The sequence below is a fragment of the Gynurincola endophyticus genome (genome assembly GCF_003991195.1).
Lineage (GTDB): Bacteria > Bacteroidota > Bacteroidia > Chitinophagales > Chitinophagaceae > Gynurincola > Gynurincola endophyticus.
This window is the reverse complement of sequence record NZ_RCWL01000002.1, coordinates 230,687-461,372: the sequence shown is the minus strand read 5'-3', so window position 1 is coordinate 461,372 and position 230,686 is coordinate 230,687. Positions and strand designations below refer to the sequence as shown.

Annotated in this window: 206 protein-coding genes, 3 tRNA genes, 1 pseudogene and 1 riboswitch (2 of these 211 cut by a window edge); of the genes and pseudogenes, 123 read left to right on the top strand and 87 right to left on the bottom strand. The window is 38.4% G+C overall.

Annotated elements, in window-relative coordinates:
• The 12 genes from trpD to D9O48_RS05925 form a co-directional block, all read left to right on the top strand.
• Positions 1-179: the final stretch of an anthranilate phosphoribosyltransferase gene (gene trpD, locus D9O48_RS05980; RefSeq protein WP_126971613.1), read on the top strand. 820 nt of this gene lie to the left of the window's left edge; only the last 179 of its 999 coding nucleotides appear in the window; the start codon falls outside the window, past its left edge; the stop codon is at positions 177-179.
• Positions 176-982 carry an indole-3-glycerol phosphate synthase TrpC gene (gene trpC / locus D9O48_RS05975; protein ID WP_126971611.1) on the top strand — a complete coding sequence of 269 codons (807 nt, stop codon included), beginning with the start codon at positions 176-178 and terminating at the stop codon, positions 980-982. Before trpD ends, trpC begins: the two co-directional genes overlap by 4 nt.
• A 25-nt stretch (positions 983-1,007) precedes the next feature.
• Entirely contained in the window at positions 1,008-1,634 is a 627-nt protein-coding gene (locus tag D9O48_RS05970) for a phosphoribosylanthranilate isomerase (RefSeq protein WP_126971609.1), read from the top strand.
• A 17-nt stretch (positions 1,635-1,651) separates the two neighbouring features.
• Positions 1,652-2,863, top strand: a complete 1,212-nt coding sequence (gene trpB / locus D9O48_RS05965; RefSeq protein WP_126971607.1) for a tryptophan synthase subunit beta — start codon at positions 1,652-1,654, stop codon at positions 2,861-2,863.
• 10 nt (positions 2,864-2,873) lie between these two features.
• Positions 2,874-3,653: a tryptophan synthase subunit alpha gene (trpA, locus tag D9O48_RS05960; RefSeq protein WP_126971605.1), complete on the top strand. Its 780-nt coding sequence runs from the start codon at positions 2,874-2,876 to the stop codon at positions 3,651-3,653.
• A 61-nt stretch (positions 3,654-3,714) separates the two neighbouring features.
• Positions 3,715-4,317 (top strand): imidazole glycerol phosphate synthase subunit HisH, encoded by a 603-nt coding sequence (gene hisH, locus D9O48_RS05955; RefSeq protein WP_126971603.1) that lies wholly within the window; start codon positions 3,715-3,717, stop codon positions 4,315-4,317.
• Entirely contained in the window at positions 4,317-4,730 is a 414-nt protein-coding gene (locus D9O48_RS05950) for a GNAT family N-acetyltransferase (RefSeq protein WP_126971601.1), read from the top strand. The genes hisH and D9O48_RS05950 overlap by 1 nt, the downstream gene beginning before the upstream one ends.
• 2 nt (positions 4,731-4,732) lie before the next feature.
• The gene (gene hisA, locus D9O48_RS05945; RefSeq protein ID WP_126971599.1) at positions 4,733-5,461 is read left to right on the top strand and encodes a 1-(5-phosphoribosyl)-5-[(5-phosphoribosylamino)methylideneamino]imidazole-4-carboxamide isomerase; all 729 of its coding nucleotides are present in this window, start codon (positions 4,733-4,735) and stop codon (positions 5,459-5,461) included.
• Positions 5,462-5,464: 3 nt separating this feature from the next.
• On the top strand, positions 5,465-6,223 hold the full coding sequence (gene hisF / locus D9O48_RS05940) for an imidazole glycerol phosphate synthase subunit HisF (RefSeq protein ID WP_126971597.1): 759 nt from the start codon (positions 5,465-5,467) through the stop codon (positions 6,221-6,223).
• Between the two features lie 52 nt (positions 6,224-6,275).
• The gene (gene hisIE / locus D9O48_RS05935; protein ID WP_126971595.1) at positions 6,276-6,872 is read left to right on the top strand and encodes a bifunctional phosphoribosyl-AMP cyclohydrolase/phosphoribosyl-ATP diphosphatase HisIE; all 597 of its coding nucleotides are present in this window, start codon (positions 6,276-6,278) and stop codon (positions 6,870-6,872) included.
• The gene (locus D9O48_RS05930) at positions 6,862-7,941 is read left to right on the top strand and encodes a peroxiredoxin family protein (RefSeq protein ID WP_126971593.1); all 1,080 of its coding nucleotides are present in this window, start codon (positions 6,862-6,864) and stop codon (positions 7,939-7,941) included. The genes hisIE and D9O48_RS05930 overlap by 11 nt, the downstream gene beginning before the upstream one ends.
• A gap of 250 nt (positions 7,942-8,191) precedes the next feature.
• Positions 8,192-8,536, top strand: coding sequence for a hypothetical protein (locus D9O48_RS05925; RefSeq protein ID WP_126971591.1), 345 nt, complete (start codon positions 8,192-8,194; stop codon positions 8,534-8,536).
• A 77-nt stretch (positions 8,537-8,613) separates the two neighbouring features.
• Here the strand turns inward: D9O48_RS05925 and D9O48_RS05920 are convergent, their stop codons facing one another.
• Together D9O48_RS05920 and porW are read right to left on the bottom strand one after the other, a co-directional pair.
• Entirely contained in the window at positions 8,614-11,025 is a 2,412-nt protein-coding gene (locus D9O48_RS05920; protein WP_126971589.1) for a transglycosylase domain-containing protein, read from the bottom strand.
• A 92-nt stretch (positions 11,026-11,117) separates the two neighbouring features.
• A complete protein-coding gene (gene porW / locus D9O48_RS05915) occupies positions 11,118-14,840 on the bottom strand; it encodes a type IX secretion system periplasmic lipoprotein PorW/SprE (RefSeq protein WP_126971587.1) in 3,723 nt (1,240 codons plus the stop codon).
• 211 nt (positions 14,841-15,051) lie between these two features.
• Between porW and D9O48_RS05910 the strand changes: the two genes are divergently transcribed.
• The 5 genes from D9O48_RS05910 to D9O48_RS05890 all read left to right on the top strand — a co-directional run bounded on the left by D9O48_RS05910 (position 15,052) and on the right by D9O48_RS05890 (position 17,756).
• Positions 15,052-15,435: a hypothetical protein gene (locus D9O48_RS05910; RefSeq protein WP_126971585.1), complete on the top strand. Its 384-nt coding sequence runs from the start codon at positions 15,052-15,054 to the stop codon at positions 15,433-15,435.
• Between the two features lie 11 nt (positions 15,436-15,446).
• On the top strand, positions 15,447-15,863 hold the full coding sequence (locus D9O48_RS05905) for a bactofilin family protein (RefSeq protein ID WP_126971583.1): 417 nt from the start codon (positions 15,447-15,449) through the stop codon (positions 15,861-15,863).
• Between the two features lie 100 nt (positions 15,864-15,963).
• A complete protein-coding gene (locus tag D9O48_RS05900; protein ID WP_126971581.1) occupies positions 15,964-16,371 on the top strand; it encodes a hypothetical protein in 408 nt (135 codons plus the stop codon).
• Positions 16,364-16,984 carry a SprT-like domain-containing protein gene (locus D9O48_RS05895; RefSeq protein WP_126971579.1) on the top strand — a complete coding sequence of 207 codons (621 nt, stop codon included), beginning with the start codon at positions 16,364-16,366 and terminating at the stop codon, positions 16,982-16,984. The genes D9O48_RS05900 and D9O48_RS05895 overlap by 8 nt, the downstream gene beginning before the upstream one ends.
• Before the next feature lie 247 nt (positions 16,985-17,231).
• Positions 17,232-17,756: an outer membrane beta-barrel protein gene (locus D9O48_RS05890; protein ID WP_126971577.1), complete on the top strand. Its 525-nt coding sequence runs from the start codon at positions 17,232-17,234 to the stop codon at positions 17,754-17,756.
• A 116-nt stretch (positions 17,757-17,872) separates the two neighbouring features.
• Here D9O48_RS05890 and D9O48_RS05885 read toward each other — a convergent pair whose 3' ends face one another.
• The 8 genes from D9O48_RS05885 to sucC all read right to left on the bottom strand — a co-directional run bounded on the left by D9O48_RS05885 (position 17,873) and on the right by sucC (position 25,349).
• The gene (locus D9O48_RS05885; RefSeq protein WP_126971575.1) at positions 17,873-18,268 is read right to left on the bottom strand and encodes a hypothetical protein; all 396 of its coding nucleotides are present in this window, start codon (positions 18,266-18,268) and stop codon (positions 17,873-17,875) included.
• The gene (locus tag D9O48_RS05880) at positions 18,265-18,927 is read right to left on the bottom strand and encodes a class I SAM-dependent methyltransferase (protein WP_158624829.1); all 663 of its coding nucleotides are present in this window, start codon (positions 18,925-18,927) and stop codon (positions 18,265-18,267) included. The genes D9O48_RS05885 and D9O48_RS05880 overlap by 4 nt, the downstream gene beginning before the upstream one ends.
• A gap of 61 nt (positions 18,928-18,988) precedes the next feature.
• Positions 18,989-19,729 (bottom strand): DUF2071 domain-containing protein, encoded by a 741-nt coding sequence (locus D9O48_RS05875; RefSeq protein WP_126971571.1) that lies wholly within the window; start codon positions 19,727-19,729, stop codon positions 18,989-18,991.
• A complete protein-coding gene (locus D9O48_RS05870) occupies positions 19,692-20,021 on the bottom strand; it encodes a DoxX-like family protein (protein ID WP_262707377.1) in 330 nt (109 codons plus the stop codon). Before D9O48_RS05870 ends, D9O48_RS05875 begins: the two co-directional genes overlap by 38 nt.
• A gap of 201 nt (positions 20,022-20,222) precedes the next feature.
• The gene (locus tag D9O48_RS05865; RefSeq protein ID WP_126971567.1) at positions 20,223-20,609 is read right to left on the bottom strand and encodes an acyl-CoA thioesterase; all 387 of its coding nucleotides are present in this window, start codon (positions 20,607-20,609) and stop codon (positions 20,223-20,225) included.
• Between the two features lie 39 nt (positions 20,610-20,648).
• Positions 20,649-22,979 carry a 5-methyltetrahydropteroyltriglutamate--homocysteine S-methyltransferase gene (gene metE, locus D9O48_RS05860; protein WP_126971565.1) on the bottom strand — a complete coding sequence of 777 codons (2,331 nt, stop codon included), beginning with the start codon at positions 22,977-22,979 and terminating at the stop codon, positions 20,649-20,651.
• A gap of 175 nt (positions 22,980-23,154) precedes the next feature.
• Positions 23,155-23,342, bottom strand: a riboswitch (cobalamin riboswitch).
• A 96-nt stretch (positions 23,343-23,438) separates the two neighbouring features.
• The gene (locus D9O48_RS05855; RefSeq protein ID WP_126971563.1) at positions 23,439-23,921 is read right to left on the bottom strand and encodes a GNAT family N-acetyltransferase; all 483 of its coding nucleotides are present in this window, start codon (positions 23,919-23,921) and stop codon (positions 23,439-23,441) included.
• A 216-nt stretch (positions 23,922-24,137) separates the two neighbouring features.
• A complete protein-coding gene (gene sucC, locus D9O48_RS05850) occupies positions 24,138-25,349 on the bottom strand; it encodes an ADP-forming succinate--CoA ligase subunit beta (RefSeq protein ID WP_126971561.1) in 1,212 nt (403 codons plus the stop codon).
• A gap of 221 nt (positions 25,350-25,570) precedes the next feature.
• Between sucC and D9O48_RS05845 the strand changes: the two genes are divergently transcribed.
• The 7 genes from D9O48_RS05845 (at position 25,571) to D9O48_RS05815 (ending at position 31,589) form a co-directional block, all read left to right on the top strand.
• Positions 25,571-26,395 carry a purine-nucleoside phosphorylase gene (locus D9O48_RS05845; RefSeq protein WP_126971559.1) on the top strand — a complete coding sequence of 275 codons (825 nt, stop codon included), beginning with the start codon at positions 25,571-25,573 and terminating at the stop codon, positions 26,393-26,395.
• A gap of 21 nt (positions 26,396-26,416) precedes the next feature.
• A complete protein-coding gene (locus tag D9O48_RS05840) occupies positions 26,417-28,456 on the top strand; it encodes a putative porin (protein ID WP_126971557.1) in 2,040 nt (679 codons plus the stop codon).
• A gap of 65 nt (positions 28,457-28,521) precedes the next feature.
• Complete coding sequence (locus D9O48_RS05835; RefSeq protein WP_126971555.1) at positions 28,522-28,917, top strand: HYC_CC_PP family protein; 396 nt, start codon at positions 28,522-28,524, stop codon at positions 28,915-28,917.
• A 167-nt stretch (positions 28,918-29,084) separates the two neighbouring features.
• A complete protein-coding gene (locus D9O48_RS05830) occupies positions 29,085-29,588 on the top strand; it encodes a heavy-metal-associated domain-containing protein (RefSeq protein ID WP_233589189.1) in 504 nt (167 codons plus the stop codon).
• A 150-nt stretch (positions 29,589-29,738) separates the two neighbouring features.
• Positions 29,739-30,281 (top strand): heavy-metal-associated domain-containing protein, encoded by a 543-nt coding sequence (locus D9O48_RS05825; protein WP_126971553.1) that lies wholly within the window; start codon positions 29,739-29,741, stop codon positions 30,279-30,281.
• Between the two features lie 11 nt (positions 30,282-30,292).
• Positions 30,293-30,769: a TlpA family protein disulfide reductase gene (locus D9O48_RS05820; protein ID WP_126971551.1), complete on the top strand. Its 477-nt coding sequence runs from the start codon at positions 30,293-30,295 to the stop codon at positions 30,767-30,769.
• Positions 30,770-30,773: 4 nt separating this feature from the next.
• Complete coding sequence (locus D9O48_RS05815; protein WP_126971549.1) at positions 30,774-31,589, top strand: hypothetical protein; 816 nt, start codon at positions 30,774-30,776, stop codon at positions 31,587-31,589.
• Positions 31,590-31,656: 67 nt separating this feature from the next.
• On the opposite strand, the gene D9O48_RS05810 is transcribed toward D9O48_RS05815, so the two are convergent.
• On the bottom strand, positions 31,657-32,160 hold the full coding sequence (locus D9O48_RS05810; RefSeq protein WP_126971547.1) for a transposase: 504 nt from the start codon (positions 32,158-32,160) through the stop codon (positions 31,657-31,659).
• Between the two features lie 10 nt (positions 32,161-32,170).
• The gene (locus D9O48_RS05805; protein WP_126971545.1) at positions 32,171-32,638 is read right to left on the bottom strand and encodes a MarR family winged helix-turn-helix transcriptional regulator; all 468 of its coding nucleotides are present in this window, start codon (positions 32,636-32,638) and stop codon (positions 32,171-32,173) included.
• A gap of 182 nt (positions 32,639-32,820) precedes the next feature.
• On the opposite strand from D9O48_RS05805, the gene D9O48_RS05800 reads away from it, so the two are divergent.
• Positions 32,821-33,885, top strand: a complete 1,065-nt coding sequence (locus D9O48_RS05800; RefSeq protein WP_126971543.1) for an NAD(P)H-dependent flavin oxidoreductase — start codon at positions 32,821-32,823, stop codon at positions 33,883-33,885.
• Positions 33,886-33,894: 9 nt separating this feature from the next.
• On the opposite strand, the gene D9O48_RS05795 is transcribed toward D9O48_RS05800, so the two are convergent.
• The 4 genes from D9O48_RS05795 to D9O48_RS05780 all read right to left on the bottom strand — a co-directional run bounded on the left by D9O48_RS05795 (position 33,895) and on the right by D9O48_RS05780 (position 36,747).
• Positions 33,895-34,179 carry a CPCC family cysteine-rich protein gene (locus D9O48_RS05795; RefSeq protein ID WP_126971541.1) on the bottom strand — a complete coding sequence of 95 codons (285 nt, stop codon included), beginning with the start codon at positions 34,177-34,179 and terminating at the stop codon, positions 33,895-33,897.
• Positions 34,180-34,334: 155 nt separating this feature from the next.
• Positions 34,335-34,958, bottom strand: coding sequence for a hypothetical protein (locus D9O48_RS05790; RefSeq protein ID WP_126971539.1), 624 nt, complete (start codon positions 34,956-34,958; stop codon positions 34,335-34,337).
• Between the two features lie 410 nt (positions 34,959-35,368).
• Positions 35,369-36,106 (bottom strand): SDR family oxidoreductase, encoded by a 738-nt coding sequence (locus D9O48_RS05785; protein WP_126971537.1) that lies wholly within the window; start codon positions 36,104-36,106, stop codon positions 35,369-35,371.
• Between the two features lie 74 nt (positions 36,107-36,180).
• Positions 36,181-36,747 carry a Crp/Fnr family transcriptional regulator gene (locus D9O48_RS05780; RefSeq protein WP_126971535.1) on the bottom strand — a complete coding sequence of 189 codons (567 nt, stop codon included), beginning with the start codon at positions 36,745-36,747 and terminating at the stop codon, positions 36,181-36,183.
• Between the two features lie 535 nt (positions 36,748-37,282).
• On the opposite strand from D9O48_RS05780, the gene D9O48_RS05775 reads away from it, so the two are divergent.
• Together D9O48_RS05775 and D9O48_RS05770 are read left to right on the top strand one after the other, a co-directional pair.
• The gene (locus D9O48_RS05775; RefSeq protein ID WP_126971533.1) at positions 37,283-38,092 is read left to right on the top strand and encodes a siderophore-interacting protein; all 810 of its coding nucleotides are present in this window, start codon (positions 37,283-37,285) and stop codon (positions 38,090-38,092) included.
• A 117-nt stretch (positions 38,093-38,209) separates the two neighbouring features.
• Positions 38,210-38,842 (top strand): hypothetical protein, encoded by a 633-nt coding sequence (locus D9O48_RS05770; RefSeq protein WP_126971531.1) that lies wholly within the window; start codon positions 38,210-38,212, stop codon positions 38,840-38,842.
• 73 nt (positions 38,843-38,915) lie between these two features.
• Here D9O48_RS05770 and D9O48_RS05765 read toward each other — a convergent pair whose 3' ends face one another.
• The 6 genes from D9O48_RS05765 to D9O48_RS05740 all read right to left on the bottom strand — a co-directional run bounded on the left by D9O48_RS05765 (position 38,916) and on the right by D9O48_RS05740 (position 44,257).
• The gene (locus tag D9O48_RS05765; RefSeq protein ID WP_126971529.1) at positions 38,916-39,431 is read right to left on the bottom strand and encodes a hypothetical protein; all 516 of its coding nucleotides are present in this window, start codon (positions 39,429-39,431) and stop codon (positions 38,916-38,918) included.
• Positions 39,432-39,592: 161 nt separating this feature from the next.
• Positions 39,593-40,009 (bottom strand): EamA family transporter, encoded by a 417-nt coding sequence (locus D9O48_RS05760; protein ID WP_126971527.1) that lies wholly within the window; start codon positions 40,007-40,009, stop codon positions 39,593-39,595.
• Positions 40,010-40,026: 17 nt separating this feature from the next.
• On the bottom strand, positions 40,027-41,436 hold the full coding sequence (gene omp85, locus D9O48_RS05755; RefSeq protein WP_199750509.1) for an Omp85 family outer membrane protein: 1,410 nt from the start codon (positions 41,434-41,436) through the stop codon (positions 40,027-40,029).
• 57 nt (positions 41,437-41,493) lie between these two features.
• A complete protein-coding gene (locus tag D9O48_RS05750) occupies positions 41,494-42,252 on the bottom strand; it encodes a methyltransferase family protein (RefSeq protein WP_126971525.1) in 759 nt (252 codons plus the stop codon).
• Between the two features lie 53 nt (positions 42,253-42,305).
• The gene (locus D9O48_RS05745; RefSeq protein ID WP_126971523.1) at positions 42,306-43,586 is read right to left on the bottom strand and encodes a sensor histidine kinase; all 1,281 of its coding nucleotides are present in this window, start codon (positions 43,584-43,586) and stop codon (positions 42,306-42,308) included.
• Positions 43,583-44,257 carry a response regulator transcription factor gene (locus tag D9O48_RS05740; RefSeq protein WP_126971521.1) on the bottom strand — a complete coding sequence of 225 codons (675 nt, stop codon included), beginning with the start codon at positions 44,255-44,257 and terminating at the stop codon, positions 43,583-43,585. Before D9O48_RS05740 ends, D9O48_RS05745 begins: the two co-directional genes overlap by 4 nt.
• A 1,288-nt stretch (positions 44,258-45,545) precedes the next feature.
• On the opposite strand from D9O48_RS05740, the gene D9O48_RS05735 reads away from it, so the two are divergent.
• From D9O48_RS05735 to D9O48_RS05715, 5 genes are all read left to right on the top strand, one after another.
• Positions 45,546-45,908 carry a hypothetical protein gene (locus D9O48_RS05735; protein WP_126971519.1) on the top strand — a complete coding sequence of 121 codons (363 nt, stop codon included), beginning with the start codon at positions 45,546-45,548 and terminating at the stop codon, positions 45,906-45,908.
• A 1,609-nt stretch (positions 45,909-47,517) separates the two neighbouring features.
• Positions 47,518-48,141, top strand: coding sequence for a hypothetical protein (locus tag D9O48_RS05730; RefSeq protein ID WP_126971517.1), 624 nt, complete (start codon positions 47,518-47,520; stop codon positions 48,139-48,141).
• A gap of 722 nt (positions 48,142-48,863) precedes the next feature.
• On the top strand, positions 48,864-49,544 hold the full coding sequence (locus tag D9O48_RS05725) for a hypothetical protein (RefSeq protein WP_126971515.1): 681 nt from the start codon (positions 48,864-48,866) through the stop codon (positions 49,542-49,544).
• Positions 49,545-49,699: 155 nt separating this feature from the next.
• Complete coding sequence (locus D9O48_RS05720) at positions 49,700-49,954, top strand: hypothetical protein (protein WP_126971513.1); 255 nt, start codon at positions 49,700-49,702, stop codon at positions 49,952-49,954.
• A gap of 95 nt (positions 49,955-50,049) precedes the next feature.
• Positions 50,050-50,721 (top strand): hypothetical protein, encoded by a 672-nt coding sequence (locus D9O48_RS05715; RefSeq protein ID WP_126971511.1) that lies wholly within the window; start codon positions 50,050-50,052, stop codon positions 50,719-50,721.
• 194 nt (positions 50,722-50,915) lie between these two features.
• Here the strand turns inward: D9O48_RS05715 and D9O48_RS05710 are convergent, their stop codons facing one another.
• Both D9O48_RS05710 and D9O48_RS05705 read right to left on the bottom strand, forming a co-directional pair.
• On the bottom strand, positions 50,916-52,109 hold the full coding sequence (locus D9O48_RS05710) for a PepSY-associated TM helix domain-containing protein (RefSeq protein WP_126971509.1): 1,194 nt from the start codon (positions 52,107-52,109) through the stop codon (positions 50,916-50,918).
• Positions 52,109-54,433, bottom strand: coding sequence for a TonB-dependent receptor (locus D9O48_RS05705; RefSeq protein ID WP_126971507.1), 2,325 nt, complete (start codon positions 54,431-54,433; stop codon positions 52,109-52,111). The genes D9O48_RS05710 and D9O48_RS05705 overlap by 1 nt, the downstream gene beginning before the upstream one ends.
• Positions 54,434-54,705: 272 nt before the next feature.
• Between D9O48_RS05705 and D9O48_RS05700 the strand changes: the two genes are divergently transcribed.
• On the top strand, positions 54,706-55,482 hold the full coding sequence (locus tag D9O48_RS05700) for a CPBP family intramembrane glutamic endopeptidase (RefSeq protein ID WP_126971506.1): 777 nt from the start codon (positions 54,706-54,708) through the stop codon (positions 55,480-55,482).
• 95 nt (positions 55,483-55,577) lie between these two features.
• Positions 55,578-55,661: transfer RNA gene (locus tag D9O48_RS05695), tRNA-Leu, on the top strand.
• A 345-nt stretch (positions 55,662-56,006) separates the two neighbouring features.
• Here D9O48_RS05695 and D9O48_RS05690 read toward each other — a convergent pair.
• The 6 genes from D9O48_RS05690 to D9O48_RS05665 form a co-directional block, all read right to left on the bottom strand.
• A complete protein-coding gene (locus tag D9O48_RS05690) occupies positions 56,007-57,200 on the bottom strand; it encodes a hypothetical protein (RefSeq protein ID WP_126971504.1) in 1,194 nt (397 codons plus the stop codon).
• A 50-nt stretch (positions 57,201-57,250) separates the two neighbouring features.
• Positions 57,251-58,099: a type 1 glutamine amidotransferase gene (locus D9O48_RS05685; protein WP_126971502.1), complete on the bottom strand. Its 849-nt coding sequence runs from the start codon at positions 58,097-58,099 to the stop codon at positions 57,251-57,253.
• 359 nt (positions 58,100-58,458) lie between these two features.
• A complete protein-coding gene (locus D9O48_RS05680; RefSeq protein ID WP_126971500.1) occupies positions 58,459-59,127 on the bottom strand; it encodes an SGNH/GDSL hydrolase family protein in 669 nt (222 codons plus the stop codon).
• 5 nt (positions 59,128-59,132) lie between these two features.
• Complete coding sequence (locus D9O48_RS05675) at positions 59,133-60,773, bottom strand: amidohydrolase (RefSeq protein ID WP_126971498.1); 1,641 nt, start codon at positions 60,771-60,773, stop codon at positions 59,133-59,135.
• 22 nt (positions 60,774-60,795) lie between these two features.
• Positions 60,796-61,908 (bottom strand): carboxylate-amine ligase, encoded by a 1,113-nt coding sequence (locus D9O48_RS05670; RefSeq protein WP_126971496.1) that lies wholly within the window; start codon positions 61,906-61,908, stop codon positions 60,796-60,798.
• A gap of 57 nt (positions 61,909-61,965) precedes the next feature.
• Positions 61,966-62,919 carry an ATP-grasp domain-containing protein gene (locus D9O48_RS05665; RefSeq protein ID WP_126971494.1) on the bottom strand — a complete coding sequence of 318 codons (954 nt, stop codon included), beginning with the start codon at positions 62,917-62,919 and terminating at the stop codon, positions 61,966-61,968.
• Positions 62,920-63,035: 116 nt separating this feature from the next.
• On the opposite strand from D9O48_RS05665, the gene D9O48_RS05660 reads away from it, so the two are divergent.
• A complete protein-coding gene (locus D9O48_RS05660) occupies positions 63,036-63,839 on the top strand; it encodes an alpha/beta hydrolase (RefSeq protein ID WP_126971493.1) in 804 nt (267 codons plus the stop codon).
• Between the two features lie 155 nt (positions 63,840-63,994).
• Here D9O48_RS05660 and D9O48_RS05655 read toward each other — a convergent pair whose 3' ends face one another.
• Entirely contained in the window at positions 63,995-67,126 is a 3,132-nt protein-coding gene (locus D9O48_RS05655) for a TonB-dependent receptor (protein ID WP_126971492.1), read from the bottom strand.
• 604 nt (positions 67,127-67,730) lie between these two features.
• Here D9O48_RS05655 and D9O48_RS05650 point away from each other — a divergent pair.
• The gene (locus D9O48_RS05650) at positions 67,731-68,945 is read left to right on the top strand and encodes a bifunctional 3,4-dihydroxy-2-butanone-4-phosphate synthase/GTP cyclohydrolase II (RefSeq protein WP_126971491.1); all 1,215 of its coding nucleotides are present in this window, start codon (positions 67,731-67,733) and stop codon (positions 68,943-68,945) included.
• Positions 68,946-69,123: 178 nt separating this feature from the next.
• Here D9O48_RS05650 and D9O48_RS05645 read toward each other — a convergent pair whose 3' ends face one another.
• The 3 genes from D9O48_RS05645 to ggt form a co-directional block, all read right to left on the bottom strand.
• Positions 69,124-73,824 (bottom strand): translocation/assembly module TamB domain-containing protein, encoded by a 4,701-nt coding sequence (locus D9O48_RS05645; protein ID WP_126971489.1) that lies wholly within the window; start codon positions 73,822-73,824, stop codon positions 69,124-69,126.
• A 144-nt stretch (positions 73,825-73,968) separates the two neighbouring features.
• Positions 73,969-74,535, bottom strand: a complete 567-nt coding sequence (locus D9O48_RS05640) for a DUF1572 family protein (RefSeq protein WP_126971487.1) — start codon at positions 74,533-74,535, stop codon at positions 73,969-73,971.
• 82 nt (positions 74,536-74,617) lie between these two features.
• Positions 74,618-76,333, bottom strand: coding sequence for a gamma-glutamyltransferase (gene ggt / locus D9O48_RS05635; RefSeq protein ID WP_126971485.1), 1,716 nt, complete (start codon positions 76,331-76,333; stop codon positions 74,618-74,620).
• A 203-nt stretch (positions 76,334-76,536) separates the two neighbouring features.
• On the opposite strand from ggt, the gene D9O48_RS05630 reads away from it, so the two are divergent.
• The 4 genes from D9O48_RS05630 (at position 76,537) to D9O48_RS05620 (ending at position 83,612) form a co-directional block, all read left to right on the top strand.
• Positions 76,537-79,035: a M14 family zinc carboxypeptidase gene (locus tag D9O48_RS05630; protein ID WP_126971483.1), complete on the top strand. Its 2,499-nt coding sequence runs from the start codon at positions 76,537-76,539 to the stop codon at positions 79,033-79,035.
• Positions 79,036-79,186: 151 nt separating this feature from the next.
• Positions 79,187-81,643 (top strand): PIG-L family deacetylase, encoded by a 2,457-nt coding sequence (locus D9O48_RS05625; RefSeq protein ID WP_158624828.1) that lies wholly within the window; start codon positions 79,187-79,189, stop codon positions 81,641-81,643.
• 10 nt (positions 81,644-81,653) lie between these two features.
• The gene (locus tag D9O48_RS18940) at positions 81,654-81,815 is read left to right on the top strand and encodes a hypothetical protein (RefSeq protein ID WP_199750508.1); all 162 of its coding nucleotides are present in this window, start codon (positions 81,654-81,656) and stop codon (positions 81,813-81,815) included.
• Positions 81,816-81,917: 102 nt separating this feature from the next.
• Positions 81,918-83,612: a sodium:solute symporter gene (locus tag D9O48_RS05620; RefSeq protein WP_126971479.1), complete on the top strand. Its 1,695-nt coding sequence runs from the start codon at positions 81,918-81,920 to the stop codon at positions 83,610-83,612.
• A gap of 110 nt (positions 83,613-83,722) precedes the next feature.
• Here D9O48_RS05620 and D9O48_RS05615 read toward each other — a convergent pair whose 3' ends face one another.
• The 4 genes from D9O48_RS05615 to xerD are packed head-to-tail and all read right to left on the bottom strand — an operon-like array spanning position 83,723 to position 87,009.
• Positions 83,723-84,562: a DUF2911 domain-containing protein gene (locus D9O48_RS05615; RefSeq protein WP_126971477.1), complete on the bottom strand. Its 840-nt coding sequence runs from the start codon at positions 84,560-84,562 to the stop codon at positions 83,723-83,725.
• Between the two features lie 27 nt (positions 84,563-84,589).
• Positions 84,590-85,513, bottom strand: a complete 924-nt coding sequence (locus D9O48_RS05610) for a hypothetical protein (RefSeq protein ID WP_126971475.1) — start codon at positions 85,511-85,513, stop codon at positions 84,590-84,592.
• A gap of 8 nt (positions 85,514-85,521) precedes the next feature.
• Positions 85,522-86,079 (bottom strand): RNA polymerase sigma factor, encoded by a 558-nt coding sequence (locus D9O48_RS05605; protein ID WP_158624827.1) that lies wholly within the window; start codon positions 86,077-86,079, stop codon positions 85,522-85,524.
• A gap of 33 nt (positions 86,080-86,112) precedes the next feature.
• Positions 86,113-87,009: a site-specific tyrosine recombinase XerD gene (gene xerD / locus D9O48_RS05600; RefSeq protein WP_126971471.1), complete on the bottom strand. Its 897-nt coding sequence runs from the start codon at positions 87,007-87,009 to the stop codon at positions 86,113-86,115.
• A 75-nt stretch (positions 87,010-87,084) separates the two neighbouring features.
• Here xerD and D9O48_RS05595 point away from each other — a divergent pair, with 75 nt between their 5' ends.
• Positions 87,085-87,591 carry a YkgJ family cysteine cluster protein gene (locus tag D9O48_RS05595; RefSeq protein ID WP_158624826.1) on the top strand — a complete coding sequence of 169 codons (507 nt, stop codon included), beginning with the start codon at positions 87,085-87,087 and terminating at the stop codon, positions 87,589-87,591.
• Positions 87,592-87,602: 11 nt separating this feature from the next.
• On the opposite strand, the gene D9O48_RS19130 is transcribed toward D9O48_RS05595, so the two are convergent.
• Complete coding sequence (locus D9O48_RS19130; RefSeq protein WP_394343557.1) at positions 87,603-87,809, bottom strand: YraN family protein; 207 nt, start codon at positions 87,807-87,809, stop codon at positions 87,603-87,605.
• A gap of 185 nt (positions 87,810-87,994) precedes the next feature.
• Between D9O48_RS19130 and manA the strand changes: the two genes are divergently transcribed.
• Together manA and D9O48_RS05580 are read left to right on the top strand one after the other, a co-directional pair.
• Positions 87,995-89,185: a mannose-6-phosphate isomerase, class I gene (gene manA / locus D9O48_RS05585; protein ID WP_233589188.1), complete on the top strand. Its 1,191-nt coding sequence runs from the start codon at positions 87,995-87,997 to the stop codon at positions 89,183-89,185.
• 46 nt (positions 89,186-89,231) lie between these two features.
• Positions 89,232-89,789 carry a DUF6580 family putative transport protein gene (locus D9O48_RS05580; RefSeq protein WP_126971465.1) on the top strand — a complete coding sequence of 186 codons (558 nt, stop codon included), beginning with the start codon at positions 89,232-89,234 and terminating at the stop codon, positions 89,787-89,789.
• A gap of 187 nt (positions 89,790-89,976) precedes the next feature.
• On the opposite strand, the gene rnhA is transcribed toward D9O48_RS05580, so the two are convergent.
• Complete coding sequence (rnhA, locus tag D9O48_RS05575) at positions 89,977-90,450, bottom strand: ribonuclease HI (protein ID WP_126971463.1); 474 nt, start codon at positions 90,448-90,450, stop codon at positions 89,977-89,979.
• A gap of 24 nt (positions 90,451-90,474) precedes the next feature.
• Entirely contained in the window at positions 90,475-92,097 is a 1,623-nt protein-coding gene (locus tag D9O48_RS05570) for an acyl-CoA carboxylase subunit beta (RefSeq protein WP_199750507.1), read from the bottom strand.
• A 75-nt stretch (positions 92,098-92,172) separates the two neighbouring features.
• Between D9O48_RS05570 and D9O48_RS05565 the strand changes: the two genes are divergently transcribed.
• Together D9O48_RS05565 and D9O48_RS05560 are read left to right on the top strand one after the other, a co-directional pair.
• The gene (locus D9O48_RS05565; RefSeq protein WP_126971461.1) at positions 92,173-93,216 is read left to right on the top strand and encodes a DUF3810 domain-containing protein; all 1,044 of its coding nucleotides are present in this window, start codon (positions 92,173-92,175) and stop codon (positions 93,214-93,216) included.
• 176 nt (positions 93,217-93,392) lie between these two features.
• The gene (locus D9O48_RS05560) at positions 93,393-93,866 is read left to right on the top strand and encodes a TspO/MBR family protein (RefSeq protein ID WP_126971459.1); all 474 of its coding nucleotides are present in this window, start codon (positions 93,393-93,395) and stop codon (positions 93,864-93,866) included.
• A gap of 37 nt (positions 93,867-93,903) precedes the next feature.
• Here the strand turns inward: D9O48_RS05560 and D9O48_RS05555 are convergent, their stop codons facing one another.
• Positions 93,904-95,028 carry a TlpA disulfide reductase family protein gene (locus D9O48_RS05555; protein ID WP_126971457.1) on the bottom strand — a complete coding sequence of 375 codons (1,125 nt, stop codon included), beginning with the start codon at positions 95,026-95,028 and terminating at the stop codon, positions 93,904-93,906.
• 135 nt (positions 95,029-95,163) lie between these two features.
• Positions 95,164-95,700, bottom strand: coding sequence for a dCTP deaminase (gene dcd / locus D9O48_RS05550; protein ID WP_126971455.1), 537 nt, complete (start codon positions 95,698-95,700; stop codon positions 95,164-95,166).
• 65 nt (positions 95,701-95,765) lie between these two features.
• Here dcd and D9O48_RS05545 point away from each other — a divergent pair, with 65 nt between their 5' ends.
• On the top strand, positions 95,766-96,407 hold the full coding sequence (locus D9O48_RS05545; RefSeq protein WP_126971453.1) for a 4'-phosphopantetheinyl transferase family protein: 642 nt from the start codon (positions 95,766-95,768) through the stop codon (positions 96,405-96,407).
• Here the strand turns inward: D9O48_RS05545 and D9O48_RS19125 are convergent.
• From D9O48_RS19125 to D9O48_RS05530, 3 genes are all read right to left on the bottom strand, one after another.
• The gene (locus D9O48_RS19125) at positions 96,404-97,102 is read right to left on the bottom strand and encodes a DUF2130 domain-containing protein (protein ID WP_394343556.1); all 699 of its coding nucleotides are present in this window, start codon (positions 97,100-97,102) and stop codon (positions 96,404-96,406) included. The two genes, D9O48_RS05545 and D9O48_RS19125, sit on opposite strands and share 4 nt — an antisense overlap.
• A 601-nt stretch (positions 97,103-97,703) precedes the next feature.
• On the bottom strand, positions 97,704-99,152 hold the full coding sequence (locus D9O48_RS05535) for an ATP-binding cassette domain-containing protein (RefSeq protein ID WP_126971449.1): 1,449 nt from the start codon (positions 99,150-99,152) through the stop codon (positions 97,704-97,706).
• 26 nt (positions 99,153-99,178) lie between these two features.
• The gene (locus D9O48_RS05530) at positions 99,179-99,487 is read right to left on the bottom strand and encodes a carboxypeptidase-like regulatory domain-containing protein (protein WP_126971447.1); all 309 of its coding nucleotides are present in this window, start codon (positions 99,485-99,487) and stop codon (positions 99,179-99,181) included.
• Positions 99,488-99,639: 152 nt separating this feature from the next.
• Between D9O48_RS05530 and D9O48_RS05525 the strand changes: the two genes are divergently transcribed.
• The 11 genes from D9O48_RS05525 (at position 99,640) to D9O48_RS05475 (ending at position 113,691) form a co-directional block, all read left to right on the top strand.
• Positions 99,640-101,709: a M43 family zinc metalloprotease gene (locus D9O48_RS05525; protein ID WP_158624825.1), complete on the top strand. Its 2,070-nt coding sequence runs from the start codon at positions 99,640-99,642 to the stop codon at positions 101,707-101,709.
• A gap of 262 nt (positions 101,710-101,971) precedes the next feature.
• Positions 101,972-103,855, top strand: a complete 1,884-nt coding sequence (locus tag D9O48_RS05520) for a DNA topoisomerase IV subunit B (RefSeq protein WP_126971443.1) — start codon at positions 101,972-101,974, stop codon at positions 103,853-103,855.
• A gap of 9 nt (positions 103,856-103,864) precedes the next feature.
• Complete coding sequence (locus tag D9O48_RS05515; RefSeq protein WP_126971441.1) at positions 103,865-104,659, top strand: class I SAM-dependent methyltransferase; 795 nt, start codon at positions 103,865-103,867, stop codon at positions 104,657-104,659.
• Between the two features lie 8 nt (positions 104,660-104,667).
• Positions 104,668-105,498, top strand: a complete 831-nt coding sequence (locus D9O48_RS05510) for a DUF1835 domain-containing protein (protein ID WP_126971439.1) — start codon at positions 104,668-104,670, stop codon at positions 105,496-105,498.
• Between the two features lies 1 nt (position 105,499).
• Positions 105,500-105,859 (top strand): DUF4260 domain-containing protein, encoded by a 360-nt coding sequence (locus D9O48_RS05505; RefSeq protein ID WP_126971437.1) that lies wholly within the window; start codon positions 105,500-105,502, stop codon positions 105,857-105,859.
• Between the two features lie 9 nt (positions 105,860-105,868).
• Positions 105,869-108,397 (top strand): DNA gyrase/topoisomerase IV subunit A, encoded by a 2,529-nt coding sequence (locus D9O48_RS05500; RefSeq protein ID WP_126971435.1) that lies wholly within the window; start codon positions 105,869-105,871, stop codon positions 108,395-108,397.
• Between the two features lie 267 nt (positions 108,398-108,664).
• Positions 108,665-110,086, top strand: coding sequence for a hypothetical protein (locus tag D9O48_RS05495; RefSeq protein WP_126971433.1), 1,422 nt, complete (start codon positions 108,665-108,667; stop codon positions 110,084-110,086).
• A gap of 252 nt (positions 110,087-110,338) precedes the next feature.
• A complete protein-coding gene (locus D9O48_RS05490; protein WP_126971431.1) occupies positions 110,339-111,307 on the top strand; it encodes a glycoside hydrolase family 5 protein in 969 nt (322 codons plus the stop codon).
• 86 nt (positions 111,308-111,393) lie between these two features.
• A complete protein-coding gene (locus D9O48_RS05485; RefSeq protein ID WP_199750506.1) occupies positions 111,394-111,747 on the top strand; it encodes a YciI family protein in 354 nt (117 codons plus the stop codon).
• Positions 111,728-113,002: an RNA polymerase sigma factor gene (locus tag D9O48_RS05480; RefSeq protein ID WP_126971429.1), complete on the top strand. Its 1,275-nt coding sequence runs from the start codon at positions 111,728-111,730 to the stop codon at positions 113,000-113,002. Before D9O48_RS05485 ends, D9O48_RS05480 begins: the two co-directional genes overlap by 20 nt.
• A 146-nt stretch (positions 113,003-113,148) precedes the next feature.
• Positions 113,149-113,691, top strand: a complete 543-nt coding sequence (locus D9O48_RS05475; protein ID WP_126971427.1) for a GNAT family N-acetyltransferase — start codon at positions 113,149-113,151, stop codon at positions 113,689-113,691.
• Here the strand turns inward: D9O48_RS05475 and D9O48_RS05470 are convergent, their stop codons facing one another.
• The 4 genes from D9O48_RS05470 to accD all read right to left on the bottom strand — a co-directional run bounded on the left by D9O48_RS05470 (position 113,692) and on the right by accD (position 117,193).
• A complete protein-coding gene (locus tag D9O48_RS05470) occupies positions 113,692-114,525 on the bottom strand; it encodes a DUF695 domain-containing protein (RefSeq protein ID WP_126971425.1) in 834 nt (277 codons plus the stop codon).
• Between the two features lie 225 nt (positions 114,526-114,750).
• Positions 114,751-115,746: a hypothetical protein gene (locus D9O48_RS05465; RefSeq protein WP_126971423.1), complete on the bottom strand. Its 996-nt coding sequence runs from the start codon at positions 115,744-115,746 to the stop codon at positions 114,751-114,753.
• 20 nt (positions 115,747-115,766) lie between these two features.
• The gene (gene smpB / locus D9O48_RS05460) at positions 115,767-116,204 is read right to left on the bottom strand and encodes an SsrA-binding protein SmpB (protein WP_126971421.1); all 438 of its coding nucleotides are present in this window, start codon (positions 116,202-116,204) and stop codon (positions 115,767-115,769) included.
• Positions 116,205-116,284: 80 nt separating this feature from the next.
• Entirely contained in the window at positions 116,285-117,193 is a 909-nt protein-coding gene (gene accD / locus D9O48_RS05455; RefSeq protein ID WP_126971419.1) for an acetyl-CoA carboxylase, carboxyltransferase subunit beta, read from the bottom strand.
• 390 nt (positions 117,194-117,583) lie between these two features.
• Between accD and D9O48_RS05450 the strand changes: the two genes are divergently transcribed.
• The 7 genes from D9O48_RS05450 (at position 117,584) to D9O48_RS05420 (ending at position 129,898) form a co-directional block, all read left to right on the top strand.
• On the top strand, positions 117,584-118,270 hold the full coding sequence (locus tag D9O48_RS05450) for a succinate dehydrogenase cytochrome b subunit (protein ID WP_126971417.1): 687 nt from the start codon (positions 117,584-117,586) through the stop codon (positions 118,268-118,270).
• 155 nt (positions 118,271-118,425) lie between these two features.
• Positions 118,426-120,399 (top strand): fumarate reductase/succinate dehydrogenase flavoprotein subunit, encoded by a 1,974-nt coding sequence (locus tag D9O48_RS05445; protein ID WP_126971415.1) that lies wholly within the window; start codon positions 118,426-118,428, stop codon positions 120,397-120,399.
• Positions 120,400-120,507: 108 nt separating this feature from the next.
• The gene (locus tag D9O48_RS05440; RefSeq protein WP_126971413.1) at positions 120,508-121,269 is read left to right on the top strand and encodes a succinate dehydrogenase/fumarate reductase iron-sulfur subunit; all 762 of its coding nucleotides are present in this window, start codon (positions 120,508-120,510) and stop codon (positions 121,267-121,269) included.
• A 632-nt stretch (positions 121,270-121,901) separates the two neighbouring features.
• Positions 121,902-122,387 (top strand): VOC family protein, encoded by a 486-nt coding sequence (locus tag D9O48_RS05435; protein WP_126971411.1) that lies wholly within the window; start codon positions 121,902-121,904, stop codon positions 122,385-122,387.
• Positions 122,388-122,469: 82 nt separating this feature from the next.
• The gene (locus D9O48_RS05430; RefSeq protein WP_126971409.1) at positions 122,470-124,617 is read left to right on the top strand and encodes a S9 family peptidase; all 2,148 of its coding nucleotides are present in this window, start codon (positions 122,470-122,472) and stop codon (positions 124,615-124,617) included.
• A 109-nt stretch (positions 124,618-124,726) separates the two neighbouring features.
• Positions 124,727-126,337 carry an ABC-F family ATP-binding cassette domain-containing protein gene (locus D9O48_RS05425; protein ID WP_126971407.1) on the top strand — a complete coding sequence of 537 codons (1,611 nt, stop codon included), beginning with the start codon at positions 124,727-124,729 and terminating at the stop codon, positions 126,335-126,337.
• 210 nt (positions 126,338-126,547) lie between these two features.
• Complete coding sequence (locus D9O48_RS05420; protein ID WP_233589187.1) at positions 126,548-129,898, top strand: hypothetical protein; 3,351 nt, start codon at positions 126,548-126,550, stop codon at positions 129,896-129,898.
• A 422-nt stretch (positions 129,899-130,320) separates the two neighbouring features.
• Here D9O48_RS05420 and D9O48_RS05415 read toward each other — a convergent pair whose 3' ends face one another.
• Positions 130,321-131,295 carry a hypothetical protein gene (locus tag D9O48_RS05415; protein ID WP_126971405.1) on the bottom strand — a complete coding sequence of 325 codons (975 nt, stop codon included), beginning with the start codon at positions 131,293-131,295 and terminating at the stop codon, positions 130,321-130,323.
• 210 nt (positions 131,296-131,505) lie between these two features.
• Between D9O48_RS05415 and holA the strand changes: the two genes are divergently transcribed.
• A complete protein-coding gene (gene holA / locus D9O48_RS05410) occupies positions 131,506-132,513 on the top strand; it encodes a DNA polymerase III subunit delta (protein ID WP_126971403.1) in 1,008 nt (335 codons plus the stop codon).
• Here the strand turns inward: holA and D9O48_RS05405 are convergent.
• Positions 132,510-133,442: a bifunctional riboflavin kinase/FAD synthetase gene (locus D9O48_RS05405; protein WP_126971401.1), complete on the bottom strand. Its 933-nt coding sequence runs from the start codon at positions 133,440-133,442 to the stop codon at positions 132,510-132,512. The genes holA and D9O48_RS05405 overlap by 4 nt on opposite strands.
• 116 nt (positions 133,443-133,558) lie before the next feature.
• Here D9O48_RS05405 and D9O48_RS05400 point away from each other — a divergent pair, with 116 nt between their 5' ends.
• From D9O48_RS05400 to D9O48_RS05385, 4 genes are all read left to right on the top strand, one after another.
• Positions 133,559-134,731: an AIR synthase related protein gene (locus D9O48_RS05400; protein WP_126971399.1), complete on the top strand. Its 1,173-nt coding sequence runs from the start codon at positions 133,559-133,561 to the stop codon at positions 134,729-134,731.
• Positions 134,732-135,357: 626 nt separating this feature from the next.
• On the top strand, positions 135,358-136,215 hold the full coding sequence (locus tag D9O48_RS05395) for a sigma-70 family RNA polymerase sigma factor (RefSeq protein ID WP_126971397.1): 858 nt from the start codon (positions 135,358-135,360) through the stop codon (positions 136,213-136,215).
• 194 nt (positions 136,216-136,409) lie between these two features.
• Positions 136,410-137,348 (top strand): thioredoxin-disulfide reductase, encoded by a 939-nt coding sequence (gene trxB / locus D9O48_RS05390; protein ID WP_126971874.1) that lies wholly within the window; start codon positions 136,410-136,412, stop codon positions 137,346-137,348.
• A 207-nt stretch (positions 137,349-137,555) separates the two neighbouring features.
• Positions 137,556-137,915, top strand: coding sequence for a dihydroneopterin aldolase (locus D9O48_RS05385; protein WP_126971395.1), 360 nt, complete (start codon positions 137,556-137,558; stop codon positions 137,913-137,915).
• Here D9O48_RS05385 and D9O48_RS05380 read toward each other — a convergent pair.
• Positions 137,908-139,275, bottom strand: a complete 1,368-nt coding sequence (locus D9O48_RS05380; RefSeq protein WP_126971393.1) for an MATE family efflux transporter — start codon at positions 139,273-139,275, stop codon at positions 137,908-137,910. The two genes, D9O48_RS05385 and D9O48_RS05380, sit on opposite strands and share 8 nt — an antisense overlap.
• Positions 139,276-139,411: 136 nt before the next feature.
• Here D9O48_RS05380 and D9O48_RS05375 point away from each other — a divergent pair, with 136 nt between their 5' ends.
• The 8 genes from D9O48_RS05375 (at position 139,412) to D9O48_RS05340 (ending at position 147,957) form a co-directional block, all read left to right on the top strand.
• A complete protein-coding gene (locus D9O48_RS05375; protein ID WP_126971391.1) occupies positions 139,412-140,260 on the top strand; it encodes a DUF3822 family protein in 849 nt (282 codons plus the stop codon).
• The gene (locus D9O48_RS05370; protein ID WP_126971389.1) at positions 140,251-140,799 is read left to right on the top strand and encodes an RsmD family RNA methyltransferase; all 549 of its coding nucleotides are present in this window, start codon (positions 140,251-140,253) and stop codon (positions 140,797-140,799) included. The genes D9O48_RS05375 and D9O48_RS05370 overlap by 10 nt, the downstream gene beginning before the upstream one ends.
• 126 nt (positions 140,800-140,925) lie before the next feature.
• Positions 140,926-141,510, top strand: coding sequence for a 5-formyltetrahydrofolate cyclo-ligase (locus tag D9O48_RS05365; protein ID WP_158624823.1), 585 nt, complete (start codon positions 140,926-140,928; stop codon positions 141,508-141,510).
• Positions 141,500-142,564, top strand: coding sequence for a tetraacyldisaccharide 4'-kinase (lpxK, locus tag D9O48_RS05360; RefSeq protein WP_126971385.1), 1,065 nt, complete (start codon positions 141,500-141,502; stop codon positions 142,562-142,564). Before D9O48_RS05365 ends, lpxK begins: the two co-directional genes overlap by 11 nt.
• Positions 142,565-142,570: 6 nt before the next feature.
• Complete coding sequence (gene rnr / locus D9O48_RS05355; RefSeq protein ID WP_126971383.1) at positions 142,571-144,709, top strand: ribonuclease R; 2,139 nt, start codon at positions 142,571-142,573, stop codon at positions 144,707-144,709.
• A 37-nt stretch (positions 144,710-144,746) separates the two neighbouring features.
• A complete protein-coding gene (locus D9O48_RS05350; protein WP_126971381.1) occupies positions 144,747-145,712 on the top strand; it encodes a polyprenyl synthetase family protein in 966 nt (321 codons plus the stop codon).
• Positions 145,713-145,775: 63 nt separating this feature from the next.
• Positions 145,776-147,419 (top strand): amino acid permease, encoded by a 1,644-nt coding sequence (locus tag D9O48_RS05345; protein WP_126971379.1) that lies wholly within the window; start codon positions 145,776-145,778, stop codon positions 147,417-147,419.
• Between the two features lie 145 nt (positions 147,420-147,564).
• The gene (locus D9O48_RS05340; protein WP_126971377.1) at positions 147,565-147,957 is read left to right on the top strand and encodes a hypothetical protein; all 393 of its coding nucleotides are present in this window, start codon (positions 147,565-147,567) and stop codon (positions 147,955-147,957) included.
• Positions 147,958-148,036: 79 nt separating this feature from the next.
• Here the strand turns inward: D9O48_RS05340 and D9O48_RS05335 are convergent, their stop codons facing one another.
• The gene (locus D9O48_RS05335; protein WP_126971375.1) at positions 148,037-149,578 is read right to left on the bottom strand and encodes a M61 family metallopeptidase; all 1,542 of its coding nucleotides are present in this window, start codon (positions 149,576-149,578) and stop codon (positions 148,037-148,039) included.
• A 307-nt stretch (positions 149,579-149,885) separates the two neighbouring features.
• On the opposite strand from D9O48_RS05335, the gene D9O48_RS05330 reads away from it, so the two are divergent.
• Both D9O48_RS05330 and D9O48_RS05325 read left to right on the top strand, forming a co-directional pair.
• A complete protein-coding gene (locus D9O48_RS05330) occupies positions 149,886-150,257 on the top strand; it encodes a DoxX family protein (RefSeq protein WP_126971373.1) in 372 nt (123 codons plus the stop codon).
• 87 nt (positions 150,258-150,344) lie between these two features.
• A complete protein-coding gene (locus D9O48_RS05325) occupies positions 150,345-150,731 on the top strand; it encodes a hypothetical protein (protein WP_126971371.1) in 387 nt (128 codons plus the stop codon).
• 55 nt (positions 150,732-150,786) lie between these two features.
• Here D9O48_RS05325 and D9O48_RS05320 read toward each other — a convergent pair whose 3' ends face one another.
• The 4 genes from D9O48_RS05320 to D9O48_RS05305 form a co-directional block, all read right to left on the bottom strand.
• Entirely contained in the window at positions 150,787-151,761 is a 975-nt protein-coding gene (locus D9O48_RS05320; protein ID WP_126971369.1) for an NAD-dependent epimerase/dehydratase family protein, read from the bottom strand.
• Entirely contained in the window at positions 151,758-152,543 is a 786-nt protein-coding gene (locus D9O48_RS05315) for an SDR family NAD(P)-dependent oxidoreductase (protein ID WP_126971367.1), read from the bottom strand. The genes D9O48_RS05320 and D9O48_RS05315 overlap by 4 nt, the downstream gene beginning before the upstream one ends.
• Positions 152,544-152,671: 128 nt before the next feature.
• The gene (locus tag D9O48_RS05310; RefSeq protein WP_126971365.1) at positions 152,672-153,760 is read right to left on the bottom strand and encodes a helix-turn-helix domain-containing protein; all 1,089 of its coding nucleotides are present in this window, start codon (positions 153,758-153,760) and stop codon (positions 152,672-152,674) included.
• Between the two features lie 130 nt (positions 153,761-153,890).
• Positions 153,891-154,241 (bottom strand): winged helix-turn-helix transcriptional regulator, encoded by a 351-nt coding sequence (locus tag D9O48_RS05305; protein ID WP_126971363.1) that lies wholly within the window; start codon positions 154,239-154,241, stop codon positions 153,891-153,893.
• Between the two features lie 110 nt (positions 154,242-154,351).
• Between D9O48_RS05305 and D9O48_RS05300 the strand changes: the two genes are divergently transcribed.
• From D9O48_RS05300 to D9O48_RS05255, 10 genes are all read left to right on the top strand, one after another.
• Entirely contained in the window at positions 154,352-154,729 is a 378-nt protein-coding gene (locus tag D9O48_RS05300) for a DoxX family protein (protein WP_126971361.1), read from the top strand.
• Between the two features lie 206 nt (positions 154,730-154,935).
• Positions 154,936-155,484, top strand: coding sequence for a DUF2975 domain-containing protein (locus tag D9O48_RS05295; protein ID WP_126971359.1), 549 nt, complete (start codon positions 154,936-154,938; stop codon positions 155,482-155,484).
• Positions 155,485-155,487: 3 nt separating this feature from the next.
• Positions 155,488-155,694, top strand: a complete 207-nt coding sequence (locus tag D9O48_RS05290; RefSeq protein WP_126971357.1) for a helix-turn-helix domain-containing protein — start codon at positions 155,488-155,490, stop codon at positions 155,692-155,694.
• A gap of 39 nt (positions 155,695-155,733) precedes the next feature.
• Complete coding sequence (locus D9O48_RS05285) at positions 155,734-156,312, top strand: ankyrin repeat domain-containing protein (protein WP_126971355.1); 579 nt, start codon at positions 155,734-155,736, stop codon at positions 156,310-156,312.
• A 20-nt stretch (positions 156,313-156,332) separates the two neighbouring features.
• Complete coding sequence (locus D9O48_RS05280) at positions 156,333-157,391, top strand: acyltransferase family protein (protein WP_126971353.1); 1,059 nt, start codon at positions 156,333-156,335, stop codon at positions 157,389-157,391.
• Positions 157,392-157,544: 153 nt separating this feature from the next.
• Positions 157,545-158,708, top strand: a complete 1,164-nt coding sequence (locus D9O48_RS05275) for a metallophosphoesterase (protein WP_126971351.1) — start codon at positions 157,545-157,547, stop codon at positions 158,706-158,708.
• 166 nt (positions 158,709-158,874) lie between these two features.
• Entirely contained in the window at positions 158,875-159,711 is an 837-nt protein-coding gene (locus D9O48_RS05270; protein ID WP_126971349.1) for an SDR family NAD(P)-dependent oxidoreductase, read from the top strand.
• A gap of 59 nt (positions 159,712-159,770) precedes the next feature.
• Positions 159,771-160,025, top strand: a complete 255-nt coding sequence (locus D9O48_RS05265; protein ID WP_199750505.1) for an Atu4866 domain-containing protein — start codon at positions 159,771-159,773, stop codon at positions 160,023-160,025.
• 17 nt (positions 160,026-160,042) lie between these two features.
• A complete protein-coding gene (locus tag D9O48_RS05260; protein ID WP_126971345.1) occupies positions 160,043-160,957 on the top strand; it encodes a helix-turn-helix domain-containing protein in 915 nt (304 codons plus the stop codon).
• Positions 160,958-161,063: 106 nt separating this feature from the next.
• Complete coding sequence (locus D9O48_RS05255; RefSeq protein ID WP_126971343.1) at positions 161,064-161,840, top strand: DUF3050 domain-containing protein; 777 nt, start codon at positions 161,064-161,066, stop codon at positions 161,838-161,840.
• 60 nt (positions 161,841-161,900) lie between these two features.
• Here D9O48_RS05255 and D9O48_RS05250 read toward each other — a convergent pair whose 3' ends face one another.
• From D9O48_RS05250 to D9O48_RS05235, 4 genes are all read right to left on the bottom strand, one after another.
• Positions 161,901-162,635: a YggS family pyridoxal phosphate-dependent enzyme gene (locus tag D9O48_RS05250; RefSeq protein ID WP_126971341.1), complete on the bottom strand. Its 735-nt coding sequence runs from the start codon at positions 162,633-162,635 to the stop codon at positions 161,901-161,903.
• Positions 162,636-162,668: 33 nt separating this feature from the next.
• On the bottom strand, positions 162,669-163,502 hold the full coding sequence (gene pdxY, locus D9O48_RS05245) for a pyridoxal kinase (RefSeq protein WP_126971339.1): 834 nt from the start codon (positions 163,500-163,502) through the stop codon (positions 162,669-162,671).
• Between the two features lie 15 nt (positions 163,503-163,517).
• A tRNA-Cys gene (locus D9O48_RS05240) sits at positions 163,518-163,588 on the bottom strand.
• A gap of 43 nt (positions 163,589-163,631) precedes the next feature.
• Entirely contained in the window at positions 163,632-164,078 is a 447-nt protein-coding gene (locus D9O48_RS05235; RefSeq protein WP_126971337.1) for a GNAT family N-acetyltransferase, read from the bottom strand.
• 127 nt (positions 164,079-164,205) lie between these two features.
• On the opposite strand from D9O48_RS05235, the gene pdxR reads away from it, so the two are divergent.
• The 3 genes from pdxR (at position 164,206) to D9O48_RS19095 (ending at position 166,958) form a co-directional block, all read left to right on the top strand.
• Complete coding sequence (gene pdxR / locus D9O48_RS05230) at positions 164,206-165,642, top strand: MocR-like pyridoxine biosynthesis transcription factor PdxR (protein ID WP_233589186.1); 1,437 nt, start codon at positions 164,206-164,208, stop codon at positions 165,640-165,642.
• 71 nt (positions 165,643-165,713) lie between these two features.
• The gene (locus D9O48_RS05225) at positions 165,714-166,721 is read left to right on the top strand and encodes a S41 family peptidase (RefSeq protein WP_126971335.1); all 1,008 of its coding nucleotides are present in this window, start codon (positions 165,714-165,716) and stop codon (positions 166,719-166,721) included.
• 27 nt (positions 166,722-166,748) lie between these two features.
• Positions 166,749-166,958: a GDCCVxC domain-containing (seleno)protein gene (locus D9O48_RS19095; protein WP_126971333.1), complete on the top strand. Its 210-nt coding sequence runs from the start codon at positions 166,749-166,751 to the stop codon at positions 166,956-166,958.
• A gap of 87 nt (positions 166,959-167,045) precedes the next feature.
• On the opposite strand, the gene D9O48_RS05215 is transcribed toward D9O48_RS19095, so the two are convergent.
• A complete protein-coding gene (locus tag D9O48_RS05215; RefSeq protein WP_126971331.1) occupies positions 167,046-168,347 on the bottom strand; it encodes a hypothetical protein in 1,302 nt (433 codons plus the stop codon).
• A gap of 217 nt (positions 168,348-168,564) precedes the next feature.
• On the opposite strand from D9O48_RS05215, the gene D9O48_RS05210 reads away from it, so the two are divergent.
• Together D9O48_RS05210 and D9O48_RS05205 are read left to right on the top strand one after the other, a co-directional pair.
• Positions 168,565-169,140 carry a Crp/Fnr family transcriptional regulator gene (locus tag D9O48_RS05210; protein WP_126971329.1) on the top strand — a complete coding sequence of 192 codons (576 nt, stop codon included), beginning with the start codon at positions 168,565-168,567 and terminating at the stop codon, positions 169,138-169,140.
• A gap of 64 nt (positions 169,141-169,204) precedes the next feature.
• Positions 169,205-170,218 carry an NAD-dependent epimerase/dehydratase family protein gene (locus D9O48_RS05205; RefSeq protein ID WP_126971327.1) on the top strand — a complete coding sequence of 338 codons (1,014 nt, stop codon included), beginning with the start codon at positions 169,205-169,207 and terminating at the stop codon, positions 170,216-170,218.
• A 117-nt stretch (positions 170,219-170,335) separates the two neighbouring features.
• Here D9O48_RS05205 and D9O48_RS05200 read toward each other — a convergent pair.
• Positions 170,336-170,420 (bottom strand) — tRNA-Ser (locus D9O48_RS05200).
• Between the two features lie 202 nt (positions 170,421-170,622).
• Between D9O48_RS05200 and D9O48_RS05195 the strand changes: the two genes are divergently transcribed.
• Both D9O48_RS05195 and D9O48_RS05190 read left to right on the top strand, forming a co-directional pair.
• Positions 170,623-172,476 carry an ABC transporter ATP-binding protein gene (locus tag D9O48_RS05195; RefSeq protein ID WP_126971325.1) on the top strand — a complete coding sequence of 618 codons (1,854 nt, stop codon included), beginning with the start codon at positions 170,623-170,625 and terminating at the stop codon, positions 172,474-172,476.
• A gap of 129 nt (positions 172,477-172,605) precedes the next feature.
• The gene (locus D9O48_RS05190; protein ID WP_126971323.1) at positions 172,606-173,031 is read left to right on the top strand and encodes a DUF3276 family protein; all 426 of its coding nucleotides are present in this window, start codon (positions 172,606-172,608) and stop codon (positions 173,029-173,031) included.
• A 99-nt stretch (positions 173,032-173,130) separates the two neighbouring features.
• Here D9O48_RS05190 and pgi read toward each other — a convergent pair whose 3' ends face one another.
• From pgi to D9O48_RS18935, 4 genes are all read right to left on the bottom strand, one after another.
• The gene (gene pgi, locus D9O48_RS05185) at positions 173,131-174,774 is read right to left on the bottom strand and encodes a glucose-6-phosphate isomerase (RefSeq protein WP_126971321.1); all 1,644 of its coding nucleotides are present in this window, start codon (positions 174,772-174,774) and stop codon (positions 173,131-173,133) included.
• Positions 174,775-174,973: 199 nt separating this feature from the next.
• Positions 174,974-176,035 carry a low-specificity L-threonine aldolase gene (ltaE, locus tag D9O48_RS05180; RefSeq protein ID WP_394343555.1) on the bottom strand — a complete coding sequence of 354 codons (1,062 nt, stop codon included), beginning with the start codon at positions 176,033-176,035 and terminating at the stop codon, positions 174,974-174,976.
• 79 nt (positions 176,036-176,114) lie between these two features.
• Positions 176,115-176,525, bottom strand: coding sequence for an META domain-containing protein (locus tag D9O48_RS05175; RefSeq protein WP_126971317.1), 411 nt, complete (start codon positions 176,523-176,525; stop codon positions 176,115-176,117).
• A 112-nt stretch (positions 176,526-176,637) separates the two neighbouring features.
• The gene (locus tag D9O48_RS18935) at positions 176,638-177,048 is read right to left on the bottom strand and encodes a YqaE/Pmp3 family membrane protein (RefSeq protein WP_199750504.1); all 411 of its coding nucleotides are present in this window, start codon (positions 177,046-177,048) and stop codon (positions 176,638-176,640) included.
• Between the two features lie 148 nt (positions 177,049-177,196).
• Here D9O48_RS18935 and prfB point away from each other — a divergent pair.
• The 10 genes from prfB to D9O48_RS05120 all read left to right on the top strand — a co-directional run bounded on the left by prfB (position 177,197) and on the right by D9O48_RS05120 (position 188,963).
• Positions 177,197-178,283, top strand: a protein-coding gene (prfB, locus tag D9O48_RS05165) for a peptide chain release factor 2 (RefSeq protein ID WP_199750503.1) whose coding sequence is annotated in 2 segments (ribosomal slippage) — positions 177,197-177,256 and positions 177,258-178,283 — 1,086 coding nt in all. Because the reading frame shifts where the segments join, the coding sequence is not laid out codon by codon here.
• 29 nt (positions 178,284-178,312) lie between these two features.
• The gene (gene pruA / locus D9O48_RS05160; protein ID WP_126971313.1) at positions 178,313-179,944 is read left to right on the top strand and encodes an L-glutamate gamma-semialdehyde dehydrogenase; all 1,632 of its coding nucleotides are present in this window, start codon (positions 178,313-178,315) and stop codon (positions 179,942-179,944) included.
• 181 nt (positions 179,945-180,125) lie between these two features.
• Positions 180,126-180,647 carry a bifunctional pyr operon transcriptional regulator/uracil phosphoribosyltransferase PyrR gene (gene pyrR / locus D9O48_RS05155; protein ID WP_126971311.1) on the top strand — a complete coding sequence of 174 codons (522 nt, stop codon included), beginning with the start codon at positions 180,126-180,128 and terminating at the stop codon, positions 180,645-180,647.
• A 100-nt stretch (positions 180,648-180,747) separates the two neighbouring features.
• Positions 180,748-181,683: an aspartate carbamoyltransferase catalytic subunit gene (locus D9O48_RS05150; RefSeq protein WP_126971309.1), complete on the top strand. Its 936-nt coding sequence runs from the start codon at positions 180,748-180,750 to the stop codon at positions 181,681-181,683.
• Between the two features lie 9 nt (positions 181,684-181,692).
• The gene (gene coaD, locus D9O48_RS05145) at positions 181,693-182,169 is read left to right on the top strand and encodes a pantetheine-phosphate adenylyltransferase (protein ID WP_126971307.1); all 477 of its coding nucleotides are present in this window, start codon (positions 181,693-181,695) and stop codon (positions 182,167-182,169) included.
• 3 nt (positions 182,170-182,172) lie between these two features.
• Complete coding sequence (locus D9O48_RS05140) at positions 182,173-182,595, top strand: hotdog fold thioesterase (RefSeq protein WP_126971305.1); 423 nt, start codon at positions 182,173-182,175, stop codon at positions 182,593-182,595.
• Positions 182,596-182,718: 123 nt separating this feature from the next.
• Positions 182,719-183,285 carry a Crp/Fnr family transcriptional regulator gene (locus D9O48_RS05135; protein WP_126971302.1) on the top strand — a complete coding sequence of 189 codons (567 nt, stop codon included), beginning with the start codon at positions 182,719-182,721 and terminating at the stop codon, positions 183,283-183,285.
• Positions 183,286-183,504: 219 nt separating this feature from the next.
• Complete coding sequence (locus tag D9O48_RS05130) at positions 183,505-184,524, top strand: efflux RND transporter periplasmic adaptor subunit (RefSeq protein WP_158624822.1); 1,020 nt, start codon at positions 183,505-183,507, stop codon at positions 184,522-184,524.
• Positions 184,525-184,532: 8 nt separating this feature from the next.
• Positions 184,533-187,607 (top strand): efflux RND transporter permease subunit, encoded by a 3,075-nt coding sequence (locus D9O48_RS05125; RefSeq protein WP_126971298.1) that lies wholly within the window; start codon positions 184,533-184,535, stop codon positions 187,605-187,607.
• Between the two features lie 3 nt (positions 187,608-187,610).
• Positions 187,611-188,963, top strand: a complete 1,353-nt coding sequence (locus tag D9O48_RS05120) for a TolC family protein (RefSeq protein ID WP_126971296.1) — start codon at positions 187,611-187,613, stop codon at positions 188,961-188,963.
• A gap of 137 nt (positions 188,964-189,100) precedes the next feature.
• On the opposite strand, the gene D9O48_RS05115 is transcribed toward D9O48_RS05120, so the two are convergent.
• Positions 189,101-189,730 (bottom strand): NUDIX hydrolase, encoded by a 630-nt coding sequence (locus D9O48_RS05115; protein WP_126971294.1) that lies wholly within the window; start codon positions 189,728-189,730, stop codon positions 189,101-189,103.
• Between the two features lie 47 nt (positions 189,731-189,777).
• Here D9O48_RS05115 and pyrE point away from each other — a divergent pair, with 47 nt between their 5' ends.
• Positions 189,778-190,410, top strand: a complete 633-nt coding sequence (gene pyrE / locus D9O48_RS05110) for an orotate phosphoribosyltransferase (protein ID WP_126971292.1) — start codon at positions 189,778-189,780, stop codon at positions 190,408-190,410.
• A 132-nt stretch (positions 190,411-190,542) separates the two neighbouring features.
• Here pyrE and D9O48_RS05105 read toward each other — a convergent pair whose 3' ends face one another.
• Complete coding sequence (locus D9O48_RS05105) at positions 190,543-192,051, bottom strand: serine hydrolase (protein WP_126971290.1); 1,509 nt, start codon at positions 192,049-192,051, stop codon at positions 190,543-190,545.
• A 323-nt stretch (positions 192,052-192,374) separates the two neighbouring features.
• On the opposite strand from D9O48_RS05105, the gene D9O48_RS05100 reads away from it, so the two are divergent.
• The gene (locus D9O48_RS05100) at positions 192,375-192,713 is read left to right on the top strand and encodes a heavy-metal-associated domain-containing protein (protein ID WP_126971288.1); all 339 of its coding nucleotides are present in this window, start codon (positions 192,375-192,377) and stop codon (positions 192,711-192,713) included.
• Between the two features lie 99 nt (positions 192,714-192,812).
• Here the strand turns inward: D9O48_RS05100 and D9O48_RS05095 are convergent, their stop codons facing one another.
• Both D9O48_RS05095 and D9O48_RS05090 read right to left on the bottom strand, forming a co-directional pair.
• On the bottom strand, positions 192,813-193,529 hold the full coding sequence (locus D9O48_RS05095; protein WP_126971286.1) for a LytR/AlgR family response regulator transcription factor: 717 nt from the start codon (positions 193,527-193,529) through the stop codon (positions 192,813-192,815).
• Positions 193,526-194,545 (bottom strand): sensor histidine kinase, encoded by a 1,020-nt coding sequence (locus tag D9O48_RS05090; RefSeq protein WP_126971284.1) that lies wholly within the window; start codon positions 194,543-194,545, stop codon positions 193,526-193,528. Before D9O48_RS05090 ends, D9O48_RS05095 begins: the two co-directional genes overlap by 4 nt.
• Positions 194,546-194,678: 133 nt before the next feature.
• On the opposite strand from D9O48_RS05090, the gene D9O48_RS05085 reads away from it, so the two are divergent.
• Positions 194,679-195,500: a DUF5694 domain-containing protein gene (locus D9O48_RS05085; protein WP_126971282.1), complete on the top strand. Its 822-nt coding sequence runs from the start codon at positions 194,679-194,681 to the stop codon at positions 195,498-195,500.
• 604 nt (positions 195,501-196,104) lie between these two features.
• Here the strand turns inward: D9O48_RS05085 and D9O48_RS05080 are convergent.
• Positions 196,105-196,551 (bottom strand): LEA type 2 family protein, encoded by a 447-nt coding sequence (locus D9O48_RS05080; RefSeq protein ID WP_158624821.1) that lies wholly within the window; start codon positions 196,549-196,551, stop codon positions 196,105-196,107.
• 398 nt (positions 196,552-196,949) lie between these two features.
• Between D9O48_RS05080 and D9O48_RS05075 the strand changes: the two genes are divergently transcribed.
• Entirely contained in the window at positions 196,950-197,567 is a 618-nt protein-coding gene (locus tag D9O48_RS05075) for a WbqC family protein (RefSeq protein WP_158624820.1), read from the top strand.
• Positions 197,568-198,630: 1,063 nt separating this feature from the next.
• Here the strand turns inward: D9O48_RS05075 and D9O48_RS05070 are convergent.
• Both D9O48_RS05070 and D9O48_RS05065 read right to left on the bottom strand, forming a co-directional pair.
• Positions 198,631-199,392 (bottom strand): carboxylesterase family protein, encoded by a 762-nt coding sequence (locus D9O48_RS05070; protein ID WP_126971276.1) that lies wholly within the window; start codon positions 199,390-199,392, stop codon positions 198,631-198,633.
• A 408-nt stretch (positions 199,393-199,800) separates the two neighbouring features.
• Positions 199,801-200,409: a hypothetical protein gene (locus D9O48_RS05065; protein WP_126971275.1), complete on the bottom strand. Its 609-nt coding sequence runs from the start codon at positions 200,407-200,409 to the stop codon at positions 199,801-199,803.
• A gap of 297 nt (positions 200,410-200,706) precedes the next feature.
• Between D9O48_RS05065 and D9O48_RS05060 the strand changes: the two genes are divergently transcribed.
• Both D9O48_RS05060 and D9O48_RS05055 read left to right on the top strand, forming a co-directional pair.
• A complete protein-coding gene (locus D9O48_RS05060; RefSeq protein ID WP_126971273.1) occupies positions 200,707-201,663 on the top strand; it encodes an AraC family transcriptional regulator in 957 nt (318 codons plus the stop codon).
• 70 nt (positions 201,664-201,733) lie between these two features.
• Positions 201,734-202,084: a hypothetical protein gene (locus tag D9O48_RS05055; RefSeq protein WP_126971271.1), complete on the top strand. Its 351-nt coding sequence runs from the start codon at positions 201,734-201,736 to the stop codon at positions 202,082-202,084.
• Positions 202,085-202,163: 79 nt separating this feature from the next.
• Here the strand turns inward: D9O48_RS05055 and D9O48_RS05050 are convergent, their stop codons facing one another.
• On the bottom strand, positions 202,164-203,066 hold the full coding sequence (locus tag D9O48_RS05050) for a tetratricopeptide repeat protein (protein WP_126971269.1): 903 nt from the start codon (positions 203,064-203,066) through the stop codon (positions 202,164-202,166).
• 185 nt (positions 203,067-203,251) lie between these two features.
• Positions 203,252-204,136, bottom strand: a complete 885-nt coding sequence (locus D9O48_RS05045) for an AraC family transcriptional regulator (RefSeq protein ID WP_126971267.1) — start codon at positions 204,134-204,136, stop codon at positions 203,252-203,254.
• A gap of 206 nt (positions 204,137-204,342) precedes the next feature.
• On the opposite strand from D9O48_RS05045, the gene D9O48_RS05040 reads away from it, so the two are divergent.
• From D9O48_RS05040 to D9O48_RS05025, 4 genes are all read left to right on the top strand, one after another.
• Positions 204,343-207,468: a SusC/RagA family TonB-linked outer membrane protein gene (locus tag D9O48_RS05040; protein ID WP_126971265.1), complete on the top strand. Its 3,126-nt coding sequence runs from the start codon at positions 204,343-204,345 to the stop codon at positions 207,466-207,468.
• Positions 207,469-207,493: 25 nt separating this feature from the next.
• Entirely contained in the window at positions 207,494-209,065 is a 1,572-nt protein-coding gene (locus D9O48_RS05035) for a RagB/SusD family nutrient uptake outer membrane protein (RefSeq protein ID WP_126971263.1), read from the top strand.
• A gap of 19 nt (positions 209,066-209,084) precedes the next feature.
• Positions 209,085-210,101, top strand: coding sequence for an IPT/TIG domain-containing protein (locus D9O48_RS05030; RefSeq protein WP_158624819.1), 1,017 nt, complete (start codon positions 209,085-209,087; stop codon positions 210,099-210,101).
• An 87-nt stretch (positions 210,102-210,188) separates the two neighbouring features.
• The gene (locus tag D9O48_RS05025) at positions 210,189-211,385 is read left to right on the top strand and encodes a glycoside hydrolase family 26 protein (protein ID WP_199750502.1); all 1,197 of its coding nucleotides are present in this window, start codon (positions 210,189-210,191) and stop codon (positions 211,383-211,385) included.
• A 131-nt stretch (positions 211,386-211,516) separates the two neighbouring features.
• Here D9O48_RS05025 and D9O48_RS05020 read toward each other — a convergent pair whose 3' ends face one another.
• Positions 211,517-213,052, bottom strand: coding sequence for an NAD(P)H-hydrate dehydratase (locus tag D9O48_RS05020; RefSeq protein WP_158624818.1), 1,536 nt, complete (start codon positions 213,050-213,052; stop codon positions 211,517-211,519).
• The gene (locus tag D9O48_RS05015; protein WP_158624817.1) at positions 212,991-214,157 is read right to left on the bottom strand and encodes a serine hydrolase domain-containing protein; all 1,167 of its coding nucleotides are present in this window, start codon (positions 214,155-214,157) and stop codon (positions 212,991-212,993) included. Before D9O48_RS05015 ends, D9O48_RS05020 begins: the two co-directional genes overlap by 62 nt.
• 181 nt (positions 214,158-214,338) lie before the next feature.
• Between D9O48_RS05015 and serA the strand changes: the two genes are divergently transcribed.
• Together serA and D9O48_RS05005 are read left to right on the top strand one after the other, a co-directional pair.
• Positions 214,339-215,577, top strand: a complete 1,239-nt coding sequence (gene serA, locus D9O48_RS05010; RefSeq protein WP_126971255.1) for a phosphoglycerate dehydrogenase — start codon at positions 214,339-214,341, stop codon at positions 215,575-215,577.
• 130 nt (positions 215,578-215,707) lie between these two features.
• Positions 215,708-217,024, top strand: a complete 1,317-nt coding sequence (locus D9O48_RS05005; RefSeq protein WP_126971253.1) for an NAD(P)/FAD-dependent oxidoreductase — start codon at positions 215,708-215,710, stop codon at positions 217,022-217,024.
• Between the two features lie 264 nt (positions 217,025-217,288).
• Here the strand turns inward: D9O48_RS05005 and D9O48_RS05000 are convergent, their stop codons facing one another.
• From D9O48_RS05000 to D9O48_RS04980, 5 genes are all read right to left on the bottom strand, one after another.
• The gene (locus D9O48_RS05000) at positions 217,289-219,004 is read right to left on the bottom strand and encodes a S8 family peptidase (protein WP_199750501.1); all 1,716 of its coding nucleotides are present in this window, start codon (positions 219,002-219,004) and stop codon (positions 217,289-217,291) included.
• A gap of 289 nt (positions 219,005-219,293) precedes the next feature.
• Positions 219,294-220,784 (bottom strand): OmpA family protein, encoded by a 1,491-nt coding sequence (locus D9O48_RS04995; RefSeq protein WP_158624816.1) that lies wholly within the window; start codon positions 220,782-220,784, stop codon positions 219,294-219,296.
• A gap of 98 nt (positions 220,785-220,882) precedes the next feature.
• Positions 220,883-222,406 (bottom strand): L-piperidine-6-carboxylate dehydrogenase, encoded by a 1,524-nt coding sequence (gene amaB / locus D9O48_RS04990; RefSeq protein ID WP_126971249.1) that lies wholly within the window; start codon positions 222,404-222,406, stop codon positions 220,883-220,885.
• Positions 222,407-222,476: 70 nt separating this feature from the next.
• Positions 222,477-223,058, bottom strand: coding sequence for a DJ-1/PfpI family protein (locus D9O48_RS04985; protein ID WP_126971247.1), 582 nt, complete (start codon positions 223,056-223,058; stop codon positions 222,477-222,479).
• Positions 223,059-223,140: 82 nt separating this feature from the next.
• A complete protein-coding gene (locus D9O48_RS04980) occupies positions 223,141-223,479 on the bottom strand; it encodes a single-stranded DNA-binding protein (protein ID WP_126971245.1) in 339 nt (112 codons plus the stop codon).
• A gap of 81 nt (positions 223,480-223,560) precedes the next feature.
• On the opposite strand from D9O48_RS04980, the gene D9O48_RS04975 reads away from it, so the two are divergent.
• On the top strand, positions 223,561-223,863 hold the full coding sequence (locus tag D9O48_RS04975) for a hypothetical protein (protein WP_126971243.1): 303 nt from the start codon (positions 223,561-223,563) through the stop codon (positions 223,861-223,863).
• Positions 223,864-224,080: 217 nt separating this feature from the next.
• Positions 224,081-225,241 (top strand): annotated as a pseudogene (locus D9O48_RS19020) (DUF2851 family protein); the annotation flags it as partial.
• Between the two features lie 45 nt (positions 225,242-225,286).
• On the opposite strand, the gene D9O48_RS04950 reads toward D9O48_RS19020, so the two are convergent.
• Positions 225,287-225,691 carry an OsmC family protein gene (locus D9O48_RS04950; RefSeq protein ID WP_126971237.1) on the bottom strand — a complete coding sequence of 135 codons (405 nt, stop codon included), beginning with the start codon at positions 225,689-225,691 and terminating at the stop codon, positions 225,287-225,289.
• 49 nt (positions 225,692-225,740) lie between these two features.
• Here D9O48_RS04950 and D9O48_RS04945 point away from each other — a divergent pair, with 49 nt between their 5' ends.
• From D9O48_RS04945 to D9O48_RS04935, 3 genes are read left to right on the top strand one after another with little or no spacing between them, the layout of a single operon-like run.
• Positions 225,741-226,538, top strand: a complete 798-nt coding sequence (locus D9O48_RS04945) for a hypothetical protein (RefSeq protein ID WP_126971235.1) — start codon at positions 225,741-225,743, stop codon at positions 226,536-226,538.
• Positions 226,539-226,583: 45 nt separating this feature from the next.
• Positions 226,584-227,525 carry a lipoyl synthase gene (gene lipA, locus D9O48_RS04940; RefSeq protein WP_126971233.1) on the top strand — a complete coding sequence of 314 codons (942 nt, stop codon included), beginning with the start codon at positions 226,584-226,586 and terminating at the stop codon, positions 227,523-227,525.
• Between the two features lie 2 nt (positions 227,526-227,527).
• Positions 227,528-228,475 carry a phosphodiester glycosidase family protein gene (locus tag D9O48_RS04935; RefSeq protein WP_126971231.1) on the top strand — a complete coding sequence of 316 codons (948 nt, stop codon included), beginning with the start codon at positions 227,528-227,530 and terminating at the stop codon, positions 228,473-228,475.
• 160 nt (positions 228,476-228,635) lie between these two features.
• On the opposite strand, the gene D9O48_RS04930 is transcribed toward D9O48_RS04935, so the two are convergent.
• Both D9O48_RS04930 and D9O48_RS04925 read right to left on the bottom strand, forming a co-directional pair.
• Entirely contained in the window at positions 228,636-229,745 is a 1,110-nt protein-coding gene (locus D9O48_RS04930; protein ID WP_126971229.1) for an FG-GAP repeat domain-containing protein, read from the bottom strand.
• 119 nt (positions 229,746-229,864) lie between these two features.
• A protein-coding gene (locus tag D9O48_RS04925) for an ROK family protein (RefSeq protein WP_126971227.1) crosses the window boundary here: on the bottom strand, positions 229,865-230,686 show its 3' portion. The gene runs 156 nt beyond the window's last position; the window shows 822 of its 978 coding nt (coding positions 157-978); the start codon falls outside the window, past its right edge; the stop codon is at positions 229,865-229,867.

The window sequence follows — 230,686 nt, the reverse complement described above, 5'->3', positions numbered from 1 at the left end:
TGCAGGGAAATGGCTCCTGGGCCCAAAATGCTGTGGTGCTCGCAAATGCTGCAGTAGCGTTGAATGCTACCGGTAAATATAATAATTATGATGCAGCTTACAAAGCCGCTGTTCAATCACTTGAGTCCGGAAATGCAGCAAACTGTTTATCTAAACTCATTCAATTGCAAAACTCATGACCACCATACTTGATCAGATCGTAGCCCGGAAAAAACAAGTGGTTGCAGCACGAAAAGCTATACAAAGCATCACAGAACTGGAGAAAAATCCGAATCTTCAACGACAAGGATTTTCTTTAAAAAGTACATTGCTCAACCCTTTAAAAACCGGCATTATAGCGGAATATAAGCGAAAGTCACCCTCAAAGGGAATTATAAATAAGGTAGCTTCAGTTGAATCAGTAACTGCAGCTTACAGCAACTTTGGCGCAAGCGGATTGAGTGTGTTAACTGATGAAGATTATTTCGGCGGATCTGATCTGGACCTTCAGAAAGCCAGGGTAAACCCCGTGCCTTTATTGAGGAAAGATTTTATAGTAGATGAGTATCAGATTATTGAAGCAAAAACTTTGGGCGCAGATGTAATTTTGTTAATCGCAGCGTGCTTATCTCCAACAGAAGTTAATAACTTTACGAAACTGGCTCACCAGCTCGGTTTGGAAGTTTTACTGGAATTACATGCCGAGGAAGAGTTGAGTCATATCTGTCCTGAACATCAGTTGATCGGAATTAACAATAGAAACTTAAAAGACTTTAAAGTGGATATCGACCGCAGTCTCCGGATGGCAGAACAATTACCACCGCAGGTCGTTAAAATTGCCGAAAGCGGTATCAGTGAAGTCGAAAATATTGTACGCTTTCATCAACACGGTTTCAAAGGCTTTCTAATGGGCGAAAACTTTATGAAACATGCTGACCCTGGCAAAGCATTTGAAGAATTTGTTGCTGCTTTAAAAATTAAATTACCCATTCATAACGATTAATTGCCGCAAAATAACTACTACCATTATGAGAGTAAAAGTATGCGGAATGACTTTGATAGATCAGGTACAACAATTACCTGACGCAGGAGCAGATTTTGCCGGATTTATCTTTTATCAGAAAAGTCCGAGATATGCCCTCAGGCACATGACGGTTGAACAAATACGGAAAATAAACACTATCAATAAAGTAGGTGTATTCGTAAATTCAACAGTTGAAGAAGTACTGCAAATGGTAGACGAATGCAGATTGCATATGGTACAGCTTCATGGCGATGAATCACCTAAGTTTTGTGAAAAGATTGCAGACTATGTTTCTGTAATCAAAGCTTTCAGGTTGAGTGATAACGATAGTGTGGAATGGATGATCTATCCTTATATGGATTACTGCGATATGTTTTTATTCGATACAATGGGAGCCGGTTATGGTGGTACAGGAAAAAAGTTTAACTGGAATATTCTGAAAGGATTAAATATCGGAAAACCTTTTTTTCTGAGTGGAGGTATTGAACCTGATGATGCGCCGTCGTTAAAAGAGTTCGAACTGGATCCCGTTGCTAAAAACTTATTTGCCATTGATGTTAACAGCAAATTTGAAGTGTCACCCGGAGTGAAAAATATTCAACTGATTAAAGAGTTTACCCAACAGCTTTAATCGCATTTTTTTTCAACATGAGTACAAAGTTATATCAAGAGCCAGACCAGTACGGTTACTATGGCGAATTCGGTGGAGCATTCATTCCTGAAATGCTGTTCAGAAATGTAGAGCAGCTCAAAAGTGAGTACCTGAAAATTATGTACGATCAAGACTTTCAACAGGAGTTTCAGCAATTGTTGAAAGACTATGTAGGAAGGCCAACGCCTTTATACCTCGCCAAAAGATTGAGCGAACGTTACGGGTTTAATGTTTATCTGAAACGTGAAGACCTTTGTCATACCGGCGCGCACAAAATTAATAATACCATCGGTCAGATTTTACTGGCCAGACGGTTAGGAAAAACTAAGATTATTGCAGAAACCGGTGCCGGGCAACACGGCGTTGCAACAGCTACCGTTTGTGCATTAATGGGCATGGAATGTGATGTTTACATGGGCGAAGTGGATATCGCCCGTCAGGCACCCAATGTTGCGCGAATGAATATGCTTGGCGCTAAAGTGATTCCGGCAACCAGTGGATCTAAAACACTGAAAGATGCTACCAATGAAGCTATCAGAGCCTGGATTAATGAACCGCTCGAAACGCATTACATCATCGGATCGGTTGTGGGGCCGCACCCTTACCCCGATATGGTAGCAAGGTTTCAAAGTATTATCAGTGAAGAAACACGTAAACAACTATTCGAGCAAACCGGTAATTCGTTACCCGATCTGGTAATGGCTTGTGTTGGTGGCGGATCTAACGCAGCTGGTATGTTTTATCATTTTCTGGAAGAACCAACGGTGAAAATTGTAGCAGTCGAAGCCGCCGGCCACGGTGTTAATTCCGGTTTGTCGGCAGCTACCACCCAACTGGGAGCACCTGGCATTCTGCATGGATCAAAAAGCCTGGTAATGCAAACGTCAGACGGACAAGTTATTGAGCCACACAGTATTTCGGCCGGACTTGATTATCCCGGAATAGGCCCGCTGCATGCACATTTATTCCAATCAAAAAGAGGAACGTTTTTAGCTGCTACTGATGAAGAAGCCCTCAAGGCGGCTTTCGAATTAACTAAACTGGAAGGAATTATTCCTGCATTGGAATCAGCACACGCCATTGCAGCACTGGCACAACTCGACGCAAAAGTAAAAGACCTCCAGAAAGGAGCAACAATTGTTATCTGCCTGAGTGGAAGAGGAGATAAAGATTTGAATACATACATGAACGCTTTGAAAAGCTATTAATAAAAAGCATATGAGTCGCTTAAATGATTTGTTTCATCGGAAAAACAAAAACGTTCTCAATATCTATTTTACAGCAGGCTATCCGCAGCTGAATGATACATTGCCCCTTATGCGGGCACTGCAAAACAAAGGAGTTGACCTGATTGAACTGGGTATGCCATATAGTGATCCCCTGGCAGACGGACCGGTAATTCAGGAAACTTCTGCTATTGCACTGAAGAACGGGATGACGATTGCTACTTTGTTTGAACAGTTGAAACAATTCAGAGAATATATTCATATCCCGGTTTTGTTAATGGGGTATATGAACCCGGTATTGCAATACGGTTTTGAAAAGTTTTGTGCAGACGCAAAAGCAGTAGGTATCGACGGGCTCATCTTACCCGATTTGCCCGCTCATGAATTTGAAACAGTATACGGTTCCATACTAAAAAAATATAACCTCGATTTCGTATTTCTGGTTACACCCGAAACTTCTGAAGAACGCGTGCGCCGGTTAGACCAGTTGAGTAGCGGTTTTTTATACGCCGTGTCTTCTTCTTCTACTACCGGTAAAGATAAAGATATGCATCAGGTAAGCGCTTATCTGGAAAAACTGAAGTCTTACAGGTTAAACAACCCGATACTGGTCGGATTCGGTATTAAAAACAAAGAAAGTTTTGAAGCCGCGGGTGAACATGCCAACGGTGCAATTATCGGAACTGCATTTGTAAAATCTTTAAAAGAATATACCGATCCGATAACAGCTACGAATATGTTTGTTGAAAAAATTCTCGAAGTAAAGGGATAAAATATAATAAAAATGCTTTTAAGTACTCAAAGTTTCCATTTTATCAATAACACTTACCAGTATGAAAACTGTTATCATAAAATATAACGCAGGCAATACACAATCTGTTTTGTATGCGCTGGAGCGTATCGGAACAGCAGCAATAGTGTCTGATGATATCGAAACAATTCAATCTGCCGACAGGGTTATTTTTCCCGGTGTAGGAGAAGCTTCTACAGCCATGGCATACCTTAGAGAAAGAGCTTTAGACAAAGTAATTGCGCAACTCGAACAACCGGTTCTTGGAATTTGTTTGGGTATGCAATTGATGTGCACGCATACGACCGAAGGAAATGTTGATTGTTTAGGTATTTTCAATACACCTGTAAAAAACTTTGGAGACCTTCCGCAAAAAGAAGAGCATCCTTTGAAAGTACCGCAGATCGGTTGGAATAAAGTATATGATATGCAATCTCCTTTATTTAAAAATATACCCAACGAAACTTATTTTTATTTTGTGCATTCATATTACGCAGAAATATGTGAGGATACAATCGGGGTTACAAAATATATTCAACCTTATACGGTTGCTTTGAACAGGAATAACTTTTACGGGGTACAGTTTCACCCTGAGAAATCTGCAGATTACGGAGAATTGTTGTTAAAAAACTTTTTAGATTTATAATGGCATTCAAACAGTTGACACCAGATGATCTTCCTTTGATATGGGCTATCCGGCATGAAGCTATGTATCCCGGTCATCTGATCGATATCGTTAAGTTGGATAATGATGCTGTTGCCACTCACTTCGGCTTCGCCGTTGATGGCAAAATAATATCGGTCGTGTCCGTTGAAAATATCGGCACGAGTTATCAATTCAGGAAGTTTGCTACGCTGCCTGCATTTCAGAATAAAGGCTATGGCACTCAATTGCTCAATGGCGTGTTGGGTTGGATACAAGACCAGGGCGCAGAAAATGTTTGGTGCAATGCAAGACAATCTGCTGCTGATTATTACAAAAAATTCGGTTTAACAGAAGACGGACAATCCTATGAAAAATATGGCCTCCGATTCGTCATCATGAAAAAAACATTTTAAGAATGGAAATAATTCCTGCTATAGATATTATTGATGGTAAGTGCGTGCGATTAACCGAAGGTGATTATACCCGGAAAAAAATATACAACGAAAATCCTTTAGAAGTAGCCAGGCAGTTTGAAGACGCAGGTTTGATGCGTTTGCACCTGGTGGATCTTGACGGCGCTAAAGCCGGTGCTGTAAAAAACTGGAAAGTGCTCGAACAGATAGCCGGTAAAACGAAACTGGTGATTGATTTTGGCGGAGGAATAAAAACACAAAAAGACCTGCAGATCGTATTTGACTCAGGCAGCCACTTTGCTACTATAGGAAGCCTGGCTGTTAAAGACCCGCTGACTTTTCAATCGTGGTTAACTGGTTTCGGTGCAGATAAATTTTTGCTGGGAGCTGATGTCAAAAATGAAAAAATTGCGGTAGGCGGATGGCTCGAAACCACAGACATTTCAATTATAGATTTTCTGAGTGATTATCAGCAACGGGGTATAAAACAGGTATTTTGTACCGATGTAAGCAAAGATGGTCGTTTGGAAGGTCCTTCTGTTGATCTTTATAAAAAAATTATTGAACATTATCCCGGCCTTCATTTTATAGCCAGTGGCGGAGTTGCTACGATGAAAGATGTAGAAGAGCTGGCTGCGATCGGATGTAACGCAGTGATTATCGGTAAGGCGATTTATGAAAACAGAATCTCAATGAGCGAACTAAAAGCCTTTCAGGCTCAACAATCATAAAATATGTTGTGTAAAAGAATTATCCCTTGTTTGGATATTAAAGACGGAAGAACCGTAAAGGGTACGAACTTTGTAGAGCTACGGGATGCCGGTGATCCGGTAGAACTGGGAGCCAGATACGCCGCCGAAGGGGCCGATGAACTGGTATTTCTGGATATCACTGCTACCAACGAAAAACGTAAAACATTAAAAGAACTGGTAAACCGTATTGCTCATCATATCAATATTCCCTTTACAGTAGGAGGTGGTATCAGTACGGTGGAAGACGTAAGTCTGTTACTGGAAAACGGAGCCGATAAAATATCCATCAATACTGCCGCTTATAAAAATCCTGCGGTATTAACAGAAATGGCTAAACAATTTGGTGCCCAATGTGTTGTTTTGGCAATAGATACCCGGTTAGAAGAAGATGGCGAATGGTATGTGTATTTAAACGGTGGAAGAGTAAAAACCGATACCAGGTGTTTTGACTGGGCCCGTGAAGCGGTGGAACGTGGAGCCGGAGAAATATTACTCACTTCCATGAACCACGACGGAACGAAACAAGGCTTTGCCGTAGATATTACCCGGCAACTGGCAACAAACTTATCCGTTCCGGTCATTGCCAGCGGCGGTGGCGGTAACGCAGCACATTTTGAAGAGATCTTTTTAAAAGGACAGGCAGATGCAGCGCTTGCAGCTTCTATCTTCCATTTTAAAGAAGTCGGTATTCCCGGGCTGAAACAATATCTCTCGGAAAAAGGACTGCCCATTAGATTATAATACACAAAAAATACATAAAAAACGAATATGTATTTTCTTAAAATATAAAGAAATGACTATCAATTTCTCTAAATATACAGATGGATTAGTACCTGCAATCATCCAGGATGTTGATACTTGTAAAGTGCTGATGCTGGGGTTTATGAATGAAGCGGCTTTTCGTAAAACCAATGAAGAAGGTAAAGTCACTTTCTTTAGCAGAACGAAAAACCGGTTATGGACTAAAGGAGAGGAGAGCGGCAATTTTCTATTGGTTAAAAAAATTTTATTAGATTGCGACGCAGACTCATTATTGATTCAGGTTCAACCTGTTGGGCCAACCTGCCATACCGGTGCTGATACCTGCTGGAATGAAAAAAATCTGCAAGGCGGATTTTTAACCTATCTCGAAAATATTATCGAGCAACGAAGATCCGGCGACGAGGAAAAAAGTTATGTGAAAAAACTATTCAGTAAAGGAATCAATAAAATTGCCCAGAAAGTGGGTGAAGAAGCTGTAGAAGTTGTAATTGAAGCAAAAGATGATAATGATGAGCTGTTTTTGAACGAATCGGCAGACTTATTGTTTCATTATCTGATATTACTAAATGCAAAAGGATATCGTCTGAACGACGTAGTTAATATATTAAAAGAACGACATGCTCAATAAACTGTTAAGTGGTGTACTGGCAATTGCTTTTCCATTTTTTGCATCTGCCCAATCTTTATTTGTCATTAAAGGAAAAATCGATTCAGATAAAGATTTTCAAAATATTGTTGCCATTAATCTGGTAAACGGTGATACACTTGGTAAAGCACCGATTATTGGTAATTCATTTAATATGTCGGGACAATTAAAAGAACCGACTCTTATGGTGGCTTATATTGATGGTGTTCCCCGTCCGATTCAATTGTATATCTATAATGAAACGGTTGATCTGAATGTATCTCTTAAAGACACTTTTGCTGTTGAAGTAAATAATTCAAAATATCATCCTGAATATCAACAATTCGACGCCTTCGTAAACAAACATTTTACAAAGATTAACGGATTTGTGCAAAAGCTAAACAGCGGTCAGGGCCCGCAGGATAGTTTGTATCAGCAATACCTGGAAGCTAAAGACACTTTGCAAACAGAAACTATGGATTTTATTCAGAAGCACGCTGAATCAAGTATCACCGCTTTGTTGCCGATCATGGTTTTTGAGTTGTTAGAGTGGGATGGTGAAGAGCTGGAACTTGTTTACGGAGAACTGGCACCGGCCAGCCAGCAATCTACTTATGGCAAAGAGTTGAAAAAACTGATTGAAGTAATGTCGCTGGGAAAAATCGGTACCGTTATTCCCGACTTTAAACAGAAAGATGTGGATGGGGTAGAGGTATCTGTCAGCGAATACAGAGGAAAATATGTACTAATCGATTTTTGGGCGAGCTGGTGTAAACCGTGCAGAGATGAAAATCCGAATATTGTAAACGCCTATAATCAATTCAAAGACAAAAACTTTACTGTATTAGGTGTTTCTTTAGACAATGACCGTAACAACTGGCTGGAAGCTATTAAACAGGATGGATTGGTATGGCGCCAGTTAAGCGATTTAAGAGGTTGGCAGAATGAAGTATCCGGGCTTTTTAATATCGGTACCATTCCATACAATTTATTGATCGATCCTGATGGCAAAATCATTGCAAAAGAATTAAGAGGTCCGGCTTTGATTCAATTCTTAAAAGAAAATTTGTAATAATATTTAAAACTGCCCTCTTTTCCTGAAATAAGAACAGGTAAAAAGAAGGGCAGTTTCTTTTTAATGAGTTCTTTCCTGCGGGCTAAACACAATAGTTATTACTCATGTGGAGATTCAAGTCTCCCCATATGAGTAATATTACTTAAGGTTTCATGAAGATTCTATATAAAAACTTTTAAAAAAAATGAAAATCAGGCTAAAAGTTTATTTATATAGATAGCTTTAAACAATGAAAACTTTAAGGAATATGAAAAAACAATCCATTCTTTGCCTGCTTATTCTGCTATCATGTATTGGAGCAAATGCTCAGACAAATGATGTTGATATTCATCACCGGGCTGCATCTATTGCGAACAGAATGACAGACTCCTTATTCTTAAATAAAATTCAGAAAGATAGTATTCATAGTGTTACAGCAAGATTGTTTGCAGAATCACAAGTGATTTATAAAAGCAATATTCCAACTGATTCTTTAAGTTTTTATATGCAGAAAGTGGAGGATAAACGTGATATTATGTACAAGAGTATTTTAAATGACGATCAGTTTTTAAAATACAAGAAGCATAAAAGATCTTTATTATATGGATATTAATCTTTAAACATTTTGAACGGGTGCTATAGCACCTCTAATAAAATAAAACTCCGGATGTAGCATCCGGAGTTTTATTTTTAGTTGTCTTTATTTTCTTTTCCTTTAAATACTCTTTTAAAGAAGCCGGTTTTTTTCTTCTCTTCCGGTTCTTGTTTCGTTGTATCGGCTTTCTTTTCTTTTGGTTGATTTTTAGGATTTAATGCTTCCTGTAAAATCTTTAATTCTTCCTGTGCCTGTTTTGATTCTAAAGGAATATTTTGTTTATCTGGAACTCCGAGATAATCTTCAATTCTACCGTTTCCAACATCCTGGCCTTCGGCACCCGGAGGAGGAACGTGTTCAATTACACTCATATCATAATAAACTTCCTGTGTCATATTCTGTGGTTCAGGAAATCTCGCAGATTTATCGAGTGCAATGGTTTTATCTTTTACTACCTGACTGAAGAAAGTCTCCCAGATCGGCCGTGCGGCTGCACCACCATAACCCAGATTACTTTCCAAACGGATGAAACGATCGTCACAACCGATCCAGACACCGGCCAGTAATTCAGGCGTAAAGCCCATAAACCATGCATCAGAGTTATCGTTGGTTGTACCGGTTTTACCCCCCATTTCAACTACACCTATACGGTTTCTTAAACCGGCAGCGGTTCCGTAGTCAACCACTCCCTGCATCATTTTGTTCATGGTATAAGCCGTACGTTCGTTAATCACTTCTTTTCTTTCGGTATCAAAGCTCGCCAGTACATTTCCGTTCTTATCTTCAATTCGCGTAATGTAAATCGGTTTTGTACTGAAGCCGCCTGAAGGGAACATCGTGTATCCCCACATCATTTCAAATAAACTCAGGTCACAGGAACCTAAACTGATAGAAGGATACGGGTCTACTTTCGTAGGTATATTAATATCTCCGATGAACTTTGCAAATCGTTCAGGAGTAGTTTGTTTGATAATATAGGCTGCTACTTCGTTCACCGACCATGCCAGTGCATTTGCCATAGTTCTGGTACCGTCATGTCCACGGTCTCGGGCCGGCACATATTGATTCGGCGGAAAGAATTGCTGACGGTCTTCACATTCTGTTTCAGGAGTAAAACCATACTCTTCTACTGCCAATGCATATAAAAACGGTTTGATGGTTGAACCCACCTGGCGTTTGGTTCTTAAGTTAACGTGGTCGTATTTAAAATTCTTGAAATCTACACCTCCCACCCATGCTTTTACGGCACCGCTTACAGGGTCCATCGCCATAAATGCAGTTTGGAGAATTGCACGGTGATACTTGATTGAGTCCATCGGCGTCATCACCGTATCTTTTTCACGCTTAGAGTTCCAGGCGAATACTTTCATCGGAACTTTTTGAGTGAATGATTTTCTGATATTCGCTTCCGATACAGAATCTTCTTTCATGTTTTTCCAGCGGTCGCTGTTTTTCATTGCCGCTTCGAGAATATTATCACGGCCTTTCCATACAGTACCTTTCTTCACACTATTTTGTGCTTCCAATGCTCTTTGTAAAACGGGTAAGTGTTTGGCTACAGCTTCTTCCGCATACAGTTGGAGTGTTGGATTGATAGTGGTATAAATTTTTAAACCGTCTGTGTAAATGTTGTAAGCACTTCCGTCTGATTTATAATTTTTACTCGCCCATGTTTTTAATTCTTCACGCATCACATCCAGAAAATATGGTGCTATACCGTTGTTCTGGTCAGTTTTCTTATATTTTAAAACAATTGAATCTTTTTTGAATTTCTCCGCTTCATCAGTAGAGATCACATCATTTCTGACCATCTGGCTCAGTACCGTGTTTCTGCGGTTTAAGGCAGACTGATATTTTGTTCTCGGATTGTACAATGAAGGTCCTTTCAGCATTCCGATCAGTACAGCGGCTTCTGAATAAGATAATTCGTTCGGGTCTTTTGAAAAGAAAGTACGGCTGGCATTTTTAATACCCAAAACGTTATCACTGAATGGAACGGTATTCAGGTAAAGCGCCAGTATTTCTTCTTTGGTAAAGTTTCTCTCCAGTTTAATGGCGATGATATTTTCTTTGAGTTTCTGAAAAACACGCTTGATTTTGTTTTTTGAACGCGGCTCTTCAAACATATTCAGCGCTAATTGCTGCGTAATGGTACTCGCTCCTCCGTCGGTACCAAAAGAAGTAACAGCTCTTAATAATGCTTTACCGTCAATACCGGCGTGGTTATAAAAACGCTCATCTTCGGTAGATACAAGCGCATCAATCACCGTTTTTGAGATTTCACTATATTTTACGTGTGTCCGGTTACTTCGGGTAGTATAGTAACGTCCCATCAGCTGGCCGTCTTCCGCAAAAACTTCCGTGGCCAACGACATGGTAGGGTTTTCTAACTCTGCTAATGAAGGCATCTTACCAAAAACACCCCAGTTGATTAATAACAGGAATAAAAAGCCTGTTAATAAACCAATGAAAAAAACTTTCCAAAATATTTTAACTATACGGGTCATAATGATCGACTTACGATTTTTAGGGTATGCTCAAAAATAATACCTGTATCTTAACAATTATAACAAATATTCACTCAAAAATCATGTTAAATCTACGGCACTTCTCCTTCAAACTCTTCTGGGAACACTTTTGCCAGGAATTTAACATAACGCCCGAGATCTGAATTTGATTTGATTTTATTCAAATTATCTCCTGAAACGATGATAAAATAGTATTTACCAACCGGTAACCACGGTACAATCGACTTATTGGCGAGGCTTCTTGTTTTTTCTACATAATCCAGTGCAGTGGCAGCATTTTCGAAAGAATTAACAATTACGAACTTGATTCTTTCGTCCAGTGCCTGATTGTGTACGCTTAATTTAGCCGGTCCATAGTCAGAATTGTTATAGGCATTAAATGCATTCCGGGCTTCATTCACATATACCTGGTCAACCTGATCCATTACAATTAATACCAATTGTTTACCCCGCACATCAATGGTAAATTCATCTTCACTGGTTACAGGGATATTTAAACGGTTATCGGTTAAGTCACCACGTTTTTGTGCGTTTTCAAGCGAATCTCGTTTCGCTTTAGCAACAGCCTCAGCCTGTAAAGCGGCCTCCAGCGAATCTTTTTTCGCTTTTACTGCCAGGGCATTATCCAACGAGTCTTTACGCATTTTCGCTAAAGCATTTTCCAGTGAATCCTGTTTGGCTTTGGCTACTGCATTGGCAATTGAATCTTCCTTCATTTTTGCCAATACATTTTCTAATGAATCTTTTCTGGCTTTTGCCAACGCATTCTCCACCGAATCTTGTTTCATTTTCGCCAGGGCATTTTCCAACGAATCTTTTCTGGCCTTCGTTATGGCATTTTCAATAGAGTCCTGTCGCATTTTTGCGAAGGCATTGTCGATAGAATCCTGTTTCGCTTTTGCCAGGGCATTATCTAACGAATCTTTACGCATTTTTGCCAAAGCATTCTCCACTGAATCTTTTTTCGCTTTTGCGAGTGCATTTTCGATAGAATCCTGTTTCATTTTTGCCAGGGCACTTTCCAGTGAATCTTTTCTGGCCTGTGCTGCTGCATTACTGAGAGAATCTTTCAGCATCTGAGCGAGTACATTTTCCAGCGAGTCTTTTCTGGCTTTTGCCAGCGCATTCTCAATTGAATCTTGTTTCATTTTCGCCAGTGCATTCTCTAAAGAATCTTTTCTGGCCTGAGCCAGTGCATTTTCCAATGAATCTTTTTTCGCTCTCGCCAACGCATTCTCAATAGAGTCTTTTTTTGCTTTTGCCAAGGCATTATCCAATGAATCCTGTTTCATTTTGGCTAAAGCATTTTCTAATGAATCTTTTTTCGCCTGTGCGAGTGCATTATCTAATGAATCCTGTTTTATTCTTGCCAGTTCATTTTGCAATGAATCTTTTTGGGCTTTTGCCATCGCATGGTCGATGGAATCTTTTCTTCGTTTTTCCGACTCATCTTCTATTTCTTCATTAGCCTTTTTCCTAGTTCCGTAAACAACGGCCTCTTCTAAAGGTATTTCAATCTGAAGGGCATTCAGATAAGCTTCTATTTCACCTTTTCTGTTAATGACGTCGAGTAAAATTTTAGCTTTTGCAGTCATATCAGGATTTGTATTGCGCGAAATGATAGATTGCAGGTTTGCTTTAGCGTAATCGGGCTGGTCAGTTTTTAAATGATAAATGGTTTCAACATAAAGTAGTTGAGGTGTATAGTAATTATTACTTTCTGTTGTATCTAATCCTTTCTTCAGGTCTAATGCTTTTGCAAAGTTACCTTCTATATAGGCGAGGTATACTTCGTCATATTTATTTGAAAGAGTTTTAAATTCAACTTCAGCAGGGTCAGGTTTTCCGGCACCTTCTATTTTCTGATTGTAGGGGCTGCTGGCATATTCCTGTTTCAGTTTCTGCCCAAACTCCTGAGCTTTGTGTGTGAGCCCCAGTTTATAATAACAATAGTACAATAGAAAATAAGCTTCCGGAATCTTATTATTCGTCTGGTAATTGGAAACATACATTTCCAGTGTGTCAACGGCTACGGGATAAGCTTCTATTTCTTCAGTGAGAATTTTTCCGATAATAAAACGCGAGGTTTCAATACTGTCGTTGGAAATTCTTATTTGTTCTTCGGTTAATGGTATGTTGGCTAGTAGCGCATCAATCGTCATTCCGTCATTCTTATCGCTGCCATTATTGGCTTCGGTTTGGTTCCTTCTGTTATTACTAACATTTGAAATGCTGCTTGAGCGGCGCCAGTTATCTACGTTCGGACGGCGTCCCCATTTGGTTTGGAAAGCTACCACACCCTGTGATTTCAGGTTCAGGTTATTAAAATACCATTCACCTTTAGCATTGTTGTTGAATAAGTCATTATTGGATTTTGCAGAAGTGAGTCCGCTGGGAAGGTCTTCTTCTTTTAATCCGTTTTGTTTTCTATAAGCTCTGATAATAGCTCTTACATGCTCATAACGTTCTTTTTCAGTTTGAGCGGCGAGCATCTGTAAACTATCCTGACGAAGAATGATGAGATGGTTTTTATAAAGGGCACTGAGTGCTTTTTTACGTTCATCAAAAACTTCGGGCGTAATGGAACTGTTGGCCGGCAGCATGGTAATGCTATCATAGTTTCTGGAGGCAGCCAGAAATTCTCCATCATTAAAATGCAGGGTTCCCAGTAATAAAAATGCTTTTGATCTCTGATCAGCTACACTTTTATTTGAAATATATTTTGTAGCATTCTGTAAAAGTACTTTTGCTCTTTCGGTACTGTCGCGTTCCAGCTCCATTTGTGCGGCAGCGTAATAGATAATATCCCTGTAATTGACAAATTGGTCGCGGCGCGCCATCTTCATCAAATCCTGAATATTTTTGTCAAAAGCCTGCTGATTACCTTTATTCTGGCGAAGTTGATTTAAGCGTGCATACACTTCGAGTACAGGGTTCAGTGTATGTTTCATGGCTAAACCGAACCATTTTTCTGCCAGTAACGGTTGATTGCTCAGCTCATAAAGCTGGCCGATCAGGTATTCCCACCGGGCTTTTTCTTCTTTATTTACTGCAACAGGTAGCGCTTGTTCAAGAAAATAGGCGGCAGAATCGTATTGGTTATTTTGATAGAAGTACCAGGCCTGCACTTCAGCTAAATAGGGTTTGAGTCTTTCCGGAAATTGCTGATCAAGTCGAAGTACCTGCACTAAACTATTGGCTTCAGGAAATTTTTTCGCTCCTACGAGCGTTTTTGCCTGCCAAACGAGACTTTCATTTCTGGAGGGAGCTGTTGACCATGCACGTGTGGCGAGATCAGTTTTTTCGATTGTTGAAACTTTGAAAGGGCCTCCGCCTTCCACCGCGTTAGAGCCGATCGGAATATCATAGCCGTCTTCTTCTTTCGGCGCGAAAGCGTAGTTTAAATATTGAAAGGTAACAAATGCCGTATCATAATTGAGTTTGTAGAAATAGGCCTGGCCCATGAGAAGATAGAGGTTATCTATCCATGCATTTCGCAGGTCATGTACTAAAATACCTGCATTGGATTTGGCTAAAACAGTATCCAGTTCACTGGCTTTTGAAAGCACTTCCGGGTCATAATTGTAGAAACGAAGCAGTTGTGAATAATCGTCTTTGTAATTATACTTCATCATTTCGAGTAATAATTCAAGACGCGTTTTAGCATTAAAGTGCCAGTTAAATTTGGTAATACCGTTCTGGGTAAATTTTCGGAGCAAACCAAATTTCTTCTCATCAGTTCTTTCTGATGCTAATTTTTTGTTCTCGTATTTTTCCGGCTTTTTCAACTCCATTTTTGCATGAGGTTGAGCAAAAGTCCAGAGTGAAGAACCCAGCAAAAGGACGAGGATAAGTGGATGCAGCTTCAAACTCTTCTTTATTTAGGTAAATAAACCACTATTTTTTGAAAAAAATTGTACAAATATTCATAAAATTAGCGTTTATTTTTTTGTTTAGGAGTTTCTCGGTGGAACTTATTAACTTTAAAGCTATCAAATTCTGCATATGGCATTTTGGTCTTTAAAACGATTTCAGAATCGTTATCGATTAGTGGTGATGAACGACGATACTTATGAAGAAGTGGTAACATTTAAGCTTTCTCGTATAAGTGTTTATGTAGCCTTGAGTACTTTTTTTGTTGTTTTAACCGGATTAACAGTAGCATTAATAGTGTTTACGCCTTTGAAAATGTATATTCCCGGCTACGGAGATGTGAGTGCTACAAAGGAATTGAGAGAATTAAAAATAAAAGCTGACTCTCTGGAACAAGAAATGAGCTACCGCGAACGTTATCTAAACAGTTTGAAGGATGTTTTGCAGGGAGGTAGTACCATTAAACTGGATACCAGCCTCTTAGATATCCCCAAACCTGAAAATATTGACTATTAAAATTTGCTCTTATGTTCAACGGAAAATCTAAATCCATTACATTCAATGAAACACCAAGCCATGGCCAGGCAAGTATTATAGCAGCCGGTACTACTTTGAAAGGTGATCTTACTGCTGGCGGTGACATTCGTATTGACGGCCGTCTGGAAGGTAATATCTACTGTTCAGCTAAAGTTGTAATTGGTGCAAATGGTTCAGTTACAGGTGATATTGAAGGTCAGCAAGCAGATATTATGGGCTCTGTTACCGGTACTATCAAGGTAAAAGAGATCTTACAGTTAAAAGGTGGAAGCCTGGTAAACGGAAATATCCATGCTGCCAAACTGCAAATAGAGCCTGATGCAAATTTCAACGGTCAGTGTCATATGCTGGTGGAGAAAAAGACATCCCTGGCTACAAACGGTATTGAAACAGCAAAAGCTTCTTAATAGAAATGTAAAATTTGCAATTTCCTGATCAATGTTAGGTGAAAAGTACTGTGTTATGATTAACTTTGCGCACGCTCTTGAAAACTAGAATAGTAGAATCATGATAAAGCAAAGTTGGTTAAAGTCTTTTTCTCCCCTGATATGGATTTTTGTAGTGATTTCAGCACTCCTGATCGGAGCTAATTATGCTGTGGAAGATATTTTTAAGCATACGCTGGTATTATTTATAGGTAATTTAATTCTGTTTCTGATAACATTGGCGTCGTTTAAGATATATTTTGAAGGTGTTTATGATAAAAATCATAGTGCTTTCTTTCGTTCATTCTATCTTGGTATGATGTTGAAGATGTTTAGTACAATCTTCATTGTGTTATTTTATGTAGCCATTTTTAGAAAAGGCATCAGTAAACCCGGCGTATTGGGATCGATGTTTTTCTATTTAATTTATACCTTTGTAGAAGTAAGTATTCTTTCAAAACTGCAAAGAAGTTTGCCTAAAAATGCCTAAAACAGAAGCGCCTCTGGCTGCTTTACAACAATATATTCCTGCTGCAGCTGCGCCTAAAATTTTAGCGTACCTGCAGCATTATTCTATCCATCTTACGGTAACCCGGTCGCGGCAAACCGTTCTGGGCGATTACCGCCACGCTACCAAAACCCAGCCACACCGGATTTCTGTAAACGGTGACCTCAATCCTTTTTCTTTTCTCATCACACTGATTCACGAAATAGCCCACCTGCTTACTTTTAATCAACATCAGCATTCGGTGCAACCACACGGAAAAGAATGGAAAGCCATCTATGCGCATATTTTATCTTCTTTTCTGGATCCGGCCGTTTTTCCGGAAGATATTATCATTGCCCTCAAAAAATCTTTGCATAACCTGCCTGCCAGCAGCTGCTCCGACGAGTCATTAATGCGCGTACTCAGACAATATGATCCTCAAAAAGGATTGGTATTAGTAGAGCAATTACAAACAGGCGATTTGTTTAAAATTAAAGGTGGCCGTGTATTTAAAAGAGGTGAAAAAATTCGTAAACGGTATCAGTGCCAGGAAGTGGAAACACAAAAATGGTATTTGTTCAGCGGACTTTATGAAGTAAAGAAAGTAGATGTTTAGTGTATGGTTCAATTTAATCATTCATCAGGAACATTAAGAAAAAGATTCGCCGCTTGTGTGCAAACCTGATCTGATATTCACTCTCTACGATCCACGCTCAATTTTCAATTCACCCTTCTCCATTTATTCAATTTTTTCTTTTCGCTCAACCATCTGATTATTTACTTGTTTAAGAAATAAATAAATACTCCGGACGTTATTTAAGGAGTTGACATTAAGTTTTTTATGTAATCAAAGTAAAGAATCTATGAAAAAAATTTTTGCGATCCTTGTTGTAGGAATGAGTACTTTTTATTCGGTAAATGCACAAACAGACAAAGGCGATTGGATTGTAGGTGGTAATTTAACCTTAGCAACACCTTCCAACAGCACTTATTTTGCAGTATCGCCACAAGCAAGTTATTTCTTTTTAAATAACCTGGCTGTAGGTGGTGCAGTAGACTACACTTTCAGTAAAGCAGGCTCTACCAAAACCAATAATTTTACTATCGGACCTTCAGTGAGATATTACTTTAACTTAAAAGAAGATCATCTGAAACCATTGTTACATGCGGGTGTAGGTTTTGGAACACAGTCTACTAAAACAGGTAATACCAAATACACCAGTAATGTTACAAGTGCCAATCTTGGTGGCGGTTTAGCTTATTTCTTAAACAAAAACGTAGCTGTAGAAACACTGGTTTCATGGACAACCCGTAAGGTTAAAAATATTCCGGCTCAGGACGGATTACATTTTAATATCGGATTCAGAATTCACCTTGCCGGTAAATAAATGAATTGAGAATTAAAAGTGAAAAAGGAAGAATGATATAAATGGTATCATTCTTCCTTTTTTTAACGACCTTACTTTCATTTTGTAGGTCTTATTATTCTGCGACCGTGAAATCTTTACATAAGTCCTATATACCAAAGTGCTGCACTGAAATATGTCCATAGTATTACAAACAGGATATGTACAGTTGTTTCGAATTTTTTACCTTTCCATAAGCTTTTAGAATAACCAAACCATTGAGTTAACCAGCGACAGCTCCAGAAGATAGCCATCCCGATAGTAATCAATTTACCTAATTCTGTGTTAATGAGAGGCTGGCCTTGCGTGATACAGAGAATACCCATTAAGAATAATATCAGCCCTATAAAAAAAGTATGTATGATCATCATCTGATGATTGATCAGGCTTAATTTACTTAGCTCATCTTTCCATTTAAAATATTTCGGAAAAAAGAAATGTACTAAAGAAAGGAAAATGCATATAATGCCAATAAGCTGTAAATGAAAAATCATATTTTTTTTAGTTTAAAGTGGGTTATAAACCGTTTTATTTTATAGGAGGCAGATACCTGAAATCGGCTTTCAGAAAATGTGATCATCCAGGTTTTTAATGAATGGAAATGCAAAAAACCAATATTGAAACCGATAAAATTAGGAAAGTCTCTTAAATGTTCAACAACGATTACTTCACCCCTTTTTTTCAGAATTCTATTGATCTCTTTAAAAAAAAAAATTCTTTCTTCCTGTTTCCTGATTTCATGAGCAGATTGAAACAGTATAATTTTATCAAAACTTTCATCAGGAAAGTCAATACATTTTGTTTTGATTTTTATTGTTGAGGCGTGAGGGGGATATATTTCTCTTGCTTTTGCGATAGAAGCTTCGGTATGTAAAGCCGGATCATAGAAATCAGCTATGGTCAAGTCCAGACTAGGATAAGCTTTAAGTATTTTATCACTGATATCATCAAATCCTGAATGAATATTCAGTACTTTAGATTCATTCTTCAGATCAAACTGATCGGTATTATAGAGAGAAGATCGATCATAAATTATATGTGTAAAAAACAATGGCAGTATTGTCATCAGAATCATTACAATAAAAATAGTCACAACAACAGAAATTACTGAAGCGGGAAGTCCGAATATGCTGCTTCCGGTAAGAATGATCATGACCGCAGCAATGGAATAGGTTTTTTGATTAAACCGTATGATATTTATAACGCCTTGATATTTATAAAGATTTAACATGTTCGATAACTCCTTTTTTCCAGTGATAAGGTATATTTCTTATGATAAAAGCATTTGCTAAATGATAGTTAGAGAATGGGAGCTGATCGAGAAAGCCAAATGAATATTCCCTGACTTCAACTGGTTGTGGAATCCATTTGCTTCTGACTCCTTCAATAATCAGTATCTGCTTATCTGAAATTTTGGTAAATGTAAATGGTAAGGGGCCTGCATACCTTCGGTCAATATTCCAATCAGGAAACGGAGAGGAAGCAGGTAATGAAATGGTAGTTTCGGGTTCTTGTATGCTCAGTTTTATATCGGACTGATTCGAAGATATTCGAATAAACTTTTCCTGCTGTATTTGTATTATATCGGTAGTTGAATAGTTGTAATGAGTAAATATATTTCCCAATAATTCCATTTTCTTTTTGTTGGTTTGAGATTTCAATATGTATAAACCTCTTAGTCGTTTACCTTTTTGATTAGTATATTGAACAAATATCCGATATCCTATCAGGAAAAAGCTGTTACCCATGAATGCCGGAAACCCTTTTGGACGAAGGTGTTGCGTGTCAACCATGGAGACGGCTATAAATCCCCATTGATCATTATATGTTTCAGCACGGAGAGGAGTAGGAAGCAAAGAGTATAACTGTTCTTTAGGAACAGCGAAAGTGAGTACTATTGAATACTTAAAAAAAGCTTCAACAGCAAACGGATGATTTTTTAAGTTTAAACTCATATAAATAGATTATTGAGATTAAAATAAATGCAAGTATTATATTGAATTTTCCCCACAATAAAAGATCTTCCGCAAGAAAGAATTCTAGTACGTTCATAGATCCGATAATGATGATTTGTATTAATGCGTTTAGCCTGGATTTTATACCTGACAAAATCCATACTGCCATTAAAATTTCTAATAGTCCAATGAAGCGTGTGAGTGTGTGTGCATATTCGCTTCCGAGTATTCTTTCTACAATTAACTGATGTCTGGGTACGAACATGAGTATTTTACAAAATATCCCATTGATGAGCCAGACAGAAACTATTAAATATTTAATCAGTGTTGTAATCGGTAAGAATTTACTTTTATAACTACAACATAGTTATAATTTTCAGTATTTCAAAGCGGGGATAAGAAAAAATGGAGAATTGAGTGAGGGGGAAGGAGCTGTTTATTAATCATTTCCTTAATTCTCCTCTCCCCACTCTTAATTCTCCACTTAACAAAACTAATACTTAATTTTCTCCGGTTGTTTATATTCGTCGATTGCCACAAAAGTAAACTCACCTGTCACTGCCTGTTCTCTTCCGTGGTCATACATCTGTTCGATAAAAATATCCACTTTTACTTTTAAGCTGGTATTACCAACATGTATTACTTCTCCGGTCAGTTCAACAATAGTTCCTGCAGGAATCGGTTTTTTAAAATCGATCCGGTCACTACTGACAGTTACCACTCTTTGCCTGCTAAATCTGGTAGCGGTAATAAAAGCAATTTCATCCATTAATGCCATGGCTGTGCCTCCGAACATGGTATCATAGTGATTGGTACTGTCGGGGAAAACAGCTTTAAAAATGATGGTTTTGGAGGTGGCTATTCTTTCTTCCAGATTCATAATTATAAAGATTGTTTGTTATGATTCGTTGATATTGTTTTATTGATTCACTGTTGCAGGATGTTTAATTCTGAGTTCACGGGCCGCATCTACCATTGATGTAAGGGCTGGTTTTGTTTCTTCCCAACCTCTTGTTTTGAGTCCGCAATCAGGGTTTATCCATACACGGTCTGCCGGTAAAAATGCCAGTGTTTTCTCTATCAGTTGAATCATTTCTTCTTTTGCCGGTACACGTGGTGAGTGAATGTCGTATACTCCCGGTCCGATATCATTAGGATATTTGAACTCTACAAAAGCGTCTAATAACTCCATTTGTGATCTGCTGGTTTCTATGGTGATAACATCTGCATCAAGGGCAGCGATGGCAGGCATTATATCATTGAACTCGCAATAACACATGTGTGTATGAATCTGTGTGGCATCTTTTACTCCGGATGATGCTACTTTAAAAGCATTCACCGACCAGTTGAGATAAGATTCACGTTCTGATTGTTTCAAAGGTAACCCTTCCCGCAATGCCGGTTCGTCTATTTGTATGATATTAATACCGGCATTCTCCAGATCCTTTACTTCGTCTCTGATAGCCAAAGCTATTTGTAAACAGGTAACAGCGCGCGGCTGATCGTTTCTTACAAAACTCCAGTTGAGGATTGTAACGGGGCCTGTCAACATTCCTTTTACAGGTTGTTGGGTGAGAGATTGAGCATAACTCGTATAAGCAACGGTCATGGGGGCTACTCTTTGTACATCACCGAAAATAACCGGTGGTTTTACGCACCTGCTACCGTAACTCTGTACCCAACCATTTGCGGTAAATACAAATCCATTCAGTTGTTCTCCGAAATATTCTACCATATCGTTCCGTTCAAACTCTCCATGTACTAATACATCTATTCCGGTTTCTTCCTGCCAGCGGATAGCTTTGGTAATTTCTTCTTTTATTAATGTATCATAGGTTGTATCGCTTAAAACACCTTTTTTATGCTGTGCTCTCCAGGCCCTGATTTCTTTGGTTTGTGGAAATGACCCGATCGTAGTAGTAGGAAAATCCGGTAATTGTAGTACCAGCTGTTGCTGTTGTTTTCTGTATTCAAAAGATTGGTTTCTGGTGGCGTCGCTGGCTTGTAAAGCCTGCACCCGGGCTTTAACATGGGTTTGGTGTATTAAATCTGAGTGCTGTTTACTGTAAATAGCAGCTTTATTATTCCCATAAGCTGATAAAGTGGCCTGTTTGGGACGATCACCTGCAAGATCTGCGAGCAGAGATAATTCCTGTAACTTTTGTTTGGCAAAAGACATCCAGTTTTTAATGGTTGCAGGTAACGCCTCTTCATTTGTTTCAAGAGATAAATCGCAAGGAACATGTAACAGTGAGCAGGAGGGGGCAATCCATAAACGGTCATTGCCAAAAGCTTTTTGTGCTTTTTTGATCAGCTGCAAAGATTGTTCAAAATCGTTTTTCCAGATATTTCTTCCATCTACAATACCGAGAGAAAATCTGAGTGGTGAATCATTCAACCGGTTTTCAATTAAATGGTCGAGTTGTTCAGGGCATTTTACAAGATCCAGGTGTAATGTATCTACCGGTAATTCTAAAACAGTAGAAAGGTTTTTACCATAGCCGTCAAAATAGGCGGCCAGAATAAAATGTAGTTGCGGCGTAGCGATCTTTAAAGTATGGTATACTTTTTTAAAAAGCTGCAATTCTTCGTGTGTAAGGTCGAGGGTCAGACAAGGTTCATCAAATTGAATAAATTCAGCCCCTGCCGTTCTGAGTTTTTCCAGCACCTGAACATATACGGGCAACAGCTGATCTATTAATGAGAGCCGGTTAAATCCTTTATCTTTTTCTTTACCGAGATACAGAAAAGAAAAAGGGCCTACAATCACCGGTTTACCATTAATACCGGCTTCTTTTGATTCTTCAAAATGACGGATAATCTTTTCTGAAAACAAGCTGAATGTTTGGCCGGCTGTAAATTCAGGAACAATGTAATGATAATTAGTGTCGAACCACTTGGTCATTTCCATTGCAGTAAGATCGAGGCCGTCTTTCTGATACCCTCTTGCCATAGCAAACATCCAGTCAATTTCATTGAGCGATGTTTTTTGTAACAATGGGGCATAACGCGGCGGAATGGCTCCTACCATGAGTGACGTGTCGAGTACATGGTCGTAGAAAGTAAAATCATTGACCGGAATCAATTCAATACCTTCTTCATTTTGCAACTGCCAGTTGTTGAGTCTGATTTGTTTGGCTGTAGCCAGTAGTTCAGACTGTGTGATTTTGTTTGCCCAGTAACTTTCGCAGGCTTTTTTTAATTCGCGGTGATTACCGATTCTTGGGTAACCAAGGTTGTGTGTGCGCATTTTAATCGTTTTAACGTGAAACAATAAATGCTCTTCTGCAAACTGCACAACTGTGCGATATAATGAGATAGTAGAAGTAATGAAGAAGTACAGGCACACGACTCCTCTGAAGGTGGCTGTGTGAATATCCTGTATGTAGAGTTCAACTTCTGACTAAACTTTATATCGTGAAAGTTGCGTCATTAAGATATAGGCAAGTCTCCTGGCTCGTAACGTCTTTATCTCCTTCTCATTCAAAATGATTGAACAATGGATTGATTGATAAAAACTGTGGTAGTTACTAACAGTTGCACGTCAGCTCGTGATTTACACACGATTCCTTATTAATTTCCGTTAAGGAAAACCTTTATCTGAGTGATAATAATTTACAAAGAACGGGGCAAAGATAGTTGAAAATGGAGAATCGGAAATTAAAAGTTAAAAACCTCGTTATAGAACTTAATTACCAACTCTTAATTATTAATTCTTAATTATTTTAATCATCCATATATCACAGCCGAAGTGTCCTGAATTACCGAGTGGTGCGGGCAGGTATTCAAAACCGAACTTTTCATAAACGCTGACTGCTTTTTTAAGCTCGGGCATGGTTTCGAGGTAGATTTGTTTAAATCCGTTACCGGCAGCTTTTTCGATACACTTTTCAATGAGTAAACGGCCGAGACCTAGTTTACGGTAGTCTTTATCGATATACATCTTTACGAGTTCGGCTGTATGAGGAGGCAGGCCTTCGGTAGGAAATATACCGCATCCACCCACCACTTTGCCCTCAGTTTCTGCAATGAGGTAAAAACTCTTTTCGGTTTGAAAGAGTTCAAAAAGATGATCGGTAGACTCGTCATAAAAAACAGTACCGGGTTTATTGGCGCCGAATTCGGTTAGCGCAGCACGAATGATAGCAGCAATAGCGGCATTATCGCCGGGAAGAATAGATCTGATATGCATGTGAATACATTAAGCAATAATTGCCATTACACCATATAAAACAGCGTAACTCACGGCAAGAATGGCAAAGAATATTTTAACTCCGTTTTTCATTCAAACAATTTTATATTTATAATTGTCAACGAAAATATCTTGCCAAATAGTATTAAACAGGTGAAAAAAGAAAGGATGTACTCTGTTGAATACATCCTTTAACAATCTATTAGCGTAAGAGGCTTATGATACTGCTTTGTTTACCAATGCAGCAGCTTCACTTAATAAGATAGCTGATTGTACTTTTAAGCCGCTTTCTTCGATTAATTTTTTAGCTTCTTCAGCATTTGTACCTTGTAAACGAACGATGATAGGTACTTTAATGTCTCCGATTGACTGATAAGCGTCAATTACACCTTGTGCAACACGGTCGCAACGAACGATACCACCGAAGATGTTGATTAAAATCGCTTTTACTTTCGGATCTTTTAAGATGATACGGAAACCTGCTTCTACAGTCTGAGCATTAGCAGTACCGCCTACATCTAAGAAGTTAGCAGGCTCACCACCGGATAATTTAATCATATCCATGGTTGCCATTGCCAAACCTGCACCGTTTACCATACAACCTACGTTTCCGTCTAATTTCACGAAATTCAGGTTATATTTTCCGGCTTCCACTTCCGTAGGATCTTCTTCTGTAATATCACGCATTGCTTCTAACTCAGGGTGACGCATTAAAGCGTTGTCATCCAGGTTCATTTTACAGTCAACAGCGATGATTTTTTCATCAGAAGTTTTAAACAGCGGGTTGATCTCCAGCATTGCGCAATCTAAACCAACGTAAGCATTGTATAAGTTAATTACAAATTTTACACAGTTTTTGAAAGCTTCGCCTTTCAAACCTAGGTTGAAAGCAATTTTACGAGCCTGGAAACCTTGTAAGCCACCACCAGGGTGTACCCACTCTTTGAAAATTTTATCAGGAGTATTGTGTGCTACTTCTTCAATGTCCATACCACCTTCGGTAGAATACATAATTACGTTTCTGCCGGTACCACGATCTAATAAAATAGAAAGATAGAACTCGCTTACTTCATTAGCTCCCGGATAGTATACGTCTTGAGCCACTAACACTTTGTTTACTACTTTACCTGCAGCGCCGGTTTGAATGGTCACCAAAGTACCACCCAAGAGGTTAGAAGCAATTTGCTTAATATCTTCTGCACTTTTTCCTACAGCCACACCGCGTTGCTCTGTGCCCTGGATTTTACCCTTACCACGACCACCAGCATGGATTTGAGCTTTAACTACTGCAAAATTGTTCCCAAATTGTACCTTCAGTTGTTTGTAGGCTTCTTCAGCCGCATCCGCTCTATCAACAGGGATGCCTTCCTGTACAGGTACATTGTATTTTTTCAATAATTCTTTTGCCTGGTATTCATGAAGGTTCATGCCAAAAAATTTTTGCGAAAATAAGCAAAATCGCCTGACTACCAATACAAGTCGCTAAATTTCTTCACATATCATTGTTTTCGATACTTTATTGAAGTTTTTTTGTGCATTCTTTCCAAACTTTATAAACTATTTAGCACTTTTAGCAGTTATACAAGCGCAGATTAAATACTGGAAACATCCCGATTTACTATATTTGCTGCATTCAATCATTTTACTTTATGGCGAAGATTCTGGAACAATTGAGAGAAACCAGGGAGTTTTTGAAAAGTCAATATGCCGATACACCGGCAATTGGTATCGTTTTAGGCAGCGGTTTGGGCAATTTTGCCACTAAAATTCAGGTAGAAAAAGAAATTTCTTACCACGACATTCCACATTTTCCCGTTTCTACGGTTCAGGGCCATAGCGGTAAATTGATTTTCGGAACCCTGGGCGGCAAAAAAGTAGTTGCCATGGCCGGCCGTTTTCATTTTTATGAAGGCTACACAATGGATCAGGTAGTTTATCCTATCCGCGTTTTTAAGGCTCTGGGTGTTGAAACCGTTTTGTTATCCAATGCTGCAGGAGGGGTTAATCCAAACTTTAAAGTAGGTGATCTGATGATCATTACCGATCATATCCATCTTAATGTTCCCAATCCGCTGATAGGGAAAAATGTAGAAGAGTTAGGACCGCGTTTCCCGGATATGAGTGAACCTTATGCTAAAGTTTTCATCACTGCTGCAAAAGAAATCGCGGCAGAGCTGGGCCATCCGGTAAGAGAAGGCGTTTATTACGCAGTAACCGGCCCTACTTTCGAAACACATGCAGAGTATAAAATGATCCATGTATTAGGAGGCGATGCAGTTGGGATGAGCACTGTACCCGAAGTAATCGTAGCCATTCACGGCGGAATGAAAGTATTTGCGATGAGTGTCATCACCGATATCGGCATCAGAGATATTGATAATACGATCACACACGAAGAAGTATTGGAAGCCGCACACGCAGCTGAACCCAAACTCACCGCTATTTATGAAAAATTAATCGAGCGTTTACCTTAGTTTTCCTGAAAATCATCAACTTTGACATTGAAGTTTAGCTATATTATCGCAATATTAAGTTGCATTTTACTCATCAGCACTGCTGATGTATTTGCGCAGGGTGGAATTACCGGAAGGATGAATAATATGGGACGTGGTGGCATGGGCGCACAAACCGGCCAGAAACAGGATTCCTTAAAACACCGTACCGGATTGGAAGATTCTATTACGATCAGATTCAGATACCTCGATTCTACCAGGATGCGCGGTTTTGATTCGAGTGTGTATGATTTTACAAAATTATACCCGGTGAAATGGCACGACAATACTCTCGGTAATATCGGGAATGCCACCCAGAGCTTTCTGTTTAATCCGAATATGAAAGCAGGCTGGGATCATGGTTTTCATGCTTATGACCGCTATAACTTCAGAATAGAAGATACTCGTTTCTACAATACAACCAGGCCTTACACTGAACTCGGTTATGTGATCGGTACCGGAACCGAGCAGATTATCGATATCGTGCATACACAAAATATCCGCCCGAACTGGAATGCTGCTTTTAACTACCGTTTGATCAACTCAAAAGGAATCATGCAAAACCAGAACAGCAACCACAACAGTTATAAATTTACTTCCTGGTATCAGTCGAAAAATAAACGGTACCAAAACTTTTTATTAATTATTGGTAATAAACTCGGTTCGAGTGAAAACGGCGGTATTCAAACCGATCAGGATTACCTCAATGATAAAACCGGATCGTTTTACGACCGCAGTAATATTCCGACACAATTAGGAAACAATAATGCCGGTGTTTCTTCTTTATATGGAACGACTATCAATACCGGTACACTTTATACCAATTCTTCTTATGTTTTCAGACAACAATATGATATCGGACAAAAAGATTCCATCGTAAATGACAGCGTTACCATTCCTTTATTCTATCCGCGTTTGAGACTGGAACATACCGCAAATTACTCTACCTATAAATACAGGTTTAAAGATTTTGGTGCTGACAGCACTTACTATTTCGATCATTACGGTGTTTTATTTGATTCTCCGACAGACTCGCTATTCAGACAAGACCTGTGGCGTGTACTCACCAATGATTTTTCTTTTTACTCATTTCCTGATAAAAAGAATACCCAGCAATATATAAAACTGGGCGCAGCTTATCAGCATATTACCGGTAACTTCAGCAGAGATTCCAGTACTACCAATCTCAGTAATATTTACGTACATGGTGAATATAGAAACCGTACACGTAATCAGAAATGGGATATGGCGTTGAATGGTGCGTTTTGGGTAGGAGGGCATAATGCTGCCGATTATTGGGCATATGCCAGTCTCAAAAGATACATCAGCCGTAAAATCGGTTATTTACAGGTTGGCGCACAAAATACGAATCGTACTCCGTCGTATATATTCGAAACCAACAGTAGCTTTTTCTTAGATACAGTACCATTTAGCTATAACAAAGAAAATATCACCGCTATTTTTGGCGCTATTGATAATCCGGCAGCTAAGTTCAAATTAACAGGTACCTATTACCTGATTAATAACCTCACTTATTTTGAAAATTATTACCAACCGAAACAGGCCACCAGTTTATTCAATGTATTAAAGATTGACGGGGAAAAACATATCTCCGTTACAAAAACATTGGTATGGAAATTATGGGGAACTTTCCAGCAAAGAATCGGTAACGGACCGGTAAATTTACCTTTGTTTTCTGCCCGTACACAGTTCGGGTATGAAGGCAGTGTGGGCTTCAGAAACCTGCTGATGAGTCTCGGTGTGGAAGCCAGATATTTTACACCTTATTATGCCAATGCTTATTCTCCGTTATTAGGGCAGTTCTATTTCCAGGAAAATCAGAAAGTACAACTGCAACGTCCTGATATTGCTGCCTATATGCATTTCAGAATCCGCTCATTCAGTGCGTATGTACGTGCCGAAAATTTAAACGCGTTTGACTTTGGTGCACAAGATTTTATCAAGAATAACGTTCCTATATTAAACTATCCTGCTAACGGGCTGGTATTCCGGATCGGTATTTACTGGAGCTTTGTGAACTAGTAAAAAAACGGTTAAAAATTTAGCTAACTATTTGAAATACTCTTTTTTTTATTGACCTTTATAACATGAAGCGTTTTGCTGTAGTCATATTATCATTGTTTTATCTGCTGGTAACCAGCGGGTTTATAGTGAATGTGCACTATTGCATGGGACGGTTGGCCAGTGTTGAAATCGGAGCTTCTTCTACCGATGTATGCGGTTTTTGTGGCATGGAGGAAGATAAAAACGGATGTTGCCACACCGATGAACAACACTACAAGGTGGAAGATGTGCATCAGAATGTTGCGGCTAATTTCGTTTTCAGCCAGCCGGTAACAGACGATGTGATCGAATTACCCTTCTATCAGGAATATTTAACACCTTTGCTTACACAAAGGGTTATTTTATATAATAAGTATCACGCACCACCTGATCGTCAGTTCAATCAGGTCTATCTCTACAATTGTAATTTCAGAATTTGATACTTCTTTAGCTTAATGGTTCTTTTTCACCATTAAGGTATTAAGAAATTAAGCCTATTATGGTTAAAGGCAATTAAGGCTGCAATCTAATGCTTCTTAATTTCCTCTGTTTCTTAATGGTTAATACTCCCGCCTTATTATTTTTCCTATTTATTAAAAATTCTGAAATGAAATACATTACTTATTTATTTATCGTAATCGCTACTTTAATGACTGTATCTGCACAAGCGCAAAAGAAGACCACTGCTGTAAAAGTTTGGGGTAACTGCGGTATGTGTAAAGCTAAAATAGATAAAGCCGCTATTGAAGCGGGTGCTGACAAAGCTGATTGGAATACAGAAACCAAAATGTTGAATGTGGTTTACAATGAAAAGAAAACCGACATCAAAAAAATTCAAAAAGCTATTGCCGGTGTTGGATACGATAATGAAGCATTTACTGCTTCAAATGAAGTATACGAAAAATTACATTCCTGCTGCAAATATGAGCGCAAAGACGCTACTACCGCGAAAGCTGAAAAATGCAGTGCAGATTGCAAATGCCCCGATTGTAAAGAAAAAGGGAAATGCGAAAACTGCACTGGAAAAGAAAAATGTGAAGGCTGCAAATCTGAAGCACATCATGTAAATGGTAAAGAAAAAGACTGCTGCGATAGCAAAATTGCTGCATAGAAGATTCTTGCACTCTTTTGACCATGCAGAACTTAGGTGAAACTCATTCATTGGTGATATATCATCTACCAATGAATAGTTTATTCCCTTAATTTCTTAATGGTAAAACTTCTCAGTCTTTTTTCATCACTTAATAATTAAATTTTTACAATGAAAAATATTGTATTAGCAGTAGTGTGCTTTTTAGTGGCACATACTGCAAATGCACAGTTCAGCAGTGCACGTTTAGAAGCAACAGGTTTAACCTGTGCATTATGTACAAAAGCCATTAACTCTTCTCTGGAAGCATTACCGTTTGTTGAATCGGTGGATGTAGATATCGTTACCACCAGTTTTATGATCAAATTTAAAGATCAGCAAAAAGTGGTGATTGATGATGTGAAAAAAGCAGTGGAAGATGCAGGGTTTTCTGTAGGTAAACTGTTCATGAAAAGAAACTTTAGTGATGTTGCTATTAAGAATGATGAACATGTGAACATTGACGGACAAGTGTTTCACTTCTTAAAAGTTAAATCACAGGTATTGAGTGGTGAGCAGGAAATTCAGGTAGTAGATAAAAACTTTTTAACCAGCAAGTCTTACCAGACATTTGCCAAATCCAGCTCAAAAGAATGTGTGAAAACAGGTAAAGTAGCAGGATGTTGCGAAGCAGATAATGCTGTTTCCAACCGTGTATATCACGTTACCATCTAAAAACGAACACCATGAAACCCTTTATAATAGCCGGGCTTTCGTTGCTTTTAAGTTTGTCGCTTTCAGCACAGTTAAAAGTTGGCAACAAAGCTCCGCAGATAGCCGCGCAAACTAAAGAAGGCGTTCGTTTCGATTTTCGTGCATATGAAGGTAAATACCTGTTGATTGATGTCTGGGCTTCGTGGTGTGGTCCTTGTTTAAAAGCTTTTCCCGAATTGAAGAAGCTATATAAAGAGTACACCTCCAAAAAGTTTGATATCATTGGTGTTTCGATTGATAACAGTGCTGGCCAATGGCAAAATACGGTAGAAAAACATGGCCTTGCATGGAAACAATACCATGCACCCGGTAATTTCAAATCTCCTGTAGTAGATGCATGGGGTATTGATGCATTACCCAGTACTTTTTTAATCAACCCTAAAGGCGAAATAGAAATGATAGATCCTTCCCCAAAACAATTAAAGAAGTTTTTATCAAAACTAAAATAGCAGAATGAAATATCTATATGTGAGTTTACTGAGTTTATTGTTTACTCAGTTAGCTACGGCTCAGGAGTTATATATTTTTACAGAACCCGCGAGTAACCTTCCGGCTAAATCTGTGAATGCCAAATGGAGCACCAAATGGCAAAATGATGAGATGATGAACCGTACTGGTTTCAGGCACTCGCAAGACATTGGTATTGGTTTGCACAAGAACTGGATGGTAATGGTAGGCAATACATTTTCAAGTATGTATCAGGATGCTATGAAATGGGAAAGTGCCCGCCTTTATACCAAGTACCGTTTTTTAAGTATCGATGATTCTCACAGTCATTTCAGAATGGCTGCGTTTGCAGAAGGAAGTTATTCTAAAAACCCGTTACGTTATGACCATCTCAGTTTAATGGGTGATCAGTCGGGGGTAAGAGGAGGAGTGGTCTTAACACAGCTATGGAATAAACTGGCTGTTTCTTCTACACTCGATTACATGCAGGTGCTGAATGAAAAAGATAGAAACCTTACAACACTGCCTTATCAGGCTTTTAATTATAGTTTAAGTGCGGGTTACCTGTTGTTTCCCAGAACTTACAAAAGCTATGATCAGACCAATCTGAATTTGTATGTTGAAGTATTAGGCCAGTCAGCATTGGATCAGTCTAAAAACTTTGTAGACATTGCTCCGGCCTTACAGTTGATCTTTAAAAGCAGCAGTAAATTGAATGTCGGCTATAGAATGCAAGCTTCCGGCAATATGAACCGTATGGCGCAGAATAGCTGGTTGGTGAGTTTTGAAACCCTCTTCCTGAATGTATTAAGAAAAAAATAGTTAGGGGTAACTATAGAAAGTCCTGTTTCTTTAACAGAAACAGGACTTTTGTATTCTATATAATAATTTAATTTCTGAGGCTGAATAATTTTATACATAGCGGAATTAAACCTAAAGAAATCAATAAGTAAATAGCTACTCTTACATAGTTGAGTGCTTGCCAGAGCGAAGTTCGTTTGACGAGGTCTCTGGCTAATGAAGGATTTTCCGCTACTTTCTGAAAATCGATAATGTTAGGAGCAAAATAGGCAAGTGTCCATACTCTAACGGCAAAGTGCAGTGAAAACAGTATCAGTAACCAGTTTCTTACCGGCTCAATTTTCCAACAGAAGATGATTGCCAGTATAAAGGTAATTTCATGTATTGAGTGAAGCGTAATCCAGAATGTTTTAAGCGTAGCACCTTTTCCGTCAGCTAACAGTTTAAAGTTATGTGGCGGAGAGTCCACCCATTTAGGAACGAGTACCAATGTTTCAAAAATCTGCGCACCGTTCATTAAGAAATATAGCAGCACTGAAATACTGAGCCATGTTTCTGCCCGGGTGAGGTATGAAGTTGTGATATTTTCCATTTTCAACATTTTATTCATTGTTTAAAGTGTCTGTAGTTTCTTTCATGATCACGGTAGCTTCGATAAAATAACGTTCAATGGTTTTAATTTCCTCCGGTGAAAAAGTAGCGAGCAGCCTCGCCGTTTTTTCCTGCAACTCACTGAACAAAGGTTGTAGCAGTTTCATACTTCTTTCCATATTAGCAACGATGATCACTTTTCTTCTGTCATCTTTAGTGAATTGCCTTTTTAGCAATTTTTTCTTTTCCAGCCGGTCTATTAAGCCGGTAACAGCTCCGGTCGTTAATCCTGTTAATTTAGAAAGGTCACCTGCTGTTAATTCTTTGTGTTGAAGAATGATGCCTAAGTACTTGTGGTCGGCTCCGGTAAGTCCTGCTTTTCTGGCAATAGCTTCGTGCATAAATACCGATGCGTCAGAGTATTGCCTGCTGACAGCTCTGAACTGATCAATATTTATTTTTGTTGATGATTTATTCATTATCTAATTATCTTAGTAACAAAGATATATTTATGAATTACAATTCCAAAACTTTTTCAGGAAGAGTTTTGGATTTGTGTTAATGTGTTGATAGTTAATTATATATGATTTTTAAGGAAATTGTTCTGATAGAAATATCTTTCAGATATTTGCAATATCTGAAACTTCATAAATGATGATGAATGAAATGGATGAACCAGCTAACCCGGCTGTTTAATATTGAATATCCTGTTATTCAGGCCCCCATGTTTGGTGTAACCACTCCTGCGATGGTGGTGGCAGCAACCCGCGCAAATTGTTTGGGATCCTTGTCATTGGGTGACTTAAATGCAACCGGTTGTTCGGAGGCTATCCGGGCTACAAAACAATTGACAGGAGATCCTTTTGCCGTTAATATTTTTGTACATAAAATTCCCGCGTTGACGAATGAACTCAGCGCGCGTTATACCAAAACCAGGCATTTTATTGAAACATTTGCCTTACAGCATCATCTGCTAGTAAAGCTGCCTGCGATTGATGAAGTAAAACTCAATAGTTATCATGAACAGGTAGAAGTGATTATTGAAGAGGGGTGTAAGATGCTCAGTTTTACCTTCGGTAATCTGGATCAGCAGAGCATTGACCGTTTAAAAAGTAAGGGTATATGTTTAATTGGTACCTGTACATCTGTAGAAGAAGCCATGATCTTAGAAGCTTCAGGTATTGATGTTATTTGTGTACAGGGTATTGAAGCTGGCGGACACAGAGGTAGTTTTGAAGAAACCAATATTCTTCAGATAGGTGGTTTATCATTGCTGGCACAAGTATATGATAAAGTAAAAGTACCGCTTATTTATGCAGGTGGTATTTATAACGCATCTACTTTACTGGCTGCAAAAACCTTAGGTGCACAGGGTTTTCAGGTAGGAAGTTTATTAATTGCTTCAGCAGAAAGTTCGTTGAAAGATTTTGAAAAACAACGGTTGAAAAAGGTGAATGAGAAGGATATTGTATTGACTAAAAGTTTTTCAGGTCGCTATGCACGTGGAATTAATAATACGTTCATTGAAACTATTGAAAGTTCGGAATATGTGTTACCATATCCCTACCAGAATAAACTCACCGCCGAGTTGCGTAAAGTTGCTAAAGAACAAAAAAATGCAGATTTTGTAAATATCTGGGCCGGGCAATCATTATTCCGGTATAGTGAACATTCGACCAGTGAAATATTAAGGAAATTAATCAGCGATGTTGAACTGTTTTCATGAACGTATTTTTTAACTATTATTGTTCCGGATATCATTGGCAGAGGCCTTCCGCACATACTGTAGCAATGTCAGATCGCTAGCACCGGATTGCTCATAATTTTTGCGGGCTTCATTTAATGATATTTTGTTTGCTCCGCTTACATAATCGGGATTGTCAGTCTGTGTTTTGTCATCTTCCCAATAACAGATTTCGCATACTTCATAAGTTCCATCACGAAACTGCATCAGTGTGTTATAACCGCAGCAGTTACAGAAAAATTTTTCGTTTGCTGAAAAGAATTGTTCTTTCACCATTTTATTTGGTTTTCGTCAATTGAAAAACAATGTTCTCCATTACAAGATATAAGGATTTACCGAAATTCAGGAAATTAATCATTTCAAAATGATACGTTCACTTGCGTATTGTTTTCGTGCAAACTATTAATTTAAAAAATTCTGTACTAATATATTTACTTCAATAGAGGAGGTAACTCTGTTGGGATTCCGAGCTCATGTAATTCTTTTCTGACTGCATTCAGTTCAGAAAGAATCATTTTTTCTATAAAGTCATCTTTATATACTGCTTTGATATCCACGAAAGTTTCGTTTCTTCTGTGTCCACCTGTAGACCAGGTAATAGAGGTGGGGAAATTTTTGTTAGGTTTCCAATTAGGTCCGCCTTTCCAATCTCCGTTTTTTGTTCTTTTTAAGCTATCTGTCAGTAAATAAAAGCCTGGTTGAACTGTTAATGTTCTGTTGCTGCTTTCTCCGGCTTTGTTCCAGTCAGTTTTATAGTACCTGCAGATTGTTTTTTTATATTCACTTTTTCTGGCCAAAATAAATGCTTCAAAAGTTCTGGTTATTTCTTTCTGAAGGTTATTGGTTCTTTCTGTATAATCTTTTCCGGCACCAGCATCAGGTGAGTTCATGAAATATTGATGTGCTGTTCTTACCTGACTTATAATTCGCCCTTTCATAAGATCATTGAAAGGAGTAACTGCATTTTCACAGCTAACAGGGCGGTCCTGCGCCAGAATAAAATTAGTACTCAGCACGATGCTTACTAATAGCAATATTCGTATTTTAATTTTCATATCCGACTGTTTTTATTTTTATAAATGATGAGACTTATGAGCAATTTTTATAAGAAGAAAGCAGATTTTCTTCAGGTATGAATTACTGGTGAGTACTCAATCGCATAATAGCGGCAAGTGCTGATTTTATGTACATTAAATACTTTGTTGCAGATACTTGATGATAAATATAATTATTTCATTTTTTTAAGCAATACTACTTTCAGGTAGTACACAATTTTATCAATGTAAATCAATTGTTTATTTTCTGAACATATACCTTTAAGGTTTGAATCAGATATTGTGATTGTTCCGACAAAATAATCGGTTTATGAAACAACGTGAATACTCTTTTTTATATACATAAATGACCTTAGGAATAATTTATTATCCTAAGGTCATTTATAATGATAATTACTTTTGCTCAATTTTTACCATGGAATTTCCCTGGTTTCAGGATTTGTTTCTTCACTAAAGAATTTACCGGTTGGCCCGCTTTGATCTGTTAATGCATATCTGATAATACGTTTGGCGGCATCTGTTAATTCACCTCCGTTGAAATTGGTAAATTCGGTTTTGGTAAAACCCGGACAAACCGCGTTTATTTTGAATGCTGTTTCGCGTAATTCGTATGCCAGGTGAACCGTATACATATTCATGGCAGCTTTTGATGAACCATAAACGGCATATTTCGCATAGTTATATGCGGGCCATTCCGGGTTGCTTTGCAGGGTAAGTGAAGCCACACTGGTGCTTACATTCACAATTCGTGGGACAGAAGATTTTCGTAAAAGATCAAGGAATACCTGTGTTACTCGTATTACCCCATAAAAATTTGTATCCATTACCTGTTGATAGTGTTCGATATCCGTTTCAGTGGCATACTGCGGTACCCGACCACTGATTCCTGCATTGTTAATGAGAATGTCGAGATGCCCTTTTTCTTCTTCAATGATTGTTTTAGCTGATAAGATAGAGGAAATATCGGTAACGTCGATGGGAATAGCTTTTATGTTTTTGAAACCGCCTTCGTTCAGTTCTTTTGCTGCAGCTTTTCCTTTTTCAAGATCACGGCTGCCTAAATATATAAATAGTCCTGCTGCAGATAATTGTTTTGCTGTTTCTAAACCAATTCCTTTATTGGCTCCTGTAATGAGTACTGTTTTCATGATTTTGTTTTTAAACTTCACAACAAAATTGCAGCGTTAAAAACTGTAATCACTTACCATTTGGTAAAAAGGAATCAGCGAATGTTTTTTCTTATTCTGCTGAGTGATTGCTGGGTAATTCCTAAGTAGGAAGCTATAAAAGACAAAGGTATACGATTTATCAGAGAGGGATAGTTTTCCAGAAACTCCAGATAACGTGTTGTTGCATCTTGTGATATGACCGGACCCTTTCTCGATTTCTGATACATACAAAGCTGTACCATCTTATTTTTAATATCATTCCAACCTACGATAATATGAGAAAGTTCGTCCCATTGTTGCCTGGAAAATACTACAAGTTTGCAAGGTGTACAGGCTTGTAAATACTCAGAAGAAACCGTATTGGATTCGAAATTAACATAATCTGCTACCAGACTGTTTTCACTGATAAAACAACGCGTAATCTCTTCACCCTTATTGTTGTAGTAACAGCCCCGCATTACACCTTCTATAATGAATCCAACCTGGCGTGGAATGTGACCGGCTTCAGAAAAATATTGGTCTTTTTGCAGCTGCACTATTGTAGCCTTACCCGTAATAAGATCTGTTTGTTGCTTATTCAGATTGCCAAATTGTAAGATATAGTTCACCAGTTCGTCCATAACTGCAAATTATAGAGAATTTATTTAAATTATTTACCAAATGATAAATGATGGATACAAGTTTTTGCCATTAAGAAGTTAAGATACCCCTGCCGCTTCGCTTTGGCTTATTCTATCTTATAATCACCATCATAAACATGAAGAAAATGAAGTTGAAAAGCGAATGAAGTGCTGTCTTCCGCGCTGCTTTACCTTCATACCTTCATTCTCTTACAACTGTCAAGGCTTCATTTACTTCATGTTTTAAACGGCAGTTTCAATCACAGATAGAATTAAGAAGATTAACATTTTTCTGTAATGTGATGATTGTGAGTTTGTTAAATAATACGACTTTTGCGCCATCATTCCTATTTCTATTGCATGACAGTTTTTTTACAATTAATGAGCACTCTTTTCTCTTCTGGAATTTATTCATGCTTTTACATTTTAGCAAAACCTTTTGCGGATAAGAATGTTAGGTATTCAGATAGCTGATTAGTGCAGGAGAGGAGTTGTGTTGTAACAGCTGATTATTGTAATGTTTTAAATGTTTATCATGGCTAAGTCAAAACCCGGAAGAGTAGTAGGAACCGTTACGCGTAAAGAATTTATTACCCCACATTTTGTAAGAGTATTTCTTACTGCTGATGAGCTCGAACAGTTCGCAAATACCACCATCGGTGACAATAATAAAATACTGGTTCCACCGGATGGCGTAAAAGAAGTACACTTTCCCGAGCTGAATGCCACTACTCATGAATGGATTCATCCCCCTAAAGAACTGGCACCCGCTGTCAGAACTTATACACACAGAGGTTTAAATCTCGAAAGGAAAGAATTAATCATTGACTTTGTAAGTCATGGCGATGAAGGGCCGGCTTCTAAATGGGCTTTGAATGCAAAACCCGGTGATCAGCTGGGTATATTGATGCGTACAGATCCAAAAGAACTGGTACCTGTTGCTGACTGGTATTTACTGGCAGGGGATGCTACTGCCATTCCTGTGCTGAGTGCTGTTTTAGAGGCGCTTCCTGCCTCCGCCCGTGGCGTTTGTATTATTGAGGTGCATGGAAAAGAAGACGAGCAGCAATTGCCTGCAAAAGCCGCTATAGACTTTGTATGGCTTCATAACGATCAACCGCAACAGGGAAGCAGGCTTTTTGAGGAAGTGAAAAAAGTTACTATTCCTGAAGGTGCTAAGTTCGGTCACGTGGCTGCCGAATTCAACAGTGTAAAAAATATCCGCGCTTATCTGCGTAAAGAAAAAGGCTGGACTTCTGACGAACTCTACGCCTATTCATACTGGAAAGCCGGAGTAGCGGAAGATAAATCACAGTCTGACAGACAAGCGGAGAAGAACAGCTAAGTCTTAATTAAGAATTAAAGCGATAGAGCAGTGTATATGTGGTCATTATAAAAAGTTATCAGTAAACATACTGAAAAGCAATTTTTTTCGTTAAAAGTCAAATACCTCTGATTGACCATGAAAAAATTGACTTGTTTACTCTTAGTAATAACGGTAGGATTGAACAGTTCAGCTCAATCGTTATTTTCTAAATTCAAAACCCAGAAAGAAGTTGCCGAAATTGAAGACTCTACCGAGCTCAAAAGATTTCACAGCGGGTTACAGGAAGTACTGCTGGACTTTCCGTACAACTTTAAACACGTAAAAGCAAACTTGCTGGAAGGCTGGGGCGATTATGAAAAATTCCAGTCTAAAATAGTACTCCCTAACAGTATTGAATGTTATGTGGAGAACTATAATTCAGGATTGGATACTTCTGCCAGTTGGAACGCCATTTTGTTGAGAACGGAACTGAAAGAAGAAGCCCAGTATCTGTATAAAAAAATAAATAGCAGATTACGTTCCTGTAAAATTAAAGTGGTAGACGGATCTATTTATTATCTGGACGGTGAGTTTGATGAAATGACAGATGAGAAAGACTTTGTAACTTCGAAGTATCAGTTTCAGACTGCCGACAGACGCTTTAGAAATTTTTATGTAAACCTTGAATTATCTTATGATGTGTATGAGTGGCGTGTAAGTGTTTACATGGGGTCGAAAGTAGCAGATGCGGATATGAGGCCGGATTGGTGGCAGGGGAATGATGACTAATGGAGTGTATAAATAAAATAATAAAAGAGGGCGATTCTGTAAAGAAATCGCTCTCTTTTTTAATTATATGCATTTAAGGAATCGTAAAGATTCGTTTGATATTTGCAGAGGCTTCCGTATTGTCATTATACTTTACTGTAAACTCCACCGAATATTCATTGTTGCCATGTGAAGTAATCTTCAACGGGCCGGTAGCGTACCCACCGGTTTGTAAATCACCCCCATTCTGAATAGAATAAGTTGCGAGGTGAGCGGCATATGTTCCATGTGTTCCGACATTACCACCGCTGGCAGCAGTATAAGTACCATTTATTCCACCTGCTGTGGAAAAGCTCACAATAAAACTGGTAGTTCCGATTCGGGAACCATTACCACCTGTTAAAAGAATGACAGCGTCAGACATGCCAGAACTATTATTCTGTAGCTGCAAACTGGCAATATTTACTGAATACCTGGTATCCTTCAGCATGAATGAATTAGAATCATCCTTCTGATCGTCTTTATCTTTACTGCAGGCACTCAATAATAATGTGGGCAATATTAATGCTAACAGTATTCTGCGGGTAGTTATAAAGTTTAAGATTTTCATCCTTACAAATATTGTACGATTTTAAAAATATAGACAGGTGAAATTGATTAAATCAAAAGTATTGTTAATCAGATATTTGTTGAAAAAAATACTTTTTTACATCCTGTTATATGATGCTGTAACAAATGAGATGCCACTAAATTCCGGGCTTTTTTTGTATTTTATTTGGTGATAATAATAAGTGTTCCTGCTATAATCAGTGAGGCACCGATAGCTGTTTTCCAGGTGAGGGTTTCTCCTAAAAAAAGAACTGCCAGTAGAATGGTTAATGCAACACTCAGTTTATCAACTACTGCTACCTGTGATACATTACCGATTTGCAGGGCTTTAAAATAAAATAACCAGGAGAGGCCCGTTCCGATACCCGAAAGTGCTAAAAATAACAAATTATGTTTAGATAGGGTGGAGATGGATTTTGCTTCCCCTTTCGCAAGTATAATACACCAGACCATTATTAAAATGATAATGGTTCTGATACCTGTTGCCAGATTTGAGCTGATATTAGTTACTCCCTGTTTGGCAAAGATGGCTGTAAGAGAAGCAAAGAGGGCTGATAACATTGCATATATCCACCACATAGGTTTTCTTTTACTGGTTAAAAAGATTGTCCGATACCAAAGAAAAACAATTTATCTTCTTTAGAGATGCCATAATCGAAATAAATGGTGGTAGATTGATTCCAGCCGATTCTTAAACCGGATCCGTAAGAGGTTTTCAGATGTTTAAAGCTCAAATTCTGCCAACTGTCACGAACGGTACCCATATCAAAAAATGGAACGACGTTAAAACTCAGGTGCTGGTTGAGAAAGGCTGTTTCCGCTATGCGAATCCGCATTTCTAAATTAGCGAACCACATAGAGCGGGCAAGAAAACGGTTGGCTCTGTAGCCCCGGAGTGAACTTCTTCCACCCAGTGCATTAATACTTCCTTCGGGTGACCATTGATCCTGGTATTCAAAAAAAGGTGCGTTTGATCCAAAAATATGGCCGATTCCTACACGTCCGGCAAAAATTGTTCTGCTGCCGACAGGCAGTTTTTGAAAATACCGCCCCTGTATAAATAGCTTATCAAAGTCGAATTGCGACCCGATCAGTTTGGAGGAGTATTCATTCGCGATTTCAACATACAACCCTTTCGTAGCATCAGGCTCAAAGTCGCGCGTATCATAGATCAATGCGTTTTGAATAATTGATACCCAACCACCGTTTAATCCCGAAATTTGTTGATCGTCAAAATGTCTGCGAAGTAATGAAAATCCATTCGGTGCTTCTGTTTTGTTGCCGGTTAACGGATCAACTGCTGCTGCATCCATTCCTTCAAATGTTTTATAGCTGAGGTGTTGTATTTCATATCCTGCCATGATGCGCCATTTACCGTTTCCTATAGCATAATCAGCTTTCAGGTTCAGCATAAATTCAGTTTCTCTGAACCGGTTTGAAAGGGCATCGGTTACAATAACGGCCTCTCCGTTTTCACCTGCACGCAATAACTTTCTGGCATTGTTATAAGCTTTGTACGTATCAAAAGTAGTGTTGAGGTCAGATGGTAAATGTAGCTTACCTAAAGTAGCTTCTGTTAATCCGAAATAAAGATTGGCAGGGTTCTGCTGCGCCTTAAAATCAACCCTGAAGCGCCATCTGGTACCCTTATAGTAAGGGATGTCGAGCGAAAGAAATAACTCTTTGGCATTTGAAGTGTACCAGGAGGCGTTTGCCCGTAATCGCATCAGATAAGGGGTGTAAGCAAACAGGCTGTCTTCACGGGTACCGTTCCAGTAAGTATTGGTTCTTACACCGAATCCGAATCCGGTTACCGGATCGGAAGACAATTCGGGAATGCCCGTTAAAAAACGACCTTCTTTTTTCAGGATCAGGTCTTTGTCGTTGATACGTTTCGATTTTATAAAAGCAAGTGTATCCCTGACTTTAACAGAATCATTTATTTGTTGTGCTTTTGAAATAGTAAAGCAAAATAGTAGCATCAGAATCGTTGATAATTGCTTCATAGTCGATAATCTTATGGTTTTTACAAAACTCGACTGTAATTCTGAAGCAATTCTGAACTATCGTCCTTCTTCATTCAAAACTGTTGTGTATTTTTTCAGGTATTTTAATAATAAATATAAAATACCGGTGGTAACGGTCATGGATAGAAGAAAATAATCATAATCCGTTTTGTGTTCAATGAGTTTTCCGGTTACGTTAAAAAATGTAAACAGCAAAAAAACTGCTACTAATCCGTTTTTTTCTTTTTTCAGTACTTTTTTCCAACTGAATGTATAAGGTGATTTTTTATAGTTAACAAGATGCAGTGAAGGAATAAATGCAGGTGTATGTTCGGCCCAGTCAGTATAAGTTTTTCCGAACTTGTTTCTAAGAAACTGTTCTTCTGCAAACATGATTCTTTCATAATACAACCAATAAAAAAGTGAGAAGGCAATGATGAACCAGAAATTACCCGACATTAATGCCAGGCCCAGCCACATAAAGTAATTTCCCAAATACAAAGGATGCCTTACCATTGAATAAATACCGGTTGTATTTAAAGTTTCCGCCACCTGAGCTTTTACATTTCTACCGGAGGTATTGGCAGGCGTGTATCCTACCGTTATAATTCTTGTCAGGAGCCCCAGTAAACTGACGAATAAACACATTCTTTCATAATAGAATTCTGAGGGCGTGTTTTCAAGGAAAAAGGTTTGTGGATAAAGTTCTGTTCTGATATACATAATCGTTCCTATAAACAGAACAAAGAGCGGAAGATAACTTCTGTACTTGAAAAGCCAGTTACCTTGTGATTCTAATTCTTCATGAAGTGCCATGATAGGGTATTTTATTACCAAAGTTAAAGGGCAATTCTGAAGCAATTCTGTAGTTAAAAGTGCAATGTAAAATGATGTTGCCGGTGCTCAAATCGGTAATCGATGGTCCAGCCGTTATTGTTACAGATTTCTTTGACAATGGCCAGTCCCAATCCGCTTCCTTTTGTATCCGGGGCCGTTTTCTTAAAACGGTCAAAAAGAGTATTTTTATCAAGGGCCAGGGTACCTGCATTTGCAACGGTTAACTGATGGCCGGTCAGCCGGATGTTGATCGATGAACCGGTGGGTGAATGACGGATCGCATTCAGCAATAAATTGTTCATTAATATTTCTGTTAGCGCCTGATTAGAGGTAACGATCGCCGGTTGCAGGTTTTTTTGCAAGGATATTTGTTTGTTTTCGAAGAAATCGTCTAATTCATTCATTGCATTATCTACAGTATTGGCTAAATTAAATTGCTGAACATCTTCAAATTGTTTGTTTTCAATTTTTGCGAGCAGTAACAGGTTTTTGTTGATACGCGACATCCGCAGTAAAGTAAGATTAATTTCTTCAATGATATTATATTGATTGTCAGTTAATGATTTGTCTTGTAATAGAATATCCAGTTTGTTTTTGATAATCGCGATAGGAGTTTGCAGTTCATGAGACGCATTCTCGGTGAATTCCTTCTGGCTTTGATAGGTGGTGATGCTATGACTGATTAATTTATCAAGTGCAATATGAAGTTCTTTAAATTCTGCAATATGGGTATCCTGAAAAGAAACTACTGATTCGTTGTTTAATCTGAAGGACTTTAATTTTTGTAATGTATGGTTAAAAGGTTTCCAAAGTTTCTGTGAAAGCCTTCTGTTGAGAATAATGAATCCGGTGATCAGTATTATTCCAAATATAAAGGTGATCGCTGCAATATAAGCGATGGTTTCTTCTGACTCTTCTACATTGGTTTCTACTGTAAGAATAAAATACCGGTTATTAATAATGATAATTCTTTCCAGTACCCGGAAACGGTCAACAGCGATGTGTTCTGAATAGGGATTTTGACGACGGATGGTATAGGTACTGTCTTTTGTTAGGGTACGGTTGGCCGCTTCTATCTTGCTAACTGGCTGTATATTGTTCCAGAAGCGGATACTTTCTGCCAGTTGCTCGTCATTGATATTTTGTTCGTTAAATTCGTTTTCAATTCGTTGGGCAATAAGTTGATTATTTTCATCGAGTTCTTTCGACCATATCCAGTCTACCAGAAAAAAGTATACAGGAATACTGGATAAAAGTACCAGTAATGCATATACTATAAATGGTTTCAGTGTATGATCTAATAACTTTTTCATTCTTCCCATCTGTAACCTGTTCCGTAAATTGTTTTTAAATAATTATGGCTGCCGGCATCAGTCAGTTTCTTTTTCAGATTTTTTATATGAGTATATACAAAATCGTGATTATCCAGCATATCTGCAAAATCACCCGAAATGTGTTCAGCCAGTGTGCTTTTAGAAATCACCCGGTTTTTATTGCCAATAAAATAAATCAGCAGATCGTATTCTTTTTTAGTAAGAATAATTTCCTGGTCATTTACTGTTACTGTTTTTGATAAGAGGTCGATAGTGATTTCGTGGTGACGTACTGTATTGGTATTATCGAATTGCTTCCGCCGGATAATGGAAAATACCCGTGCAGATAATTCGGCGAGGTGAAAGGGTTTGGTTAAATAATCATCAGCACCGATTTTTAAACCGTTTATTTTATCATCCAACGAATTTTTGGCTGAAATAATGATCACGCCATCCTGTTTGTTCATGTGTTTCAGTACTTCCAGAATTTTCATACCGCTGCCACCCGGAAGCATAATGTCTAATACGATACAATCGTAATTGAATATTTCTACTTTTTCCAAAGCTTCCTGATAAGTTGTTGCAAATTCGCACCGGTAACTTTCTTCCGAAAGGTATTGAGCGATGCTATTCGCTAGTTCCTGTTCATCTTCAATAATCAAGACTTTCATCAGACCGGTTTTGTGTAATAAGCAAATGTAATCATTCGATTCTGAAGTAAATCTGAAGATGTTGTAATTTAATGATAATCAAATTTTTGTGTTTTGTTGTAGGGTGGTTCTAACTTTTTCCTTAACGTTTCTGATGATAAAGTTTTAATAGATTAATTCGGATTTAACCTGAATGGGTTATCTTTTTATAAACCTTCATAACTAAATCTACCCGAAAAAATAGTTGAACAAACGTGAAGGTTTAGAATGATATATCGCTTTGCTTTTACAGATAGAAAAAAAGAAGCAGCTATCAGGTTAATTTCTGTAGTGGTTTAATCGATTTAAAGAAAGTATGCGTATACAAATATATCTGTAGTTATCAGAATCCAGGTTGCTGCTCCGGAATATTTCAAAAAGTCAGTATTTGTAAAAGCATTTTCGAAGTCTGTCAAAAAATTGTCATATTTAATTTTACAAAGTTTAATACCAGCATAAGGTATATCTTATATGGGGTTATATGTATTTATAAACTAAATATTTTGAATTCAGAAACATGTATTGAGTGAAATATTTTTTGGATGAATACCGTAATTGAGATATATGAAAATACCGGTACCGATAAGGTAATTATTATGAGTATCATATTTTTTGAGCGTATTTGCCTTTTCTATCAAATGGCTCAGTTTTCATTAATCTGAAATCATTTCAGTGAACTGACAGTTGATTGACTATTGTCAATTCACCATTGATTTGAAGTAGAATAAGTAAATAAAAATATAGCTCTTAATTAAGTATAAATGCTTAAGATTAGAATTAATTATGAAGCTATTTATGTTTTTACGCTTAGTATTGCTATATTGTTTAGCATAAACTGTATTCTGTATATTCTTAAAGTAAGGGTATACCCTAGTATTGTTTCTCATAAATGATTATTGCTCATATTTGCCTGAAGTACCGGATGTTTATACAGAACGCATCAGCTGTTTGCAAAATCATTTTTTCTGTCTCTCCTGACTGATCTGATATAACATACTATGATAAGAAGTATTTACCTCTTTTCTTTTTCAATTGATAATTGTTTCTGTTCTATACAAAAATAATTCCGGATGATAAGCCGAATGCTATGGTCATTTTTACGCTAAGTGTTGTTCAATCGTTATGGATTGCTTCAGTTTTAGATGTAATCTTGCAAAAATATTTTTGTCGTATGAATGAATGGACAGAGACTGCTAAGAATGCCAAATCCCGGAAAGAATTACACGGATGGGACGTATTATTAGTTTAGACAATTAAATACTACAGGTACATGGTAAGGGTATTATATATACTAATTTTAGCACTTTACTTTTTGATCATTGCAGGATACATTTTCCGATATGAAATATCTTACAGAATCATCAATGTTAATCCGAAGACGGTTGAAAAAAGAGATCTGACTTACGAAGAATATAAGGCATTACAAAACTCTATCAGTATAAGAGAAACTTTCAGCATTTTAGTGTTAGTTTCTTCTGTAGTAGTGGCGCTTTTTTCTTTAGTGATATTATATTATAAACCTTTTGCCCCTGTAGGACTGGTTAAGATTGCGCTTGTTGTGAGCGTTCTATTCGGCTTTGTTTTATTTGTTCTCAGAGGTATAGGATTTGTTCCAATTCCTCCTATCAGGTAAAAAACGTTTTGATATGGATAGATTGGTGATATTAATTTTTTTCAACAGCCTGCTAGAAAGTTAAGCGTGAGTTTTATTAAAAAGTGATACTTACAATCAGGTTATCAAACATTCATTTGAAAAACTCTTTTTCTAAATACATATATTGTGTATCAGTCTTAATGTTGATACATTTTTTCTGGCTACTGATGGAACCTTATATAGAATTTAATCTGTATACCTGGGCATTAAGCATATCCGGAAATCTATATAACTTTCTGGCTATGAGTATTTTTATTATTTTTATTTTTTGTCTTATAAATGTTTTGGTTTTAGTTGTAGCCGGTATATATTTTATTATCTTTTCGAAGAAATATAAACTAGGAACATTATGCCTTTTGTCAGTAAGCTGTTTTCTGTATTATGCAAGTGAGGTGGTTAAGCAGATATAATGTTTGTGTAAGAATAAAGAATGGCTCAAAGAAGCTGGAAGTATTTTGTAAATAGGTTTACTGTAAAAAAGAAAACCAGTACTACATGAATTTTTTGAGTGTTGTAAAACAAAATGTGAAAGGATAAAAGTATTATTCAGAGGTTAATTTATTGCATAAGAAAATGTATGAATCCTTCAATTACATAAAAGTGAAACGAAGAGAGGATGCATATAAACAATGTCTTGGTTTAATCAGATGGGCCACGTATTGAGGAAATGTAGAGACCCGGTATAACTGGGTATAGCAATATGAAACTATGATTTATTCAGGCATTCAAAACCCTATTTGTAATCTGCAAAAGTGTATTTATTGGTATACTAAAGCTTGTATAAAATCACGCTGACGCTTGTAATGATCTGGCATTTTTTTTAAAGAGGAGACGGTTTTAAAATAGATCTGAAGAAAGCATTAGCATTATATAAGAAATCAGCAAATTTGAGCTATTCTATAGGAGCGGAAAATTATGAAAAAGTCATAAATCGTAATATAGATAATGTTACATTGAAGAAGGTGATAAGTGAATTACTTAATGAACTAAATGATTAATAATGCCTCTTAATGAAAAATACTTATTGATGTTTCTATATTTATTGAGTCTTTTCTTTCTGTATCCTGCTATTGTACACCTGCTCATGAATCAATTTGATTTTTTATCCAATATATTAACTGCTGGGAGATTTTGGATAATTATTAGAGTGTTTTTTAGTGGACCAGCATTAATTGTTTTAGGTTTGATTGTTTTTAGCCGATATCGTTGGTTTAATGTAAACCGATTGATTGGTTTTGTGTTAATGTGTACAGGAGTGTGTTGGATGTATATTTTACTGAGTGACATAATTAATGAAGCTGCTTAGCTCGAAAGTACCTATTTTGTAGTCGGATCAGATGCCGAATAATTTCTTAGATAAAATTTTTAGCAGTTTTCGATTAAGAGATTGAATCTGCATGAATTAAGAATATGAAATCGGCTATTTTGTCTGTTTTAGAAATAATTCTATTCCTTAAAAGCCATCTGTAATTGTGAGTTTGGTAGCCGATCATACTCTTTTAAATTCTTCATTCTTGATGTTTGATTTTTGACCGGATGAGACACAGAGAATATTAAAAGAGTATGGATTATTAAATAAAATGCCAAAATGAAAGTTATCCTTATAGCAATAGTACTGTTCCAACCCTTAATTATTTTTGGGCAAAATGTGTTTGTAAAGAAGGTAAATAACGAGGATAAAGCCCACTTGGTTATTGGAATAAAAAAGGGAGACAGCACGGACTGGTATTTTGCAGGCTGCTCTTTCAAGAGTGTTGCTTTATTGCCTGATACTACAAAAATTCGTCTTATCGGAGATTTATTAGATTTTACAGCAGATACTATAATGTGCGATAATATTATTTTCAATTTATCCGGTCGTTACACAGTAATCAGAAAACAGCCATTAAGCAGACAATACAATTTGCAGATTGATGCGTTAATACTAATAAATTACATTGCTTTATCAAGCAAGGCTTTTTATTATTCGCCTTATCCATTGTTGTATGATAAGGAAACTGAAAAGGAAATTTGTTGCAATAGTGAAGGACTTAATACCGTTATAGCAATATATAAAAATTGGTATCTTGAATTAAAACAAAACGGATTTAGTGATTATTTTTATCCTCTTTATGATAAAAGATATGAGTGGTTTGCAGGTAAGTTTAAGCAACAGAAATTTAAGGATTACCCTCGATGGGATAATTTTTTTGACTGTAAGGAAATAGAATAAAAGAAAAAACAAATTACAACGAAAATCGATTCAAATCTTTAGATAGTATTATTGGTTATGGTTCATTTCTGTTAGTGTATTTGTTGTTTCAATATAAATTTTAGTATTTATAAATTGTAACTAATAGAATTACTATTGAAGGTCACGCTATATTTTTTTTATTAGTTATATTCTATATATACAGGATATGTAAAATAGATATTTAACGTCTGTGTTCTGTAATATATTTTTGCTATATGAATACCGATGGGAATGATTGGTGTTTTGAGCAGATTGGTTTTTGGGTAGATGGTAGTTGTTGGACAGAATATTAATGTTAGCAATTATAAATTTTCTGAATTACCATAAAAGACTTGTCATTTTATACTATGCCTATTATTTGCATACCGGTTTATTCGTATATAATATACATGTGTATAAAATTTAGATTATTGGTATTTGAACCTGATTCTGATAAAAGCTGCATTTTGAAATTTTTTTATATAAATATTCAATATGCGTTAACCTGTTATAGTGAGTCTTTTAAGATGAATACTAAGAATAATGTTTAAATTAAACGTATTCTTAGTATGGATAAAGAAGTTTTATTCAATTGTAGGATACCGGGGATATGAAATAGTAGGTGTTAGGTAGAGTATTGTTTTTGTGTAAATAGCAATTGAATACCTGGGTGAAGGTTATAATTCCAAGGCGATCAAAAACCTTTTGAAATATTAATTTGTATGATCTTAAGATTGAGAATAATAATAGCTGTATACTTGCTAATATTGTTATTGTCAGGATGTTCTTCTGTCAAACAGGTAGCAGGGATTTATTCATCGAAAAAATCTCCTGTTACTTTTATACTAAATGAGGATTCTACTTACGAATACCGATATAAAATGGGGTTTGATTATGAATATTCAACTGGTCAGTGGTGGCTCAAGCAGGAAGGCAATCAACTTGTTTTGAATAGTGATTTTGAAAGCAAATTACTTCCTTTAGATATTGAAGAAGTTAGTTCGGGTTTGAATAATAGAAATTTTTTATCTGTATTTATTGACATGCCAGAAAAAGAAATGGAAAATTATTATTGCTTTTTATATATCAATGATGAGTTGCATAAGAGTATTAAATGTAAGCCTGTTGACTCTATATCAATAGATGCTGAAATTGATAATTTTTTTTGGGGAATAAGTGCTGATGTTATGATTCCTTCTCGTTATCTGGATACTTTATACACTGAAAAGTTTTTTCCAAAATATTCCAAAGGAAATTATTTGAAAGTGGATATTAAATATGTTGACTCATTGTTTAATTATAGAGTTTTTGATAACGAAAAGGTAAGGTTGAGTCAGAAGGGAATATCTTTTAGATATTCGAAATCCGGTAAAAAGAAGTATTTAAAGCGAAAATCGCTTTAAATACTTTAGATAATGTTGTAGGTGAAATTTCTTTTGTAATCAGTAGAAAAACAATCTTATACATTTTAGCAATTACCGGCAGGCACTATAGAAGGAGGCACATGATTGGGAATTGTAAAAAAAAATCTGCTAAAGAAGATCGAATTGCTATTATAATGAGTATTACCAGTGATCCAAATGCTGTACATGAGCTTGTTCATGCATATCAGGCAGGTAGAGAAAAATCTTTGCAACTTTCTAATAGCGGAGCGGCTTTCCCTGACAGAAATCTTTATGCTCAACAGATAACTAATGCTGTGGCGGAGAGTGAAGCCTATATGGCACAATATGGATTGGATCCTGCAAGCATGCCTCCGTCAATAATGGGCAGTACACCACAAACTATGAATGCTTTGGGGCACCTTATGTAGGTGAAATTTATAACAACTCGAATCAACCGCAGCCTGTTTAACCAAATGTTGAAAAATGGTCAAACCAATTTATAAACTACTGCATATTTTGTAATATGAAATCTATACAAATAGTAACCTTATTTTTTATTGTCTTTATGCTTGCAAGCTGCACTTCTTCTGTTCATATAACCGGACGATATTCTAATTCTTTTACTGCGGTAGGTGGTGAATTGTTCGATTTTAATAAAGAATTTAAAAAATTTGAATATTATTGGAAAGCAGAGGGTATAAGAGCTTATTCGTCCGGCGTTTGGACACAAAATGAAAAAACTATTTTTCTAAATGGATTTAATGAAAAAAATATAAATCTGTTAAATGTTGAAAGTAGAGTGGAGGATTATACAGATCAGAACAGAGATGAAATTACAGTAAATTACAAAAAAGATTTACATGATATATTTACAAAAGTAGACATCCTGATAGATAGAAATACAACAGTGCGTATTTCAGGAGATACAACTTTTGAGGCTGATAACGTAAAAACGATTCGATTTAAGTCTTATCTTTCTCATGAAGGTTTGTTATTAGGAACTCCTCCTTATATTGACACTCTATACTCTCCTGAAATAGAAATCAACCAAATAGGTGAATCTAAAAATGTATCATTTAAGTTTGATGTATCTCAATCTGATTTTTACAGAGTTCAACTGACTGATACTATAATTGTAAAAAACAGTCGTGAATTTATATGGCGGAAAAAAGTTTTTAGAAAGATAAAGGATTGATTGCCGTATCTTTTATTAGATGGAAAAATACTATTCTTTTGGCTTGACAATGAAGGACATCTTCCGCAGAAGAAATAATTTTTCACATTCTTGTATGATTATATAATAAAAACCGATGTGTAATAGCTACACATCGGTTTTATTTGGAAAATTCAATATTTTTTCGTATCTTATTAGAATAGGCTTTTACTATTTTAAGCCGGCTCTTTTTTCTTTCTGACTATTATTTTGTTGTTGCTAATAAGTTTTGAAGATTTCTTTTTCTGCTTATTCCACCACATGATATAGCCGGTAACAGGTAAACCGGCACAGAACAATGAAATAATAAACACGATTATTTTTGAGGGCATTCCCCAGACACTACCGGTATGAAGGTCATAGTTCAGTGATATCAGCCGATCTCCCAGTGGAAGTTTTTCACCTTCACGTACTTCTTTGATACTTTGTCCGTTTCCGTCAAAATAATACCACTTAAAATCGCCGGTTCTGTTTTTGGCTAAACGCACCTGTATATCCAATTGAGCAGCGTCTTTGCCTCTTAAACGGATCGACATCATATCTGCCCGGGCATGTTGGTGTAAGGTGTAGTATAAAACATTGTCTAACGGATCGTCATAATGAACATTAATCGGTGCTGCTTTAGCTGCAGGTAGTTGTGTAACCGTACTGAATTGATTGAAAAAATTGCCGTATTCTTTTTTGATCGGTTCAAAACTATAAAACACTCCGGTAATTGCAACGATCATGGCGATCAGAAAAGAGTAGAACCCCGATACATTGTGAATATCGTACATCAGTCTTTTCCATTTAACGGTAGAATCAATCCACACCACACGTTTCACTGTTTTCCATTTCCAGTTTTTCGGCCACCATAATATCATTCCGCTGATTAAAAGCAGTATAAAAATGATAGTTGCTGTTCCCACAATTGGGGAGCCGATTTTATCTCCTAAAGTGAGATTTCGGTGTAATTGTAAAATGATCTGAAAAAATTCATATTTAGTGTTTTCAAGCTTTACAATTTCTCCGGTATAAGGATTCACGAATACCCGCCAATAGTATGGGTAATAGTTATTATACCCGATACCGGAGGTGTTAATACCCTGAGCGCGGAAAACCCATGACCTGTCTTTGGCGGGATACAAATCAACTCTTGATATTGGTTCGTTTCCGGGCAAAGCAGCCTGAGCAGCTTTGATCAGGCTGCTCAGGGGGAGTGGAGATCTATTATTATCCGTATTTTCTAACAAAAAGCGGTCAGGGTATACTTTCAACTTCAATTCGTCATAGAAAGTATAAATGCAGCCTGTAATGCACACAATAAAAACGATGATGCCGCATACAATGCCCAACCATTTGTGTATAAGAAAATAGAGATTATTTTTCATTAGAACTTATAGCTGATGTTGAAGGAGGATACCGTTCCGGGGCCTCTGAAATAAGTAGCGTTGTTAGCGCCGTACTGACTGGTAGCCGGGTAATATGTTTCGTTGAAAATATTTTCAACTCCCAAGCCTGCGCTCCAGTGCTGGTTAAAGGTATAAGCTGCAGAAAGATTGAACAGGTTTGCTGCTTTTACCGGGCCTTCATTGGCTCTGTACAAACCATTGGTGTTTCTTTCGAATCTGTTTCTGTCACCGGTATTTAACCAGAATAACTGCACACTCAGCTTGCCCGGTGTGTAATAAACATATCCGGTGGCTTTGGGTGGGGCGATGCGTGCGTTGTTCAGATAGTTTTTTGTTCCGTTTTCCGCTTCCGATTTTCCTTCTACATAGGCATAAGATCCGCCGATCTTCCAGGTGTTATTCGGTGTTACGCTTAACGCTACTTCATAACCGCGGATATTCTCCGGTAATCTTTGTGGCATGAAATAACCTCCCACATCTACCATTTCTACACCCAGTTTTGAAGTACTGATAAAATATGCAGCTGTTAAATTAAGTATTCCAAGCGTACTTGAAAATCCAACTTCATAGTTGTTGGTAATAATCGGATCGGTTTTTAAACTGTCGAGATCACTGTCAGTTGCACGACGTACGATTCTTCCGAGTTCATTGATCGCAAATCCTTGTGAAAAGCTGATGAACGGGTTGAACAGTTCGTACTTATTATATCTGAGTCCTGCATTGAAAGTGGCACCGTTATAAGGAATTTTACCACCTTTTACAGGAATACTTCCCTGATTGTCGGGGCCGGTAGCAATGGTATTAAAATCTTTGATCGTTACCTGTGCGTTTTCGTAACGTACACCTCCTTTGAATACGAGGTTAGGCAGTACATCCATTTTTAATTGTGCATAAGGAGCGATATTAACCATATTCATGTTTGGGATGTATACGCGGCCATCGGTAAGGTCCTGATTGGTGATGTCATTTAATACATCTAATCCGTAGGTGAGTTCGAGTAAATACTCATTTATTGTAAACGGTGTATGGAGGTTAATGCGTACACCTTTTTTCTGCGAGTTGATTTTTGTTTGTCCTGGTCCGTACCACGCCGTTGCGTTGGCAACGTAGCGGTTCATTGAACGGAATGAATTGATGTAGGCGGTTACGTCGAGTTGGGTATGGCCGCCGAATAAATCGTTTTTCGTAAAGGTCAGCATGGCGTTGTGGTTGAACGGCGTTCCTGCGGGTTCACCGGGATCTTTTCCTTCTATACCGATAGCGGGAGTTTGTTCGTACACACCATTCTGAGTAATATATTTTGCGTGTGAGGTGCTGGCGTAGAAGTTATAGAAAGCGGTGAGCGAAGTATTTTCATTAAACGCATATTTCAGTTTTGCAAAAGCATTGTACTGGTAGCTGTTTGATAAACCGTCGGTTTGTCCTAATACCAAACCTTCACCATCGCGTTGCACACCGATATATTCGGCTGCACCGCTCACTACATAACTCCATCTGTTTTTATGGCCATGAAAGGTTTGAGCAACGCGGTAACCTTCGGTGCCGTCGGCATCAAACGGTTGTACGGTTCCTCTGATGGTAGTGGTTCCTCGGAATGCAGGGTCATTTTCTTTACTGCTTTTCGTAATGTAGTTGATAATACCTCCAGCAGAACCGTTACCATAAATAGAAGTAGCTCCTTTAATTACTTCAACACGTTCAATCACACCCGGGTCGATGGTTCGTAAATCTCTTTGTCCGTTCATCAACGGTGTTGATTGAGGTATACCATCTACCAATACTAATACAGAACGTCCGCGCAAGGTTTGTCCGGCATTGGTAGCTCTGTTACTGGCAGTGGCTAAACCGGGAATAGTATTGCCTAAGATAGCCGACATATTGGTAGCGATCTGGCTTTGAGCGGCAATTTCTTTTGATGATAAAACGGTTACCGATGAAGGAATGGCCGATATATATTCAGACCGGCGGCCGGCAGTCACAATCACCTCATCTAAAAACTTACCTTCTTCCAGTTGGATGTTGATTATCCGGTTGAGGTTATCGGCAGACAGATTATTTTCAAAAGTCTGAAAGCCTAAGGCTTCAATCTTTAATTTGAAAGAATTGGATAAAGCGGTTGCATGAGTAAATTGTCCGTTGGCATCGGTGAGTCCGGCTAGCTTACCATTGATAAAAACGGAAGCCTGTGCAACGGGTTCATTTTTTTTATTACTGACGGTTAGAGAAAGTTGCTGTGCGTATGTAAAACTGTTCATCAGCAAGAGTAGTAGCGTTAGTACGGATATAACGTTAAATCGACTCATTATTAGTGGCTTAGCATAAATTAAAACAAAAATGTCTGCAAAGTTATCTGTACTGCGGTGAATGGGTATTACGAGATTGGGAAAAACTGCTGTGATGATTTAGATGATCGGGTGTAACTAAATTGCGCCGGTTCCGTATAACTTCTATACATCAACCTGAAAATTGGCAGCCGTATAAAACCATGCTGAACTGCTGTAGAAGGGAGCTGACAGAATTATTTTGTTCGGATCACGTTTTAATCATCATCAATCATTATCAAAAACTACGCTTTATGAGCAGACACATAAAAGTTCTTTTAACAGTATTTCTTTTTTATGCGATTTATTTCGTGTTGGATATGTTTCTCTTTAAGGGGTTGAGAATTAATCTTAATATGCGGATTGCTCAGTGGGGTATCAGTCACATTCTTACCTATCTGATTACGGGCATTCCGTTGTATATAGCGGCTTTCATCTTGCATGGGGCAAAAGGTTTCTGGGAGAGCTGGGGATTGAATAAACCGGTCGGAAAAGCTTTTCTGGCAGCTTTTCTGTTTACGCTTCCGATGCTGATCGGATTGGCGGTGTCGTTTTCATGGAATTCTTCTATTACAGCAGACCAGGTTTTAATCGGCGTGATAGCGGCGGCAGTGTTTGAAGAATTGTTTTTCCGTTCGTTTTTGTTCGGACAGGTGTTCCGGTACAGCCGTCTCGGGTTTATCCCATCGTTATTAACCGGTGCGGTGTTGTTTGCGCTGATGCACCTGTATCAGAGTCAGGACATGGGTACGCTGGCGGGTATTTTTGCCATCACATTTGCCGGAGCGGTATTATTCGGTTGGTTGTATGCAGAGTGGGGATATAATATCTGGGTACCGGTCTTTTTACATATGCTGATGAATCTGTCGTGGTTGCTATTTGAAGTGTCTGACAATGCATTGGGTGGGGTAAATGCCAATATATTCCGTTTTATGACAGTCGGGCTGGCGATTGTGGGAACGGTGGTTTACAAGCGTAAGAAGGGTATTCCTTTTGAGGTGAATAAACGAACGTTATGGATGAAGGCATAGGTACGGGAAAGTTTTTACAGCAGAAAACGAAAAAATCTTCTCATAATCAATGGATAATTGAAAATAATGTACTACACTTGCACTCCAATTCAAAAGCCCAGATGGCGAAATTGGTAGACGCACTGTGTTCAGGTCGCAGCGCCTTTACGGGTGTGCAGGTTCGAATCCTGTTCTGGGCACAAAAACCAGGTTGTATTACAGCCTGGTTTTTTGTTTTTATTATAACAAAGGAATTTGAACCATTAAGAAAGGAATTTAGTGGAGAGTGGAGTTCTGTTGCAAGTAAAGTTCTGGTGCAAGTAAAGTTCTGGTGCCGGATTGCATCCGGTACCTGTTTTATAAATCACTGGTGCCGCTTTGTAAGCGGTACTCTTCTGTATGCAGTACTGCTTTGCAAGTACTAGCTATCTGCATTCAACACTTTTCAAAACAATGATGATACAGAACACACCGGATGCAATCCGGCGCGAATGGTGGAAATTTACATGATATTTACTAATTGCTTATATCTTGAATAGTACACTTTATTTCTCTATCAACCCTACCGTTCCGCCTACCCAGGTTTTATTCTGATTGTAACGTACGCCGATCATCTTTCCTTTGCTGAGGCGTGCCAGATTGATCGCCGGTTTCGGACGGTTCCATTCGGGTTTCCAGATATACATAATGCGTATTTCAGCTTTGGCAGGTTCGTCAGGTGTTTCTATCACCGCTTTATAATTCACTTTCTTTTGCAATATCCAGTTATGCGGATCTTTGATAGATGTTAAATCGTTTGCTGTGAGATCGATAATCACGCCTTGTCCTGCAAATGAAAATAAAGGCTTTAATACATAGTTCTCTAAATCGGAAGGATATTCCTTCACCTCATTTAAAAACTGCGTATCGGGAATATTAGGATGCTTTAAAAGCGGTAAAGTAAACTTGCTGACTCTGTAGAACCAGTTCGGATGAGGAAACCATTCCACGTCGTACGCATCCGTAAAGTTGAAGCGTAACAGCAACTCGTCCTTTACTGTATTCAATTCGTCAAATATAACCCTGTTATATATTCTTCTGATCCGTTGTTTTTTTCCGTCGTTCAGATAGTACAATTGATCGCCTTCTGCAAATACTTCGGTAATGCAGGTAGGACGAATGCCCCATAGTTTTTCACTGCAATAAAAATCGATCTTTGTTTTTTGCTGATGCGGTTTGATTTCGAGCAAAATCACTTCCTCCTTTTTAAAACCGTTGAAGAGTAGGGTTCTGAAATCTTCTGTAAAAGATGCTGCATCATACTCACCCAGAAAGTGAGAATAACCCGGATCTAAATCAAAATGTTTTTTCAGCAGTGTTGGATAAACCGTTTGAAAACCAAACAGAGAAGGAAAGCCCTGCATCTCGATCAGTTGCGGATTCACTTCGCCCTGCTCATTCTCACAAACACCAAAGTCGAACACTAAAATTTCAGGACGGCTGTTTTCGTTCGGAATATTTTCATTGGCAGGAATAGCTCTGTCGGTTAAAGACTTAAAATCTTCACACAAAATTCTGTCAATGATATGCTCACAGGCATCAAACATTTGTGCGGCAAATGCTTTCGGAACAAAAACAGGTGTTTCTGCAATATGAAATTCCAGTGCATCAGGAAACAAGGTATTCAACTCAGCAATAAAGGCTTCGTATTTTTCGGAAGAATAAGCTTCATTATACTTTTTTCTCAATGCAGGAACCATAGCAACTTTTTATTTGAAGTTACCAAAGATAGTTCGCATTTTGAAAAAAACTATTGGGCTACCAAGCTGTTTTGAGCAGCTAAAGCATTCGACAAAAAGTTAGGTACCAATGTAGCGTAAGTGTATAGAATCTTATCAGGATCGTTCAGTTGAACAATCATAGATTCCCATTTATCAAACCCGTGGTTTTCGATCACGTTTTGTTTTTTATCTTCTCTCTGAAGGTACATCGACATACCGATGGCATCAGCTTCGGGGTGAAACTGCGTTCCGATCATATTATCGTTGAAACGAACGGCCATTACCGCTCTTTCAAGTGGAATATGCGGGCGTTCTTTCTCAATGGCTAATATAGACCCGCCCATTTCTTCAATGATGGCGTGTTTCGGTTGAATCACCTGATATTCACGGCTGTCAACGGCATAAAAAGGATCGGCTAAATCTTTCAATACAGACTCTTCCTTGCCGCCCTCGAGCATGTGTACGGGAAATACACCAAATGCCGTTGATCTTCTTTTGGCAACGGTAGCAATATTGAAGTATCTGCACGCCAGTTGAAAGGAGTGACAGATGAAGAGCACATGTTTTCTGGCAGCATATTCAACAGAAGCGTTATACGCTTCTATAGATCTGATCCAGTTAAAATAAGCATTTTCCCAGTCTGAACCTTCACTCTCTAAAGGAGAACCGGGGCCGCCTGAAGAAATATAAACATCATACGACAGATCGGGCAGCTGGATGTGTTGACGAACTTCAAATTCGTCCAGTTGTAAATGAAAATGGTGTGCTTCGGCAAACTCTTTTACTAACGAACGTAAACAACGCATTCCTTCGTTGGCTACGCCCGCATACAAATCCAAAATGGCCACCTTTAATACATGTTGATCGGTCAGGTTCATCTTGCAAAGTTAATTAAAAATGAATAAAATGACGGTTAAACAGGTATTTAGAGCTGATTTCAGCCGCTTTTTAACAGTTTGGAACGGTTATTCAATTGCAGTCAGATCGTTCAAATAAACGCCTCTAATGAGTTTTGAGTATATGTAATTGGTTGATAAACCGGTAGTTTTAAGCTATTGGATAGTATTGATGCGTTTTTGCGTTTTTTTAACACCAGAATGATGGAACCGCTAAGCAGTGAAGGAGTGAAGAGGCTATTGCCAGCTGAATTGATGCATATTCTGAATAGTATTGTATAAACAAAAAAGCCGTAAAAAATCAATAGACTTTTTACAGCTTTTTTTAATTAAGTATTTTGTTATGGAAATATCTTTTCAAAAATCTGATTTCCGATTTCACGGTTACCTGCATCGTTCAGGTGCACGCCATCGTAAGTAAGAATTCCATTTGCAGCGTTTTCCTGATTGTGTTGTTGTACATAATTGGTAACAAATGTTCTCAGGTCGATCAGCGTGAGCTGATTTTTCTGAGCCGTCTCACGAATCATTTGAGAATAAGCATCCAATGGTTCGTCTAATTCGTTTTGTTTATCTTTTTTCTCACCCACCAGTGCGGGTGTACAAACATATACTTCGATAGCTGCCGCTTTCAGTTTATGAATAATGGCATCATAAAAGCGTACAAAACGATCGGTATCTGTGCCAGTACCCAGTAAAGATTTATGCCATACATCATTTACACCGATCCAGATAACTACTTTCTGTGGATCAAGTGCCAGTACGTCATCGTCTAATCGCAAAAACAGGTCATATATTTTATTACCACTGATGCCTTTACCAACGAGCTCATATTGGTTTGACCAACCGGCGGAATCTATCTTTTGTTGAATCACATCAATATAGCCTTTCGGTTGAACACCAGCTTCTGTAATGGAGTCTCCAAAGAAAATGATCTTCTTCTTTTTCGTCGGTTCTGTGCTGCAACTCATGAGTAGTATCAATGAAAATATAAAACTAAAAATTCTCATATTGTTTATTTACCGTGTACGAGCTCACCTTTTTTAAATGTATAAACTACTTTTGTATTTAGGATTTTGTCTTCTGCTACCTGCATCAGATCCTGATCTAAAACGATGATGTCGGCAAACTTACCGGGTTCAAGACTACCTTTTTCTTTTTCTTCAAAAATAGCTTTTGCTCCCCAGATCGTCATTCCTTTTAAAGTAGTTTCTCTACTGAGTGCGTTTTCCATCTGATAACCGTTTTCCGGTTTACCATTCATATCTTTTCTAACTACGCTCGCATAAAAAGTTTTAAAAGGGGAGATGTCTTCTACCGGAAAGTCGGTACCCAATGTTACCCAGCCAACCTGCTTCAATAAATCTTTGTAAGCATAAGCTCCTTTTTCTCTTTCTGCACCTAATCTTTCACCTGCCCAGCTCCAGTCGCTGGTAGCGTGTGTAGGTTGAATAGAAGGGATGATGCTGTATTGCGCGAAGTATTTAAAGTCATTCGGATGTACTACCTGTGCGTGCTCTACTCTCCATCTCAGGTCATTGTCTGCTTTCAGGTATTTCGCATATACCGATAATATCATTCTGTTAGCGCTGTCACCGATAGCATGCGTATTCATCTGAAAGCCGTTTTGTACCAGGATATTTGCTACTGAATCGTAGTGGTGAATGGTATTTAAAAGAAAACCTTTCCACTGAGGCTGGTCACTGTAGTCGTGCAATAAACAGGCACCTCTCGAACCTAATGCGCCATCTGCCATGATCTTCATTCCTCTTACGTGCAGACGGTCTTTTTTGATAATACCGTGCTTTAAAAGATATTCAAGATCTTCTTTGGTATCTCTAAGCATCACATACAAGCCCATTTTCAGATATTTTTTATCAGAAAGTTCGCTAAATATGTCAACAATCGATGAAGGCGTTCCGCAATCAACGATGGTTGTTAAACCCTGTGCGAAACAGTTTTTTTGTGCTATGTTAACTGCTTTAATAATGTCATCTTTTGTTTCGCGCGGAATAGCTTTACCCACTTCATCTATGGCATTATCAATCAATACACCTGTTAATTTTCCATTTTGTGTAATGAATTCTCCACCGATAACTTTTACCGGTTTGGTAATAGCGGCGAGGTCTAATGCTTTTTTATTGGCAATGGCAGCATGGCCATCCACTCTTACAAGGAAAACAGGTTTGTCAGGAAATGCTTCGTTTAATAAATTGTTGGTAGGGAAAGCTGTGTTCTCCCAAAGGTTTTGATCCCATCCGCGGCCGATAATCCATTCATTCGGATGTTTTTGGGCAAACTCTTTTACCCGTTCTACAATTTCTTCCCAGCTTTTAGATCCTACAAGGTCTACCTGTTGTTGGGTGAGGCCGTAATTTACAAAGTGTGCATGTCCGTCGATAAAGCCCGGATAAACGGCTTTGCCTTCAACGTTATAAATATTTTTTGCAGCGAATTGTTTAAGAATTTCATCGTTTGAACCGATGGCGACGATTTTACCGTCTTTTACAGCAAGTGCCTGCTGAATAGAATTTGAAGAGTCAACAGTATAGATTTTACCATTATGAATAATGCTATCTACCTGCTCGGGCGTTGTACAACCTATCATTGAGAGGCTGAACAGTGAGGCAAACACGGTCAGTTGTTTAAATTTCATATAAGGGATGGGGGATTTTAATTTAAATTCCGTATAAAAATTGTGATTGTATGTAATCTACTACTTTGGTTAAATCCTGTGTTTCTTCAAATACTTTTAATTGTCTGTCGGCTCCGGTACCATTCTCCAACATTTTAGGAACATAATTAATGGCGTGTCTGCTGCCTAAATCGTCTACTACATCGTCTACAAAATCGAGTAGTTCGTAAATCAGTGCGCGGGTATTCACTTCTTCTTCTTTTCCGAAATCGATCAACCTGCCATCAATCCCATATCTGCTGGCCCTCCATTTATTTTCATTGATGAGTGCGCGGGAGTATTGGATATAGTTCATGTTTTGTGTGTGCAATTTGTAAATTTTTGCACAGATTGCCTGAAACAATCCTGCAATGGCGATTGTTTCGGGAACGGTCATCGGGATATCGCAGATTCTGAATTCTACGGTGTTAAAGAATGGGTGCACGCGAAGGTCCCACCAGATCTTTTTTGCGTTATCGATGCAGTTGGTTTTTACTAATAGTTTTATAAAATTATCGTAAGCTTCAATACTCTCGAATGTATCGGGAATACCGGTGCGTGGAAACTTATCAAAAACTTTTGTTCTGAAAGATTTATAGCCGGTTAAGCGTCCTTCCCAGAAAGGGCTGTTGGTGCTTAATGCGTAAATATGTGGTAAAAAATAACGGGTAGAATTGGCGATATGATTTGCCATTTCACGGCTGGCCATTCCAACGTGTACGTGCAGGCCGAAGATCAGATTACTTCTGGCTGCCTCCTGCAATTCATTAACGATTTCGTGGTAACGTGGCCCTTCAGAAATCAGTTGGCTTTGCCAATGACTGAACGGATGCGTACCCGATGCGCCCATTGAATAACCAAGGTCGGTCGCAATAGAATGCATGGTTCTGCGAAGTGTAGCAACGTCGTTATAAGCTTCGTCCAGATTTTGACAAATGTCGGTGCCTACTTCTACCACCGCCTGGTGCATCTCGGCTTTAACTTTGTCGCGAATAACTTTCTGTCCTTCGAAAACTATTTTCTGTTCGTGACTTTGCAACTCTCTGGATTGAGGATTTAATACCATGTATTCTTCCTCAATACCCACGGTAAAGTGATTGTAGTTGATAGCTGCCATTTGATTTTTTGAATTGAGCCGGTAAAATAAATTCTTTTAAGTGATAATTAAAAAAGTTTATATTAACGGTGTTTTGTTTGCGCTGTTATGAATGTATTTACCCCAGGTGAGGTTGTCTTTACCGGGTACAAAAGATTGCGCTTTTTCAATAGCATATTTAGCCACTGTATTTACCACCCATTCGAAATTTTCTTCGCCCACACTAAACAGGTCTGCATCGGGAGCGGGGTTGCAAAAATCGATTGCGTAAGGAATTCCATCGCGAACGGCTAATTCTACGGTATTGAAATCGTATCCGAGGTATTGATTGAGTTTTAAAACGATCTCTTCCATTTCCTGCAATTTTTCCGGGGTAGGAGAAAAATCTGCCACATACCTCAAATGAAACGGGTTTCTCGGCTCGTAAGGCATGATACGAACGTATTTACCGCCGATACAATAACATCTGTAGTATTCTTCAAAAACAATTTCTTCCTGTAACAACATCACCAGCTGGCCGGTTTCGGCATGGCGTTCGAAAAACTCCTGCTGGCTGTTTAACTTATAAACGTTTTTCCAACCGCCGCCTGCAAAAGGTTTCATGTAGGCCGGAAATCCGATATAGTCAAAAATACCCTGCCAGTCGAGCGGATAGGCCAGGTTACTGAAAGATTCATGTGAAGTATCTGTCGGAAGGTCTCTGGAAGGAAGAATGACCGTTTTCGGAACCGGTACGCCTATTTTGGTAGCCAGACAGTTATTGAAAAACTTCTCGTCGGCACTCCACCAGAAAGGATTATTAATCACTGCCGTACCATTCAGGGCCGCATTTTTCAGAAAAGCTCTGTAAAAAGGTACGTCGTGCGAAATTCTGTCAAAAATTACAGCATATTCAGTCGGTTCGCCCTGTATCACTTTATCGATAGATACTGCCTCTGCCATAACATCCGGAACTGCCATTTCATTAATCTTATTAATGAGGGCGGGAGGAAAAGATCTTTCTTTTCCGAAAAGTACCCCGATTTTCTTCATATGCATGTTTTTAGTGCTAACCAAATATATCGTTTCAGCGTCAAAAAAACAAATCAATTGCAATACCGGTAAACGTTTTACCTTATTCATCCCACTTAAATTTTTACATTTGCAGTATGCTGAAAGAGACATCCATTTTTTACGAAACGTATAGTTTAAAGGCAAACGCTTTAGAGGAAGAGATCGTTTTACATTGTTATTTGCCTACAGGTATTGTGCAACCTGAGGAAATGGGATTGTTATTGATAAATGACGGCCAGGACCTGCCAAAAATGAAGTTTGAGGAAATCTTAGACGGTTGGATCGCAGCCAGCGGGCGGCCTTTATTATGTATAGGTATAGAAGCCGGTGAAAGCCGTATACAGAAATATGGAATGAAGGATCAACCGGATTATCTGGGCAGAGGTACGCTTGCCGGAAAATACCAGCATTTTATTGAACACGAACTGTATCCGTTTATATTATCTTATTTTAAGGTTAAACAGTTTCAGTCAATTCATTTAATGGGATTTTCATTGGGTGCGTTATCGATGCTCGATTTTGCCCTCAATAATTCATTGAAAGTAGCTTCGGTCGGAGTAATGTCAGGCTCTTTATGGTGGCGTAAAATGGATAAAAACCATGCTAAGTATGATGAAAACACCGACCGGTTAATGCATTATAAGTTAAAACAAATGACCAACTTACCGGATGGGTTGAAATTTTTCTTTGAATGCGGCACCCTTGATGAAAAAGAAGACCGTAATAAGAACGGGGTTATTGATAGTATTGATGATACGATTGATTTAATGCGGCTCTTGTCAAAAAAAGGAAAAAAAGAAGGGCGTGACTATTTCTATTATCAGATAGAAGGGGGAAAACATGATGTGGCTACATGGGCAAAAGCAATACCTGTTTATTGGAAAAAGTGTATTCTGTAATAACCGTTCAGAAGTGAAGGTATTCATAAGAAAGTAGCTTCTGTCTGGCTAAACAATCAACAACTGAAACGCTTCATTACTTAATGTTAATTTATAGCACGAAAAAGGGTGTATCTGAAAAAGATACACCCTTTTTTATTGAAGAGCTTAAATTATTAGAAGCTATAACGAACACCAAACTGACCTTGCCATCTTGAACCGAAGTTCATAGATCTTAAGTTGTAGTTAGGATTAAAGGTATAACCTGCACCTGCACCTGAACCGCTGGTACCTAAAACTGTAGCAGCCTGGTTACTTACGAAGTATTGACGGCCCCACTCTTTGTTGATCAGGTTAGTTACGTTGAAGATATCCAAAGTTAACTGAACACTATGTTTTTTACCGGCAATTTTGAAGAAGTAGTCACGCGCTATACGCATATCTACTACGTGTTGCCAGGGTAATTCAGCACCGTTTCTTTCAGCATACTTACCTTTTCTTGAACTTAAATATTTATCTCCGTCGATGTATGCAAAAAATGCATCAGACTGTTGTTGCGGAGTATAAGTAACACCACCTGTAGTGTATGTGTTGAATTTAATTTCAGAAGCATTAGCCGGTACATATAATAAGTCGTTACCGGTTCTGCCGTCGCTGTTTAAGTCAGCGTTTGTTAAATAAGTAAATCTTTGACCAGAGTTACCCTGATAGAAGAATGAAATAGTCGTTTTTGTAGCTTCACTCCACTCTAAGTTGAAAGTAGCAACCCCTGTGATACGGTGACGTAACATGTGGGAAGAATACGCCAGAGAAGGAATGTTAGGGTCACCTACTACCTGTACAAACTCCCAGTTTGATAATGCTGTAGAAGAAGTACCACTATTGATATCTTTAGCGATATTATAGTTGTAAGCAGCTTGTAAATATAACCAGCTCCATGATTTGTTTAATGAAGCAGTTAAATTATAAGTATGCCCTTTATTCGTATTAGTGATAAAGATCGCGTTAGTGATGTTATCGTTAATACGTCTGTCATTATTGGTTGAACCATACGCAACACGTTGATCAGCTCCCTGGTTGTATTGTTGGTTAACAGTACCCTGGTTTGAGTAATCAAGGTTGATGTCTTTATACAAAACGTTGTTGATGGTTTGGCTGTACATTGCTTCAAGTGTACCATTGATACCGCCTGGTAATTTCATATCCACAGCGATGTTAGCTCTTAACACCTGCGGTAATTTGAAATCTTTATCAATTAAGTTCATCTCAAATGTGTTACCTACGTTACCAACAGCAGTATGTTGTTGAGTAGCATCCGGAATGAACCCGTTACCACCGTTTACTTGTGATGGGTTAGCATCTCCACCGTTCTGGCTGATCGTGCTTAACATCAAACCAGTGTTGGAGAATTGGTTAGAGATCCATACAAACGGTACACGGCCTGTAAAGATACCTACACCACCTCTCAATACATATTTTTTGTCACCTCTCAGGTCATAGTTGAAACCAACTCTCGGAGACCATAAGATTTGTTTGTTAGGAACGTTGCTCGTGCTGTAATCACCTAAAGTTTTTGCAGCCGGGTTGTCGGCAGGAGTGGTATTGATCAATGGCATATCAGCTCTTAATCCGTAAGTTAAGCTGAACAGGTTGTTCACTCTCCACTCGTCCTGAATGTATAAACCTAACTGAGCAGCATTGAAAGCAGCTCTTGGTTTTTCTTCTCCCGGAATGTTAGAGAAAGTTGTTGCAAAAGTGTTAGGACGGTTGTCGTAGAAAGCTTGTAAGCTTTGGTACTGCCAACGGCCATTCAAGTTATTGATGAACAGGTTTGAGAATTTGTAAAACTCGTTGTGTGTACCGATCGTGATCGTGTGCGCACCTTTAAACAGTTTTAAGTTGTTGGTGATCTCGAAAATGTCCTGATCCAATGCGTTTGCAGTAGATGATCTGTCAGAACCTAATTGAATTGTACCACCATTGTGAGCAATCTCTACCTGAGGGAATAAAGCACCGGATGTTGAACGGAAATCTCTGATTTTATGTAAACCAATGATTAAGCTGTTTGAAACCTGGTTGCTGAAACGGCTTTTTAACTCCATAACAGTAATGTTCTGTTCATTGTTAAATCTGTAACCGTTGTTTCCGTATCTGAAGATCGTGTTAGATCTGCTGAAGATATCGTCGTACGCTTTAATGTAGTTATGACGTAATGTTAAACGGTGTACATCGTTGATGTTCCAGTCTAAACGTGCAAATACCTTATCAGAACGACGTTGTGTGTTTACTAAACCGGTACCGCCTACATCATAGCCGTAAGTAGTTCTTACGTAATCAGCCAGGGTGTTGATTTCTGTAGCATTGCTGGCTACTGAAGACTGGCCGATATTGTATAATGAAGGAGTTGTTTCTCTGCCCAATTCTCCGTTTACGAAGAAGAATAATTTGTTTTTGATGATCGGACCGCCTAAACGGAAGCCGTATTGTTTGATACTGAACTCATCAGAAGCAGCTTTCGTAACCGGATCTCTACCGATTGTATTTTCGTTTCTTACAAAATAGTAAACTGAACCTTCGAAGTTGTTCGTACCTGAACGGGTAACGGCATTTACACCGGCACCTGTAAAGTTACCATAACTAACATCATAAGGAGCTAATACTACCTGAAGTTCAGAAATCGCATCTAATGAAATCGGTTGTGTACCGGCTTGTCCGCCAGGAGTACCTGAACCTGCTAAACCGAATACGTCGTTGTTTACAGCACCGTCAATTGTAATATTGTTAAAACGGTTGTTAGCACCACCGAAAGAGTTACCGTTTGCCTGTGGTGTTAAACGGGTGAAATCGCTTAATCCTCTGCTTAAAGTAGGTAATGAAGCAATTTGTTCTTTACCGATACTGGTGGCAGCACCTGTTTTTCTTGGTACTCTGCTACCGGTAATCGTAACCGTTTCTAATTCTGCTGATTTGGTTTGTCCGAAAACTAAATCCAAACGTAAATTTTCACCTAATTGAAGACGAATATCGTTTTGCTCAATATTTTCAAACCCAACAAATGTTACCACTACTGAATAAGGTCCGCCTGGGATAAGGTTTACAATGTTGTAAATACCTGCTCTGTCAGTTTGTACTGTGGAAACAGTTCCGGTTGGTTGGTGAATAGCTTTTACAGTAGCACCGGGTTGAATTTCACCGGCTGCATTTTTGACCGTACCTGTAATGCTACTAGAGGTTACCTGCGCTAATCCACTGATAGCAAATGAAAAAACGCAAATAATAGTGAGTAGATGATACTTAATACTTCTCATATATGGTTGTTTAAAAAATAGACTGATGACAATACATTATATTATAACACTGGCCAATCTATCAACACTTGTTTTTAGTCAAATGGAAGCGATCGTGGAGAATTTGAGGCAAATTTATTAGAAATTTTAAGGAAACGCTAACTTTTGGCGGCCTTGATTATGCACATTAAAGACCTGAAAATCTTGATAACTTCCTTTGATGGTTAAACGAGGTAATTTGACCTGCATATTACCGTTTGGTTATTTCAAACTTTTTTATTATCTTAATAAGAGAGGTGCCTGTGTATGCTTTAATGTTTGGATTTTCTCTAACTAAATTGTGGAATTATTGTTTTTTTTCAAATGAACTCTTTTCATAATTGTACGGCATTGAAACATTAGTTGTGTTTTGAAATGGTTTTCAGTTGATTCTTTTTTTCATAATTACATAACATTGGATCTACTGATTTACCGGTAGAAAAATGGCTGCTTTATTTACTATCTGCTGTTCAACAACGACTTCCCCTTTAATTCTATATTTTTTCCTATCTTGCTTATTAATCCCCACAAAATTGTGAAAACAATTACATGGGTTTCCGGGTTATTTTATTACAAATAGTTCTACATGTTAGATACAATAGAAAGTGCGATAGAAGATATCAAAAATGGCAAGTTAATTATAGTGGTAGACGATGAAGATCGTGAAAATGAAGGCGATTTTGTTACCGCAGCCAATAATATTACCCCTGAAATGATCAATTTCATGGCAACACACGGGAGAGGTTTGATTTGTGCGCCCTTGCCCGAAGATCGATGCGATGAGTTGAAGTTAACACCCATGGTGACAGACAATACCGCTTTACACGAAACTGCGTTCACCGTAAGTATTGACCTGCTGGGGTATGGATGTACCACCGGTATTTCTGCACATGACCGCTCCAAAACCATTCAGGCGTTGATTAATCCTAAAACTACTCCTGAAGAATTAGGGCGCCCCGGACATATTTTTCCTTTAAGAGCTAAAATCGGCGGTGTGTTACGCAGAGCCGGACATACAGAAGCCACCATTGATCTGGCCCGACTGGCAGGTTTTCCCCCTCCGTACGGCGGTGCATTGGTTGAAATTCTCAATGAAGACGGAACAATGGCGCGATTGCCCGAGCTGATGGAAATAGCTAAAAAATTCAACCTCAAGATTATTTCTATCAAAGATCTGATTGAATACAGACTCAAAACCGATTCTTTAATTGAAGAAGTGGTTCGGGTAGATATGCCTACTAAATATGGTCATTTTAAACTGATAGCTTTCAACGAAAAAAATACCAAAAATGAACACCTGGCCTTAATTAAGGGTGAATGGAAAGCCGGTGATCCGGTGTTGGTAAGAGTTCACTCTTCCTGTTTTACCGGTGATATTTTACACTCTTTGCGTTGCGATTGCGGTGAACAATTACAAGCTTCCATGCAAATGGTTGAAAATGAAGGTAAAGGTTGTATCTTATATATGAACCAGGAAGGAAGAGGTATCGGACTGTTGAATAAACTCCGTGCTTATAAACTACAGGAAGAAGGAATGGATACGGTAGAAGCAAATCTGCACCTGGGCTTTCCAATGGATAAAAGAGATTATGGAGTAGGTGCTCAGATTCTGCGCCACCTGGATATTACTAAACTGAGACTGATCAGTAATAATCCAAAAAAACGCGCAGGGTTATTAGGGTATGGATTGGAAATCGTTGAAAACGTAGCAATCGAAATGAAACCTAATGAGTACAACGAACGTTATCTGAAGACCAAGAGAGACAAATTAGGACATCATATATTAAGAGAACCCGAATAGCAGTGATTAATGGATAAAGAATAACTGATAATTCAGAATGTGCGGGAAGAGTCAGGTTAGTTCATGAAGGTGACATTACTATAATTATATATAAAAAGGCATTCAGATTACTGAATGCCTTTTTATTATTCAATAGAAGTTAAACAATATTTTTGGGTTGTTATTAATTCTTCACTCATCACTCTTCATTTGCCACGGTGTCTGTTTTTTTCTTTTTCCTGAATAGTTCGGATGTTTTTTCAAAATCTTTCCGCCAGCTGATGCTCGCACCGGATCTGTTCTGACGGGCACCTGTTCCACTCAGGTAATTATAATTGTCACGATAAAAGAATGTTAGCATCAGTTTTCCGTCAGGACGGATTTTCCATTCTGCAGTGATGTCAGGTAAAAACTGTAGGCGTTGCGTTGCCTGTATCTGTTGCGACGATAAGCCGAAATCTAAGGCACTTCCGAAGGTAAAAGTGAGTCTTTCTTTAAAGAATGTTTTATCGAAGTTCAGGTTCAGATTGGTTCTGTCGAGGTTGAAACCTGTTCGTTCAATATTATCCAAAAAGTTGGAACCACTATATATTTGAGCGTTAAAGTTCACTTTAATGCTTTTGTCGTTAAAGAGTTTCTGGAACATTGTAGAAAATCTTCTGCTCAGCGTACTGCTCACCACACCGGTAATCGTATTCATTACTACTCCTTCAAATGCGAGGTTACCGATGTTCGACTGGTTGGAGGTAGATAATGGCCCGAAACTGTTGAACACAATCAAAAAAGCTACCTGCTTGTTTAACTCGTTTTCGTCATTAATAATTCTTTGTAACAATGCCTGGGCATCCGCATCATTGCGTAACGGGCTTCCCTGTGGCAGTTCCAGGTCGAAGTTAATAGTTGGTTTGAGTAACTGATCGGTGAGGGTCGCTACTACAATTACCTCACCTCTGTATTTTCTTACATTATTATTAATAGAACTGGCTGAGCCTGTCGTAGAAAACTGGTCTAAACCTAAGTCACTGAAACGAACATTTTCTGCGTTGTATTCCGCTACGATACGGATATCCGCATCATATGGATCACTGCGCCATTGAATATAATTACCTACACCTTCGCGCAATTTGAATGGTTTATCGATCATCGTCTGGAAATTGAAATTATAATCTCCTCTTTCTATATCGTATCTACCGGTAATCGTGAATTCTCCGTCAGAAGTAGCGCGCATTTTTAAATTACCTGAACCCTGTGCATGAATAACATCCCCCGTAATTTCATCGAGTATTACATACATGTTTGCCAGGTTGTTAGCAGCAACATCGAGGTTCATCACCAGATTGTTACCACTTTTATTTTCAGTATTACTGATTTCGTCACCGTATAACTTCCACGAAATAAAATCTGCCTGTCCGCTTTCTCTAGAAGTGGTATTATGTATGAACAAACGGGAGGTATCTGCGGGTTCGCCTCTTGCATCTAAACGCATGTTATCGAGCGGACCAGAAAAGTTAACGTTTGCTTTTGCTATGATACTGCCGTAAAACACTTCGTTTCTGGCATCTTTGGTATCCAGCACCAATATCTTTGGTGAGTTCAACGCAAAGTCAAAATGTAAATCATTCCAGGCTTTATGTTTTAATATACCGCGACTAACTGTTCCTCCATTGCCGAAATGATCATAAATGTTGAATGACCGGAACTCTACACGGTCATCAAGAAAATTAATATGTGCAGTAGGTACTTTATAGGTAACGTTGGTATAGTCAACTTTTAATTCCAGATTTTTAGCATCCACCTCGCCTACATAAGTCAGGTTTGACGGATGGCCGCTGATTTTCATATGGCCGGTACCAAAACCTTTAAATTCTCTGAATACACCGGTAAGGTATTGCCCCAGCAGATCTACTTTCGTTTCTTTGATTTCAGCTTCTACCGAAAGATATTCTTCGTGCGTTGAGTCGGGAAACTGATAATATCCCTTCGCTATAAAATCATATCCTTTATTTTCACCGTTAGCATTAAAGTTGAACCTGTTGAATAGTTTGTAATAGTCGCCACGCATTCTCACGAGGCCGATAGAATCGTTGTCGAAACGCATCTGGTCAATGCTTCCGGCCAGATCTACCTGATAATTACCCAGCGGATCCATGATGTTGATATGGGTGGTGAGTAATCCTTCGAGCAGATTTTGTTTTAAGAAAAACGGAGAGAAGTCTCCCAGGTTAACTTTTGATATATCTATTCTGAGATCGTTGGTATGGCTGATGTCAGAAGGAACGCTGGTTAAATAAATTTCCTGTAAACCATTAGAAAAGCGCACTTTCTCTGCCTGAATCAATTCGCGGGTTAAAGTAAGTTCTCCGTTGCGGTCGATATTCCAGACTTTTCCATTGAGGTTAAAATTAGAATTTCCGAATAATACTTTAACGCCCGACTTCATGGTTTGAATGCGGGTGGTGAACTGTGCGTTATTGAGATTTTTGTTGGCGCTGGTTTTCAGAATAATATCTGAAATGTCATTCGACGAGCTGATATCAAAATCTGTATTAGGGAAATATAAGCTGTCATTTACCTGAATGTATCCGATACTGCTTTTCAAACTTAGCAGGTCATAATTTCCTATCCCTTTTAACTTGATATCCTGAAATACGTAATCGTTATAAGTGAAATAAGGAATATCCACGTTCAGGTCGAGCAGGTTTTCAGTGGTATTAATTCTTCCGTTGACAGAACTGAAATTAAAGCCACCCAGTTTTTTATGAAACATGTCCATGTATTCGCTTACATTTCTGGTGGTAAATACAAAACTGAAGTTTTCGTTTTCTACCTGGTAAGGAGATGGATTGATATAGCTCGGATAGTATTTATGCAGGAATGTCTGAAAAGAGGCGGGAAGGTCTTTGATCGAAAAATTTCCGATCAGTACGCCATCGAATTCATTACTTTCTACCTGTAATATTTTGTTTTGTTCATTGATACGGGAATGTACAATCAATGAGTCGAAGGCAATTCTTTCTCCGCTTTTGTAAATACTGGCATCGGCTATTTTTGCCGTACCCAGAAAGTTATCAATATTGTTACCCTGAAAGTTGAAGTTGAGATTGCCATTGAAAGTAATGGTGTCTTTCAGCAAATTGAGTCCGCTCAGATTCATTTTTAAAATCTGCGCGTCAAAATTAAACTCAGGGGTTTGTTTGCTGATATCAATCAGGCCGTCGAGGTCTAAAATGAAATTAGTGTCTTTAATAGAAAGGGTTCCATTAAACATTTCTCTGGCGATCAGCCCTTTTACCAATATATCTTTATAGTCATAATCTTTAAATACGAGCGACTCTATGCTACCGTCTAAAGTTGCATTTAAAGTTTTTGCTTTGAGTCCTTTACCATTTACTTCGCCGTGAAAGCTAATGGTGGCTAAGTCTTTTTGATGAAAAAGTTTACCGATTTCGAAATTGTTTCCGGTAATATTTCCTTTATAAGTCGGTTCCTGATTTTCAAAGAACTTCATATTGAGGTCGGAATGGAATTTACCCAATGCCGTATTGAATTGTCCGAATGCTACAAAGTTATTGATGAAGCCGGTAAAGCTTCCTGCGAATTCAAGAAATTCCAGTTCATGTAAGTAGGGTGTATTAACGGTTTTAACTACCGGAAAGAGGGTAGCTACATCTTCATAAGTTGTTTTGAACGAGTTGGCGGCGAAATCGATATAGGTATCTGTAATATCGGGTAAACCTTTCATAGAAATATTACCGTCAAGGAAGGTTTTACTACCTGCTTCTACGATCAGGTTTTTAGCAGAAAGGTTGTCAATAGTACCTTTGATTTCTCCGTTAACACGGATACTTTTGTTCCAGTTTTTGAGCTCGGGAGCAAAAAAAGCGATATCGTCAGAGTGTAGTAATGCATTTTTAAAATCACCATCCAGCTGAACTTTTGAAATAAACCGGCTCATATTATCGAATGTGCCGTATCGCATTTCATAGTAGTTGGTCAGGCGGCTTTTATTGGTTTGAAGGTCGAGCTCATGAAATTCCATGGCTTCAGGATGCCATTTAATATGTGAGTAGAGTTTTTTTACATCAAAACCGCTTCGTTCTTTCGTACTGAGGTTCAGGATAGCTTTAATAGAGTCCTGTTCAAATTTCAGGTCGTTAAAGTGAGCATTGATATCGTTAAACACAATATGTGATTCGTCGAAGTAATCATAAATAGCACGGGGGCGGTTGGCATCATTAATGAAGGTTCCTTTTTTCAGGTAGGCATTCATAATACGGATATCCCAATTAGATACATTCCAGCGAAGGTGTTCAGGGTCATTCTGGTATACAGAGTCTACCCAAACCGGTTTCAGGGAATCTGGCCGGTTGCCTTCGTAGTTATATACCCGGAAGTAAGGTTGTTCGATGGTGAGTGTCTGCAGCTGAATTACCCGGTTAGTGATGTCAAACAATCTGGCGTCAAACTGTAATTCATCAAAAGACATTTCAAGTGTTTCACCCCGCCAGCCGTCTCTTTGTACAAACTGTATATTCTCCAGATCGAGCTTTTCCAGTTTTAAAAGGATAGGTTTGGTGGCTTTCTGAGCTGTATCCTGTGATGAAAAAAAGTTCACAATATGCTGATAATTCCAGTCAGTGGCATCTCTTTGTAAGTAAGCTTTTACATCTTTCAGGCCGAGATAGTGCAAAACGATTTCGTCTTTGAAGAAAAACCAGTCGGTGAGATTTAAAGAAACCTGCCCTGCAAACAACAATGTATCCCGGTATTCATCCTGAATAAATACTTCATTCAGTGACAATTTATTGAAGAACTCAATATCTACTTTTCCTACTTTTACTTCGGTTCCGAGGCGGGCGGATAAGTTCTGGGCTGCCTTATGCACAAGATAGTTTTGCACTGGCTTTAATTGTAGTAATAGCCAACTGAACAGTATCAGTCCTATCAAGACCAACACCACTATCCTAAATATTTTCCAAAACTTTCTCAGACAAATTCTAAATTGATGACAAAATTAATTCAAAGCTGCAGGTAATACAAATAACTAGCCCTTTTTCGGAGGATATAAATTTGCGGGATCCTTGATTTTGTCTGATTCGTTGTATTGTTGAGATTGTCCGATGGGTATCGACAAGGATTGCCAGCCTTCGTTTTTGAGTGACTTGGCGATCTGAATAATCTGACCCACATGATATGAGTAATGCGCCAGCTGACGGAAGAGGGCATCTGTTACGGTTAAAGGTTCTTTACGTATGGTAACGTATTTAGTCAGATCTTCTGCTGTTAAAGAATTGATGGTATTCATTAATAAATTCCAACCTTCATTCCATTTATTTAGAATATCTGTAGAAGAGTCGTTGTTTTTTTTGAATTCTTCGTCTCTGTTACGCCAGTCTTTTTCACCGTCAGTTGTTAAGAAGTCGGTAAATCTGCTCATCATATTGCCATGCATATGCCGGATAATGATGCTGATAGAGTTGGTGTTTTCATTCGCTTGATAATGTATTTCCTGTTCGTTGAGCTGTTGTAAGGTTTGTTCGCCCAATATTCTGTATTGGTTGAATCGTTTGCTTAATTCAGGAAGAATAATATTGTTGAGACTGGCGTTCATAGTGGGTAATCTTTTAGCTATCTCAATGTATAAAAAAAAGAAAAGCCCCCAACAACGTTGAGGGCTAAAATTTCTATAAAATTTAATAAGCGGCAGCGTGATCGTCGCCTCTTTTATCGGCAACGGCTTCAAAGCTACCGTCAGGTAGTATTTTAATTACTTCGGTTCTTCCGATTGCTCTTCGCTGGGTAATTTTATATCCCATTGCTTCTAATGCCTGGCGGGTTGAATCGGGGAAGTCTTTCTCAACCTGAACTTCATCAGGGAGCCATTGGTGATGAAATTTAGGTTTGTTTACTGCGTCGGCCACTGACATTTTGAAATCAATAATATCTACAATCGTCTGAAATACAGAGGTTGTAATAGTTGTTCCTCCGGGAGTACCGATTACCAGGTAAGGTTTACCTTCATTCAGTACAATGGTAGGGGTCATTGAGCTCAACATTCTTTTACCCGGAACGATTGCGTTTGCATCGCCACCAACTGCGCCAAACATATTCGGCACACCCGGTTTTATGCTAAAGTCATCCATTTCATTATTCATTAAAAAACCTGCACCTGCAACAATGGTTCTGCTACCATAATGTCCGTTTAAAGTAGTTGTTACAGCCACTGCGTTACCTTCTTTGTCGTATACACTTAAGTGGGTAGTTTCTTCCGATTGAGGAATAGTGCCCGGTTTGGTAACACTGCTCGGAGTAGCTTTTGTAGAATCGTAATCTTTCATACGTTCTGCTGCATAGCTTTTTGAAGTCAATACTTCTACCGGTACTTTGTAGTGGTCCGGGTCACCAAGAAACTCAGCTCTGTCGGCATATGCTCTTCTTTCAACTTCTACCATCAGTTGTACTGCACGTGGCGACAAAAATGCATAGTTCTGAATATTTCTGTCTTCGATCATGTTTAACATCTGTGGCAGTAATACTCCACCGCTGGAAGGTAACGACATGGTAAGTATGTCATGTCCTTTGTAACTGAATTGAACAATAGGGCGTTCTTTGGCGTCGTAATTTTTAAGGTCTTCTAAAGTGATGATGCCGCCGCCGTGTTTCATTTCTTCAACGATGAGGGCAGCAGTTTCGCCTTCATAGAAACCTTTCATACCATTTTCCTGAATTCGTTTCAGGGTATTGGCAAGGTCTGGTTGTAATAGTGTATCACCTTCTTTCCACTCGGCATCTTTTACGAAAGCCGGTGATTGCGAGCTGTACTTTAGAAATTCTTCTTTTGCACTATTGAAGTTTCTGGCTTCAGAAGCTGTCAGTACGAAGCCTCTTTCTGCCAGTTGTACAGCCGGTGCAATTAAGTCTTTCATTGGTAATTTGGCATACTTGTGTGCTTTGAAAGCACCTGCAACAGTACCGGGAATACCTGATGCCAGATGTCCTTTCTGACTTTTGTCGGTTCTTGGTGTTCCGTCAGGGTCAAGATACATGTCGCGATGAGCAGCAGCTGGTGCGGCTTCTCTGAAATCAATGGCGACGTTGGTTCCGTCAGCTAATCGTGCTACTAAAAAACCTCCTCCGCCAATGTTTCCTGCACCCGGATAAACTACTGCCAATGCGAATTGAGTGGCAATCGCTGCATCTACAGCATTACCGCCCTGCTTTAAAATGGCAACACCTACCTCTGAAGCTAACGGATGCGCAGAAACAACAGCGCCGTTTTTACCGGTTTTGTTTTTCTCCATCTGATAACTGTAAGGGTTAATGTCGGTGCCTTTCAACAGAACACCAGAGTCGCCGCAGGCATGCATTAAAAACGCAAGTGGAAGAGCGTAAAATAGATTTTTTTTCATGTCAAGAGTTCTAAAGGTTCGTGTAAATGAAATCAATTCCCCTAAACTAAGTATTTTATTTCATGAAAGCCGGCATGGTTACCGATTTTATTCGTGAAAGGCTATCTATTGTAAAATCTGTTCATGAAATATTAAAATATTTTATCAGAAATATGGTCAAACAAGGTACTTTGCTTACCTTAACACGAGTTATTATTTTAGTTATGAAGTATATTTTATCCTTTTTAGTTTGTTGTATCACACTAACGACGCAAGCCCAAATCAAATCGCCTGAAGAATTTCTGGGATACCCGCTAGGGCAACGTTATACACCCCATCATAGAGTAGTTGCGTATTTTGAATATCTGGCCAAAGCGCACCCTCAGCAAATATTATTAGAAACTTACGGATATACGAATGAAGGCAGACCGCTTATTTTAGCAACTGTTTCTTCTGCACAGAATATCCAGCAGATTGAACAAATCCGTCAACAGAATCTGGGCCTTACCAAAGGTAAAAACAGCTCGGGAAAACCGGTTTCTATTGTATGGATGAGTTATAATGTACACGGAAACGAAACCTCTTCTACCGAGGCCGCATTGAAAACGATTTATGAGTTAATCAACCCTGCCACATTCGACAGTAAAAAGTATCTCGAGAATACAGTGGTATTGGTAGATCCCTGTATTAACCCTGACGGAAGAGACCGTTATGTAAACTGGTTCAATACTACAGTGGGTACAAAAGCGAACCCGGTTCCTTTTACCAGAGAACATACCGAACCATGGCCTGGTGGAAGACCTAACCATTATTATCATGACCTGAACAGAGACTGGGCGTGGCAAACACAGGTAGAATCTCAACAACGCGCTGTTGTTTATAATAAATGGTTACCGCATATTCATATAGATTTTCATGAACAGGGTTATAATAATCCCTATTATTTTGCACCGGCTGCAGAACCTTTTCATGAAGTAATCACCGACTGGCAAAGAGAATTACAGGTGATGATCGGAAAAAATAATGCAAAATATTTCGATCAGAACGGATGGTTATTTTTTACAAAAGAATCATTCGATTTATTATATCCCAGTTACGGAGATACCTATCCTATTTATAAGGGTGCGATCGGTTTAACTTATGAACAAGCCGGACATTCAAGAGCCGGTTCTACAGTTATTACCGGCAATGGTGATACTTTAACTTTACTGGACAGGCTTACTCACCATTTTACTACCGGCATGGCTACAGTAGAAACTGCTTCTAAAAATGCTGACCGTATCGTAAAAGAGTTTAAAGCTTATTATGATAAAGCCAATAAAGGTATCGGTGATTATGCCGCTTATCTGGTGAAAGCTGATAAAGGAGGGAAAATTGAAAGATTAAAACAGTTACTTACCCGCAACGATATCGAATGGCATAATGCAAATTCAAATTCTTACAGCGGATTAAATTATTTTACCAACCAGACTCAGAGTGTTAAAGCTGTACCGGAAGATATTTTTGTGTATGCAGATCAGCCGAATGGCCACCTGGTAAAAGTATTATTTGAAAGAGAAACTTATCTGAGCGATTCTATTACTTATGATATTACCGCATGGTCATTACCCTATGTGTATGGGTTAGAAACTTACGGATTAAAAACATCTCCTAATTATAAAAAAGGAGCGTTGATGAAAATTCAGGTAATGCCCGCCATTCCTGAAAATGCTACTGCTTATGTAATTCCATGGAACGGGCCATATTCAGCAAAATACTTGTCCAGACTGTTACAACAAAATGTAAAAGTCAGATATGCACAGTTTCCGTTTCAGGTAGATGGAAAAAGTTTCGACAGAGGTTCATTAATCGTTGCTAAAACTTCGAATCAACATATTGGAAAAAATATCACCAGTGTATTGATGGATGCCAACGCCGGTTTGAACCTGATCATTGAAGGTATCTCTACTACTTTTATGGAGAAAGGGTACGATATGGGATCTAGTTCTGTAGGATTTATAAAAGCGCCACGCATTACTATGTTGGCCGGTGAAGGAACCTCTTCTTTAAACGTTGGTGAACTATGGCATTTCTTTGACTATGAGTTGGAATATCCGGTAAATATGGTCAATGCCAATGACCTGAGTGCAAGTATTCTTGATCAGACAGATGTTTTAATAATACCGGAAGGGTATTACAGAACATTTCAGTCAGGAGAAATCAGAAATACCATTAAGACCTGGGTAAGCAGAGGTGGCAAAGTAATAGCCATTGAAGCTGCTGTTAATAGTTTAATGGGTGCTGACTGGTGGGGGCTCAAAGAAAAAACATGGAAAGTAAAACCGGTTGACAGTGTTGATAAAAATAAACTGATCAGATACGAAGATAGAAACCGTGCAGGAATGGAATATGACAATCCTGGCTCAATCTTTAAAGTAAAACTGGATAATACACATCCGCTTGCTTACGGCTACCCTGAACAATATTTTACTATTAAAGGTGGTTCTACCGTTTATGAATATTTCGATGGTGTAGGCAATGTTGGCATCTTTGAGAAAAATTCACATGTGGCAGGCTTTGCCGGCCCGGAAGTAAAAAAGAAATTGTCCGAAGGTATGTTGATCGGTGTGCAGAATGTAGGAAGAGGAGCAGTGGTGTACTTTGGTGATAATCCCGTATTCAGAAGTTTCTGGGAAAACGGAAAATTAATGCTTTCGAATGCTGTTTTCATTGTAGCACAGTAATTTTATTGTTTACTTTGTAGCTGCATCCTCGCTCTGCAAATTCAGTAATGAGGTATGTTTAGAAAAGTATATTGATTAATATAAGATTAAAAGAGGCTGCACTCTCAATAAAATGAGGGCCAGCCTCTTTCACGATATTACCTTTGTTGTTATGAAAAAATGGTTAACAGGTGTAGTTTTACTTTTAGGTATTCAGGTAACAAGTGCTCAAACGAGTAGTGAGATATTGTTGAAGATGTTGCAATTTCAACAGGCAGGAAAAGTTTTGTACCTGGCTGCACACCCTGATGACGAAAATACTCAGTTGTTATCGTACCTTGTTAATAATCGTAAATATGAAACGGCTTATTTATCGGTAACGCGTGGTGATGGTGGGCAAAATCTGATCGGTACCGAGCAGGGTGATGTATTAGGCCTAATCAGAACACACGAATTGTTAGCTGCCCGTAAAGTAGACGGCGCCCAACAGTTTTTTACACGTGCAAAAGATTTCGGATTCAGTAAATCGGCAAAAGAAGTATTTCAATTGTGGCCGGATAGCATCGTATTATATGATGTAGTAAAAGTGATCAGACAATTTCAACCAGATATTATTATTACCAGATTTCCGGATGATGAAAGAGCCGGACATGGTCAGCATGAAGCTTCTGCTATCTTAGCTAAAAAAGCGTTTGCCATGGCAGCCGACGCCAATGCTTTTGCTGATCAGTTGGCAGATGGTTTACAACCCTGGCAAACTAAAAGAATATTCTGGAATACTTTCCGCTTCGGTGGTATGAATACAACTGCTCCGGATCAGCTAAAAGTACAGGTAGGTCAATTTCTGCCCTTACTTGGTAAAAATGATGGTCAACTGGCAGCCGAAAGTCGTTCTCAACATAAAAGTCAGGGCTTTGGCGTAGCCGCTTCACACGCTTTGTCTGATGAATTCTTTGTTCAATGGGGGGGTAGCCCGGCCGTTAAAGATTTAATGGAAGGTGTGGCAAACGAATGGCTATCGGAAGTGGAGCAAAATGCATGGAAAAATATATTGCAAAAGTATGCTGTTGATAAACCATATGAAAGTTTATATCGTTTGCTGGAGTTTAAGAACGAACTGGATAAAAATAAAAAGCTGGCTCAATATCCCGCTAAGAATAAGTTATTAAATGATATCATACTGGCTGTATCGGGTTTGAAAATGGATGCATTCATTCAACAGCCTTTTGTTTTTAAAGGAGACAGTTTAACAGGTACCATACGCGTTTTCTCTACCCGGGAAGATGTGGTGATGCATACTTTGCGTTTAAACAATACACAATTATATAAACTCGATATTTACGATACGATCAGTGTGCAAAAGAGTATTGTCAAAAATTCAAATATCGTTCCTTTCAGCTATAAAATCACGGAAAGTGAACAAAATAGCATAGAATACTGGATGCAGGCGACTTCAACAGCCTATTTGTTTTCGTTTGATCAACACCGCTTCAAGGGAACTCCGGTAAATCCACCCATCTTTAATGTAACAGTAGGGTTAGTTCTTGCCGGTTATCCTATTGAATTTAATATGCCTGTTGAATATAAGGTAGTGGATCCTATTGACGGAGAGTTATACCATCCTGTAAAGATTTTACCGTACATCAAAGTGAAAACTGTACAGAATATTGTGCTCAAAAAAGAAGATCCTGTGGCTGTTCAGATAGAAGCATTGAAATCTTTTGAGTATGACAGTATTTTAGTAGAATGGTCTGGTTCTAACAATGAGAAGTACTACACTAAACAAGGAAAGGGTACATTTCAGGTAGGACAGAAGTTGCTTGTAACACCTGCTAAATTTGTATTTCCTGCGAAGGCAACAAGATTAACCCCGCTGGTCTATCTCTATCGAAATAATAGTATCGATACTATTTCAGGAAGTACTGAATGGAAATCGTATAAACATATTCCAACTATTTTCTGGAAAGAGAATATTGACATTAATATTCATCCTGCACCTGTCAGAATAGCCAAAAGCAATATTGCTTATATTGCGGGTGCCGGCGATAAAGTGGCAGAATATTTATCAATGATAGGTTTCCATGTTAGTCATTTAACCCCTGATGAAGTATCATTGGCAGCATTAAAGAAATATGATGCCGTAATATTTGGAGTACGGGCTTTAAACGTGTATCCTGCGCTGGCAGCAAAAGAAGCTGATTTTATGCAGTATGTGCAGGAGGGAGGAAATGTAATTGTACAATACAACACGAATAATCAATTAGGTAAACTCGGCTCATTCGGGCCTTATCCATATCAGATTTCAAGAAACAGGGTGGTAGATGAAAGCAGTCCTGTTAAAATCAATAACGCTACTCATTCCGCATTAAATTTCCCTAATAAAATCGATTTATCAGATTTTAATGGTTGGGTTCAGGAAAGAGGATTGTATTTTGCAGACCAGATTGATAACCGATATCAAACTCCTTTATCGTTTCAGGATGCCGGTGAACCGTTTAATAACGGCTCTTTAATCATTGCAAAACATGGAAAAGGAAATTTTGTATACACTGGTATTGCTTTTTTCAGACAATTACCTGCCGGTGTAATGGGAGCTTATAAATTGTTCGCTAATTTAATAGCATTGTAAACATAAAAGGATGAACTTACCTAAGTTAAGGAAAGGAGATGTTGCATTAATTGTAGCCATCGTTCTTGGTTTGATTATCGGAAAACTCATTAAAAAAATGAGCATCGGCCTGTTTATCGGCATGATGATATTTTTAATTTTAGTATTGACTTATGCAAAAAGAAGAAAATGATAAAATTCCTTTGTTTTCTAAATGGAGATACTGGTATCTGCTGATTATACTGGTATTGATATTGGAAATTATTTTTTTCTTTCAATTAAATAGCAAGTTTTCATGAACTTAGCCCCCTCTGATATTTTTGTTTTATGTATTACCCTGATCCTGATTATCGGATACGGTATCTGGAAAAGTAATGCCAGTAAAAATCTGCAGGGCTATTTTTTAGGTGACCAGTCTATTCCATGGTGGATTGTACTGTTAAGTATCATGGGAACACAGGCATCTGCGGTAACTTTTATCAGTGCTCCCGGTCAGGCTTATACCGAAGGAATGCAATTTATTCAGTATTACTTTGGGCTGCCATTGGCCATGATAGTGATCTGTATATTTTTTGTACCCGTGTTCAGAAAACTAAAGATATTTACTGCCTATGAGTATTTAGAAAATCGCTTTGATGGAAAAACAAGATTGTTTACCGCCTTTCTTTTTTTAATATCCAGAGGTCTTTCTACAGGAATTTCATTAGTAGCTCCAACTATTGTTTTACATAGTATGTTGGGGTGGGATTTTAATCTTACCACCTGGCTGATGGGCGGATTGCTATTAATTTATACCATCACCGGCGGAGCTAAAGCGGTTGCTTACACGCAAAAGCTACAATTTCTGGTCATCTACGGTGCTATGTTTTTAGCGGCATATTATGCTTTTAAAGCATTGCCCGATCATGTAGGTGTTAATCAGGCACTCAACATCAGCGGTGTGTTCGATAAAATGAATATCGTTTCTTTTGGGCCTGAAGAAGGCTTTTGGAAAGATCGTTATAATATATTCTCCGGTTTGATTGCAGGCTTCTTCTTATCGCTCAGTTATTTTGGTACCGATCAAAGTCAGGTAGGAAGATATCTGACCGCTAAATCTGAAAACGAGAGTAAACTGGGATTAGTATTAAACGGAATATTTAAAATTCCTTTACAGTTTTTTATTCTGATGCTGGGGATTTTGTTGTTTGCGGTGTATCAGTTTAAACCGGCACCGGCATTTTTCAACGAAGGTTTGATACAACAGGGATTGCAGAGTGAATATAAAGGTGAGTTACAATCGGCGCTGAATGATTTTGAAGATGCTGAGAATAAACGGATCGCTTTTTTACATGCAGAAAATCTGAATCAATTAGATAAAACAACTTATAAAAGTTTAGAGCAAACTGTACAGCATAGAAGAGAAGGCGTGAAAAGTATTTTATCGAAAGTTCAGGGTACGGGTGTGGGTAATGATACCAATTATATTTTTCTTCATTTTGTAGGCTCTACACTACCTTCCGGCGTAGTAGGGTTAATTATTGCCATTATCTTTTTATCTGCCTGGGGAAGCATCGCAGCGGCATTAAATTCATTGTCGTCGTGTACAATGGTCGATTTTCACCAACGCTTCTGGAATAAAAATCTATCAGAAAAGAAAGCTTATCAGTACTCGAAGTGGTATACCTTTTTCTGGGGAGTGTTCTGTATCGTGGTTGCTCAGTTCTTATATAACCTGGGTAATAGTTTAATTGAGGCTGTAAACATTCTCGGCTCATTGTTCTATGGAACTATATTAGGAATCTTCCTGATTGGTTTTTTGGTAAAATATGTTAAGGCGCAAGCTGTTTTCTGGGGAGCTATTATTACACAGGTAGCTATTTTATTTATTTATAAAGCAGATATAGTGAGTTTTTTATGGTTAAATGTAATTGCTGTTGTATTGATTTTTATACTGGCCGTTACTATTCAATATTTCCGTAATGCGGGCAAACGCGCTGTAACAGTATAATTCTGATAGCAGTTCAGGTTTTATAATTCTATTGTTGATGAATAAAAAGAATCCCCTTTCAAATGAATGAAAGGGGATTACTTTTAGAATTATAATGGGTAAGTACTAGTCTATTGTAATGTTTTTAATAAGTCTTCGTTCAACTTAATATAATCAGCCCAGTTGGCTTTCTTTGCCAAATCTAATGATTTTTTTGAAGAAGCAATCGCGTCTGTTTTTTTACCGAGTTTTGCTTCTAATCTTGCTTTATGGTAAAAAATCCAGAAAGCTTCCGGTGATTCAGCAGCAGCTTTTTGCATCCATTCGTTTGCTTTATTGAGCTCTTTGTTATTATCTAAATAATACATTGCTGCCTGAAAATAAGGTTTTTTATCACCTGCTGCATTCATCAATTCGTTAATCTGAGCTACTACTTTAGTGTCATTTTCAGATTTGATCGGTAAGGTCACCATGGCATTTCCCCAGCTGATATTCAGGTTCATTGTTTCGTTCGTAATAGTTCCGAAGTCAATGGTGAATGTTTCAACCGCTGTAGCCGGTTTTTGTACTGTAGCAGTTACTTCTGCTAAGTTGTTTTCAGCTTTATAAGCTGAAGGTGAATTGATATCAGTTTGTTTAGAAATGATAATTTTCCAGGTTGTTTTTCCGGGAATAGTTATCAGGCCATATTTTCCTGCTGCAATTTTTTTGCCACCAATGATTACTTCTTCTGTAAAAGTTAAAGTGGTTGGATTGTTAGCACCAGTTCTCCAAACTTTATCGAAGGGAACCAGATCTCCATAAATGACACGACCTTTTGCAGAAGGGCGTGAATAAGAAAGTGTTACTTCACCAAGTCCGAATTCCTGAACAACTGTTTGTCTTGGAGACGGAGAGGGAGTTTTTAAGTTTTGTGCATCGGCAAAGCTAATAATTGCTAACAATGCGGATGCTAAAAGAATCTTCTTCATAAAGCCTAATGATGTTATTGATACAAGTTAAAAATTTACTTCGAGATATACTACAATCGGAGCACTCATTTTGTTTTTCCAACCATCATAAGTTTTTATCAAGCGAATAGCCTCTTCGTCGTATTTGGTGTTTAGTGATTGAGTTACTTCAAATCCACTTAATATATTGGTGCTCGACAAGCTGGCTTTTATCACTACAGTTCCTTTCAGAAATTGATTATCAATTGGTAACTGCTTGTTGTCGTCTACAAATTTTTGAAATTTATACCATCCCCCTTCAGGCGCATACATTTTCTCTTTTGGCAGGGTAGACGTTTTAGGTATACCATTTTCTGCTTCTACCTGAATCAGCACTGTTTCATGATGCCCTTTAGGAATAGAGATCTGTACCGATTTGAAACCCGGAATATCCACACTGAAATTTGTTCCTGCTTTTAACGGCCTGATATTAATTTTACCGTTATTGTCTGTTTTATAATGTTTGTTATAAATAGAAATATCTTTTTGTACCAGCGGTTGGCCTTGCTCGTCACTTAATTTTATTTCTAATGAATAGGTTTCCAACACCAGTTCATTGACTGTAACACTTCCGGATTGTTCTACAACCGGTTGGTCAGGAACAGACTCAGTGAGAGTGATCTTGCTGTTCAATTGATTCCAGCTCAAAATGACTGATAATATCAGCAAACCGGTGATACCTGCAGCGATCAATAATTTCTTTTTATTTTTGAATCGGTTGGTTGTACCCGGAGTGGAAGCATGTTTAATATTTTGTAAATATTCCTGAACCTTTGCATGGCCGAATTTTTTAAAAGCTACTTCATAACCGTTAATCATATCCAGCAAAAAAGGATCCGATAATGCTGATTTTTCCAGCAGGTAAGTTTCTTCTTTACTTAATTCGCCCTTGATGTACTTATAGATATATTCTGCAGTGTATAATTTCGACATAAAAATTCTTAGTTGTTCGATTGATATTGAAGCATACAGGTTTTAAGATTTTTTCTACCTTTTTGCAGATAGTTCTTAATCTTATACATTTCCATGCCGGTTGCTTTTTCAATCTCAGTCATACTCATTTCCTTTAAATAAAATAATTTAATGGTGAGCTGCTGGTTTTCAGGAAGGGTTTCGAGACAGTTAATCAGGCTTTCGAGAGAAGCTGCAGGTACTGACGGATCGAATAATGATTCCTGTTCTTCCGGGCGAAAAGACTCTAATAGAGTGGGAGGTACCGCAATGTTTTGTAGCTCCAGCTGTTGTATACACTCTTTTTTTACATACTCATGTAACCATGTTTTAAAATTTTTACCCGAGTATGATCTGATATCTTTTTTAAGTCTGTTTTTTATATTGATCGCAGCAGTTTGTGCATGATTCAGATCGTTTAAGAACCTGAAACATACTCCAAACAGCGGTTCCTGGTAGCGGTTTGTTATCTGCAGGTAATATTGAACATCGTTAGATTCAATATAATGTTGCACTAACTGTTCGTCTGTTAATTCGGATATTTTCACTTTACTAATATAATACTTATTTCAAAATAATTTTTATTTAAATGCCGGGTGGTACATCTCTAGTGTTTTTCGTAAGAAATTTCTATCGATGTGCGTATAAATTTCTGTTGTGGTAATACTTTCGTGTCCCAGCATTTCCTGTACAGCTCTTAAATCGGCTCCGCCTTCTATCAGATGTGTGGCAAAGGAATGCCTGAACGTATGTGGTGAAATGTTCTTTTTTACACCCGCCGCAGCCGTCAACTCTTTTAGTATGAGAAAGACCATTACCCGTGTCAGTTGTTTTCCTCTCCGGTTCAAAAATAAATATTGATCATTTCCTTTTATAACCTTCATCTGCTTTCTGTAAGAAAGATAAAATCCGATATGTTTGACAGCCTCTTGCCCTATAGGAATCAACCTTTCTTTATCACCTTTTCCTATTACTCTTATAAAACCTACATCAAGAAACATATTATTAATGGTTAAGCCGATCAGTTCGGAAACTCTCAGCCCACAACTGTATAATGTTTCAAGCATGGCTTTGTTTCTCAGGCCTTCCGGTGTACTGAGGTCGATTTGCCCGATGATGGCCTCTATTTCTTCAACACTTAGTACTTCCGGTAATTTTCTTCTTAGCTTGGGCGTTTCCAGTAATAAACTAGGGTCAATTGAAACCAGTTTTTCTATCAGGCAGTATTGGTAAAACGACTTTATGCCCGAAATCACCCTGGCTTGTGTACCTGCTGAAACGCCCAACTCTCCCAGCCACTGCAAAAATTGTTGCAGGTGCTGTAAGTTAACCGTGTGTGGTAATAAATCAGCATGTTCTATTGCTAAAAAAGAAGTCAGCTTATCTATATCATGCATATAGGCAAGTACTGAATTCTCCGACAGAGATTTCTCCAGCTCTAAAAATGATTTATATCCTTTTTTATAAGTTGTCCACATTATTTTACTGGCTTATTCAATCAACTTATTATATTCGTGCAACGAATATCGTTAAAATCTAGAAAAGCAACTCAGATGGCCGGTTTCAAATTCAAAACTTTTAAGAAAACGATGGACAAAAATGCTCCGTCTCTCAAGCGTTTTTTAAACAAATTGAGCAAGAATCGTCCCAAAGACTTACATCAGGTTGCTGCGGTTAAAGACCAGCAGGTGTGGGGAGAAATAGATTGCCTGGCTTGTGCAAATTGTTGTAGAACAATGTCTCCTACCTTTACCTCAAAGGATATTAAACGGATTGCCAATCATATGAATATCTCCGAAAAACACTTTAAAGAAAAGTGGTTGCTGAAAGATGATGAAGGTGATTGGGTAAATAAAATTCAACCCTGCCAGTTTTTAAATCTGGACGATAATAAGTGCAGCATTTATGAGGTTCGTCCGAAAGACTGTTCCGGATTTCCGCACCACCATAAAAAACCGATGATGGAGTATGTACATGTTTATAAACAAAATGTTACTTTTTGTCCGGCTACTTATAAATTTGTTGAGAAAATCAAAGAACACTATTCTGCAAAGTCATAAATATCTTCTATTCACTGTATCGTATACTGTTGCTCAAACCCTGTAATGAGCAGAATGTCTGTTTCAATGGTTTCATCAATGTTGTTATCTTCTATGTAGGCTTCAATCGCTGCCCACAGGTGTTGAAGTTTGTGATTGGTTAAACCATATCCAAAACGTTCATCGGTTCTTGTTTTTACTTCAATAAAATGAAATTTTTCTTTTTTACGGGCTATAATATCAATTTCATACCTGCCTTTTCTTCAGTTTTGATGTAAAATTTCAAATTCTTCCGTTAATAACCACGCAATCGCTATAGATTCTCCCCAGTTTCCAAACTTTTTTATGCCAGACATATAGAATTGTTTAAGGAACTTGTAAATTTGATATGTATATACATACGTATTTTATTAATCTTTTAGATATGAAAATTTTTCCTTTGACCGGCACTGTTCAACATTATGATTGGGGTGGGTTTGATTTTATCGCAGCTTTTTTAGGTACAACCAACAATTCAGGAAAGCCAATGGCTGAATATTGGCTGGGAGCGCATGTAAATGCACCTTCTCAAGTAGTATTGGGAAATGAAAGTATTCCTTTAAACGATTATATCGGAAAAGATTCCGCAACAATATTAGGCGAAAAGGTGAACAATGCTTTCGGAAGATTACCTTTTTTGTTTAAAATTCTGGATGTGAAAGATATGTTATCCATACAGGTACATCCTTCGAAACAGGCGGCTGTAAAAGCTTTTGCTGATGAAAATGCTGCAGGCATTGCATTGACGGCTCCGCACAGAAATTACAAAGATGATAATCATAAGCCAGAGTTGATGGTAGCGTTGAGTGATTTTTGGTTACTGCACGGATTTAAACCCGTGCATGAATTAAAACAAACTTTGCAGCGTGTTGAGTGCCTTAAGTATCTGCTGCCGGTTTTCGGTGAAGGCGATTATCAGGCATTGTACAGCGAAGTGATGCAGTATGATGAAACCCGCGTACGCGAAATTTTTGAAAACCACATCGCAGCTATTTTACCACAATATGAAGCCAATAAACTGGATAAAAAGAGTGAAGACTTTTGGGCTGCACGCGCTTTTAAAACATTTTGTAAAAATGGATACGATAAAGGACTCTTTTCTATCTACTTCTTTAATATTGTAAACCTCTCTACCGGACAAGCTATTTTTCAAGATGCCGGTGTTCCCCACGCTTATTTAGAGGGGCAGAACTTAGAAATTATGGCTAATTCAGATAATGTTTTAAGAGGAGGGCTTACTCCAAAACATGTAGATGTACCTGAATTACTCAAGCATACCAGATTTGAAGCAACCCATCCTGATATCCTTACCGGCAGAGAGATAGCAGGAGAATGGGTGTTTGTTACACCGGCTCATGACTTTGAGTTAAGAAAAATTGAACTGCCTGCTCATACTTCTTTTGAATTGACAACGAACGGTCCATCTATCTTCCTGGTACAGGAAGGTAAAGCTCAATTTGCTGATTTTGAATTGATTCAGGGAGGGGCAGCGTTTGCTCATGCAAATCAGCAGGTGAAAATTGATGCAGCGCAAAATACAGTAGTATTTCATGCTACAACTCCGAAAAAAGATTAGATTAGCTAATTTTTATTACTTTTGAAGCATTGTAAAGTGAAAACATATGAAAATTAATAGAACTCAGCTCTTGTTATTTGTAGCAATGGTAGTGATCGCAGCCGTTTACCGTGCCTTTGATCGACCACCGGGGTTTGCCCCACAAATTGCGATTGCTTTATTTGGAGGTATCTTTTTTAAAAACCGTGCATTCAGTCTATTGGCACCTATTGCGTCGCTTTTAATTTCAGACCTTCTTTATCATTTGTTATACATTTCAGGTAAGTCTGCGATTCCTGGTTTTTATCAGGGACAATGGATTAACTATATTCTTCTGACCAGCGTAGTTTTTGTGGGGATGTTATTCCGTCAGAAAAACTGGAAGAGTTATATCGCTGCAGGTATAGCCGGACCCACTTTTTATTTTCTGATTTCTAATTTACAGGTATGGTTAAGCGGAGGAGGATTCGGATTCTCCAGAACTTTTAGCGGTTTAATTGCAAACTATACAGTGGCTTTACCTTTTTATTACAACTCTCTGTTAGCTACCTTCTTTTTTGGTGCTATTCTGATAGGAGTTTATTATGCTTCTTTGCAACGTCAAAAAGTATATCAAAGTCAATAGTGTTAAAACAACACATAAAAAATAAGCCCCTTTCAATTGAAAGGGGCTTATTTTTTATCATATCATGCAACCAATGATATTTGGTAGTATGCTATTTTTTTCGTATCTTATTAGAAGGAGCTCTTCTTTTATACCTGCGGTACTTTTTATATCTCTTTTTATACGGCCTGGTTTTTCAGCTGTTTCCTCATCCTTCATTTTGTTCGTAGTATTCATCGATGAGTAAGTTTTTGCCATCAGCAGCAGCTGTTGCCAGTTCGTCACAGCGATTGTTCATCGGGTTATCAGCATGACCTTTTACCCATTGAAAACTTACTTTGTGTTTTTGTGCTAACTGATAATAACGTTTCCAGAGATCCGGGTTCTTTTTTCCACCGCTGAAGTTAGTTCTGATCCAATTGTCTAACCACTTTTGCTCTACGGCTTTTACTACATATTGACTGTCTGAATAAACTTTGATCTTTAATCCTTCTTTTGTTAATAGTTCCAATGCTGCGATCACTGCTAACAATTCCATTCTGTTGTTGGTGGTTTTCCGGTATCCGGCCGAGATCTCTTTTTTGGTGTTTCCCCATATCAGTATCGCACCATATCCACCCGGGCCGGGATTTCCCCTGGAAGCACCATCCGTAAAAATCACTAATTCTTTAGTCGTCGCCAATGCTATTTATTTTTATGTTTTAATCTATACTTGAATAACGCCGGTACTGAAAGGTGGCAATACCGGTTGATGACTGGCGGCAGCAATACCTTCTGCTATAACCAGTCTGGTTTGCACCGGGTCTATAATATTGTCAACCCATAATCTGGCGGCGGCATAGTATGGAGAAGTCTGCACTTCATATTTATCTTTTATCTTTTGTAAAAGTGCCTGTTCTTCTGCCGGGTCAATATTTTGTCCTTTGGCTTTCAAACCGGCTACCTGGATCTGTAACAGTGTTTTGGCAGCCTGTTCTCCTCCCATTACAGCTATCTTTGCATTGGGCCATGCATAGATGAATCGTGGGTCATAAGCCTTGCCACACATGGCATAGTTGCCTGCACCAAATGAATTGCCTACGATGATAGTAAATTTAGGTACTACAGAGTTCGCTACTGCATTTACCAGCTTTGCACCATCTTTGATAATTCCAGCATGTTCGCTTCTTGAACCTACCATAAAGCCGGTTACATCCTGCAAAAATACTAATGGAATTTTCTTTTGGTTACAATTCATGATAAATCTTGCAGCTTTATCAGCACTATCGTTATAAATAACGCCCCCAATCTGCATTTCACCCAGCTTGCTTTTTACAATTTTTCTTTGATTCGCTACAATTCCTACTGCCCATCCGTCGATGCGGGCATAGCCGCACACGATGGTTTTGCCATAATCGGTTTTGTATTCGTCGAAACTTTTAGCATCTACAATACATTCTATCAGATCTTTGGTATCGTAGGTTTTTCCGGCAGCAGTAGGCACTACTTTGTAAATATCTGTAGCCGGAACTGCCGGTGGTAAAGGTTCTATTCTTGAAAAATGATTAAACTGAGTGGTACTCAGTTTATCCATAATACGTTTTACCTGTTCTAAACACTCCTGTTCGGTATCAAACTTATAATCGGCAATACCGCTGATTTCTGTATGTGTAACGGCTCCGCCTAATGTTTCAATATCAATATCTTCGCCGATAGCAGCTTTTACCAGATAAGGACCGGCCAGGAAAATAGAACCTTTTCCGGTTACCATCAGCGTTTCGTCACTCATTATCGGTAAGTAAGCCCCTCCGGCCACACATGCACCCATTACTGCAGCGATCTGGGTAATACCCATAGCGCTCATTTTTGCATTGTTACGGAATATTCTGCCGAAATGTTCTTTATCAGGAAAAATCTCATCCTGCATCGGAAGATACACACCTGCACTATCTACCAGGTAAATAATCGGCAAATGATTCTCCATGGCTATTTCCTGTAAACGCAGATTCTTTTTACCGGTAATCGGAAACCACGCGCCGGCTTTTACCGTCTGGTCATTGGCTACTACCAGGCACTGTTTACCACTTACATATGCCATTACGGCTACCGTACCTGCTGAAGGGCAACCACCTTCCGCTTCGTACATTCCCCAACCGGCCAGGGCACCAATCTCAATGACCGGCTTATTCTTATCCACCAGATAACCGATCCGCTCTCTGGCTGTTAATTTTCCTTTTTCATGTTGTTTGTCGATGGACTTTTGACCTCCTCCCAGCGCAACTTTGGCCAAATTACCTTGTAATTCACCCAGGAGTTGTTTCATTCCGTCATTATTTGGTACATCATTCATATAGCAAGCAAATTTTAAATCAAAATACAATTTTAGTTTTAGAATTTGAGTGTATATTTTTATTATTTTGGATACATGTTAAAATTCGTTGAAATACTAAAAAAACACCGCACGCTCTTACTTCTTTTACTTGTTTCATTAGTAATTAAGCTGTTTTCTTTATTTCCTGAAGCTGTAGAAAAATGGTATAGTAACGGCTTTTACATTTATTCGAGTAGGCTTCAACGATGGTTATTCGGATGGATTCCTTTTAGCATAGGTGATTTGTTTTACTTGATTGTAATCATTTATCTGCTCTATATTGTTTTCCGGTTGTTTAAAAAAATAAGGGTTCATTATTTATATACGATGGTCAAAGCTTTTTTGATTATCTATATCTCATTTAATGTTTTATGGGGATTGAACTATAACCGTCTAACTATACAGGAACGATATGATTTAGAATTAGTTAGTTTAGATAGTCAGAAAGTTTGTCAGTTTGCACAGGCAATGGTGAACCGGTTGGCTGCAATAGGTGATGTCAATGAAGCATTTGGTCATCCGCCTGCATTTGAGCTGAATCGTGCTGCCGATGTGATGAAAAGTAATGCGGGTTATAAAGCTGCCAGTGTAAAACCTTCGTTGTTTGGCGTATTAGGAAATTATCTGGGGTATTCCGGTTATTATAATCCGATTACAGGCGAAGCACAGGTAAATACAAAAACGCCCTATTTTACCGTTCCGTTTACCACTACACATGAAATTGCACACCAGCTGGGTTGTGCAAAAGAAAGTGAAGCGAATTTTGTAGGTTTTTTAGCTGCCTCTAAAAGTGAAGACCCCGTGCTAAGGTATTCTGCCTATCTGGATGGTTATTTATATGCACAGGCTTATATCAAACGAATGGTTCCCTCTATGGAATCATATTATCACGATCAATTACCGATATGGGTATTACGCGACCTCGATTATCTGAAAGAATATTGGAAAAAATATAAGAATCCGATTGATCGGCTGATCAGTATTTTATATGGTGAATTTCTAAAAGCAAACGAACAACCGGAAGGTATGTTAAGCTACAGCGGCCTGGTTACCTGGCTGGTAGCATATGCTGAAAAAGAAGGGTGGGATACACTGTAAAAGTAATTAAGAATTAATAATTGAGAGTTAAGAATTGGAAGTGTTAAGAGGTGAAGCAGGCTTCTCTATGAATTGCTGGCATAACCTTTTTGCTGATAATACAATCATTGATGCTGTCAGTAGGATAGTATTATCCTCAATGTATCAACAATGTTTGATTTTATTAAAATACATACATGAGCGACCAACTGAAAAAACTGATTATTGTTTTAATTCCGACTATCATTGTGGCTGCAATAGGGAGTATGATTACTCAACCTGCGGTAGAATCGTGGTATCAGCATATTAATAAGCCTTCTTTGGTTCCTCCTAATGAAGTGTTTCCGGTAGTGTGGACGATTCTATATTTGATGATGACGATTGCTGCATTCATGGTATATCGCTCAAAAGCACCGCAGTATCTGATACAGCCGGCACTATTCATGTATTTTGTACAACTCGGATTTAACCTGTTGTGGAGTTACCTCTTCTTTTACAAAGGGCAGTTCGGATATGCTTTTATAGAAATCGTTATTTTATGGCTGATGATTTTTTATACTATTGTACGATTCGGAAAAGTATCAAAAACCGCTGCATGGATGCTGGTTCCTTATCTGCTTTGGGTAGGTTTCGCCACTTACCTGACTTACAGTATTTATAAAATGAATTAAGCGAAATTGACTGCTCAATTTCGCTTAACCAGAATAACTATTTATTGGATAATACTTTTTCAAGCGTTGTTGCGAGCATCGTACCTTTTATATCCTGCGCAATAATTTTTCCGTCAGGACCTATCAGATAATTTGCCGGAATCGTAGTAATGCCATAAAGCAGATATGCTTCTCCTTTTTCTCCTTTCAGGTCAGAAATCTGCGTCCAGGTAAGTCTGTCTTTTTCAACCGCTTTCAACCAGCTTTCTCTGTTAGTATCTATCGATACACTTAAAATGGTAAAGCCCGCTTGTTTATATTTTTCGTAAGCGGCAATTAAGTTAGGATGCTCTGCACGGCAGGGTAAACACCAGGATGCCCAGAAATCAAGTAAAACATATTGCCCTTTGTAAGATGATAAACTAACCGCTTTGCCGTACATGTCGTACATCGTAAAATCTTTCGCCTCCATACCCGGCCCTATACGGCGGGCACGGTTGATATTTTCCTTTATGGTTAATCCCAGCGCAGTATTTTTCATACTGTCGCTCAAAACAATATAAACGGCTTCCGTTTCATTAATGAACTTTTTTTGCCAGGAGTTTTTTGCGATGAGTTCAAGGCTTACCTGCGATTCAGGATGCTCGCGGGCAAACGCCAGCTCCAGTATGATACGGTTATGCATATTGATCAGTCCATTCTCTTCATTGATGCGTACAAAAGCCGTATCGTTTTTCTCTTCTTCAGTGAAGAAATCAGGATCCTTATATTTCGCTGCTGTTTCTTTCAAAACTGCTGATTTGTCCTGAAACAATTGCATGTCGCGGTTAAGAGAGGTACCGCCCACTGTTGCATTGTTGAGAGTGTCTTTACTCTTGATAAAGATATTACCGGCTTCGAGATACAAGCTTATTGAGCCTTTGGTATATTCTATCAACATCGGATTTTCATTGTGATACACACCGGCTTTAACCGGTTCGGCAATGGTGCCTGTAAAACGGAATTTCCGGTTTTTAACGAGTGTTGAATCGAGAATGATTTTCTTATTGGCTTTGTAGGTCAGATACACTTTATCTCCATCTTTCATTTGTTTACAATCACCGTTGATAACAAACGTGGATTGTGCATATGCAGATGTAATAAAAAATGCGGACAATAGTAAAAATAGTATACGGGGCTTCATCGAAAAAGGGTTTTATACAGAATAAGGATAAAACTGTCAGATAACAGTCTATTATCCTTTTCTGTGTTCAAAATTATGATTAATACCTGTGTAAAGGTCTTTTTCGATATAAATGGTTTGAATGAAACGAAGCGATTAAAAATTGTTTTTGAACATCATACTTTCCACCGGACGGTTAGGTTGTCCGCTATATTTAGCATTTTGTTTCTGGTTATATTTTACTTCAATGGTTCCTTCTACAGGGAAATAAATCAACTGGCCCACCGGCATGCCTGCATAAACTCTTACCGGTTGTTTAACTGAAATTTCAAGGGTCCAGTTGCCGCAGAAGCCTACATCGCCTTTACCGGCGGTAGCGTGAATATCGATACCAAGGCGGCCGGTAGAAGACTTTCCTTCCAGAAACGGCACATGCGCATGGGTTTCCGTATATTCTAAAGTTACGCCCAGGTAAAATTTATGCGGTTCCAGTACGTAGCCGTCTTCCGGGATGTCGAAATACTCGATGGTATTATGTTTTTTGGCATCTAATACCGTACTCTTATACATGGCAAGGGTTTTGCCAAGATGAATATCATAGGAATTACTACCCAGGCAGGCCCTTTGGTATGGCTCTATTTTGATGGTTCCTTTTGACATTTCTTCAAGGATTCTGGTATCAGATAAAATCATAATTGAAACTGCTTTATATTTGACAAAAGTAAGGAATGATTTTAAAAATATAAATTGTTAGCTAAGTGGCGCTTTTTTTTGAACAAAATATTAAAAACGGGGGTAAATTAGGTATCTGGAAGATAGAAGAGCCCGAGAGCTTTTTTTCTGAACGAGTACCGCTCTATCAGGATATCAGCCATCCGTATAAAAGATTACAGCATCTGGCTGGCAGGTACCTCTTACGCCATCTGGTGGAACATTTTCCCGTACAGGATATAAAAATCGCTGATACGAAGAAGCCTTACCTTCAGAATGATGCCTATCACTTCTCTATTTCGCATTGCGGCAATTTTGCCGCTGCCATCATTAATGATAATATGCCGGTGGGTATTGATATAGAAATTGTAACACCCCGTATTCAACGCATCGGAAATAAATTTCTGCATGAACGTGAAGTGGATTATTTATCAGACTTTGTTGAATTGCCACAGTTACATCTTGAATTAATCACTGTTATCTGGAGCGCCAAAGAAGCAGTATTTAAATGGTATGGTAAAGGTAAAGTGGATTTCAAAAATCACATTACACTTTGTAAACCTATTGTAATAGGTACCAATGAAGAAATAGACATGTACTTTATGTTTTCAAGAGAACATACGCCTTACGAAATAAGAATAAAAGCCAGACTGTTTAAACATTTGGTACTGGCTTATATTGTTCATTAATCGATGAGGTCTAACTCGTCATCGTCAGTGAGGTTTAACCGGATATTATCACTACCGGCAATGCCTTCGATTGATCCTTTAATGTGGGCAGCGTTCAGTAATACTTTCTCCAGTTGTTTTTCGCGGGCTTTCCAGAGTTTTTCCATTGCATCGCGTTCTTTTTGAATAGATGCGCGCATTGCCTGAAAACCTTCCCGTATAGCTTTCCATTGCTCTCCGAATTCATTACTGGTAAGGTAATCGTACAGCATATGCATTTTGTCGCCTCTGTTTTCCTGTGAGGCTGCTAACTGATACACTTTCAGAATCCCCTGACGCAATACCTGTGTGAGAGCGGCTACTTCGTTGAAAGTACAAATCCATATACCGTCGATCTGCAAAAACTGCTGTTGCTGGTCAGGCATCGTTTGAGTAACAATCACCGCCAGATCAGATGACGTACTCCGCATATCGGCCTTCAATTTCTCAATCCACTCCTTATCAAAGTTTTTAGTTCTTTTACTTTCGAAAATAATCTTTCCTGCATTTTGACCAAACTGATTACGCACGGTTAAAATACAATCGGCCCCTCTGATACCTTTACCCACTTCTTCAATAAGGTCGATGGGAAATTTATTTTTCAGTAATTCTTCTAATGCTAACTCCTGTACTTCACCCTGTAACTGCATGCTTCCCTGTTCAGCTTTACGCTTCATTTCTTCCGCCAGTTTTTTCTGCTGCTCTACCTGTTTTTCGAGCTCTTTCATACGCATTTGCATTTCCTGTTCGCGGATGGCGTTCTTTTGTTCTTCCTGTTTTCTGATTTCGTCAGATAAACGTACGCGTTCTTCCTGCAATTGTTTTTGCAGGGCTATTTCCAATTCCTGTTCTTTGCTTTTCAGCTCCTGTTCGCGTCGCAAAAACTGAAGTTCCTTATCGCGGGCAAGTTTTAATTTTTCTTCGTTGCTTTTGTGTTGCTCTTCTAATATTTTTAATTGATTTTCATAGTCTGCTGCCACATTTTTACGAATTGATTGTGCCAGCTCTTCCTGCAATTGCTTTTTTTGCTGCAACAATTGTTGTTGAAAAGCAGCTTCTTTTTTCTGAGCTTCGTCTTTCAGCATTTTTTCTTTCTCTGCAAACTCTGCTTCCTTCCTTTTATTGAACTGTAACATCTGCTCGCGCAATTCTTTTTTATACTCTTCAGATACTGCATCTTCTATTGCAAAAGCGTGTGAACAATTCGGACATTTTATTTGAGTAGCCATACTAGCTGATTTGAATTTAATTTACGAAAAACAATTGAATCCGGATGATTTAGGCATGAATAGTAGCGATGCCTTTTTCCAGTTTCAAATAATGCTGAATACACTTAGGAACCTGCTGATGATAATGCGTTACATACAATAAACTCATATTGCTCTGATTGTAAATTGCATCAATCAGGTCGTTGATATGCTGCGTTTGCTGCTCATCAAGCCCCTGGCAGGGTTCGTCAAGAATTAATAAAGGCGGCTGTTTGATACATGCCCGTGCCAGTAATACCAGCCTTTGTTCACCTGTTGAACAGGTATTTAAGCGCTTGTTCGATAGATGACCAAGGTTTAAAATTTTTAACCATTTCTCTACCAGAATTACCTGTTCGTTATTGAGTTTTCTGAATAAACCTATCGTGTCAAATAGTCCAGAAGCTACAGCTTCCTGGCAGGTAGCTGAAGGTTCAAAATACAAATGTAGTTCAGGAGAAATAAACCCTATATTTTTTTTAATATCCCAGATACTTTCACCTGTGCCTCTTTTACGGTCGAACAGATACACTTCGTTGGCATAAGCCTGCGGATGATCAGCAGAGATTAATGATAAAAGTGTCGACTTCCCCGCACCGTTATGTCCGTAAACACACCAGGCCGTATGTGGTAAAACAGTAAAGCTGACATCTTTTAAAAGGTATTTGTCACCATACCGTACAGAGCAATTACTTATTTTTACATATTCATTGAAGGGCGGATGTTTCTTTTCAAAAGAAATATCACTCAGATTCCACCCCTGAGATGCTTTGGGTGAATAGTATCGGAGGGTATTTGTTTCGAAATCACTTTTTGTAACAGGTGTACTGATTCTACCATCTGTAAGTATATAAACCTGTTTAATACTTTTGGGAAGTTCGGTACTGCTGGTGAGCAGTAAATAGGTTATACCGTATTGGCTTAACTGCCCAAATGAATCGGCCAATAATGCCCGCGTGGCCGGATCAAGCCCGATAAAAGGCTGATCAAATATAATCAGTTTGGGTTGATAGATCAATGATTTAAAAATCTGTACACGTTTGTTTTCGCCGTTACTTAGCTGAATAAGATTTTTTTCCAGTAAGGGTTCAATACTTAAAATTTTTAACCAGTCTTTTAAGAAAGGATGACGGGCAAGCAATTCGTCTATCATCAGATACGCTGCAACTGTAGAAGTGGTTTCCTGCTCAGACGATTGAAATCTTTGCTGATAATATAGATTGGTGCGGGTATTGGTAAAATCTGCGAAAAGATGCTGCTGGCCCACAAAAACTATCTGACTGTAGTCGGGGGATATTTTTTCGCCGCTAAAAAAATGTTTACCCAGAATGGTATTGGCCAGCACCGTTTTTCCTGAACCGGATGTGCCGATGATGGCAGTATGTTGGAAGGGGGATAGGGAGATGTTCAACTCTTTCAAAATTACCTGTGCGCCAATCTTCACCTGAACATCCTTAAAAAAAAGTAAGTTTGTCTCCATGAAACAAACTTACTAAATGTATCGATTTATTTTTTGAATTTAATGATTCCTACATCTGTAGTACTGCCATCTGAAACTACTACATCATCTTTGATCACCATCTTGTAGGGCGGTTTGGCCATTACAATCAGGCGGTAGTTACCAGCCGGTGCATTTGCAAACTGAAAATTACCATCCTGTAAAGACGTTTTTAATGTATCATTACCTTGAATGGCATATACGAAATTAGCGGCATCTTTAGGTTGTACTGAACCTTTGATTCCACCCGCCGGGTTAATAGATATTGTAAAAAGACCTATACCCAGTATAACTCCTAATTTGGCTAAAATGATCATGGTTTTAGCTTTAAAAAGTGACATTCATCAAGTCAAACAGCAAATTTATCTATTATTTGACCGGTGAATAGGAAATACGCGTTTTCTTATTAACTTAGTTATCTAATGCAACGCAATTACTAATGAAAGTTACAAAATTTTTTGTTGAGACTTTGTTAATCCTACTAACTGCTTCAACTATAAAGGCCCAGGAAGTAGTTCGTTGTGGAACCACCCAGCACTTTAAAAATATCATTCAAAAAGATCCTGCCAGGGCAGCTGTTTTTGAAGAAAATAACAAACGGATAGCTTTTGCTACGGCTAATAATGTCAATAATTTATTTAGCAATAACGATACTATTTATCTGCCAGTGGTGTTCCACCTCTTACTGACTAACCAGAATTCAGTTACAGACCAACAAATTTTTGACCAGATTCAAAAATTGAATGAAGATTTTGCCGGTAAAAATGGTGATTCTGCCCGTATTCCTTCTTATTTTAGATCTGTTTGGGGTAAATCTATCATTCAATTCCGCTTAGCGCAACGCACGCCCGACCTGAATGAAACAAATGGTATTATCCGGTATTCGAATGCACTTACCCAGTATAACGTTAATCAGACGCGCATCCATTATACTGCTCAGGGAGGTGCGAATGTCTGGGATCCTGCACAATACATTAATATATGGGTAGGAAAATTGGCAAATAATATTCTGGGGCAAGCCACTTATCCCAACATGGCAGATCCGGCAGAAGATGGTATTATCATCGACTATGGAACTTTACCGAATGGTTACTATATTCCTTTCAACGAGGGTAAAACCTTAACACACGAAATGGGGCATTACCTGTTTTTGTATCATATCTGGGGTGACGACGACGGTGCTTGCAGCGGATCAGATCTCATTGATGATACCCCGAATCAGTCAGACGCTACCTCAGGATGCCCTTCAGGAATTGTAACCGACGCCTGTACGCCAACCGGTAATGGAATTATGTACCAGAATTACATGGATTACAGCTCTGACGCGTGTCTGGTAATGTTTACAAAAATGCAGATTGACAGAATGATGCAGGCACTGAATCTATTCCGCGCCGGGCTGATCAGTTCGTTAGGCGATGAACCGGTACTTTCAGGACAAAACAATGTTTCGGTTCTGAGTGTAGTGAGCCCTTCCAACAGAGTATGTGAGCCTTCTAACTATTACGATATCACGTTTAAAAACCAGGGGTCTGAGAAAATTACACAACTCGTTTGCTCATTGGCTGTCAACAATCAGGTGAATGTTATTACGCTGAATGTTGATATGAATACCTATGATACTTATGTGTACCGTTTAGATGTAAATAATTTACAGGCAGGAAATAATCAGATTGCCATTCAGGTGCTCAAGGTGAACAATGTGGATGATGATGATGTTTCAAATAACTTCATGGCTGTGCAAACGGTGTATGCGGTTACGAAACCTTTGCCTTTTAGTGAACATTTTACCACATTAGGATTTCCGCCTTCAGGATGGTATATCGACAATCCTGACAATAGTATAACCTGGGCACCGGCCGGAAATATGGGTGCTTACATAGATAATTATAACTATGGGGCATTAGGACAAGTGGATAGATTGGTATTACCACCCGTTCAGTTACCTGCTGCTGACTCTATTTTCTTTTCGTTTGATGTAGCAGCAGCAGTATACAGTAGTTTTTCTGAGAATTTAGCGATATGGGATACCTTGCTGGTTGAAATCAGCGACGGTTGCTCTACTATGTATGAAACTATTTACAAGAAAACCAAAGCTGATCTTATTACAGTAAATACACCAGTCACCACACAGTTTGTACCGCAGAATAGTTCGCAATGGAGAAGAGACAGTATTGATATTTCAAGATTTAAAAATTCAGTAGTAACACTGAGCTTTACCAATAAAGCAGGTTATGAAAATAATATTTATATTAATAATGTAATGTTCAGAGCTGTAGAACTGCCTGTTGCGTTGCGCGAAAAAGGATACATGATTGCACCTAATCCGGTAACAGATTATGTCAATATCCGTTTTCTGCAAATGCCGGCGCAGTTGAAACGGATCGCTGTATACGACGTGAAAGGAAACAGGGTAGCTTACGAAAATGTAAACAAAGGTACCTACTACAGAATAGATTTATCTAATCAACCGCGGGGAATCTATTTTATCACGATAGAAACCAACGATCGTAAACACACTGAAAAAATTATAAAACTCTGACAAGAAGAATTAATAATTAATAGTTAAGAATGAAGAATGGAGGGGATAGAAGTAGGTTTGCCTGTAAAATGAGTTCAACAATTTAGTGTTAAACCTCAATTATCTGTTCTTCGTTCTCCATTCTCAATTGAAAAAACCTGCCGCCCCGAATTTTGGTGCGGCAGGTTTTTTATTATATTTGCTTGCCTCAGTAAACTGCTAAAATTTCACTTTTTTAGCTTAATGTGCTGATTATCTGGAACTTATTAATTTTTAGGGAAGTATGTCTACAGAAAAGAACTTATTCGAATATAACGAAGATTCCATTAGAAGTTTAGACTGGAAAGAGCATATCAGACTTCGTCCTGGGATGTATATCGGTAAATTAGGCGATGGTAGAAGTCCTGATGACGGTATTTACGTCTTAATCAAAGAAGTTATCGATAACTGTATCGATGAACACATGATGGGTCATGGTAAGCAGATTGAAATCAATATTAATGGTAAAGAAGTAACTATCCGCGATTACGGTAGAGGTATTCCCTTAGGTAAAGTGGTCGACGTAGTGAGTAAAATCAATACCGGTGCGAAATATGATAGTAAGGCCTTTCAGAAATCTGTAGGATTGAACGGTGTGGGTACGAAAGCAGTGAACGCATTGAGTACATACTTTAAAGTAACCTCATATCGCGACGGAAAACAAAAAACAGCAGAGTTTGAAGGGGGCGTTTTATTAAAAGATCACAAAGAAACTGCCAGTAAAGAAAGTAACGGTACTGAAGTAACCTTTGTGGCCGATGAAAGCATTTTTAAGAATTATCAATATAATTTCGAATATATCGACCAGCAGATGTGGAACTATTGTTACCTCAATGCCGGTTTAACAATGATCCTCAACGGAAAAAAATACGTTAGTAAAAACGGGCTATTAGACCTGCTTACCCGTAAAACCAATGAGGATGAAAACCGCTATCCGATTATTCATCTGAAAGGTGAAGACATTGAAATAGCAATTACCCATGGTGATCAGTATGGTGAAGATTATTATTCATTCGTAAATGGTCAGTACACCACACAAGGAGGAACTCACTTGCAGGCTTTTCGTGAAGCATTTGTGAAAACGATTCGTGACTTCTTTAAAAAAGACTACGATGCCACCGACATTCGTGCCAGCATTTGTGCAGCAGTTGCAGTAAGAGTACAGGAGCCGGTTTTCGAATCACAAACCAAAACGAAGCTTGGTTCACAGAATATTTTCGAAGGAGGGCCAACCATGCGGAACTTCTTAATGGATTTTCTCGGAAAAGAGTTGGATAACTTCCTGCATAGAAATACCGCTACTGCAGATGCCATTAAAAAGCGTATCGAACAATCAGAGCGTGAACGTAAAGACCTTGCCGGTATCAAGAAGTTAGCGAATGAGAGAGCAAAAAAAGCAAACCTTCATAACCGTAAATTAAGAGATTGTAAATTTCACTATGACGACGAACCGTCAGGAAAAGATAAAGAAACTGCATTGGAAAAAATCAATAACAGTACTTTATTTATTACGGAAGGAGACTCTGCTTCAGGATCGATTACCAAAGCAAGAGATGTAGATACACAGGCTGTATTCAGCCTGAGAGGTAAACCGTTGAACAGTTTCGGATTAACTAAAAAAGTGGTGTACGAAAATGAAGAGTTCAACCTGTTGCAGCATGCATTAAACATTGAAGACGGTTATGAGGGGTTACGTTACAAAAATATCGTTATCGCTACCGATGCCGACGTTGATGGAATGCATATCCGTTTACTGATGATGACCTTTTTCTTACAGTTCTTCCCTGATCTGGTAAGAAATAATCACGTATATATTCTTGAAACACCTTTATTCAGGGTTCGTAATAAACAGGAAACAATCTATTGTTACGATGAAGCGGAAAAGCAAAAGGCGATCAAAAAATTGGGCGGTAAGCCTGAAATTACCCGCTTTAAAGGATTAGGTGAAATCTCTCCGAATGAATTTGCACGCTTTATTGGTCCGGAAATGAAAAAAATACCCGTAGTAATCGATCAGGGAGAACATATTCAACACCTGTTAGAATATTATATGGGTAAAAATACACAGGAGCGTCAGGAGTTCATTATTGATAATCTTCGTGTAGAATTAGACATGACAGAGGCATAAAATAATATTATGTTCGAATTTCACAGCGATAGAAAACGTTATTTCGATATACAGGTACAAAATGCTGCGGAATATGTAATTCCCTTCATCGAAAGTTATTATCCGGTGAAACCGGGTATGCGCGTACTCGAAATCGGGTGCGGTGAAGGCGGCGTACTAAAAGCATTTGTGAACAGAGGGTGTTTAGGAGTAGGGGTGGAGTTAGATCATCCACGGATAGAAAACGGTTCTAAATGGCTGGCAGAGGATATTGCTGCCGGAAAAATACACTTCATCTCAAAAGATATTTATCTGGTAGATGCCAATACCGAACTCGGTGGTAAGTTTAATATCATCGTTCTGAAAGATGTCATCGAACACATCCACGATCAACCGAAACTGATTGCCTGGATGCAAACTTTTCTGGTTCCCGGTGGAGTAATATTTTTTGGCTTTCCTCCCTGGCAAATGCCTTTTGGCGGACACCAGCAGATGTGTGGCAATAAATGGTTAAGCAAACTTCCCTGGTATCATCTGCTGCCACGCTCATGGTACGAAGGATTGCTTAAAAAATACGATGAACCGGTTGAAGCATTAATGGAAATCAGAGATACTCAGATCAGTATCGGGCAATTTGAAAGAATAGCAAAAGATAAAGGATATAAAATTGTACATCGCCTGCATTATCTGGTGAATCCGATTTATCAATATAAATTCGGATGGAAACCACGTAAACAATGGAAGCCCGTTACTAAAATACCTTATCTCCGGAACTTTATTACCACCTGTGTTTATTATCTCATTACACCGGTCAATAAAAACTAATTAAAGAAATGATCCATATTGTATTCAATGAACCCGATGTTCCGGTTTTGCAGGCCGCACAGGCCTTAGACGAAAGCATTCAGGGGGATATTGTTGTAGTAAAAGACGATTATGCCGTAGGGCCGCTCAGCCAGTTGTATATTGGCGAAGGTATTACTGCGCGTAAAGAATGGTGGAAAGAAGTAGTTGCCGGAACAGATATTGAAAATGCAGAAGAATGGAGCGACTACCAAACGATGGCTAATGTAGTTGGCCGCTTACGAAGAGATGAAAATGAAGTAGTATGGATATGGGCAGCACAAAACCACCACGATGTTTCAGGATATTTTTTCACCTTGCATTATATGAAAGAATTTCAGGGAAGAGTATTTATACTTTACCTGAACAACCTGCCGTTTATAAATGAGAAAGGATTGATCTTTTACCCCGATTGGTTAAGTCAGATTCCGCCGAAAGAATTTTTAAAGGCAAAAAAACTGAACAGGCCAATCACAATGAGTGAGTTTGAGATTGATCCCGACGAATGGATAAAAATCTGTAGTGAAGAAAAATATATCCGTATTCTCGAAGGAGGTAAAAAACTCGCTCAGTACGATGTTGATTACTATGATGAAGAACTGATAAAATTTATTACAAAAGATTATCAGAAGGCAAATAGAATTATTCAACAGGTTTTTAATAAAACTAAAGTAAAAACAGGCGATATATTCCTGTTGTGGAGATTGAAAGAAATGGTGAGGTCAGGAAAACTGGAAGCACAAGGTGAACTGAAAAATTTTAAAGATTTTGATGTTCGGTTAAACACCGGTAACCGACCAACTGAAGAAACACCGGCATAATATGAAACAGATTCTAAGCATCGAAGCGGTCGCTGAATTTTTCGCCGCCTACTTTTTATTCAGATTACTGAATATGCCTGAATGGATGTTCTGGGCTTTCTTACTGGCTCCGGATATCTCTATGATCGGTTATTCATTAGGTAATAAATGGGGTGCTTACATTTATAATTTTGTACATCATAAAGGAGTTGCTATTGGAGTAGCTCTTGCAGGATGGTTTTTAAATTCCGATATCGTCATCTTTACAGGCATTCTGCTTTACGCACACGCCAGTATCGACAGAGTATTCGGCTACGGACTAAAATATATAACCGGTTTTTCTGACACACATTTAGGAAAGATAGGAAAACGACATAAATAGAATTAATACATGGCTAAATCAAAAATTCCTGAACAGGTCTTTACATCTAACACTGGTGTAACCGGTCAGTACAAAACCTGGTTCTTGGATTATGCATCTTATGTAATTCTGGAAAGAGCTGTACCCGCCATTGAAGATGGTTTAAAACCCGTACAACGCCGTATCCTGCACGCAATGAAAGAAATGGATGATGGACGCTTTAATAAAGTAGCGAACATTATCGGACAGTCAATGCAATATCACCCACATGGTGATCAGAGTATCGGCGATGCGATTGTAAATATGGGGCAGAAAGATCTGCTTATCGAAACCCAGGGTAACTGGGGCGATTTTCGCACCGGTGACTCTGCCGCTGCTTCACGTTATATTGAGGCAAGACTGAGTAAATTCGCACTCGAAGTAGCTTTCAATCCTAAAACTACTGAATGGTCAGTGAGTTATGACGGACGTAAGAATGAACCGGTTACCTTACCGATGAAGTTTCCGTTGTTACTCGCACATGGTGCTGAAGGAATCGCAGTAGGACTCGCCACTAAAATTCTACCACACAACTTCTGTGAAATTATACAGGCAGCCATCAAACACCTGAAAGGAAAGAAATTTGAATTGGTTCCTGATTTCTTAACCGGTGGCATGATGGACGCATCCGGATATAATGCCGGTAAAAGAGGTGGAAAGGTTCGTGTTCGTGCACATATTGAAGAAGTAGATAAAAAGACGCTGGTTATTCGTGATGTTCCTTATGGTGTTACTACCACCCAGCTGAAAGATTCTATCGTTAAAGCGAACGAACAGGGAAAAATAAAAATTAAAAAAGTAACCGATAATACAGCAGCCAACGTAGAAATACAGGTTGATCTGGCACCCGGTATTTCGCCGGATATTACAATCGACGCATTATACGCATTTACCGATTGTGAAGTCAGTATTTCTCCGAATGCCTGCGTTATTGTTGATAACAAACCTCAGTTCGTTACTGTCAATGAGCTGTTGACACATTCAGTAGAACACACTAAAAATCTGTTGAAACGTGAGCTCGAAATTAAACTTGCCGAACTGAACGAAAAATGGCACTATACTTCGTTGGAAAAAATATTCTTTGAAGAGAAAATCTATAAAGAATTAGAAAAAAAACACGAAACCTGGGAAAAAGTATTGCTGGCAATTGATAAAGGATTTGATCCGTTCAAAAGCAAACTGAAAAGAGCTATTACCCGTGAAGATATCGTTAAGCTGACCGAGAAACCCGTACGCCGCATCTATAAACTGGATATCGATGAACTGGTTGAACAGATTAAAGGTCTTGAAAAAGAAATCAAACAGGTAAAACATGATTTAGCTAATCTGGTAGATTTTGCTATCTCTTACTACGAAAACCTTTTATCTAAATACGGTAAAGGCAGAGAGCGTTTGACTGAAATTAAACAGTTCGATACAATCGAAGCCAAACAGGTAATCATAGCCAATACTAAACTCTATGTAAACAGAGCCGACGGATTTATCGGTACCAGTTTGAAGAAAGATGAGTTTGTTGCTGAATGTTCTGACCTCGACGATGTGATCGTATTTACCAGAGCAGGTAAAATGAAAGTGGTTAAAGTAAGCGATAAAACATTTATCGGAAAAGATATCCTGCACGTAGGTATCTTTAAAAAAGGTGATGAGCGTACTACGTATAATATGATTTATATCGACCCGGGCTCAGGCGTTACTTATGCAAAACGTTTTAATGTAACGGCCATTACACGTGATAAAGAGTATGACCTTACCAAAGGTGCTGATAAAAGCAAAGTATACTATTTTACAGCCAATCCGAATGGGGAAGCTGAAATTGTAAAAATATCTTTAAGCCCTAATTGTTCGGCACGCAATAAAGAGTTTTTATTCTATTTTGAAGAATTGGAAATTAAAGCCAGAACCAGCCAGGGTAATCAGGTTACTAAATATCCGGTAAAAAAAGTTACGTTTAAAGAAGCCGGAAAGTCTACGCTCGGCGGCGTTAAACTTTGGTTCGACAATCAATTCGGAAGATTAAATTCAGAAGAAAAGGGGCTTTACCTCGGATCATTCCAGTCTGAAGATAAAATTCTGGTACTTTATAAAGATGGTTCTTATTCAATCGTTGATCAGGAATTAACCCAACGTTTTGATGCGGAGAACGTACTGCTGATTGAAAAGTTCAATCCTGAATCGATTATTACGGCTATCTATCTCGATAATGATAAAAAACAGTTTAATGTAAAACGTTTCAAAATTGAAACCACCACTGTTAACAACCGCTTCGGTTTTATCAAAGAAGGCGACGGCAACTATCTTGATCAGGTAACCACTCATGAACAACCGATTGTACAAATCAATACAGGTCGTGGTGCACAATCAAGAGCATCTAAAATCAAAATCGCTGATTTTGTTGATGTAATGGGTTGGAAAGCGATCGGCAACAAACTCGCAGATTTTACAAAATCTACCGGGTTTGAATGGGTAATGAAAGTAAAGAAAGTGGAAGAAGAAGATAACGGACAACAAGAGTTGTTTTAAATATTGACATCCCGGCTGCTCAGCCGGGATTTTTTTTGCAGAATCTTAGCACCGGAATCTTATAAATTTCCGGATAACTAGTAATTCGTTGCTTATCTGCTTTTTAAATCATAATTAAGCTTAAAAGTATGAATGAACGCTTTGATATAGTGCTGGAACCGGATTGACTAAAATCAAAAAAAAGTATTCGCAAAAAGAAGTGGTCGCAAATAATTGTCAGGTTGGGTAAAATAGAATAAAATGCCTCCGGAACCAAAACTGATAATTATGAAACAAACGATTCCCAGAGGAGAAACAGGTCGGCCTTTTCTTAAAAATACCAATCTGCTACAGCTTGGAATAGGCATGCTTTTACTTTTTAAAGTATTTGGATATTGGTACAGTAATGATCATAATGGTGGAATAATAGGAACTGCCGTAACAGGTATTATTAATAAAGCCAGGGTACTGTTGAGTATGGAGCAGGTTGAATCAAATCCATGGGGTGTTTTTGTTTACTATATGATCATAAGTTTTTTTGCCCTGTTAACAATCTATAGAAGCGGATTTCCGCAGAATGTAGGTTCAGATCTTTCACAGACGACGTTCTTAACAAAAATGTATAGAACGAATCCGGCATTTGCTACTACTATGGCCTTTATTCTGAAAGGACTGGTATATCTTTTTTTTCTTGGTTTTGTTTATCTGCTGATAGATCAGTTACTGTCATCTTATCATCCCCCGCATAATACAGTTTTAACTTTAATCTGGACTGTATTACTGGGAAGTATTCTCATTCATACAAACTTCCAGAAAATTCCTGAAATAGCTTTTGAGCCGGGAGATCTCGATGTTACAGATCAAATGGGTTGGATTAAACTGACTACTTCGCAATTTGCCTATATAAAATCAGCCAACAGTAATTTGTGGCGTTTGGCAAAAGCAGGTCACCAGGTAAATGTTTCATTCTGTATGGTTAAGATTTTTTATTACGGACAATTTACAAAACCCATTCATGATGTGATAGTTTACAAAAATGTATTGGGTGAGATGAGATATTCGTTTAACATTAATGCTTTACCTCACCATTTTTCTGAAACACTCACAGATACACAGGTAAAGAATCTTGAAATACTTTCAAAGAATGGCGCAATGAAAAGTAATATTCTGTCTGCAATTGACCAGAAAGAACTTTCCGCTTTCGTTGAACAAAAATATAATATACTTAGAGATTTTCTGGTTTCAAATCCTTATGCCTCTTATGAGGAATGTCAGGAAGAATATAAATCTATAACACAGATGATTAGTTCTTATAAAATAGAACAAAAAATGATTGATAGTATTGAAGAATATTTTAAATCTATACTAACGGATGCACCAATGTTTGAATTTACCTGTACTTTAACGAAAGATACGGCACGCGAATACTTTGAAAAAGAAGTATTTGAGAAAAGAAAAAAAGAAGCTGAGGAGATCAGAAAAACTGAAAAGAAATTCGATACTACCGGTAGGTTGGTGGAGATAATAGAACAAAATAATTTAAAAAATGCGCTTATTGACCGGCTACGGGATACTTCACTTTCTATAGCACAAATAAGAGAATTGTCTGATCTTATTAGTGAATTAAGTTCATCTTCATACTCAGCAAATGGAGTACAAAGGGCGAAGAAAATATTGGGCATTTCATCTTCTGCTAATGGTTTGAATTAGACAGGTTTCAATATGAATAATATTTTTATGAGCTGTGTCGGCTACACAATTGTATGAATTAATAAGTCAATATTGTTGAAAAAAATTAAATCTCAAAACGAATAAAAATTTGTTTTGAGATTTTTCTTTTCTGAAAATAAAGTAAAATATTATACTCAAATTAGATAAAATACCATCACTATTTTACAGCGTTTATAACGAAATTTATATTAAGACGGATGCTTCACCGCCTAAACGTTAAACACATATGAAATGAATAGATTAAAATTTTTATTATTGCTTGTATTGCTGACTGTTGTTGTTAATGCAAATATTTTTGCCAACACACCGGTAGAACAAATGGGGCAACTTCAGGTAATCGGTACCCAGCTTTCAGATAAGAATGGTAAACCTGTACGCCTTACAGGAGCCAGTTTTGGCTGGAGTAATTTTCATCCGCGTTTTTATACGAAAGAAGTAGTGAAATGGTTGAAAGATGACTGGAAGGCGAACGTTGTCAGAGCTGCACTCGGAATAGAACCCGATGGCGGTTACCTGCAACAACCGGCGCAGAATTTAAAACTGATAGAAACGGTGGTGGAAGCCGCTATTGCAGAAGGTATTTATGTAATTATTGATTGGCATGCACATGACATCCATACGGCGGAAGCTAAAAACTTCTTCGATAAAATGTCGAGAAAATATGGAAAATATCCCAATGTGATTTATGAAATTTTTAATGAACCCGACCATGAGTCCTGGGCAGAAGTAAAAAAATATTCCGAAGAAATTATTCAGACTATACGTAAAAATGATCCTGATAATATTATTCTCGTAGGAAGCCCTGAATGGGATCAGCGTATTGATCTCGTACAGAAAGACCCTATCAGAAATGTATCAAATATCATGTATACCGTTCATTTTTATGCAGGCACACATAAACAATGGTTACGTGACCGTACAGATGCTGCTATCAAAAACGGAATTCCTGTTTTCCTTTCTGAGTCCGGACCATCGGAGGCTGACGGTAATGGTAAACCTGATTATGAAGAAATGGACAGATATATTGACTGGATCATTAAAAATAACCTGAGTTGGGTGAACTGGTCAGTGTCGGATAAAAAAGAAATCTGCTCCATGTTACTACCGTCTGCATCTTCAAAAGGAAACTGGAAGCTTTCTGATTTGAACGAATCAGGCGTAAAAACGAGAGAATATCTTCATAAACTCAGTCAGAAATAACGGTATGAACCGGTAGGCTAAAAAATGTCCCTTAAAAGTCAGTTCATTTGTTATTATTTATAATAATTATTTTTTAACTTAATGACATGATGAAACAATTTTTAATGCTCATCCGCGAAAACGCCGAATATGGTGCGTTGACCGCCGAAGAAATGCAAACCGACATAGAAAAACATATCGCATGGGTTGAATCGTTAGTAGAAAAAGGAAATTTTGAATCAGGAAATCCTTTAGAAGCTAATGGTGCTATCATCAAAGGCGGTATAGTAACTGATGGCCCCTTTGTTGAAACAAAAGAATGTGTGAGCGGTTACTATTTCTTATTAGCCACTTCTTTGGAAGAAGCTGTTAAAATAGCTAAAACATGCCCTGCAATCGAGGCTGGTGCTACTATTGAAGTAAGAGAGGTCATTAATACCGATGATGTTCCCAACGAATAATGATAACGAGTTATCTCATTTTACGGCTCATCTTTTCCGTGAGAATTCGGGAAAGATGATTGCCGTTTTGAGTAAACGCTTCGGTATTGATAAAATTGATGATGTTACAGATGTTGTACAAGATAGCTTCGAGGCAGCCCTCACCAAATGGAAATACGGTAACCTGCCCGAAAATCCATCCGCATGGCTGATGCAGGTGGCTAAAAATAAAATGATCAATAAACTAAAAGCAGCCAACCACCAGCGGGTTACACTTACTGATCATTTTTATGGTATTGATATTTCTTCTGAGCCCACTGAAACTGAAATTGCAGACAGTCAGTTACGCCTGCTATTCTTCTTTTGTAAACTTGAATTATCCCCGAAAAAAAAGATTCTTCTTACGCTTTATTTCCTATGTGGATTCGGCTATGCTGAAATTGCCAATGCATTACTGATGCAGGAAGAAGCTGTTAAAAAAACGATCACCAGGTCGAAAGAATTACTCAAATCTTTCCATTCCACCCTTGAAGACGAAAATCTTCTATCGCAGATCCATCAGGAAGAACTTTACCTGATTCTGTATCTTATGTTTAACGAAGGCTATAAAACCACCAGGTCTGCAAACGGATTAAATACTGATTTATGTTATGAAGCTATAAGGCTTACCAAACTGATTTTGTCGGAGAATAACTATGCTGAAGCCGGTGCCTTACTGGCATTGATGTTTTTTAATGTAGCACGTTTTCCGGCCAGAATTGATGAAGAAAAAAGCTGGATACCTTTAAAAGAACAAAACCGTGAATTATGGAATAAAGAATTGATTCTGGAAGGGTTTTATTATTTAGACCTTGTTCAAAAAAAAACAACTGCGCTAAACAGCTATTATTTAGAGGCATTGATTGCCTCCATTCATTGTAGCCACTCGAGCTATGAACAAACCGATTGGAGAAAAATTGCTTTCCTCTACCATCAGCTTGAGAAGTTAAAGCCTTCTTCCGGTACGGTAGTATTGAATAGAATGATGGCTGAAAGCCATTATGAACCAGCCTCCAGCCTTATTCAGCAAATCGGTGAAAGAGAATCTTTTTTCATGAAAGGCAATCCCTATCTTTTATATTTATGCAAAGCTTATCTGTTTCAAAAAGATAATCAGATTCATGCTGCGTTACATTTCTATCAAATGGCACTGAATTTGGTTAAATCAGTGATGGATGAAAAATATATCCGTTTACAGATGAAAAAATTGCTGGATACCGGATCTCATTCAAATTAGCTATAATAAATATGTAATTGTACTTATGGATAAATATGTTACAACTGATGTTGCGGCATATGGGAAAAATTTGTATCTTATTAGAATGAGTAGTAAGCTAAAAAGTATATCCTGTAAATAGTAACAGGTGATTAAATGCATGTGATATGGAGATTCCTATAATCAGAACAGACAAAATAATGATGCGTCCTTTCGAAGACACTGATCTCGAACAGGTTTTCAATGGTTTGTCGAACCCGGATGTAATCAGGTATTATGGCGTCAGCTACGATTCGCTGGAAGCTTGTAAAGAACAAATGCAGTGGTATAAGCAATTACAAGAAAATAATACGGGTGCCTGGTGGGCTATCTGTTCGCTTGATAACAAAGTGTTTTATGGTGCTTCAGGTATAAGCGGTTATTCAAAACAACACCATAAAGCAGAAATAGGGTATTGGTTGTTACCCGAATTTTGGGGCAGGGGAATCATCACCACAGCCGCAGCATTGGTTTGTTTATATGCGTTTGAATTATTTGCTTTACACCGGATTGAAGCGATTATTGAGCCGCAGAATGCCTCTTCAAAGAAGGTGATGCATAAGCTGGGCTTTCAATATGAAGGCACTATGCGCGATGCGGAAATTAAAAACGGCCAATACATAGACCTGGAAATGTATTCGAAATTAATCACAGATACAAATGGTCGTTGATTAATCTTTTCTGAGTACCGTTTGCCAGCCCGCATAATTGCCATTATATTCTCTGGCCAGGTACCAAAGGTCTAAAGTGTATTCATTCACACTGTAGATATCTACCAAATCTTTACGGGATATAATCAGCGCATAAGGATAGAACGGGTCCTCGCTGTTTTTCTTCTCCAAAACAGTGTATTTCTGTTTAGCTATTTTGGTAATAAAATCTTCTCTGTTATAAATATCTCTAAAATGAATAATGTGTTTTACTTCCCTTGCAGTCGTTAGTGGGTCGCCGTTTTGACTTAACACCAGAACTGTTTTGGTATTCTCTATTATCTGCTGATACTCTTCTCTCGGATAAAGTACTTCTGCATAAAATGCCCAGTAAGTATCATCCTCTGTTTGAATTTTATATTTATAACCCGGAAAAGAGGCGAGGGTTTCCTGAATAACTGTTGAACAGTTGGTAACACTATCGGTGTAAAAATAAAAATCCTTATTTCCTCTCGTAACAATATTTCCGGCATAAACGATGTTTCCGGCAAGATGGATATTTTTTACAAGCGAATCTTCAATGGCCAGTAATTGTTTTGCTTCACGCATTGTAGCAAGGCCGTCAACGTCTGATTCTTTCATTTTAAGTGATAGCAATACGATAGAGGAGTGATTGGCTAAAGGAGCAAAATCTATCAGTGCGACGTCTACATAAATAGAAGCTACTCTTTTATTAATCATGGATCTGTAATTCTCCCATTGTGAATAATGAAAATGTGTACTATCCGTTTTTTGAGCGAACGAATAAAGTGCACATACCATTAAGATCAGAATTAGTAAAGCATTTTTTCTCATGTACGATTCTAAGGCTTTGTTGGTTCTTTTAAAACTTTAATGTTTTAAAGAGTACCTGCCGGCCGGTTTTCCGGTTTGCAGGTATGGGTAAGTTACATTTTTTGAAGTAAAAAGAAGCTACTCTTGTATTAAAATAGTTTTATTTAACAGATGTTTATAAAAGAAAAGCACTACCGAACGATAGTGCTTTTGAATATGTTGTAAGATAAATTAATAACTGTAAGATTACTTTTTCTTTCGCCGTAATCGTACGGTACTGTTTAGATCTAAACTACTGCTTAAATATACTTCGTAGGCATTTTCTCCATCGCTGATAATCATCAATGCAGTATTAGGTGGATACAAGCCCAGGTTTTCAGCAAACATTGAAATCTCATTGATTTCTCTGTTCGGATCAAGTGCCAGATAAAGCGTAAGTGCCCGGGCTGTTAAACCTTCTCTCACCAATACGGGTTGATTGTTCAGGAATACACTGATAGAATCTCCGTCAATTTCTCCGTTATCATAAAAACTGACGCGGATTGAATCACTGGCAATTTCAATTTCACGCACGACCGATTTTTTTCTGCTTTCAAATTTCTTGACCAGCAATTTTTCGGTATCGATATTGATTGTTTTTGCTTGTAATTCGCCTAATTCTTTTCTTTCAAAGCTGGAAGAAACTTTTTGTACTACCGGTTGTGCCGATTTGTATTCTCTTTCAGAAACAATATAATCTTCTTCAGCAGGCTTCCAGATTTTTCTACCTACTAATGTATTTCTTAGAAGAGAATCCTGGTTTTTAATTTCATTATCAACTGAAAAATTTACGCGTATTTCCGGGCAGGTATATTTGTATTTATCGTCGCTGTAAAAAGATCCGGTTAAGGAGCTGCTTACCTGTGATACGATAAATTTTCCTGAAAAGTTCATAGGGCATTCAATGCCGTCTCTCCCTGTTGCTTTATAAAACAGCATCGGAAGGTTTTTAATGAATACTTCTCTGGTTTTTGGATCATAAGTACCTCTGATGTAGAAGCTCTGATAAGTGTCTCTGAAATAATATCCGAAAACTCCTTCAACGTCGTTTCCTTTTTGTCTGAGAATTAATTCGGTGAGGTAGTTACTGTTGTTTCCCTGTGCTAATACGTCTGCTCTTCCGTACCAGGCTCCGGTAAGGGTTTGTGCCTGTATATTGGTAACAAAACAGCAGAGGATTAAAAAAGAAATAAGTTTATACATAAGGTAGCCAGATAATTGAATTATTTGATAAAGCGTTTCATTTCTCTTTCTACGTCGCGTTGTTTAATTGTTTCCCGTTTGTCGTATAATTTTTTACCCTTGCCCAAACCGATTTCTAATTTCGCAAACCCCTTGCCATTAAAAAATATTCTCAGGGGAACGATGGTATAACCACGTTCTTTTAACTTGTTTTCAAGTTTTCTGATTTCTTTTTTATTGAGCAATAATTTACGAAGGCGTACGGGGTCGTGATTGTTCACGGTGCCATGCGAGTATTCTGCGATGTGAAGGCTTTTAATGAAAACCTCCCCTTTCTCAATGATACAATAGCTATCGTTAAAGCTGGCTTTACCGGCTCTGAGTGATTTCACTTCGGTGCCTTGGAGTACCAAACCGGCTTCGAATTTATCTTCAATAAAATACTCGTGATAGGCTGATCTGTTTTTTATGTCTGCCATACAATACCTGCTTCACTAATGAAATGATAACTAAAGAGGGGAGACAAAATCCCCCCTCTTTCAATAAATATACTAAAAAATTAGTTTTTGAGCAATGAAAATACGGTTGCGAGTTTATCTTTCAGTGCTTTTCTATGAACGATAAAGTCTAAGAAGCCGTGTTCCAATAAAAACTCACTTCTCTGGAAACCTTCCGGTAAATCCTTTTTAATGGTTTCTTTGATAACGCGAGGGCCGGCAAATCCGATAAGGGCGCCCGGTTCTGCGATATTCAGATCTCCCAACATACCGAAAGAAGCAGAGATACCTCCGAATGAAGGATCGGTTAAGAAAGAGATATAAGGAAGTTGTGCGTCGCTCATCAGCGAAAGTTTACCGGAAACTTTTGCCAGTTGCATCAGCGAAAACGCAGATTCCATCATACGTGCACCACCTGATTTACAGATAATGATTAACGGACACCTGAGTTCTAAACAAAGATCTACTGCACGTGCAATTCTTTCTCCCATTACGCTACCTAAAGAACCGCCGATAAAGGCAAAGTCCATACAGGCAATCACCAGGTTTTCACCTTTCAGTTTACCCTTCGCAACGCGGATAGAATCGGTCAGTTCAGTTTTTGACCAGATTTCTTTTAAACGTACTTCATACGATTTTAAATCGGTGAATCCGAGATAGTCTTTAGAGCGTATTTCTTCGAAAAAGATGTCGAATTCTTCATTGTCGAAGATAATATCAAAATACTCTTCACTACCAATACGGTGGTGGTAGTCACATTTAGGGCACACGTATAAGTTCTCATCGAGTTCTGTGGCGGTACAAATGTATCCACACTCAGGACATTTGCTCCACAAACCTTCCGGAGTTTCCTTTTTTTCAGCGGTACTGGTTAAAATACCTTTTTTCATGCGTTTAAACCAACCGCTCTGGTCTGCACTGTTAGCACTCTCACCGGTTAAGTTCGAATCGAAATCCTCTTCTTGTTTCATTCTCTTGGATTTAGTTGGCTAAGATATGAATTTCATACTTTACGATCAAACCGTAACCAAAAATAGTGGCCCGGACGTAAAAGATCTGAATTAGTAAAACCTTTAGGGCGGCAAATTTAATGGGGAATTTGAATTATTACAAAATCCTGAATAACAATTCTTAAAAATACAATGAAATGATGCCTGAAAGCGTTGTATAATAGCAATTAGTGTAGAAAATCGGATTTTGCAAGATAACGAAAAAAAGAACAAAAAGATGAAATGTACTTTTTTTTTACTAAAATATGAATTTACAGATTTGCTACTTTAAATTTGCAAAAGATTTGAAAATGAACACGACATTTCAAGCAGGTGATATTCATTGGCTTGGAACATGAAAAACTGATTTACATGAAATGGATTGACTTATTCACGTCTTCTGTAGGTAAGAAATTTATAATGGGATTAACAGGTATCTCATTAATTGCTTTCCTCATCGTACACGCTGGTTTGAACGCATGTATCTGGGCTAATGACAATGGCGAAATGTTCAACACAGCTGCTTATTTTATGGGTCACACAGTAGTGATCAGAATTGCTGAAATTGGCCTTTTTGCCGGAATTCTTTTACACATTGTACAAGGATTGGTTTTGGTTTTCCAAAATCAGCGTAAGCGTACTGTAAAGTATGCTGTACCGATTAAAGACGGAAAATCGAAATGGTACAGCCGCTCAATGGGTTTATTAGGAACACTCGTATTATTATTCCTGGTAATGCACATTGCTCATTTCTGGGTACCTTCCCGTATTACACACACATTAGATGAAGTACAGTTAGGACTTAAAACCGGTGAAAACCTGTATGCCAGAATGTTGGATGTATTTCAAAGCCCGCTGGTGGTAATTCTTTATGTATTGGGTTGTATCTCTCTTTGTTATCACCTGATGCATGGCTTCCAGTCTGCTTTCAGAACATTTGGTGTACGTAACGATCGCTACTTGTCTATCTTAACACCTGTAGGCGTGTGGTTTTCAATCATCATTTGTGCAACTTTTGCCATGATGCCCATCTCTATGTACTTAGGTTGGGTGAACTAAGTGAATTATTAACTGGTAGTGAAGAGGTGACCACCCGTGAGATGTATATCAGTTTATATATAGTAATATCAGATTAAGCATTTCCCGATCGCTACAAGGTGGAAGTGGGAGGGAAAGATTCTTTTATTGAATCTGCACTTTAATAAATAGGTTGTATGTTGAATTCAAAAATTCCCGCCGGTCCTTTAGATAAAAAATGGACTGATTATAAAGGGCATTGCAAGCTGGTAAACCCAGCCAACAAGCGTAATTTGGAAGTTATTATTGTCGGAACCGGATTGGCTGGAGCGTCTGCTGCAGCTGCTTTGGGTGAGTTAGGTTATAAAGTGAAAGTATTTTGCTTCCAGGATTCTCCTCGTCGTGCGCACTCAATCGCTGCACAAGGAGGTATCAATGCTGCTAAAAACTACCAAAACGATGGTGACTCTGTTTTCCGTTTATTTTATGATACGATTAAAGGTGGCGACTATCGTGCCCGCGAAGGAAACGTACACCGTCTGGCAGAAGTTTCTGCTAATATTATTGACCAGTGTGTAGCGCAGGGTGTTCCTTTTGCCCGTGAATACGGTGGCTTATTAAGCAATCGTTCTTTCGGTGGTACTCAGGTACAAAGAACTTTCTACGCAGCCGGTCAAACCGGTCAGCAATTATTGATCGGTGCTTATCAGGCTTTAGAGCGTCAGGTAGCATTGGGTAATGTAACCCAATACACCCGCCACGAAATGTTGGAAATCGTTAAGATCGATGGAAAAACCCGTGGAATTATTGCCCGCGACCTGGTGACCGGTAAATTAGAACGCCATTTCGGACACGCTGTATTATTATGTAGCGGTGGTTACGGAAACGTATTTTATTTATCTACCAATGCAATGGGATCGAATGTTACCGCTGCATGGAAAGCCCATAAAAAAGGTGCTCATTTCGGTAATCCGTGTTTTACACAGATTCACCCTACCTGTATTCCGGTTTCAGGCGATCATCAGTCTAAATTAACCCTGATGTCTGAGTCATTACGTAATGACGGTAGAATCTGGGTACCAAAAGAAAAAGGTGATAACCGCCGCGCAAGCGATATCCCTGAAAATGAAAGAGATTATTATTTAGAAAGAAGATATCCGGCCTTCGGTAACCTTGTACCGAGAGACGTTGCCAGCCGTGCTGCCAAAGAGCGTTGCGATGCAGGTTACGGTGTAGGTACTTCCAAACAAGCCGTATACCTTGATTTTGCCGCTGCGATTGAAAGATATGGCAGAACACAGGCAAATATCATTGGTCATCACGATGCTACCCTGGAAGAAGTAATCAAATTAGGTAAAGAAGTTGTAAAAGAAAAATACGGTAACCTTTTCGATATGTACGAAAAAATTACCGGTGAAAATCCTTACGAAGTTCCAATGCGTATTTATCCTGCTGTTCACTATACGATGGGTGGATTATGGGTAGACTATGAACTGATGACTTCTGTACCGGGTTTATATGCACTGGGTGAGGCTAACTTCTCAGACCACGGTGCTAACCGCTTAGGTGCTTCTGCATTAATGCAGGGCTTAGCCGACGGTTACTTCGTTATTCCTTACACTATCGGTAATTATCTGGCTGATGAAATCCGTACAAAATCGATCCCTACCGATCACCCTGCATTCGTAGAAGCAGAAAAAGAAGTAAGCGATCGTATCAATACATTAATGAGTATTCAGGGAACTGAATCTGTAGAAAGCTTCCACAAACGTTTAGGAAAAATTATGTGGGAAAAATGCGGAATGGCTCGTAACGAACAAGGATTGAAAGAAGCAATTGTTGAAATTCAACAATTGAAAAAAGAATTCTGGTCGAATGTAAAAGTTCCCGGAAAAATTGAAGAATTCAACCCTGAACTAGATAAAGCCAACCGTGTTGCTGACTTTATTGAGCTGGGCGAGTTAATGTGTTTGGATGCATTACAAAGAAAAGAAAGCTGTGGTGGCCACTTCAGAGAAGAATCTCAAACTGAAGAAGGAGAAGCTTTACGCGATGATGCAAACTTCAGCTATGTTGCTGCCTGGGAATACAATGGCGACAGCAAGTGGAATCTGCATAAAGAAGAATTAAACTTCGAAATTGCCAAACCATCTCAACGTAGTTATAAATAATTAAAAAACAGTTGTAATGAACTCAATATACATTACAACTGTTAACATAATATAAGTGATCAAATCACTGACGAAATCAAATTTTAGCAAATTATTCAATATAGTAGCATGGAACATTATACAATGAATCTTACGCTGAAAGTGTGGAGACAAAAAAACAGCAGCGATAAAGGACATTTTGAAACTTACCAGGTAAAAGATATTTCTTCTGAAATGTCATTTCTGGAAATGTTCGATGTATTAAATGAACAACTCATTAAAGAAGGAAAAGAGCCTATCGCTTTCGACCATGATTGCCGTGAAGGTATCTGCGGTATGTGTTCTATGTATATCAACGGACGTCCACACGGTCCGTGGCATGCAAACACAACCTGTCAGTTACACATGCGTGCATACAAAGATGGTGATACCATCGTAGTAGAGCCATGGAGAGCGAATGCATTTCCTGTAATTAAAGACCTGGTTGTTGACCGTAACGCCTTCGACCGTATCGTTCAGGCAGGTGGTTTCATTTCTGTAAATACCGGTAATGCAGTTGACGCAAACGCTTTACCGATTGAAAAACATAAAGCAGATGAATCATTCGCTGCTGCAGCCTGTATCGGTTGTGGTGCCTGCGTAGCGGCTTGTAAAAACAGCTCTGCTATGTTATTCATGAGCGCTAAAGTTTCTCACCTGGCATTATTACCACAAGGTGATCCTGAGCGTAAGAACCGTGTATTAAATATGGTGGCGCAAATGGATAAAGAAAACTTCGGATCTTGTACTTTCACACAAGCTTGTGAAGCGGTTTGTCCGAAAGAAATTAAAGTAACCAATATCTCCCGTTTGAACGGTGAGTACCTGAACGCAGCCTTTACAGAACAATAAGGTATACATCATTACAGATATCCAACTCTTCCACTACTGTGGGAGAGTTTTTTTATGTATATAGAGTGGTGGGGTTTCGCTATACATCCTGATATTGTTTCAGATGCATCAGAATCCTGAAGAGATCATATTTTTATTCCGGTATAAAAACAGTACAGATTATTTGCCTAGGAATACATCCTTGATAAATCAGCTGATAAGCATGTAAAGGATACGACCCCTTCAGGGTCGGAGCACAGGTTTACGGGAGTTAGAAGGATGTGACCCCTCCGGGGTCAGGAAATATTAGCTATATCTTATCAAAGGTAACCAAACAGCGCACTCCGGTCATCATGACTGCGCAGCAGTCCTATGCTTGTATGCCGTATATGGTATAACCCGATACCCAACGAGTAATCCCGAACGATGACTGCGCAGCAGTCCTATGCTTGTATGCCGTATATGGTATAAACCGATACCCAACGAGTAATCCCGAAAGATGACTGCGCAGCAGTCCTATGCTTGTATGCCGTATATGGTATAAACCGATACCCAACGAGTAATCCCGAAAAATGACTGCGAAGCAGTCACATCTTTATATATGGCAACATTTTTTATCATAAACTGTTACATTTACGAATAAATAATATTTTATGAGTTATCAGGTACCAGCAAAGACGAGAATCGGGCATGTTCACCTGAAAGTTGCCGATCTGCAACGTGCACTTGATTTTTATTCGGGTATTTTAGGGTTTGAACTGCAGCAAAAGTATGGTAGTCAGGCTGCTTTTATCAGCGCAGGCGGTTATCACCACCATATCGGGCTTAACACCTGGCATAGTAAAAACCAGCCTCCGGCACCCGAAAATGCTCCCGGCCTTTACCATACGGCGATCTTGTATCCCACCCGTAAAGACCTGGCAAACATCCTTAAAAGACTTATTGAAGTACAATATCCGTTAACCGGCATGAGCGACCACGGGGTGTCTGAGGCTATTTATCTGGATGACCCCGATGGAAACGGCGTAGAGCTTTATTGGGATAAACCGCAGGAAGAGTGGCCGGTAGATAAAGAGGGAAATTTACAAATGGTTACTAAACAATTAGATGTAAAAGGATTGTTAGCTGAAGCCGACTAAATTACATCGATTGGGTATTTTTACAAACGGTATGGTCTTCTAACAAGGAATACTTATTTTAGGTACAAATTTTTAGTGGACCATGAAAATCAAATTATATCATCTGTCAATTATTGCACTTGCTATAGCAGGCTGCCAGGAAGAGAATAAAATGAAAGAAGCTTATCAATGGCCAAAAGAAGCAGCACCTCCGGATGCAGATAAAATTGAAAAAGTATTAGCGGCACATGGAGATTCGCGTATTGATAATTACTATTGGATGAATGAGCGCGACAGTAAACCTGTAATAGATTACCTGCAGGCTGAAAACGCTTATTACGATACAATGACCAGCGGTTTAAATGATTTGAAAGAGTCTTTATTCCAGGAAATGAAAGGCCGTATTAAAGAAGACGATGAGTCTTTACCGGTGAAAGACAACGGATATTGGTATTATACCAAAAATGAAGCCGGTAAACAATATGAAATTTATTGCAGAAAAAAAGACAACCTTTCTTCGCCTGAAGAAGTGCTGATCGATGCCAATCAGATGGCAGAAGGAAAAGCTTATTTTTCTTTGGGTGCTTACGAAATTTCAGACAACAATGAAATTATGGCTTATTCTATCGATGAAGTGAGCCGTAGAATTTATACAATCTATTTCAAAAATCTGAAAACCGGTGAAGTATATACTGACAAAATCGAAAATGCCGAAGGTGGAAATATCGTATGGGCAGCCGATAATCAACATATATTTTATGTTGTAAAAGATAAAGTAACCTTACTGGGAAATAAAGTTTACCGCCACAAATTAGGAACTCCAAGTAGTCAGGATGTTTTGGTGTACGAGGAAAAAGATAACCGTTATTACATGGGTATTTCCAGAACCAAATCTAAAAAATACATTACCATCGGAGTAGAAATGAATCAACAGAATTCAGAATACTATATTCTTGACGCAGCTACACCTGGTGGTAAATTTGTATCCTTCCAGCCTCGTGAAGAAGGATTGTTATACAGTATTTATCATAAAGATGATAAGTTCTATGTATTGACCAACCTGAATGCTCCGAACTATAAGTTGATGGAAACACCTATCAACAACACCAGAAAAGAAAACTGGAAGGAAGTGATTCCGCACAGAGAAAATGTGAGCATTTCCAGCGTTTCACTTTTCGACAAATATCTGGTGTTAAGTGAAGTGAAAGATGCAATGCCTAAGGTACGGGTAATTCAACTCGATTCCGGTACAGATTATTACATCGATTTTGACGAGTCTGTTTATTCTGCTTATGTAGGGTCAAACAACGATTTCAATACAGATACTTTAAGAGTTACTTATAACTCAATGATCACACCGCGAACCACCTATGATGTGAACATGGCTAACAAAGAGCGTGTGATGAAAAAACGTACAGATGTTTTAGGTGGATATGATCCGGCGAAGTACGAAACCAAAATGATCTGGGCAACGGTTCGTGATGGAGAAAAAGTTCCGATGACCTTATTGTATAAAAAAGGATTGAAGCTGAACGGTCAGAATCCATTGTTACTATATGGTTATGGTTCTTACGGCATTTCAATGTTCCCGGGCTTCAGTTCAACCCGTTTTTCTCTGGTTGACCGTGGTTTCGTTTATGTAATTGCTCACATCCGCGGTGGTGAAGAGTTGGGACGCAAATGGTACGACAATGGCCATATGATGAAAAAAATGAATACTTTTTATGATTTCATTGACTGTGGTGAATTTTTGATTAAGGAAAAATATACTTCAAAAGAACATTTGTATGCTCATGGCGGTAGTGCCGGCGGTTTGTTAATGGGGGCGGTAACGAATCTCCGTCCGGATTTGTGGAATGGTATCGTGGCACAGGTTCCTTTTGTAGATGTAATTACTACGATGAGCGATGAAACCATTCCTTTAACGACGGGTGAATACAAAGAATGGGGAAATCCTGCAGACAGTGCCGAATATTTTTACATTCGTCAGTATTCTCCGGTAGATAACGTGAAAGACGCTGAATACCCGAATATCCTGGTAACCACCGGTTACCACGACTCTCAGGTTCAGTACTTTGAGCCTGCAAAATGGGTCGCTAAACTGAGAGATCACCACAAAGGAAATAATGTGATTTTATTCAAAACCACAATGGAAGCAGGACACGGAGGAAGTTCCGGCAGATTTAACCAATTAAAAGATGTGGCAGTTGTTTATTCATTCCTGATGGCATTAGAAGGAATTACAAAATAAAAAATCTTAGAAACAGATTAAAACAAAAGAGGCGGGGTCAACACCCGCCTCTTTTGTTTTTCACATCGAAAAAACCTACCTTTGCAAATTCAAAATTTGCGCATTTGTTATGATTACAGTGAATAACGTCACCCTATCATTTGGTAAAAGGGTTTTGTTCGATGAAGTTAATTTGTCATTCAGTAAAGGTAATTGCTACGGTGTCATTGGTGCCAACGGAGCCGGTAAATCTACCTTTTTGAAGATCTTATCCGGTGAAATAGAGCCGAATAAAGGTACTATTGACATTACTCCGGGTGAGCGTATGGCTGTTTTAAAGCAGAACCAATTTGAATTTGACGAATTAACCGTGCTGAATACTGTATTAACAGGCCACAAAAAAATGTGGGACGTGATGCAGGAGCGTGATGCGATTTATGCAAAAGCTGATTTTACTGAAGAAGACGGTATCCGTGCCGGAGACCTGGAAGCTGAATTCGGTGAAATGGGTGGCTACACTGCAGAAAGCGACGCAGGTAGTTTGTTAAGTGAATTGGGCGTTAGCGAATCAATGCACCAGACTTTAATGAAAGACCTGAGCGGACCGATGAAAGTTCGTGTATTGTTGGCGCAGGCACTTTTTGGAAATCCGGATGTACTGATCCTCGATGAGCCTACCAATAACCTCGACGTTGTAACCATCTCGTGGTTAGAGAACTTCCTGGCAGATTATGAGAATATCGTTATTGTGGTATCGCACGACCGTCACTTCTTAGACGCTGTTTGTACGCATATCGCCGACGTAGACCGTCAAAAAATTAAAATCTATACCGGTAACTATAGTTTCTGGTACGAATCGTCTCAATTGGCAGCCCGCCAGATGGGAGATAAAAACAAGAAAGTAGAAGAAAAACGTAAAGAGTTGATGGACTTTATCGCCCGTTTCTCTGCAAACGCTTCGAAATCAAAACAGGCCACTTCACGTAAAAAAGCATTGGAAAAATTAACTGTTGAAGAAATTGTAGCTTCAAACAGAAGATATCCGGGCATTATCTTCAAACAACAACGCGAAGTAGGTAATCAGATTCTGAATGTTGAAAAACTTTCAGCTTCTGTAGATGGAAAAGTATTGTTTAAAGATGTAAGCTTTACCGTTAATAAAGGGGATAAAATCGCCTTTGTTGCTGATGATCCGTTAGCAATCACAGCTTTCTATGAAATCATCAACGATGAAATGAAAGCAGACAGCGGTAAATTCGAATGGGGAACTACTATTACAAAAGCATATTTACCAAACGATAACTCTCAATTCTTTACACAAAATCTGAACCTGATGGATTGGTTACGTCAGTACGTACCTGCCCACGTTACAGATGCTGATGAGGCATTTTTAAGAGGATTCTTAGGAAAAATGCTCTTCAGTGGTGAAGAAATCATGAAAAAGACATCCGTACTCAGCGGAGGTGAGAAAGTGCGTTGTATGATTTCGCGTATGATGTTGCAGGATCCGAACGTGATTGTGTTAGATGATCCTACCAACCACCTCGATCTCGAATCTATCCAGGCTTTCAACGAAAGTATGATTAACTTCCCGGGGGTAGTGCTGTTAAGCTCTCATGACCACACCTTCCTTCAAACGGTAGCCAATAGAATTATTGAGCTGACACCAAACGGAGCGGTAGATAAGTTAATGACTTTTGATGAGTATATTGATGATAAAAAGAAGAAAAGACAGGCTTAAACATAGGAAAGGGGCATTTGCCCCTTTTTTTATACAATTTTCAGTGGTATTTTTAAGTTAGTGATTATTTGCAAACCATAACTGTTGATTGGAAGACTTATAATATTATTCAGCCTTTTCCTATGCAGCTTTGAATTTTGTATAGCCCAAAGTTCAGACAGTCAGTTATTTTCAAATCTTCGCAAAAAAACGGTTTCTACACACGATGCAATGGTTGTTTTAGACACCCTTAGCATTATACCGGGATCGTTGCAAATTTCTTTAGACAGTACACAGTATGAGATGGATTTCGTCAATGCCATTCTCTATTTCAGAAAAACAATTCCTGAACCTTTTATTACTGTCAGTTACCGGGTGTTTTCCCGTAAACTCAATGCTACCGCCCAGCGGATATCTTACGATAGTGTAATGAACTATTCTATCGGCAAACCTTATATCTCACCTTATCTGCAGCTGCAAAACGAACCTTTCTTTGATTTTGGTAATATTCAGTATAGCGGAACCTTTGGCAGAGGCCTGAGCTTTGGAAATAGCCAGGATGCAGTTGTCAGTTCAAACCTTAACCTGCAAATCAGCGGGTACCTTCAAGACAGTCTTCAGATTGTGGCGGCTATTACGGATAATAATATTCCCATTCAACCTGACGGAACCACCCAACAACTCAATGAGTTTGATCGCATCTTTTTACAGTTTAGTAAACGGCATTGGGCATTGAGCATGGGAGATATTGACATCAGAAAACAAGCGTCAGATTATCTGCAATTCTATAAAAGATTACAAGGGATGGCTTTTGAAATGAGGTCAGACCTGAACCCGCAAATGCAAAATCAGTTTACGGTGAGCGGATCGATCGCTAAAGGTAAGTTTACCCGTAATGTATTTAATGGCCTGGAAGGCAACCAGGGTCCTTACCGTTTGCAAGGCGCCAATAACGAATTGTTTTTTGTTGTGTTGGCAAATACGGAGAGAGTATTTATCGATGGAGAGTTATTGCAAAGAGGCGAAGACCAGGATTATATCATCAATTACAATACAGCAGAAATCACTTTCATGCCTAAACGCATGATTACCCGCGATAAGAGAATTCAGGTAGAGTTTGAATACGCCGACCGCAATTACCTGAACTCAAATATCTATCTGGCAGATGAATTTCAGGTAAAAGATAAGCTGCAATTACGCGTAGCGCTGTTTACCAATCAGGATGCAAAAAATTCAACCATCAATCAAACGTTGGATAATCAGCAAAAAGACTTTTTGCGAACCATCGGAAAAGATCCTTTAATGGCATTTTATCCCAATGCAACAATTGAAGAATATGCTCCGGGTAAAATACTCTATAAAAAAATAGATACTGCTTATAATGGTATTACAGATTCTATTTACACCTACTCTAATAATCCCGACAGTGCCATCTATCACCTGAGCTTTGTGGATGTAGGTATAGGAAATGGTAACTATATACCTGCACTGGATGGTACAAATGGGAAAGTTTATCAATGGGTTCAACCTGTCAATGGTGTTCCGCAAGGTCAGTTTGAACCCGCAGTTTTTTTAATTACTCCCAAAAAGCAACAATTGCTCAGTGTAGGAGCTGATTATCTGCTTACTGAAAAAACAATGTTTACCACAGAATGGGCATGGTCTAACTACGATGCCAATACCTTTTCATCTGTAAAAGGTGAACAGGGTTTAGCCAGAAAATTTAAGGTGCAACACGAAATTCCATTGAAACAAAAATCCAAAGCATTTCAAACTGTAGTAGCGTGGGAAAAGATAGATTCAACTTTCAAGCCTATTGAAAGACTTCGTTCTGTAGAATATACCCGTGACTGGGGTTTGCCACTCACCACTTCCGTTCAGGCTAAAGAAGAAGTGATTCAGGCAAGTATGGGGTTCAGAGATAGCTCAAGGCAACAAATAAAATATGAATGGACCTTATATGAAAGAAATACCTTTTTTAAAGGTATCCGGCATATGGTGACACATGAAATGGTATGGAAGGGTTGGAGTCTGCAACAATTACACATGTTGTCACTGGTAAACGATGAATTTAATAAAGGCTATTTCTTTAAACCACGCGTAGAACTGAAGAAAAAATTCAATAGTTTAAAAAATCAGGAGATCAGCTTTTTGTATTTTAAAGAAGATAACCAGATCAGAAATGAAATAACAGATACGATTTTGCCATATAGCTTTACAATAGAACATTTTCAGTTCGGTACACAATCAGATGCAGGTAAAATGAACGTGTGGGGATTGAACTATTCTTATAGAATAAATCATTTGCCATTGTATGGCGAGTTGTTAAGAGCCGATAATAGTCATAATATCGAAGTATTCTTAAACCTGCTGGCAAACGAATACCGGCAGATGCGTTTTACGAGCACTTACAGAAAATTAAATGCTGATCCTAAGTTTAATACGCTGCAACAAATCGATGAATCTTTATTGGGAAGAGTAGAATATCAATTCAATGAAATCAAAGGATTGCTCAGCGGAAATCTGTTGTATGAAGTAGGAGCGGGCCAGGAGCAGAAACGTGATTTTGCATTCATGGAAGTACCTGCCGGACAAGGGGAGTATACATGGATCGATTACAATGAAGACGGTATTCAGCAATTAAATGAATTTGAGCTGGCATTGTTTCAGGATCAGGCAAAATATATCCGCATATTTACCCCCACTAATGAATATATAAAAGCCAACTACAATACTTTAAACTATTCATTAAATATTAATCCCAGAAATCTGATCGGAACACAACCAGAAGGTTTTTTCTCAACCATGTTTTCAAAATTGAATCTGCAAAGTTCATTACAGCTAAACAAAAAAGAAATGGCAAGAGGGTTGGTACAGTTAAATCCGTTTAAATCCCCTCTGGGCGATAGTGCCTTGATTACGCTCAATACGATCTTTATCAATACACTTTCGTTTAACCGGTTTTATCAGAAATGGGGAGTGGATATTACCAATGCTAAAAATGAAAGTAAATCTCTATTGACTTATGGTTATGAAACAAGGTTATTGAACGACTGGACATTCAGGGTTAGATGGAACGTCAAAAAAATTATTAATATAGAAGGAATCAGTAAGGTAGGGCTTAATCAATTAAGGAATGATAATACTTATTTTCAGAATAGAAACTATGATATAGCGATTCATTCTTATGAACCCAAAGTAACCTATTCACCGGGCATGAACTGGCGCATCGTCGGAAGTTATAAGTTTACAGAGAAACAAAACAGGGTAGGAGAACTGGAAGAAGCGCAAATTCATTCATTTAATCTGGAATCAAAAGTAAACTGGCTACAAACAACTTCTATCCAGGCCAAACTCACTTATTCTTCTATTGATTTTATGAGTAAAGGGGGGCAGGTAAATACCACGTCTTCGTATATAATACTGGATGGTTTGAGTGCCGGTAAAAACTATTTATGGACGATTGATCTGAATAAAAGATTGGCTAAAAATTTAGAGTTGTCGTTACAATATGAAGGCCGTAAGCCGGGTGAAAACAGAACTGTTCATGTGGGAAGGGCATCTATAAGAGCGATTCTGTAACCTGTTTTTTAAAATTTTACCATTAAGATTAAGAAGCTCCTGCCGCTTCGCTTTGCATCATTCTATCTGTTAATTGCAATTTAAACAGGAAGGTAATGAAGTTGAAAAGCGAATGAAGTGCTGTTTTCTGCGCTGCTTTACCTTCATACCTTCATTCTCTTCATGTTTCTCATTACAATTTAAAAAGGAAGGTAATGAAGTTGAAAAGCGAATGAAGTGCTGTCTTCTGCGCTGCTTTACCTTCATACCTTCATTTTCTTCATGTTTCCCATTACCATTTCAAACATAGGAGGAATTAAGGGAATTAAGAAAAACCATGACCTGCTTAATTCATTAATGGTTCGATTCTTTATAACCTGCAAATAAAAACTCCCCAACAAATGTTGAGGAGTTTATTACTGTTATAAAGATCTAATAATAATCTAGAATAAACCACCTTTCTTCAACTCGCTAACAGCTTCTCCGATTTTTAAACCATTGTGATAAATCTCAATTTTATATCTACCGGTTTTGAAATCACTGTTTTGTTTCCAGGGATATTCGATGTGTTTTTTAGAACCTGCTTCGTATTCGATAGGAACACGGAAGGTATAGAACTTTTCACCTTCTTCTCTTGAAGTAAATAAGCCTGAACCCAAAGCTTCAACTGTAACTGGTTTTCCTTCCGGATCAGTGATCGAAACAAAAACATCAGTGCTTCCGCTTTGTGCGATTCTGTTATCAACATCAAAAGAAACTACCAGTTTGTCTACCTTTTTAGCTTTAGAAGTAACTTTCTCTTTTCCTGAGTTTTTCTCCTGGATTGGAGTGATTTTAATGTTACTGGCATTTAAAGTAGACGCTAAGTTTACTTTGTCTTCTAACACTAATTTTGCGGTAGTAGTAGAAGCCAAATCAGTTGTTAACTGCTCTTTATCTGCTGTTAACTGCGTTTTTTCGGTTGTTAATGTTTCATTTTCCATTAACAGACGTGCAACTTCAGCTTCTAAGTTATTTACTTTCTCGTTTAACTCAGCGATTTGAGCACGTAACTCAACTTTCTCTGATTCTGTTAAACGCTCTTTTTTCAACTTAGCAGCAATCTGATTTTTTAACTTGGTAATTTCAGATTCTCTTGCTGATAATTTACCTTCTAAATCGTTGTTCTGACCGGTTAAAGAATCCATTCTGTAAACGATCTGATCATAACTTCTTTGCAATTCTGTTTTGGTTGAATCAACCACAGCGTATTGACTTTGAAGTGTATTAATTTGTTGGTCTGCTTTGTTTTTATCCCACAAAAAATAACCCCATGTACCTAAGATTAATACTGCTAAAATACCAATGATGATATTTTTTGAATCCTTTTTAGGTGATGGATTTTGTGGACTTGCTGATGGATAGTTTGATGTACTCATAGTATGTATATTTCTCAAAAAATATTTTGTATAAATTATGACTATTTTTGAAGTTGACAAAAAATCATGCCAAATATGTAAAACGATCCAGCAGGTTAACTTTTATCAACGGGTACCTTTTCAAAATATTGTAAATCAATCACCTTATTTTTTGGCTTTAAAGCTTTTTTTTATTTTAATTTGCAGCCAGGGATACTAAAGCAAAATGTTATGTCGGCTGAAAAAATCATTCAAACGCTTCAAAAGAAACAATACAGACCCATCTACTGGTTAGAAGGTGAGGAAGAGTATTTTATCGATAAAGTAATTCAATATGCCGAACACAATATTCTTACCGAAGCTGAAGCAGGATTTAATTTAACAGTATTTTATGGCAAAGATGCCGAATGGGCCGACATTATTAATGCCTGCCGGAAATACCCCATGTTTTCTGATAAACAGGTAGTGATTTTAAAAGAAGCGCAGCAAATGCGTGATATCACTAAACTGGAACCATATATCGATAACCCTTTATCCTCTACACTGTTTTTTGTAGCCTATAAAGAAAAAAAGGTTGACGGTAGAAGTAAGCTGGCAAAAACCCTGAAAGAAAAAGGAGAACTCTTATCTACTAAAAAAATGTATGATAACCAGTTGCCCGACTGGACTAATGAGATGATCCGCTCAAAAAACTTGTTAATCACACCTAAAGCTTTACATTTACTGGTAGAGCATATCGGAAACGATCTTAGCCGTATTGAGAATGAAGTGGAGAAAATTACCATCAATTTAAAAGACCGCAAAGAGATTAACGAAGACGATATAGAGAAATATGTAGGCGTAAGTAAGGAGTATAATCCATTTGAACTTCAAAACGCAGTGGCTTACCGTGACCTTGCCAAAGCAATGAAAATTGTTCAGTATTTTGAGGCGAATCCTAAAGCAGCTCCCATTCAACTGATTTTACCTGCACTATATAATCTGTTTAGTAAAACATATATGATTTTCGGGCAAAAAGCTACTGATGAGCGTACCATTGCTACTAATATTGGTGTAAATCCTTTTTTTGTAAAAGATTATATTACCTGTGCCAAAAATTACCAATACAACGGTATCGAACAGGCTTTGTTACTACTACATCATTATAACCTGAAAAGTGTAGGGGTAGGTAGTCAGGGAACCAGCGATGCTTCCTTACTGAAAGAAATGATGGCTAAAATGATGGGGCAATTCCGTTAAGGGTTTAATACCGCCAGCGCGTGAATTTTATCTTTACCCAGCTGTTCTACTAAAGCGGGTAACCCGGCGAATTTTTGTTCGGCTCTTAAATAGGCACAAACTTCCACATGTAATTGTTCACCGTATATATCATCCTGAAAACCGAATAAATTGACTTCAATCACTCTTTGAGTACCATCAATGGTGGGTCGGATACCTATATTCATCATACCCTGATAAACCTGGTAAGGATTTTTAAGATTGGTTACCAAAACAGCATATACACCGTTACCGGGAACCATTTTATCCTGGCAGATGAGTGAAATATTGGCTGTCGGAAAGCCGAGTTTTCTGCCCAGTTGATTACCCTTTACTACAATTCCTTCAAAACAATAACGATAACCCAGCAGTTGATTGGCTTTTTCAATATTACCCTCTTCCAGTGCTTTTCTGATCTGGGTAGAACTGACTGTATTTTCAGCAATAACATGTGCCGGAATTTCAATCAATTGAAAAGAACCTTTGGCGGCATATGCTTCTAATAAAGAAAAGTCGCCGCTTCTGTTTTTGCCGAACCGGTGGTCATAACCGATAATGATGGTGTGGGGATGAAATTTTTCAATCAGGAATTCTTCGATATACTCATGGGCATCCATTTGAGAGAATGCAGCCGTAAAAGGAATAATAACAAGGTTGTCTACTCCTTCAGTTTCCAGTAACTCCATCTTCTCATCAATAGAGTTTAATAACGGTAATGCTTTTCCGGCTACCACCTGGCGGGGGTGCGGGTGAAAGGTTATTAAAACTGACTCGCCCTGAACCGTAGATGCAGTGGCCACCAGTTGCCGGATAATACTGCAATGCCCCTGATGAACACCGTCAAAGGTACCGATCGTAATCACTGCGTTTTTAAAAGCCGGAATTTGCTCTATTGAATGATAGACTTTCATACTTCTGCGCAAAATTAGCGTTTTCAGCACTACAATGCTTCAAGTCGCTTTATTATCGGGAAATTATTCATACCGAAAAAGTTTTCACTCTTTTATTCTTTATGTAGCTTTGCCGCATGAGTTTGTATGCAAAACGCGGTGTTTCCGCTCAAAAAGAAGAAGTTCACAAGGCTACTGAGAAGTTAGATAAAGGCCTTTTCCCGAACGCTTTCTGTAAAATTTACCCGGATTATTTAACCGGCGACCAGGATTGGGTAAACCTGATGCATGCCGACGGTGCAGGTACTAAAAGTATTTTAGCTTATTTATATTGGAAAGAAACCGGCGACTTGTCGATCTGGAAAGGAATCGCGCAAGACGCTATTGTAATGAATCTCGATGATTTGTTATGTGTGGGTATTCACGATAACTTATTATTCTCTTCTACCATCGATCGTAATAAATCGGTGATTCCGGGAGAAATTCTTGAAACCGTTATTAACGGCTCTCAGGAAATTTTTGACCAGCTTAAATCTTATGGCGTAAACATTCAATATCTCGGTGGTGAAACCGCTGATGTGGGAGATGTGGTAAGAACCATCGCTGTAAACGGCACTATGACTGCCCGCTGGCCGAAAAACAAACTGATTACGAATGATCTTATTCAGGATGGTGATGTGATTGTAGGAGTAGCCAGCTTCGGAAAAGCTGTTTATGAAACTGAATATAATAGCGGTATCGGTAGTAACGGGTTAACCAGTGCCCGTCACGATATGTTATCGAAGTACTACGCGCAGCACTTCCCCGAAACGTTTGAAACCAGCCTGCACGATGATGTGGTGTATATCGGGCCTCACCGCCTGACCGACGAAATTGAAGTGAACGGTGAAAAAATGACCGTCGGAAAGCTGATTTTGAGTCCTACCAGAACGTATGCTCCTTACTTAAAACAACTATTTACTGAACAGTTCAGCGATATTCACGGATTGATTCACTGTAGTGGTGGTGGGCAAACCAAATGTATGAAATACTTACCAGGTACATTCAAAGTGATTAAAGACAATCTGTTTACACCGCCGCCGATATTTGACATGATACAAAAAGCTTCAGGCAGTGATCACAAAGAAATGAATCAGGTATTTAATATGGGGCACCGGCTAGAAATCTTCACAACTCCGGCCGCGGCAGAAGTAATGATAGAGAAAGCAACGGCTTTAGGCTTACAGGCTCAAATAGTAGGGCGTGTTGAAAAAAGCGACCGCTCCAGCCTGGTACTTACCGCTGCCGGTGGAGAAATCATTACCTACTAAAATCTTATTATCCCTCAACCTGGTTCGAGGGATAATTTTTTATATATAAATATCTCCCGCAAAGCCACTTGCCAACATTCGTTAGTGGATAATACTACCCGTATTCCATTACACAATAGTAATTGTCAGAAGAAACTATTGCTATCAACTGCAAAAGAAGATGAAGCATTGTTGCTCTGTTGATTGTAACAATTTTTTATAATAAACCCGCCTGCGAACCTTTTAGTACGAATTTTTGTTGAAGTTAAGACGGATAAAAATCAGCTCCAAAAACTAAGGAAAAACAGAAAAATGTTAAAAATTTATTATTGGCACTAACTTTTTAGCAGATTTAAGTGTTTATTATATAAAGGTAGACAACCATTTGCAGGATACTATACGTCTTTAATAGGAACACTACCGGTTGCAAATGGCCAAAAAAGGTAAAAATACGCTGAAACCAACTTTTTTTTGTTAATAATGAACTAAAGGATGAAGATTTATGTAGTATTTTTCGCCTAATTTCTATGAGTTATCAAATATCCGTTATACTTTTGCAAATAGTTCTATTGGAAAGGTACAAAAAGCTGATATTGTTTTTCTTGTAGAAGACACACCTGGTAGAACAGAAATTTTTAAAAAGCGATATGAGACAGCTAAAAATAGCCACACAGATTACTAATCGTGATTCCCAGGCAGTTGAAAAATACTTGCAGGAAATCTCGAAAATTCCGATGATTACCCCTGAAGAGGAAACGGTTCTGGCGCAAAAGATTAAAATGGGGAATCAGAAAGCGCTTGATAAACTGGTTCAGGCGAACCTGAGGTTCGTGGTATCTGTTGCAAAGCAGTATCAGCACCAGGGTTTATCTTTGAGTGATTTGATTAATGAAGGTAACCTGGGCTTAATTAAAGCCGCTCAACGTTTCGACGAAACGAAAGGTTTTAAATTTATCTCTTACGCAGTTTGGTGGATCCGTCAGTCTATTTTACAGGCTTTAGCTGAACAAGGTAGATTAGTACGTCTTCCACAAAACAAAATCGGAACTTATAACAAAGCAAACAAAGCGTACATGGCTTTTGAACAAGAACATGAGCGTGAACCTTCTACTGAAGAGCTGGCTGAGTTATTAGAGATGAGTGAAACTGAAATCAATAATATTTTCCAAAGTAATACCCGACATACTTCATTAGACGCTCCGGTACACGAAGCTGAAGATGTAGCTATGGGCGACTTACTCGAAGGTGGTGATGATACAGACGATGATGTAATGAAAGACTCTCTACGGAATGAAATTCGCAGAGTATTGAAATCTCTTTCTCCAAGAGAAGCTGAGATCGTAAATGCTTATTTCGGATTAGACGGAGAAAATGGAGTTACCATCGAACAAATTGGTCAGAAATACGATCTTACTAAAGAACGTATCCGTCAGATCAAAGAAAGAGCTATTAAACGTTTACAAAAAGCACGTTACAGCAGTGCATTAAAAGCATATTTGGGTTAGTAAGTATCAAATTATTTACGCTTTTGCCCCCAACATTGTTGGGGGCTTTTTTATACAGGTCGGTGTTACTCAAATCTGTATATGGTTACACCAGCCTGTAGTACACAACTTGTTCACAGCAAGGGTACACAACACTGACGACAACATTATTTTAAGAATTAGTTCGCTATATTTGTAGGATACAAAAGATTATGATGGAAAGTGAAAGAATACATTGTTTAATTATTGGATCTGGTCCTGCTGGTTATACAGCCGCTATTTATGCAGCTCGTGCTAATATGAAACCCGTGCTTTACCAAGGATTACAACCCGGAGGACAATTGACGATTACTACAGAGGTGGAGAATTACCCCGGTTATCCGGATGGAGTACAAGGGCCAGACATGATGCAGGATTTAGAAAAACAAGCTAAAAGAATGGGTGCCGATATTCGTTGGGGACTGGCTACGAAAGTAGACTTCTCACAAAAACCTTATAAGGTTTGGATAGACGAAGATCATCTGATAGAAGCTGATGCTGTAATTATCAGTACCGGTGCTTCTGCTAAATGGTTAGGCCTGGAAAGTGAACAACGTTTAAACGGGTTTGGTGTAAGTGCCTGTGCCGTTTGTGATGGGTTCTTCTTTAAAGGTAAAGAAGTGGCTATTGTAGGAGCTGGTGATACTGCAGCTGAAGAAGCTTTATACCTGTCAAAACTTTGTACCAATGTACATATGTTTGTAAGAAAAGACCATATGCGTGCTTCTAAAGTAATGCAGGATCGCGTACTGGCTACCCCGAATATTAAAGTTTACTGGAATACTGAAACCGATGAGGTATTAGGAGAGAAAAGAACAGAAGGAGTACGTATCAGAAATATCTTAACCGGTGAAAAACAAGAAATTCCGATCAGTGGTTTCTTCGTAGCAATCGGCCACCAGCCGAATTCGGATATCTTCAAACCATGGATCAATATGGATGAAGCTGGATACATCCTTACCCAACCGGGTACCAGCAAAACAAATATGGAAGGTATCTTTGCTGCCGGTGATGTACAGGATAAAATCTATCGCCAGGCTATTACAGCTGCCGGTAGCGGTTGTATGGCTGCCCTGGACGCTGAGAGATATCTGTCGGTGAATAACATCGTTTAAGGTAATTAAGAAGGGAAAATTAAAAGTGAAGAGTGATTAAATTTTTATATAAAGCTGTTTCTTTCAAGAAGCAGCTTTTTTTAAATTGAGAATTGAGAATGAAGAATTGAGGTAGTGAAATTCCCTGAATAGAGTTGACCGTTTTTAATTCTTCATTCTTCATTTTTCATTCTCATGCTCTTAATGGTTTAAAAATTTAAAAAATTGATGACGATCCATTTAAAAGATTTGCAGTTTCATGCTTTTCACGGTTTATATGCCGGAGAAGAACTGATAGGGAGTACCTATGAGGTAGATTGTAAAATGCATTTTGATACTCCTTCAGAACCGGTGGTCAGATTAGATCAGACATACAATTATGTACAGGCGTACGAATGTATAGCGAAGTTTATGAAACAGCCCACTCCGTTATTAGAAACCGTATTGCAACGGATAGAAGCCGCATTAAAAGAAATTTTCCCTCAAATGAAAGGATTGGAGTTGAGCATTTATAAATGCAGCCCGCCCATTCCTCAATTCAAGGGAAAACTCGGTGTGTGTTTATCTGAATCTTATCAGGTTAAATAACTTTATTTTTCCATCTTCCGCTCTTCATGTACCAGTAAGAACAACCGCACATAATTAACCAATATCCCCACTCAACGCTCCAGCCGATATACGCCGGTAGTTGCATCTTTTCTAAAACAATGTAGGAGAATACAACATAAAATATTACGGCGATTACTTCAATCAGCAAGTTCACTTTTGAATTACCGGTACCGGTTACACTAAATAACCAAACCGTACCGATCGACATTGCCCAGATCGCCAATGTAACCACTCTTAGAATCGGAATGGCCACTTCCATGAACTGCGCATCTTGTCCGTATATACTCAATATGAATTCAGGAAATAAGTTCAGGAATAATACAAGCACTGTAATAACCCCGAAACTCATTCTGGCGATCATCACCGGAATACGGAATACTTCATCCTGCCGGCCTTGCCCGATTATATTACTTACCATCGTGTTACAGGTGGCGGCGAATGCCCAGGAAATAACCCCGAATACGCCGAACATATTCCTCATGGTATTGGAAGCCGCCAGTTCGGCAACTGAATTATTCCGGGCAATCAGAATATAAAAGTATTCCCAGGTAATAATACTGATGGCATGCTGAAAAATCAACGGCGCAGAGATACTTAGCACAATAAAGGTGGTTGCTTTTTCAAACCTGCCGAAATTTTTAATGCGGAAGTTCTTCTGAATATCCTTTCTGATCATTACAATATGTAACATCAGGAACCCTGAAAATTCAGCGAGAATAGAAGCATAGGCAGCTCCATTGAAACCTAATTCAGGTAACCCGAACTTTCCGTAAATTAAAGCATAATCAAAAATGATATTGATCACTGTTTCGGCTGTGGTTCCCCAGATCAGCCATTTACTTTGATTGATACCTACAAAAAGCGCATTGCGTATCTGAAAAAGGTAGAGAAATGGTAAACCCCAGATACGAATTTTTAAAAACGAAATGGCTTTGTCGCTTAACTCCGGATCTTTCAAAATCCAATGAAAAATCGGGGGCATTACCAGATAGGTACACAAGAAAGCGATCGCAGCAATAAAAAATGCTACATAAGTACCCTGAAGAAAAATGCTGCTGATAGCATTCGCCTGACTGGAACCCGCCCTGCGTGCAAAAAGCGCCTGCAAACCGTTATTCAGCGCATATCCCACCGATCCGAAAATCAGATAATAAACACCGGTAATACCGGCAATGGCCAGCTCTGTTTCGCCCAACCTCCCCAGAAAAATATTGTTGATTACAAAGTTTAATTGAGGTACCAGCATCGCCAAACTAATCGGCAACGCTATCTTTATAATACTCTTGTAGTTAATGTCAAGTTTTAAACTACTTCCCTGATCAATAGTTCCGCTACTCATAATGCGCAATGTTACAAATATAATTAGACAAAATTACGCGTGAAAGGTTGTTATAATATGAAAAAAATCAGCCTTAGACTCCTAAAACGACGAAGAATTCTATAATTTATAGTATCATTGCAGGTATTATTAGATTATGTTAACACCTAATTACGATATCATTTCAAATGAGCAATTGTTAGAAACTCCTTCGCTTCAACAATTGCTTACAGTGGTTGCTCCAAGATTCATTACTTATATAGTTTTCAATGCGGAAGAGAAAAAAGTGGCGTTGTTGAAACAGTATCAGCTAGACTTCTTTCCTGATAAAACCATTGAAGAAAACCTGAAAGATATATTGGAGACAGACAGTAACTTAAAGCAAACCTTTCAAAAGTCTTTTGTAATATACGATTATCCCTCTTCCGGTTTAATACCTGAAGAGCTCTTTAATACTTCGTTGAATAAACCAGCCACAGAGCTCTTATATGGCGATGTGGAAAAAGGGTTGCTGTTAAGCGAAAAAGTGATGAAAGGGAAAATGTACAACGTATACCGTATTCCAAGAGAGATCCATACACTGTTACAGCAACAATTCGGATCAGGTAAATACTGGCACTTACATACCCTGTTGCTTGAAAACAGAAGTGTTGCTGCAACATTACCTTGCCAGATTGAACTAACGTTAAAAGACGATTCAATGATGGTAGGGGTTTGGAATAATGAAGCACTGCAGTTGTTGCAACAATATCCGATAGAAACCCTCGAGGATATGATATATTATTTACAACTGATTGTAAAACAACTGGATTTACATCCCGGAAATATTGACTTGCGTTGGTGCGGAAAGAACAAATTCGTGGAAGATGTAGCTCCGAATCTGCAAAAGTATTTTGCAAATGTACAACCGGCTGCATTAATAGGAGGCTGGAGTCTGGGAGATGCTTTTAGTAACACTTCCGTTCATTTTTATACAAATTATTTGAATTTAGTGGCATGCGTATAATTGGAGGAGAGTTTGGAGGCAGACGGATTAATCCGCCCACAAAAATGCCGTATACCCGTCCAACAACGGATATAGCGAAAGAAGGACTGTTTAATATGCTTCAACATCAGATTGATTTTGAAGGTATCAGTACTTTAGACATTTTCGGTGGAACTGGAAGTATCAGTTATGAACTGGCTTCAAGAGGAGCTACTCAGCAAATCATTGTTGAGAAAGATACCAGTATGCACGCATTCATCAAAAAAACTGCAGAGAGTTTAGGTATCCAACATTTGCAGGTGGTAAAAATGGATGTGTTTAAGTTTCTCGAACAATGTAACGATACTTTTGACTTTATATTCGCAGGGCCTCCGTATGCATTAACGACCATTGATGAATTACCCCGCATTATAGTACAGAAAAAGTTATTGAAAAAGGGAGGCATCTTTGTACTTGAACATACCCCCCGTAATAATTACCAGCAATTTGAATGGTTTGTAAAAGAACGCAACTACGGTACTACGATCTTTAGTTTCTTTAGTGAACCGGGCAATTCTTAATTAAAGAATTAATAATTAGGAAGTAAGCATTTGTTTTTTCAATTTTTTTTCGTATATTAGAGTAGATCAATTACCTGCCGTGATTGGTCCGGTAAGCGTTATCTGATACTCAGATAACCCAGTCAGGTGAACGAAAGAATATTTATGGTAAAGAGTGAAATTCGAAAAGAATATCAGCAATTAAGGAACCGGTATAGTGTGGCGGAAGCATTGGAAATTCAACAACTCGTCAATCAGCAGATTCACCACTGGCAAATTACTACTCCTCAAAGTTTTTTAAGTTATCAGCCTTTATTATCGAAAAGAGAACTTTCTCCTATAGCTTTAGAAGAGAAATGGGCAACTGCTGCAGATCTGCCGGTGAAGTGTTATCCCAAAGTAATCAGTGCCACAGAAATGGTTGCACTAACGATTCAGGCAGATACCATTTATGAAGCCAATGTTTGGGGGATACAAGAACCTTTGAATGCTGCAGTTTTTCCACCCGGGCAACTGAAAGCCATGATTATTCCATTACTGGCATTTGATGAAAAAGGCTATCGCGTAGGGTATGGAAAAGGATTTTATGACCGCTTTTTAGAAAAGTGTGCTCCGGATGTTTTAAAAGTTGGTATCTGCCACTTTGCTCCTGTTCCGGAAATCGATGATATCCATATTTATGATGTACCTTTAAACTATTGCATAACGCCTGAAAGAATTTATGAATTTTAATCACCCGGTTATAAAAGCAATTCGTTTTTTATTACTACCTGTTAGTGGTATTTATGCCCTTATTTTAAAAATACGCCATACCTTCTTCAATAAAAACATTTTCCATTCAGTTACGTTCGACCGTCCTGTTATTTGTGTAGGTAATATCAGTGCCGGAGGAACAGGAAAAACACCAATGGTAGAATGGTTGGTACGCCATTTACAAAGTTATTACAGGCTGGCAATTGTAAGCAGAGGCTATGGAAGAAAAACAAAAGGATTTCTTTTGGCTGATCAACAGACAACTGCCGAAACAATTGGTGACGAACCTCGTCAGATCTTAAACAAGTTTCCCGATCTGGTGTTTGCAGTAGGCGAAGAGAGGGTACCCGCGATTAGCAGGCTGATTGAAGAAAAACCACAAACAGAAGTGATCATCCTGGATGATGCTTATCAACACCGGTGGGTGAAAGCTGCTGTCAATATCGTACTGACTACTTATGATGATTTGTATACGGATGACTTTTTGTTGCCTACTGGAAATCTGAGAGACCTCCCTTCTGCTGCTAACAGAGCGCAGGCGATCGTAGTTACCAAGTGTCCGTCATCATTAACATTACTGCAAAAACAAAAAATTCAAAAAAAATTAAAAGTAAAACCCGGTCAGGCTTTATATTTTAGTACCATCGAATATCGTGAACCTATTCATATGAAAACCAGGTCGAAACTCCGGATCGAAGATTACCGTGAAGTGCTGCTGGTGACCGGAATTGCTAATCCGGCGCTGATGGAACACTATTTGAAACAATATCCTGTAAAATTGAGTACTAAAACTTATCCGGATCATTACGCATTTGAACAAAAAGATATTGATCAACTCCATACCTTGTATCAATCACTCGGTGAAAATGTACTAATGCTGACGACGGAGAAAGATGCCGTACGGTTAGAAAAATTCACAGTAAACATGAATTGGGCAGTATTGCCTATTCAAACAAAGTTCCTTGACGAAGCATTGCCATTTGAAGAATGGTTATTGCAACAGATCGGTCAGGTGAACAGTAAATACAATTAATTAAATATGGCAAAAAAAATTAATAATAAAACAAAGCCAAAATCTAAATCAAAACCTAAAACCAAACCTAAAGCCAAGCAAAGGTTGAAACAGCAAAATGCGGAGGATAAATCCGTTTATGCGGGGTCGTTAGATATTACCCGTTCGGGGGTAGGCTACGTAATTGTGGAAGGAAAGGATAAAGATGTATTGGTGCGTCCGGGAGATTTCAACGGAGCACTTCATGGAGATACCGTAAAAGTAAAAGTAACTTCCGTATCACCGCAATCGCAGAAAATGCAGGGCAGGGTGATACAGGTACTGCACCGGAAACAAAGTCAGTTTGTTGGAAAGCTATTTTTATCCGACAGCCAGGCTACTTTTTCGGCAGATACAGAACGTCCGATGCCGGATGTGATTATTCCTTTTGATCATTTGAACGGTGCCGATCATGGCGACCGTGTGATCGTTTCCATCACTCAATGGGATGCCGGTAAAAAACCTTTTGGTAAAGTGGTATCGTTGTTAGACCAAACCGCTGAGAATGATATCGCAATGCAGGAAATTATTATAGAGAACGGGTTTCATCTCAGATTTCCTGATGAAGTATTGGCTGAAACAGCTGCTATTGCTGATAAAATTCCTGAATCAGAAATTCAACTCAGAAAAGAATTCAGAGATATTTTTACCATCACCATCGATCCGGTAGACGCAAAAGATTTTGACGACGCAATCTCTATCCGCAGATTAAAGAACGGTCGGTGGGAAATCGGTGTACACATTGCAGACGTAAGTTATTATGTTCGTCCGGGTACTGCTTTAGATCAGGAAGCGTATGAAAGAGCAACTTCTGTATATCTTCCAGACAGGGTGGTTCCGATGTTACCGGAAAGAATTTCGAATGAACTATGTTCATTGCGTCCCGGCGAAGACAAACTCGCCTTCTCTATTATCTTCCAGATGACTGACGAAGGAAAAGTAGAACAGCACTGGTATGGAAGAACGATCATTCACTCTAACCATAGATTCACCTATGAAGAAGTACAGGAGATCATAGAAACCGGTGAAGGAATGTATTTAGAAGAAATACAGTTATTGAATAAGTTTGCGCAGAACTTCCGTAAAAAGCGTTTTAAGAAAGGGGCTATCAACTTCTCTTCACAGGAAGTACGCTTCAAACTCGATGAAAATGGTAAACCGATTGGTATCATGGTGAAAGAAAGTAAAGAATCACACCAATTGGTAGAAGAATTCATGCTATTAGCTAATAAATATATTGCTGAGGCAGTCAGTAAAGTAAAAGTAAACAAATCGGAAATACCGTTCCCGTATCGTGTGCATGATGAACCGGATGAAATGAAGTTATCTCCGTTTATCAAATTTGCCAAACGGTTAGGGTACGACTTTGATACCAGTACGCCCAATGCCATTGCAAAGTCATTCAACGAAATGTTGCAAAAAGCGCAGGGAAAACCTGAAAAACTCGTACTGGAACAATTGGGGATTCGTACAATGGCGAAAGCCGTATATACCGCAGATAATATCGGTCACTACGGATTGGGCTTCGAATTCTATTGCCATTTTACTTCACCGATCAGAAGGTATCCGGATGTGATGGTACACCGCGTGTTGGAAGATATTATTAATAATACACCGGTGATTGATAAGAAAATGGAAGAGAAATGTAAACATAGCTCTGATCGTGAAAGAGCTGCCATGGAGGCAGAAAGAGCATCGAATAAATACAAACAGGTAGAGTTTATGCGCGACTTTATCGGTCATGAATTTGATGGTATTATCAGTGGCGTAGCACCGTTCGGATTTTGGGTAGAAACTATTGAACATAAATGTGAAGGTTTGGTAAGCGTGATTGACCTGAGCGATTATGATGATTTCAGGCATATCGAATCAGATTATTGTCTGGTAGGATTAAGATCCGGCAGAAAATTCAGAATGGGTGATAAAGTAAGAATTAAAGTCATCAGTGGAAACCTGCAGAAACGTACATTAGACTATCAGTGGGTTAAAACACAGGCTGACCAGTCATTGAAAGCAGCTGCTGTTGTACAGGAAGATAATTTTGTTCCAAAACAAAAGAAAAACGGTGCGTCGAGAAGGTATGACACCGGTAAACCGGGAAAGAAACCGAAACCGAAATCAAAATAGTAATTTGCACCCGAATAGACTCTATTAACTGATGATTATGCAGCGATTTGAAGACTTATTGAAATTATTTCAGACACGGTTTCAGCAGGCACACTTTCCTGAAACACCGGCCACTTTGTATGAACCGAATAATTATTTTTTGTCATTAGGCGGAAAACGGATTCGACCGGTTTTGTGTTTAATGGGAAATGAGTTGTTTGAAACCTTACATGATGATGCTTATGCTGTAGGAAATGCGATTGAACTGTTTCATAATTTTTCATTGATACACGATGATATTATGGACAATGCTCCTTTAAGACGTGGAAAAACAACGGTACATGAAAAGTATGGTTTAAGTACTGCGATTTTATCAGGAGATGTGATGTTGGTAAAAGCGTATGACTATTTAAGTAAAGTTCAGGTTCGTTACCTGCCCCAGCTATTACACCTGTTTAATAAAACTGCTGCGGAGGTATGTGAAGGGCAGCAGCTGGATATCGATTTTCAGCACCTGTCGAAAGTTGCGCTGGAAGATTATATTCACATGATCACCTTAAAAACATCTGTATTGGTGGCTGCCAGCTTAAAAATGGGCGCGATCATCGGTGGTGCAAGTGAAGGTAATCAGAATCATTTATATCAGTTCGGACGTGACCTTGGAATTGCTTTTCAGATTCAGGACGACTACCTCGATGCTTTTGGAGACCCTTCAAAAGTTGGTAAGCAGGCTGGAGGTGATATTCTGGAAAATAAAAAGACTTTTTTACTGATCAGGGCGCTGGAAGTGTGTAAAGGAGAAGCGGCGGAAGAATTAAACCGTTTACTCGAAAGCAATCCTGTTGATAAAGTACAGCAGGTATTGAAAATATATGAAACCTGTGGTGTAAAAGAGTGGGCTAATCAATTGAAACAGCAATATTTTGAAAGTGCATTACTGCATCTGGATGCGGTTGCTGTAGTGGGAACGAGAAAGCAACCACTGAAAGAATTAGCACATTTATTACTACAAAGAGAATATTAATTAGAGGCTGGTATTCAAAAGATGCCAGCTTTTTTTTATTTTAGCCAAAATTAATAATCGTACATGTCAAATTCTTTGTTTCGAAAAAAGTCGTTAGAAACGATACAAAAAGATTTTGCTGCAGGTTTAGGTGACGGGCATGGGAGTGGCTTAAAGAAGGTTTTAAAGGTTAAAGATTTAACCGCAATCGGTGTGGCTGCTGTGATTGGTGCAGGAATTTTCTCTACCATTGGTAAGGCCTCGTTTGATGGAGGGCCGGGGGTAACCTTACTTTTTATATTAACAGGTATTACCTGTGGATTCTGTGCGCTGTGTTATGCTGAGTTTGCCAGCCGTGTACCGGTATCGGGGTCGGCTTATACCTATGCGTACGTTTCGTTCGGAGAACTTATTGCATGGATTATCGGATGGTCGCTCATCCTTGAATATGCGATCGGCAACATTGCCGTAGCTATCAGCTGGAGCGGTTATTTCAGTAATTTACTACAGGGCATAGGTATTCATCTGCCCGAATGGCTGAAATCGAATTACGATAGTGCAGGAGAGGCGGTCAGAGCCGCAGCACCTTCAATTGCTGGTTTTCCGGTTATAATGAATTTACCCGCCTTACTGATTGTATTTATCATTACCTGGATCGTATATGTCGGTATTAAAGAAAGCAAGGCTTCTACGAACCTGATGGTTTATCTGAAGCTCGGCGTTATTCTGATGGTGATATTGGTCGGCTTCTTTTATGTAGATACTTCTAACTGGGTTCCTTTTTTACCGAATGAATTTAGCGGTGTGTTAAAAGGCGTTAGCGCCGTCTTTTTTGCTTACATTGGTTTCGACGCTATTTCAACAACTGCTGAAGAATGTGAAAATCCTCAACGCGACCTGCCAAGAGGAATGCTTTACTCACTAATCATCTGTACGATTCTTTATATTCTCATCGCTCTGGTATTAACAGGAATGGTTCCTTATACCGAGTTGAATGTTGAAGATCCTTTAGCGGCGGTATTTAGTAAGGTTGGGCTCAACAGAATCAGTTATATCATTTCTGTGAGTGCTGTGATCGCTACCGCAGGAGTATTGCTCGTATTCCAGATGGGGCAACCAAGAATCTGGATGAGCATGAGCCGCGACGGATTGTTACCTAAAAGATTTGGCAAAATTCACCCTAAATTCGGAACGCCTTCTTTTGCTACTATTCTGACAGGTATTGTGGTGGGTATACCAGCTATGTTCCTGAACCTGGAAATCGTTACAGACCTTACATCAATCGGTACCTTGTTCGCATTTATCCTGGTTTGTGCAGGCGTATTAACATTACCTAAAGACAATAAAAATGACGGAAGAAAACGCTTCCGTTTACCATATATCAACGGCCGGTTTATTGTGCCGGGTGTTTTATTAGTGTTGTACATTATTTTCTGGGAAGAAATCAAATCACACTTTGTGTTTGAACAGGGATATGAAGTATGGAAACACTTTATCACTTTCTATCTGTTTTTAATCGTATCAGTGGTGGTGTCAGTTATCACTTTCAGAAAAAATTTATCATTAATACCGGTTCTGGGTATCCTAAGTTGCTTGTTTTTGATGACGGAAATCGGTGTTAGCAACTGGGTTTTCTTTACACTTTGGATGATCGTTGGTTTAGTAGTTTACTTCTTATATGGCTTTAAGAAAAGCAGGTTAAACACTATTCTAAATAAAAAAGATTAATAAAAGAACAGCGTGAAAACGCTGTTTTTTTGTGTTCATAATTTAATAATAAGAGTTCTTCTGTAGAATTGTGTTAATGCAGATCAAGATATAGTAAAATATATTTTACTTTGTTGAACACCACAAAATATATCCTATGTTTAACATGCAAAAATCCCATTTACTGAAACCTGCGCTACTGGGGTTTCTCTTATGCGTAACACAACAGGTAACACAAGCACAGAACGCTGATGTTGCTTTTCAAACAGTAGCTGTAAGCAAACCACTGGCCCAATTAAAAGTGGCTACATTATCTTCAGACTGGAAGTCTTACTTTGATCAAAAAATGGATGAATATTATAACAAGATGACAGATGATACCGCTAACAGTGCAGTATGGGCATATTGTGCATTAAGTGCCTGGATGAGATCAATCGGTGATACAAAAAATGTTCAAAAAAATATTAAGGAGAATGTGAACTGGATGAAGAAAAGTTGGAAAGACTCAACTTGCCCTTGTGCTGATGTTATTCCCGAAAGCTATTGGATAGAACCGTAGTTTTTCTTACTTCTGAAGCTTACAAAAAAACATCTTCTCATTGAGAAGATGTTTTTTATTGTAGAGATACTATATAGGTTTATTTCATCATCCACGAATTGTAAATAGCCGTTTGCTGGCTGGTAGGATTATCAACAGTCAGTATTTTATATTTACCCTCCTGAACATCGAGACGTAAACCAGCGTACTGGAAATATTTATTGTAATCCAGTTCTTTGGTAGTGTATACATATTCGAATAAATCAGATAAAGGATAACCGGCTGCTGCTTCACAGGCTTCCTGAAACTCAGCTTCGGTAAAACCTCTTTTCAGGTTCTTGTAAAAATGCTGATACAGGTATTGCATTACATTATTTAAAGATTTTTCATTTTTAGAATGATGACGGATGGCAAAATCTAAGATGATTCCTAGTAAAGGCCCCTTATCATAATACGAAATGGTTTTTCCTTTTTCTTCTCTCATATCACCGAAGGGACCATCTTTCCAGGTATTGTAACTAGCCTGTTGTAATGACTGGTGTAGTTTACCCTGATTATTTTCATGTGTTCTGATTGTTCTTTCAAAATCTCCGAGTACTTCCTGCTCTTCTTTCAAGCCGGCTTTTCTCAAAACAATGTACTCATAATATACAGTAAGGCCTTCACTGATCCAAAGCTGATTGGTACGATTGGGTTTGGTATAATCGAACGGACCTAATTCAACCGGCCTGATGCGTTTTACGTTGAAGTGGTGCACATACTCGTGTGCAAGGAAATTAAGAACGGTTTGTTTCGCCTGACGCGTTTTTAAACCGTTGCCGTTAAAACTTACAGTGGTGTTATTAAGGTGCTCAATACCACCTCTTCCCGGTCCGATACCGATAAAAGTATATTCATTATAAGGAATATCCCCAAAAAGGTCGGTTGCAGCTTCAATCATTTTTTGCAGACTGGTCATGAATTCCTGTTTGTCAAATTCTCCTAACTGATAACCTATGAACCGGTGATTTTTTCCTTTTACTTTAAAGGCCGGCAACTCTTCCAGATTACCAATTAGAATCGGACAATCATATAGTTCATCAAAGTCTGCTGCTTTAAATTTACGGTTATCGTTTGCTACAGGTGTCAGACCGGTGGCTATTCTGCTCCAGTTTTTAGTGGGTGCTATGGTTACGGTAGCTGCTGCATCCAGCCCGCCGTCTACATACAGAAAAGTATTTGCTGGTGCGATGTATGCACGTGAAGTGTCTACAAAGTTTACCGCAACAAAACTTCTTTTGGTAACCAGTTTATAATCGATTCTGAAATCTTTCTTTTTAACACCTGTTACACGCCATGTATTACTGTTCACTTTTTCAATAGTAACGGGTTTGTTATTCAAAAAGGTGGCTTTCACATTTTCTACATCTGCAGCATAGTTCATAAGTTGATAATAGCCTGGCATCCACTCGGGCATTTTGAATAATAAAGTATCGGATGGCCAGTTTCCGGTAGATAGCCGAACTTCAAAACTTTTATCGGAAGGGTCGGGAACATTAATGGTGAAATCTATAACCGGCTTTTGTGCATGAACAGAAAAAGCAGAAAAAAGGAGTACTGCAAGTAAGCAATACCTGTAGTTAGTTTTGGACAAATGATGCATGTTTATTCGAGTTTAGACACTGTTAATTTAAGCTTTTTTAATGAAAGAGCTTAAAAACATATTTCACATTGATCCGTATTTTAAATGAATTACCTTATAAAAAGGCTGGTTTACCAGCGATACTTCACATATAACCGTTTGTCATCTATAACTGTTGATTGTGTAGGGATGAGCGGACTGGTTTTTGAAGCTACCATTTCTGTACACGCTATGAGCGATTTGATTTATGATATAAAGTTGAATAAAAGCGATAAAAATTTTAACTTACTATTCATCAACTATTTTCATCATCTTATCTTCTTTCATTATGAAATTGCAGAAAATCGTTTTTTGGACATTAAAGATTCTGATTACACTCTTTTTTCTAAATGCTTCTGTAATGGAATTAACAGGCAACGAAAATTCCAAAGGTGTATATCAATTATTAGGATTTCCGATGTACCTGATGCCGTTCATTGGTATAGCAAGGATACTGGCATTAATTGTAATCTGGTTACCCGGTTTTAAGCGATTGAAAGAATGGGCATTTGCAGGATTATGTATTGATGTAGTTGGAGCAGGTTACTGTTTGGTAATGGCAACAGGAGATATACATATGATCTGGGTTCCACTCATTGCATTAATATTTGTATTAGGTACTTATTACTACTATCATAAGATAAGTAATGCTTATCAATAAATGTTAAAGAAATAATATAATTGAAGTTCGTTTTTCATTGGGGGAATATTTATTCTTATCTTAAAGATGAAACAAAAAAAGTCCCCCATGAGAAAAGTAATTCTTTTTTTATCAGCCCTTTTCTGTACGATTTTTACTTATGCGGAAACAAAAACGGATAGCCTGCAAAATATCCGGCATTACAAAGTCACTACTTACGTACGGGATATCTCAAGAGGTGTTACGGTAAGTATCGATTGCGGTCATGAAATTGCCAGAAGAGTTAACAGACGTTTAAGAGATGAAGGAAATCAACGGATGGTTTTTCATTCACAGGCTGAAGTGCTGAACTTCTTTTCTAAAAACGGATGGAATCTGCACCTGTACAGTGAGTATATTATTAAAAATAGTAACGCAACGTCTTACATATTCAGAAAAATAGTTAAACCGGGAGAAAAATGCCTTAATCCTGATTGTGGACGTGATATGTATTAATTCATTTTAATTTATTGTAATGGTATATTTTTACTTTATAACAAAGGGAAGACGTTTATCGTCTTCCCTTTTTAGTATTGAAATAATCAACAGTTTCCTGGATGGCCTCGTTGACTGATGTATATTTTATTTTTAGCTCTTCTTGTGATAGATTACTGCTATAGTAGTTCTGTGTGCAGAGTACTTTCATATTTGCACTGCTTAAATTTGTTTTAAAACCCATTAATCTTAATAAATTACCGGTATAACCCAACGTATACAATATAACTTTAGGAAGTGGTATCAACGATTGTGACTGACCGGTATTAGTCTTTAATTGTTGAAAAAAAACTTTATAAGAAATGTTCTCTCCGCAAATAAGGTAGCGTTTGCCAGATATTCCATATTTAAAACTGTTAAGAATAGCAGATACAACATCTTTCACAGGAACAAAATTTTTTCCACCGGGCGGATAGAACACTACCTTTTTGTTCAATCCCATTAAAATGATTTTACCCGAACTTGGTTTACTGTCATATGCACCTAACATAAAGCCAGGATTCAAAATGATTACTTTCATTTTATCTGATTGGCTTTGCAGATATTTTTCTGCTTTGATTTTGCTTTGTGCATAAAACAAATCAGCAAAAGGTTTTTTCATCTGCATTGTTTCATTACCGGGATGATGCAGGTTGCCATATCCGATGGTATTGGCACTGCTGATGAAAATGAATTGTTTTATCTGCTGTTGTAATGACATCTCAAAAAGCCTGACAGTGGCTTTATAATTAGTAAGGTCATAAGCTTTATAGCCGGGTAACGATACAGATGTTTCGGCCGCCACGTGAATCACTATATCTATATCTTTTAAATAATCAATGTAATGACCCCATAGATCCATTTTCACCAGTCGTAAATTATTCGATTGATGGCCGGTATACTTACCCGGATCACGTAATATGGCCGTGATAATATAACCCTGGCGTAAAAGTTCATTGGCTAAATTGGTACCTAACAATCCTGTTATACCTGTTATAAAAATTTTTTTCATGATGTAATACTGATCTCTCTTTTTATTTTATTGGTAAGCATGGGTAGTTTCAACCAGATGGGGAGCAACTTCAATAATAACCAGCTGAGCGGATTTACCATGATCACTGTATCTCTTTTTTCTAATTGAATGAGACAATGTTTAGCTACTTTATCCGGATCAAGTGAAGTGATTTTTGCAAAGAAACCTTGTTCGTCAATCCTGCGGGTGGTATCTTCGTTTGTACGCATGGGTCCGGGGTTTACAACACTTACAAAAACATTTGAGTCTTTCAGTTCCTGATACAGTCCGCGCGAAAAGGAATGTATGAAGGCTTTGGAAGCCGGATAAACGGTTTTGTAACCAATCGGGGAAAATGCCGCCAAACTCGATACGTTCAGGATATAAGCCTTTTGCTGCTTTTGAAGATTAGGTAAAAGCTGGTGGGTGAGCAATGAAGTTGCCAGTACATTTAATTGGATAATTTTAGCAATATAAGTAGCACTCGCTTCTTCAAACTTTTTAGTACCTCCGATACCTGCATTATTAATCAACAGGTTTACTGAGAAGTTCTGATTGATCCATTCGGTTAAACAGAATATATTCTCTTTCAGGCTCAGATCGGTTTCATAACAATGCACTTCTACCTTGAAGTCGGCCTTCAGCTGAGAACAAAAGGCCGGTAAATTTTCGTTGGGTAAACTGATCAGAATGAGTGGATATTGACGTGCAGCCAGCTGTCGTGCAAACGATTTTCCTAAACCCTGACTGGCTCCGGTTACAACGGCATATGATTCTTTCATTGTATTGATGAATTTTATACCGTAAAATTATTGGCAGGCCATCAGGTAAATGCTCCGGTTTATCAATCCGAACAGCTAATGGTGATTATATTTAAGGTGTTGATAAATAATGGTTTAATAGATCGAACTTATAATTTCGAACAAATTTTTCTGTACTCGGTCGGAGTGTAGGATGTTATTTTTTTGAAAGTTGTATTGAAAGACGTTTTTGAATTAAATCCTGATTCATACCCGATAGCTAAAATAGTGAGATGATCGTATGCCGGATTTTTCAGCAGCTCTTCTGCTTTTTTCACTCTATATTTATTAATAAAGTTGAAGAAGTTTTCTTTGAAACCGTTATTGATCACATACGAGAGCTGATGACTGGATGTTTGCAATTGTTCGGCCAGTTTAACCAGGTTAAGCTCACTATCCAGGTAGGGCTTTTCTTTCTCCATCAATTCGAGTAAACGTGTTTTTAAGTTATCAAGACCTGTATCATCTAACAATTTGGTTTTGGCTGCTTTTTCTTCAGGCTGGTTCATTTCAATCGTTTGTTCGATGATTAAGCCGCGCGGAAAAATTTCTTTTTGACGCATTGAATAAAAAGCCACCAGATATACAACTATAAGAAAAAACAGGTTAATATAAATATTCAAAGATTCCGCCGTAGTGAAAATACTGTAGACAATAATTAATACAGCTGAAAGAATAAACGAGTAAATGATATATTTTAGCCAGTTAAGGTCGATCGGTTCTTTGTTTGAAGAAAAGGCTTCAATCACTTTTTGGTGCCTGTTGATTTTTACATAAGCCCACGAAGTATAAAAAAGTGAATTACTTAAAAACACAACAATATATAAGAGAAAAAAAGTTTCTTTCTTGAGTAAAGGTTTGCAAAAAAGCAGTATCAGAAAAAGTAACGGGATAACTGTAAAACGAAGGTCATTTTTAGTATAACGATAAGTTGGATTCGTATAAAAAATTATACTTAGAAAAAAAGTAAGTGGTGTAAGAAACTGAATAAAACGCAGAAATGTAAAAACATAAAAGTTATCCTGAGCTGATTCAGGAACAATCATTTCATCTAACCAGAAAGTTGACCATAAGAAAACAAATACTCCAAAATAAACATTGGCTTTGCGATTGACGGCGATCGCGTTACTAAGCTTTAGAAATGAAAGCAGTAATAAACCTCCGGCAATCAGAACAATAATGAATAAGTTTAAATCCATCAAACAACCTGTTTATTTAGTCTGCTAAATTAATTAAAAGCTTAGTAAATTAAAGTGTACTTCATTAAAGAATAATATTTGAAGTACTGAAAGGTGTGAAAAACAGGTTCCCTCTTCATTACTTTACCTTTTATTTCAGGGATGGCTTTTTTTCTTTGCTTACAAACTTACTCCCCCAGTTATGAAGCTCATGTATCACCGGTTCAAGCTGCTTTCCTTTTTCTGTTAAAGTATATTCAACCGTAGGCGGAACGGTGGGATATACGGTTCTTTCAACAATTCCGTTAGCTTCCATATTCTTTAGCTCCTTTACCAGCATTCTGGTATTGATACCCGGAATACTGCGCTCCAGTTCCATAAAACGTTTTGTGCCATCGAAGAGGGTATGAATGATAGGAATAGACCATTTTCCGCCAATAACATCGAGAATTTCTCTGATAACGCATTTTTCTGCGCAGTCGGCTGAATTTTTTTGAATCATAACTGGTTGATTTTTAGTAAAGCTTTACAAGATGTTACTACTTTACATTCATGTAACTACTTTCAAAAGTAAAGTAATGTGGTTAGTTTTACAAGCAAAATTTTAAAAAGATGAACAGTAAAACCGGCAAAATTATTTATTGGATATTAACAGGATTGGTTGCTTTTGTTTTTATCGGAAGTGGAAGTATGAAATTAATGGGAGGTGCAGGTACAGAGGAAATGGCTCAGGGGCTGGGTGGCGGCAGTAATATGATGGTGCTTGGTGCACTTGAGATACTCATAGCATTCATCTGGCTGGTTCCAAAAACCGGCATAATCGGAGCTTTGTTAGCCGTTGCTTATATGGGTGGTGCTACAGCCGTTCATTTTGTAAACAATCAACCGCTGCTGGTGCCAGTGCTGATTCAGGTACTTATCTGGATTGCTACTGTGTATCGCTTTCCTGAGCTGAAACAACGTATACTGGGTAAAGCAACTGCAAAGTAATGTTATGTGACGCTCAGATCATACAAAAGCCGGTTCGTAAAGAACCGGCTTTTGTATGTTAGTTGATAATCAGAAAAACTTTCTTTCATAATATTATGATCCAGAGAGTTTTATAAAAAGTATGTATGTTTTTTATCAAAAAAGAAATAATATTTATTGTTTTTCAATAAATATTTGTATTTTCACAGTGAAATAAATATTGAATTATGAAAATCAGTTCGGGATGGGTACTGAAAATATTATTGGTTGTTTCCTGGATCATCTTTATTGGTGTCAGTATTGAAGCCGGCGGTTTGATAGTAAAATTGATAGCTACCATGGCCAAAGGGGCGGAAGGTGCAAAATACTTCTGGACGGAAGTAGATCTGTCAGCACTTTACCTGCATGATCCCGGACATTTTGTGGCACAATCTATTATGATAATTATAGTTGCTGTTATGAAAGCCAGTTTATTTTATTCTATAATAGTGATGCTTTATAACAAGAAGATAAATCTGGCGCAACCCTTTAATAAAGAAATGGGAAGGTTTATTTTTAAAATATCTTATATAACTTTAGTGATTGGTTTCTTTTCGTGGCAAGGGGTACGCTACGCAAAATGGCTTATTGCCAATGGCGTTATGATGCCTGAAATACACGATTTGAAATTAGATGGAGGTGATGTATGGTTGTTTATGAGTGTGACACTTTTTATAATTGGACATATTTTTAAAAGAGGAATTGAAATTCAGGAAGAAAACGAGTTAACTGTATAAGCTATGCCGATTATTGTAAATCTTGATGTGATGATGGCCAAAAGGAAAATGTCGTTAAACGAACTTTCTGAGAAAGTGGGCTTAACGTTGTCTAATCTTTCTATCCTTAAAACCGGCAAAGCGAAAGCGATCAGGTTTAGTACGCTCGAAGCGATTTGTAAAGTGCTGGATTGCCAGCCTGCTGATATATTAGAATACAAAGACGAATAGTACCCTCAAACACTTTTAATCATTTTAAATTCATTCAACATGAAAGTGCAAAAATCATTTTTGCAAGGGCTCTTTATTGCCTTTACTTTTTCAGGAATTATTTTGTTCTGTACGGGTTGTAAGTCAGGCACTGATCAGCACAAACAAAATACAGGTGCTGTAAAACCATCGGTAGATATCCATACTGCAGTTTTGACCGGTAATATGGAAGCACTTCAGCAACATATTGCTGCCGGCTCAGACCTGAATGAAAAAGATCCGATGGGCGGATCAAGCCCTTTGATTACTGCTGCTTTATTCAATAGAGAAGATATGGCTAAGGCACTGATTGATGCAGGCGCAAATGTAAATTTTAAGAATGGCGAAAATTCAACTGCTCTGATTACTGCTGCTTTCTTTTGCCGTAAAGAAATCGTAACGTTTTTGCTGGCAAATGGGGCCGATAAAACCATTAAAAACAAATATGGTCAGAATGCTTACGAGTCAGTAGCCGGTCCTTATTCAACAGTGAAAGAAGTGTATGAGGCATTTGGTAAGATGTTTGAGCCGATGGGATTGAAACTGGATTATGCTTATATAGAAAAAACCCGCCCTGAAATTGCTGCTATATTGCAATAACCCTACAAAACACTAACTAGATGTCAACTATTGAAAGAAGATATGATATTGACTGGTTAAGAGTGATTGCAATCGGGTTGTTGTTAATATACCATGTTTCAATCGGGTTTCAACCCTGGGGATTTTTTATTGGTTTTATTACTAATAAACAATCATTGGATAAGTTATGGATGGCGATGCAGATGCTCAATGTATGGCGGATTCCCTTTTTGTTTTTTGTATCCGGTATGGGTGTTTATTTTGCCTTAAGAAACAGATCCTGGCAGCAGCTTTTGCTGGAACGAACCAAAAGAATACTCATTCCTTTTTTGTTTGGTATGATAGTGATTGTTCCGCTGCAGATTTTTTTGATTCAAACCTATTATAATCAAGGTTTGAGTTATGTGGCCGACCCTTCTCATCTCTGGTTCTTAGGGAATATATTCGTTTATGTATTATTGCTATTGCCTTTTTTTTATTATGTGAAGAAAAACGAAACTGCAGCACCGGTAGTTTTTATTAAAAAACTTTTCGGAACAGTTTGGGGATTATTGCTTGTTTTTATAGTGATGATTATAGAAGTAGTTTGTGTTGATCCTACCCCTTACGAATTGTATGCAATGAAATGGCATGGATTTTTTCTCGGACTGGCAGCTTTTATTTTCGGATTCTGTTTTGTATTGTCTGGCAAACCTTTTTGGAATATGTTGCTGAAAGGCCGTTGGATATTTCTGATAGCGGCTGCAGGATTGTATATATATCGTATGATTCAGGCACCTGCCAGAGTTGCCGGCTTTCAACTCTCAATTGAATCAACTTTCTGGATATTGACGGTTTTCGCATTTGGGTACCGTTATCTGAACCGGCCATCAAAGGTATTGGGGTATTTAAGCGAAGCTGCTTATCCGGTATATATCGTACATATGATTTTCCTGTATCTCGCTTCTATGTTGCTTTTCCCTTTGGAAATGCCGGCAGCGCTTAAATATGTATTAGCTTTATTGGTTACACTGACAGGAAGTATGGGATTTTATGAGTTAGTTATTAAGAGGATAGGGGTATTACGGTTCTTTTTCGGATTGAGCGCTAAAAAAGCTTAAAAAAACTGACTATCAATTGGTTAATTTTTTTTTGATAAAACCGGCAATTGTATATTGAATGAGACTTTCCATAAAGATTTGTAAAAAACGGATACCGGTAAAACCATTTTTAATTTGAATGGTTACTATTGGTAATCTCGTAATTTATAATGTATGATAAAAAGAATACTCATTGTAATACTGCTTTGGCTGGTAGTAGACTTTTATTTCTTCGCAGCTGTTCAAACATTAACAGATAATCTGCTGATTCATGTTGCTTACTGGTTAGTGGAGGCTGCTATTATAGGGTCGGTGTTTTATGTGATAGCTACCGGTAAACTCAAGCTGATATCCGGTGTTATAAAATTGCTTGTTCTTTCGTTTGTTCCTAAACTGGCCGGAGCGTTGATTCTGTTGATGGAAGATCTGAGTCGTTTGTTCAGAAGTTTTCCATTACGGAATGATGAAGTGAGTATGCTGGCAATCAGCGTGGCTATTGTGTTATGGTTGGTATTACTGATCAGTATTAACAGAGGGCGGCATTATTACAAAATACGCCGGGCTTTTCTTTACTTTGAAGACCTTCCTGAGTCGTTTAACGATTTTACGATTACCCATCTTTCAGATATACATGCAGGTAGTTTTACAGACGTTAAGGGGGTGCAGAAAGGTCTTGACCTGGTGAATGCTCAAAAAAGTGATGTGATCCTTTTTACCGGCGACCTTGTGAATAATGAAGCCAGTGAAATGACCCCATGGATACCCGCATTTGCGCGGTTGAAAGCTCCTTATGGTAAGTATTCGGTTTTAGGCAATCATGACTATGGCGATTATATCAGATGGCCGGATATAAAGGATAAGCAGAGTAACTTCAACCGACTTAAACAGGTTCATCAGGAAATCGGCTTTCAACTATTACTCGATGATTCAAAAATGATTACCAAAGGAGATGATTCGATTGCTATTGTTGGGGTAGAAAATTGGGGAAAAGGTAATTTTCATAAGTATGGTAACCTGAAAAAAGCAACGGATAATCTCTCAGATGAAACGTTTAAAATACTTATGTCGCATGACCCTTCTCATTGGGATGCGGAAATTATCGATCATAATAAACCGGTTCAGCTGACTTTATCAGGACATACACACGGTATGCAATTCGGATTTGAAATATTCGGATTCAGATGGAGCCCGATAAAATATATTTATAAACAATGGGCCGGGCTGTATAAGAAAGCCGGTAAGTATTTATATGTAAACAGAGGGTTCGGTTTTCTGGGTTTGAATGGAAGGGTAGGTATATGGCCTGAAATAACAGTGATTACATTGAAACGCAAGTAGCAAAAGATAAATAAAAAGGTGGGTGCATGCACCCACCTTTTTATTTTATATGGTTGGTACTGACCAGTCCGGAACATCATTCCACGATTTGCCTACAACATTCATTCATCCGGCTACAAATGCCCGGTAAAGTATTCCCAACTTTGTTCATATAAAAAATTAAGATATGAATAAACAAAAAGTTTGGTTTGTTACCGGCGCATCAAAAGGGCTGGGACTTGCTTTGGTAAAAGAATTACTGGCTACAGGTTATCGTGTAGCAGCTACTTCACGGTCTAAAAACGACCTGATAACGGCTGTGGGAGAAAGTCAGCATTTTCTACCGGTTGAAACTGATCTCACTAGTGAGGTATCTGTTGCAGCAGCTGTAAAAGATACCATTGACCGGTTTGGAAGAATAGATATTGTAGTAAACAATGCGGGATATAGCCAGATAGGAACATTGGAAGAACTTACAGATACGGAAGTTCGCGGCAACTTCGATGTAAATGTTTTCGGAATGCTGAATGTTATCAGAAAGGCAGTACCTTATCTTCGTTTGCAGCAATCCGGACATGTTTTTAATATTGCTTCCATCGGTGGTTTAACCGGCAACTTTCCGGCATTTGGTATTTATTGTGCTACTAAATTTGCAGTAGCAGGTTTAACAGAAGCGTTAGCCGAAGAGATGAACAGTTTTGGTATCCGCACTACACTGATTTATCCCGGATATTTTCGAACAGGTTTCTTGTCTAAAGAATCTGTAAAAACCCCACAAACCCCTATTGATGCCTACAGCTCTGCCCGGGCAATCGAGTCTGCTCATTTAAATGAAATCAACGGTAACCAGCCGAATGACCCTGAAAAAGCAGCTAAACTGATGATTGAACTAAGTGAAATGAAAAATCCGCCCGTACATTTTTTAATGGGGAAAGATGCTTATGAGCTGGCGCAGAATAAAATCCAACTTTTAACAGAAACATTTGAAGAATGGAAAGACTATACTATCTCTACAAAGTTCTGATTTATTTTTCAATCAGCTTAATAGTAAACAGTTGTTATTCAAAAAATAATGTATCAACAATGGAAACGACAATAGAAGAAACAGGAGCATATATCGGAATGTGGGTGACTGAAGACGGTTACATCCGACATGAGTTATTGGAAGGTAACAGATATGATGAGGCCCGCGGTAACCGGAAAAGTGCCTATCAGGGAACTTATAAAGTGACCGGCAACTTTATTTATTATAAAGATGATACCGGATTTACTGCTGACGGCGAATTTAAAAACGGAATTTTATATCATGCGGGCATGATTTTGTACAAAGAAAAATAAGCACTTAAATTAGCAGGATGGAATCAATATTTCACTTTAATTCATTGTCTGAATTTCATACTTTCTGTAATCTGCCAAAACCTGAGCATCCGCTCATTAGTTTGATTGATTACAGCAAAGTGTCTTATCCGGTAAATGACAGTGAATTAAAATGGGTGCAGCATTTTTATTCAATCGGATTAAAAAGAAACGTCAATGCCCGTTTTAATTACGGACAACAATTGTATGATTTCGATTCGGGTGTATTGACATTTATTTCACCCTTACAGTTTTTGAAAATTGAAATTAATCAAGAGGTGAAGGTAACTCCTTCGGGTTGGCTGCTTTTAATTCATCCCGATTTTTTATGGAATACATCGTTGGCTAAAAATATTAAGTCGTATGATTTTTTCAAATATGCAGTAAACGAAGCACTTTTTCTTTCTGAAAAAGAGGAGTTGGTTATTGTTGATATATTGCAGAATATAGAACAGGAATATCGTTCGGTAATTGATAAATTCAGTCAGGATTTAATTGTGAAACAAATTGAGCGATTATTGATCTACGCCGAGCGGTTTTATGAACGTCAGTTTATTACCAGACGAAAATCAACACACGAACTGATTGGTCAGTTTGAAGAAATTCTCTCCGGCTGTTTTTCTAAACATATGTTAGCTGAAAAAGGAATTCCTACTGTGAAAAGCATAGCTGAACAAATGAATGTGTCAGCTAATTATCTCACTACTTTGTTACGGCTTTATACGAAGCTGAATACACAGCAGCATATACAGAACAGAATAATTGAATATGCTAAAGAGCTGTTGACTACAACAAATTTGTCTGCCAGCGAAATTGCTTATGAACTAGGATTTGAACATTCTCAATCATTTAGTAAGCTGTTCAAACAAAAGACTAATTATTCTCCTATCGAATTCAGAAATAAGTTCAATTGATATTACCCGGCTATTGATGCTATCGACAGTCAATTGCCGGATAATATTAGCACCAGACTATTACAGTTTTTAGTAATTTTGCAGCTCAAAATTTAATCGTACGATTATGAATCAACAAATAGAAGAAATTAAGAAAAGGATTGAGCCGCTAAGACAGGAGATTATAAATCACAAGGTATATTCGGTTATTAGAGATATAGACGATCTGAAGATATTTATGCAATATCATGTTTATGCTGTATGGGATTTTATGTCTTTGCTGAAAGCCCTGCAAAATCATCTTACCTGTACAACTGTTCCATGGTTTCCTAAAGGAGCTCCTGATACCCGTTATCTCATTAATGAAATAGTAGTTGGTGAGGAGTCGGATCTAGATCATAATGGAGAACGTAAAAGCCACTTCGAATTGTATCTTGATGCAATGAACCAATGTGGGGCTGATAGAACTGCTATTCTTGGCTTTACTGACGAACTTCAACGTTCAGGTGATTTTGAAAAAGCATTTACTATTTCGGATACACCTTTGGAAGCTCGTGATTTTGTTAGTTTTACATTCCAAACCATTTTAAGTAAAAAAGATTTCCTTCAGTCTGCAATTTTTACATTTGGAAGGGAAGACCTGATTCCGGGTATGTTTATTTCGATTATTAATGAAATACACAAGAACTTTCCTGATGAAATTTCTATATTTAAATATTATATAGAAAGGCATATTGAAGTTGACGGAGATCATCATAGTAATCTGGCATTGCAAATGACGGCTAATCTTTGTGGTGATAACCTGCAACATTGGAGAGAAGCTGAAGAAGCGATTATTCTGTCGCTGAAAAGCAGAGTTAACTTGTGGGATGGTGTTTATAATCAACTGATGAATAAAAAATAAATTTTCATGGGTCGGTGCCGGCACCGACCCATGTTCTTAGAACAACCCGGCTGGTATAACTCATGAAAGATTCTCATTCCAATAATAACTATCCGGGCGATTTCTTTGTCCGAAGATAGCTGTACCCACTCTTACAATAGTTGCGCCCTCTTCAATGGCTGTTTCCAGGTCTCCGCTCATGCCCATCGACAGTTCATTCATTTCAACATCCGGCATGCTTAACGCCAAAACTTGCTGCTGAATATTTTTTAATAAACGAAAGCAGGCACGTACTTTTTCCGTTTCAGCACTGAATAGGCCGATCGTCATTAATCCCTTTATTTTTAATGTTTCAAATTTTGAAATTTCTTTGATTAAGTCAATCACATTGTCAGGATGTACACCAAACTTACTTTCTTCATCAGAAGTATTTACCTGAATCAGCACGTCGATTTTCTTTTTCTCAGCTGATAATCGCTGGTGCAGCTTTTCAGCCAGTTCCAGCCGGTCTATTGATTGGATACACGTTACTCCGTATTTCAGAATATCTTTGATTTTATTGCTTTGCAAATGGCCTATAAAGTGATTGGTGTGTGGGGTATCCAGCAATGAATCATATTTTTCTTTCAATTCCTGCACTTTATTTTCGGCAATTAATGTTTGTCCTGCCCGCAATGCTATTTTTATCCGGTCGGCTGAAACTGTTTTGGTAGCTAATAATAAACGAACTTCGGCAGGGTTTCTATTGCTGCTGATGCAGGCATTGCTGATTCTTTCAAGAATACTATTTAGATTATCGATTATCTGATCATTCATTAATTTACATTTTATCTATTATACGGGTTCTGTTCAGCGGCCCGTGATACTCAAAGAAAACAAAAGATCGCTTAAATCGAATTCGCGTCTGCTCTCTTCATGCATTTTCAATAAAACGGTGCTTAATATCGTTGCTGAAGAACTGGCTGCTGACCGGAGGTCTTCACCTTCAAACATTGATAAAAGGAGGTGTGCCGTAAATAATTCACCTGTTCCCGGGGGATTTACCGGTATTTTCGGTGAATTGAACAGATACAAGGTATTAGTTTCCGACACACAGATATCCAGCATGTTTTTTTCAGTGGTACTGAGGTAACAACCTGTGATTACAACTTGTTTGGGTAAAGTTTTTACCAGCTGATTCAGTTGTTGAGCCATTTCATCTATGTGCACTGCAGGCTTGCCCGTAATCTGTTGAAATTCGAATTGATTAGGAGTGATTAAGTCTGCTAATGGAATCAACTGTTCGATAATAGCCTGTGGTACATCCGTAGGTACATATAATCCCGGAACGATATCACCCATTACAGGATCACAAACAAAAAATATTTCAGGATTTAACTTTTTGAGTTTCTTTATAAATGCGGCAGTGATCTGTACCAGTTCAGCATTACCGATATAGCCGGTAATAATGGCATCAATTTCCTGTTCAACAGACAGTTTCAGAATTCCTTCCAGTATTGATTCAAATAAAGAAGAAGGAACAGCTCCGCCTCCCACAGTGGGATACCCCAGGTGATTAGAATACAAAACAGTAGGAACGGTAATTACATCGTGCCCGGCACTTTGCAAAACAAAGGATGTTGTATTGCTACCTACGTATCCGTAGGAAACTTTGCTGTGAATGATAATCGTTTTTTTTGTCATTGCCCTATTTTATAGAGGCCGGAAATGGATTTGAACCACTGTAAAAGGTATTGCGTACCCTCGCCTCGCCACTCAGCCATCCGGCCGGATAAGGTACCGGTAAAAATTTAATGTTTACCGGTACATGAATTATTTCCACCAATAGTAATAGTTGTGCAATCCGTCGTATTCAAAGCCGCAACGCGGATATAACTGATTACCGATATCGTTTGTCTTTTCTGTTTCAAGCATCAGGCCACAGGCCCCGGTTTCGATGCACCATTGTTTGCTTCGGTCAATCAATGCCACTGAAATACCTTTGCCACGGTAATCGGGATGTACAAATAAATCACTCAATAGCCATTGTTTCTGAAGTTTGATGTAGTGATACAGTTTATAAAGTTGCACAAACCCTACTGCTTTATTATCAGTCATCGCCAGAAAAATATCTGATTCGCTGTTCAGAAAACGTTCTTTCAGAAATGCTTTGCCTCCTTCCAGATCCGGTTGCTGACGATAAAATATCCGGTACCGGTTAAATAATAATGCCGCTTCGTCTAGGTCTTCCAGACTGGCTTTTTTGATACTGTAGTTCATATTTGTTTTGATTTTATTCTTTGCCTGACCAATGCTCCATACTTTAAAAGTGTTTAAAGCCTGACTGTTATCCGAGTCAAAAGTATTGTATATTTGGACTAGTGAAATGATGCAGTTTTTATAAAAAATGGTAGTCCAGATGTTAAGACCATGGAAATTAGAAATACAGTTAGATCACCAAAGTGATCAGGCACTATATCTTCAGATTGCAGATGCAATTATTGCAGATATACAGTCTGGCAGACTACAACCCGGCACAGCCCTGCCAGGTAGCCGTGCATTGGCAAAACACCTGCAACTCAACAGAAATACGGTAGTGGAGGCATTGAATGTGTTGCTGAATGAAGAGTGGTTGGTATCAAAAGAGCGGAAAGGCACTTTTGTAGCAGCTATACTTCCGGCTTTCTCTGCTAATGATAAAAAAAACACGACAAAGAAGTCGGTTGATACGGGTACTTTATTGTTGCAAACGTTGATTGACGATGGTTCACCTGATAGTAAGATTGCTCCGGTTGCCGAGTTGGCTCGTGCCTACCGGCAGATTTTTAACCGGAAGGCGAAGTGGCAGATTATGGGGTATAGTAGTGAATTTGGTGAAGTAGGGTTTCGAAAAGCAATGGCACAAATGCTGAACCATCAAAGAGGGATGCAGATAAACGAACAACAAATCTGCATTACCCGCGGTAGTCAGATGGCCATGTATCTCACCGCCCAATGCCTTTTTCAACCCGGTGATGTTATTATGGTAGAAAATCCGGGTTATAAACCTGCCTGGAAAGCTTTTGAAAATGCAGGTGCCCGGTTATTACCCATTAATGTAGACGAAAATGGAATAGTTGTGGCAGAGGTGGAAAGATGTTTGAAAAAGTTTTCGAATATAAAAGCAATTTATATAACTCCGCATCACCAGTATCCTACAACGGTAACATTGAGTTTACCGAGAAGGTTAGCGTTAATCAGGTTATCGAATGTTTATGGCTTTACGATTATAGAAGACGATTATGATAATGAATTCCACTTTGGTTATCGGCCAATCTTACCACTGAGCAGTTATGCAGAGTTAAAGAACTATGTATATATCGGAACAATGAGTAAAGTAGTAGCTCCGGCACTAAGAATCGGGTATCTGGTGACTGGTGATGAATGGTTGATGCAAAAAGTGGGGGAGCTCAGAAAAATTATTGATGTACAGGGCGACTCCATTATGGAGCAAGCGGTTTTGCAGTTGATTCAGGATGGTACTGTTAAAAGACATTTAAAAAAAGCCACGCATTATTATAAAAACAAACGCGATTTAGCTGAAAAGTTATTAAACAAATATCTGGTAGAGCAGGTAGATTTTGTTACTCCTGATGGCGGACTTGCCTTTTGGATTGTACCTAAAAAGAAAGTAAACTGGCAGCTGGTGGATGAGAAAATACAACAAAAAGGGTTTAAAATTATATTACCTGATACCTATAGTTATGATAAAACTGTCAATGGTATACGTTTAGGATATGCTTATCTTTCTGAAGAACAAATGAGAGACAGTGTAAAAGTACTTGCTCAGGTATTATCGCCTTAAAACTTAAAAAAATGTTATAGGTGTAACTTTTGCAGTAGTTTATCGTATCATTATAAACAGCAGTAGTTTTTATGAAAAAATATTATGTGGCGGTGGGCATTTTGTTCTTGTCACTGTCTTCTTATTCGCAGCATTTTAAAAATGACAGTATAAAGTTATTCATTGATTCTTCTATCTCATTGATCAGACAACACTCACTTCATACAGAAAATCTGGATGCAATTCAAAGAGATCTCTACAAGAGAGCAGAAAATCTGGCATATCTTGATGAAGTACCTCCTTTATATGAAGAAGTTTTTAAACAACTGAACGATTACCACGGTAACTTAAAATATAAAGGAAAAACCTATGGATGGAGTGTGGAAACCACTGCCGCGAATGATTATCTGAAAGAAAAACTGAAACTGGAAAAAAAGGTAGTCAGTAAAATTATTAATGATGAATTTGCTTACATCAGTATTCCGGGTAATAATGATTTTGCTTTCAGAAAAGTAGATAGTCTGGCAAATGATATTGTTGAACACATTAACACTGTTAACTCTCCTGCAGTAAAAGGATGGATTATTGATTTAAGGTTGAACACCGGTGGTAACATGTATCCGATATTATTGGGGTTAAAAGAATTTATTGGAGATAATATTGTATTCGGTGGGTTTAAAAATGCACAGGGTGAATCTACCGGAAGCTGGGAAGTTAAAAATGGAAATCTGCTGATTGATGGAACTGCTTTGGAGAGAAAATCGCAGCTGGTGCATTCCATTGAAAAGGAAATTCCTGTAGTGATATTGACCAGTTGTTACACGGCGAGTGCGGGAGAAATGGTAACGATTTCTTTTATTGGAAGAGATAATACATATATAGTAGGGGAGACTACAGCGAACTATACAACGGCTGTGCAGGGATATCGGATTAATCAGGTAGCCGGCATTAATTTATCTACAGATTATGTTGTAGATAGAAAGTCAAATGTTTATAAAGGTAATATTATTCCGGGCGTAATAGTTTTAGGTGGCGATAATCTGGAAGAGTTGAAGAAAGATAGCAAAATCATTAAAGCTTTGGCGTTTTTGAAAAAATAATTAAATTACCGGATAAAGGAAACGAACATGCAAGTGATATTGCAATCTACGATAACCTGTCCGAAGTGTAACCTTTCAAAAGAGGAAACTATGCCGGTGAATGCCTGTCAGTATTTCTATAGTTGCTCCCATTGTAAAACGGTTTTAAAACCAAAAGAAGGGGATTGTTGTGTTTATTGTAGTTATGGAACGGTTAAATGTCCACCTATACAGCAAGATAGCTCTTGCTGTAAGTGATAGACTGTATAAGTTTGCTGGTTTTTAATTTAGCGTTATCACATTTAATTGATTTCTTGTTTTCTGATACCGGTAAGTGATGATTGGTCAATTCGTAATTGCCTTCATGAGTTTATAATTACTATTGTTTTCATCTTTTTCTACAGTATAACCTTCAGTCAGTTCAAGTATCCAGCCATCGCCATATACTTTTTTGTCAGTTATTTGAGTAGGTGATGAGATGGAAAGTTTATCCCAGTTGGGGCTCATCAGTGCCCCGTTTTCAACAGTTAAAATGCCCCAAACGTCAGTGATTCTCATATTAGGATAAACGGTTCCTTTATCTTCCAGCGGCATAATATTATTAGGGTTAAAAGAAACATTCATCTTTACAAATCTTATTTCGAAATGAGGCTGATCCACGAATTTCTTTTTGTATGATGCAATAAGTTGTTTTGTTCTCTCTTCTCTTGCAGTTTCTTCCTGCACAATTACCTTTCCATTATACCTGTCTGTTATTTTTTCAGCTGATTTTTTAAAATCATGCGGAAGTCTGATCTTAAACGCTGTAGTAAAATAATCGGTCAGATGGGTAGCAGTTGTAATGCTTTTATTCCAGTCTTTATTTTTGTTATAAAGTAGATAACCATACACCGGAGTTGTATAATAGGCAAACGAACGAACAAAAGTAGGGTTGTTGAAAAAATCATTGATTCCTTTTAAAAAGTAATCGGTTGTTTGAACTTTACTTCTGCCACTAACAATTACGCCGGTAAATTCAGCAATACCTTCGTTCAGTTCAAGCTGATTTTCTGTACTGTCTGCGCCTGCATAAATACTATACCGGTATTTTCTGAATGTTAACGCATGGGTCAGATGCTGGTGTAACTCTTTTTCAGAAGTTGCCTGAACAGCGCTTTTTAAAGCTTCTAACTCTAATCGCAGATAAATTCTGCCTTCTTTTTGATCAAGGTGATTACTTTCTACATTATTAAGAGAAAACCCAAGGCCCGGTTGTGCACTGTGGAATAGTTCATGCGCCAACAGATTTATTCTGTTTTCTTTGTTTTTAGGGAGAGGGAGCATAATCATCGCCCATCTCTTATCATTTCTGTTAAGTGCCGTATTGGCAATATTGATATTGGCGGGTAAGATTCCCGAATAAATATTTTTTTCAGTGTTTAGTGTGCCATCCATGCCGGGTTCGTTGGTAAAGAACGCACGGGTTTGCGGGTTTACAAATATAACCGGCCCGTATAGGTTTTTGTTCCAAAGCGTAACATGGTTGCCTGTAGCTTCTTTTATTTCGTTGAAAAAGGTTGAAATAGTGTCTATCAATGCTGGTTTATCTTGTGCGCTAACATTTAGTACAAGAAAAAAAACAAAATTTAGCAGAACGGTTTTTCTCATCATTAAATATTTTACATCCATTTTTGCCTGGTGTGAACCATAATCTGTAATATTAACTATAAAATGTCACAGCGGCAACCACAAAAGATGATTTTATGATATTGTTTTATAAAAACATCGTGTAGTTTTTATCAAGATCGGAATGTTTGTTTTCTGATTGATTTATTTAAAAAAATAGATAACTTTCATTTTATCTTGTAATGGTAAAAGAAAAAATATGCATGAGCACTTGTTAAAACTCATTTCCGAAAACATTACTCTTTCAGATCATGATCAGGTATTGTGCAAACAATATTTTGAACCTGTAGTATTACCTAAAAACAAAATTATTGAGGAAGAAGGAAAAATTCCACGATATCTATATTTTATTGTTTCGGGGTTTGTAAGATTGTTTCATTATAATGAGAATGGTGATGAGGTAACTACGCATATCAATTGCCCGCCGGGATTCATTACTTCTTATGCTCATTTTATAAATACAACAGTATCCGGAGAAAATCTGGAATGTATTACAGATTGTACGCTTTTGCGTATTACAAAAGCTGATCTGGATATTTTGACAAAGGAAAGTGTGAAGTTTAAAGATTTCAGTATTATGGTATTTCAGCAATCATTAACATATAATGAAAACCGATCGAAAGAGCTGGCTACACTTTCTGCTGAACAGCGTTATAGAAAACTTATTAATGAACATGCAGAAATTATTCATAATGTTCCCTTGCAATATATTGCTTCTTTTTTAGGAATGAATTCTAAGAGTTTAAGTCGCATCCGAAAACAGCTGATTAAGTAACATTTGTGAAGTGATTTTAAATAGGCGTGTAAGACCTTTGTTTTATCATTTAAAATCATTGCAAATGGAAAAAACAAAACTGGCACTCGTTTCTGGTGCAAACGGACATCTAGGCAATAATCTGGTAAGGCTTCTGTTACAGAAAGGAATTCAGGTGAGGGCATCAGTTCGAAATATAAAAAATAAAGCTGCTTTTGCCGGATTGAATTGTGAAATCGTACAAGCTGATATTACAGATAAAGCCTCTTTCGTAAGAGCATTACAGGGAGTGGATGTTTTTTACGCAGTAGGAGCATCGTTCAGGCTATGGGCCAAAGATCCTGAAAAAGAGATCTATGATGTAAATATGCAAGGCACGAGAAATACCATTGAAGCAGCGGCTGAAGCAGGTGTGAAAAGAATTGTTTATGTAAGTTCAATAGCTGCTTTAAATTACAATGTTCTTCCTGCAAAAGAAAGTAATGGTTATAACCCAGACCGTAGAGACATGTATTATAATTCAAAGAATGATGGCGAGCAGCTGGCGTTTGAGCTGGCAAAAAAGTTTAATATCGAGCTGGTAGCGGTATTACCTGCAGCGATGATCGGCAGCCAGGCGTTTGCTCCATTAAACGTATCCTACAATATCATCCGTTTAATATTAAATAAACAAATTCCTGTTGAAACAAACATCACCTTAAACTGGATAGATGTGAAAGATGTGGCCGAAGGCTGTTACTTGGCAGCAATGGTGGGAAGAAATGGTGAACGGTATATACTTGCCAATGAAAAATGCACTTCAATCAGAGAAACAACAAAAATAGCCAAAGAGCTATTTCCTGAATTGAAGTTAAAACTTCCTGTTTCAGTTCCAAAACCTATCTTATACACTGTTGCGTGGCTGATGGAAACAGTTAGTAAAATAACCGGTAAAGCGCCGGTACTTACTACTAAAGAAATTGCTATGTTCTCTGGCTTGCAGCAAAACTTTGACATTTCAAAAGCAAGAACCGAACTGGGGTTTACACCTACAAATACCAGGGATGCAATTAAAGAAGCAATGCTTTATTTAAAGGAAAATAATCAACTGCTACACTAAAATTCAGGAAATATTGAAAGGTGTTTAGAATATACTCTATACAGAAGGTAACAAATAACTTAAAAGGCTGATAATAAAAGAAAAAGCGGGTCTTCGTGATGAAGACCCGCTTTGGTGCGGAAAGAGAGGGATTCGAACCCCCGGACCTGTAACAGTCAACGGTTTTCAAGACCGCCGCATTCGACCGCTCTGCCATCTTTCCGTTGCAAATATACGGCGACAAATAAATACGCTCCAAATATTTTAAAAATATTTTTTTGTTGACCTATTGACTTTCAATTTGATACATCCGTGAGTTTGACCTCAAATACAATCTGAACCTATATTTTGTTGTATTTCTCTCTTGAAATTCACACCTTTTTATATTCGAAATTTTCTGTTCCTTTGCACAAATAGTTTGTATTTTGAAGCACCTGAAAGTTATTAATAAGTATTTCTGGAAGTACCGTAAGCTGTTTTTCTTAGGAATTGTTTTTATAGTTCTGTCTAACTACTTTAAAATTCTTACCCCGCAGATTACCGGATTTGTGATTGACGAAATTCAGTTAGGATTGTTAACACCGGCCGAAGCTGCCGATAAATTAGAAGGTATCACCATCAAACAGGCCCGATACGACTGGAATGTGCGGCAAATGATTGAGGCCTTTAAAACTTCTGAGCTGAGCTTTAGCGGTATAGTGATCTGGACGGTTTGTATTCTATTGGCACTCTCTATCATCAGTGGATTTTTTATGTTTCTGATGCGTCAGACCATTATCGTTATGAGCAGGCATATTGAGTTTGATCAAAAGAATGAAGTGTTTCAGCACTACCTGAAACTGGATAGTATGTTCTTTAAAAAGAACAGTACGGGCGACCTGATGAACCGGATTGCAGAAGACGTGAGCAGAGTGAGAAGTTATACCGGTCCGGCATTAATGTACTTTATCAACCTCGCCGCTACCATCGGCTTCAGTTTGTATTTTATGTTCAGCACCGATATGAGATTGTCGTTGTATGTATTGGCTCCTTTACCGATACTGGCATTGATTATTTATCTGGTAAATACGGTGATCAATCGTAAAAGTGAACGTATTCAACAGCTTTTATCACAATTAACAACGAATGCACAGGAATCTTATTCGGGTATACGGGTGATCAAATCATTTGTACAGGAAAGATCTATGCTGAAGTTTTTTAAACAGAATAGTGAAGAGTACAGGCATAATGCAATAGGGCTGGCTAAGTTGGAAGCCGTTTATTTTCCAACAATGGGGTTATTAATCGGCCTCAGTACTTTGATCGCCGTCATGATGGGTGGTATTTATGCAATCAATCATGAACATGGTGTAACAGTGGGTACGATTATAGAGTTTGTGATTTATGTGAACATGCTGACCTTCCCGGTAAGTGCTATTGGTTGGACGGCTTCGATGATTCAACGTGCAGCAGCTTCTCAGAAACGGTTGAACGAATTTCTGGATGAACAACCGGCAATTGAGTCACCGGCTAATCCTAAAGTTTTGAATCTTGGCGGACCTATTGAGTGGAAAAATATTGACTTTACTTATTCGAATACCGGCATTCGCGCCATGAAGAAAGTAAACTTTGCCATACAGCCGGGTGAAAAAGTAGCAATTATCGGTTCAACCGGTTCGGGTAAAACCACCATTGCACAACTGTTGCTAAGAATGTTTGATCCGAATAATGGTGACATTACAATCAATGGTATTTCGCTTAAAGAGCTGGACCTCCACGCCTTACGTTCGGCTATCAGCTATGTTCCGCAGGATGTGTTTTTGTTTAGCGACACGATTGCCAATAATATCAGAATGGGTAAATGGGAATCAGATCAGGAAGAGATAGAAAAGGCTGCCCGTTACGCTTCTATTCATAAAGAAATTATGCAATTCCCTGAAAATTATCAGACATTGGTAGGGGAGCGGGGGGTTACTTTGAGTGGCGGACAAAAACAAAGAATCTCCATTGCCAGGGCTTTGATTAAAGATCCGGAACTGATCATTCTGGACGATTGTTTATCAGCAGTAGACGCCCGTACCGAAAGAGAAATATTAGGTAACTTAAATACGTTTTTACAAGACAGAACAGCGATTGTGATTACTCACAGAATATTCAGTTTAATGCAATTTGATAAGATTCTGGTGCTGGAAGAGGGCGAAATCATTGAATCGGGTACGCACGAGCAGCTGCTTTCATTAAACGGACGCTATACAGAGCTTTTTCAGCAACAGCAGGCGGAAGACAGTCAAAAAAAATAAGGATTTCCGATTTTTTTTGATAACTTTCACAAATAACAGGGTTGAAATTTTGTCGATTGAATAGGAATATTATATTTGTATAAGCTATTATTAATGAAACAGCCAATTATTAAACTGCAAAAAACCTAAATGACTGTGGCGTACGAAAACAATGAAAAAAGAATGGAAAGCGTTTACAGTAAGCGCATAAGAGCCGGGAAAAGAAGAACGTACTTCTTCGATGTGAGAGCTACCCGTGGTAATGATTATTATATCACCATTACGGAAAGTCGTAAAAAATTCAACGAGAATGGATACGACAGGCATAAAATCTTCCTTTACAAAGAAGATTTTAATAAGTTTTTGAAAGCGTTAACTGAAGCAGTAGATTATGTAAAAACTGATCTTATGCCTGATTTCGACTTCGACGCCTACAACCATGATAATCTTGATGTAGATGGTGAAGAAATTGATGATAGCGAAGAAGTTTCTACTACAACTACAGTTCCTTCAGGCAGTTCTATACCTTCCACAAGCGCCTCTAACGATTTAAATGAAGAAGTTGACAAATGGTAAACTTCTCACTATATGAAAAGTAACACTAAATGCGTTTATATATAACGTAAAAAGCCTGGATCTTCCAGGCTTTTTTTATGTAACAAGTCTGATCTTTTATTATTTCACCCTCCATTTTTTATAGGTATTGATCAATCCGTTGGTGGACACATCATGTGACGATACCGGTTCATTTCCTTTCAATTCAGGTAAGATTTTATTCGCTAATTGTTTTCCTAATTCAACACCCCATTGGTCAAAACTATAGATATTCCAGATGACACCCTGTACAAAGATCTTATGCTCATATAAAGCGATCAGTTGCCCTAAAGTATAAGGAGTTACCTGCTTCACCAGAATAGAGTTGGTGGGTCGGTTACCTTCAAAAATCTTAAATGGCGCTATCTCATTTGTTTTACCCTGTGCCTTCAGTTCACTTTCTACTTCTTCAGCTGATTTACCATTCATCAATGCTTCCGTTTGGGCAAAGAAATTTGAGAGCAGTTTTTCATGATGGTCTGATAACGCATTGTGTGAAATAGCTGGTGCTATAAAATCACATGGTATCAGAACTTTTCCCTGATGAATTAACTGGTAGAAAGCGTGTTGACCATTCGTACCCGGTTCACCCCAGATAACCGGGCCCGTAGCATAGTTGATCGTTTCCCCATTACGGTCTACATACTTTCCATTACTCTCCATATTACCTTGCTGGAAATAGGCTGCAAAACGATGCAGGTATTGATCATAAGGAAGAATTGCTTCTGTTTGTGATCCGAAAAAATTAGTATACCATAACCCGATTAAAGCCATAGTTACAGGAATATTCTCCGTCAATTCGGTATTTCTGAAGTGCAGGTCAATATTCCCGGCACCCTTTAGTAATTGTTCAAAAGCTTCATATCCGATCGTTAAAGCAATAGATAAGCCGATGGCACTCCACAAACTATATCTACCTCCAACCCAATCCCAGAACTCAAACATATTTGCCTGGTCAATACCGAACTTCACTACTTCTTTTTCATTGGTAGATAAAGCAAAAAAATGTTTGGCTATATATGCTTCTTCTTTTGCTGTTTGAAGGAACCATTCACGCGCTGTATGTGCGTTGGTCATGGTTTCCTGAGTGGTAAAGGTTTTGGAAGCTATTAAGAATAAAGTTTCTTCAGGATTGACCTTTTTTAAGGTTTCTGCAATATGTGTTGCATCTACATTCGAAACAAAGTACGGTTGTATACCTTCAACCCAGTAAGGTTTTAAGGCCTCAGTAACCATATAAGGACCAAGATCCGATCCGCCGATACCAATATTTACAATGAATTTGATTTTTTTACCGGTATAGCCTTTCCATTCTCCGCTATGTACTTTTGCACAGGTGTTTTGCATTTGTTTTAAAACGCGTTGTACATCGGGTAAAACATCTTTACCGTCAACTATTACGGGAGTTGAACCGAAGTTACGTAAAGCAGTATGAAGTACAGCACGGCCTTCAGTATGATTAATTGCTTCTCCCGAAAACATTGCTTCAATTGCATCTTTTAGTTTAGCATCTTCTGCTAACCCTCTTAACAATTGCAATGTTTCGTCATTGATGATATTTTTTGAAAAGTCAATCAATATATCTTCATGTTGGAAAGAATACTTCTTAAAACGATTCGAATCATTCTTAAACAAATCACGCATCTGCGTATGCAACATCTTCTGATGATGTTGGTCTAATAACTCCCAGCTTTTGGTTTTGGTAGGATTGATTCTTGGAAACATGCTTTTATTATTTTAAATGATTGTACTGATTGATTGTAGGTGTTTGTACTTATGGGAATAAAAAATGTTTAAACAAATGTTAACGCATTCAAAAAACTTATTAGTTTCATTCTGTCAATCAAGCTAACTGCCTAAACCCTTAATTATTATAAACCCTCGTAAACACATTTTTATCACCCGATAAGAGTGTGTTTTTTAGTTATAGTCTTCTCAACTGTTCTATTGTGTAATCTATCTGTCTGGTATCAACATCCAGATGCGTAACGAATCTTACGGCATCTTTTCCTACTGTATTCAATAAAATTCCTTTTTCCCTGAGGGTGGATACAAGTTCTGCCGCAGTGTACTGTTGGTTTATCCGGGCAATTACAATATTTGTTTCTACCGGCAGATAAGAGTGGATATAAGGCAGTTCATTTAATGTTGCAGCAATAGATTGTGCATGGTCATGATCCTGCTGTAACCTTTCTATGTTGTTTTCTAAAGCATAGAGGCCTGCAGCTGCCAGAAAACCTGCCTGACGCATACCTCCGCCGAATACTTTTCTGATTCTTCTTGCCTTTGCAATATGCTGATGTGTACCCAACAATAAACTTCCTACCGGAGCTCCCAGACCTTTGCTCAGGCAAATAGAAATGGTATCGAAAATTTGTCCGTAATCTTTAGCAGTGGTCTTTGTTTGTACAATAGCATTAAACAAACGCGCGCCATCCAGGTGATAGGCGATATTATGGGCAGTACACACTTCTTTAATGGCTGTTAAGGTATTCAGGTCGTAACACGAACCACCGCCTCTGTTGGCCGTATTTTCAATTGAAACAAGCGTCGTCAGTGCTTTATGAACATCGTTTACAGGGTTGATTGCCCCGGCAACCATATCTGCTGTTACTTTACCATGATTTCCTTGTAAAAGGTGCACCTGCGCCCCTGAATTAGCGGCAATTCCACCGCCCTCATACTGATAAATATGAGCAGTTGATTCACAGATCACTTCATCTCCGGGTTGTGTATGAATTTTTATACCGATCTGATTGGTCATTGTACCGGAAGGACAGAATACCGCGGCTTCCATTCCGAAAAGTGAAGCAGCAAATTGCTCTAACCGGTTAACAGTAGTGTCTTCTCCGTAAACATCATCTCCTACCTTAGCCTGCATCATGGCACTCAGCATTTCGGGAGTAGGTTGGGTAACCGTATCTGATCTGAAATCTACTATCATAAAAAAACGATAAATATTACTGCTAAGATAAAGATTATTCAAGAAACTGTTAATTCATTTGAATAAAAGAAAAAATCCTATAACGTCTGTTATAGGATTTCAAAACCACAAGGGCATCTGATTATTTGAATTGAGCGATTAATTCTTTGTCTTGGTAAAGCTTTAAAACATTATTCTCTACCATGAATTTATTGGCTTTTTCGAGTGCATCATGAAATTTTCTTTCCATGGCCATTGACTCTTCATTACAAGCCATCATAGTAGACCCCAGTTTACCAAAAGTGATGGTACTGCCTTTGACCGTATAACTTCCGAAGTAGTTGTTACATCCACTTTGTCCGTTTACACGATCTGTTTCGAACTGAATGAACACTTCTTTCATGGTGGCGGGTAATGCATCATTGTTTTTACCCCAGCCGGTCAATGTCCATTTTTTATTTAGTAAAAGGCCTGAATCGGAAGAAGCGTTGCGGTTCATGGTGCAACTCATTACAACAATCGATAAAACAGTTGCAAAAAATATTTTATTCATAATCCACTAGTTATTTATAGTTTGACAAAAATTGTATCAAAATTGTTGCCTGATAAAAAAAAGAATCCCCAACCAGTGGGGATTCTTTTCAATACTATAAAATAATAGCAGATTAGATGGCGCCTAATACTACTAATAATGAATAAATAACACCTGGAATCCAGAAAATCAAGGTAAGAATTAAACTGATCCAGAAACGGCTGGTAATAGCTCCTTCATACAGGAATACTGCTAAAGGTGGTAATAAAATACTCAAAATAACCAACAACAAGGTGTCGGTGTCGCTTAAATTACCTGATTTAAGGTTTGCTTTCAGGTCTTTTAATTTTTGTTTCAAGGCTTTTTTGGCAGCCTTTTTTTCTTTTTTGTTCATGGTAGTGGCACTGGCCGCTTCCACGCCATAAGCAGATGATGATGGTACACTCATGTTGGAAGCCGGCACAGCAGCTGCAACAGCGCTACTGGTAAATACGGCCAACATTAACATCATTCCGATAGATCTAAGTGTAAAAAGTACTTTCATTTAAAGGTTTTTACTGGGTAATCAAATAATAACTAAACCGAAGTTATAAATTTTTGTTGATTAACAAAGAATTCATGAATTCGGTGGAAGTTATACAAACTTTATACCGATGATGCTTTAAAATGATTTTTTTTTAATTTTACGACCTATGACACAAGAACAAATAAAAGCTATGAGGGACCGTATCCTGGTTCTGAGGAGGTTTCTTTGACGTCGATAACCGTATCGATAAGATCAATCAAGACAAGCAACTCTCTTTATCCCCGGGTTTTTGGGACGATAACAAAAGAGCTACAGAAATTCTGAAAGGCATCAAGCTGAACGAGTACTGGTTAAATTTGTATGAACAAACTTCTACAATTGTAGAAGATTTTGCTGTATTATTTGAATTCTGGAAAGCCGGCGAAGCCTCAGAAGAAGAAACAAAAGAAGCTTATGAAAAAGCCCTTCAGCAACTGGAAGAGGCTGAGTTCAAAAGTACGCTCAATCAACCGGAAGACGAATTGTCGGCCGTTTTGCAGATTAATAGTGGTGCCGGTGGTACCGAATCGCAAGACTGGGCTGAGATGCTGGCCAGAATGTACCGGATGTACGGTGAAAAGCAAGACTGGTCGGTGATCGAGCTCGACTGGCAAGACGGCGACGGAGCAGGAGTAAAAAGTGCTACCTTGCAGTTCGACGGACCTTTTGCCTACGGATTCTTAAAAGCAGAAAGCGGTGTACACCGCCTGGTTCGTATTTCTCCGTTCGACTCAAATGCACGCAGACATACTTCTTTTGCCTCGGTGTTTGTTTATCCATTGGTAGACGATAGTATTGAGGTGGAAGTAAATCCTGCCGATCTGGAATGGGAGTTTTACCGAAGTGGTGGTAAAGGTGGACAGAATGTTAACAAAGTTGAAACTGCTGTTCGCTTGAAACATATCCCCAGCGGTATTATTGTAGAATGCCAGAAAGCCCGTACGCAGGGAGAAAACAGAGAAATGGCTTTGCAAATGTTGAAGTCACGCCTTTATGAAGAGGAGCTGAGAAAACAGGAAGCACTGAAGAACGCAGCCAATGCGAATAAAAAGAAAATCGAATGGGGCTCGCAGATCAGGTCTTATGTTTTCCATCCTTATAAGATGATTAAAGACCACCGTACAGATTATGAAGTTGGAAATGTTCAAATCGTTATGGATGGCGAACTGGATGGTTTTATCAAAGCATTTTTAATGCAACAGAAAGAACAGTAATCATATTTTTTATAGTTAAAAATTACATTATGAACACCGGCTATTTTTCATATCCTTTACCCGCTAATGAACCTGTGTTGAACTATGCACCTGCTTCTGCTGAAAAAGCAACTTTGAAAGCAGTGTTAGCTGAATTAAAATCACAAACTTTAGATATTCCAATGTATATCGGTGGCGAAGAAGTTCGTACCGGTAAAACAGAAAACATCCGCCCTCCTCATGAAACCGCACATGTATTAGGTCAGTTTCATAAAGGTGATGCATCACACGTAAAGCAAGCAATCGAAGCAGCACTGGCTGCTAAAAAAGAATGGAGCAGTTTGAGCTGGGAAGCACGTGCAGGCATTTTTCTGAAAGCAGCCGACCTGATTGCAACGAAATATCGTCCGTATATGAACGCTACCACTATGCTGGGGCAATCTAAAAATGCTTATCAGGCCGAAATCGACGCAGCTTGTGAGTTAATCGACTTTCTAAGATTTAACGTGCATTTTTTAAGTGAAATTTACCGTCAGCAGCCGATCAGCGGGCCAGGTATGCACAATAGAGTAGAATACCGGCCTTTGGAAGGATTTGTACTGGCAGTAACGCCATTCAACTTCACTGCAATCGGCGGTAATTTACCTGCTTCAGCTGCATTATGCGGAAACGTAGTAGTGTGGAAACCTGCTAATACGCAGGTATATTCCGCACAAATGTTTATGCGTATTTTGAAAGAAGCCGGTTTGCCGGATGGAGTGATCAACCTGGTATATGTTGACGGACCGGTGATTGGTGATGTTTGTTTCTCACACCGCGACTTTGCCGGTGTGCACTTTACAGGATCAACCGGTGTATTCAATAAAATGTGGGAAACAATCGGTAAGAATATGAACAACTATAAATCTTATCCGCGCATCGTTGGTGAAACAGGCGGTAAAGATTTTGTAATGGTTCATCCTTCAGCCGATGTAGATATTGTAGTTACTGCATTATTAAGAGGAGCATTTGAATTTCAGGGACAAAAATGTTCAGCTGCATCCAGAGCTTACATTCCTTCTAACATTGCAGCTGCCGTAAAAGAAAAATTAGTAGCTGGTGTAAAAAGCTTTAAAATGGGTACCGTAGAAGATTTCACCAATTTTGTAAATGCGGTTATTGATGAAAAAAGCTTTAAAAATATCGAAAGCTATTTAGCAAAAGCGAAAAACTCTTCAGATGCTTCTATCTGGGTAGGAGGTAATGCCGATTCATCAAAAGGGTGGTTCGTTGAGCCTACTGTGATTGAAGCGAAAGATCCGAAATTTGTTACTATGTGTGAAGAAATTTTCGGACCGGTATTAACCGTGCATGTATATCCTGAAAATGAGTTTGAAGCAACACTGGAGCTGGTAAATACAACTTCTCCTTACGCACTGACAGGATCTATTATTTCGCGCGACCGGTATGCTATTGAACTGGCGAGCGAAAGATTAAGAGATGCTGCCGGAAATTTCTACATCAATGATAAACCTACCGGTGCTGTAGTGGGTCAGCAACCATTCGGTGGTGCCCGTGCATCCGGAACAAACGATAAAGCCGGTTCAATGTTGAATCTGTATCGTTGGTTAAGTGCCAGAACTGTAAAAGAAACATTCGCTCCGCCAACTGATTATGCTTATCCTTTCATGAAAGAAGCATAACCGTAAAGCGTCAATGATAAATGAACTTTAATTTTTACGATCTGAATCCCTTACTGTCTTTTGTAAAGAGAGTAGGGGATTTTTGTTGCTGCAGGCGGATACAAGCGGGAATAACGAAAATAGAAGCCCTTTCTCTTTCTACTTTAATGAAATGGCTGTAATTTTATAAAAAAAATACTACTTGAAAACAGTACTGAACGAACAACAGATCGCCATCACGATCAAACGTCTTGGGCACCAGATTCTGGAAAATCATTCTGACTTGGAAAATACTGTTCTGATCGGAATACAGCCGAGAGGTGTTTATGTGAGCGATCAGGTAGTGAAAGAAATTCAACAACTGGTACCTGCCGACAAAATTAATTACGGTAAACTGGATATTACTTTTTATCGGGATGACGTGAGAAATAACCTCCATGTGCCGAACCAGACCTCGATTAACTTCAGTATTGAAGGCAAAAATGTAGTGCTGATCGATGATGTTTTATGGACCGGCAGAACCATCCGTGCGGCACTGGACGCGTTGCTTGACTTCGGAAGACCGGCAAAAGTTGAGCTGTGTGTATTGGTCGACAGACGCTTCAGCAGACAATTACCTATTCAGGCCGACTATGTAGGAAAATCGATAGACAGTATCATTTCACAGAAAGTTTTTGTGAAATGGAAAGCAAAAGATGGTATTGATGAAGTTGTACTTCAATAAATTATCACCTGACAATCAGTTTCCTAATTGTAATAGAACAGAAAAAAATGAATAGAACTTCATTGACTTTAATTAATAAACTTTAATTTTGCTTCCCGACATGCAACTCTCAGTAAAACATTTACTCGGCATCAGGGAGCTAACTCCTCAAGACATTCAGTTAATTCTTGATACAGCAAAAGAATTTAAAGAAGTCTTGCAAAGACCTATTAAGAAAGTTCCGTCTCTAAGAGACGTGACCATCGTCAATTTATTCTTCGAGAATTCTACCAGAACAAGGATATCGTTCGAATTAGCAGAAAAACGTTTAAGTGCGGATACGATTAACTTTACAGCAGGAAGCTCTTCCGTAAAAAAAGGAGAGAGTTTGCTGGATACTGTCAATAATATCCTTTCAATGAAAGTGGATATGGTCGTAATGCGCCACAGCGCTACCGGAGCACCACACTTTCTGGCACAACATATTCCTGCGGCAATTATCAATGCCGGCGACGGTATCAATGAACACCCGACGCAAGGCTTGTTAGACGCTTTTTCAATGGTAGAAAAATTCGGTACTTTAGAAGGGCTGAAAGTCGCGATTATCGGTGATATCATGCACTCCAGAGTAGCAATGAGTAATATGTATCTTCTCAAGAAAATGGGAGCGGAAGTAACCCTTGCCGGACCACCCACCCTCATTCCGAAATACGTTCAGGAAGCTTTTGATGTAAGAGTCGAATACAACCTGAAAAAAGCATTGGAATGGTGTGATGTGGCTAACGTATTAAGAATTCAGCTGGAACGCCAGAATCAGGTACTGTTCTCTACCTTAAGAGAATACAACCTGAGTTACGGAATCAATAAAAATATACTAGATAATCTTAACAAAGAAATCGTTGTAATGCACCCGGGCCCGATTAACAGAGGGGTCGAGTTAGACAGCGATGTTGCTGATAGCAAACAATCCATCATATTGCAGCAGGTAGAAAACGGTGTAGCGGTTCGTATGGCAGCATTGTATTTATTATCAGGTAACAAACCGGTTACTTCTTAAACTTAGCCTATGCAAAGAATTGCTTTTTTTCCCGGAACTTTTGACCCCATTACCATCGGGCATTTGGATATTATTAACCGGGCACTACCGCTTTTTGATCAGTTGATTATCGGTATTGGCCGGAATATTAACAAAAAGCCGATGTTTTCAGAAGAACAAAGAGTTGCCTGGGTAAAAGAAATCTTTGCCGGAAATGCTAAAGTTTCGGCAATTGTGTACGAAGGACTCACGGTTGACAGTTGCCAGAAATACAACGCAAACTTTATTCTCAGAGGAATCCGTTATGTGAATGACTTTGAATATGAAAAAGCGATAGCGGATATGAACCGGTCTATTGCTCCGAATATCGAAACCATCTTTTTAACCTGTTTACCGCAGTATACTTCTGTAGCATCCACCCTGGTACGCGATGTACTTAGTAATGGTGGGGATGTTGCACAGTTTTTACCCGACGCAGTAGCCCGCGACGTCAAAAAAGTAAAATAAATTATGGTTTGGTTTAGAAACGATTTACACCTCGATGCGATCAATGCATTGGGTAAAAATACAATCGGTGAACTAATTGGTATCCGGTTTACTGAAATCGGTGATGATTACCTGAAAGCAACGATGCCTGTTGATCATCGTACGAAACAACCTTATGGTTTGTTACACGGCGGCGCTTCGTGTGTGCTGGCCGAAACATTAGGAAGTGTTGCTGCAGCTTTAACAGTTGACGATAAGCAGTTTAAATGCGTTGGGTTGGATATAAATGCAAACCACCTCCGCAGTGCTACTTCAGGCTATGTAACCGGTATAACAAAACCTATCCATATCGGTAGAACCACTCAGGTATGGGAAATAAAAATTACCGATGAAAGAGATAAATTGATTTGTATCAGCCGGCTCACGGTTGCCGTCATAAAAGCTTAAAGCTGCTTCCTGCGAAGCAGCTTTTTTATTTACAGGAACACTACTGAAAAATCTTTATCTCTGTTGATCAAATCTCCGCCAAATTCATTAACTTATCTGTACCTTTATCGTAGTTGAGAGAGAATGCTTTTAAAAGATTATTTTCATAAAGAAGTGGGGCTTTCCTGCGAATACATCGACCTGTTAGAAAGCCTGTTTGAAACTTTAGAGTTACCTAAAGGCTATGAACTATTGAAGGTAGGATCCAAGTCTAAAAAAGTTTTCTATATCGAGAAAGGACTGTTACGCGTTTATTACTACAAGGAAACGAAAGACATTACCCATATGTTTTTCGCTGAAAAATCCTTCTTTGCCCCCGTTGAAAATATATTTCTCGAAAATAATTTCCCCTATTATCTTGAAACTGTTGAGCCGACCGTACTGAAAGTAGTCGATTACACGTCTATTGAAAGCTATATCGATAACGATTTAAAAATTCAGGCATTAGTACGTAACATTCTGACGAATGTTATTAAAAAGCTCTCTCAGCGATTAAACTCGCTGCAATTTCAGTCTGCCCAGGAACGGTATAGTGCTCTGTTAGAATCTAATCCTGATATTTTGTTAAGAGCCCCTTTAGGTGATATCGCCTCTTATCTGGGCATTACCCAACAAACCCTTAGCGTAATCCGGTCTAAAAACATGGATTAACCCGTGGAAACATCCATTTTTTAATATAGATTAAAAAATCTTCCCCTATTCTTCACGTCCTTTGTATTGCAGAACAATTGCAATAAAACTGCATTTTGTCTGTATCTAACTTGCACCTTTACCCATCCGTTGATGAATGGTATTCAGATACCTGATTTATAAACATATTATCTGATTGAGAATAAATAATATTCAATGATGAGATTTAAATACTCTTTTATGCTGACATTGACTGTGGTAGTTATTTTGGCAGCTTGTAAACAAACTCCAGGTGCTGATGCGGTATCACCCAGAACAATTCCGGTGATTACTTATACCGTTCAATATGATTCCGTACAATCGGCATTGCAGCTGAGCGGAAATATTGACGCGAATACCACTGTGAAGCTAGGCTTTCTTGTAGCAGGAAAAATTCAGCAATTCGGCTGGAACGAAGGAGATCGTATCTCAAAAGGGCAACTGGTTGCTCAATTAGACCCGGCAAACTATCAGATTGCAAAAGAAATGGCCGACGTACAGGTAAAACAGGTAGAAGATGAGTTTCAGCGTATTAAAATCTTACACGAACGTAATAGTGTAAGCGAAAGCGATTTTAAAAAAGTTGAATATACATTGCAGTCGGCTTTAACTCAGCAAAAACTTCAGCAAAAAAACCTTACTGATACCCGTTTGTATGCACCTATAACCGGTGTAGTACTGAAAAAGTTATCCGAGAATGGAGAAATTGTTAGTACCGGTTATCCGATTGTGGTGCTGGCAGATATTAATAAAGTGAAAGTAAATGCTTACTTGCCTGAAACTCAATTGCAGGATGTGAGAATAGGACAAACCGCTACTGTTAGTATCAGCGCATTGGGTGAAACTTTTACCGGAAAAGTAAAAGAAATAGCCGGCGCAGCTGAAGCAACTACAAGAGCTTTTACTATTCGTATTGAAATAGATAATCCACAACTTAAGATAAAACCCGGTATGATCGCCGACGTACAATTATCCGGTCAGCAGAAAAAGTCAATCTTACAGGTTCCTTTAAGCACAATTATCAGAACTACGGAAGGGCAAACGTATGTATATACCGTAGATAAAGAAAAAGGACAGGCATTTCAGCGTAATATCAGTATCGGAGCTATTAATGGTGAAAACGTAGAAGTAATAACCGGATTAGCTGCCGGTGAAACAATTGTTTCCGGCGGCCAGCAAAAATTAGCAAACGGTAGTTTTATTACGATTACAACTAATTAATTAAGACGATGAATTTTGTAGAAAAATCACTTAAATATAAACAGGTTACACTATCGGTACTCTTCTTGTTTTTTGCCGTCGGTGTATACTCGCTGTTAAACATGTCGAGAAGGGAAGATCCCAAAATTACTGTTCGTTTAGGATTGGTGATTGCTTATTATCCCGGTGCAAGTTCTACCCAGGTAGAAGAGCAGCTCACCAGAAAAGTAGAAGAATACTTATTCCGTTATGAGGAAGTAAAAAAAGAAAAAACTTATTCCTCTTCAGAAGACGGTAAAATGGTGATTACTGTAGAACTGGCAGATAATGTTCAGAATCCGGATATGTTCTGGAGTAAACTCCGTGAGCAGCTATTACTGGCAAAACAGATTGACTTACCCGATGGTGTAATCGGGCCAATAGTAAACTCCGACTTCGGAGATACAGAAGCAATGATTGTAGGAATTTCTGGTAAGACTCTTTCTTACGAACAGTTGAAATTCTATGCACAGCGGTTGGAAGATCAGTTACGTTCAGTTCCTTCTGTTTCAAAAGTAAAACGGGAAGGAGAGTTAAAAGAACAGATTCAGGTAACTACGAATTCTGCAAAACTGGCTCAATACGGTATTCAACAACTGGATGTTATTAAAATTCTGCAATCGCAGAATGATATTTTCCCTACGGGAGACATAGAGATGTCTTCTTATACAGTACCGCTTTATACAAAAGGATATTATAATACGCTGGATGAATTAGGAAATCAGATTGTAGGGTACGCTTCAACGGGTTCTGTAGTAAAGCTGAAAGATATTGCAACACTTACCAGAACTTATGCGGATGCCACCAGTATGATCAAAGTAAATGATGAAAAATCAATGATCATCAGCATTCAGATGAATGCCGGAAATAATATTGTGAAATTCGGTGAAGCTGTAAATCAGAAAATAGAATCCTTTAAGTCGACGTTGCCTTCGGATGTTAAAATAACTACCATTGCCGATCAACCGAAAATGGTGGATGATAATATATCGCACTTTATCAGAGAATTTTTTCTGGCTATTGTAGCTGTAGTGTTGGTAATTATTGTAATGCTTCCGTTCAGAATTGCAGTAGTAGCTGCGATGGCAATTCCTATGACAGTAGCCATTACTCTGGCATTAATGAACTTTTTCGGAATAGAATTACAACAGGTATCGCTCGCTGCATTGATTGTAGTGCTTGGATTAGTAGTGGATGATGCTATCGTAGTAGCGGATAATTATGTTGAATTGCTGGACAAAGGTATGAAAAGGTGGGAGGCTGCCTGGAAAAGTGCCAGTGAACTGGTTATTCCTATTTTTGTGGCTACCATCACCATCATTCTGGCTTTTTTACCAATGGTTACGCTAACCGGTCCGGTAGGAGAGTTTATCAGCAGTTTACCATGGACCGTAACCATTGCACTCTCATCGTCATTTATTGTGGCAATGTTTTTTACACCTTTATTGTGCTTCACGTTTATCAAAAAAGGATTACATGATCCGAAAGCACCTCCAAAAAAAGGGAATGTACTTGATAAAATGCAGGAGCAGTATAACAAAGCATTAGACTGGTGTATAACACATCCCAAAACAACCATTCTATTCAGTATAGTACCGTTATTTTTAGCGTTCGGTATTTACAAATATGGCATTAAAGAGAAGTTTTTCCCGGCCGCAGAACGAAATCAGTTTGTGGTAGAATTATGGATGCCGAGTCAAACCAGCTTCAGTACTACAGCTAAAGCAACGGAAAAACTGGAGGCATTGATCAAATCTGACGACAGGGTAGTTAATTATGCTTCTTTCATAGGTACTTCTTCACCCAGGTTTTATTATAACTTCTCACCTGAATTTCCTGTATCGAACTACGCGCAGATCGTAGTGAATACCGTGAGTATAAAAGCTGCTGATGAATTTGCTGCTGAACTTGTTGAGAAGGTAGAAGCCGCTGTACCGGAAGGAAGGCCGCAGGTGCGCCTCATGCAACAGGGAAAACCCTTGAAAGCGCCGATTGAAGTACGTATCTGGGGAGATGATATCCAACACCTGAAAGCTATTGGTAAACAGGTTGATTCAATTATTCATTCATATCCCGAAAGCAGACTGGTTAAGAACGATTTTAAAGAAGATTATTACGGCATAGATATACAAATCAAACCGTCTGCAGAAAGATTGGGCTTTACTACAGAAGTGATTGCCAAGTCTGTATATGCAGGATTTAAAGGCGCTCCGGTTACCAGTATACGTGAAGGTAGAAATACGATCGGTGTAATACTAAAATTAAATGACTCGGAAAACCAATCAATCGATGATATACAACAGATGTATATTACCTCTCCGGCCACCGGGGCGAAAGTTCCGCTTGAACAAATAGCCACACTTGAACCTGTATGGAAAACCGGAACTGTAATGCATCTGAATGGTGTCAGGGTATTGACGGTTCTGAGTGATGCAGCACCGCATACTGTACCTTCTGAATTACTAAAAAAGATACGACCGGCGATCGATCAGCTTGACTTACCGGTAGGATATCATATTTCTTATGCAGGGGAGTATGGCAACCAGGCAGAAACTTTTTCTGAAATGATCAAAGCATTGTTAATTAGTTTATTGCTGATATTTTTTACGTTGTTGTTTCAATTTAAGAATCTGAAAGAAGCTATTTTGATTATGATGACTATTCCGCTGAGTTTATTCGGTGCAATGTTCGGCCTCCTGATCACCGGCAATAACTTCGGTTTCACTGCTTTTGTGGGTCTGATCAGTTTATCGGGAGTAGTGGTGAGAAATGCGATTATCTTAATTGACCACGTGCATGAGTTGGTAAAACATCATGATATGGATTGGCGTACGGCAGCTATTGAAAGTGGAAAACGCAGGTTACGCCCTATCTTTCTGACCGCAATGGCAGCAGCAATCGGTGTATTACCGATGATTTTATCCGGCTCGCCCATGTGGAGCCCGCTGGCGAGTGTAATTGCTTTAGGTGTTGTGTGGAGCATGGTCATTGCGTTGTTAACCGTACCGGTTATTTACTTACTATGGATTGTTCCTTCGAAAAACAAACAATCATCAGAACATTAAATTATGAATCATCGTTTATATATAAAAGTTTTGTGTTTGAGTGTTACCTTCTTACTGCCGGGTATTATTACCAATGCTCAAACGAAAGATCCTGTAGGACTCGATGAGTTATTGTCATCTTTAAAAGACAATAGCCGGCCGATTCGTATTAAAGAAATGCAGATTCTTGAAAAAGAGTCGAAGGTGAAAGAAGCCGGTATAAAGAAATATCCGGTAGTATCGCTCAGTTCTGCTTATCAGTATAACGTGAATGTTGGAGAGTTAGGAATTCCGGCAGGAACATTAGGGCAACTACCATTGTCGCCTACTAATGTGGTTTCTTTGCCTGCACAGAATCTTAATTTTCCTTTGGGCGAACATCATACGTTCAATGCCGGAGCAGCAGTTTACCAGCCTTTAACGCAACTGGGAAAAATTCAGGCAGGCATAGATGTGGCAAAAGTTGATCATGAAATGTCAAAGCTTGAAAAATCGCAGATTGAATTACAACTTCAGTCGGCTGTTGAACAGTTGTACTACGGTATACTCGTTGTACGTAAACGTCAACTGGAGGCAGCTAAAAATATTGAAGTAGCTAAACTTCAGCTGTACGATGTGGAAGGCGCTGTTATTTCAGGAAAAACAATTTCAGTAAGTGAAGCAGGGTTAAAAGCAAATATTGCAGACGAAGAACAGAAGTTGCTGAAGTTAAATTTTGAAGAGCAGGATTATATCGCTGAGTTAAGGCAGTTAACAGGGATAGATCTGGAATCGGTTGAATTAAAAGAGCCGGCCGCCGCTGTAAAACAATTGAATATAGCTGATTTGCATCAAAGTGGTAATATTAACAACGTAGACGTACAATTAAGCCGTTTGCAAGAGCAGAAAGCAACAATTGGTATCAGGGCCGCTCAAAAGAGTAGCCTGCCCGAAATCGGGGTTTTAGCGGGTTATACGTATCAATTGGGAAATGCTATTTTTCCACAGAGTAATCCTTTTATCGGCGCCAGCCTGAAATGGAATATTCAGGATTTATTCAGTAATAAAGAAACGATTTCTCAGCGAAAATTATTACATCAGCAAGCGGCAGAAAATGTGAAGTATGTAGAGGAGCAGACAAATACTGCTATTGATAAAGCTTACCGAAAATGGCAACAGTCGCAGGCTTTAATACAAGTAGCCACCAAAGCAGTAGGTTACCGGAAAGAAGCCTTGCGCATTGAGAATGATAAAAAAGCGGCCGGATTAAATACACCGATTCAGTTATTGACGGCTGAGTCTTCACTGGCGAAAGCAGAAGCAGACCTTTATGCCGCCATGTTGAATGAACAAATTGTACTCATCGAATTAAGAAAACTGACTACTACACCCCGGTGATAAATACCTGAACATAAGTTTTTAGTCAATAATAGAAAGCCTTCCGCTCTGATTTATATTAGAACCCGGAGGGCTTTTCTTGAATACTGGTACGATGGTTTTGGAAAACAACAAAAAGGAGTCAAAAGACTCCCCGGTTATTTTTTCTGAATCAACCAGTCGAGTACAGCTTTGATAGAAGCATAAGTTTGCTTCGTATATTCCTCTAACCGGTTAACAGGTGCCCAGAGTACCTGTTCAATCTGTTCTTCAGCCTGAGGAGTTAGGATAGGATTTCCTTTTACCGACATATCATACCAATAGGTGGTTTTAAACAGGTCGTTCCCCTTTTCGCGATAAGTATGATAGGTTTCAACGATCAATTCTCCTAATCGGATGTTACCGATGCCTGTTTCTTCTTCTACTTCCCTTACAGCACATTCCGGAATAGATTCTCCTTCGTCCAGCTTGCCCTTGGGAAGGTCCCAGCAACCTCTTCTGAAAATCAACAAAACTTCTCCCGCTTCGTTTTTAACCACTCCTCCGGCTGCGATGATAGGCTGAAACAACGATTTTATTGTATTAAACGACTCCTCTACAGAAGAAGTGGTTAAAATAATGTGGTCAGCCTTGCCCGACTGCAAATTTTGCACGTAATCTTTTAAGTTATCTACATCAGATAATTCTTTGTAAGATATCTGGCCCTTTAACCCTATATCTTTAATATCTTTGTGCTCCGAATTTCTAATGTGAAGGGCACTGTTGTTGAAATAAATGGTTTTTTGCATACTATTAAATTCACTTGTGACAGTGTCGCAAAAATAATATAAACATTATGTCTACGAACGAAAAAGTGGTCGCTGAGAAATTATTACAGATCAATGCGATTAAATTAAGTCCCAACCAGCCTTTTACCTGGGCTTCCGGTTGGAAAAGCCCTATTTACTGTGATAATCGTAAAGTACTGGCATTTCCTTATATACGCGAGTTCATTAAAAGTGAATTGTGCAATGTTATTTTTCAGGAATTTCAGGATGCGGAAGTGCTGGCCGGTGTGGCAACAGCAGGTATTGCCTGGGGGGCAATGGCAGCTGATCAGCTGAAACTTCCTTATTGCTATGTTCGCCCGAAACCCAAAGAACATGGCCTGGGCAATCAGATTGAAGGTTCTTTAGAAAAAGGCCAGAAAGTGGTGGTGATTGAAGATCTTATTTCTACCGGAAAAAGCTCACTACAGGTAGTGGAAGTTTTACAAAAGGCTGATGTTGAGGTGATTGGAATGGTTTCTATCTTTACCTACGGCTTTGATGTTGCCCAACAGGCATTTGATGCAGCTCAGATTCCACTCAGACCGTTAACCAACTATCCGACTTTAATTGAATTGGCAATTGAAAAAGGACTTATCAGCGCCGAGCAACAGGATATTTTGTTACAATGGCAAAAAGATCCGTCAAATTGGATGAAATAGCAATTGCTACAGAGGTGATCTAATATCAATAGCGTCAACCTCATCTTAATAAGTTTTTCCCGCAGAATAGGTAGAATAGTGAGGATTGATCACTTGCCTGCTTATACTGCGGGAATATTTTTTAATACGCCTCTATTTTAACAGTGCCTCTATTTTTATCAACATCTCTTTGGCTGTTGCTGTAGTAGGATCCAGTTCTAACGCTTTCTGATAATCTTTTTTAGATAATTCATATTTTTTGAGTTTGAAATATGCCTCACCGCGACTATCATATACGTTGGCTGATGCAGGAAATTCCCGAACATTCACATCGAAAATTTTAAGGGCAGCTTCCAGCTTCCCCTCATTCATCAGTTCGTATCCAAAATTGTTTAACTCACTTTCATTCTCGAAATTATAATCGTTCGGATACTTCTTTTTGAGTTCATAATAAAGTGCGATGCCTTGATCAATTGATTTCAAACTTTCTTTCCGTATAGCCAAGTTAATAGGTTTTTTCGATACTTCTAAAGGAAAATTTTTCCATTGATTTAAACCGATCAAACCGCATGCAATGTCATTCAGTATCCTGCCATCGTTGCTGTTGGTCATAATTACCAATCCGTCGCCTCCTTCCACACTGCCGATATAAACACAGGTGAAACCTTCATTCTGCCCGTTATGCATAAAGTACTTTGCTCCTTCAAAATTCAGCACAAATACACCCAGGTTATCGTCTATTCTTTTAAGCGAAGTTGTTGTAGAGAGTATTTTGTTTGACTTTCCTGTTAGGGATAATTGAGTTTCGATAATATATTTTGAGAGGTCGGTAGGGTTTGTCCATAAACCGGCAGCTCCTTTTTCAGGATAGATATGATACTTGCCATCCACTTCTTTATCCTGGCGATAATAACCCGTAGCCAGTGGGTAGGCAGTGGTTTTTACCGGTGGTTGAGTGTAAGAACTGGCGGTCATATTTAAGGGTGACAAAACCTGCTGCTGCATATAATTCTCATACTTTTGTTTGGTCATATCCTCAATGATCAATTGTGTAATAGTAGTTCCTCCACCAGAATATTTAGATTTCAAACCCGGTTCAAACAATGATCTTACTGCACCGGAATTAGCAGGTGCAGTACCGTTCAAAATCTGAATGATAGTAGGAAGAGGTGCTGTTATGGTATAACCACCGAAACCATGTGTAGATAAACCGGCAGTATGATTGAGCAGTTGTGCTACTGTTATTTTTTTATCTTTTGATAGTGAGTCGTAAGGGAATTGCCAGCTTTTTAAATATTGATTGATATCTGTATCCAGGTTGATTTTGCCTTCTTCGGATAGTTTTAACACTCCTAAGCTATTAATGCTTTTACTGATAGAAGCCGCCTGAAATAAAGTGTTAACAGTTGCTGTACGTTTTTCAGAAACATCCGCATATCCATAGGCTTTAGCCCATTCTATTTTGTAATCTTTTACCATGGCAATGCTTATTGCATTGGCACCGTAAAGCTCCATGAGTTGTTTTAGTGAAAGTGTTCGTTGCTTGGTTTTATCCCAATGATAAACGTTTTGTTCGAAGCGCTTTATCTTTTCGTCTACCGTTTGCGAAAATGCACCGGAACAAATGGCCAGTAAGATAAACAGTATACCTGTTTTTTTCATTTTTTTTGTTTTTGCGATGATGACTATAAACTTTTAAAAAAGACTACTAAATATACACAAGAATAACCGGTGTATGTGCAGATAAATCAAGTATGTTTTTCTAGAAAGAGAGATTTTCCGAAGAGCTATGAACATCATACACCCGTTACAGAATACTAACAATAAAAATTAGAAAAAAGAGTTATTAATAAGTTGGTTTTTAATAGGATAGGAGAGGCGGTTCAGGATGTTTTTTTGGTTTTTTCTAAAAAAAGTCGTATCTTAATAGAATAGGCTTATCCTGAAATATATAAATTACTTTTAGCTTAAATAAACACATCTTTATGAGAACCTTATTTGCGTTGGTGTTGATTCTGTTGACGAGTTTTACCCTAAAGGCCCAGCAAACCGCTAAGATCACGATCAATACGCCTACCGTACATTGCGAAGAATGTAAAAACAGAATAATAAAATATGTTGGCCGTGAACTTGGCGTTCAAAAAGTAGAAGTAGACTGGAGAAAAGGTATTACCAAAGTTCAATATATTCCGCATCGCATTAATCCGGAAACGATCAGAGTGAATATTGCAAATCTGGGCTATGATGCCGATGATGAAGAAAGACTGGAAGAAGCATTTAAAAAACTGCCTAAAGCTTGTCAGATTGATCGTAAGAAAGAATAGTTTTTAAATTGATTAAGATATTGGGGGAATGAAGAAGCCGCTGTAGTTTCTTCGTTCCCTTTTTTAATGAACCGGCCTACCACCACTCTTCATTATTAATTAATAATTAATTTTCCCTTGTCCTTTCTCCACCCATTCTGCTACTAATTTCCTGAAAGTTTCTCCGACCGGTATTGAAATGCCATTCTGTAACTGAATACTATTCCCTTCTATCAGTTTTATTTTGTCGGTAGAGAGGATATAAGACCGGTGTACTCTCATAAATTTCTCTTTTGGAAGTTTATCGAGTATATCTTTCATGTTTTCAAGTACAATGATGTTTTCTTCACTGGTATGAATACGGATGTAATCTTTTAACCCTTCTATGTAAAGAATTTTATCGAAAGCGATTTTATAATGCTTTTTATCGGCTTTTACAAAGAGATGGTCAACTATGTCGGGTCTGGGAAAATGGCTTTGCCAGTGTATGAATTTTTCTACACTTTGATAGAAGCGGTTGAAGGTGATTGGTTTTAGTAAAAAATCTATTACCCTGAATTGAAATGCTTCCAGTGCATATTGCGGATAAGCTGAAGTGATAATGAAATTATGGTGTTGATTAAACATACTCATCAACTCAATACCCGTTAATTCAGGCATCTGTATGTCTATGAAAATTAAATCAACCACCTCTGTATTTAAGAGTTGTATTACTTTGTATACGTCGCTGCCGGCATATAAAATATTCAATGAACCGGTTTTTCGTGCATAATCTTGTATCAGTTCAACAGCCAGCGGCTCGTCATCTATAATAATACAGTGAATGGATGTTTTCATGATAATCTAATTTCAAGGCGGGCTGTAAAAAATTGATCGGTTTTTTGATACTGGAGCTGGTGTTTACCCGGAAGTAAAATCTCTAGTCTTTTACGCAGGTTATTCATGCCTACCCCTCCAAGTTTATCTTTTTTCTGGGTTCCGATTGCATTGGTAACCGTGAAGATAAGTAGTTGCGGGGTTTGTTGAAGATTGATTTTTATGGCATTTTCATATCCTGTGGCGCCATGTTTCAACGCGTTTTCTACCAGCGGCGAAAGGGTATAAGGAGGAATATCCACCTTTTCATTCTGCATCTCAATGGTAAACAGGATAAATCCTTTTTGTTCGTGCCTCAGTTCTTCCAGTTCTATATAAGCATTGATGTAATTAATTTCTTCTATCAGTTGAATATTGTTACGCTGGGCTTCATAGGTAACAAAACGCATAATGTTACTGAGTTTTTCAATGGCCGACAGTGACCTGGGCGATTGAAAGTAAACCATCGAATAGATATTATTGAGTGTGTTGAAGATAAAATGCGGATTGATTTGTGCTTTTAAAAACTTAATCTCGGTATTCTTCTGCTCTTCGAGAATATAGTTGTTGTATTCCAATAACCTGATCAGGAAAAGAATCACCCAGAAAGCTGTACTTAAGATGATTGGCCGCATGCTGAAAAAGAAGTTATCATATAAATAGTACAGAATACCGGTTCCTTCCGGATAGTTCTGGGAATCAAACCACCATTTCGCCAGCACCTGTTCAAACAAATACCTGAAAAAAACAAAAAAAAGGTAGAGGCACACAAAGCCGAAAAATACGTTACTCCATTTTAAAGGCTTAAAAACCCGTGGTAAAACCAGCAGATAGTTCACATAAAAAGTAGTTACATATACAGTCAACCAGGTAATGGAGAATATTTCCAGCCGGAGACCACCGTTGGTATCATAAGTCATGTTGAAGTAGCTCCACATTAACCAGAAAATAATATGGAGAAGTACTTCCTTCCTGACAGACAACGAGCTTTTATACATGAAATCTTTTTGTAAAAGTAAAAATTTAGCCCATTACATGCCCAGGGATTAGTAGATAAAACACAGGGGTTGGTCGATAAACTTTTTTACAGCGTCTGGCTTTCAGAACATTTGCAGTAAAAAAATAAAGAATATGAAAGCGATATTATTTTCTGCTGCCATCTTACTGGCCAGTACTGTTACGAATGCCCAAAAGATCGATTCGAGTATTAGTACAAAGTTTCCTGATGCCATTGCGGTATTAAACATGGGAACCTTTCATATGGGCTACACGCCCGACGCCAGTACCACAGAGTTTGACGAACACGATCAAAAGAATGTGCAACTGGTGCACGAAGTTGCACAAAAAATAGCTGCATTTAAGCCTACCGTGATTATTGTAGAGACACTTCCGGAAGACAACAAGACGCTTCAGGAGCAATATCAGCAGTACCTGAAAAACCCAAAAATGAAATTTGAACACCCTTCAGAAATAGAATTACTTGCCTACGAAGTAGGTCGTTTATCAGGAACGACCCGAATTTATGGGGTAGATTACAAGCAAGGTTACAACTATGGAATTGCCAGAAACGTAAAAAATGGTAAAGACCATAACACTTATTATCGTTATATGAAGCTGCTGGATGAACTCGAAAAACAGTATCCTGAAGACAAATTAACCGTTCTGGAGCATTTGCAGCTGGCGAATAATCCACTTTATCTCGATGTTTTATTGAATATAAATGCCGATATGCTGCTGCATATTTCGTCAGAAGGGAACGCTGAAGGAGCAGAAGAAGCAACAAAATTTTACCACAGAAACATGGTGATGTACTCAAATCTGAACCAGATTGAACTGGGAAAAAATGACCGGGTTTTCATTTTAATGGGAGCAACACATACGGCTTTTTTTAATATGTGGATGCAGAGAAGTCCAAAATATAAAGTGGAGGATGTGTTGAAATATCTGAACTAGATAAATTTGCGATGCCAAAAAATGAAGAGAAACCAGCGGTCAGAAGCCCTGAAAAATGACACAAAAAGTATTCAGAATACCGGTTTTTTGATGACGGAAATACACCTGATAAGTTACTTTGATATTGTGATAATTAATTATATGGTAAGAAAAGTCTGTTCATAAAACCCAATTGTTTTACAGTGAAAAGTGACCCGGAAATGCTGGGAGAAGATCAAAAAAGAGTGTTCAAAAATTGAACTGAAAAGGTCAGATTAGCTGATTCAAAAAGTTACTGCTACCAGCAAAAAGAAATATTTTTTAAGTCCTGATAAATGATCTGTGTAAAGAAACCGGCTTTAAAAAATGTATAAAAAGCAACACATTGTAAAATATGATATGCGTTATTTTGCAAAATCTGTATTTACTATTTGCAGTTTTTTGCAATCGATTGAATCATAGATAATGTGAGAAGCAATAATATGTGTACGCGAAATAGCAGTTGGAAGAAAAGAAAATAACAGCTATAGAAAAAATCCGGGAAATCCGGATAAAAGAAAAATGCTTTCATTGCCCTGTTTCGGGGTAGTGAAAGCATTTTTTTATGGTTTGATAAAAGATAGTTTTAGTCGATTTTTTCTTGCCCTTTATAATAAATCGGGTAGTTAATGAAAAATCCACCCCTGCCGATTTTGGACTTCCCTTTCAATTCTATTTCGAATTCTTTTTCACCTCCCATAAATCTTGCTACGAGATTAATCATCTCCATTGACATTTTGACATTTAGTAAAACCGGTAACTGGAAGGTATCTTTTTTAGGAACTACGATGGTACTGTCGAGGTTCGACTGTCCTAAAAATACACCATTAATTGAAAGGTCTACCGACGCGTCTTTGAACTGAACCGGAAATTTGTTGGGGTTGTAGAAGGCTCCGACGATTTCAAGATTGGCTTCGGAGAAGTTCATTGACTTTACTTTGATTGATTGAATACCCAGATATTCGAAGGTTTCGGGCTTGGCACAGCTTACCATCAGGAAGGGCAGAAGGGCCAGAAATATCCATTTTTTCATGTCTGTTTCGTTATGAGCACAAAGTACCAAAAAACGAAAAGAGCGCCAAATCCGGGAGATCGAAAATTGCAAAACTTCTGCTAATATTATTAGTATTACAGGGAGAAAACGGTTAAAAAAAAGAAATTTCATTAGTCTAATAAAATTAGTATACATTTTAATTGTATATAATTATTAATCATATTATTATGTGTTTTGTTTTATGTAAAATTTGAACTGATATGATGTCTGATTACAATTAAATTTTATTCATTTTTTAAAAAACATTAATTTACAGAGAGATATAAAAAAATAAAATGCAATTAGTTGAATTACAGTGTTTTGCTCCTGTTGTTATTTGGGCTGGTTTAGCAGAAAAAACATATATCAAATTTGATATATATGATAGGTACGAAAAAATGAGTTTTCGCAACACTTATACCCTCGTCGGAGCAAACGGACCCCTCAGGTTGAGCGTTCCATTGATCAATGGACGCAATCAGAGAATACCTTATAATATGGTTGAAATTGACAATAGTCAACGTTGGCAACTATTGCATTGGAGAACTATTATTAGTGCCTATAACCGTTCGCCCTGGTTCGAATTTTATCAGTTAGAATTGAAACAGTTGTTTGAGCAACAATATAAGACGCTTGTTGAGTGGAATAGTTGGAGTTCGAAATGGTTGTCAAGGCAATTAAAATGGAACGGTACTATGCAAATTTCTTCTTCCAAAAATGAGCTATTAACAAACCCTGCCGAGTCATTTAATAAGGTGGGTAATTCTAGTGAACTGCAATTATGTCATGATTTAAGAAATGTTTTTGCTCCAAAAAATATCCGGCAATTATTACCGAACGCCGTCAATTATAGCCAGGTGTTCCAGGACCGGTTAGATTTTTTTCCTTACTGCTCGATTTTAGACTTACTTTTTTGTGAAGGACCAAATGCAAAAAATATACTGAAGGAGCAAGCACGTTTAAATGAAATTCATTGGCAAAAATCAGGTACTCATGGGTACCTCCAAAAAGATTAAAAAAAAATTATAAATAGACGCAGCATCCTTAAAACATTTGTTGTCTTATTATTCTGGTTGCACTGCTGCGAAATTATGCGTGTTTTTATTGTTTGAATTTTACTCTTTTCAATACAATTAACCAAAACCAACTGCACTGAGTTCCCTCCAAAAAGGGAACTCTTTTTTATTTTATACCTTTCGGAGAACCCGGAACCAACCATTCATGAAGATGTATTTTTTTTGAATAAAAATGGAAAAGTATAGCTACAATATATATAGCATAAAAATTGCATTTGTATCATTTCTGTAGCCGTATAATCAATTCTAAAAAGATAAACACGGAGGTATTTCATTCCTTGTTTTCTAATTTTCCTCCTGCTCTTATATTGAAAAAAAAATAATGAGTTGGTCAGGCAGCAGCGGTAAATCTTCTATTAATTTTTCAATTCATCTCATTCTTTTTTGAATCATCTGATTGCCTCGCTAAGACTTAAAAAATTATTTTACCAAAACTGTTTTTAGTTGTTGATGCAATTGAATAGTATTGATGAAGCCGGCTATCCTGATTTTTCATCTTGCATTTAGCTACTGATATTTCTCTAATTATATCATTTATTATTTTAATATTTTGAAGTGGCAAAAGTCAGTTTTCAGGCAATTGAAAGAAGCGGAGTTTTTGTAAAATAAGAAGGAGTACCCTCAGCCGGAAAAAGTTGATTCAACAACTTATTTTCTGAAAACCCATTTATGTTAAACTGCGTTTATTAGTTGTTGTTGCAATTATTTTAGTGAGAAAAAGTCCGGTACTTCTTACCACCAAAATGACTTGTTCGTATGTATCTCTGATGGCGGTAAAAAATGCTGAGATAAGAAAAACTGAAAAGGGTACCGGTAAGCTTCTCTCTGTAATTTTTGGGGTAGATACTATAGGAAACTTATATATTGTTTAAATATCTAATGCAATAATTTTATTTTTTTTGCTTTGTTGCACTAACTTTTCATATGCATTTGTTCCTCCAAAAGCCTTTTTTTGATTTTTTCAAATTAAAACAGTTACCGACTGTTCAGAAATGTTTCAAACTTACCGGCGCGAGTTACTGATCATCCAGTTTAAAATATTTACCGAATGGTCTTTGTAAGTGAGTTCCGGCACTTCAAAGTGCGTGGCATGGTCGTAAATTTTGATTTGTGCATTGCCACCCAGGTTATTAATCAGCGGTATAATAGCGATACTAAAAGAAGGATCAATAATCGTATCATTAGCGCCAGCAAATGCCCATACAGGAATGGCAGAATAAGCCGAAGCTGCGGATGCCGGCACACTGCCGCTCAGCGGAGCAATACAGCTAAACTTTGTACTATAGGTAGCTCCCAGCCTCCAGGTACCGGACCCCCCGAAACTGTGGCCGGTAATACTAACTTTATCGGTATTGATTTTTTTGCTGACGGCTATATTCTCCATGAGTTCAATGACAGCGGCACCTATTTGCTCCCAGGTTTTATCTGCCGCACATTGAGGCATCAATATATAAGCAGGAATATCTTTTACCGAACCATCCCGGATAAATTGTGGTAAACTGGCCCCGGTCACTAAACTGAGATCGCTTCCACGGCCGCTTCCTCCATGCAAATAAATAATTAGCGGCATATTATCTGTCGGGTTCTCAGGCGTGTAAAGCCAGTATCCTATATGGCCATTATCGGTAGTGGTAAAGGTATGAGTAGTCATAGTGGCTATTGACGCAAGTGACACATCAACGGTTCTATCGCCACCACCTTTTGAGCAGGAAATTAACAAGAATACCGAAAGAAAAATATTGGTTAATAAAGCGGTTTGTTTCATACTTGTACTGTTAATTGTTTGACTGAAAATGTGCCAATTGGTTTAATCGGACCATCGATATTTTTTATTTGGTACCGATAGCTGTTCAGTTCCTTATATCCGCCCCTTCACGTTATTTAATATTCATGTTAACATATTTCTGATAAAATTATTAGAAGACCGGATGGTAATATGGATTTGTTTGCGATGAGCAAATGTTTGCTTTCACAAAAAAGCTACAGAATCAGCAGAAGATGTTAATATCCTTTTACAGTACAATGATAGTAAGATGAAGTGGATGGAGCAATTGTATGAACACTATAGCAGCTTGCTGCCTGACGGGTATTTTTTCAATGAATTTGCTTAACAGTCGGTGCAATTAAAAAAAACACCGGTATTACCGGCGTTTTGGGGCAGTAAATATTGGCTCTAGATAGAAAAGAATTCTCTTTTCTTAAACTCTTTAAGTGTCATTGTTAATTTGGTAATGGGATATGCCTGAGCGAAAAATTCAGATTGAATCTGAAATCCGGCATCTTGCAGGGTGGTCATAAATGGTTTTTGATAACTAGGTACTTCCATCCATACCTGCAGCGCTCTCAGATGAGTAAAACTGTATAAACAGGCCATCCTGACTGCATTGCTGTATAATGATGGGTTCTGCTGCAATTTAGGATTGAATACCGGTCTGATGATCAGGTGACTTTCTTCACAATCCTGATGTAACGAAAATACATCCTCCTGTACCGCTATGATCTGCACCTTTGCTACCGGAATAGAGGGCTCCATCTTAATCATGAAATTTCTTTTTGAACGCTCGGGGGTAGGCGCCATAGAGGGACGTACCGTTTTTTGGTGTGTGGTAAGACTTTCTGTTACTGATTCAAAAAGCCAGTTGGTAACCATTTGAATTTCATGAGCCGACAATAATGGCGTAAGTGTCATCTTACAATTTCCGCCAAAGTCTTTCTTGAATTCGGTTTCCTGAAGGTTTTCTCGAAGAGTAATATCAGATTTCTCTAACTGTAGTGTTCTCATAATAAAGGTTTATGTCTAGTGTTTTACTAGAGAGCTGCTATAAATCTTACATGAGAAGGATAGTGAGAATGAGTAGAAGCTCAATTTCTCAAAAAAAAAATAATTGAGAAAGTATAGAGTTCTTTTTTTATGATATTTAAGGGTTAAATTGTAAAAATAAATATTCATTTCTACTTAGATGATGCCTGAAACGGGTAGTAATTCCCTAAACTTTAGCTCAAAATGAGTTTTTTTACCACAATCGGGCATGTTTTTTTATAACGGTAACGTATAAATTTGACCGTAATTCAATTATCGATGAATATTTTAACCTCAACATGTGGTCGATTAAGTCCGGAACCATGTATCCCCGTACTATTACAGTCTTTATTAATACAAGATGCTAATCAACAGTATTTTGAATTTGAAGTCGGAAAATTGTTATGGCAGAAATCTGATTTTGGTGAGTGTTACTTCGAACAATACCATTTTTTTAACCGCGTAGAAGAAGACTATACCATCTCTTTACAAGCAGATACCACTTATCTTCTGGTGAATTTACTTCATACGTTTCAGGGACGGTTAGACCAGTCTGAAATAGAGTTGTATGAGCGTGGATTTTATTTTTTCCGATCGGAAGATGGTCGTATTCTTTGGAATGCAAAGGCGAATCACGAATACAAATTTGTATTAATTGCATTGAATGAGGAAATGGTAAATTCTTTCTTTATAAAATACCCGCATCTGTCGGTTACCCTGGCAATGCAGAAAAATTCAAAGACTGATATTATATCAAAATACACCTTTACGCCTAAACTGCTGAATCTGTATCATTTGCTGGAGAATACACATCAGCAGGAAATGCAGCAAAAGGTGCTGCTGAATATTGTGGAAGGATGTTTAAGTCAGATGAATAGTAAGCCGTTTCCACATGCCAGTAAATTGAAAGAGCATGAGATTAACAGAATTTATTTGTTTAAACATATTTTACAGGATCAGATGCATACTGAAATCAGTATTGAATCGATTGCGAATGATTTAGGTTTGAACGAAAGAAGGCTTCGTACAGGATTCAGGAGAATATATGGCGTTTCTATATTTGAATATCTGTTATATCTGCGAATGGAAAGAGCTATGGTGTTAATTTCTCATTCTTCTATCAAAATCAATAAAATTGCCAATATGGTAGGTTATCAGAGTAAATTTACTTTTGCTGCGGCATTCAGGAAATATTTTAAAAATAAACCTAGCTTTAAAAGAAGGGAAAAGTCTTAACAATCAGTTTAATATTAATCGTTTCCATGGCATAGTGTTTGAATTGCATATATAACAAACCTATTCTATTATGGCAACTGGACATATGACTACTTTGTTGGAGGTTTTAGAAAAACTTCGCCAAAGACAACTTGACAAGGAGTTCACCTTAAAGAATAATAAGTTTACAATAGGAGATAGTAATGTGTTTTATTCTCCGGAAGACCTGAAAATTATTAAAACTTATCGCTTTGAAGGTGATTCGAATCCGGATGATTCATCCATTCTTTATCTGATAGAAACCAAAGACGGTATTATCGGTTATTCTATTGACTCATACGGAACTTACTCTTCACACGATGATGATGATGGAGAGTATGATAATTTTATCAGAAATATAGTTATTGAAGACAGAGAAGAACAATTGATTTTTGACTTATAATAAGATATATACTAACTAACCCATTAAAAAAGACTGTTTCATTGAAACAGTCTTTTTCGTAAAAAACAGGTCTGATCATTTACTTGTCTTTTTGTAATATTTTTCTGGCGTTTTCGTTTTCCGGATTTAATTTGAGTGATTGTTTATAAGCTTTAAGTGCTTTCTTTTTCTGATTGGCCAACATCAATGCTTCTCCATAACTGTCGAACGTATTGAAGCCTTTCGGATAAAGTTGTGTATTCAGTTCAAACACCAGTAAAGCCTCAGTCATTTTTTTATTATTAAGTAATTCGTAGCCGAAACTGTTTATCTTTTCTTCTGAAACATCGTAGTCTGAATGTTTTCCATTTTTATATTCCTGCTTTATTAACTCAATAGTAGAATTTATATTTTTATTGTCTGCATAATAACCTGAAACTGATTTAAGATTCATCGCTCTTTCTTTCTCAGCTTGTTCTGCCAGTGTTTCAACGCCGTAATATTTTCTTTCGGTATCGGTCACTTTTGTAGTGTCAATGGTATATCGAAGAAACTTTCCATTGGTTTGTTGATTTTTTATAAACTGCGTTCCGTATACCTGTGGTTGACCTTTCCTCATCAGATCTCTGTCTACCGCTGCAGCATACCACCATCTGTTCAGCGAACTGTCTAATTGTAATGCCTTCTCAAAACTTTGTACTGCCATTCCGGAAGCAAGCGTATCATTACCGTGTTGAAAAATAATTCCGGCATTCAGATAATCTTTACCGGTGCGAAGTTGCCCGTCTTTGATCAATTCAAAAACCCTTACACGTCTGAGGCTATCTTCTCTGTTTAATACAGACCAATTGATATTGGCTACCATTCTTGATTGCTGGTCTGCATCCGCCATTTTCTGTAATTCTTCATTATGTTGAGTTTGGGAAAAGGAGAGGAGTGTGGCAGATAAAAGAAATACGGTACTTACATACTTTTTGAGGCTTACAGAGTTGTGTTTAAACATGGCTATTGTTTCTTTTTGTATGCAAGATGCAACTTTCTCAGGTAAAAAACTTGTAAAAATGGGACATTCATTCGTTAAAAAACCTTTAAGTATCGCTATACGAATATTGTCTGAGTTGACTGACTGTTTCTGTTGAAAAAACTTTCATGAATAGTTGATCGCCGGGTAGTTAATTAAACCCTGTATCAGATGAAAATTCTCCTGCCCGAATAGTTCATTCTGAATTCTTTCGGCGAGCAACCTTTTTTTCTTTTAAAAGTTCTGTTGAAGTTCGACATATTATTAAAGCCACAGGCATAGGCAATTTCACTAACGGTTTGTGCTGTTTCAATCAGCATCCGCGCAGCCTGGCTGATTCGTATATCATTTAATGACTCAATAAAAGTAGAACCGGTTTTTTGTTTAAAAAATCTGCTGAAAGAAACTTCTGTCATATTCGCCAGCTTGGCTACTTCTTTTAAAGAAATTTCTTTGTCGAGGTTTTTCGTCATAAAGTCAAAGGTTCTGTCTATACGGGTACTGTGATACTGATCTACCGGTTTTAAAAAATTGGTATCAGATAAGATACGCATATTACGTGAAATAGATAAATCATGTAATATACTCATGAGTTCAAGTACAGAGTCGAACCCGTTTTTTTTATTGAGGTTGTTAATTCGAGGAGCTACCTGCTGTATGGTTTCCGGTGAAAAAGCAATTCCTCTACCCGATAGTAACAACATCGACTTTAAAAAACTAAGTTGGTTTTTGTTTAAGAACTTATCCTCAAATAAATCTTTATGAAACTGTATCGTGATTTCTTTAATATTTTTTTGACGGCATTGCGCATTAAACCAGGCATGGTGTACTAACGGTCCGATCAACACCAGTTCACGGTTTTCAATGGTTTCTAAATGATCACCTACTACGCGTTGTGCACCTTGTGCATTTTCAATATAATTCAGTTCAAACTCTTCATGGTAATGCAAGGGAAAGTCGAACCCGTCTTTGGTTCTACTGAATATGGTAAAGCAGTCTTGTTGAGTGAGTGGGGTGATTTCACGCACCACTTCTTTTACTTTTCTTTTCATATGATTACTAAAACGATTTAAAATTATATCATTTTAGGTAAAAAAAATACATATGTTAGTTACTGATATTTTTTTTGAAAACGTTTATGTAACAAGGTTTTAAAGTTTATGCAACTTGTTGCATTTAAAAAAGTATGAGGATAGGATAAAATAGTACATGGTAATATTTTACCTCTTGAATATATTTGACCAAACAAACTTGCAATATGAGAAAGCATATCATCTTACGGCTTTGCCTGATGGTATTTGCGACTTTTTTTGTGACCTTATCTTATGCTCAGGAACGAGTAATCACAGGAGTCGTAACCAATCAGGAAGGTTCCCCCCTCTCTAGTGCCTCTATAGGTATAAAAGGAAAAAAAGCGGTCACGCTCACCGATGAAAAAGGTACTTTCAGATTTAATGTTTCCCCCGCTGACAAATTTCTTGTAGTATCTTATGTAGGAATGAAATCTGTTGAGATTCCTATAGATCAAAAAACTAATTACATTATAACACTTGACCTTGAAGCTTCCAGTCTTGATGACGTAGTAGTGATCGGTTACGGACAAAAGAGAAGAGCAGATATTAACAGCTCTATTTCGTCTGTAGGCGAACGTGACATTAAAAACCTTCCGGTAGCAGGTGTTGATCTTGCTTTGCAAGGTAAAGTGGCGGGTGTAACCGTTACTTCTAACGGTGGACAGCCGGGTGGTGGTGTTAGTGTGCGTATCAGGGGTATTACCTCGGTAAATGGTAATGAGCCTTTATATGTAGTAGATGGTGTGCCTATTCTTACTTCAACTTCGAGTATTTCTTATGATATGTTAGGCGGCGGCGCCGGTCAAAACAGCAACTCTGTACTGGCTACCTTAAACCCTAACGATATTGAATCGATTGATATCTTAAAAGACGCTTCTGCACAGGCTATTTACGGTTCTCTCGGTGCTAACGGTGTAGTATTGATTACTACTAAAAAAGGAAAAATGGGAGAAGGTAAGATCAATTACGACGTTTTTGTGGGAACAGCCAATGTTCCTAAACGATTGGATATAATGGATCTTAAACAATATGCTAAATATAGCAGCGAGGTAATGTCCGAAAATAATCAAACACCTCCCGGAGAGTTTGCATTTCCTGATTATCTTGGAAAAGGAACGGATTGGCAGGATGAAATTTTCCAAACCGGTATTACACAAAATCATCAGTTAAGTTTTTCAGGTGGCCAAAATAAAACCACTTATTATTTCTCTGGTAACTATTATGATCAAAGGGGTATTATTATCGGTTCTGCTTTCAAACGTTATTCAATGCGTATGAACATCGATCAGCAGGTGAAGTCATGGTTCAAAGCCGGTGTAAGCATCAATGCTACCCGCTCTAACCAAAAGCTGACACTGGCCGATGAACACGATGGTACCGTTTCAGTAGGTTTGATTCAATCTCCGGCAATTCCGGTAAGAAACCTGGATGGATCATGGGGCGGACCTACCACAATCGGTAATATCCAGTTCTTCCAGGATAACCCGGTTGCAAAAGCGATGTTGCGTCAGGTAAATTCACAACAAACAAAAGTGTTTGGTAATATTTACGGTGACTTGCAGATCAGTAAAAAAATAAATTTCAGAAATGAATTAGGATATGATTTTCAGTTAACTAATAATATGGCTTTCCAACCTACTTATGTAATCGGAACTACTGTAAACAGCCAGAGTACTTTATTAGAGAACAGAAACAACAGCTTTTTCTGGGTATTTAAATCGTATTTGAATTATAATGATGTTTTTGCCGATGTACATAGAATTGATTTTACGGCAGGACACGAAGCCTGGCAGTCTAATTATGACTTTATTCAGGGACAACGTTATAATTTAGTAACGAACGGATTGATTGCCTTAAATGCGGGTGATGCTGAAAATCAGAACCTGAGTGGTGGTAAAGGCCACGCTGCAAACGAATCTTATTTTGGCCGTTTAAGTTACACTTACGACGATAAATATAGTATTACAGGTACCATCAGAAGAGACGGTTCTTCCAACTTCGGTCCTCAGAACAGATGGGGTACTTTCCCTTCTGTAAGTGTTGGTTGGACGGTTTCGAACGAGGCATTCATGGCAAATTCAAAAATTGATTACCTGAAATTACGTGTTGGATATGGTATCGTAGGTAATCAGAATCAGCCTGCAGGAGCAGCTTCTCCACCATTTGCATCAAATGTACGTATTATGCAAACCGGATTCGGAATGGGTAGCTTCCTGAGAAATATCGGCCGTGCTGATTTAGGATGGGAAAGCGTTATTTCTTCAAATGCCGGTATTGATATCAGCTTCCTCCAAAACAGACTTACCATCAACCTCGATGTATATCAGAAAATTACTTCAGATATGTTGCTGTTTAGTTCTGCACCCCGTTTCACAGGTTTAGGAACTAACTGGAACGATGTATTGGCTCCGGTGGTAAATGCCGGTAAAATGACTAATACCGGGGTAGATCTGGCCATTAACGCACATATCGTTAAGAAAAAAGACTTTAACTGGAACTCAACCCTTATTTTCTCTCACTATAAAAATGAGTTGAACGAACTGATTAATGAAAATTCATCTATCGACGGAAGAGTTGAATACGCTACAGTGTTAGTAACACATACAGTTCCGGGTGCACAGGTAGGACAGTTTTATGGATTGAAAACGAATGGTATTATCAGAACAATGGAAGACCTGAACAGGGCACCTATTCAATTTGGTCAAACCGTTTCTCAAAGCGGTACCTGGTTAGGAGATGTATTGTACCAGGATCTTAACAATGACGGAGTAATCGATGCAAATGATATGACAGCTATTGGTAGCCCGCATCCGAAATTCACTTACGGGTTTACTAATAATTTCAGCTATAAAAACTTTGACGTTACCTTATTCCTGCAAGGTAGCCATGGCGCAAAAATTCTTAACTATCTGAGAAGAAGCACCGAGTCTCTGAATAATTTCTATTTCAACCAGCTCACTACTGCGTTTGACCGATGGACGCCGGATAATCCGAATAGTGATATTCCAAGATTCACACAGTCGAATCCAAACAACAGAGCGGTTTCTGATAGATTTATTGAAGACGGATCTTATTTGAGAATTCAAACATTAAGTATCGGTTATCAATTACCTGAGTCATTAACGCGTAAAGTGTTTATTCAAAGAGCCAGAGTTTATTTAGCTGCTCAAAACTTATACACTTTCACTAAGTATTCAGGATTTGATCCGGAATTAGGTGCTTTCAATAAGAGCATCACCTTAATGAACGTAGACAACGGTAAGTATCCGAATCCAAGAACAATTACAATCGGAGCCAATATTGAATTCTAAATTCAAACGCTTAAAGCTCAAGAAAATGAAAAAAACTAATTTATATATCATCATTTTGCTATTGATATTCAACTTTGGATGTAGCAAAGACTTTTTGGATCGACCATCTCTGGATAGTCCCACTTTAGATAATTTCTACAATACACTTGAACAGGTACAAGGTGCTACCGGTGTATTGTATGGCTTTCCATGGTTTGATTTTAACGATAAAGCATTACATAGTATAGGAGAGGTGTTATCGGGAAATATGTATACCGGAGACCCTGCTTATGCACCTTATATGAATATTACCATCACGGCTACAGATTCACGTTTGTCTGAAGCATGGAATTCTTTCTTTAAAATCGTTGGTTGGGCCAATGTATTGATCAAAGCCTTCGAAGATAAGAAAGCAGTAGGTGGTGATGCTGCCATCCTTGATCTGGGTATTGCAGAAGCAAGGTTTATCAGAGGGGTTGGATATTTTTATATTGCCAGAATCTGGGGAGATGCACCTTTGCTGACAGATCCTTCAGAAATCGCACAATCAGGAGAATTTCAGATTCCGAAAGCACCTCAGGCAGATGTACTGAGATTTGCTCTGGAAGATTTCATTTTTGCTGAAAATAATCTTCCTGATAATGCCGCAAAAGGACGCGTTACTACTTTCTCTGCAAAAGGAATGATGGCTAAATTATACCTCTATCAGAAAAATTACGAACAGGCAAAAATTAAGTCAAAAGAAGTAATAGATTCTGATAAATATGGTTTGGTGGACGATTATTTCAGCATGTTCTCCAGCTCTGCCAGTAATAATAATAAAGAATCACTTTTCTCTTTACAATGGGTGATTTCTAACGAATGGGGTTCTCAAAACTCTATGCAGGCTTATATCGCACCGTCTAACTTATTAATGACCGGTGACGGCTGGTCATCTGTAATGCCTTCACTCGATATCTTAGCTGCTTATGAAAGCGGGGATATGCGTAAACGCTGGTCAATCATGCAACACGGAGATATTTATCCGGCATGGAAACCAACCCGTGAAGGAAATCCTGAGTTCAACCAGTTTATGGCGAACGGTTATCGTTACGATGTGGATGAGCCGGCTCCGATAGGACATAGAACACCTACCAGAACCAGCGTTACCAAATATGTAGTAGGACCCGGCAGTGAATCAGAGCCTGTATTAGCTCAAAAAACACAGATCGGTACTCATATTTTAAGGTATGCTGATGTATTGTTAATTTATGCTGAGGCAGTATTAGGTAATAACGCTTCAACTGCTGATATCTCTGCGCTGGATGCTTTTAATGCAGTTCGCGGAAGAGCACAACTGATGGATAAATCTGTAATTACATTAGAGGATATCTTACATGAAAGAAGAATGGAGTTCGCTTTTGAGGGTGATTACTGGTTTGATATTCAACGTCAGGGACTCGCACGGGCTAAACAGATCATTGAAGCGCAAAACAGAGGCCATTATGCTGATAACGGCGACTTAAACCCATTAGCAGTAACATTGAATTTACCAGGTGGCGGATTGTTCTTACCGATTCCTTTATCAGAAACAGTACAGAATCCGAAATTAAATGAAGCACCGGTTCCTTATTATTAGTTTTTAAATGCTAATCATTATGAAAAAGATTTTTCAACCCAATATATTATTAGCCTTCCTGCTGCTAAGCACAGGATGGATGGCTTGTAAACAAGATTCTGACGGCCCGTTAACCATTAACACCGTTACTCCTACGGAAGGCCCCGGAGGAGAAGTAATAGCACTGACCGGTGACGGTTTAAAGGATATCGCCAGTGTTCATTTCGATAATCAGGATGTTCCGGCATTTGTAAACCCGGCTTTTGTTACGAACAACACCGTTTTATTACGTGTTCCGGATACGGCATTCGGAGGTTTGCAGAAAATCGTTTTTACAGGTAAAGACGGTAAAACCTCTTCCATTCCTTTTTCTGTAATTGCTCTACCGAATATTGCATCTGCAGATAAATATGATTTCGAAGAAGGTACCGTTATCAATTTCACCGGTAACAATTTCGATGATGTACACAGTGTAAAATTGCTGGCTTCTAATCAGGAGGCAACTATTTTGTCACAAACCAGAAAAAATATTTCCATTCAGATGCCTGCTGCCAGCGTAGATTATACGAAACTGTCTTTTACGAATAGCTCAGGTACAAGAGAACCGGATATTACTTTTACCAATTTCCCTAACCATTATATCATCTGGGATGAGGCAATGGATAATTCAAAAATATATGACTGGGGATGGGGCGGAACCTATACTACTTCTACTGAAAGAGTATTGATCGGTGATTATTCCTATAAATGTGATATGAGAAATAACGACTGGGGAGCTATTCAATTGGTAACTGATAATAACCCTGCAATTAATATTTCAGGATATTCTTTTCTCAGTTTCTATGTATACGGTGGTACAAAAGACATCAACTTTGATGTTAAACTGAACTGGTTTGATATCCAAACTATTACCGTGGTTGCTAATCGTTGGAATTATTATAAGATTCCGTTACAGGCAGCTAAAAATGCAGGAAACAGTTCTGTAAATAGCATTGTAATGCAGGTGAGAGGTACGGGCGAACTGGTGTATATGGATAATCTGCTCTTCATTAAATAGGCAATCATTTCTTGATGGTTTTTTATAAACGGATGGCTTACTCAATTGTAAGCCATCTGTTTTTTAGTTCATTTAAATAGTAGAAATATGTTCAAAAAATATATCTCCTGCTTTTGTTTATTCGCATTACTGATATTATCGTGTAAAAAAAATACTGCAAAGAAGGAGGATGACCCCGTTGATGAAATAGTGATTCCTCCAATAGAGGTTTTGAAAGCCGGTATGGTTGACCAGAAAGCTACTACAGAAACCGTGAATCTTTTTCTGAATCTTTTTAAACAATCGCGTACTAAAGTATTTGTTGGCCAACAGGATGCTACTAAAAGAGGATTCGGATGGGCAAATGAATACGGTAGTACTTTTAATGCCAACCGCTCAGATATTTATAGCGTTACCGGAAAATTTCCTACCGTAATCGGAAGCGATTTTATGCATATCACCAGTCCGGAGTCAAATGTATGGTTTGATTATGAAGAAAGTTCTGCGCGTTTACTGGCAATTGATGCTTATGAACGTGGGTTCATCAACACTTTTGCATGGCATTATCACAATCCGGTTACCTTGGGTAGCTTTTACTGGGAGTCGTCGCCCACTAAAGCCGTTAGTGAAATTTTACCGGGCGGATCGAAGCATGATGCGTTTAAAGCAGACTTGAATACCATTGCTGATTTTGCAAAATCATTGATTGCAAAAGACGGAAAACTTGCCCCTTTTATCTTCAGGCCTTTTCATGAATTTGACGGAGATTGGTTCTGGTGGGGCAAGTCGCATTGCACAATTGATGAATATAAAGAACTGTTTCGCTTTACGGTTACCTATCTCAGAGACAGTTTAGAGGTACATAATATTTTATACGCCTGGTCTCCCGACAGAAACTTCAATACTGAAACACAATTGCTCGAACGCTTTCCGGGAAATGAATATGTTGATCTGGTAGGAATGGATAATTACTATGATCTGTCTGCCGACGGAAATATCAATCTGGCAGTGTTCAGGTTAAATCTGGTGAGTGAATATGCAGAAAAGAACAATAAGCTGGCAGCTTTTACTGAAACAGGCTTGTTGAACATTACACAAGCAGACTGGTTTACCAAAAAACTACTGACAGTGATCAATACTTCGAGTGCAAAAATTGCTTACGTTTTATTCTGGGCTAACAGGGCTGATAGTTACTGGACACCTCCTGTGGGGCATGCTTCGGCAAATGACTTTATCAGATTTTGTAATGAACCGAAATTTATTTTAGGAGATAAATTACCGTCTTTGTATCATACCACTCCCTGATGGGCAACCGGTAAAATAAAAAAGGAGTGCAGAGCACTCCTACGCTGAATTTGGATGAAAAACTCTCCATTGCATGTTTGGAACACAAATCTAATGTCAGCGTATTAACTCAATATTAAGTGTAAATGAACTTAATATGAAATTTTCATTTGAAGATAAGCAGCTCCCAGCTGCTCAATAACATCACTGGCAATCAGGCTGGGGTAACCAAGTGATTCTGCTGCAATATCAGCAGCATATCCGTGCCAGTAAACACCGATTAAAGCCGCGTCAAGTCCGTTATAGCCTTGTGCAGCCAACGAAGTGATAATACCTGTTAGAACATCGCCCATGCCGGCCGATGCCATTCCCGGATTGCCGGTAGTATTAAAGAACACATTTCCCTCTTTATCAATTACCCGTGTAAATTTTCCTTTTAATACCAGCGTAACCTTATTCGTTTTACAATAATCGAGGCATTGTGCCAATAAGTGAAGACTATTGTATGCGTCACCGGTTAATTTCTTGGCTTCTTTAACGTGTGGTGTCAGAATAGTATCTGCATGGAAATGTACATCATTTAAAGAGGTGATTAAATGGATGGCGTCTGCATCTATCACCAATGGTTTATGGCTGTTTAAAGCTTTTTTTAGAAGAGACAACGACCGGTCATTGATTCCTAAACCCGAACCGATACCGATTGCCTGAAATTCATTTTCTTCTGAAAAGGTCAATACATCTTTTACCAGTACTTCAGGAGTAGTTTGATGTATTACTGAAAATTGCGAAGAAGGGATAATACCGGTGGTTTTACCGGCTCCTGTTCTCATGCTTGCACGACAGGCTAATACTGCGGCACCCATCATACCTTCTGATCCTGCAATCAAACCTGCATGGCCATGCGTACCTTTGTGAGAGAACTGCCGGATAGGTTGCAAAATAGTTTGAATCAAACTTGTATCCGACCAAAAATAATTAGTAACAGTATCAGGCTTAAAATCTGTTGATAAACCAATATCCAACACCGTAATATCACCGGTAAATTTTTCAGATTCTGGAAATAAAAAACTTTGCTTGTAAGTACCGAACGTTAATGTATGATGGGCTCTTACGGCATTATCAGCAAACTGATGCAGGTCTGCATACCAACCGCTCGGTATATCAACGGATACAACAGGAAAACTGCTTTGATTTAAGTAAGTAACCAATTCAAGGTAGATACCGGCGAGGGGCCGGTTGCTTCCGATTCCCAGAATGGCATCTACAATAATAGTGTTATCGGCAAAGTGAGGAAAATCACTGCTTTTTTCGATTGGTTTAATGCCGGATAAACGTTCATAATTTACTTTGGCATCTTCCGTAAGCGCATCGGTATTTCCTATCAGATAAACGGTTACCTGAAAACCCTGATAGCGTAATTGACGTGCTATCGCAAAGCCGTCGCCGCCATTGTTTCCCGTACCACAGAAGATACAGAAGTGATGTTGAGTACTATACTGTAGAATGATCCAATTCGTAACTGCCTGAGCGGCCTGTTCCATTAATTGAAGGCTTGTGATCGATTGGGCGTTCATCGTGTAGCTATCCCAATCTTTCATATCACTGGCGGTTAATATGGGCGTTGCATTATTCATCTTCGCTGACAAGGTATTTACCACCCTGATAATATTCTCCGAAAATATCGGCAATCACTCTGATTTCATATACACCCGAATAGTTGTTATTCGACAAAGCAATCAGGGTAACATCTTCGTCGAGGCAACGATATAAAGCTGCACGATTTCCGTGCCACCATCCGTTGTGATAAATAATACGTTTTTTATTGGAAAAATCTTTCATTCTCCACCCCAAACCATAATTCAGGGTACCTGGTTTTTCAAAACTATAAGGGGAGTAAGCTTTGTTTAACAATGAATCATTAATGAAACCGTTTTTTAAAGCCTGGTCCCATTTCAATAAATCCCGTACCGTACTGTAAATATTTTTATCCCCATAAACATAATCAAGATAGTCAAATTTATACAATCTTCCATTGGCATAATAGGAAGGGATATGGCGGGCAGAATCTTTATGTTGAAAAACATAAGTGTCATTCATTTGCAGTGGTTCAAAAATCTTTTTCTGCATATAGTCGGGGTAGGAGGAACCGCTTACTTTTTCAATAATCAGTGCCAGCAAAGCATAGTTGGTATTAGAGTAGGCAAAGCCTTTATTGGCAGTACGGATACCTATCTGATGATGGTTTTTGGCAAGGAAGTCAAGTATATCCTGGTTATTTACAAACTCACCGGTATTCCAACCGTAGTTCTCCATGAAATGATCGTAGGTGGGTAAACCGCTCCGGTGGTTTAAAAGAGATTCAACGGTAGCTGTACTGGAGGGAAAGCTGGGTAAATACTGCTGAACTGCGTCTTTCAGTTCAAGTTTGCCTTCCTGAACGAGTTGTAGGATTGCGCCGGCGGTTAACGTTTTAGAAACCGAGGCGATATGAAAGGGTGTATGTGCATTAATACTGTCTTTACCTTTTCTGGGTTGGGTAGTACCAACGTATTTTTCGAAAATGATGTTACCGTTTTTGGCAATCAGAAAGGCTCCGTTATTTTGTCGTTGAAGGGTTTTACGGGTAAGAGAATCTATAATGTCAATTTGTTCTTTATAGGTTTCGGTGACGTGAATAGGCTCGAGAACAGCGTCTTCAATATCAGCCGGTTCGATGGGTGCTCCTTGCTGCTGGTTACTTCCACAGGAATATATCAAAAAAGCCAAACTAAGGCTCAGGAATACTTTTTTCAAAGGTTTACATTTTATTGGGTCACAAATTTACAAATAAGTTAAAAAAAACAGGTATAAAAATGAATAATACCTGTAACAAATTATACCTTCGCAATCTATTTACAATGCCCTATCTTTGCGGCTTCAACTACCGATTGCTTCCAAAAACCATGCTTAAATTGTAACGAACACCACTTGAATTATGAGTGACCTTAAACACACCAGTTATCCAAAAGAGAAGGTAAATATTCTTTTATTGGAAAATATTAGTGATAAAGCGGTGAAATTTTTTAAAGATGCAGGCTATACATCGGTTAAAAAATTGAGTGGAGCCTTAACGGAAGAACAGTTAATAAAAGAAATTAAGGACGTACACCTGTTAGGTATTCGTTCTAAAACGACTATCTCTGCAAAAGTTTTGGAAGCTGCCACCAAGCTTCAGGCAATCGGCTGTTTTTGTATAGGCGTTAATCAGGTTGATTTAACGGCGGCTACTAAAAAAGGAGTGGTTGTTTTAAATGCTCCCTACTCTAATACCCGTTCTGTAGCTGAACTGGTGATCGGCTCTTCCATCATGCTGATCAGAAAAATCATTGATAAAAATAAGGCTGCACATGAAGGTGTCTGGATGAAAGATGCCAAAGGCAGCTTTGAACTGAGAGGTAAAACTTTAGGCATTATCGGCTATGGAAACATCGGAACACAGGTGAGTATCCTGGCTGAAGCATTCGGTATGAAAGTCGTTTTTTACGATGCTGTTACGAAATTGCCCCTGGGAAATGCAGTAGCACGAAAAACGATTAAAGACGTGGTGAGTACTGCCGATATAATTACTTTGCACGTTCCTGAAAACGACACTACTAAAAATCTTATCAATAAAAATATTCTCAAACATTTTAAGCCCGGAAGTATTCTGATCAACTATGCACGAGGTGAAGTCGTTGATTTGGAAGCCTTAGCGAAATCTCTTAAAGAAGGGGCGCTGGGTGGTGCGGCGATTGATGTTTATCCCTGGGAGCCTGAAAAGAACGGCGACCAGTTTACTACACCGCTTCAAAACCTGCCGAATGTGATTTTAACACCGCATATCGGTGGTTCAACAGAAGAAGCACAAATGAATATCGGGGACGATGTGAGTAATAAACTCTACCAATTCCTGGAAAAAGGAATTACCAGCGGTTCACATACCGTTCCGTCACTCAGTTTACCCCCTCAGGAAGGAACCCACCGGATTCTGCATATTCACAGAAACGTGCCGGGTGTACTTTCGGCTATCAATACACAACTTTCTAAGAATAAGATCAATATCGTTGCTCAATACCTGAAAACCAATGAGGAAATAGGTTATGTAGTACTTGATGTTGATCGAAAACTTTCCACGACTGCTTTGAAATTATTAAAAGAGGTAAAAGAAACGATTAAGGTTCGCGTAGTTTATTAACACAATTCTGTCATAAAATGACCGGATTAAACTATTTAGAACTTTTTGCTGGTATGATTGTTTAATAATTGATTCACTATCACTACTTTTTAAGTGGCGATAGTAAAGACTTTAATTAATTTATAAGATTATGAAAGTTCTCATTGTCGGAGGAGGATTTGCAGGTTTAAAATTAGCCCGGAAACTCAATAATAAACCGGGTTTCGAAGTGACGTTGTTGGATAAGGTGAATTATCACCAGTTTCAACCACTCTTTTATCAGGTTGCTACTGCAGGACTGGATGCCAGCAATATCTCTTTTCCACTTCGTAAAGTTTTTCATAAAAGTAAGAATGTTCGTTTCCGTTTAGGAGTATTACATGAAATCGTTGCTGATCAGAATAAAGTAACGACTTCTATCGGAGATATTGAATACGATATTTTAGTGCTGGCAACAGGCGCTGATACTAATTTCTTCGGAAATGAAGAGTTGGCCAAAAATGCCCAGCCAATGAAGTCAACCGCTGAAGCATTACAGCTTCGTCACAGGCTTATAGAAAATTTTGAGCATGCAGTCATTGCGAAAGATGAGAATCTGAAAAAACAACTCCTCACTATCGTTGTAGTAGGAGGCGGGCCTACCGGTGTTGAATTGGGAGGTGCTCTGGCTGAAATGAAACGTTATACACTTCCGAAAGATTATCCGGAGATAGATTTTCACGACATGAATATCTATCTCATTGAAGGTTCACCGAGAACACTGGCTGCAATGAGTGAAAAATCATCGGCCGATTCACGTCAGTATCTGGAACGTTTAGGAGTGAATGTAATCACTAATACTGTTGTAAAAAACTATGACGGTAATACGGTAACGCTGATGAATGGTGAAACCATTGATACGGCTATGGTAATCTGGGCTGCAGGTATTAAAGGAAATTTGCCGAAAGGAGTAGACCCTGAGTTGATTGTTCGTGGAAACCGCTTAAAAGTTGACCGTCAGAGCAAGGTAATCGGAATGAACAATATCTACGCTTTAGGTGATATTGCCAGCATGAGTACTGAGTTATACCCGAACGGACATCCGCAGGTAGCTTCTGCTGCTATACAACAGGCCGATCTGCTGGCTGATAATTTACAACGAATTGAGAGCAGGAGTTCACCAAATAACCTCGTGAATTTTGAATACAATGATAAGGGCTCAATGGCTACGGTAGGACGTAACCTGGCCGTTGTGGATATTCCAAAACCTAAAATTCACTTCAAAGGCTTTTTTGCCTGGTTAATCTGGATGGGGTTACACCTGATGCTGATACTGGGCGTGAAAAACCGTTTATTCGTATTCCTGAACTGGTTTTATAACTATTTCACTTATGATCAGTCGTTGAGATTATTATTCAAAAATACCTATAAAGAAATTAATAACAGAGAGTTGAAGCTGGAAAGCGGAGAACTTAACCTGAGAAGCTAGTTCCCGGAAGAATAATATAAAGAAGCTTAATAGAAGAGTAATGATTCATTACCGGCTATTATTTACACAGTCAGATTTTTTTAAATTTAGATAAGAAGAGTTCGGTTGATGGCCGGGCTCTTTTTATTTATACACTATGTAAAGATTATTAAGCTGCTTTTGGCGGTAAACATTTTCTGATGGTAATTAGATTTTCAACAACCTACTTTATACTGATAATAAAAAATCCCTCTAAGTTACTTAGAGGGATTTTTTATTATTTGTTTATTTATTTTTCTTCTTTGACTTCTTTTCTTTTTTCTGTTTTTTCTCTTTAACCGGTTTTTTATCATTGAAACCTGCCGGTACCGGATATGTATCTGCTAATACCACTGCGTTGTAAACATTCACAACACCGCCGGTTTTGCTGATTGTATTTAAATTGGTTTTATCAGTAGTACCAGGAATATTGATGGTATTCTCAGGAGCTACTACTGACTTTTCAATAATTTCTTTTACCTGCTCGGCTGTTAAGTACGGATAATATGACATTAGCAGAGCCGCTACTCCGGCTACTACAGGAGAAGCCATAGAGGTACCGTTTGCAAAACCGTAAGTATTACCACCAGGGATTGTTGAATAAATTCTTACTCCCGGAGCAAATACATCTACACTTTTACCGTAGTTAGAAAATCTGGCAGTTACACCACCATTAGAAAAATCGCCGGAAGCACCTACTTCGATCCAGTTTTTAGCTACTTCGCCATTTAGTAAAGATGCTTTTGGATAGTTATGTTCGATATCTACATTCTTTGCATCATTACCTGCCGCGTGTACTAATAAAACACCTTTGTCTGCAGCATATTTAACCGCATCATCTACCCAATGCTTTTCAGGTGAGAAGCTTTTTCCAAAGCTCATATTAATCACTTTAGCTCCATTGTCTACTGCATATCGGATTGCCAGAGCAATATCTTTATCGTGCTCATCACCATCCGGTACGGCGCGTAAGGTCATGATGCTTACGTTATCAGCAACACCGTCAAGTCCTAAACCATTATTTCTTACAGCAGCAATAATACCTGATACGTGTGTACCATGGAATGGTGTATTGGCCATTACATCACTATTGCCATAACCAATATCTTTAATATCGTTATAGTTGTCTCCTACAATTTTATTACGATACTCTTCAGGAGCCATTCGTTTTGCTTTATCCTTGCCTTCTTCGCTATCTAAGAATGCCTGAAAACCCTGTACGAAGTCAGTGTTTTTATCATCCATCATCTGATTGGCTTCAAACAAGTAGAGTAGTTGTGCTTTTGCTCTTTTAGCAGCTTCTGTTTGAGGTGCATAAGCTTTTAATTCATTACCGGTGAACTCTTTTTTCTTCATGTCATCACGAAGTACACTGTCACTGGCTTTCGTAGCATTTACGGCAGCACGCAATGCAAATAAATCAACGCTGATATCGCTATCTCCACCTAAAACCTGATCTTTTGCACGAACCCATGAATAATAAAGATATTTTTCGGAAGCATTCATTTTAGTGGTGTCTACACTTACTCCTTCATATTTTGATTTGAACTTGTGATAAACCCTGGCGGCTTCATATGAATCTTTTCCTACGTTCTCACCTTTTTTGTTTCCTAAAAAGTTCCAGCCATAAATATCATCTATGTATCCATTACCATCATCATCAATACCATTACCTGGTATTTCTTTTAAGTTTTTCCAAAGTACAGGTTTTAAGTCTTCATGCGTAGTATCGATACCAGAATCTATAACTCCTACAATTACAGGATTCGACGTTTTATTTTTTGTTTTTAAAAAGTCATATGCTTTCTGCAGGCTGATTCCATAAATACCATCTGCTCCTAAGTCTTTTAAATGCCAGCCTTCCTGCTTAATGGCTGCAGGTGCGCTTGTTTGCGCCATTCCATTATAACCAACAGTACCCAGAAGGGTCACTAGTCCAAGAGATTTTACAAAATGATTCATAACACTGTTTTTCTAATGATTTTGAAGCCACATATTAATAAAAAAATAGCACTTTTAGAGCTAGAAAATGTTAAACTGATCCTGATCAAACTGTCAGACATGTTTTAAGTCAACAAAATGTAAAAGGACGTTAAATTTTGTGGCAGATTTCTAAATATAATACAAACCTGGTAATAGTTAAACAGCCGATACAAATCTTCTCTGTATTTTATACGGAACTGATAGTCATTTTAGATGAGCATCACCGCATTTAAATAAAAAAGGTTACCATCGGTAACCTTTTTATTGATTAATGTTGTGTGATTTGAATTTCAACCCGGCGGTTTTTTGACTTACCGGCGGCAGTCGTATTATCAGCAATAGGTTTGGTATCTCCGAAACCAATTGCCTTAATCCGTTTCGAGTCGATACCTTTTGACTCAATATATTGCTTCACGCGCAGTGCTCTGCGTTCAGAAAGTGCCAGATTATTTTCCGGTAAACCAACGTTATCGGTGTGCCCCTCAATCGTAATGATCAGGCGGTTATCATCTTTAAGAATTTGCGCCAGCTCATCTAATGATTTGTAAGAAGTTTTTTTCAATTCTTCCGATCCTGTTTCAAAATAGATATTCGAAGCCGTTAGTTTTACTTTTTCGATTACTTTTTGTTCAATAGGCGCACAACCTTTTAATGAATCGATGCCCGGAGTTAACGGACATGCATCATCTTTGTCAGGAATACCATCGCCATCTGTATCCGGCCACGGGCAACCTTTGTTAGCAATCGGGCCAGGAATAGAAGGACAAGCATCTTCTTCGTCATTTACACCGTCACCATCTGTATCCGGAACCGGACAGCCTTTGTACTTAGCGAGGCCAGGCTGGGTAGGACAAGCATCTTCTTCATCATTTACACCGTCGCCGTCTGTATCAGGAACCGGGCAACCCTGGTATTTGGCGAGGCCCGGAACACCCGGACATGCATCGTCTTTATCCGGAATGCCATCCCCATCCAGGTCTGGGCAACCGTTAAAAGCAATTTCTCCTTTTACGAAAGGACAGGCATCTGCTGCATCGGGTATACCATCTCCATCGGTGTCTTTTGGTTTTTGTTCGGGTTTGTTCAACCAAAAACCAACAGAAGCACCTGCGGAGCGATGATAAGATTTGTTGTCGAAGTGATAAGTATAAAAGTTTTGGAGCCCGTGCGTGTAAAATGCTGACAGAATGATTTTCTTTAAAGAAAAACCAGCCCGTCCACTTAAACCATAATCAATGGTTTTAATTTTATTGGGTGCATTTCCCACTTCGTGCGGAATATTATTGGTACTCCAGGTAGTAAGGGAGTTGTTAATGATTTGAGTTTCATTTTGATTTTCACCACTTATATAAGCACCGAAGTAGGCACCTGCCCCGATGAAGAAACTGGATTCGGCCCCCAGTTTTATATGACGGGTGATATGTAAAGGAAATTCGATATAATTGGTTTTAAACCTCTGTTCAAAGAAGGCCGTGTCTGCTCCGGATATATTGGAGTCGTAATTTTTGTTGATGATTCGTCCTTTAGAAGAATAAAGCAACGCTGGTTGAAGCGACCAGAGTGATTGTTGAGAAAACGGGATATCGATTAGAAATCCGAGCTGCGCGCCTGTCCGTGATTTGTAGTCGGGATGAAAATAAGTGCCGGTATTAGACTCGCTCACTTGTGAAAATTGGGGTCCGCCTATAAATCCCACTTTAAGTTGGGCTTTAGTAATGGTTGAACTGCACAGGCACAATAAGAGTAGCAGGTATTTCATACGATTTAACATGGTCTAACAGCTATAACGTTTCGGATATATGAATAGTATCAAATGTACAAAGAAAAAGCGCGGAATTCCGCGCTTTTTCTTATTTCTTATAAATCGAATTTAATGCCTTGGGCTAGTGGGAGATTGGTAGAATAATTGATGGTATTGGTTTGCCTGCGCATATAAATTTTCCAGGCATCCGATCCGCTTTCTCTTCCTCCGCCGGTTTCTTTTTCTCCGCCAAATGCGCCACCGATTTCGGCACCGCTGGTACCGATATTCACATTGGCGATACCACAATCACTTCCTGAAGCAGAGAGGAATAATTCAGCCTCACGTAGGTTTAAGGTCATGATAGAGGAGGAAAGCCCTTGAGGAACACCGTTTTGTATTTCAATTGCTTCTTCAATGGTAGTATATTTCAGCAAATACAAAATAGGGGCAAAAGTTTCGTGTTGAACAATTGCATAGTCAGGTTTTGCTTCTGCGATGCATGGTTTTACATAACATCCGCTTTCATAGCCTGCACCTGTGAGTACGCCACCTTCAACAATGAAATTTCCACCTTCAGCTTTACACTTTTCAATTGATTGAAGATATTGCTGAACGGCATCTTTATCAATTAATGGACCGACGTGATTTTTCTGATCTAAAGGATCACCGATTTTTAATTGCCCGTAAGCTGAAACCAGTTTACTTTTTACGGTATCATATACGTCTTCATGAATAATCAGGCGACGGGTAGTGGTACATCTTTGTCCGGCAGTACCAACTGCTCCGAACAAGGCTCCAAGAATAGCGATATCCAGATCAGCCTCTTTTGAAATGATGATGGCGTTATTTCCACCCAATTCTAATAAAGATTTACCTAAACGTGCTGCAACGGCAGCGGCAACGGCTTTCCCCATACGGGTAGAGCCAGTGGCAGATATCAATGGAATGCGGGTGTCGGCTGCGAGCCATTCACCTGCTTCTCTTTCACCCATTACCAGTCCGCTAACGCCTTCCGGAACATTATTTTTAGCAAATACTTCGGAGATAATATGTTGACAGGCTACTGCGCAAAGAGGTGTTTTTTCGGAAGGTTTCCAAACGCAGACATCTCCGCAAATCCAGCCGAGCATCGTATTCCAGCTCCATACTGCCACAGGGAAGTTAAAAGCCGAAATAATACCTACAATACCTAAAGGATGATATTGGTCGTACATTCTGTGTTGCGGGCGTTCGCTGTGCAGGGTAGAGCCGTTTAACTGGCGTGATAAACCGACCGCAAAATCACAGATATCGATCATTTCCTGTACTTCGCCGTAACCTTCCTGTAAACTTTTTCCCATTTCATAGGAAACCAGTTTTCCAAGCGGTTCTTTATATTGACGAAGAGCTTCACCGATCTGACGAACGACTTCTCCTCTTTTAGGAGCAGGCCAGGTGCGCCAGACTTTAAAAGCTTCTTCCGCTTTTGCTATTACCAGATCATAATTTGCACGGTCTGCTACCTGAACAGAACCGATTAATTTACCATCCACCGGAGAATATGAATCCACCCATTTTCCTGTGCTTTCGAACCAGGTGTTACCGGTAGAAACACCTTTGTTTTTTGAAGTTAACTTCAGTGACTGTAAAAATTCCATACTAATTTTGATTGTTTTCGCGCTGACAAGTTACCAAAAATTAATCATTCCGGCTTATTCAAACGGTTTTTTAGCCGATATTGATCGTAATACCCAGTAACTGGTAAAATTCTTTCAGAATAGCCGGATGTCCGGGCCAGGCGGGGGAAGTGGTTAAATTACCATCGGTAATAGCCTCATCTACACCGATTTTTTTGTAATGCCCCCCTGCAATAGTTACTTCAGGCCCTACCGCTTCATAGGCGGTTAAGGATCTTCCCTTTACCACTCCGGCTGCGGTTAATATCTGTATTCCGTGGCAGATGGCTGCTACCGGCTTGTTCAGTTGAAAAAACTCTTTGGTAATGTCCAGTACTTTCTGGTTCAGACGGATGTATTCAGGAGCCCTTCCGCCACAAACATACAAACCATCATACTCTGATACAATCACCTTTTCTATATCTTTCGTAACGGGGAAATTGTGCCCCTTAGTTTCTGCATATGTCTGAAATCCTACAAAGTCATGAATAGCCGTGGCAACATGGTCGCCTTTCTTTTTGCCCGGACAAACCGTATCTACACTGCAACCGACCGATAATAAAGCCTGATAAGGTACCATTGCTTCGTAATCTTCCACAAAATCTCCCACCAGCATTAAAATTTTTTTATTCATATACTTTTGTTTTTTTATGTCTATAAAGTTAACGAATTAGGAAAAATTCATGCCCGGTGGAAGAGGATAAAGTTTTGTGAAATTACTTAGCAGCTGTTACTGCTAAAAAATGAGAAGCACGGATATCTGTACCATACCTTTTAACCCCCTGGGCATCCACATATTGATGGTACATCAGTTTACCCTCTACAGCTACCAGCATACCTTTTCTTAACTGTTCTGCCGCTTCATTACCCAGCTCATCCCAGAAAACCACCGTATGCCACTGCGTATCCGTTTGTTTTTCACCGTTTGCCTGTATATAATACTCGTTGGTGGCAATGCTCACTTTGGTTAATTTCTTGCCTTCACGATACTCATGTTGCTCCGGGTCATTTCCTAAATGCCCTACAATCTGTACTCGATTTCTAAAGTTTGCCATAAAAACAATTTTTGTAAAAATAACTGATAGAAAATCCAGCGGGTTGAAATAAACGTTTATAATAGAAGTAACTATTTACAAATGAAAAATTGCCTCTTTTGTCAAAATAAACTGGTGGGTCGCAGCGATAAAAAATTCTGTACAGAATTTTGTAGAAACCAGTTCAATAACCACCGCCTCACTGCTGATAACCAGCTGCTGAAGTCTATCAATATCATCCTTAAACGAAACCGGAATATTTTGAAACATATTCTCGCCTCCGATACCTCACCCCGTACCGTACATCTCAACGAATTATTACAAAACGGCTTTAATGTCCATTTCTTCACGCACGCACTGATCAGCGAAAACACCTTTTTCTGTTATGACTTCGGATTTCAATGAACCGATATTCCGTTAAAAGTTACTGTATTCGACTCAACCCGTTTTTTTAAAACATCTTAACCTGATTGCTAATTTATTTTTTATGAAACACTTTATTAAACATGAAAAACTGTTGCAGTTTATTTGGTTTCACTGTCTTTTTCAATTCAGAAATCTTGAAACCGAACAAGGTGATACGCTACTTATTTTTCATCCCGGACAATGAAATCATCAACAGGGGCCCGACTTCCTGCAGGCAAAAGTGAAGGTCGATCAAACTATATGGCACGGACATATTGAAGTACATCTTTTTGCCAGTGACTGGTGAAAACACCAGCATCAGCATGATCCGAATTACCGCAATGTAATTTTACATGTAGTGGCTGTAAATGATTTACCTCCCGAAAAATTACCTCCGGTACCCACTTTATCGCTGGAAGGAAAAATTCCTGTAGCACTCATCCACCGGTATGAGCAGTTATTCGAACAATCTGTTTTTATTCCCTGTCAATCATTTATTGCACAAACTCCTTCTTTGATAATGCTCAGCTGAAAAGAACGTTTACTCGCCGATTTTTTACAGAAAAAAAGTAAACTTTTACAACACAGATGGCATAAACTGGGCGGAGATTGGGAGCAGTGATTATGAGAAGAAATTGCAATTGCCTTCGGCAGACCCTTTAATCAGTTTGCCTTTGAAAATCTGGCTACTTCCATTCCTTTTAAATTAATAAAAGATTTAGGAAATGATGTTTCTATGATTGAAGCACTACTTTTCGGTCAGCAGGGCTTTTTTCAGCAGGATATCTGCGAACCGTATTTTTTACGCCTGAAAGCAATTTATCTACAACTCAAAGTATGTTTTTCTCTTTCAACGCACCCTATGCCTTTGTATTATTTCAGAATGAGACCAAATAATTTTCCGACTATACGTTTGGCGCAATTAGCACAATGATTGTCCGGCGTACATCATCTGGCAGATTATCTACAGCGTTCGCCCGCTGAATGAATTGAATTATTGCAATGCTCCGCAGGAGAATATTGAAATGATCATTACATTTTCGGAGTAAGCTCAAATACTGTCAGCAAACATTCCGGACGTTCGTTTATTTTCAATGTGATTGCCAATACAATTATCCCTTGTTTGTTTTTTTATCATCGTCAGGTAAAATCATCCGGTGAAGTGGATTGGCTGAACTTATACCAACAGCTGCGTGCAGAACAAAATCAGGTAATTGATGAATTTAAAAAGTTGAAAGTGCCGGTTAAAAGCCGGCTGGACTCACAAAGCCTGTTATATATGAAAAAAGAATATTGTGATGAAAAACGTTGCCTCGAATGTATGCTGGGGCTGCATTGGCTAAAACAGGGGGCAGATAAGAACAGCCCTAACTATTAAGATACAAAAAAAACTCCATTCGGCAAAATGGAGCTTTTGTATTGATTACCAGTTGAATACGATGTTGGTTTCAATGTCAGGGTGAATACTGTAAGCCACCGGGCAGGTTCTTGCCGCTCTTTCAAGAATAGTTCTTGATTTTTCATCAAGTTCCAGCGTAGCCGGGAAAGAAAATGTTAAATTTATTCCGCCGATTCGTCTCGGATCTGCCTTCATGATCTTTTCCACCTCTATTTTAACCCCTTTTAAATCGATATTCATCTCCCTTGCCTTTATACCCATGATGGTTAACATACACGAGCCTAATGCAGTAGCAACAAGGTCTGTAGGCGAAAAACGCTCTCCGTTTCCCTGATTATCAAGCGGCGCATCGGTTTCAATTACATTTCCTGAATTCAGGTGTGTACAAACTGTTCTTAAATTGCCGTCGTATACGATAGTTGATGTCATTGAATATAATTTTACCTTAAATTTACGTTGAATATTTAAAACGCTTCCAGTGAAGAAATTACTACTGTTATTTTGTTTCAGCAGCTTTTTAGTGCTAAGTTATGCGCAATCTACGATAGAATCGCCCAATCGCAAAGCCGAAAAAAAAGCAGCCCGTCAGCAAATGATCAACGACCTCATCAAACAGGAAGAGGAGGGGGCTATCATTTTTAATAAACAAAATACCTTTGGTGTGCGTTTAAATAGTGACGGATATGGAATCCGTTATGAACATATGCGTTTTAAAACCAATACCAGAGCTTTTCTTTTTCAGGCTGAATTAAACGAGAAAAAGCATCCTAAAGAGAAAAAGCTGAGTTATAGCGACGGTGCCTATAATTATACTACCCTGATTTACGGTAAAATGAATAATAATTACCAGCTGAATCTGGGAGTAGGCCAGCAGCACCTGATTGGCGGTAAAGGCAATAAAAACGGTGTAGCAGTTTCGGGTGTGTATGTGGGCGGCCTGGTGCTGGGGCTTGAAAAACCTTATCTCATTGATGTGGTGGATTCCAGCAACCGCCGGTTTGTTTCTCAATATCCCGAATTGATTGATAAAGGATATTACGAGGTCGGACATGCCGGTTTCGGACAGGGCTGGGGCGATATCAAAGTAAACCCCGGTGCATATGTACAGGCCGGATTAAGATTCGATTATGGCCGCTATAACGAAGTGGTTGGTGCAGTTGAAGCAGGTATTAAAGCTGAATATTATAGTAAAGGGATGGCCCAGATGGCTTATGTTGAACCTAAAAACTTTTTCTTCTCCGGGTATATTACCCTCATTTTTGGGAAGAGAAAGTAATCATGTACATTTGTACTTTGGAGCTACCGACCTAAATTTGTAAATATGCAAGAACTTCCGATTGTAAATAGTGCGAGTGTACAGAATACAAGTGAAAAAATTAAAAAGCCCAACTGGTTACGTGTAAAGTTACCAATTGGTGAAAGCTATAAACATGTTCGCGGATTGGTAGATACTCATAAGTTACATACCATCTGTGAATCGGGTAATTGCCCGAACATGGGAGAGTGCTGGGGAGACGGTACCGCTACTTTTATGATTTTAGGGAATATCTGTACCAGAAGCTGCGGATTCTGCGCAGTAGCAACCGGCAGGCCATTAGCGGTAGATTGGGACGAGCCACAGCGTGTAGCAGAAGCGATTCACCTCATGAAAGTAAAACACGCGGTCATTACTTCAGTAGACCGTGATGAACTGAAAGATGGTGGTAGCATCATCTGGTACAATACCATTAAAGCTGTAAAAGCTTTAAACCCCGATACTACTTTAGAAACATTGATTCCTGACTTCAAAGGCGAAGTTGAAAATATTCAAAGAGTGATTGATGCTGCTCCTGAAGTGGTATCGCACAATATTGAAACCGTTGAACGTTTAACACGTAAAGTACGTATTCAGGCAAAATATCACCGTAGCATGGAAACACTCAGAGTATTGAAACAAGGTGGTATGCGTACCAAATCAGGCGTTATGCTGGGTTTAGGTGAAACCAGAGAAGAAGTATTGCAAACCATGCGCGACCTCGTAAACAGTGGGGTAGATGTTATTACCATGGGGCAATACCTTCAACCTACTAAAAAGCATTTACCTGTTCAGCGCTTCGTGCACCCTGACGAATTTGCTTTTTACCGCGAAGCCGGTTACGAAATGGGCTTTGATTATGTAGAAAGCGGTCCGTTGGTACGTTCTTCTTACCATTCAGACCGACATGTTATTGCCGGATACGGTAGAAAAAAATGGCAAGCTGAAAAAGAACTGCAAACTTTTTAATAGTGAAATATATTTCCCTTACAAAAAAGTTATTAATAGTAACGCTATTAGTAACTTTTTTTATGCCCGCAGCCTTCTCGCAGTGGAAAAATGTATCAGACCGGTATCAACCACTGCCCGCTGATATGGATGTGTTTTATACCGATGATCTTTTCAATGGTCGCGCTTTTCAGGCATATTATGCTGTTATCCGTCCTTCAGGTAAAACCCGCTTTGAAACTGCTGTCGGAAACGGCAAAAGATTCACTCCGCAAGAGTATTACGAACGCGAGGGCAAACCGTTGATGGTAGTGAATACCACTTTCTTCTCATTTGAAACAAATCAGAATCTGAACATGGTGGTAAAAAACGGAAAGCTGGTAGCTTATAATGTATCTGCTGTATCCGTAAAGGATACCGATAGTTTTTATTATCCTACCACCGGCGCATTTGGAATCAGTAAAAAACAAGTACCGGATATTGCCTGGACATTTACCGACTCTTCTAAAAAACATGCTTACGCATTACAGCAACATCCTTCAGTCGTAAAGGGAACTGCTTCCAAACCTTCTTTAAAAAACCTGCAACTAAAACCTGCCGCACGCAAGTGGAAGGTGGAAACTGCTGTAGGAGGAGGGCCTGTTCTCGTGCAGAACGGAATGGTAAGAGTAACAAATACCGAAGAACGGAAATTCGTTACAGGTTTACTTGACCTGCATCCTCGTACTGCGATCGGCTATAAACCTGATGGTTCTGTCATTATTCTGATAGTAGCCGGCAGAATGCCAGGTATTGCCGAAGGAATCAATCTGAAAGAATTGGCAGAGTTATTCGTGTCTTTAGGATGTGTAGAGGCTTTAAACCTCGATGGCGGTGGTAGTAGCTGTATGCTGATCAATGGCAAAGAAACAATTACACCGAGTAGCAAGGGTGAACAACGTCCGGTTCCGGCGGTGTTGATGGTGAGATAAAATTTTTTATGAAAGAATTCAGGAACTGAGATTTGATAATGCATAGGTGGCTTATTCCTTAATTTCTGTACAGCCTGTCTGAACATTTAATTGTTCGTGAACGAATTATTCTGCTCATTACAAATAAATGGTTGTAAAATATGCCGCTGTTCTGATATTTTTACTTTTTACGAATTGTATAATAGTAAAGATTCCATGCATCAGAATTAGCTTCCACAATATCGGGTAAACCATCCCTGTTCAGATCTCCGACTGCTATATGGTAAGTGTCATCTTTCAAATCTTTTCGAAGGTACTTTAACTCAAATAGTCCTTTCCCCTTTCCGATAAAGATTCGATTAGCAGACTCGACGTTTCCTTCTGCAATATCCGGAATACCGTCCTGGTTGAAATCTCCGATTGTAATAGAACTGGTAGCTGTAGAGTCTCCGAATTCATCAAAAGTTTCATACCTGAAGTGTTTACTTCCGTAATAAATTCTATTAGGCATTCCCATGTAACCGACTATTATATCTGCAAACCCGTCTTTATTAATATCAACTGTTGCAATTGACCGGCATTCTATTTCTTTATTTCCAAATTCTTTCACCTCATTAAAGCGCTGATTGGCATCGTTGAAGAATATCTTATTTTTGCCGTTTCGTTCAGCAGTAACGAGGTCAATTAACCCATCATTGTTTATATCAACTGAAACTGTCTGTATCGTTTCAGCATTCGCATCTCCCCAGTAAATACATTCTTTAAAACCTGCATCTCCGTCGTTTAACCATATTTCATTGCTTGCTCTTCGATTTGAAACAATCAGATCGGGATATCCGTCATTATTAATATCGGCTATCTCCACGTGTCGCGAAGGGGTTGCTGTTCCAAATTCCTGATACTTTTCAAATGACATGGAAGAATCACCGAAATAAATTCTATTGGGAATTTTATCATTGATTAAGATGATATCAGGATAACCGTCATTATTTAAATCCGCCGCTTTGATACAATAGGAAGCCTGAAGTTTTTTATCTAACGGTTGTCCCGATTTAAAATTACCGGATCCATCATTAAAATAAATATAACTTTGTTCTGCCCAATGTCTGCCATTGGCTACTAGTACATCAAGATCGCCATCATTATCAATATCAACCAGGGTAACCCATGCTGTTCTGTTAGAAAAAGTTCCTACAGACAATGCCCCATCTCCATTGATGAAATCAACCTGCTGACAAAAGCCAATGTAAAAAAGTAATAAAAAAATATTTAAACAGAGTGCTTTTTTCATGGTTTTGAGAGGAGATTTTGATACTTGCTTTAAAATGATTGCTTAATTACTAGTTCATTCAGGCATTATATGAGTAATAATTCAGAAAAATAGCACCGGATAGTGTCCGGCGCTTAATATTACAATTTACTTTCCCAAACCAAAGCACTTGCCCCTAAAATTGCAGCATCGGCTTCATCCAGTTCAGAAAACAACAATTTTACTTTATTCCTGAAAATAGGCAGCAGGTTGTCTTCCATATGTTTCTGGGTAGGTTTTAAAATGAAGTCGCCTGCTTTCGTCATTCCACCGAAGAATACGATCGCAGAAGGTGAAGTGGCCATTACAAAGTTTGCTAAAGCCAGTCCTAATACCTTACCCGTAAACTCATATACTTCTTTTGCCAGCAGATCGCCCGCTACGGCACAATCATATACTACTTTAGAATTGATATCTTCTTTTGCGTATGCTGACATTTTGGTTTCTATCTCAGGGCGTGTTTCCAGAAACTCTTTCGCAGTTGCAGCAACACCTGTTGCCGATGCATAGGCTTCTAATGATCCTCTCAATCCGGTACCTGGGTGTAAGCGACCGTCAGGAATAATCGTAACGTGCCCGAGCTCACCGGCAAATCCATCATGACCAAGAATCAACTGCCCATTAGCTACAATACCACTGCCAACTCCCGTTCCTAAGGTGATCATTAAAAAATCTTTCATGCCTCTGGCTACACCATACATCATTTCGCCCACCGCCGCAGCATTTGCATCATTGGTTAATGAACACGGAACACCGAATTTTTCAGACAACAATTCCGCAATCGGAATAATCCCTTTCCAGGTGAGATTCGGTGCATATTCGATGGTACCTGAGTAGTAGTTGCCATTAGGAGCGCCTACACCGATTCCTTCTACGTTATGGATACCGCCGGCCTGTTCAATAGCCGGTTGTAATGCGATATA

What these genes read in the sequence shown, in the direction of transcription:
- trpC (WP_126971611.1), top strand. Translation starts at nt 176, where the DNA reads ATGACCACCATACTTGATCAGATCGTAGCCCGGAAAAAACAAGTGGTT.
- D9O48_RS05970 (WP_126971609.1), top strand. Translation starts at nt 1,008, where the DNA reads ATGAGAGTAAAAGTATGCGGAATGACTTTGATAGATCAGGTACAACAA.
- trpB (WP_126971607.1), top strand. Translation starts at nt 1,652, where the DNA reads ATGAGTACAAAGTTATATCAAGAGCCAGACCAGTACGGTTACTATGGC.
- trpA (WP_126971605.1), top strand. Translation starts at nt 2,874, where the DNA reads ATGAGTCGCTTAAATGATTTGTTTCATCGGAAAAACAAAAACGTTCTC.
- hisH (WP_126971603.1), top strand. Translation starts at nt 3,715, where the DNA reads ATGAAAACTGTTATCATAAAATATAACGCAGGCAATACACAATCTGTT.
- D9O48_RS05950 (WP_126971601.1), top strand. Translation starts at nt 4,317, where the DNA reads ATGGCATTCAAACAGTTGACACCAGATGATCTTCCTTTGATATGGGCT.
- hisA (WP_126971599.1), top strand. Translation starts at nt 4,733, where the DNA reads ATGGAAATAATTCCTGCTATAGATATTATTGATGGTAAGTGCGTGCGA.
- hisF (WP_126971597.1), top strand. Translation starts at nt 5,465, where the DNA reads ATGTTGTGTAAAAGAATTATCCCTTGTTTGGATATTAAAGACGGAAGA.
- hisIE (WP_126971595.1), top strand. Translation starts at nt 6,276, where the DNA reads ATGACTATCAATTTCTCTAAATATACAGATGGATTAGTACCTGCAATC.
- D9O48_RS05930 (WP_126971593.1), top strand. Translation starts at nt 6,862, where the DNA reads ATGCTCAATAAACTGTTAAGTGGTGTACTGGCAATTGCTTTTCCATTT.
- D9O48_RS05925 (WP_126971591.1), top strand. Translation starts at nt 8,192, where the DNA reads ATGAAAAAACAATCCATTCTTTGCCTGCTTATTCTGCTATCATGTATT.
- D9O48_RS05920 (WP_126971589.1), bottom strand. Translation starts at nt 11,025, where the DNA reads ATGACCCGTATAGTTAAAATATTTTGGAAAGTTTTTTTCATTGGTTTA.
- porW (WP_126971587.1), bottom strand. Translation starts at nt 14,840, where the DNA reads ATGGAGTTGAAAAAGCCGGAAAAATACGAGAACAAAAAATTAGCATCA.
- D9O48_RS05910 (WP_126971585.1), top strand. Translation starts at nt 15,052, where the DNA reads ATGGCATTTTGGTCTTTAAAACGATTTCAGAATCGTTATCGATTAGTG.
- D9O48_RS05905 (WP_126971583.1), top strand. Translation starts at nt 15,447, where the DNA reads ATGTTCAACGGAAAATCTAAATCCATTACATTCAATGAAACACCAAGC.
- D9O48_RS05900 (WP_126971581.1), top strand. Translation starts at nt 15,964, where the DNA reads ATGATAAAGCAAAGTTGGTTAAAGTCTTTTTCTCCCCTGATATGGATT.
- D9O48_RS05895 (WP_126971579.1), top strand. Translation starts at nt 16,364, where the DNA reads ATGCCTAAAACAGAAGCGCCTCTGGCTGCTTTACAACAATATATTCCT.
- D9O48_RS05890 (WP_126971577.1), top strand. Translation starts at nt 17,232, where the DNA reads ATGAAAAAAATTTTTGCGATCCTTGTTGTAGGAATGAGTACTTTTTAT.
- D9O48_RS05885 (WP_126971575.1), bottom strand. Translation starts at nt 18,268, where the DNA reads ATGATTTTTCATTTACAGCTTATTGGCATTATATGCATTTTCCTTTCT.
- D9O48_RS05880 (WP_158624829.1), bottom strand. Translation starts at nt 18,927, where the DNA reads ATGATCATTCTTACCGGAAGCAGCATATTCGGACTTCCCGCTTCAGTA.
- D9O48_RS05875 (WP_126971571.1), bottom strand. Translation starts at nt 19,729, where the DNA reads ATGAGTTTAAACTTAAAAAATCATCCGTTTGCTGTTGAAGCTTTTTTT.
- D9O48_RS05865 (WP_126971567.1), bottom strand. Translation starts at nt 20,609, where the DNA reads ATGAATCTGGAAGAAAGAATAGCCACCTCCAAAACCATCATTTTTAAA.
- metE (WP_126971565.1), bottom strand. Translation starts at nt 22,979, where the DNA reads ATGCGCACACACAACCTTGGTTACCCAAGAATCGGTAATCACCGCGAA.
- D9O48_RS05855 (WP_126971563.1), bottom strand. Translation starts at nt 23,921, where the DNA reads ATGCATATCAGATCTATTCTTCCCGGCGATAATGCCGCTATTGCTGCT.
- sucC (WP_126971561.1), bottom strand. Translation starts at nt 25,349, where the DNA reads ATGAACCTTCATGAATACCAGGCAAAAGAATTATTGAAAAAATACAAT.
- D9O48_RS05845 (WP_126971559.1), top strand. Translation starts at nt 25,571, where the DNA reads ATGGCGAAGATTCTGGAACAATTGAGAGAAACCAGGGAGTTTTTGAAA.
- D9O48_RS05835 (WP_126971555.1), top strand. Translation starts at nt 28,522, where the DNA reads ATGAAGCGTTTTGCTGTAGTCATATTATCATTGTTTTATCTGCTGGTA.
- D9O48_RS05830 (WP_233589189.1), top strand. Translation starts at nt 29,085, where the DNA reads ATGAAATACATTACTTATTTATTTATCGTAATCGCTACTTTAATGACT.
- D9O48_RS05825 (WP_126971553.1), top strand. Translation starts at nt 29,739, where the DNA reads ATGAAAAATATTGTATTAGCAGTAGTGTGCTTTTTAGTGGCACATACT.
- D9O48_RS05820 (WP_126971551.1), top strand. Translation starts at nt 30,293, where the DNA reads ATGAAACCCTTTATAATAGCCGGGCTTTCGTTGCTTTTAAGTTTGTCG.
- D9O48_RS05815 (WP_126971549.1), top strand. Translation starts at nt 30,774, where the DNA reads ATGAAATATCTATATGTGAGTTTACTGAGTTTATTGTTTACTCAGTTA.
- D9O48_RS05810 (WP_126971547.1), bottom strand. Translation starts at nt 32,160, where the DNA reads ATGGAAAATATCACAACTTCATACCTCACCCGGGCAGAAACATGGCTC.
- D9O48_RS05805 (WP_126971545.1), bottom strand. Translation starts at nt 32,638, where the DNA reads ATGAATAAATCATCAACAAAAATAAATATTGATCAGTTCAGAGCTGTC.
- D9O48_RS05800 (WP_126971543.1), top strand. Translation starts at nt 32,821, where the DNA reads ATGAAATGGATGAACCAGCTAACCCGGCTGTTTAATATTGAATATCCT.
- D9O48_RS05795 (WP_126971541.1), bottom strand. Translation starts at nt 34,179, where the DNA reads ATGGTGAAAGAACAATTCTTTTCAGCAAACGAAAAATTTTTCTGTAAC.
- D9O48_RS05790 (WP_126971539.1), bottom strand. Translation starts at nt 34,958, where the DNA reads ATGAAAATTAAAATACGAATATTGCTATTAGTAAGCATCGTGCTGAGT.
- D9O48_RS05785 (WP_126971537.1), bottom strand. Translation starts at nt 36,106, where the DNA reads ATGAAAACAGTACTCATTACAGGAGCCAATAAAGGAATTGGTTTAGAA.
- D9O48_RS05780 (WP_126971535.1), bottom strand. Translation starts at nt 36,747, where the DNA reads ATGGACGAACTGGTGAACTATATCTTACAATTTGGCAATCTGAATAAG.
- D9O48_RS05775 (WP_126971533.1), top strand. Translation starts at nt 37,283, where the DNA reads ATGGCTAAGTCAAAACCCGGAAGAGTAGTAGGAACCGTTACGCGTAAA.
- D9O48_RS05770 (WP_126971531.1), top strand. Translation starts at nt 38,210, where the DNA reads ATGAAAAAATTGACTTGTTTACTCTTAGTAATAACGGTAGGATTGAAC.
- D9O48_RS05765 (WP_126971529.1), bottom strand. Translation starts at nt 39,431, where the DNA reads ATGAAAATCTTAAACTTTATAACTACCCGCAGAATACTGTTAGCATTA.
- D9O48_RS05760 (WP_126971527.1), bottom strand. Translation starts at nt 40,009, where the DNA reads ATGTGGTGGATATATGCAATGTTATCAGCCCTCTTTGCTTCTCTTACA.
- omp85 (WP_199750509.1), bottom strand. Translation starts at nt 41,436, where the DNA reads ATGAAGCAATTATCAACGATTCTGATGCTACTATTTTGCTTTACTATT.
- D9O48_RS05750 (WP_126971525.1), bottom strand. Translation starts at nt 42,252, where the DNA reads ATGGCACTTCATGAAGAATTAGAATCACAAGGTAACTGGCTTTTCAAG.
- D9O48_RS05745 (WP_126971523.1), bottom strand. Translation starts at nt 43,586, where the DNA reads ATGAAAAAGTTATTAGATCATACACTGAAACCATTTATAGTATATGCA.
- D9O48_RS05740 (WP_126971521.1), bottom strand. Translation starts at nt 44,257, where the DNA reads ATGAAAGTCTTGATTATTGAAGATGAACAGGAACTAGCGAATAGCATC.
- D9O48_RS05735 (WP_126971519.1), top strand. Translation starts at nt 45,546, where the DNA reads ATGGTAAGGGTATTATATATACTAATTTTAGCACTTTACTTTTTGATC.
- D9O48_RS05730 (WP_126971517.1), top strand. Translation starts at nt 47,518, where the DNA reads ATGAAAGTTATCCTTATAGCAATAGTACTGTTCCAACCCTTAATTATT.
- D9O48_RS05725 (WP_126971515.1), top strand. Translation starts at nt 48,864, where the DNA reads ATGATCTTAAGATTGAGAATAATAATAGCTGTATACTTGCTAATATTG.
- D9O48_RS05720 (WP_126971513.1), top strand. Translation starts at nt 49,700, where the DNA reads ATGAGTATTACCAGTGATCCAAATGCTGTACATGAGCTTGTTCATGCA.
- D9O48_RS05715 (WP_126971511.1), top strand. Translation starts at nt 50,050, where the DNA reads ATGAAATCTATACAAATAGTAACCTTATTTTTTATTGTCTTTATGCTT.
- D9O48_RS05710 (WP_126971509.1), bottom strand. Translation starts at nt 52,109, where the DNA reads ATGAAAAATAATCTCTATTTTCTTATACACAAATGGTTGGGCATTGTA.
- D9O48_RS05705 (WP_126971507.1), bottom strand. Translation starts at nt 54,433, where the DNA reads ATGAGTCGATTTAACGTTATATCCGTACTAACGCTACTACTCTTGCTG.
- D9O48_RS05700 (WP_126971506.1), top strand. Translation starts at nt 54,706, where the DNA reads ATGAGCAGACACATAAAAGTTCTTTTAACAGTATTTCTTTTTTATGCG.
- D9O48_RS05690 (WP_126971504.1), bottom strand. Translation starts at nt 57,200, where the DNA reads ATGGTTCCTGCATTGAGAAAAAAGTATAATGAAGCTTATTCTTCCGAA.
- D9O48_RS05685 (WP_126971502.1), bottom strand. Translation starts at nt 58,099, where the DNA reads ATGAACCTGACCGATCAACATGTATTAAAGGTGGCCATTTTGGATTTG.
- D9O48_RS05680 (WP_126971500.1), bottom strand. Translation starts at nt 59,127, where the DNA reads ATGAGAATTTTTAGTTTTATATTTTCATTGATACTACTCATGAGTTGC.
- D9O48_RS05675 (WP_126971498.1), bottom strand. Translation starts at nt 60,773, where the DNA reads ATGAAATTTAAACAACTGACCGTGTTTGCCTCACTGTTCAGCCTCTCA.
- D9O48_RS05670 (WP_126971496.1), bottom strand. Translation starts at nt 61,908, where the DNA reads ATGGCAGCTATCAACTACAATCACTTTACCGTGGGTATTGAGGAAGAA.
- D9O48_RS05665 (WP_126971494.1), bottom strand. Translation starts at nt 62,919, where the DNA reads ATGAAGAAAATCGGGGTACTTTTCGGAAAAGAAAGATCTTTTCCTCCC.
- D9O48_RS05660 (WP_126971493.1), top strand. Translation starts at nt 63,036, where the DNA reads ATGCTGAAAGAGACATCCATTTTTTACGAAACGTATAGTTTAAAGGCA.
- D9O48_RS05655 (WP_126971492.1), bottom strand. Translation starts at nt 67,126, where the DNA reads ATGAGAAGTATTAAGTATCATCTACTCACTATTATTTGCGTTTTTTCA.
- D9O48_RS05650 (WP_126971491.1), top strand. Translation starts at nt 67,731, where the DNA reads ATGTTAGATACAATAGAAAGTGCGATAGAAGATATCAAAAATGGCAAG.
- D9O48_RS05640 (WP_126971487.1), bottom strand. Translation starts at nt 74,535, where the DNA reads ATGAACGCCAGTCTCAACAATATTATTCTTCCTGAATTAAGCAAACGA.
- ggt (WP_126971485.1), bottom strand. Translation starts at nt 76,333, where the DNA reads ATGAAAAAAAATCTATTTTACGCTCTTCCACTTGCGTTTTTAATGCAT.
- D9O48_RS05630 (WP_126971483.1), top strand. Translation starts at nt 76,537, where the DNA reads ATGAAGTATATTTTATCCTTTTTAGTTTGTTGTATCACACTAACGACG.
- D9O48_RS05625 (WP_158624828.1), top strand. Translation starts at nt 79,187, where the DNA reads ATGAAAAAATGGTTAACAGGTGTAGTTTTACTTTTAGGTATTCAGGTA.
- D9O48_RS18940 (WP_199750508.1), top strand. Translation starts at nt 81,654, where the DNA reads ATGAACTTACCTAAGTTAAGGAAAGGAGATGTTGCATTAATTGTAGCC.
- D9O48_RS05620 (WP_126971479.1), top strand. Translation starts at nt 81,918, where the DNA reads ATGAACTTAGCCCCCTCTGATATTTTTGTTTTATGTATTACCCTGATC.
- D9O48_RS05615 (WP_126971477.1), bottom strand. Translation starts at nt 84,562, where the DNA reads ATGAAGAAGATTCTTTTAGCATCCGCATTGTTAGCAATTATTAGCTTT.
- D9O48_RS05610 (WP_126971475.1), bottom strand. Translation starts at nt 85,513, where the DNA reads ATGTCGAAATTATACACTGCAGAATATATCTATAAGTACATCAAGGGC.
- xerD (WP_126971471.1), bottom strand. Translation starts at nt 87,009, where the DNA reads ATGTGGACAACTTATAAAAAAGGATATAAATCATTTTTAGAGCTGGAG.
- D9O48_RS05595 (WP_158624826.1), top strand. Translation starts at nt 87,085, where the DNA reads ATGGCCGGTTTCAAATTCAAAACTTTTAAGAAAACGATGGACAAAAAT.
- manA (WP_233589188.1), top strand. Translation starts at nt 87,995, where the DNA reads ATGAAAATTTTTCCTTTGACCGGCACTGTTCAACATTATGATTGGGGT.
- D9O48_RS05580 (WP_126971465.1), top strand. Translation starts at nt 89,232, where the DNA reads ATGAAAATTAATAGAACTCAGCTCTTGTTATTTGTAGCAATGGTAGTG.
- D9O48_RS05570 (WP_199750507.1), bottom strand. Translation starts at nt 92,097, where the DNA reads ATGAATGATGTACCAAATAATGACGGAATGAAACAACTCCTGGGTGAA.
- D9O48_RS05565 (WP_126971461.1), top strand. Translation starts at nt 92,173, where the DNA reads ATGTTAAAATTCGTTGAAATACTAAAAAAACACCGCACGCTCTTACTT.
- D9O48_RS05560 (WP_126971459.1), top strand. Translation starts at nt 93,393, where the DNA reads ATGAGCGACCAACTGAAAAAACTGATTATTGTTTTAATTCCGACTATC.
- D9O48_RS05555 (WP_126971457.1), bottom strand. Translation starts at nt 95,028, where the DNA reads ATGAAGCCCCGTATACTATTTTTACTATTGTCCGCATTTTTTATTACA.
- dcd (WP_126971455.1), bottom strand. Translation starts at nt 95,700, where the DNA reads ATGATTTTATCTGATACCAGAATCCTTGAAGAAATGTCAAAAGGAACC.
- D9O48_RS19125 (WP_394343556.1), bottom strand. Translation starts at nt 97,102, where the DNA reads ATGAAGCGTAAAGCTGAACAGGGAAGCATGCAGTTACAGGGTGAAGTA.
- D9O48_RS05535 (WP_126971449.1), bottom strand. Translation starts at nt 99,152, where the DNA reads ATGGAGACAAACTTACTTTTTTTTAAGGATGTTCAGGTGAAGATTGGC.
- D9O48_RS05530 (WP_126971447.1), bottom strand. Translation starts at nt 99,487, where the DNA reads ATGATCATTTTAGCCAAATTAGGAGTTATACTGGGTATAGGTCTTTTT.
- D9O48_RS05520 (WP_126971443.1), top strand. Translation starts at nt 101,972, where the DNA reads ATGTCTACAGAAAAGAACTTATTCGAATATAACGAAGATTCCATTAGA.
- D9O48_RS05515 (WP_126971441.1), top strand. Translation starts at nt 103,865, where the DNA reads ATGTTCGAATTTCACAGCGATAGAAAACGTTATTTCGATATACAGGTA.
- D9O48_RS05510 (WP_126971439.1), top strand. Translation starts at nt 104,668, where the DNA reads ATGATCCATATTGTATTCAATGAACCCGATGTTCCGGTTTTGCAGGCC.
- D9O48_RS05505 (WP_126971437.1), top strand. Translation starts at nt 105,500, where the DNA reads ATGAAACAGATTCTAAGCATCGAAGCGGTCGCTGAATTTTTCGCCGCC.
- D9O48_RS05500 (WP_126971435.1), top strand. Translation starts at nt 105,869, where the DNA reads ATGGCTAAATCAAAAATTCCTGAACAGGTCTTTACATCTAACACTGGT.
- D9O48_RS05495 (WP_126971433.1), top strand. Translation starts at nt 108,665, where the DNA reads ATGAAACAAACGATTCCCAGAGGAGAAACAGGTCGGCCTTTTCTTAAA.
- D9O48_RS05490 (WP_126971431.1), top strand. Translation starts at nt 110,339, where the DNA reads ATGAATAGATTAAAATTTTTATTATTGCTTGTATTGCTGACTGTTGTT.
- D9O48_RS05485 (WP_199750506.1), top strand. Translation starts at nt 111,394, where the DNA reads ATGATGAAACAATTTTTAATGCTCATCCGCGAAAACGCCGAATATGGT.
- D9O48_RS05480 (WP_126971429.1), top strand. Translation starts at nt 111,728, where the DNA reads ATGATGTTCCCAACGAATAATGATAACGAGTTATCTCATTTTACGGCT.
- D9O48_RS05475 (WP_126971427.1), top strand. Translation starts at nt 113,149, where the DNA reads ATGGAGATTCCTATAATCAGAACAGACAAAATAATGATGCGTCCTTTC.
- D9O48_RS05470 (WP_126971425.1), bottom strand. Translation starts at nt 114,525, where the DNA reads ATGAGAAAAAATGCTTTACTAATTCTGATCTTAATGGTATGTGCACTT.
- D9O48_RS05465 (WP_126971423.1), bottom strand. Translation starts at nt 115,746, where the DNA reads ATGTATAAACTTATTTCTTTTTTAATCCTCTGCTGTTTTGTTACCAAT.
- smpB (WP_126971421.1), bottom strand. Translation starts at nt 116,204, where the DNA reads ATGGCAGACATAAAAAACAGATCAGCCTATCACGAGTATTTTATTGAA.
- accD (WP_126971419.1), bottom strand. Translation starts at nt 117,193, where the DNA reads ATGAAACAAGAAGAGGATTTCGATTCGAACTTAACCGGTGAGAGTGCT.
- D9O48_RS05450 (WP_126971417.1), top strand. Translation starts at nt 117,584, where the DNA reads ATGAAATGGATTGACTTATTCACGTCTTCTGTAGGTAAGAAATTTATA.
- D9O48_RS05445 (WP_126971415.1), top strand. Translation starts at nt 118,426, where the DNA reads ATGTTGAATTCAAAAATTCCCGCCGGTCCTTTAGATAAAAAATGGACT.
- D9O48_RS05440 (WP_126971413.1), top strand. Translation starts at nt 120,508, where the DNA reads ATGGAACATTATACAATGAATCTTACGCTGAAAGTGTGGAGACAAAAA.
- D9O48_RS05435 (WP_126971411.1), top strand. Translation starts at nt 121,902, where the DNA reads ATGAGTTATCAGGTACCAGCAAAGACGAGAATCGGGCATGTTCACCTG.
- D9O48_RS05430 (WP_126971409.1), top strand. Translation starts at nt 122,470, where the DNA reads ATGAAAATCAAATTATATCATCTGTCAATTATTGCACTTGCTATAGCA.
- D9O48_RS05425 (WP_126971407.1), top strand. Translation starts at nt 124,727, where the DNA reads ATGATTACAGTGAATAACGTCACCCTATCATTTGGTAAAAGGGTTTTG.
- D9O48_RS05420 (WP_233589187.1), top strand. Translation starts at nt 126,548, where the DNA reads ATGGTTGTTTTAGACACCCTTAGCATTATACCGGGATCGTTGCAAATT.
- D9O48_RS05415 (WP_126971405.1), bottom strand. Translation starts at nt 131,295, where the DNA reads ATGAGTACATCAAACTATCCATCAGCAAGTCCACAAAATCCATCACCT.
- holA (WP_126971403.1), top strand. Translation starts at nt 131,506, where the DNA reads ATGTCGGCTGAAAAAATCATTCAAACGCTTCAAAAGAAACAATACAGA.
- D9O48_RS05405 (WP_126971401.1), bottom strand. Translation starts at nt 133,442, where the DNA reads ATGAAAGTCTATCATTCAATAGAGCAAATTCCGGCTTTTAAAAACGCA.
- D9O48_RS05400 (WP_126971399.1), top strand. Translation starts at nt 133,559, where the DNA reads ATGAGTTTGTATGCAAAACGCGGTGTTTCCGCTCAAAAAGAAGAAGTT.
- D9O48_RS05395 (WP_126971397.1), top strand. Translation starts at nt 135,358, where the DNA reads ATGAGACAGCTAAAAATAGCCACACAGATTACTAATCGTGATTCCCAG.
- trxB (WP_126971874.1), top strand. Translation starts at nt 136,410, where the DNA reads ATGGAAAGTGAAAGAATACATTGTTTAATTATTGGATCTGGTCCTGCT.
- D9O48_RS05385 (WP_126971395.1), top strand. Translation starts at nt 137,556, where the DNA reads ATGACGATCCATTTAAAAGATTTGCAGTTTCATGCTTTTCACGGTTTA.
- D9O48_RS05380 (WP_126971393.1), bottom strand. Translation starts at nt 139,275, where the DNA reads ATGAGTAGCGGAACTATTGATCAGGGAAGTAGTTTAAAACTTGACATT.
- D9O48_RS05375 (WP_126971391.1), top strand. Translation starts at nt 139,412, where the DNA reads ATGTTAACACCTAATTACGATATCATTTCAAATGAGCAATTGTTAGAA.
- D9O48_RS05370 (WP_126971389.1), top strand. Translation starts at nt 140,251, where the DNA reads ATGCGTATAATTGGAGGAGAGTTTGGAGGCAGACGGATTAATCCGCCC.
- lpxK (WP_126971385.1), top strand. Translation starts at nt 141,500, where the DNA reads ATGAATTTTAATCACCCGGTTATAAAAGCAATTCGTTTTTTATTACTA.
- rnr (WP_126971383.1), top strand. Translation starts at nt 142,571, where the DNA reads ATGGCAAAAAAAATTAATAATAAAACAAAGCCAAAATCTAAATCAAAA.
- D9O48_RS05350 (WP_126971381.1), top strand. Translation starts at nt 144,747, where the DNA reads ATGCAGCGATTTGAAGACTTATTGAAATTATTTCAGACACGGTTTCAG.
- D9O48_RS05345 (WP_126971379.1), top strand. Translation starts at nt 145,776, where the DNA reads ATGTCAAATTCTTTGTTTCGAAAAAAGTCGTTAGAAACGATACAAAAA.
- D9O48_RS05340 (WP_126971377.1), top strand. Translation starts at nt 147,565, where the DNA reads ATGCAAAAATCCCATTTACTGAAACCTGCGCTACTGGGGTTTCTCTTA.
- D9O48_RS05335 (WP_126971375.1), bottom strand. Translation starts at nt 149,578, where the DNA reads ATGCATCATTTGTCCAAAACTAACTACAGGTATTGCTTACTTGCAGTA.
- D9O48_RS05330 (WP_126971373.1), top strand. Translation starts at nt 149,886, where the DNA reads ATGAAATTGCAGAAAATCGTTTTTTGGACATTAAAGATTCTGATTACA.
- D9O48_RS05325 (WP_126971371.1), top strand. Translation starts at nt 150,345, where the DNA reads ATGAGAAAAGTAATTCTTTTTTTATCAGCCCTTTTCTGTACGATTTTT.
- D9O48_RS05320 (WP_126971369.1), bottom strand. Translation starts at nt 151,761, where the DNA reads ATGAAAAAAATTTTTATAACAGGTATAACAGGATTGTTAGGTACCAAT.
- D9O48_RS05315 (WP_126971367.1), bottom strand. Translation starts at nt 152,543, where the DNA reads ATGAAAGAATCATATGCCGTTGTAACCGGAGCCAGTCAGGGTTTAGGA.
- D9O48_RS05310 (WP_126971365.1), bottom strand. Translation starts at nt 153,760, where the DNA reads ATGGATTTAAACTTATTCATTATTGTTCTGATTGCCGGAGGTTTATTA.
- D9O48_RS05305 (WP_126971363.1), bottom strand. Translation starts at nt 154,241, where the DNA reads ATGATTCAAAAAAATTCAGCCGACTGCGCAGAAAAATGCGTTATCAGA.
- D9O48_RS05300 (WP_126971361.1), top strand. Translation starts at nt 154,352, where the DNA reads ATGAACAGTAAAACCGGCAAAATTATTTATTGGATATTAACAGGATTG.
- D9O48_RS05295 (WP_126971359.1), top strand. Translation starts at nt 154,936, where the DNA reads ATGAAAATCAGTTCGGGATGGGTACTGAAAATATTATTGGTTGTTTCC.
- D9O48_RS05290 (WP_126971357.1), top strand. Translation starts at nt 155,488, where the DNA reads ATGCCGATTATTGTAAATCTTGATGTGATGATGGCCAAAAGGAAAATG.
- D9O48_RS05285 (WP_126971355.1), top strand. Translation starts at nt 155,734, where the DNA reads ATGAAAGTGCAAAAATCATTTTTGCAAGGGCTCTTTATTGCCTTTACT.
- D9O48_RS05280 (WP_126971353.1), top strand. Translation starts at nt 156,333, where the DNA reads ATGTCAACTATTGAAAGAAGATATGATATTGACTGGTTAAGAGTGATT.
- D9O48_RS05275 (WP_126971351.1), top strand. Translation starts at nt 157,545, where the DNA reads ATGATAAAAAGAATACTCATTGTAATACTGCTTTGGCTGGTAGTAGAC.
- D9O48_RS05270 (WP_126971349.1), top strand. Translation starts at nt 158,875, where the DNA reads ATGAATAAACAAAAAGTTTGGTTTGTTACCGGCGCATCAAAAGGGCTG.
- D9O48_RS05265 (WP_199750505.1), top strand. Translation starts at nt 159,771, where the DNA reads ATGGAAACGACAATAGAAGAAACAGGAGCATATATCGGAATGTGGGTG.
- D9O48_RS05260 (WP_126971345.1), top strand. Translation starts at nt 160,043, where the DNA reads ATGGAATCAATATTTCACTTTAATTCATTGTCTGAATTTCATACTTTC.
- D9O48_RS05255 (WP_126971343.1), top strand. Translation starts at nt 161,064, where the DNA reads ATGAATCAACAAATAGAAGAAATTAAGAAAAGGATTGAGCCGCTAAGA.
- D9O48_RS05250 (WP_126971341.1), bottom strand. Translation starts at nt 162,635, where the DNA reads ATGAATGATCAGATAATCGATAATCTAAATAGTATTCTTGAAAGAATC.
- pdxY (WP_126971339.1), bottom strand. Translation starts at nt 163,502, where the DNA reads ATGACAAAAAAAACGATTATCATTCACAGCAAAGTTTCCTACGGATAC.
- D9O48_RS05235 (WP_126971337.1), bottom strand. Translation starts at nt 164,078, where the DNA reads ATGAACTACAGTATCAAAAAAGCCAGTCTGGAAGACCTAGACGAAGCG.
- pdxR (WP_233589186.1), top strand. Translation starts at nt 164,206, where the DNA reads ATGGTAGTCCAGATGTTAAGACCATGGAAATTAGAAATACAGTTAGAT.
- D9O48_RS05225 (WP_126971335.1), top strand. Translation starts at nt 165,714, where the DNA reads ATGAAAAAATATTATGTGGCGGTGGGCATTTTGTTCTTGTCACTGTCT.
- D9O48_RS19095 (WP_126971333.1), top strand. Translation starts at nt 166,749, where the DNA reads ATGCAAGTGATATTGCAATCTACGATAACCTGTCCGAAGTGTAACCTT.
- D9O48_RS05215 (WP_126971331.1), bottom strand. Translation starts at nt 168,347, where the DNA reads ATGAGAAAAACCGTTCTGCTAAATTTTGTTTTTTTTCTTGTACTAAAT.
- D9O48_RS05210 (WP_126971329.1), top strand. Translation starts at nt 168,565, where the DNA reads ATGCATGAGCACTTGTTAAAACTCATTTCCGAAAACATTACTCTTTCA.
- D9O48_RS05205 (WP_126971327.1), top strand. Translation starts at nt 169,205, where the DNA reads ATGGAAAAAACAAAACTGGCACTCGTTTCTGGTGCAAACGGACATCTA.
- D9O48_RS05190 (WP_126971323.1), top strand. Translation starts at nt 172,606, where the DNA reads ATGACTGTGGCGTACGAAAACAATGAAAAAAGAATGGAAAGCGTTTAC.
- pgi (WP_126971321.1), bottom strand. Translation starts at nt 174,774, where the DNA reads ATGTTTCCAAGAATCAATCCTACCAAAACCAAAAGCTGGGAGTTATTA.
- D9O48_RS05175 (WP_126971317.1), bottom strand. Translation starts at nt 176,525, where the DNA reads ATGAATAAAATATTTTTTGCAACTGTTTTATCGATTGTTGTAATGAGT.
- D9O48_RS18935 (WP_199750504.1), bottom strand. Translation starts at nt 177,048, where the DNA reads ATGAAAGTACTTTTTACACTTAGATCTATCGGAATGATGTTAATGTTG.
- pruA (WP_126971313.1), top strand. Translation starts at nt 178,313, where the DNA reads ATGAACACCGGCTATTTTTCATATCCTTTACCCGCTAATGAACCTGTG.
- D9O48_RS05150 (WP_126971309.1), top strand. Translation starts at nt 180,748, where the DNA reads ATGCAACTCTCAGTAAAACATTTACTCGGCATCAGGGAGCTAACTCCT.
- coaD (WP_126971307.1), top strand. Translation starts at nt 181,693, where the DNA reads ATGCAAAGAATTGCTTTTTTTCCCGGAACTTTTGACCCCATTACCATC.
- D9O48_RS05140 (WP_126971305.1), top strand. Translation starts at nt 182,173, where the DNA reads ATGGTTTGGTTTAGAAACGATTTACACCTCGATGCGATCAATGCATTG.
- D9O48_RS05135 (WP_126971302.1), top strand. Translation starts at nt 182,719, where the DNA reads ATGCTTTTAAAAGATTATTTTCATAAAGAAGTGGGGCTTTCCTGCGAA.
- D9O48_RS05130 (WP_158624822.1), top strand. Translation starts at nt 183,505, where the DNA reads ATGCTGACATTGACTGTGGTAGTTATTTTGGCAGCTTGTAAACAAACT.
- D9O48_RS05125 (WP_126971298.1), top strand. Translation starts at nt 184,533, where the DNA reads ATGAATTTTGTAGAAAAATCACTTAAATATAAACAGGTTACACTATCG.
- D9O48_RS05120 (WP_126971296.1), top strand. Translation starts at nt 187,611, where the DNA reads ATGAATCATCGTTTATATATAAAAGTTTTGTGTTTGAGTGTTACCTTC.
- D9O48_RS05115 (WP_126971294.1), bottom strand. Translation starts at nt 189,730, where the DNA reads ATGCAAAAAACCATTTATTTCAACAACAGTGCCCTTCACATTAGAAAT.
- pyrE (WP_126971292.1), top strand. Translation starts at nt 189,778, where the DNA reads ATGTCTACGAACGAAAAAGTGGTCGCTGAGAAATTATTACAGATCAAT.
- D9O48_RS05105 (WP_126971290.1), bottom strand. Translation starts at nt 192,051, where the DNA reads ATGAAAAAAACAGGTATACTGTTTATCTTACTGGCCATTTGTTCCGGT.
- D9O48_RS05100 (WP_126971288.1), top strand. Translation starts at nt 192,375, where the DNA reads ATGAGAACCTTATTTGCGTTGGTGTTGATTCTGTTGACGAGTTTTACC.
- D9O48_RS05095 (WP_126971286.1), bottom strand. Translation starts at nt 193,529, where the DNA reads ATGAAAACATCCATTCACTGTATTATTATAGATGACGAGCCGCTGGCT.
- D9O48_RS05090 (WP_126971284.1), bottom strand. Translation starts at nt 194,545, where the DNA reads ATGTATAAAAGCTCGTTGTCTGTCAGGAAGGAAGTACTTCTCCATATT.
- D9O48_RS05085 (WP_126971282.1), top strand. Translation starts at nt 194,679, where the DNA reads ATGAAAGCGATATTATTTTCTGCTGCCATCTTACTGGCCAGTACTGTT.
- D9O48_RS05080 (WP_158624821.1), bottom strand. Translation starts at nt 196,551, where the DNA reads ATGAAAAAATGGATATTTCTGGCCCTTCTGCCCTTCCTGATGGTAAGC.
- D9O48_RS05075 (WP_158624820.1), top strand. Translation starts at nt 196,950, where the DNA reads ATGAGTTTTCGCAACACTTATACCCTCGTCGGAGCAAACGGACCCCTC.
- D9O48_RS05070 (WP_126971276.1), bottom strand. Translation starts at nt 199,392, where the DNA reads ATGAAACAAACCGCTTTATTAACCAATATTTTTCTTTCGGTATTCTTG.
- D9O48_RS05065 (WP_126971275.1), bottom strand. Translation starts at nt 200,409, where the DNA reads ATGAGAACACTACAGTTAGAGAAATCTGATATTACTCTTCGAGAAAAC.
- D9O48_RS05060 (WP_126971273.1), top strand. Translation starts at nt 200,707, where the DNA reads ATGAATATTTTAACCTCAACATGTGGTCGATTAAGTCCGGAACCATGT.
- D9O48_RS05055 (WP_126971271.1), top strand. Translation starts at nt 201,734, where the DNA reads ATGGCAACTGGACATATGACTACTTTGTTGGAGGTTTTAGAAAAACTT.
- D9O48_RS05050 (WP_126971269.1), bottom strand. Translation starts at nt 203,066, where the DNA reads ATGTTTAAACACAACTCTGTAAGCCTCAAAAAGTATGTAAGTACCGTA.
- D9O48_RS05045 (WP_126971267.1), bottom strand. Translation starts at nt 204,136, where the DNA reads ATGAAAAGAAAAGTAAAAGAAGTGGTGCGTGAAATCACCCCACTCACT.
- D9O48_RS05040 (WP_126971265.1), top strand. Translation starts at nt 204,343, where the DNA reads ATGAGAAAGCATATCATCTTACGGCTTTGCCTGATGGTATTTGCGACT.
- D9O48_RS05035 (WP_126971263.1), top strand. Translation starts at nt 207,494, where the DNA reads ATGAAAAAAACTAATTTATATATCATCATTTTGCTATTGATATTCAAC.
- D9O48_RS05030 (WP_158624819.1), top strand. Translation starts at nt 209,085, where the DNA reads ATGAAAAAGATTTTTCAACCCAATATATTATTAGCCTTCCTGCTGCTA.
- D9O48_RS05025 (WP_199750502.1), top strand. Translation starts at nt 210,189, where the DNA reads ATGTTCAAAAAATATATCTCCTGCTTTTGTTTATTCGCATTACTGATA.
- serA (WP_126971255.1), top strand. Translation starts at nt 214,339, where the DNA reads ATGAGTGACCTTAAACACACCAGTTATCCAAAAGAGAAGGTAAATATT.
- D9O48_RS05005 (WP_126971253.1), top strand. Translation starts at nt 215,708, where the DNA reads ATGAAAGTTCTCATTGTCGGAGGAGGATTTGCAGGTTTAAAATTAGCC.
- D9O48_RS05000 (WP_199750501.1), bottom strand. Translation starts at nt 219,004, where the DNA reads ATGAATCATTTTGTAAAATCTCTTGGACTAGTGACCCTTCTGGGTACT.
- D9O48_RS04995 (WP_158624816.1), bottom strand. Translation starts at nt 220,784, where the DNA reads ATGAAATACCTGCTACTCTTATTGTGCCTGTGCAGTTCAACCATTACT.
- amaB (WP_126971249.1), bottom strand. Translation starts at nt 222,406, where the DNA reads ATGGAATTTTTACAGTCACTGAAGTTAACTTCAAAAAACAAAGGTGTT.
- D9O48_RS04985 (WP_126971247.1), bottom strand. Translation starts at nt 223,058, where the DNA reads ATGAATAAAAAAATTTTAATGCTGGTGGGAGATTTTGTGGAAGATTAC.
- D9O48_RS04980 (WP_126971245.1), bottom strand. Translation starts at nt 223,479, where the DNA reads ATGGCAAACTTTAGAAATCGAGTACAGATTGTAGGGCATTTAGGAAAT.
- D9O48_RS04975 (WP_126971243.1), top strand. Translation starts at nt 223,561, where the DNA reads ATGAAAAATTGCCTCTTTTGTCAAAATAAACTGGTGGGTCGCAGCGAT.
- D9O48_RS04950 (WP_126971237.1), bottom strand. Translation starts at nt 225,691, where the DNA reads ATGACATCAACTATCGTATACGACGGCAATTTAAGAACAGTTTGTACA.
- lipA (WP_126971233.1), top strand. Translation starts at nt 226,584, where the DNA reads ATGCAAGAACTTCCGATTGTAAATAGTGCGAGTGTACAGAATACAAGT.
- D9O48_RS04930 (WP_126971229.1), bottom strand. Translation starts at nt 229,745, where the DNA reads ATGAAAAAAGCACTCTGTTTAAATATTTTTTTATTACTTTTTTACATT.